The organism is Sphingomonas sp. PEI4 (assembly GCF_056679955.1).
On the sequence record NZ_CM155258.1, the window covers coordinates 3,592,501 to 3,818,821 of the forward strand.

A 226,321-nucleotide genomic window follows, 5' to 3' on the forward strand; every position below is an offset into this window, starting at 1 on the left:
CCAGGAAATAGCCCCACCGTATAGACCGTACCCGAAACCGACACAGGTGGTCAGGTAGAGTATACCAAGGCGCTTGAGAGAAGTGTCCTGAAGGAACTCGGCAAATTGCCTCCGTACCTTCGGAAGAAGGAGGCCCTCACTATGCGCAAGCACTTTGAGGGGGCACAGGCCAGGGGGTAGCGACTGTTTAGCAAAAACACAGGGCTCTGCTAAGTCGGCTTCAAGACGACGTATAGGGCCTGACGCCTGCCCGGTGCCTGAAGGTTAAGTGGAGGGGTGCAAGCTCTGAAATGAAGCCCAGGTAAACGGCGGCCGTAACTATAACGGTCCTAAGGTAGCGAAATTCCTTGTCGGGTAAGTTCCGACCTGCACGAATGGCGTAACGACTTCCCCACTGTCTCCAGGACATGCTCAGCGAAATTGAATTCTCCGTGAAGATGCGGAGTACCCGCGGTTAGACGGAAAGACCCCGTGCACCTTTACTGCAGCTTCAGAGTGGCATTAGGAAGAAACTGTGTAGCATAGGTGGGAGGCTTTGAAGCATCGGCGCCAGCTGATGTGGAGCCATAGGTGAAATACCACCCTGTTTGTTTCTGATGTCTAACCTCGTTCCGTAAGCCGGAACAGGGACCCTCTGTGGCGGGTAGTTTGACTGGGGCGGTCGCCTCCTAAAGAGTAACGGAGGCGCGCAATGGTGGGCTCAGGACGGTCGGAAACCGTCTGTTAGAGTGCAATGGCATAAGCCCGCCTGACTGCGAGACTGACAAGTCGAGCAGAGACGAAAGTCGGTCATAGTGATCCGGTGGTCCCTCGTGGAAGGGCCATCGCTCAACGGATAAAAGGTACGCCGGGGATAACAGGCTGATAACCCCCAAGAGCTCATATCGACGGGGTTGTTTGGCACCTCGATGTCGGCTCATCACATCCTGGGGCTGGAGCAGGTCCCAAGGGTTTGGCTGTTCGCCAATTAAAGTGGTACGTGAGCTGGGTTCAGAACGTCGCGAGACAGTTTGGTCCCTATCTGCCGTGGGCGTCGAAATTTGAGAGGAGTTGACCCTAGTACGAGAGGACCGGGTTGAACATACCTCTGGTGTACCAGTCGTTCCGCCAGGAGCGCAGCTGGGTAGCTATGTATGGACGGGATAACCGCTGAAAGCATCTAAGCGGGAAGCCTCCCTCGAGATAAGATTTCATAGAGCCGTCGGAGACCACGACGTTGATAGATCGGATGTAGAAGTGCGGTAACGCATGGAGCTAACCGATACTAATTGCTCTATTCGCGCTTGAGAGTCTCACACCATCAATGACAACACTGGGCAACCAGCTAGCCAGATGCGTGCGGATGATAACCAAGTCGAACGCCAGATTGCCAATCCCCTCGCCGTCGAGGGATTGGTCCAAATACCACTACACCATGCACGGTACCGATTTTAAACCCTCAGCCACGCTGCAAAGCAAAGCTGAGGGACCCAGATATGACACGCACGCATGTCGCACCGGCTCCATTGCCTGGTGGCTATAGCGTCGGTGTCCCACCCGATCCCATTCCGAACTCGGCCGTGAAACCCGACTGCGCCAATGGTACTATCGCTCAAGCGATGGAAGAGTAGGTCGTCGCCAGGCATTGAAGCCCGTGCGACATGCAGCACACATATCCAAAACCCATTCACAACGTCCCATACATCCAACGTTCCCTTGCGGAACACTCGGGTCCCATCGAAGTATCACTTCGATGGGTGCCCTGTCGCGGGGTGGAGCAGCCCGGTAGCTCGTCAGGCTCATAACCTGAAGGTCACAGGTTCAAATCCTGTCCCCGCAACCATTCCCCAACATACCACAACCGCCCAGAACATCCTGAGGCGGCTTTTTTGTGCCTTTTTACGTAAGTTGCGCCGTCTCAGAGCCGTCGTGAGCGCGCCAGAGAATGTCGCTGAGTGCCAGGACGTCGATTTGCTTTTGAGGGTATTCCTGGGGGTATGATGCCGAACTCGGCAGGAGATACCCCTATGGCTCTGAAAGACCGCGAAGCTCGCTACGCCGCCAAGCGCGGCAAGGACTACAAGCTCGCCGACGGGGAGGGGCTCTACCTTCTTGTCCGGCCCAACGGCTCGAAGCTCTGGCGTTTCAAATACCGCTTTGCCGGCAAAGAGAAATTGCTGTCGTTCGGGCAGTACCCAGCCGTCGCGCTTGCCGATGCGCGACTGCGCCGCGCCGAAGCTAAAGTCGTGCTAGGTTAAGCAACGGAACCACGGCTATTCTACGTGGTTCCGGAGTGCACAGCCCAAGCTAAGGAGCCGAGATGCCGCAGCCCAGCGACGATGCCGAAAGCATGGACACGCAGTCCCCGGCGGATACTGATCCCGACGGCCAGCACGTGATGAGCGAAGCGCCGGTCGGCGGGTATCAGCACGTCCGCCCGGCAGGGCCCGACGCCATGCGTGATCCGCCTCTCCGGCCCTGGACCAGGGAGGATGAGGCCTCCGACGAGTCCTTCCCCGCCAGTGACCCGCCATCCTATTATCCGCCTGGGGTCTGACCCATGCTCGTCCTGGTGCCGACCGTGTGCCGGTCGGATCGACCCGGTCGTGACCACCTACTCGTTGAGCTTTTGGATGAAGGCGTCGAACTGATCATCGACAGCCGGTTCGAAAGCCGCGTCTAGCAGGCGGCCGACAGCAACCGCCCCCACGTCAGGCCGGTTCGCGTTGCTGCCACGTTCGAATAGGGACTCGAGCAGAAACCGAGTGCCCTCCCGCGACTTGATGAGGGCGTCTGCTGGAAACGCGAGCGCCTGACGCACGCCGACGACGGACGATGCGTTGCGCAAATTGTCTCGCGCAGTCTCGACGATATGGGTGATCACCTCGCGGCTTCCGACGGAGCCTGGCTCGGCAACGACCGACAGGCGGTGCAGCGAATAAAGGCCGAGCACAGCCGAGAGGAAGAAGAAGAACTCCCAATGGTCGACGCTGACGCCAAACAACTCGGCGGTGCCGCTAGGGCTGCTCCAGTTGATCAAAACCAGGAGCTGCCGGCGGGCAAAGAAGTCCGACAGCCAGCCACCAAGAATGGGCGCAGCGCCGGCTGCCGCCGCGCTGACCAGCGCGTTCGTCGCCATAAAGCTGGTGGCGCCGCCGGAAGGGCTCAGCTTGATGACGATATTCCCGGCAGCGAGGCCGACCCCCGCCTGGGCAGCGCCCATCACGATGTGCAACACGATGAGATAAGTCGAGCGTCCCGTTCCTCCTCCAAATTCTCCTGCGAAGGCCATAGCTGCGATGCAGATAAGATAGAGCGGAGATGCCACGGTGAGGACCGACTTGTTGGCAAACCGATCGGAAAGCCGCCCCCAACTGCGCACGACCGCAGCATTGGCGAGCTGGCTCAGCACCGTCAGCACGAGCACAAAGCCGAGCGAAAAGCCGAGTTCTCGTACGAAATAGACCGTGAAGAATGGCGTTGCGAGGTTCACGGCGAATTGCCAGCTTGCGGCATAGCGAACGACTGAGCGGAAGTTCTTGTCGCGCAAGGGCTGAAGCAGAAGGCGAACAAGCGATGAGCGGCCCCGGGCCGGTTCCATGGTTGGTTCCGGCACGCGCGCAAGCGCCGCGGTACTCAACAAGCCGCACAGGAAACCCGCACCATAGAGCGCAACATAGGCGCTGTCTCCTCCCGCTCCTGGTCCTGCACGGTCGAGAGCGAACGCAGCGATCAGCGTCGCTACTGCACCGATTACCGTTGCGTAGAGATTGCGACGCGCGAAAAAGGCGCCGAGTTGGTCCTCCGGCAGCAGATCGCGCATCCAGCTGTTCCAGCTGCATGTGCCGACGGCGTTCAAGCCATAATGAACCAAGGCCGCGAATATAAGGACCGCCACCGCGAGATCATGATCGGGAATAAGAGGCACGATCGCATAGACCGGAAGGGAAAGGCGCGCTCCAAAGACGCAGGCTACGGAGATCAGCCGACGTTGGCGTACGCGTTCGACTAGCGCGACGGCCGGAGCCTGGAGCATCTGGGTGAGAAGTGGGATGGCCGCGAGCAAGCCGATCTGCACGTTGTTCGCGCCGATGTGAAGAGCGAGCGCAAGCAGCACGACGCCGCTATTCAGGGCACCGATCGCGGTTGCGAAAGCGGCGTCCACCAGCAGGTAGCGCAGGCCACGGTCGCGTTCTTCGGCGGATACCATCTGCTGTGAGCCGAAAGCGATCCCCGACAGTGCAGAAAGCATCGGCTAGGCTCCTGGCGGGGCTAATCGTCGCAGCTATAGAATTCAGGCGCGTGATTGCCATGCCGTAAGCAGGGTAAGGTACATGGCGGCTCAGGCGTCGGTGAGAGCCTTCTCGATTTCGGGCACTGGGCGGCCGGTAAGGTCCTTCGCCAATTCGCCACGCAACCGGCTGCTCACTTCCTTGTGATAATGCTTGCGCAACTCGCCAAGCGTTCTTGGCGGTGCGACGACGACCAGTGAGTCGAATTCGTTGGCCAGCGCCCGACGCTTGAGCATGTCCGCAATCTCGGCGGCAAAGCGGTCCTCCTCCTGCTGGTGGTAATCCGCCTCGCCCATGGAACCCCGCGACGGAGCGAACTGCGCCCCACCTCCGCGACCCATGTTCTGGTTGGAACCGCCCTGTGCTACCGCAGGGGCCGAAGCGCCGCTCTGCGTCGACGACGCACGGCCAGCAGCATCGCGCTTCAGATCGCGGTCGGCCGGATCCGCATGCTCCTCGGCGAGTTCGACCTGTAGGTTGAGCGCGGCGGCATCGCCTTCGTTGCGAAAGAACAGCATCTTACGCCCGTCTGCGACCAGCACGAACGTGTTGTGCGGGATCTGCATGGTCCATCGTCCTTGTTGTCGTAGGTGCATAAGGTAACGCAGCGATCATCGTCCGGTTTCAGTCTTTCGCCGAAATTCAGAGGGCTTGTTTCGGATCGACGATGGGCTGAGCAGCTTCCAATACACAGCAGACCTACGGGCAGCCGGATACAAGGCAACAGGACGTGGAGTTCACGCATCGCGAGCCGGATTTTCTCGAAAATGTTCCGTTTCGCGTGAGGCGTCATTCACATGGATCAGACGATCACGCGAAAACGTGCCCGAGTAACACGGACACTCTTGCACACAGCATGCGTTTTGACTGGCGGAGCTTCCGATGAATGAAAAGATGCCCTTACGGCAGCCCATGAACGAGCGGATATCCAAGCAAGGCCGAGAATGATGACGACGAGCGAGGCGCCGACTGCCGCCATGCAGCCGAGCACGTATATGAAGGTGGTCGCTGCGGTCGCTGCGATCGCCGGCGGGCTGTACGGTTACGATACCGGCATCATCTCGGGCGCGCTGCCGCAGATCGCCGCGGACTTCGAACTGACGCATCGTGGGCAGGAGCTGGTCACTGCCTCGATCCTTGCTGGCGCGGTGGTGGGCGCGCTCAGTTGCACGCGACTGTCGGCGAGCCTGGGGCGGCGGCTTACGATCATGATCGTGGCCCTCATCTACTGCGTCGGTGTTATGTCGGCGGCGCTCGCGCCGAACGCCTGGGCGCTGGGCGCCGCGCGCCTCGTCCTCGGATTTGCGGTCGGCGGCTCCACCCAGATCGTTCCGACATACATTGCCGAACTTGCTCCTCCCGGTCAGCGCGGAAGTCTGGTCACCTTCTTCAATGTGTCGATCGGGGTCGGCATCCTGCTCGCAGCGATCGTCGGCGTGGCGGGACACGAGCTGTTCACCTGGCGGTGGATGTTCGGCGTGGCGGTCGTGCCGTCCGCGTTCCTCTTGCTCGCGATGGTGTGGATGCCGCGCAGTCCTCGTTGGCTGATCGAGAAGAACCATCCCAAAAGGGCAGCTCAGGAATTGGACAAGGTTCGCGAGACACCCCAGGAAGTGCGCGCTGAAGTAGCGGACATCCAGGAGGTCGTGGAGGAGATGAACGCGCAGCCGGTAACAGGCTGGCCCGCTATGAAAGAGCCCTGGGTTCGACCGGCGCTGGTCGCCGGGCTAGGCGTCGCTGCGTTCACGCAGCTGAGCGGCATCGAAATGATGATCTACTACACGCCAACTTTTTTGAAGGATGCAGGTTTTGGGGCCCGCGCCGCGCTCTGGTCGGCACTGGGCGTAGCTCTGGCCTACCTTGTCATGACCATCGCCGGAAAGATGGTGGTTGACCGGGTCGGGCGGCGCACGCTCTCGCTGTACATGATACCGGGCGCGATCGTCGCGCTGGTGGTTCTCGGCGGCGTGCTGCAGTTCACCGAAGCCGGCACGGCGCGGCCCTGGTGGGTCGTGGGCTGCCTGATCGTGTTCATGATCTTCAACGCCGGCGGCATCCAGGTCGTCGGGTGGCTTACCGGATCGGAGATCTACCCGCTCGCCATTCGGGATCAGGCGATCGGAGCGCACGCCGCGATGCTGTGGGGCTCGAACCTGCTGCTCACGGGCACGGCCTTGTCCGTCACCTCGGCCTTGGGGGTCGGCGGCGCGATGTGGCTTTACGCGGGCTTCAACGCGCTCGGGTGGCTTTTCATCTATCGCCTGGTTCCAGAGACCGGCGGCAAGAGCCTGGAAGAGATCGAGCGCGCGCTGAAAGATGGCCGGTTTCTGCCGGGCAAGGATCGCACCTAGGCGCTACGCGCGGTTGCGGGTGAAGCCTTGCTGAGATTTGAGCTGACCTGGTTGAGGGCAGGGACGTGGACCTACGTTCTACCGCCCGTACTCGGGATGTCGTTCATGGTCACTGTCGTTCGTAACGTGGGTCATTGCCGGGACATCCGAGCGAGTCTCTAGCCGTTCAAGGCGCTCGCGCTACCCGCGCGCCTGCCCGTCATTCAGCGGCCTCAAGGTAGCTTTCCATGTTTTCCGAGGGGCGGCGCCGCTCCGTTGCATTTCGCGCGAGGCGGCGCTCTACGACGAAGCGTTCCAAAACAGTCTCGGTCGGCGGCAGGTGGGAAAAGGCCGTGCCGGGCTCATCCAAAATGGTCAACTCACCCCCTGTTTCGGCACCGGCCACCCGGTCGTACCCGGCGGTCTCGGCGAGAGCGCGCGCGAACTCGGCATGTGTCCAGCGCTCGGCCGGAATGAAGCGCATGCGCCCCGTGGCACCGTCCAGCAGCAGGTCGAGCACGCCGTCGATCAGCGAAGGACCGTACACGCCTTTCCAGACCCGGCCCGGTATGATCGCAATCGAGCGATCCGCATCGAGCGCATCCAGCAAGCGTCCGGGAAACGCGGTGTCGTCATGCGCAGTGAATACCGGGCCGTGCTCGACGGCTAGGAGGCAGCGGGCAGTCGAGTAGTCGGCAATTTGGTCTTCGGTCGTGAAGTAAGCTCCGTTGATGCCCGCGGCCTCGCAGAACCGGCCGAGACCGGCGTCTCCGCCCGGTCCTTGCACGCGCGCATCGAGCACCGCCCACGGCCGGACCGGCAGCGATGCGGACGTGACATCCCTCGCCAGCATGTAGTGCAGTCCGCGCGCTTCACAGGCGTCGACCGCAAGCCTGGTCAGGACTCCATCATCCCCGACGATCAGCAAGGCTTCGGCCCTTGCCTCGTAATCGTCCGAACTCACCGCAAAGCCGCCCTGATCCTCCCGGCGCTCCCGCCACCAGCCAGGTACATCCAGCCCCGGTCCAGACGGCTGAATTCCCGCCGCGAGGTCCTTCAACACCCTCGACATCAGCGTCGGCTGGGGCGTGCCGCCGCGCACGTCGAACACGCCCGGCTCGTAATGACCGATGAAGCGGGTCACCATACGGTTCCAGTCATAGGCACCCAGCAGCGACCATGCGGTCACCGCCCGCAGATCGACACCGCGGCTACGCAGGCGCTCCGCTTCGCGCCACGCATCTATGAACCACCGCGCTTGCTCTTCGCGCGTCGAGCCGAGATGGCATTCGGTGATCGCGATCGGAATGCGGTACCGCTCCCACGCCTGCTGGACGAGACCAGCCAGGCCGATCACCGCGTCGGGCAGGTTGCGCACCGCATCGACGTCGACATGCACCACGCCGTCGGACTCGCCAAGAGCGCGGTCGGCCAAAGCGCGACCGCCGTGGCGTTCGATCTGGTGGTCGAGCAGCCGTTCGCTTGATAGGTAATGGTTTACGCCGATGATGTCGGGCGGGCACGGATCGTCCGCGATGGTGCGCAGCCGGTTCTCCAACCCGCAGGCGACGAGCCGTTCCCACAGTGCGTGCCCCGGCATGACAGCGCCGCAAAGCAGGTCCCAGCCCATCCAGCGTCGCTCGTTCTGGAAATCGGCGACATGCTGCAACGGCGGTGATGCGTGGCAGAAACCAAGATCGTCGGTCTGCACGAGACGGGCCGCGGGATTGACCTCGCGGATCGCCCGCATTGCCAGCCGTGTTGCATCCGTTTCGTTGAGCAGTGCCACCCAGAAGGCGGTCTCGTCCCGCACGTGAGGATACCAGAAGCCATACAGTGCGCTGAACCGTGCGGTGGTCAGCGGTTCGTTCACGGGCGTATAGTCGTTTACCCAGGGATACCGCGCGGCGACCGCTGCCGCGTGACGCGCGAGCCCAGGGGCGAAACTCTCGTCGAGCAGCGATGTATAATGTGGACCGCTGCCGTGGTGGCACAGCGTCAGGATCGGCTGCATCCCGAGCCGCCGGATCTCCGGCAGGCGCTCGTCGGTCCAGCGGAAGTCGCGCCGCTCGGGATGGTCGGGCGAGATGCGCTCCCACAACGCGGGATAGCGCAGCTTGCGGATCCCCAGGTCCGCGAACAGCGCCAGATCCTCGATGCGGTGCTCGTGACCGCTGCGTGGCGTCTGATCGAACCAGCGATCCCCCACCCGATTTACGGTGCATTCATGGCCGCCCCACAGTTCCATCGCAGTCGGTGTTTGCTGTGGCGCTACGGGCGCTGGTGCTACATTCACGTTTCGGTCCGTCAGCAGTTTCATGCGACCAACGGCGCGGAATGCGCAAAGGTTCTCGAAAATATCCTTACGGCAACGTAGGTTTACACCTTTTTGCCTTGGTCTGGTTGCTGACAAACCGGATCACGGCGACGTTCAGTCCTCTACTCCCGGCAGCAGGTCTACGCGGATCGAGCCTCCAACTCCGAGGCTGCCCAAACACTCGCCGCCGCCGCCCGGTTCTCGAGCGGGAAGGGGATGGCACGCCGGAATTCGTCGTTGAACACACCGTCAACCCGAATACTAAACGACAACCCCCCGCTCGCATCGGCGCCGTGGAACTGGTTCACCGTATCGAACCACGCGGCGTGCCCGGCGACATAGGCCCGCGCGCCCGTTTCAGGGTCGAGCATGTAGAACGGCTTGCTGAGGTTCGTGCGGAACCAGATGAACTCGTGGCATAGTTCGGTGCTGTCATGGTCCTTGTGCGCGGACACGGCGCGACCGTTCGCGTCGTACATGATGAGCATCCGGCCGGTGGCGGCAAAGGGCAGGGTCGCGATGAAATCCATCAGCGGCGCGAACTCTGCCGCCTCGGGAGATGGCTCCCACACGTCGGTGCGATCGAGGTCGTAATAGTTCTCGGGCTCGCGTGACTGGGCAAGCTCGATCATGCGCGATCCGGGTCGGTCGGGCGCGTCGGCTTCGAGCAGGAACGGGCCCGTGTAGAACTGCCGGTCCTTCGCCGCGGCAAGCCGGCAGCGCAGTCGTTCGGTTATGAAATCGTCGAGCGCCTTGAGTCGTTCGACGTCGATGAAGGGATCGATGTTCTTGTAGCTGGGGTAGCGGGCGCTGATCATTCCAGGAGCATAAAGAGGATAATGCCGGGGAGCCATAGGGATGAACCTTCTATTTATTTTCCGTAACTTAACCCCCGTTAAAGCGACTATTTTTAATTCTTTAAATAAGCGGCGGTCTCTTCGTGCCACTAGGCGGCAACTCGCACCATGATTTCTATGCTGCAGCGCAGCCCGTATTTGCTTTTGGAAGTTCAATGAAAATTTATGTGAGCGGGCTCTACGCTGGCGGTAATCCCCAGCCCGGCGTGGGCATCGTCCGATCCCTACGACAGGGCTATCCGGACGCCACCATCGTCGGGGTCGAGTATTCGAACCGAGTGTCCGGCATCCATTATGAGGAGTTGGACGAGCTTTGGATTCAGCGTCCCTGGGGTGAGCTAGACCTCGACGCCTATGGCGAGAAGGTGCGTGACGCGCTGGATGCAGGGGGCCTGTGGATATCGGGCAGCGACCTCGAGGCGATGTGGCTGGCGAGCGTGTTCCCGCATGGCCACCCCAATCTGCTCGCGCCGCCGATGTCCGGGATCAAGCGCATTACCAAGCCGGTGGTCGAGGCCGCGTCCGGCCTGCCGATCAAGATCCCGACCTATCTGTCGACCGAACATAGCGACTGGGATCTCCACGCCTTTTGTCGTGAGCATAATTGGCGCGTCTGGCTGAAGGGCCCGTATTACGATGCTTCGCGCACGCCGACCTGGGACAGCTTTACCGCCGTCCGTAATGCGTTGAGCAAAGTGTGGTCGACCGAGAAGCTGTTCCTGCAGGCGCACGTCAGCGGCTATGAGGAGTCGGTCATGCTGTCCGCCTATCAGGGCGAACTGCTCGGCGCAGTCAGCATGCGCAAGCGCGACATCACGCCGGAGGGCAAGACCTGGGCCGGCGACGTGTCCGAAGTGCCGCCTTCGTTCATGGAGCCGCTGCGGCAGATGGTGCGCGACACCAACTGGACTGGCGGCGGCGAGTTGGAGATGGTGCGCGACGCGTCCGACCAACTCTGGCTGATCGAGATGAACCCGCGTTTTCCGGCCTGGGTCCACGGCGCGACGATCGCCGGGCACAATCTTCCCGCGCTGCTGGTACAGGCCGCGAGCGGAGTCGCCGCGCGGCCTGCGTTGGCGGAATCGTCCGAGTTCACGCGTGTCGTGCTCGAAGTGCCGGTGCGGCCGGACTATCCGCTGCCGCCGCTGCCCGAACCGTTCGCCGGTGCGGTCGGCCATTCGATGAAGCATCCGTCGGGGCTGACCGCGCTCGCCGCACGGCTGCACAAGATCGATCCCGACATGCTCGACGTGGCGATGGACAAGGACGGCGCGGCACCGCCGAGTGGCGTGGCCGAGCTGCCCGAAACCTTCATCGCCGACATCGCGGCGCAGGATTTCGACGCGATGCAGACGCCGCAATATATCTATATGGATACGACCGCGGCCAGCCTGTTCAAGCGTGCCGCCGACCGCGCGCATCGCCTGAGCACCAACGGCGTCGAAGTCATCAGCGGCTATTCGATCAAGACCAACCCCGACAAGCGCCTGATCAAGCTGGCGCTCGAAAACGGCTTTTATGCCGAGGCGATCAGCCTGGGCGAAGTGCAATCTGCGCTCGAGGTCGGCTTTCGTCCCGATCAGGTGATCCTCAACGGCCCCGGCAAATGGTGGCCCGAGGGACTGATGCCGCGCGAGCAGATGCACGCGGTGTTCTGCGACAGCATCGCCGATCTCGACCGCGTCGTTGCCGCCGTCGAAGCGGGGACGATGTCGGCCAGGCACATCGGCATCCGCATCCGCACGCCCAACATCACGTCGCGCTTCGGCATCCCGCTCGACAGCCCAACGACGTTCGCCAAGCTGATCGCGGCAGTGAAACGCCTGCCGACCGACAGCAAGTTCGGCGTGCACTTCCACATGGCGAGCAGCCACGTCGGCGTCGCGCAATGGTGGCATCTGTTCGAATCGATGCTGCGCTGGTGCCGTTCGATCGAAAAGCTCAGCGGACGCACGATCGAGATGCTCGACATGGGCGGCGGCTGGTATCCCGACGACTGGCATGCGGACGAAACCTCCAAGATCGCCGACGCGGTCGAGTTGGTCCGCGCGATGCTGCCCGGCGTGCGCCAGATCGCGTCCGAGCCCGGCAAGGCAATGGCGCAGCCGTCGATGGCGCTGGCGATGCGCATCCTCGAAATCCAGGAACATGAGGAGGGTCATGTCGAAGCGGTGGTGGATGCCTCGATCGCCGAGATTCCGATGCACTTCTGGCAGCCGCATCGCATGGTCCGGAAATGCGATGACACCGGCGAGTTGCAGCCGATCGGCCGCGGCAAGACCCATCTGATGGGGCGTCTGTGCATGGAGCACGACATCATCGCGTCCAATGTCCAACTTCCCGAAGGGACCCGCGCCGGCGACCTTCTGATTTTCTGTGATGCCGGCGGTTATGACAGGAGCATGTCCTATGTATTTGGTCGAGGATAAGGCGAAGGGCGCAGTCCGCACGTCGGACGACAATGATGGCGCCGGCTTCATGCTCGCCACCCCGGTCGCTTCACCGGGTGGCAAGTGGGAGACCTTCCCCAACAGCCACATCTCGCACCACGGTGCGGCGTGCTGCGACATCGCGCACGAGTGGCTGATCGCGTACGACTTCGCGCAACTCAACGGCGGCGACGTCCTGTCGGGCCCACGCTGGATGCGGGAGCATTCGACCTGGGGCCCGACCGCGTGGCCAATCCACTGGTGCGAGGCGGTCGATGCCAAGGTCGTCGACTGCGGCGTTCATGCCGCGATCGCGCAGGAGGCCTTCGTCGCGCGCGGCGTGCGCGCATTTCGGGCCCAGTTCATCCAGCGCTACAGCACCGATGCCGCCGCGTCGTGGCGCGAGAATTGGAGCAAGGAAAACGTGTCCGACCATTGGATCGACGGCGACGCCATCTACCATGAGGGCAACGCCGTGCTCGTCGGCGACGATACCGTAAAGCTGTGGGACGGTTCCGCCGGCTGGTGGATCAACCCGCGCGGCGACGCCGGCTATGGCAGTCTCGCGGCGGTCCGGATCGAAGCCAACCTCGACGGCTTCGCAGACGGGCTGCGTTGGGGCGAGCGCCGGATCAAGCTCAACCAATGGGTCGCGGTGTGACCGAGAAGGCCCGGCTCGTCGTTCCCGGCGAGCCGGGGGAGGCGGATCGCGCGGCGATCCTGGCCGGCTTGGCCGCGTTCAATCGCCGGCATGTCGACCCGGGCGCCACGGGTCCGCTCGCCTTCCTGTTGAAGGATGATGAGGGTGATACGATCGGCGGCCTGTGGGGGACTATCCTGTTCGGGTGGCTGCAGATCGAATTGCTGTTCCTGCCCGAAGACCGGCGTGGCAAGTCGTTGGGGTCTGCCATCATGCAACGGGCCGAAGCGCTTGCCATGGCACGTGGCTGCATCGGTGCATCGCTGGATACCTATAGTTTTCAGGCGCGCGAATTTTACGAGAAGCTCGGGTACCGCATCGTCGGCACGATCGCCGACTGTCCACCAGACGGCGCACGACATTTTCTGCAGAAGCGCTTTCACCCTGCAGATCCCCGGTCATGCAGGTGATACCCTAGCTGGCAAGGACTGCGCCGCGCAGATTTGGTACAACGCGTGACCTGCTCTTCGTTTCAGGCCGCTGATACCTTAGCGTCGCTGTCTGAATGCCCTTTTTTAACGACAATCCGTTTTACCGGGCCATCCGAGAGGAAGAAGGCAGACAGGGCCAAGCGTCGAGTGCGTAATGCCGGGCATGGTCACTAGTGTGGACGGATCATGTTCTTTCCAGGGGCGGGAACTCGACTTGAAGGTCGTTCAACGCGCGTAGTTCCGCAATGACAGGGAAAGCGCGTCGACAAATGAGACCGATGCGAGCCGTTCCCCGATCGTCAGCGTCGCGTTGAATAGTGCCGTAAGGGAGGCTTGTATCATCAGCGTCTGGACATACCGCAACATCATCAGGTGCAAGGTACGGCTGGCGCCAATCGCCTCCGCAAGGGCACCTGCCGCGATCCGGTAACCGTCGCCGGTTCCGGACGATATCTGCGACATCGATGCGATCCTGCTCGATCGACTGGATTAAGGCGTAGCGACGCTTGCGCTGGCGAAACACTGTGAATTTCGCGGCTTTCGAATGAAGGTTTTCAAGCGCTTGGAGCCGAGCCCGCACCGGCGGCGACTGGCCACTAGATTGTTGCCGAATTGCTGCGAGCGGCGGTGAAGCATGGCGGTGACATCGGGCGCCCGGACCGCGTTGCCACCGCCTACCTATTGTAAGACCTACGTGAGCTGCTGGAACGATCGGTGCATCTACTCGTCTCAGCGACATGTCCTCCTTGGCAGATGCACTCAGGAAAGTCGGTCTGGCAGCAGCTTCGGTGCCGCTGGCGGTCTGTTCTTCGGGCGCGGCCCCGATCACGGGCGCACCGGAGGACGGGGCGCGAGCCGCACCCGCGATGACATCGGTTGATGCCGTCGTCGCGGCCGCTCGGCCGATCCGCGGTCTGCCTACGGACTATGATGCTTTGGTTGGCGACATAGGAGACGCGCGGTTCGTGCTCCTCGGCGAGGCCACCCACGGCACGCGCGAATTCTATCGCGAGCGCGCGCGGATCAGCATGCGACTGATCCGTGAACAGGACTTTCGCGCTGTCGTGATCGAGGGCGACTGGCCAGATGCTGATCGCCTCAATCGCTATGTCCGCGGCCTCGACGATGACCGATCGGCGCACGCTGCGTTGTCTGACTTCCGAGATTTCCCGCGGTGGATGTGGCGAAATGCCGAGTTCGCCGAGTTCGCTGGGGCGCTCCGTACGCACAATTCCTTGCTGCCGCCGGCACACCGGGTCGGCATCTACGGTATGGACGTGTACAATCTGTTTGGCGCAATCGACGCGGTGACCGGCTATCTCGCGACCCTGGATCGTGCCGCGGCAGACCGGGCTCGCTCGCACTATCGCTGCTTCGCGCGCTACCGGCCGGATCCGGCCAAATATGGCGAAGCCACGCGGCGGCCGGCGCGATCCTGCGAGCATCAAGCCGCGGCCGTGCTCAAGGAATTGCGTGAGCGCCTGCGGCCCAATGATCCCGTTGCCGCCGAAGCGCTCTTCTCTGCCGTCCGTAGCGCCGCTGCAGTTGTTGGTGCAGAGGAATATAATCGGGCGGCTTATGCAGGCGCCATGTCATGGAATGTGCGTGACCGCCACATGGCCGCCAATGTATCTGAGATTGCGGATCATACCGCAGCCTTGACTGGCGCACCGGCTAATGTCGTGATCTGGGCGCACAACAGCCATGTCGGCGATGCTCGCGCCACCGATATGCCGCTTCGTGGCGAACTCAACCTGGGGCAGCTGTTGCGCGAGCGCTTCAGCGATGAAGACGTCTACCTGCTCGGGTTTACGACGTATCAAGGTACCGTAATCGCGGCAGACCGGTGGGGCGGCCCGCACTATGTGCATAATCTGCGGCCAGCCTTACCGGAGAGTTATGCAGGCATGTTCCACAACGCGGGCCTAACCGACGCCCTCATCCTGCTTTCCCCAGCCTCCGCAGTAGCTCAGGCACTGGACCCACCCCGTTTAAAGCGGGAGATCGGCGTGATCTACGCGCGGGACAGTGAGTTGCAGAGCCATTACCTGCAGACGCGACTTGCCAGACAGTTTGACGCCGTGATCCACATCGACCGTACTCATGCATTGACCCCGCATCGCTAGAGCCGCTCGCGTGCACCCGCTGCCCGCGCGGCGGAGCTCGTATTGCATGTCACCCCGTTCAACTGGTGCCATTGTCATTCCCGATAGCTCCGAGGCAACATTCGATTAGCAGCCCCGCTACTGAGAGCATTACAACTCGGACCATGTTTGAATCTCCGCCCAGCGGCTTTCTACTCGAAGGTACGAAGAAGGAGGCGGTAGGTCGAGCGTCACGGTGCCGGCGACGCCCGACGGGTCCACAGCGCCAGCCCCGCAAAGCACAGCAGGCTTGCTCCGTGCAGCAAGTAGTGGATTGGCCGCCCGGCGTCGGAGAAGGCGAGCAGCGCCACGTCCCCAACAGGAATGAGGATCGTCGCTGCCAGCATGATCGCCAAAGCCCGGCGCTCTTGCTTCTGTCCGAGCTTAGCTCGAAACGCTGCTTGTCATTCGTCATCACCACAGACTGGAGCTTCTCGCAGGCCTCCTCGATTCCGGTCCGGCTCAGTGCGGCGAGCACCGCATCGACGTCCGTCCAGCCTTGCTCGTCGAGGACCAGCGAGCCGGCCGCGGGCCGGTGACGCAGCCAATAGGAGAGGGTCTTCGACAGCCTCACGTCATCCGCCGTGTCCGCCATGTCAGGTCCAGATCGATGAGCGCTCCCGCTCCCCCAGAGGAGAGCGGACCAAGTCGAAGACCGCTTTCGCGATCTTTTCGCCGCCCCGTGCGGACGGCTCGATCGGATTGGCGTAGTCCGCAGGTTCGTTGCAGATCAGGCGCAGATCGATCACGTGCAGTCTGCGCGCAAAGGCGACCCGCATGATGACGTCGTTGAACAGTGACAGCGCAGCGACAACCAGCCCGCGCTGCGGCTCGGGGTAGTTTGCGTCGTAGATGGTGCAAACGGCTGTCGGCGCCCCGAATGGCAGAACAGCGCTGACCATCTCCTCATAGGACTGCGCGAAAGCGGCCTGTGCCTTAGCAAGGCGGCCGACAACCTCCGCGACCGATCGTGCGCTTTCGTTGAGGATAGAGGCATGCCCGAGCGCGTCATTTCCTCCGACTGAGATAACGATGTGGCTCGTGTCTGTCGGTAGGCGGCTGAGCTGACGGTCTCGCACGTCCCTGGTGACGTGCCCATCCACGGCCACCAGGCTTACCCTCCAATCGCCGCCCAGACGGCCGCGTAGCTGCTCAGTGACATCCGGCGCCGGGGCGACATAGGCTTGGTTATCGAAGATCGAGTCCCCGAGGAGTGCGACATGTCTCATGTTTGGCTCCCGAGACAGTTTTCACGCCGGAGCACCGTTACCCAGAGGCTAGCCATGCCCATGCTCCAGGATGCGGAGGGTCTCGGCCGCGAGCTTCCTGAACTTGGACCGGACCTTCGGATCCACGCCCACCCATGATCCCTGCTCCGCGGCCCCTCGGCGTTCTTCCCACATCTCCTCCGCCAGCTCCTCGATGAAGCCGTCACGGTCATTGGTCATGCAGAAGCGGTGGCGGCTCATTTGCGACTACTCGGCCTGTCACCGCAGCAAACCTTTCAGATCAGCGCCATGCCGCTGTCGCCCAACGGGAAGATCGACCGTGGTGCGCTGCTGCACCCCAGCCTGATGTCGGCCCCCTCGCACCCTTGTCAGGTGGCGATCTCGACAACCTGGCGCCAACCGAAGAGGTGCTGGTTGCGATCTGGAACGAGTTGCTGCCGGTGGCCGTCACGTCGCGCAGCGACGACTTCTTCGACATGGGCGGCTATTCGCTGATGACGGTGCGTCTGCTCTGCCACATCGAGGAAAACTTCGGTGTCGATCTGACACTTCCCGACCTTCTCCAGCATTCGAGCCTGGCCGCGATGGCCGCGATCATCGACAATCATGACGACGAGGCGCGCGACGTCACGCTCTTCCCGTTGCAACCGCGCGGCGACGGGACGCCGCTGATCTGGCTCGATGCCGGTTCGTTGATGCGAGGCGTGCATCGCCAGGTCGATCATCGCTGCCCGGTCTACGGCCTCAACATGAGCGCGACAGACGAACAACGCCTGCTTGCCTCATCGTTCGACATGACCGCGCTGGCGGCAGTCATCGTCGGTCACATCGACCGACTTATGCCCTCCGGCCCGATCCTGCTGGGCGGCTGGTGTCGCTGGGGGATCGTGGCATGGGAAGTCGCGCAACAGCTGCGTCAGGCAGGCCGAGACATGCGACTGCTCGTGCTGCTTGATGCCGACCGGCCCGATCTGCATGCGCCGGTGCCGGTGCGACGGCGGCTGGCCCAGGTATTCAGGCGTAGCACGCCTGCGCATCAGTTGCCCTCGTTCGGCGATCATGTCCTGGCGCAATGCCAGAGCTATCGGCCATTGCCCTATGACGGCGAGGTGGCGTTGCTGCTAGCTGGCGAACGTCCCGCCGGCGTTCCGGCTGATGGCGGCTGGTCCGAACTTGTGCGTGGACCGCTCACCATCCTGCGATCCACCGGTGACCACGAGGCCATAATGCGCTTTCCGCACTCGAAAGCCTTGGCGGCCAATCTCAGCCGTGTTCTGCTGTAGCGAGGTCAATATAGATCGGCTCCCAAGAGAACCCCGCCAAAGTTCCGCCGAGGCATTGAAATGGAAGCGGAAGGCTTCGAGCTAGCTCAGCAACTTATCGTTTAGCCTAGCGGAGTCCCGAACCGGCGCTGACCCACACATCCGGCAGCGGTGGTCGTCCGCGTGGTTGGGGCGCTGGGCGATGGCGCATTGCGGACAGGTGTGTGCGAGCGCTGCTGACCGCCTCTGCGACCGCGCTCACCGTCCATCCCGTGGCAACGAGGTCGAGCGCAACAGCAGTTTATAAAGCACATGACGACGGCAGACGACGCTGCTTGCCCGCTGGCGATAAGCAACGTCATTTGGTCAAGAAAACAGCCCTTTGTTCATCGTTACTCTGAGTTATCCAAGCCACCGAATTCTCGCAAAATTACAACCGCATTGGTTTGTCTGGATGAATTTTATCCGCCACTTTTAAAGGATTTCGAAACGTGGATGCCTTATGGCCGTAGCTTATGGGCTCGGGCGAAACTCATCGACACCGGGACGGTGCCGATACGGGAAGTATCTTGCTTCATCTTCAAAACGCGATTCTGCGGATGGTTGCCAAAGGCGCTAGCCTCGAGTCTACGTGCAGCACGCTGTGTAGCGAAGTGGAGAGCATCCTTCCTGAAGTGATCTGTTCGGTCTTGACCGTGGATCCAGCAGGTCTACTTCATCCGCTAGCGGGGCCAAGCCTTCCAGATGAATATTCTCGGGCGCTAGACGGCGTCATGATCGGCCCACTGTCGGGCTCTTGCGGGACTGCTGCTTATCTAAAAACGGACGTCACTGTCATCGATATCAAGACGGACGATCGGTGGGCGGAATTCAAGCATCTCGCACTTCCGCACGGGCTTCGCGCATGTTGGTCGAGTCCGATATGCGGTGCGGAGGGGCGCGCGATCGCGACATTTGCTTTCTACTACCGAGATGTCCGGGGACCGACCGCCTTCGAACGGGAAGTGGTGGCCAACTGTGTTCACCTTACTCAGATTGCGATCGACCGACATGAGCGTGTCCTCGAACATCAACGGCGAGCGTTTACCGACGCGTTGACCGGGCACCCTAACCGGGCCGCCTATCATGCTGCCCTTGCCAAACTCGAAGGTGCCGCGGCCGGCAGTTGGGCGCTGTTCGTACTCGATCTCGATAATCTGAAGGTGGTGAACGATACGTTTGGCCATCATGCAGGCGACAGGCTTCTACAGGTCGCTAGCGACCGAATTGCCGCTGCCATACATCCGGGCCGTACGTTCCGGATTGGTGGCGACGAGTTTGCGATAATCATCCAGGCTGATGGTGGGCTGCGCGATCTTGAGGCGGCCGCAGGCCATATTCTGGATGCGCTTGCGCTATCTGCCGACTGTGGCGGTCAGATCGTGGTCCCCCGTGCTACTATCGGGGGAGCGGTTTACTCGCAGGATGATCCGACCGTGGAGCGCGTTCGCCAGAATGCAGACCTAGCGCTCTATCATGCCAAGGAAACGGGCCGGGGCGGGTTTGTACGATACGGGGCAGGGCTCCGTTCGAACATAACGCGGCGCATGGACGCGATTAGGGACCTGAGCGCTGCCTTACGAGAGGTGTGGATAGGCGCCGAAAACGTGACCCCGCTTTAAGCGAGGCAACGATCTGTAATCTTTTGGGATTATGGGTTATGAAAGGATCCCGATCGGCGCCGATCGGGACCCCTAGTTATGTAGATCTTTGACGCAGTTTCAAACGCTTGGCGAAACCTATTAGGGTTTCACTTTCGGCGCCGATCCACACTGCTGCCGGTCCGATGGGCATGAGGTTGAGCCACCTGAGCCTGCCGTTCGAAGTTCACCGGGCTGAGATAGCCCAGCTTGCCTTCCCTTCGCACTGAGAGCCGGAATACGAACTGTGTCGCGGCAAAGGCGTACCTTCGCCGCGACGTGGTTAGAAGCCCATGTTTAAGGTGGCCGAGAGGGCGCGTGGTGCTCCGATCTGGGCGTAAGTCAGCGAGTTGGTCGCGCTCGTCCCGCTAAACCCACCGACGTACAGCTTGTCGAACAGGTTGCTCACATTCAGCTGCAGATAGGTCTGGTCGTCGAGACCGAGTGGCTTGAGCGAGATACGGGCGTCGAGATTGACCAGCGTGTAGGCCGGTGCCTTCGCCCCATAGACCTGCACGCCCGAGATCACGACGGGCAGGTTCTGGTCGTTGACGTAGCGTTCGCCCGTCCGCTTGGCTTCGATGCCGACGCGAATCGGTCCGACATTGCCTTCGACACGACCGCCGAAGGTGTAGGTGGGCGCCCCCGCCTCACGTTTGCCGGCAGTGTAGTAGGTTGACGTAGCGGACGACTGAATGTCGTCGAGGATCTTCGACTTAAGATAGGATCCGAACCCGTAGAGGGTCACCGCGTCGACCGGCCGATAGCTCAGGCTTCCATCGACCCCGTATTTGTGGACGGTTCCGAGGTTGCGATAGATCGTCGTGGTGGTCTCCAGATCGTAGGACGAGGCCAGCCGGTCGTGGAAGACCGTATACCAGCCCGAGACCTGCGCCTGCACCCGACCGGCCTGATAGCGCAAGCCCGCGTCAAAATTGTCCGTCGTCTCGGGCTTGGCCCCCTCGGCACCGCTGGTGCCTTCGGCGTAATAGAAGCTGTTATAAAGATTGTCCGTGCCGGGAACCTGCATGCCCTTGGAGTAATTCCCGAAGACCGCCAGCGGTGCGGCAATCTGGTAGACCAGACCCGCACTGGGAAGGACGCGGTTATAATTGAATTTGCGCTCCTGTGGCCCCTGGTAATTCGGATTTGCCCCAGCGATGATTGCATCGGTAGCCGCATTCTGGCCGGAACAGACCAGCGCGCCGGTGCTGCTGGTCGTGAAGCAGTAGTTGTTCAGGTCGCGCGTGAAGAAGGGCGCGCGCACGCCGGCCGTCAGTGTCAGCTTGCTGTCGAAGAACCGACCGCGATACTCGCCGAAGGCCTGGTTCAGGATCGCCTTCGAAAAGCGATCCCGTTTCTGCAGCGCGGTGCCGGTCGAATCCAGCAACGGCTCTTCGCTTGGGAAAGGCGTCGCGGCAAAGCCGTAGGCGCCGATCGTGGTTAGCTCGCCGGTCTGCCTGTGCCGGCCATAATCCAAGCTGTACCCGACCCGAACCGTCTGCATTTCGTTGAAGTCATAGCGGAGCCCGAGGTTGAGCAGATAGCGATTGGTTTCGGTCGTGCTGGGTGCGCTAACCAGCACAGAGTCCGAGATGTCGCCATCGCCATTAAGATCGACGCCGCCAAAATAGGCCGTGCTGCCGATATAGCCGGCGACCGGATGACCACCGATCGTCGCGAAGCCCTCCGAGGCGGTCGCCGTCCCGCCGCCATTCGCCAAGGTGTAGGAATACGCCGCGTCCGCTGTCAGGATCAGCTTGTCCGCCAGCGTGAGTCGCGAATTCAGGCGGATATTGGCGGTTTTTGAAGGGTTGTAGCGATAATCGTACGCGCCCAGCCCGCACGCGACGCCGGCGCTGCTTACGCAATTAGACACGTCGTAGAACCGCTCGTCTCGCGTCTGCGGAAACCTATTGCCCGATCCCGTCCCGACACTCGCCCCGACCGTGCTGAGCGGCACCGAACCGAAGAAGTTGTTGATGTTACGATTATAATGGCCGGCGACCGAGATGAAGTCGCCCTTGCTGCCGATCGGCTGATAAATTTTTGCGTTGATCTGCGTCTTGTCGATCTTGCCGGCGTCGGTGAACACGACATCGTTGGTCGATTTGCTCGCGGAAATGAAGGCGCGTGTGCCGAACGGCGTGAAGACGCCCGTGTCCACTGCACCGAACACGCGGAAGAAGTCATAGTCGCCTACCGAACCTGCCATCCGTACGTGGAAGTCCTCGGACGGGTTGCGCGTTGTATAGTTGATCGTGGAGCCGGTCGCGGATGCGCTTGGGCTGTCGACGTCGGTCGACCCGAGGCTCACCATGACCTGACCTATCAGTTCGGGATCGAGCTGCTGGTTGGAGTAGATCGAGTAATTGCCGGTATCGTTGAGCGGAAAACCGTCCCACATCTCCGATACGCGGCTCGCATCGAAGCCGCGGATGCTCAGCGTGCCGCCTGACGATCCATAGGGATCGTTGTTCTGGAAGCTGACGCCGGGCAGCATGTTCAGCGTGTCGTTGATCGACTGGCCGGGTGTCTCATGCTGGATGAATTCAGCATCGAGCCCAACCTTGGCTTTTGATGTTGCCGGCAAGACAACGCCGCCGATCGCCGGATCCGCCTTTTCGCCAGTTACCACGATCTCCTCGAAATCCTTCGTACCGGTCGATTGCGCGAGCGCGGGAGACGCGATCAGGCACAAGGAGCAGCCGAACACGCCACGCGTCAGAAAAGATTTACTCACTTTGCAGATACCCCGAGCTGGTGACGACATGCGGTACGCCACTCGGGCGGATCATTTAGGAGGTTCGAGTGTCTGCAGAATGTCTGACCGTTGCACTTCAGACACCATCGCGCCGAGAATAAGGACGTACGGACCCGTACTCGGAGGTCGCTGCTCAACCAGAACTCGCCGTCGGCTCTTGCGGTGCCGAGCCTGGTGGCTCCCTCGTGTGTGTCTGACAACGCCACCACCACGCACCGACGGCGGGCTTAGCTTGGGACAGAATCACCGCGGACAACTTCGCTGGGCATGCCTCTCGTGGGACAATCTAGGGGAGCATCGGCCTTGGCTACATCTCGACGCTCGACTGTACCGTCGGCCGGCATCTGCCGCGATCACGGCACCGAGACATCGCGGATCAGGTCATGCAGCGATCCGCCTGTCGGCGGTGCGGTGCCGCGCTGATGAAATCGGCAATGAGCCGGCGCTGGATTGTGTCCGGACTGCTCGGATAGAGCGTCAGCCGGGCAGGGTAACTTGCGCGAGCAATCCGCCCTCCGGCCTGTTCTCGAGCTTCACGTCGCCGCCATGCGCGCGTGCGACGGCGCGGACGCTCGCTAAGCCTAGACCGATGCCACCGGTATCGCGGCTGCGCGATCGTTCGGCGCGGAAGAATGGCTCGAACGCCTTGTCGAGATCTTGCCGGTCCAATCCGGGGCCGTTGTCGGCGACCTCGATGACTACAGCGTCTTTCACGCGGAGCAGCCGAACGTCGGCATTGCCGGCATATTTGATCGCGTTGTCAACGAGGTTGGCGAGCAGCGCCTTCAACGCCGGAACGTCACCTTCCATCGTGAGCGGCGGGCCAGCTTCCAAGACCGCAAGCTTGCCCCGATCGCTGAATTCGTCGGTGATGCTTTCCGCCAGCGAGCGAAGGTCGAGGCGCTGGCGACTGGCGTGCCGCGTCATGTCGCGCACGAACGCCATCGCCGCACCGATGCGGTGGCTCATCTCCTGGATATCCTCCTCGCTTGCGATGCGGATCGCGTCGGGTGCCTTTTCGAGGCGCAGCGACAGGCGCATGAGCGGCGTTCGCAGATCGTGCGCGATCGCGGCGATCAGCGTCGTGCGGTCCTCGACATAGCGGTTGAGACGGCTCTGCATGACGTTGAATGCATTTGCCGCCTCCGTGATCTCGGGTGGCCCGCGCACTGGTAACGGCTCGGCATGCGGATCGCGCCCGAGCCGCTCGGCTGCCGCGGCGAACAGTCCGATCGGCCTAGCCACGCGCCGCGCAAGTCCCCAGGCGATCGGTGCCGCCACCGCCATCGCGACCAGAAGCCACAGGATGATCCGCATCCGCCATGGACCAGTCGCGCCGCCTACCGGGTGGACGACGCGCCAAATTCCCGGTGCGACTGCAAGCGATACGGAGAAAGCACCGAACAGCGCGTTGTCCAGTGCGAATCGGCGGGGCGGTCCCGCCATCGGGATCGGCGGGCGAAACACCCCAACCATCATCGGTGGACCATAGCGATGTCCCTCGACGGTTACCGCCGAGGGCGGAACAGCAAGGTCCGCAGCGATTAGTCTGGCGAGCCGACGGTCGCGGTCGTCGCCACCGGACCGGGGTGCTTTGTGCGAGGTCTCCACGACGAGGAGCCCGCTCGGATCCCTGCGCGACCGCATGACGGTGGCGATCCGGTTAGTCGAGTAGATGACCGGCGTCGGCGGCGGCATCAGCAGCACGGCGGCAAAATTGAGGAGCTGAACCAGCAATACCGTCAGCAGCATCAGCGCAAAAATTCGCAGGAACAGCGGCCACGACCGCTCGCGACCGTGGATCATGCGCGCACGACGCGGGGCACGAAGAAATAGCCTTCGTTGCGGATCGTCCGAATGATCTCATCGCCGCGCGATCTGAGTTTGCGGCGTAGGCGGCTGACCTGCACGTCGATGGCGCGATCGAACGCTTCTGTATCGGGGCCACGCGCCGCCTCAAGCAGCGCGTCACGTGCGAGGACGCGGCGGGGCCGTTCGACGAAAGCGCGCAGCACCGCGAACTCGCCATCCGTCAGGTCAACCAGGGTGCCGTCGCCGTCGTGCAGTTCGTGCGCCGCGAAATCTACGCGCCAGTCAAGAAAGGTGAAGCCCCGGCTATCGAGGCCGTCGGGCGCGCAAGGATTGCGCAATGCCGCGCGTACGGTCGCCAGGATCTCACGCGGGCTGCACGGCTTGGCCAGGTAATGGCTCGCGCCGATCTCCAGTCCCAGGACTCGGTCGGGCTCGTCGCCCAACGCGCTGAGCATCACGATCGGCGGGCCGCCCCTGCTGCTCAGGCGCCGACACACGGCCAACCCGTCCTCGCCAGGCATCATCACGTCGAGCAGGATGAGCGATATGGGGTGATGTGCAAGCACCTGGTCCATTTCCTGGGCGCTGGCGGCGGTCTTCACGCGGTAGCCATGCAGGCCGAGACTCTGGGCAAGCAGGCTGCGGATGGCATGGTCGTCGTCGACGACCAGCAACGTCGTAGCGGTCGTATTGGGAATCGGGCTGATCATTTCCACGTTATATCACGTCCATGTGTTTGCGATGTTTCAGGATAGGGCAGCTTCGTCATCAAACCTTCCCGGGGACGAGCTTGGCGCGCCAGAACCGTCATTTCCGGACATATTCTGGAAAGACGCGTGACGCATGACCCTGAAATGATCAGTAATCACACCAGCATCCGCAAACCCGCCATGCCGGCTTATGGCGGCGATCAACTGAACGCCGATAGCGCGAGGATTATTGTCGTGGACGATGACCCAGGTCTGCGCGAATTATTAACCGAGTTCCTTGTTGACCATGGGCTGCGCGCGGAAGCGGTAGAAAGTGGAGCGGCGCTTCGCTCCAAGCTCAGCCAGCGGCCCTGCGACCTTGTCGTGCTGGACATGATGATGCCGGGCGAGGACGGGCTTTCCGTCCTGCGCTCCTTGACTCAGGCGGAGGACGCGCCGGGGGTTATCATGTTTTCGGCGCTTGGAAGCGAGGTCGACCGGGTCGTCGCGCTCGAACTGGGTGCTGACGACTATGTTACAAAGCCATCGAGCCCGCGGGAGATCCTGGCTAGGATTCGGTCCGTGTTGCGTCGTCGCAGCCAGCGTCATGCAGTGCCTGCCAGGGTGAGCGTGGTCTCGGGCGAACCGCCGCGCCTTGCTCAAACTGAAATATATGCGTTCGCGGGATGGACGATGAACGTCCGCATGCGAGCTCTGCATGCCCCCAACAGCGCTCTAGTTCGCCTGACAGAGGGCGAATTCCGGTTGCTCGACGCCTTGGTCACCCAACCGCAGAAGATACATTCGCGCGAGGAGATGATAGAGCAGTCGGGCAGGACCGAGAACATGACGCGCGGCCGCACGATCGACGTCAACATCAGCCGCTTGCGCCGCAAGCTGTCGTCGTTCGACGGAACCGAACTCATCCGCACGGTTCGCGGCAACGGCTATGTCTTCCTACCCGACGTTACCGCGGTGTGACTTCAAACCTAAGGCTCGCCATACACCGTAATCACTATATCAGTCGTCGTCCGGCCCTTGATGTCTGCCGTGGTCATCCGGGCCGCGCCCTCGGGGGCCGTCTAGCCCTCGCGGTCGGTCGGATATGTGGCGCAACCGCATCAATGCCTCGAAGATCTGCCGCTGCCGCGGGTCGAGCACGGCGTAAAAAGCCTTGGTCGCGTTGATCCGCTTGCGTTCAATCACGTTCCGCTCGTTCATTCGCCGTTCCTGCTCCGCAATCCGTTGCTCGAAGTCCTGCTCGGCGGACTCGTGGTCGGCGCGCATCATCGGCGCTTTTGGAGGGACGGCATCCGCCAGGAATTCGACAAGCGCTGGGCGCTGGGCAGGGTTCAGACGGAGTATCAACGCAAGATCGTCTTTGTCCCGGTCGCGCAACGGGCCGACGTCAGTCCGTGGCGGGGGCACATCGGGTTGCTGTCCTGCGTTAACCGGCGCGGCGACCGCGAGCAGGAGGAAACAGGCTATATGTTTCATGGGGCATCTCTTCTTGGCGACGCGCATAATCGCGCCGTGACGTTGATCATTCGGCGATCCGTGTGTTCCGTAGCACCGTGACCGCATCCTCATTGTGAACGCCGTAGTCCTGCCAGATTGCTCTCATATTTCCTGGATATCGCGAGGTATAAAAATACGGCCGCGGCATGGAATTCACCGGGACTATCGAGTGAGCCAATGTGGACGCAGGTTAAAACTGCCCGCCGATGTTGAAGGTGATCAGCTTGCTGTCGTCGCCCGGTGCCTTGAGCAGCGCCTTGGCGAGATCGATCCGCAAGGGCCCGAACGGCGAGGTCCAGTTGACGCCGATGCCGAGCGACAGGCGGGGGCTCGCGGTATTCCCCGAATAGGTCTCCTTATAGGTGCCGAGCGCATAGGTGTACGGCGTGCCGGTGTTGGTCGTGGTGCTGGCACCCGCGGTATCGAGGTACAACAGGTTGCCTGAGCCGTCGGTATATTGGCGCGTGCCGGCGACGCAGGCGATCGAGGCGGTGTTGGCGGCGGCGCACGTGTCGGCCAGAGTCGGCGTCTTGCCCCCGAATACCGCGCCGACGTCCATGTAGATCGACGGGCGCAGGCCGAGTTCGCGTGCGCCGGCACCCATGGGCAATTCGAGTTCGAGCCGTGCCTGATAGTAGGCGGTGCCGCCCAGCGCGGTCTGGGTGGTCGTGCTGCTGTTGTTCGACAGGGTCGCGGGGGCAGTCGTCGTGTCATAATAGGTGCGCGTCACGCGAGGGCCCACACCGCGGATGTCGAAGCCGCGCATCTGCGGATCGCCGAGATAGAATCGATCGGTAAGCCGCACGTCCTGACCGAGCCCCTTGATATAGCCCCCCTCGGCATGCGCGGAGAGAATGAAGCTGGAGCCGAGGTCCATGTACTTGGTGTAGTTCGCCGTGCTGCGGATGTATTTCGTGTCGCCGCCGAGACCCGCGAAGTCCTGGCGGACAGAGAATTTGCTGCCCTTGCTCGGGCGGGTGCGGCTGTTGGTGCTGTCGAATACCAGCGAATAGCCGATCGACGAGGTCCAGCGATTGCCTACCGCGTCGCACAGATACGTGCCGGCAATGGCGGGGTCGCAGACGCCGTTGGTGTAATAGGTGTCGGCGTCGAGCGTGACCTGGTCGTAGGACAGGCCGTAGCGCGTAGTGGCGGACCAATATTCGGTAAGCGGCACCGCAGCGCGGATCTGGAAACCGGTCGAGACCTGCTTGTATGTCGTGTCGTTGCTGTCGCCGGTGGTGCTGTACGAACTATAGTCGCGGCGGAACAGATCGCCGCCGAGCGCTATATTGGTGTCGAACAGATAGGGCTCGGTGAAGCCCAGATTCACCGATTTGGAATAACTCGAATAGCTTACGCCGGCGCGCAGTTCCTGGCCCATGCCGCGGAAATTGCGCTGCGTGATGGTCGCCGACGCGATCAGGTTTTCAAGGCTCGAATAACCCGCCGAAAGCTGCAACTCGCCGCTCGATTTCTCTTCCAGATTGGTCTCGAGCACGACGCGATCCGGCGCCGAACCGGGAATCTGCTTGATCGTCATCTTGTCCTGGAAATAGCCGAGCGAATTGATCCGGTCCTCCGACCGCTTCACTTGGAAGCTGTTGAAGGCGTCTCCCTCGGCAAGCCGGATCTCGCGCCGGACGACCTTGTCCTTGGTCTGCGTGTTGCCGTTGATCTCGATGCGCTCGACATAGGTGCGCTTGGCTTCTGCGATGTTGAAATTCACGCCCATCGTGAGCGTATCGGCGTCCTTCTGGAACTCCGGGTTCACCTCGGTGAAGGCGTAGCCGAACAGGCCTGCGGTCTGGCTCAGATTGTCGACCGAATCCTCGACGAGCTTGGCATTGTACCAGTCGCCTTTCTTCAGCGGCAGCGTGGCGGCGAGCTTCTTGCTGTCGAAGTCGCGGATCTGGCTGTCGACGCCGACGTCGCCGAATTTATAGCGTTTTCCCTCCTCGACCACATAGGTGATGATGAAGTCCTTCTTGTCGGGCGTCAGTTCGGCGACCGCGGAGGTGACGCGGAAATCGGCATAGCCCTGCGTGAGGTAGAACTGGCGAAGCTTCTGCTGATCGTAGCTCAGCCTATCCTGGTCGTAGCTAGTCGCAGACGACAACATCCGGCTCAGCCGCGCCTGCTTGGTTGCCATCTGCGCGCGAATCTGTGCGTCCGAAAACACCACGTTGCCCAGGATGTTGATCTGGCGGACCTTCGATTTCGGGCCCTCGCTGACCTCGAAGATCACGTCGACGCGGTTCTGGTCCAGCGTGACCATCTTCGGATCTATCACAGCGGCGAAGCGGCCCTGGCGGCGGTAGAGCTCGATGATCCGGGCTATGTCCTGGCGGACCGCAGTGCGCGTGAAGATTTGGCGCGGGGCGAGCTTGATCTCCTTGGTAATCTTGTCGCTTTTCAGCGCCTTGTTGCCCTCGATCAGGATGCGATTGACGATCGGGTTCTCGCGCACGCGCAGCACGATATTGCCGGTGGCGACGCCGGCGATCGAGTAGTCCGCGAACAGATCGCTGGCTTGAAGATCCTTCAGCGCCTGGTCGAGCGTCTCTGCGGTGTAGGGCGCGCCAACGCGCAGCTTGGTGTAGCTCAACACCGTCTCGGGCTCGATCCGCTGCGATCCTTCAACGCGCAGGGTCTGGATCGTGCGGCCGGCGGAGTCCGGTACCGCGACTTTCCCCGGTTGAGCCGGTTTGCCCGGGGATGCCGGTGCCGACGATGCTATTGTTACGGGTGCCGTGGCCAGTGTTCCTGCGATGGCCAAAGCCATGGAACCGGCGCCCAAATCGAAAGTCATGCGTGCGTCTCCAGGGTGAGCCGGGCGCATCGACGGGTGATGTTTCCTCCGAATGTTCCAACGTCTCGGTTCGGCGACAGGCGTGCAACATGGGGCAGTCCGTCGGACGGGATGTGTCGTCGCCACCTTGCGAGAGAAATGTCCGGGACATTCTAGCGCCTTAGGAACGGTGGCGGCAGTGGCTCATCTGCGGCGAGGCAAGTCCGCTCCAGAGCCAGCCGTCCAACTGTTCGTTTGCCCAATGTAAGGAGAAGCAACATGCGCGTCGCCATCAAGGGGGTTCCAACGTCGAACCCTATTCCTTCGCCAGCATCCCCCGCGCTGATCGACAACCCGTTCGCGCCCGAGGTTTTCGCCACCGGGCTCGCCGGGTTCGCAAACCTGAACGGCGTTATCGTCCTGACGCTCGAAAGCGCGCGCTGCGATCATACGCGCCAGCCGCCATCGGTGGACCGCGTCGTCGTCGGCCGGATCGCACTGACCAGCACGGCGGCGCAGGATCTGGTTGCCGGGCTGAACCTATTCCTCGAGCAGCAAGGGCTCAGTCCGAGCAAGGCGATCGCGAGCGGAGCGACGTTCCAATGAGGCGGGCGACGATCAAGGGCAGGGCAATCACCACGGGCTCGGCGCACGGGTATGGCACGGTCCACCGAACGTGCAGGATCACCTTCGGCGGAACAGCCGGCACCTCTCTTACCATCGCGCCACAAGGGGCGATGCGTAGCGTGAGCGGCTTGCGCAACAGGTCCGCCGCATGTGTCTCCGTCGTCATTCGCGCGGTTCGCAGTCTTGATCCTGCAACAGACTGTATCAAAGCGTGCCGTCCGTACAACACCTTTGAACGATGACGTTTTGATGACCGATTAAGGATTGTCGAACCCCGATTACGGCCGCAGATCTGAGCAGCGGACCCAATCCGTAATCGCACAAAATCGCCGCAATACATCGCATTGCGGTTCAGGGAGTATCGACATGCGTCTGGATTTTCGCAAGCGCCTTCTGGCGTCTACGCTTCTGCTTGGGGTTTCGACTCCGGTCTACGCCCAGACCGCTGAGACTGTCGCACCCACGGCCACGCCTGCGGGAACGCCGGTCGATCAGGTTACGCCCGAAGACGGCGATACGATCGTCGTGACCGGCTCACGCCTCGGCGGCGAGAGCCTGCGCCAGGCGTCGCCAATCTCGGTGGTCAGCGCCAAGGAGATCGCGCTTTCCGGCCAGATCAACGTCGAAAGCGTGCTGAAGGATCTGCCGCAGCTTATTCCGAGCACCACCGGCGCCTCGAACAATCCGGGCGGCGGCGTTGCCACCGCCGATCTGCGCGGGCTCGGCTCGACGCGGACGCTCGTGCTGGTCAACAACCGGCGCTATGTCGCGTATGACGCGAGCCAGGTCGTCGATCTCAACACGATCCCGGCGGCTCTGATCGAGCGCGTCGACATCGTCACCGGCGGCCGTTCCGCAGTGTACGGCTCCGATGCGATCGCGGGCGTCGTCAATTTCGTTTTGAAGAAGGATTTCAGCGGCGTCGAGGCGAGCGCGAATTACCGGATCAACGAGGCGGGGGATGGCGGCAACTTCAACGGCAACTTGCTGCTCGGCGGCAATTTCGAGGACGGTCGTGGCAACGCGACGATCTATTTCGATTACACCAAGCGCAACGGCATCCTCCAGTCGGCACGCGACTATTCGAGGCAGGCACTGGTCGACGACGGGGAGGGCGGGCTGATCGCCGGCGGGTCGGGCTCGATTGAGGGCACGCGGTTCGCGATCGGCGGGGTCAACCGCAAGTTCGAGACCAACGGCAGCTACAGCCCGTATAATGCGGCGACCGACGCCTATAATTACGCGCCATCGAACTATCTCCAGGTACCGCAGGAGCGGTTCCTGATGAGCGCGCAGACGCATTACGAGGTCAGCAAGGCGTTCAACGTCTATGCCGAGGGCCAGTTCATCAACAACCGCGTGAAGAACAAGCTGGCACCTACTCCGTTCACCGGAGCGGTCGCGATCGACGCCGACTCGTCGTTCCTGTCGCCCAGTTCGCAGACGTTGTTACAGGGCCTCGATACCGACGGCGACGGCTATGTCACCTCGACGATCTATCGCCGCCTGACCGAAGTCGGCGACCGTATCTCAAGCCTCGACAACACGGCCTATCGCGCGGTCCTCGGCGCAAACGGCGACATCGGCGGCGGCTGGAACTACGATGCCTTTTACAGCTATTCGCGTACCAAATCGACCGAGACGCAGAGTGGCAACGTCTCGCGCAGCCGTGTGTTGCAGGCGCTCCGCACGACCTATGACGCCAGTGGCAACCTCGTGTGCTCGGACACCAGCAACGGCTGCGTACCGCTGAACATCTACGGCGCGGGCAACATCAGTTCGGCAGCAGCGGCGTTCATCACCATCCCCGTGCAGAACACCAGCACGATCAGCGAGCAGGTCGCCAGCGCGTCGATCTCGAACCGCAACCTGTTCGATCTCGGTGCAGGCCCGGTCGGCATCGTGTTCGGCACCGAATACCGCCGCGAGCACGGCAGCTACAATCCCGACTTCTCGCTGTCGTCGGGTGATGTCGTCGGCTTCAACGCTGGCGAAGGTCTGAGCGGCGGCTACGACGTGAAGGAGGCCTATACCGAGGTCGCGGTTCCGCTGCTGGCGGATATCCCGTTCATCAAGCGTCTCGAGGTAAATGGCGCGTACCGCTACTCTTATTATTCCACCGCGGCGAAATCGGTGAACACCTATTCGGGTGGCGTCGTCTGGTCGGTGATCAACGACATCTCGCTGCGTGGTCAATACTCGCGCGCGGTGCGGGCGCCGACAGTGTCCGACCTTTATAGCGGCTCGGCGCAGGATTTCCCGGCGGCAACCGATCCCTGCACCACCGCTATCGCGCAAACGAACACCAATCTGAACGCGAGCTGCGTAGCGACCGGTGTGCCGGCCTCGTTGATCGGCACCGCCTATGATGGCGGCAGCACGCAGATCCAGACGGTCAACGGCGGCAATCCCGCGCTGCGCGAGGAAACCTCCGACACCTACACTGCCGGCATAGTCCTGCAGCCACGTTTCCTGCCAGGCTTCTCGTTCTCCGCCGATTATTACAAGATCAAGATCGCCAACTATATCTCGACGGTCGGCACGACGAACCTGATCCGCGCCTGCTACGGCGATGCGGACAATGGCTATACGCCATACGACTCAAGCTATTGCTCGTCGCTGCCGCGCGATGCCAACAGCTACGCGATCACCGACGCCGCCAACACGCTGGCGAACACCGGAGGCGTCGTCACTCGCGGCGTCGATTTCGAGGCTCGCTACGGCCTGCCGCTCGGCTTCGGTGCGTTTGGCAGCACGACCAGCAAGGTCGATTTCCGCTTCAGCGGAACGCGCCTAATCGCGTTCGACTATAACCCGCTGGCGGCAATCCCCGACCTGACGATAGATTGCGCGGGCAAGTTCGGCCAAACCTGCGGCAACCCATATGCGAAATGGCGCCTGTCGGCGCGGACGACCTACTCGACCGGCCCCGTGACCGTGTCGGTGCTGTATCGCTATCTGTCGCCCGTGAAGGACGACGACAGCGGCACCGTCTATGCCGTCGAGAAGATCAAGGCCTATAACTATTTCGATCTGACCGCCGCGTTCGAGGTGAAGCCGGGCTTCTCCTGGTCGGTCGGCGTCAACAACATGTTCAACAAGCAGCCGCCGCTCCTGGGCGACAACCAGGAGCAGGCGAACACCTATCCGTCGACCTACGACCCCTATGGTCGCGCGTTCTTCGTCAGCACGAACGTGAAGTTCTAGGCCGCCAACCATCGGAACAGGTGGCAAGATCAGCCTGTTTTTCCTTATGCCGGGGGTCGGGTCCGGCATCCATCGTGCCGCAGGATCGACGGAGCTGCCTGCGACACGATGGCCCCGGAATCAGTCGCCGTTCTACTTTCTTGAGGGGGCGCGTTCGGTCGCGAGGCGACGTATGCTTCATCACGTCGCCAGCATTGGACTGGACGGAATCGAGTGCCCTCTCAGTAAGACCTTGGCTGTCCCACCCTGGAGGTTCGCCTCAATAATGACCGTACGATTCCCATTCCTCATCGGTCCAGTCGCTTTCTGTCTCGCTAGCGCCGAGCGGTTTCTGTCCAGCCCATGTGATCCACGTGGTCTTCGCAACTCCCGGTGGATCACAAGCTACTGAAATCGCTCAACTCAATTTTCGGTTAGGCTGCAAGAACTCGAGCGCTACGGCTTCGATAAATGGCTGGGCACTATGGGCGTAAAGAAGGATTCAATGTTTTGCGCAATCTGGACTTCAGTTCTTGGCAGAGCCCTCTGGCCACGCTGTTCGGCATCATCCTGGTCACGCTACTCGGTGTGGGCATTCGACTGCTAACGCAAATGGCGTTCCAGCAACGCCGTGAGCGACTGAACCGGCAGATCAACGAGCGTCTGCGCACCTTGATCGCCGCGTACAAGGTTTTGGGAGGATCATTCACAGGCGATCTAACCGTCGACCCGGCACATAAACGGGACCTCAGAAGCTTCGCCCCTACTGTACCTGCCGAGCCGATGGCGCAGCTCGACCTCACCGCCGAGACTGCGTCGAAATCGGACCGCGCGCGGAGAATACGCGACGCGGTGGAGGCCGCACTTTCGGACATCATTCTTCTGGGAACGGAAGAGCATGTCAGACTTGCCGACAAAGCAGTTCGGGAACTGGTAACCGGGCATCCGGTGCACACCCATGATCTCGTAGTGTCGCTCCGCGATTTCGTTCGTGAGGCGCTCGATCTCGACCCCATACCTGTAGACCTCAAGATACCGATGCAGGGGCCGACACGGCCGGCGTCATCGGGAGGAGGGTCTAAAAACGCTGGCGGAAGAAGCGAGGGTGCCAAAACAGGCGGTGGCGGTGGCGGTGGCGGTGGCAGGATGGGCGCTGGAGGATCTGGGGATCCACGTATTGGAGGTATCGAGGGATCTCATACCGACCCACATCATCAGGCCTGATTTGGCCCCGCCAGCGGACTACGCCCAGTAGAGGCGCAATGGATTATCTACCAGAAGCTTCTGCTGAAGCGCGGCGTTGGTTGCGATCCGCGGTATGATGTCGACCAGCGCGCCATCGTCAGGCGCATGCGTCGTCATGTTGGGGTGGGGCCAGTCGGTACCCCACAGGACGCGGTCGGGGAACCGTTCGACGAGCGTGCGCGCGAACGGCACGACGTCGTCATACCCAGGCGGACCGACCTTCGACAGGCGCTCGGGGCAGCTTACCTTGGTCCAGACGTTTTCGTGCTCGGCCATCAGCCGGATGAAACGACCGAATTCGGGGCCGTCGACGGGTTGGGTCACGTCCGGGCGCCCCATGTGGTCGACGACGACGATCGTCGGCAATGACGTGAAGAAGTCCCACCGCTCCTTCAAATCCTCGGCCTCGAAGTAGATCACGACGTGCCAGCCGAGTGGTGCGATCCGGTCGATGATCGCGCGGTAATAGGCGTCGGGCTTTGGATCGACGAGGCGGCGGACGAAGTTGAAGCGTACACCACGCACGCCGGCGGCATGGAGCTCGGCCAGTTCCGCATCGCTTACCGTGTCGCGCACCGTTGCAACGCCGCGAGCACGGTCGCCGGCGGTCCGTAGCGCATCGACCAACGCGCTGTTGTCCGCACCGTGGCAGGTCGCCTGGACGATGACATTGCGCGCGAAGCCGAGCTGGTCGCGCAGCGCGAACAGCTGATCCTTGCCAGCATCGCACGGCGTATATTTACGTTCGGGGGCATAGGGGAACAGATCGCCCGGCCCGAACACGTGGCAATGCGCGTCGACCGCGTCCGCGGGCACCGCGAAGGCGGGTTTGCTGGGGGCGGGGTGATAGCAGATCCATGCAGGATCCATCGTGAACTCAGACATCAAAGCCCCCGCGCGGCGAGTTGAGCGTCGAGGCGCGGGTACACCCGACGGGCGTTGCCCTCGAAAACCTTGTGCTTGTCGGCATCGGAGATGGCGAGCGCATCGACATAGCGCTTGGTGTCATCAAAATACTGGCCGGTCTCGGGATCGATACCGCGCACCGCACCGACCATCTCCGATCCAAACAGTATGTTGTCGACGTCGATCACCTTGAACAGCAGATCGATGCCTGGCTGGTGATAGACGCAGGTATCGAAGAACACGTTTTTCATGACGTGCTCTACAAGAGGCGGTCGTTTCAGCATGTCGGCAAGACCACGATAGCGCCCCCAATGATAGGGTACCGCGCCACCCCCATGAGGAATGATGAAGCGCAGGTCCGGGAAATCCCGGAAAAGATCGCCTTCGAGGAACTGCATGAACGCGATCGTATCGGCCGCGATGTAGTACGCACCGGTCGCGTGCATCGCCGGGTTGCAGCTGCCCGAGACGTGGATCATCGCAGGGACGTCGAGCTCGACCATTTTCTCGAAGAACGGATACCACGCCCGATCGGTCAACGGAGGGGAATCGAACTTGCCGCCCGACGGGTCGGGATTGAGGTTGCAGCCTATGAAACCGAGGTCCGTCACGCAACGCTCGAGTTCATCGATCGAATGCGCGATTGAGATGCCGGGCGATTGCGGCAACTGGCAGACGCCGGCGAAGGTCTCGGGATACAGGTCGATGACCCGTTTGATCAGGTCGTTCGAGCGACGTGCCCAGATATGTGCGACGGCTTCGCTCCCGACGTGTGGTGCCATGGCCGAGGCGCGGGGTGAGAAGATCGTCATGTCGGCGCCGCGTTCGCGCAGCAGGCGCAGCTGGTTCGCCTCGATCGTCTTGCGGATCTCGTCATCGGATATGGCCGGGTAGGCAGGGTCGATGTCGCCGCCCGTTCCGATCGCCGCGACCTGCGCGTCTCGCCACGCATTGTGGCTTGCAGGGGCGGTTGTGTAGTGGCCGTGGCAGTCGATGATCATGGCTGCGTTCCCGGGATGACGAGGGTTGGCGATGCGCGGTATCTAGCCCGGCCAGGCCTGTCAGGCGTATCGAAACGGCCGTCCGTCCATTGCTTTTCCTGAAGTCCATTCAGCGCAGGTGGATCGGAAGATGCTCAGGAATTCGCGCTGAAGTCGGGTCGGTCGCCAGTCCTCGCGGGTCGTCATCCCGATCTGCCGACGAAGCGAAGAGCCCGCCCCGGCGATCTCGCACAGCAGCCCGGCCCGCTCCTCGAGCAGGAACTGGTCGCGTGACATGAGCGTCAGCCAATCGTCCTCCAGCATGAGCCCTCGGACCACCATCACGGACCCGCACTCGATCCGCGGTCGTGGCGGTTCGAGGCCCTGTTCCTTGAACATCTGTTCCCACCGCCGTCGTACGGGAGCCCCGGGCGCAGCGATCACCCACGGGAAATCCAATAGGCATGGGAAGGCGAAGCCCGGTTCGCTAAGCAGAGGGTGTCCTTTGCGTCCCACAATGACGGGGTCGTCGTCGAACAAGGGTTCCTGCATGACGTCGGCCACGGGTAGGGGGTCGCGCATCGCCCCGACCACCACGTCGATCGCGCCTTCTCGTAGCGCGGAGAGCACTTCGACATAGGCCCCTTCCACGACATTGACGGAGGCTACCGGGTAGACGCGGGCGAACCGCGCAAGCGCCTGCGGAAGCAGGATTGCACGCGCCAACGGCATGACCCCGACCGTTATCCTCCCCGCGCCTTCCGAATGCAGTGCCGTCAGCTCGTCGAACCCCGATTCCAGTTCTGCTTGTGCCAATCGAGCAAACCTCAGCAACCGTACTGCGGCTGCGGTTGGTTGGACCGTTCGTCCCTGCCTGGCGAGGAGTGGAACCTCCAGCAGCTGTTCAAGATCGCGCGCTGCACGGTGAACGGCGGGCTCGGACAATCCCGTCTGTCTGGCTGCCAGCGCGAAGCTACCCGCACGATCGACCGCCATGAGGGCGAGCAACTGGCCAAGCGTGATGCGCCGTTCGACGTTCGGCAAGGGTGGCAAACGTGCACCCCGCCGCACGCTCCGCCCGCCTCGTGCGACGTAAGCCAGGGCATGCTCGATCCGGCTCGTCATCAGCCGTCCTGCTTCCGTCAGGACGACCCCACCCGGTTGTCGGTCCAGGAGCCTGTGCCCGAGCACGGCCTCGACCTTGGCGACGGCCTGGGTCAGCGCAGGCTGTGACAGGTTCATCGATTGCGAGGCTGCGCTAATGCTTCCCAGGCGCGCCGCAGTGGCGACCGCATCGAGATGGCGCAAATTGAGATCGCGAAGAGTAGGCATGGCTGGGACCTCAGCACAGCTTATGCCTCGTGCGCAAATCTGTTTTGCTTTGAAAGCGTCGAGCGCTCCTAGAGGGAGCAACGAGAACAGGATCGAGGATCAGAGATGCCCAGCGTCATCACCACCATCGCACGCGCCGATCCGGCCGTCATCGACGGTCTCGCCAAGGTCGGCGTCGCCACCGTCCATGAGGCGCAGGGCCGGATCGGGTTGCTCGCCAGCCGCCTTCGGCCGATCTACACCGGCGCGCGTATCGCTGGATCGGCAGTCACAGTGTCGATCCCGCCGGGCGACAACTGGATGATGCACGTCGCCATTGAACAAGTGAAACAGGGTGACATTCTGGTGGTCGCGCCGACATCGCCTTGCGAGGACGGCTATTTCGGCGATCTGCTCGCGACCTCCGCGATCGCGCGCGGCTGTCGCGGTCTCGTCATCGATGCGGGGGTTCGCGACGTGCGCGACCTGACCGAAATGCAGTTCCCGGTCTGGTCGAAGGCGATCTTCGCGCAAGGCACGGTCAAGGAAACGCTGGGTTCGGTAAACGTGTCCCTGGTCTGTGCCGGCGAACGGATCGAGCCGGGCGACGTGATCGTGGCCGACGACGACGGTGTCTGCGTCGTGCGCCGCGAGAACGCGGCAGTCGTGCTTGCGGAGGCGCAGGCTCGCGAAGCGCGTGAGACGGAGAAGCGTGACCGAATGGCCAACGGCGAACTCGGCCTGGACATCTATGCGATGCGCGAGCGGCTCGCCGTCAAGGGACTGAAATATGTCTGAGCAACCGAACGCCGGCGGCGTCCGCGCGATGTGGATGCGCGGGGGCACGTCCAAGGGCGGGTTCTTCCTCGCGGACGATCTGCCGGTAGATCCTAAGGCTCGCGACGCGTTCCTGTTGCGGGCTATGGGTTCCCCCGATCCGCGCCAGATCGACGGGATGGGCGGCGCCGATCCGCTGACCTCGAAGGTCGCAGTCGTCTCGCGTTCGACCGAGGTCGGCGCCGACGTCGACTATCTGTTCCTGCAGGTTTTCGTCGATCAGGCGATTGTCAGCGACGCGCAGAATTGCGGCAACATGCTCGCCGGGGTCGGTCCATTCGCGATCGAACGCGGGCTCGTTGCCGCGCAGGACGGTGAGACCCGTGTGTCGATCTTCATGGTCAACACCGGGAAGCTCGCCACGGCGACCGTGCAGACCCCACGCGGCGTCGTCACCTACCAGGGCGATGCGCGGATCGACGGGGTTCCCGGCACGGCTGCACCTGTCCCGCTTGCCTTCGCCGACATTGCCGGCTCGAGCTGCGGGGCGCTGCTGCCGACCGGCAACGCAGTCGATGTCGTCGATGGCGTCGACGTGACACTGATCGACGACGGCATGCCCTGCGTCGTGCTGCGCGCGGCCGATGTCGGTATCACCGGCTACGAAGACCGGGCGACGCTCGATGCTGACGAGACACTGAAGGCGCGGATCGAGGCGATCCGATTGAAGGCGGGGCCGCTAATGAACCTCGGCGACGTCACCGAACAGTCAGTGCCTAAACTGATGCTGGTTGCCGCGCCCCGTAACGGCGGCTCGATCAGCGTGCGCTCGTTCATTCCGCATCGCTGCCACGCCTCGATCGGCGTGCTCGGCGCGGTCAGTGTCGCCACCGCCTGCTTGATCGAAGGGTCGCCCGCGCATGATCTTGCGGTCGTGCCTGACGGGCAGTCGAAGTCGCTCGACGTCGAGCATCCCAGCGGGGCGACCGGCTGCGTGATCGATCTGGACGAGAACGGCAACGTCATCGGTGCGGCCATGCTCCGCACTGCCCGCAAGCTATTCGACGGCACTCTATTCGGCTGAGACCGCCGACACGTCACAACGAAAGAAAAACGATGACGGACCTAGGAGAGACTACCAAGAAAGCGAGCCGCTTCGGCATAGTCGGCCAGCTCTGGTTCCAGGTGCTGGCGGGAACGGTGCTCGGCATCCTGCTCGGTCATTTCGCGCCTGCGACCGGCGTGGCGATGAAGCCTTTCGGCGACGCGTTCATCAAGCTCATTCGCATGATGATCGGGCCGGTGATCTTCGTCACCGTCGTCCACGGGATCGCCGGCATGAACGACATGAAGAGCGTCGGCCGCGTCGCGCTGAAATCGATCCTGTATTTCGAGGCGGTGACGATCCTCGCGCTGATCTTCGGACTGGTGATGGTCGATCTCTGGCAGCCGGGCGCGGGCATGAACATCGACGTCGCGGCGATCGATACCGCCTCGATCAAGACCTATGTCGCGACCGCGCACGACCAGTCGATCACCGGCTATTTCATGGGGATCATTCCCGATACCTTCGCCAGCGCGCTGACCGAAGGCCATGTCCTGCAGGTACTGTTCGTCTCGGTGCTGTTCGGCATCGCGATTGCGGCGATCGGCGAGCGCGGCAAGCCCGTCTACACGCTGATCGACAGCGCCTCGCAAGCGTTCTTCCGGATCATCGGCTATATCATGTACTTCGCGCCGCTCGGGGCGTTCGGCGCGATTGCCTTCACGGTCGGCCAGTTCGGCACGGCTTCGCTCTGGTCGCTGGGCGAACTGATCATCGAGTTCTTCGTGGTCTGCGGCCTGTTCACCGCGGTCGTGCTGGGCGGGATCGCGCACTGGTGCGGGGTTAGCCTGTGGCGGCTGCTCGGCTATCTGTGGGACGAGATCGTCATCGTCGCTGCTACCACCTCGACCGAAACCGTGCTGCCACGCCTCATCCAGAAGATGCGCAAGGTCGGCTGCGAGGAGAGCGTGGTCGGCTTCGTCATCCCGGCGGGCTATTCGTTCAACCTCGACGGCACCTGCCTGTACCTGACCACGGTCGCGGTGTTCCTCGCGCAGGCGACCAACACGCACCTGACGCTGTGGCACGAACTCGGACTGATCGCGGTACTGTTGCTGACGTCCAAGGGTGCGGCGGGCGTCGCCGGCGCGGCGTTCGTGGTCCTCGCAGCGACGCTCAACACGACGGGCACGATCCCGGTTGCCAGCATCGCGCTCATCCTCGGGATCCACCGTATCCTCGCTGAGGGTCTGACGTTCGTGAACCTCATCGGCAACGCGCTTGCCACCGTCGTGATCGCCAAGTGGGAAGGTAAGCTCGACGAACGCACGCTCGCGGCGACGATCGGCAATGCGCGGCTGCGGGCGAAGTACCCGGTAGCAACCTGAGAGCACGCGGCGATCGCCTAGAGCGATCGCCGCCACAGTCACCGTCTTACGATAACAGCCAGCCGCATGCGCACGCGGCCGGGCAGGAGACCGTTATGTCCATCGCCATCGCCATCGCGCTAACCGCAGCGGCACAAGCCGCGCCGTCCCAAACTCAACCGTCTCGGGCAGTCACGTTGCCGACCGACGCGGCCGTGCCGACGGTGGACACAACCGACGGCGTAGCGCCGGGCAAGCCCGACGAGCGTCATCCGTCGGTATTATACCCCGATACGAAGCAGGGCCCTGCGGACCGAGCGGCGCCGTCAGGCGTTGCGCCGTTCCAGCGCGATAATCCGATCGGCAAGCAATTGCGCGCCTTCAAGGCGGCGGGCATTGATCTTGCGCTCGACGTCGTCGGCAACGTTGCTGCCAACCCGGTCGGGGGTGTTCGCCAGGGCAGTGCGGAATCGCACTGGGTATCGACCGCGGCCGACATCGATCTCGAAAAGCTGATCGGGCTGTCCGATACCAAGGTCCACATTCAAGGGGCATGGTTCAGCGGAGACAGCCTGGGTCGGGACTCGATCGGCAACTCGATCAGTTTTCAGCAGACCTGGCGGCCAGTGACTGGGCCGCGCTTGACGCAGTTCAACGTTGAGCACGATTTCGGCAAGATCAACATTCTTGTCGGGCGTGCAGCAGTGAACAGCTACTTTAATAATTCGCCGTTCAACTGCGTGTTCATGAGCAACACAAGCTGCCTCACGGCGTATGGCGGTATCAGTGACATCGGCATCACTGCCTTCCCCAACTCGTCCTGGACCGCCAAGGCGCGGTACGCGATCAACAAGCGTTGGTATGTTCAGACCGGCGTGTTCGAATACGACAACGACCTAAATCTCAAGGGTAAGGGAGGCCTCGACTTCTCGCTCGGCAAGGGCACCGGTGTGCTTATCGCCAACGAAGTAGGCTATCAGACGACGTTCGCGGACGAACGGCTGCCGCGCCGCTACAAGGCCGGCGTCTATATCAATACCGATGGCGGCCAGAGCCCATATTACGATCGCAACGGCGCTTCCTCCGTTGTGTCTGGGCTTCCTCGTGTCGCACAGGGTGGCAACCGCGTTGGTATGTATGCGATGGCGGACCAAACGATACAGCGCGCAGCGGGCAAGAGCACCCGCAACCTCGCGCTGTTCGGGCGGGTCTTTTACAATGTTGGCAATGTTGCTCAGCTAGACTGGTTCGCCTCGGCTGGTTTCGTCAAGACCGGCACGTTCAAACGCCGCGATGCTGACACGATAGGCTTTCTGATCAGCAATACGCATTTCAGCAATCAGCAGATAAATTATCTCCGCGATTTACGTACGAGGGCTGGTGGAACAGGTTCGCCAAAGTCGAACGAGATCATCGGCGAGATCAACTATGGGTTCGCTGCTATGCCCGGTGTCAGGATACTTCCCAACATCCAATACGTCATCAATCCTGACCCGATATTCGCACCGACCCGCAAAACCGACATTCCGTCTGCAATTGTTCTGGGATTGCGCTTGGATGTACGCCTCGCGCAGGTTTTTGGCGGGTGAAAATCAACGCTACTTCGGCGAGGTGCTTCGCTGCTTCAGGTTTGACATTGGCTTGATGTAAGACCGCTTCGATGAGGCCAGCTGGCCGAACCAACACAACCAACCGTCAATTTGGGTATGCCGTGAATGATCACGTTAGATTGAACACTTTTCGTGTACAATCAGGGTCCGTTGCAAGGATGTTGAACGCCTTGTGCGACGGGTCTAGAACCTGATCGGATGGATGGAAGCCGAGGCTTAGGTAGCGTCAGTCAGGTCATCGTCACAGACTTACGATGGTGCCGCCGAGTAGCCGAAATCGAGTTCTACAGCGGTCAAATCCTGTCCCCGCAACCAACGCCATAGAACTACGACCGCCGCCCTCACGGGCGGTGTTGTCGTTTACGACAAAAGCCAACAAATCCGTCACCCTCGCCACCACCTCTGCCTCCGGACCATGCTCGCCGTGCGGGTAGATCGTCACGCTCTCGATGAGCGTCGCGAGCACTGCCGGCGCCTCGAAACGGATGGTGACATCGTTCGGCGACGTCCGGAGCGCGGTGACCTTCTGACTGAGGCGCTCCACCAGAGCCGGATGCAGCAGGAACTTGCGGGTCAGGTAGCGATTATGGTCGGCGAAGACCGCATCCAAGTGCTCACTCACGGGCACGATCTTGCAACGCCGCGTACCGGCAGCGCGGTTGCGCGCAATGTGTCCAACGTCGCCGTGATCGTCGTCTAATCGCAACCGATGGACAGCTGCTGCCCTGTTTTGATGCGGCGAGACCTTTCTACGCTGAGGGGCCCGGCGAGAACCAGCACGGTCTTCATGGGGTTGGAGTGGGCAGCCGCCTTGCCTGCGCTTGAACAAGCGGGCGGTAAGCTGATCGTCGTGGCCGGGGCGGTCGAGAAGGCGCTTCCGCCATACAGGACATGACTGGACCGCGCGTAACGTTGCGTTGCGACAGTGATCACGGGACGGCGTTGGCTTGCGGGCTGGCCTTTTGCGCCGGCGATAGCGCGACTGTTCGCTTCTCGCGGCGAGCGTCTTCAGCTTGTCGGCGATGTGCTGCTCTGGTCATGTTTGGGCAACGGCGCAATCGGGGCAACGCCGAGATTGGCGTGGAGCTCCTCGAACCGACGCAAGCCATGAACGGCATGCGGATGATGAAGAGCACCAGTTCCGGATCGGTTAGGTTCGAGCGAGGGCCTTACAGCGCAGGCTGGTTGCAATCTCGAACTGATCGGCTGCTGTATCGGCGGCGACCCTACCACAGGCCTGGAAAGGATACGCACCGGGTTCAGTCCGCAAGGTCTGGAATGGGGAACTGCCTGATGACGGAAGAGGACGTTGTGGCAGAGGGTTCGAGCCTCACTTTACCTTCTTCGAGTCCGCAGGGCCTTCTGGGCAGCTTCTCTTCGCAAAAAGGAGAGGATTGTTTCTAGGGCTTATACAGCCCATCCAACCGCTCCCCATAAGCGTCCTTCAAAACATGCCGTCGGATCTTCAAACTCGGCGTCAACTGCTCGTTCTCGATCGTGAACGGACCATCCGCCAGCACGAACCGCCGTACGCGTTCCGTCACGGTGAGGTCCGCATTCACCCGCTCCACGGCATGCCCGATCGCGGTGCGGAACTCGCTGTTCTCAGCCAGTCGGGCAAAGCTGCACGCGTCGCCGTTCGCCGCGCACCATTCCTGCGTCCACTCCGGATCGGGCACGATCAGCGCGACCATGTAGGGGCGTTTGTCGCCCGCGATCATCGCCTGCGCGATCTCGGGCTGGAGCGTCAGCATGCCCTCGACCTTTTGCGGGGCGACGTTCTCGCCCTTGTCGTTGATGATCAGGTCCTTCTTTCGGTCGGTAATGCGGATACGGCCCTTGTCGTCGATCTCGCCGATGTCGCCGGTGTGGAGCCAGCCGTCCTTCAGCACCTTTGCGGTCTCGGCATCGTTGCGCCAATAGCCGTGCATGACGAGTTCGCCGCGGACCAGGATCTCGCCGTCGTCGGCGATGCGGACTTCGGTGTCGTTGAGCGCTGGGCCGACCGAGTCCATCCGGACGCCGGCCTTGGGGCGGTTGCACGAGATGACGGGGGCGGCTTCGGTCTGGCCATAGCCTTGCAGGAAGGTGAGGCCGAGCGACTCGAAGAACAGTCCGACCTCGGGATTGAGCGGCGCGCCGCCCGAGATCATCGCCTTCAACCGGCCGCCGAACTTCTTCGAAATCTTCGGCTTGAACAGGGTGGCGACGGCGGCTTGCATCGGCCGGTCGATCAAGCGGAGGCGACCGGCATAGCGCCTGCCACCGATGTCGAGCGCTTGGCGCAACAGGTACGCCGAAGCGCCGCCCTGTTTCTCGATCGTCTTCGAAATGCGCGTGCGGAGGACTTCGAACAGGCGGGGGACGACGAACATGATCGTCGGCCGCGTCTCTTCGATGTTCGCGGCGAGCTTTTCGAGGCCTTCCGCATAGTAGATCTGGCCGCCGAGCGAGATCGGGAAATGCTGGCCGCCGGTGTGTTCGTAGGCGTGACTCAAGGGGAGGAACGAGAGGAAGACCTCGTCGTCCCAGCCGAAATCCTCCGAGATGACCGACGCGCAGCCGGCGCAATTGTGGAGGATCGCGCCGTGGTGTTGCATCACGCCGCGCGGGGCGCCGCCGGTGCCCGAGGTGTAGATGATGCAGGCGAGGTCTTCGCGCGCGAAGTTTGCGCGGACGGCGGCGGTTTCGGGGGCGGTCTGGTGCGCGGCGATCAGCGCGTGCCAGTTGTGGAAGTCGATCGAGGCGGGGACCTTCATGTCCTCGAGCCCGATCACCGTGTGTGCCTGGTTCGAGCGGAGGACGGCGGGGAGGAGGGTTTTCGCGAGCTTCGCTGTCGAGACGATGATCGCGCAGGCGCCTGCGTTCTCGATGATGTGGAGGTGATCGCGCTCGGTGTTGGTGACGTAGGTCGGCACCGTGACGCACCCCGCCGCCATGATCGCGAGGTCGCTGAGGCACCATTCGGGGCGGTTCTCGCTGACCAGCATGACACGGTCGCCGCGCTTGAGCCCGATCGCGGTGAGGGCGGTGGCGAGGCTGGCGACCTGGCGGGCGGCGTCGGCCCAACTCGTGGCGGTCCACGAGCCGCTCGTCTTGGTCCACAGGAACGGCGCGTCGCCTTTCTCCGCGGCGCGCGTGAAGAACATTGTGACGAGGTTCGGGAATCGTTCGAGCTGGCGGGCCATTGTCTCTCCTGACGTGCTCTTGCAGCTCGATGTTTGATGGGTCGGCTTGCTTTAGTGCAAGGGCAGTATAGCAACACTCGTCATCCCAGCGAAAGCTGGGATCCAGAGTTACGTGCGGTGTCGCTCCTGGCTCTGGATCCTGGGTCGAGCCCAGGATGACGATGGTTAGGTGAGTGTCATTCGGGTGCGCGCTGGAGGGCGCCGACTCGTACGATCCGGGTGACGGTGCCGTCCTGGCGCATCGCCACCCCTTCGCTGCGGGGGTCTGCGGCGCCGACCCATTTGCCGCCGACGCGTTCGATCGCGTTTGCTTTCAGGCCTAGCGCCGCGACCTGGACGTTTTCGCCGAGTGCCTGCAACGCGGGGACCATCGCTTCGCGGGCGGTACCCTTCTCCGCCGCGGCGACGTGGCCGGGGGCATACAGCAGCCCGAGCGCGATCGAGTCCTGCGCGGACAGTTTCCAGTCGACAACGCCGATGATGGCCTTTGCCACCTGCGCGATGATCGTCGAGCCGCCGGCCGCGCCGACCGCGAGGCGGACCTTGCCGTCGGGGCCGTAGACGATCGTCGGCGACATCGAGCTGCGCGGGCGCTTGCCGCCCTCGACGCGGTTGGCGACGAGCGCACCGTTCTTCTCGGGGACGATATCGAAGTCGGTGAGCTGGTTGTTGAGGACGGTGCCGTCGACGGTGATGCCGGAGCCGAAATAGCCCTCCACGGTGGTGGTCACCTGGACGACGTTGCCGCGGGCGTCGGCCGTCGCGATGTCGGTGGTGCCGGGGACTTCGCTGACCGGTGCGCGGGTGCGGGCCGGTGCGCCGGGGGGCGTGCCCGGCGCGACGGTCGCCATCGTCGTGGTAGGGGAGATCAGGGCAGAGCGCTTGGCGAGATAGGCGGCGTCGAGCATGCCCTGGACCGGCACGCGGACGAAATCGGGGTCGCCGACGTAGAGGTCGCGGTCGGCATAGGCGAGGCGGGAAGATTCGGCGAACAGGTGCCAGGCCTGCGCGCTGTCCTTGCCGAGCTTGCCCATGTCGAAGCGTTCGAGCTGCTTCAGGATCATCAGCACGGTGATGCCGCCGGACGAGGGAGGACCCATCCCGCAGACGCGGTAGACGCGGTATGTGATGCAGACCGGTGGGCGGTTCTTGGCGTCGTAGCTGGCTAGGTCGCCGAGCGTCATCTTCGACGGGTTCCGCGTGGCGGTATTGACGGCGGTCACGATCTTCTGTGCCTGCGGGCCGACGTAGAAGCTGTCGGGGCCTTGGGTCGCGATGCGCTGGAGGAGAGCGGCCTGCGCCGGGTTTTTGATCGTCGCGCCGACCGCGACCGGCGAGCCGTCGGGGGCGGAGAAGATCGCGCGGGTCTCGGGCGTGACGTGGTCGCCATATGCGGCCATGCCGTTGACGAGGCGGGGCGAGGCCTGGAAGCCGTTGGTCGCGAGGCGGATCGCGGGGGCGAAGAGTTGCGCCCAGGGGAGTTTCCCGGACGCGCGGTGCGCGAGCGCCATGCCGCGGAGTGCGCCGGGGATGCCGACGCTGCGGCCGCCGGGCACTGCGTCGCTGTGGCTCAGCGGTGTGCCGTCGGGGGCGTAGAACCAGCGTGCATCGGCAGCGGCGGGGGCCTCTTCGCGCGCATCGATCGTGCTGAGCACGCCGCCTACCGTGTGGGAAATCCAGAAGCTGCCGCCGCCGATGCCGGAGCTTTGGGGCTCGACGACGTTGAGGGCTAACATCGTGGCGATCGCCGCGTCGGTGGCGCTGCCGCCTGCTCGGAGGATCTCGACGCCGGCGGCGGCTGCGCGCGGGTCGGCGGCGCTGACCATTCCTTGGTCTTTTGCCAGGGCGGGGGCGGGTTGGCGCGCGTCTACAACGGCGGTGGGGACGAGGAGGGCGAGCGCTAGGAGGGAAGTCTTCATCGCGAGCGAGCCTAGCGCGGTTGGGGTATGAGGCAAGCCAAACCAACGCCCGTCATCCTGGGCTCGACCCAGGATCCAGAGCCACGAAGTACGACGTGTGCTGCTCTGGATCCCAGCTTTCGCTGGGATGACGGGGAGAGTGGGTCAGCGGGCGTCGATTCCCACCGCATCCGCAACCGATGCGATCCCGTCACGCTTCAGCAACGCATCCAGTTCGCGCAGGATGCGGGCGGGGAGGCCGGGGCCTTCGTACACCAAGGCGGTGTAGAGCTGGACGAGGCTCGCGCCGGCGCGGAGGCGGGCATAGGCTTCGGCGCCGCTGTCTACGCCGCCGACCGAAATCAGCGGGATCGCTGCGCCGGTGGCCTTGCGGAAATCCGACAGGCGTTGGCGGGCTAGCGGGGCGAGAGGCGCGCCGGACAGGCCGCCGGTTTCCTTTGCATTGGCCGAGCGCAGGCCGGGGCGGGAGATCGTCGTGTTGTTGACGATCAACGCGTCGACGCCGTTCTCGATCGCGGCGCGCGCTATGTCGTCTATGTCAGCGGGTTCGAGGTCCGGTGCGACCTTGAGGAAGATCGGCGTGCTGCCCTTGGCGGCGGTGCAGGCGGCGAGGAGATCGCGCAACGCTGCGCCGTGCTGGAGGTCGCGCAGGCCGGGGGTGTTGGGGGAGCTGATGTTTATCGTGATGTAGTCGGCGTGGGGGGCGGCGCGGGTTACGCCGTGGACGTAGTCGGCGGTGCGATCGGTGGCGTCCTTGTTGGCGCCGACGTTGATGCCGAGAACGTCTTTACCGCTCGGCCGTTTGTTCACCCGGTCGAGTGCCGCGTCTAGCCCGCCGTTGTTGAACCCTAGACGGTTGATGACTGCGCGGTCCTCCGGAAGGCGGAAGATGCGGGGCTTCGGGTTGCCGGGCTGCGGTACCGGCGTGAGCGTCCCGATCTCTACGCTACCCAGGCCAAGCCCGAAGAACCCATCGATCGCCCGGCCATCCTTGTCGACGCCTGCCGCCAGACCGACGGGGTTGGCAAAAGCGATCCCCGCCACGGTCGTCGCAAGCCGCGGCACGCTGGGCGCGAGCGGCGTGCCGGCCCGTCCCCATGCGGCGAGCGCGGCGATGGTCAGGGTATGCGCGCGCTCGGCATCGAGGCGGAACAGGATCGGGTGGTAGAAGGCCATGCGCGCTCTTAGGCATATTGGCCGGGGCGACCAATCCCTTCTTCCGTCATTCCCGCGAACGCGGGAATGACGGGGATGGGATAGTTGCGAGTCGTTAGCACGGCTCCACGGGTTGACGATGCACTGCACAAAGACCATTTGACCAATCGGATCATATCGGTCCGATTGGACTCCGAAGCGACCATGCGTCTTTCCAGCCTAGCCGACTATGCGGTCGTAATGATGAGCGCCGCGGCGCGTCATTGCGGCGGTATCGCGCGGTTGAACGCGACGCTGCTCGCCGAGGAGACCGGCGTGCCGTTGCCGACCGTGCAGAAGCTGGTGAGCCGGCTGTCGGCGGCGGGCCTGATCGAGAGCACGCGCGGTACTGGTGGTGGTTTCCGTCTGTCACGGCCGCCTGCGTCGATCTCGCTCGCCGACATCATCGAGGCGGTCGAGGGGCCGATCGCGCTGACCTCGTGCGTCGACGGTGCATCGCAGGATTGCTGTGTCGAGCAGACGTGCAAGGTGAAGCCGCACTGGAACGCCGTCAATGGCGCGGTCCGCGGTGCGCTCGCCGGCGTGTCGCTCGCCAGCCTTTCGCAAACCCCGGTTGTACAGGTGCCCGCATGACCTTGCGCGCAGCGCCTTACCCCTTCCTCCGCGCCTCCGCGGCTCCGCGTGAATCAATTGTGTTCACGCGGAGCCGCGGAGCCGCGGAGATTTTAGAGAGCCGCGTTGCGGCGGAGATGGAATGATGGCTACCCGGAACGCAGAGGCGTATGCCGCCGCGAACAAGACGTACGAGTGGGGTTTCTCCTCGGACATCGAACAGGAATTTGCGCCCAAGGGTCTGTCCGAGGACACGGTGCGCTTCATTTCAGCCAAGAAGGGCGAGCCGCAGTGGATGCTCGACTGGCGGCTGAAGGCGTTCGCGTTGTGGCAGACGATGGAAGCGCCCGACTGGTCGAAGCTCAACGTGCCCCCGATCGATTACCAGGACGCGTATTATTACGCGGAGCCCAAGGCGAAGCCGAAGCTTGGGAGCCTCGACGAGGTCGATCCGGAGATCCTGCGCGTCTACGAGAAGCTCGGCATCCCGATCGGCGAGCAGAAGATGCTGGCGGGCGTGGTCGAGGATCCGCTCGATGCGGATGGCAATCCGAAGCGCCGCGTCGCGGTGGATGCGGTGTTTGACAGCGTCTCGGTCGCGACCACCTTCCGCAAGGAGTTGGAGGCTGCGGGCGTGATCTTCCGTTCGATCTCCGAAGCGATCAAGGAATATCCCGAGCTCGTGCGGAAATGGCTCGGCAAGGTCGTGCCCCAGCGCGATAACTATTTCGCGACGCTGAACTCGGCGGTCTTCTCCGACGGGACGTTCGTCTACATCCCGGAGGGCGTGCGTTGCCCGATGGAGCTGTCGACGTACTTCCGCATCAACGCGGAGAATACCGGGCAGTTCGAGCGTACGCTGATCGTCGCGGACAAGGGCTCGTACGTCTCGTATCTCGAGGGCTGCACCGCGCCGATGCGCGACGAGAACCAGTTGCACGCGGCCGTGGTCGAACTGGTCGTGCTCGACGATGCCGAGATCAAATATTCGACCGTGCAGAACTGGTATCCGGGCGACGAGAACGGTGTCGGCGGGATCTATAACTTCGTCACCAAGCGCGCGCTGTGCCAGGGCAAGAACTCGAAGGTCAGCTGGACTCAGGTCGAGACCGGCAGCGCGATCACGTGGAAATACCCCTCGTGCGTGCTGCTCGGCGATGGCTCGGTCGGCGAGTTTTATTCGGTCGCGGTGACCAACAATCGCCAGCAGGCCGATACCGGCACGAAGATGATCCACCTCGGCAAGAATACGCGCTCGACGATCGTGTCGAAGGGGATTTCGGCCGGGCGTTCGGACAACACGTATCGCGGGCTGGTGCGCGTCGCGCCGACCGCGGAGGGCGTGCGGAATTTCACCCAGTGCGACAGCCTGCTGCTGGGCGACCAGTGCGGCGCGCATACCGTGCCATATATCGAGGTCCGCAACCCGTCCGCGCAAATCGAGCATGAGGCGACGACGTCGAAGATCTCCGAGGACCAGCTGTTCTACGCGATGTCGCGCGGGCTGGACCAGGAGGCGGCGGTGGCGCTGATCGTGAATGGCTTCGCGCGGGAGGTGCTGCAGCAGCTGCCGATGGAGTTCGCGGTGGAAGCGCAGAAGCTGCTGGGAATTTCGTTGGAGGGGTCCGTTGGCTAACGCTTCCTGGCATTCGCGAGAATGCCGGGAAGATTACCACGCGCAGCCGCACGAAGAATACAGATTTGGAATTGGGCTAAATTCGATGCTAAAAATTGAAAACCTCCACGCCGAGATCGACGGCAAGGAAATCCTCAAGGGCTTGTCCCTCACCGTAAACGCGGGTGAGGTGCACGCGATCATGGGGCCGAACGGGGCGGGCAAGTCGACGCTGGGCTATGTGCTCGGCGGGCGGCCCGGTTATGACGTCACTTCGGGCTCGGTGACGTTCGATGGCGTCGATCTGCTCGAGCTGGAGGCGCATGAGCGTGCCGCGGCGGGCGTGTTCCTCGGCTTCCAGTATCCGGTCGAAATCCCCGGCGTGTCGAACGTCCAGTTCCTCCGCGAGGCGCTAAACGCTCAGCGCGCGACGCGTGACGAGAAACCGTTGTCGGGCGGCGAGTTCCTGAAGCTGGCGCGGGGGCAGGCGGATCTGCTCGGCATGGACTACGACATGCTCAAGCGGCCGGTGAACGTCGGTTTTTCGGGCGGCGAGAAGAAGCGTAACGAGATGGTCCAGATGGGCATCGTCAACCCGAAGTTCGCGATTCTCGACGAGACGGATTCGGGGCTGGACATCGATGCGCTGCGCGTCGTCGGCGATGGCATCAACCGCATCATGCGCGCGCCCGACAAGGCGGTGCTGTTGATCACGCATTACCAGCGGTTGCTGGATTACGTGGAGCCGGACTTCGTGCATGTGCTGGCCGATGGGCGGATCGTTCGTTCGGGCGGCAAGGAGTTGGCGCAGCAGCTCGAGAGCGAAGGCTATGTGGGGATCGCCGCATGAGTCCTTCTCGCGCTGCAAGCGCCTCAATCTCTCCACTTACTCTCCGCGGCTCCGCGTCTCCGCGTGAGAAAATCTTGTTCACGCGGAGACGCGGAGACGCGGAGGAGGTGCGTTCATGACGACGCTTACCCTTCCTTCGACTCGCGAGGAGTCCTGGCGCTGGGGTGATCCGGCGGCGATTGCGGCTGCGGCTGAACTGCCGCGCGGCGTCGCGCTGGATGCTGGCGAGTGGTTTCTCGACTTGCCAGGTGCGCGGGCGGTGTTTGTCGATGGCGTGCTGGACGAGGCTCGGAGCGATCTGCGGCATGTCACGATCGTTCCAATCGACGGCGGATCGCATGTCCTTGGGCGTCGGACCACCGGCTTAGGCTGGTCTTTGCGCGTCGAGGCGGATGCGACGGCCGAACTGATCCAGATCGTCCATGTCGCAACCGGCGGCGACAATCAGCTGCCGGCAGAGATCGTGCTCGTCGCTGGCGCAAGCGCTTCCGTGGTCGAGACCTATGTCGGGGCTGGCTGGTCGAACCGGTCTACGCGGATGATGCTCGGCAAGGGCGCTAAGCTCAAGCGGGCGGTGCGGTTGCTTCAGGTCGACGGCTTCGTGTCGTTGCGAGACGAGGCCGAGATCGGTGCGGAGGCTAGCCTGATCGTGACGGTGCTCGGCGCGGGCGATGCCGGGACGCGGATCGATGGGTCGGTTACGGTGACGGGTGACGATGCGTTTGCCGAATATGGTGGCGCGTTGCTGACGCGGCATGGCCAGCGGCAGGAGTGCGCGGTGTCGGTGCGGCATGCGGCGCTGAACGGGCGGAGCAAGCAGATCTGGCGTGCGGTCGCGGCGGACAAGTCGACGGCGAGCCTTGCGGCGCGCGTCGAGGTGGCGCGGGATGCGCAGAAGACCGACGGGGTGCAGTCGTTGCGTGGGTTGCTGTTGCAGCGGACCGCGACGGTGAATTTGAAGCCCGAGCTGGAGATCTTCGCAGACGACGTGAAGTGCGCGCACGGCGCGACGGTCGGCGAACTCGACCAGCGTGCGCTGTTCTACATGCAGAGCCGTGGCATCCCGCATGCGAAGGCGCAGGTGCTGCTTACGCGCGCGTTCGTCGGCGACGCGTTTGCGCAGATTGCGGATGAGACTGTGCGGGAGGCTTTCGTGGCGGATGCGGATGCCTGGCTGGAGCGGGCATTGTGAGCGTGATCGCCGACGTTCGTCCGCTGGATCGCCTGTCGGATTTTCCGGCGATCCCCGAGGGTTGGGCGTATCTCGATACCGCCGCGACCGCGCAGAAGCCGCAGGTCGTGGTCGATGCGATTACGCGCGCTTATGGCGAGACTTACGCGACCGTCCACCGCGGGGTGTACCAGCGTTCGGCGGACATGACGCTGGCATATGAGGCGGCGCGTAAGGCTGTGGCGCGGTTTATCGGTGCGGGTTCGCCGGACGAGATCGTGTTCGTGCGCGGGGCTACCGAGGCGATCAATCTGGTTGCGACCTGCTGGGCGGGGACGCAATTGAAGGCGGGCGATCGCATCATGCTCTCCATGCTGGAGCATCATTCGAACATCGTGCCTTGGCAGATGATCGCCGAGCGCCTCGGGGTCGCGATCGACGTGTTGCCGCTGACGCCCGACCATCGCATCGATCTCGACGCAATGGAGCGGATGATCACGCCGGCGCACAAGCTGGTCGCACTCGGGCATGTCTCGAACGTGCTCGGCTCGGTGCTTGACGGCAAGCGCGCTACCGAAATCGCGCATTCGGTCGGGGCGAAGATCCTGCTCGACGGGTGTCAGTCGGTGCCGCGGATCACGGTCGACGTTAAGGCGATCGGCTGCGATTTCTACGTGTTCTCGGGGCACAAGCTTTATGGCCCGACCGGAATCGGCGTGCTTTGGGCTCGGCCGGAGTTGCTGGAGGCGATGCCGCCTTACCAGGGTGGCGGGTCGATGATCGATAAGGTGAGTTTCGCCAAGACCACCTACGCACCGCCGCCAGGGCGGTTCGAGGCGGGGACGCCGCATATCGTCGGTGCGCTCGGGCTGCATGCGGCGATCGACTATGTCGAGAGCATCGGGCTGGGGGCGATCCACGCGCACGAAACGGCGCTGGTGACCGCGACGCACGACGCCCTGTCGGGGATCAATTCGGTTCGCCTCTATGGCCCGGCGGATTCGGCTGGGATCGTGAGCTTCACGATCGAGGGGGTTCATCCGCACGACATCGGCACCATATTGGACGAGGAGCGCGTCGCGATCCGCGCCGGCCATCACTGCGCGCAGCCGCTGATGGAGGCGCTGGGTGTCGAGGCGACGGCGCGTGCGAGCTTCGGCGTGTATAACGGGCCGGCGGACGTTGAAGCGTTGGTACGCGGTATCGAGCGAGTAACGAGGATTTTTGGATGAACGATCGGTTCGAGATCGAGGAAGTGGAGGCGGTCCAGTCGCCGCCCAAGGCTCGCGTGGTCATGGATACGGACTCCGACGCGGAGCGTAAGCGCGATTATCTCGCGGGGTTCCTGGCGCAGAAGCCGCAGGTGGATTCGCCCGGCGAGCCCGGTGGCGCGGTGTACGATGCGATCATCGACGCGCTGAAGGAGATCTACGATCCCGAGATCCCGGTGAACATCTATGATCTGGGGCTGATCTACGGCGTCGAGGTGACCGATGACGGGCATGCGGTGGTGTCGATGACGCTGACGACGCCGAATTGTCCGGTTGCGGAGTCGATGCCGGCCGAGGTCGAGATGCGCGTCGGGTCGGTGCCGGGGGTTGGGTTTGCGGAAGTGAACCTGGTCTGGGATCCGCCTTGGGATCCTCAGAAGATGTCGGATGAGGCTAAGCTCGAACTGGGCATGCTATAACTTCTGCTTCCCCTCCCGCAAGCGGGAGGGGGCAGGGGGTGGGCTCGCGCTCACCTCGCGAACGACGGTTATGAGTGGCTCGCCGGGAGCCCACCCCCGGCCCCTCCCGCTCGCGGGAGGGGGAAGGAAGAACGATGATGGCGACGACATTGCGAGCACGGCCAGCGGCGCTGAACCTCACGGCGACCGCACACGCGCGGATTGCCGACCTGATGGCGCGCGCGCCGGCGGACGCGATCGGGGTGAAGCTGTCGACGCCCAAGCGGGGGTGTTCGGGGTTGGCGTATTCGGTGGATTACGTGACCGAGGCCAAGCCATTTGATGAACGCATCGAGACGCCAGGCGGTACGCTGTTCGTCGATGGTGGTTCGATCCTGTACCTGATCGGCTCGACGATGGATTGGGTCGAAGACGACTTCACCGCCGGCTTCGTGTTCCAGAACCCCAATGCCAAGGGTGCCTGCGGGTGCGGCGAGAGCTTTACCGTCTGAGACCTTTGGAGAGCGCTAGAGAGCGCTAGACTGTTTCCCCGCGAAGGGGGGACGCAGACTGGGCTCCCGCCTTCGCGGGAGAACAAGAGGGCGGTAATCTCCCGTTCGGATGAAGTCCCTCGCCTTGCGATCGGGTCGGGACGGGCCCAAACCCACTCCGTCACCCCGGACTGGTTCCGGGGTCCACCGTTCCGCGAACTCGGACTTTTAGGATGTGAGGAACCGTGGATGCCGGAACGAGCCCGGCATGACGGAGGGTGAGGGCGAGTAGCGAACTTGCCCGCCGCGCCCGTCCTGTGCCACTCCCCACGCCCAACAAGAGGGGATATCCGTGGCCAGCCTGTTTCGCCGAAAAATCGTCACCGAGCAGCCGGCCGAGCATCAGCTCGCCCGGACGCTGTCGTGGCCGCATCTGGTGGCGATGGGTGTCGGCGGAATCGTGGGCACGGGCATCCTGACGCTGATCGGCGTCGGTGCGGGGCTCGCCGGACCCGCCGTCATCCTGTCCTTTATCATTGCCGGCGGGATCTGTGCCTGCGCGGCGCTCGCCTATGCCGAGATGGCGACGATGATCCCGGCATCGGGCAGCGCGTACACCTACAGCTATGTGGTGCTCGGCGAACTGATCGCGTGGGTGATCGGCTGGTCGCTGATCCTCGAATATTCGCTGGTGGTGTCGACCGTCGCGGTCGGCTGGTCGGGCTATGCCGCGCCGCTGCTGCGCGGCGCATTCGGCTTCCCCGAGGCGCTGACGCTCAGCCCTGAGCTGGGCGGCATCCTCAATGTCCCCGCAATCTTCATCATCGCGGTCGTGGCAGGCGTGCTGTCGGTCGGCACCCGCGAAAGCGCGACGCTCAACGCAGTGCTGGTGGCGGTGAAGATGATCGCGCTGGCCGTGTTCGTGTTCATAGCGCTGCACTATTTCAACAGCGCAAACTTGCACCCGTTCATGCCCTACGGCTTCCCCAAGGCCGTCCAGCCGGATGGGGCCGAGCGCGGCGTCATGGCGGCGGCGGCGATCATCTTCTTCGCGTTCTACGGCTTCGACGCGATCTCCACTGCGGCGGAGGAGACGAAAAACCCAGGCCGCGACCTCGCGATCGGGATCGTCGGGTCGATGGTCGTATGCATCGCGATCTACATCCTCGTCGCGGTGGCGGCCGTCGGCGCGCTGTCGTACGCCCGGTTCGCGGGCAGCGCCGAGCCGCTCGCATTGATCCTTCGCGAGATCGGCCGGCCGGGGTTCGCGACGTTCCTCGGTGCGTCGGCTGTTATCGCCTTGCCGACCGTGCTGCTCGCCTTCCTGTTCGGGCAAAGCCGGATATTCTTCACGATGGCGCGTGACGGGTTGCTTCCTTTGAGCCTAGCCAAGGTGTCGAAGCGAGGCGCGCCTGTGCGGATCACGTGGATCACGGCGGCGATCGTCGCCGTGATCGCCGGGCTGTTGCCGCTAGCCGAAATCGCCGCGCTGGCCAACGCCGGCACGCTCGCTGCGTTCGTCGCGGTGTGCGCGTGCATGCTTGTGATGCGCCGCCGCGCGCCCGACGCGGTGCGGACGTTCCGTGCGCCGGCAGCGACTTTGGTCGGCACGATCGGCATCCTCGGGTGCCTGTACCTGTTCTTCAGCCTGCCCTCGAAGACGCAATTGTATTTCGGGTTGTGGAACCTGCTCGGGCTCTTGATCTACTTCGTCTACGCCCGGCCAAGGGCACTTGCGAAGTAACCTGCTGGACAATTGGGATCACGAGCAGGTCCGTACTAGACGCGATCGAAGGCAAAAGGTGCGCCGGTCGCAGGTAGCGACTGCTGCCCTTCAGTATGCGATTTACACTGCGAGCTTCGGGCGTACGGCATGGCGATTCTACTCTACTCTAACCTAAGCGAGTGCTAGGTTTTCCATCGTAGAAAAAGCGTTGAGATTGTTGCTGTGCCTGCGATTTCTGAACTGTTAAGCCGGTGATGAAAATATTTTCATCGGTCGTTGAGTTGCTGTTGGCCTGGGCTGGCTGTTAACAAGCAGTTTGAACTGCACCAAATAAGGGCGATCCTACGGGGTCGCCTTTTTTGTTTTGGGGCGGGGCGTGTTTCGATAGTTCGCGTCTAGGATGTCGCAGGGTCGCTTCGTCGTTCCGGATTTGCTTGATACTCATACCCTGCGGAAGAGCACCTCCCCGGCAGAGGCCTGGGTCCAGTTGGCACACGTGGCTGACGAACGCCGCGATCCGTTACCGTGACCTCTCCAACTGGACCCGGCCGTCGCCGGGGAGGTGCTGTTTGTTCGCATCGATCGGGGCCGGTTGGTTCAAGGCTCGCGGTGCCGCAAAGCAGATGGTGAACTGCTACTCGTCGCGTGCATACCGATACCGACGGGCCTGCTCTAAAAATGATCCGCCACACCCGGTCTCTCATGCGACACTGTCGTGCAAAAAAATGTTCTCACACATTACCGACATATGCCTGACACATATCGGGACGAAAGGGAGTGCGTCGCCGTTCCTTTCCCCCTGTGAGCGGTGACTTCGACCGGGTCTCCCCTGTCCCGGTCTTCTCCCTGAACTACGGGGCGACCTTCACGGTCGCCCCGCCTTTTTGCATTTTGCAGATGCGCGCGGGACCGCTGCTGGCCGCGGAGCGCTGTCAGAACTAGGCGAAGAGCTCGCTTTTCATCGTCCGCCAATACACGTCATCCCAGCGAACGCTGGGATATCCCTCGTGGTGGGCGACGCGGGCCTCACGGAGATATCCCAGCTTTCGCTGGGATGACGGTATCGAGCGGTCACTCCGGATCGCGCCGGGGTGATGGTGCAAGCCTTTACGCGGCCAGCTTGCGCAGGACGTACTGCAGGATGCCGCCGTTGAGGAAATATTCCAGCTCGTTGACGGTATCGATCCGGCACTTGGTCTGGAACGTCTCGCTGGTGCCGTCGGCGCGCGTCATCGACACAGTGACGTCCTGACGCGGGCGGATGCTGGCGACGTCGAGGATCGTGAAGGTTTCCGAGCCGTCGAGGCCGAGCGTCTTGCGATCCGTCCCTTCGGCGAACTGCAACGGCAGCACGCCCATGCCGACCAAGTTCGAGCGGTGGATGCGCTCGAAGCTTTCGGTGATGACCGCGCGGACGCCGAGCAAATTGGTGCCCTTTGCCGCCCAGTCGCGCGACGAGCCGGTGCCGTATTCCTTGCCGGCGACGATCACCAACGGCGTGCCGTCTTCCTTGAAGCGCATTGCCGCGTCGTAGATCGCCATGATCTCGCCGTCGTACTTCGACATGCCGCCTTCGACGCCGGGGACCATCTCGTTCTTGATGCGGATGTTGGCGAAGGTGCCGCGCATCATCACATCATGGTTGCCGCGGCGTGCGCCATAGCTGTTGAAGTCCGCCTTGCTGACCTGATGCTCCTGCAGGAAGCGGCCAGCGGGCGAATCGGCCTTGATCGAACCGGCCGGCGAGATGTGATCGGTGGTGATCGAATCGCCGAGGATCGCGAGCGGCTTGGCGTCGATGATGTCCTGCACCGGCGATGGCGTCATGCTGAGGCCGTCGAAATAGGGCGGGTTGGCGACATAGGTGGAGCCTGCGCGCCATGCGTAGGTGTCAGACCCCGTCACGTCGATCTCGCGCCACTTGGCGTCGCCCGCATAGACGTCGCCATAGCGTGCCGCGAACATCGTCGCGTCGATGTTGGCGTCCATCGTGCTGCGGACTTCCTCGTTGGTCGGCCAGATATCGCGCAGATATACGTCCTGTCCGTCCGAACCCTGGCCCAGCGGCGTCTCGATCATGTCGGTCGTGACGGTGCCCTTGATCGCATAGGCGACGACGAGCGGCGGCGAGGCGAGGAAGTTGGCGCGTACGTCGGGCGACACGCGGCCCTCGAAGTTGCGGTTGCCCGAGAGCACCGACGCGGCGACGAGATCGTTCTCGTTGATCGCCGAGGAGATCGCAGGCGCGAGCGGGCCCGAGTTGCCGATGCAGGTGGTGCAGCCATAGCCGACGAGGTTGAAGCCGAGTGCGTTCAGGTCCGCGGTAAGCCCGGCCTTGTCGAGATAGTCGGTGACGACCTGCGAACCGGGGGCGAGCGAGGTCTTCACCCAGGGCTTCGACTTCAGGCCGAGTGCGTTCGCCTTGCGGGCCACCAGACCGGCGGCGACCAGCACCGACGGGTTCGAGGTGTTGGTGCAGCTGGTGATCGCGGCGATCACGACGTCGCCGTCGCCGATGTCGTGCTCACGACCCTCGACTGCGACTCGGGCAGGCTGCTCCTTGTGGTACAGCTTGTGGAGGTCGCTGTTGAACACCTCGTCGACCTTGTTGAGGCTGACGCGGTCCTGCGGGCGCTTCGGGCCGGCAAGCGACGCGACGACGGTGCCCATGTCGAGTTCGAGCGTATCGGTAAAGATCGGGTCCTCGGCGTTCTCGTCGCGCCAGAAGCCGTTGGCCTTGGCGTATGCTTCGACCAGCTCGACGTTCTCATCCGAGCGCGCGGTGAGGCGCATGTAATCGAGCGTCTTGTCGTCGATCGGGAAGAAGCCGCAGGTCGCGCCGTATTCGGGCGCCATGTTGGCGATCGTCGCGCGATCGGCGAGCGTCATCGACGACAGGCCGGGGCCGAAGAACTCGACGAAGCGGCCGACCACGCCCTTGGCGCGCAGCATCTGCGTGACGGTGAGCACGAGATCGGTGGCGGTGATGCCTTCCTTCAGCGCGCCGGTCAGCTTGAAGCCGACGACTTCGGGGATCAGCATCGACACCGGCTGGCCGAGCATCGCGGCTTCGGCCTCGATCCCGCCGACGCCCCAGCCGAGCACGCCGAGACCGTTGATCATCGTCGTGTGGCTGTCGGTGCCGACCAGCGTATCGGGATACGCGATCATGGTGCCGTCGCCGTGGTCACCCGAGCTGGCCGACGACCAGACGGCCTGGCCGATATATTCGAGGTTCACCTGATGGCAGATGCCGGTGCCGGGGGGGACGACCTGAAAGTTGTCGAGCGCCTTGCTGCCCCATTTGAGGAACTCGTAGCGCTCGAAGTTGCGCTCGTACTCGAGGTCGACGTTATCGTGGAACGCCTGGGGCGTGCCGAATTCGTCGACCATCACCGAATGATCGATGACGAGGTGGACGGGGACCTGCGGGTTGATCTTCTCGGGGTTGCCGCCGAGCTTGGTCATCGCGTCGCGCATCGCGGCGAGGTCGACCACGCAAGGGACGCCGGTGAAGTCCTGCATCAGCACGCGGGCGGGGCGATACTGGATCTCGCGGTCGCTGCGGCGTTCCTTCTGCCAGTCGACGATCGCCTGGATGTCGTCGCGCGTGACGGTCACGCCGTCCTCGAAGCGCAGCAGATTCTCGAGCAGCACCTTCATCGAGAAGGGCAGGCGGCTGATGTCGCCGAGCTGTTCCGACGCCTTGGCGAGGCTGTAATAGTCGTACGACTTGCCGCCGGTTGACAGGCTGGTGCGGGTCTTGAGGGTATCCTGGCCAATGGCAGTCATAGGGGTCCTTCCCGTGGGCGTCGGGCCGCCGGGCGCCGAGGGGAAAGCAGCCATAAAGGCCGCGCGGGCGCACCGGGAACCGAGCGAAAAAATGCTGTTACCGAGGGGGCCTTAGCAAGGGGGAGCGCATCGGGGAAGGGCACGGGTGCGTGTGGAGGGCGCTAATCTTCAACACCCGCAGCGGTTGAACGGCCGAGATCGAGCTATGCTCTCGGATTGGGGGGCTCAGGTGGGGCCGTCGGACTTGTGAATAGCGCTGGCGTCGCGGAGGAAGCCCTCCATCCGAGCCAATGCCGATTGCGTCAGGGTTACGGCCTCACCGTCCGCATAGGGCTTGATCTGGTCATCCGCTACGAGATGCGCGAGCCATCGTTGCCCTACGGCTGAGGGCGTTCCGGCTGCGGCGATCAGTTCGGTTTCGGAGAGGTCGACACCTTTGGTCTGCGCGACGAACAGACGCAGCATCATATTCCAGGCGTGCTCGTCGAAGATTTCGCTGGGAAAAATCTCGGCGCGCAGGCCCCGTACGCGAATGAGATTTTCGGCTGTCCGTGCCGACTGATAATGTTCCGATTCGGTTTTGTTTGCCATGCCAAATGCTAGGCGTCGTCCATGTGCAATTCCACAGTAAAGAGTAGGGATTCGTTTACTAACTTAAGTCAACATAATCTGCTCTAACTTAGTGACTTGCGCGCGCGCGGCAGACTGCCGAACAGAAGGCATGGCGGTTGGGCACGAGGATAACGGAGCGTTGCGCGAGGCGATCGCGCACGCGTTGCTGATCGCCGATGAGCGGCTGGATCATCTTGTCGGCGCGTTGCTCGCCCAATGTCTCGATGAACTCGATCGAAAGTGCGCTGGGGGCAATTGAACCGATCGCCGTGACGGGATGTAGTCTGCTCCCATGTTCGAGCGACGACATCGGGCGACAGCTTTAGGTGGATGCTTCGCTGACATCGCAACGCGCGCCCACATGTGGTCACGATTCGGCAGCACGACCTATGTCGACGCACTACAAGGCATGCAAAACGCGCAATTGACTGCCTGGGCAATGGTTGCCATGGCAACGAAATGGCGTTTTATACCAAGACAGGGTTCGGCCCGGACTGTTCGCTCGGCTACCTCGCGCGGCGGATCCATCAAATCGGGCAGAGCCTGATCGAGCCGGTGTTCGCGGCGGAGGGACTTTCCGGCACGCAGTGGTCCGCGCTCATGTCGATGATGGCGGGCCGCGCTACGACATGTGCCGACCTCGCGCGGGATCTTTCGCATGACAAGGGTGCGACGACGCGGCTGGTCGACGCGATGGAGCAGAACGGCTGGGTCACGCGGTCGCGCGCGAGCGACGACCGGCGGGTGCTCAATCTGGAACTGACGCCCGACGGCGAGGCGGTCGCGATCCGGTGTCGCGATAGAATCATCGAATACTGGAATACCCTGCTGACGGGTTGGGACCGGACCGAAATCGAGACGCTGATCGAACTGATGCAGAAGCTCCGCACCACGCTGGACGATGCTCTGACCGAAGGACGCCGAGCATGAAGACGGGCTTTACATTTGCCTCGATCACGGCGGCGGGGTTGCTGGCAGGATGCGCGATCCCGGCGTCCAAGACGATCGTGGAGCCGGTATCGACCACCGCACTCGGGCTGGCTTCGGACGCCGCGCCGGTGATGGCCGCCGACTGGTGGCGCTCGTTCGGCGATCCGCAACTCGATCGGCTGGTGCGCGATTCGGTCGCGGGCAGCCCGTCGCTCGATGCGGCACTGGCACGGGTCGCGCAGGCGCAGGCGGTGCTGTCGACGCGCCGGGCGGACAATGGCCCCGACGTGACGCTCGACGCGCAGGAGCAACTCGCGCGGTTAAGCGGGCGCTACACGATCCCGCCGCCCTATGCCGGGTCTACGCGGTTCGTCGGCTCGACCGCGGCGAACCTCAACTGGAACCTCGACCTGTTCGGGCGCCAGAAGGCCGCGATCGAAGGTGCGCGGGCGTCGGTGCGCGCGGCTTCGCTCGACGTCGCGGCGGCGCGGATGGCGCTGTCGGGGGCGGTGGTGCAGACCTATATCGATCTCGAACGGGCCGAGGCGCAGGCGGGCATCGCGCAGCGGACGATCGCCACGCGCCAGAATTCGCTGCGGCTGGTGAACGTCCGGATTCGCAACAATCTGGCGAGCAAGCTCGACGCGCAGGCCGCGACGACGCTGCTGGCGCAGGCGCGACAGGCGTTGCTGCGGGCGCAGGCGGCACAGGTGCTCGCGAAGAATGCGCTGGCGGCGCTCGCCGGGCGCGGGGCGGATTATCCGGCGACGATCGGTGCGACTGCGTTTCGGCTCGATGCGGCATTGCCGTTGCCTAGGACCGTACCCGCCGACCTGCTTGCGCGGCGTGCCGATATCGCGGCGGCGCAGGCGCGGATCGAGGCTGCGGCGGCCGGGCGACAGGTTGCGCGGAAGGCGTTCTATCCGAACGTCAATCTGGCGGCGCTGGCGGGGTTCCAAGCGGTCGGGCTCGGCAATCTGTTTTCGCTCGATGCGGGCACCGTCGGGGTCGGACCGGCAGTCCACCTGCCGATCTTCGACAATGGCCGGTTGAAGGCGGACCTCGCGGGCGCGACTGCCGCGCTCGATCTTGCCACCGCGGATTATAATGACCGGGTGATCGGTGCGGTGCGGGAAGCGGGCGACGCGGTTGCGCGGATTGGGGCGCTCGACGCGGACCGGCAGCGACAACGCGAGGTGGTGCGCGGCTATGCCGAGACCGGCCGGCTTAATGCGATCCGTGTGTCGAGCGGCCTCGATAGCCGGCTCGACCTGGTCGACAACGACGTCCGCACGCTGGTTGCCGAACAGGCCGATGCCGACCTCGCCGCCGATGCCGCGCAACAGCGTGTGCAACTCGTGCTGGCGCTGGGTGGTGGTTATGATTTTCAGGGGATGACGCGATGACCGATACGCAAATGCCTGCTGCTGCTCCAGCCGGCAACCCGCGCGCCCGGAAGCGTGCGCTGACGATTCTTGGCGTGGTCGTCGTGATCGGCGCGATCGTGTGGGCGGTGTTCCACTTCCTGCTCGCCGCCCCCGAACAGGAGACGGACGACGCCTATGTCGCGGGCGACGTGGTGGCGATCACCGCGCGTGATCCCGGGCAGGTGACGGCGATCCATGCGGACAATACGCAGGTCGTGAAGGCGGGTCAGCCGCTGCTCGACCTCGACGCCGCGACCGCGGATGTCGGTGTCGCGTCGGCTGAGGCCGAATTGGCGCGGGCGGTGAGGGCGACACGGTCGGACTTCTCGAAGGTGAACGAGACCGGGGCCGCGGTCGTGCAGGCGGAGGCCGAACTGACGCGGGCGCGGAACGACCTTGCGCGTCGTCGCGGGGCGGCGGCGGAAGGCGCGATTTCGGGCGAGGAACTGAGCCACGCGGCGGACCAGGTGAAGGTGGCGAGCGCGACGCTGCAACTCGCGCGCAGCCAGCAGGCGCAGTCGCGCAACGGCGTCGTCGGCACCACGGTGTCGAACAACCCGGCGGTACTGGCGGCGATCGCGGCCTATCGTCGTGCGGCGATCACGCGGAGCCACATGCACGTGGTCGCGCCGATCGACGGCGTCGTCGCACAGCGGACGGTGCAGCTCGGGCAGCAAGTGTCGGCGGGGCTGCCGTTGATGGCGGTGGTGCCGCTCGACCGGGTGTGGGTCGATGCGAACTTCCGCGAGACGCAGTTGCATGATCTCCGGATCGGCCAACCGGCGACGGTGACGGCGGACATGTACGGCGACGATCTGGTCTATCACGGGCATGTCGTCGGCCTCGGCGCGGGCAGCGGCAACGCGTTCGCGCTGTTGCCGCCGCAGAACGCGAGCGGCAACTGGATCAAGATCACGCAGCGCGTGCCGGTCCGCATCGCGATCGACAAGGGCGAGTTGCGGCGTAACCCGTTGCGGGTCGGGCTGTCGGCGAATGTGATCGTCGATACCGCGAACAAGTCGGGGACGATGGTCGGCCGGCCTGCGGTGACGGCGTACAAGGGACTCCAGACCGGGCAGGGCGATGCCGCGGTCGATGCCAAGATCCGCCAGATCATTGCGGCAAACCGCTGATGATTTTGCGCCGTTCACTCCGGTCTTGCTGGGTTGGTACCGGCGCCCCCCTCCTTGTTCTCCCGCGAAGGCGGGAGTCCAGTCTGGGTCCCCGCCTTCGCGGGGAAACAGTCTGTTTGCTGACCACCGCCCTTCACGCAGCGCCACCCCGGCGGAGGCCGGGGCCCAACTGGAGAGGTGGTCGTAACGGCGTGCCGTCTTTCGTCAGCGGTGTTTCCCAATTGGGCCCCGGCCTTCGCCGGGGTGGTGGCTTGGTTGAGGTTCACCTTTCCGAACGGAGTGCCACCTGATGGCATCCCCTTCCAGCGCCGGCGCCGGTCCCGCCCCGCTAGTCGGCGGCTCGCTAGCCCTCACCGCGTTCGCGCTCGCGCTCGGCACCTTCATGCAGGTGCTCGACACGACGATCGCTAACGTCTCGCTACCGACGATCGCCGGCAACCTCGGCGTTTCCAGCGACAACTCCACCTGGATCGTCACCGCGTTTGCGGTCGCCAACGGCGTCGCGGTGCCGTTGACCGGATGGTTGATGGGCCGGTTCGGCGTGGTGCGGACGTTCTGCGTGTCGGTCTTCCTGTTCACGATCGCATCGTTCCTGTGCGGGATCGCGTGGGACCTGCCCTCGCTGATCGGCTTCCGCATCCTCCAGGGCGCGGTGTCCGGACCGATGATCCCCGGCAGCCAGGCGCTGCTGATCGCGATCTTCCCCGTCCATAAACGCTCCACCGCGCTCGGCATCTGGTCGATGACGACGCTGGTCGCGCCGATCATGGGACCGATTCTCGGCGGCTACATCTCCGACAACTACCATTGGAGCTGGATTTTCCTGATCAACGTGCCGTTCGGGATGTTCTGCGCGTTCGTGTGCTGGAACAAGCTCGGCAAGCGCGACACGCCGACGCGGAAGCTGCCGATCGATCAAGTGGGCCTGATCCTGCTGGTGATATGGGTCGGTGCGCTGCAGATCGTGCTCGATCTCGGCAAGAACGACGACTGGTTCGCCGCCGACCGCATCGTCATCGCCGCGGTCGTCGCAGCGATCGGCTTTATCGGCTGGATCATCTGGGAACTGACCGACGCCAACCCCGCCGTGAACCTGTCGCTGTTCAAGAGCCGCAACTTCACGATCGGGACGATCGCGTTCTGCCTCGGCTATGCGGTGTTCTTCGCCAACACGCTGCTGCTGCCGCTGTGGTTGCAGACGCAGCTCGGCTATACCGCGACCTGGGCAGGGCTCGTCGCCGCACCATCGGGCGCGGTGGCGGTGATCCTGACGCCGTTCGTGGCCCGACTGAGCGGCAAGATCGACGCGCGTATCCTCGCCACCGTGGCGTTCGCGTCGTTCGGCTACTCCTATTACCTGCGTTCGGGCTACACGACAGGCGCGAGCTTCTACGACCTCATGTGGCCGCTGATGGTGCAGGGGATCGCGATGAGCACGTTCTTCCTTGCGATGCTGACGATCTCGCTCGATCGCATTCCGGCGGAGCGGCTGCCGTCGGCGACCGGCATCTCGAACTTCGCACGCATCACCTCGGGCAGTTTCGCCGCGTCGATCATCACGACGGCATGGGATCGCCGCGAGACGCTGCACCAGAGCCGATTGTCGGAAGCGATCGGCACCGGGTCGCCGTATCAATTGGCGCAGGGCGCACTCACGCGGATGGGGCTGACCGATGTCCAGGCGGCGGGTGCGATCACGCGGCAGATGGTGGCGCAGGCGTATCTGCTCGCGTCTACCGACCTGTTCCGTGTTTCGGCCTGGCTGTGCCTCGCGATGGTCATCATCGTATGGTTCACGCGGCGTGCCAGTCCGCCACAAGGGCCGATCGCGGCGGATTGAATCGCAGCGGATTGATCAGCCGACTGTCGTTTTCTTACGACCGGCGGATCGTCGTACGATTTCCCGGCAATAGAAACGTTATCGCAACCACTTGGCCCCTAACGCTGCGTTTACCAGATACGAAATGCCTGTGGGGGGCCAGATACCATGATGATCAAGAACACCGCTTTGCGGATCGCTTCCGTATGTCTTTTTTCGAGCGCTGTACCCGCCTGGGCCGGCGCGCCGCTGACGTGCATGCAGTCCGTCAGCAAGCCGCGACTGGTATGCGACGAAGGGGCCTGCGTCCGCGTGTCGGTCAATGATCTGTGTGACGCGGTTCGCGCATCCTATTCGATCAAGCGCCGGACGTTGAAGCCGCTGCGGATCGACGCGAACCCGGTCCGCGACGAACTGACCCTGCTGATCGCCCGGGTCAGCTGACCCGGTTGAGCGTCAGCTGAGGAGGGCGAATGCGGCGCCGGGAACGGTGACCGCGAGGTCGGTCACGGCGAGCGTTCCGTCCGGCAGGATATCGAGCAGCGTAACCCGGTGATCGCGTTCGTGGACGACGATCATCCGCTGCTCGGCTTCCAACATCAGAAAGAACCGTGGCGACGTGCCACCACTGGCGACATGCTGGATCGGTGTCGCGTCGCCGTGCGTATCGAGCGCGAAGACGGCGATGCTGTCATGGCCGCGGTTCGACACGTAGAGCCTGTCGCCGGCAGAATTGCCACCGATATGCGCGACGATGTTCGCGCCCTGCCACGCAAGCGGAAGCGTCGAAAGCGTTGCGCGTTCGTGCAAGCCGGCATTCTCCAAATCCAGCACCACCAGCGCGCTCGTCAGCTCGCAGACGAGGTACGCCGTGCGCGGGTGACGCGGGTGGAACAGCATATGGCGCGGCCCCGATCCCGGCGGCGCGGCAAACGCAGTGCGCGGCGTGTCGAGGATGCCTCGGTCGGCGTCGAACGGGAATGCGAGGATCTCGTCCGTGCCCAGATCGGTGGCGTACAGCGTCCGGTTGTCCAGGCCGAAGCCGACCCAGTGCGCGTGCGGCGAAAGCTGGCGTTCGCCGTTCGGTCCGCTGCCGAGATTGGCGTGCACGAAGGGCGGGGCGATCGGCAGTCCGTTCGCATCGAGCCGGTACAACGTGACGCTGCCGCTCATGTAGTTGGCGACCGCGACCCAGGATTGCGTGGCGTCGAGCACGACATGGCAGGGCGCCGCGCCGCCGGTCGTGACGTTGGCGAGACGGATCCAATTACGGTTCGCATAGCGGTGTACGCCGAGCATCCCCTCGTCGCGCTCGTCGACCAGATAGTGCAGATCGAACCGTGACGAGTATGCGCCGAACGAAGCGTTCGGTGCATCGCCATGGGCAGTGCCGATCGCCAGCCGATCGCTACCATCGAGCAGCGGATACAGGCCGGCCCCGCCGCCGCCGGCATAGGTCCCGATCCAGCGGCGGCTGTTCAGGGCGGGCGGCTCGGGATCGATCATGTCGGTGCGTCTAACGCCGTTTCGCTGCATCGTCACACGCGGACCGCATGTCGCGGTTCAGATCCTCAACAACCCGATCAACTGCTCGCGGTACAACAGCGCCAGCTCTTCGTGCATCCGTGCAACGCCGGGGTTCGGTGCGTGGCGCGCCAGGACGGATTGGTCGTCCATGCGATGTTCGATCACGGATGGCGGCGGCAGCATATTCATCGCCACCTTGCTGGACCATTTGTATTGCGGTCGAATTTCGCGAGACGGTTAACATCCTGCAGTTCCGTCCAGATGCGCGTTTCCCGGGCTGGCGTTGCCGATAGCCTTGGCCTACCTCGGCGTCATGGGCGATCTGGATAGACTGGTTCCTTCGGGAATCATCGAGCAATGGGTCTATCACCTGCGACGGCAGCGTTCGCGGGCGACGGACGCGATATGGCTGATAGAACAGGGCTTCACCCTGCATGACGGCCAGGACGGCATACCGCAGCACGATGCGACTGCCCGCTGGCGCGCCGAGCAGGAGACCATCGTGGCGGAAGTGACCGCGTTGCTCGCGCTCTATGACGGCATCAACCTGGGCAAGGCGGATATCGCCTGAGCCGAGGCGTCCTGCCCGTGTCCTACGTGGCGTCGCCGTAGCTCTCGCGGATCAACCAGCCGGTATGCTGCAGCGACGAACTCTGCGGCGGTTCGGCGTCGGGCATCCCGGTGACCAGTTCGGCCGATGCAGCGAGTTGCAGATGGTTCTCGCTCAGCAGCAGATGCGCCGCGCGACCCGCATCTGACTGCGAACGGCGAGCGAGGGCCTTTTCCTGCGCGGCCCGACCCTGATGATACTGAACCTGCGCATGCCACGCCTCAGTGCTCGCGGTCGGTAGGGTGTTGTCGTTCATGATGACCTCCATCGCCATGATCAGCTTGATGCACTTTAGTTGCGGGCGTGTTGTAAAAGTTGGTTAATGCGTCGGGCGGGTCTTCAAACGGGCTTGGGCGCGGCTTGCCAGCCGCCACCGAGCGCGCGGAACAGGTCGACTTGCGCACCGGCTATGCGCGCGTTCGCTGCGGCTAGGTCAGTATCCGTGTCGGCTAGCGTGCGTTCCGCATCGAGTACGTCGAGGAAGTCGATCTGGCCTTCGCGTTGGCGGGCGCGGGTGATGCGGGCAGCGGTGGCGGCGTTGTCGTGCGCGGACTGTAGCTGCGTGCGGCGGTCGAGTTCGCGGGCGTAGTTGGACAGCGCGGTCTCGGTTTCCTCCAGCGCGGTGAGGACGCTGCCGTCGAAATTGGCGAGCGCGCCGCGGGTGTCGGCTTCGGCACCGGCGATGCGCGCGCGGGCGGCGGACTGGTTGAGCGACCAGTTGAGGAGGGGGCCGAGCAGCCAGCGGATCGGACCGCCGGTGAAGACGTCGCCGACGCTTAGCGCGGTAGAACCGATCGAGCCGCCGAGTGAAATCTGCGGATAGAGCGCGGCGGTCTGGACGCCGATCCGCGCGGTTGCGGCGGCGAGGCGGCGTTCGGCGGCGTGGACGTCGGGGCGGCGTGCGAGCAACGCCGCGCCATCGCCGATCGGGATCGGCTGATCGAGACGCGGCGTCGTCGTGCGCGCGCCGGCGGTTGCGGGCAGGTCCTGCGGGGTGCGACCGGTTAGCGTGGCGAGGCGGAAGAGTGCCGCCTGACGCTCGGCTTCGATCTGTGGGATGTTGGCGGCGCGCTGGTCACGCAAGGCTGCGATCCGAACCTGATCGAGGCGAGCGGCGCGACCGGCGTCGACGCGTTTGCCGGTCAGCGTGTTCGACTTGTCGAGCAGGTCGACGATCCGCCGGGCGACCGCGAGACGCTCGGCGGACGAGGCTGCGTCGACATAGGCGCGGGTGGTGGCGGCGACGATGGAGACGCGGACGGCGTCCGCATCGGCTTGCGCTGCACCCACGTCGCCGCGCGCGGCTTCGACGTTGCGGCGAACCCGGCCGGCGAGATCGACCTCATAGCTGACGTCGAGGCCGACGTCGTAAGTCGCACGCTCACGGTCGAGGCCGGGGAAGGACTGAAGTTGCGAGGTGCGGGCGTAATTGCCGCTCGCGCCTGCGTTCACCTGTGGCTCGCGGTCGGTCTTCGCGCCGCGCAGTGAGGCGCGGGCGCTGTCGAGCCGCGCGACCGCGACGCGGAGGTCGGTGTTCGCTGCCAACGCATCCGCGACGAGGCCGTCGAGGACCGGGTCGCGGTACATCCGCCACCAGTCGTTGTCTGGCGCCGTCGTAACCGTTGCGGCGTTGGCGGTCGCGAACGACGCCGCCGCCTTGGGTGGAGTGATCGGGGCGACATAGTCGGGGCCGGCGGCGCACGCGGCGAGCGTCAGCGCCGAGAGGCTCGCGAGGAGGGCGGACTTCATGATGCTGGTCCTATTCGGCTGGCTGAAGGGTCGGCTGGGCAGCGGCTGAGCCCCCGCTTGCTGGACGGCGGCGTTCGAACCGCAGTGCCAGCGCTCGCGCGACGACATAGAAGGTTGGGGTGAAGAGCAGCCCGAATCCGGTCACGCCGATCATCCCGAAGAATACGGCCGTCCCAAGCGCCTGGCGGAGTTCCGCACCGGCACCGGTCGCGATCACCAGCGGCACCGCGCCGAGAATGAAGGCGAAGCTCGTCATCAGGATCGGCCGCAACCGGTCCTTCGCCGCGCGCACCGCGGCCTCGACGGGGGTAAGGCCGTCCTGTTCCTCGGCCTGCTTGGCGAACTCGACCACGAGGATCGCGTTCTTTGCGGCGAGCGCAATCAGCACGACCAGGCCGATCTGCGTGAGGACGTTGTTGTCCATACCTCGCAGGTTCACGCCGGTCATCGCCGCGAGCAGACACATCGGCACGATCAAGATGATCGCGAGCGGCAACGTCAGGCTCTCATATTGCGCGGCGAGCACGAGGAAGACGAACACCACCGCCATGCCGAAGACGAGCGCAGCGGTGCTGCCTGCTGCCTTTTGCTGATAGGCGATGCCGGTCCATTCATGCGCGTAGCCGGCGGGAAGCGACGCATCGGCGAGCTTGTCCATCGCGACCAGCGACTGGCCCGAGGAATAGCCCTTGGCCGTGTCGCCATCGACCTCGACTGCGGGGAAGAGGTTGTAGCGGACGACGCGGTAGGGTCCGGTCTTGTCCTTGAAGGTCGAGACCGAGCCGACCGGGACCATCTGGCCCGAGTTGGAGCGTGTCTTCAGGTTGGCGATGTCCGCGGTGGTGTTACGGAACGGTGCGTCGGCTTGAGCCGTGACGCGGTAGGTGCGCCCGAGCAGGTTGAAGTCGTTGACGAACGCCGAGCCGAGATAGACCTGCAACGCCTCGAACACGCGCTCCGGTGGAACGCCGAGGAGGTTGGCCTTGGCACGATCGACGTCGGCGAAGATGCGCGGCGTGGCGGTGTCAAAGAAGGTGTATATCTGGGCGAGACCCTTGGTCTGGTTCGCCTGGCCGATCAGCGCGTAACTCGTCTTGCCGAGGTCGGCATAGCCGTGGCCGCCCTGGTCCTGCACCATCAGGCGATAGCCGCCGGCCGAGCCGATGCCTTGGATCAGCGGTGGCGGGACGATCAGCAGGCGCGCTTCGGTGATGTCGCCCGTCACCTTCTGCGACTCCGCCATGATGCTCGCCAAGGTGACGCCGAGTTTCTTGCGTTCCTCGAAGCTCCTCAGCGGGATGTACGCGGCGGCCGAGTTCGGCGCGAGCGTCTGCGAGGGGCCGTCGAAGCCCGCGAGCATAACCGCGCCCTTGACGCCGGCGAGCGGCAGGATGCGTTTCGCGACCTTCTGCATGACGGCGTCGGTGCGCTCGACCGAGGAGCCGGGCGGAAGCTGGATGACGGTCAGGAAGTAGCCCTGATCCTGCGCGGGGACGAAGCCGGACGGGGTGACCATGAACACGCCCACGGTGACCGCGATCAGCGCGGCATAGGCGATCATCATCCGCTTCGGCGCGGTGACGAGGCGTGCGGTGAGGCGGGCGTAGCTCTCGCTCATCCGCTCGAAGCCGCGGTTGAAGGCATCGCCTGCGCGTCGCAATGTGCGGGTCAGACGGTTGCCGGAGTCCGCGGGTGCGGTCGGCTTGAGCAGCATCGCGGCGAGTGCCGGCGACAGCGTCAGCGAGATGAGCAGCGAGATGATCGTCGCGGTCGAGATCGTCACCGCGAACTGGCGGTAGAATGCGCCCGACAGGCCAGTGAGGAACACGGTCGGGATGAACACCGCGCACAGCACGAGCACGATCGCGACGAGCGCGCCCGAGACTTCGTCCATCGACGTGCGCGCCGCCTCGAGCGGGGAAAGCCCGTGTTCGAGGTTGCGCTCGACATTCTCGACCACGACGATCGCGTCATCGACGACGATGCCGATCGCGAGGACGAGGCCGAACAACGACAGGTTGTTGAGGCTGTATCCGGCGGCCGCAAGCACCGCGAAGGTGCCGATCAGCGAGACCGGGATCGCCACGATCGGGATGATCGCCGCGCGCCACTTTTGCAGGAAGACGAGAATGACGAGCACGACGAGGATCATCGCCTCGAAGAGCGTATGCTTCACCGCGTCGATCGACTGGGCGATGAACTCGGTCGGGTTGTAGATGACCTTGTATTCGAGGCCCTTGGGGAAGCGCTTCGACATCGACTCCATCTCGGCGGTGACGGCCTGCGCCGCGCCGAGGGCGTTCGAGCCGGGACGCTGGAAGACCGCGGCGATGACCGTGGGCTTGCCGCTGAGATAGGTATTCGCGCCGTAATCCTGCGCGCCCAGTTCGACGCGGGCGACGTCCGAGACGCGGACCTGGCGGCCTTGCGCGTCGGTGCGGATGACGACGTCGGCGAACTGCTTGGGATCGGTCAGGCGCCCTTGCGTCTCGACGTTGAGCTGGAAGGCGCTGTTTCCCTTGTCATAGGGCGGCTGGCCGAGCGTGCCCGCGGCGACCTGGACGTTCTGCGCGCGCAGGGCGGCAACGATCTCGCCGGCGGTGAGGTCGAGCGCGGCGGCGCGGCCGGGGTCGATCCAGACGCGCATCGAATAATCGCGCGCGCCGAACAGCTGCACGTCGCCGACGCCGTCGATGCGGCTGAGGCGATCGCGGACCTGCGTCAGCGCGTAGTTGGAGATGTAGCCGCGATCGAGCGAATTGTCGGGCGAGACGAGGTTCACCACCATCAGGAAGTCGGGCGACGTCTTGCGCGTCACCACGCCGAGACGTTGCACGTCTTCGGGCAGGCGCGGGACGGCGATCGCGACCCGGTTCTGGACGAGCACCTGGGCCGCATCGAGGTCCGTGCCGATCTTGAAGGTCACGGTGATCGTGACCCTGCCGTCGCCGGTCGATTGCGACGACTGGTACAGCATGTTGTCGACGCCGTTGATCTCCTGCTCGATCGGCGCGGCAACAGTCTCGGCGACCGTCTCGGCCGAAGCGCCGGGATAGTTCGCGGCGACGGTAACGGTGGGGGGGACGATGTCGGGATATTGCGACACCGGCAGCGTCATGTAGGCGATCGCACCGACGATCGTGATGATCACCGCGATCACGCCCGCGAAGATCGGCCGGGTGATGAAGAAGCGCGAGAAGCGCATGGGAATTTCCTCGGTAGAGGGGCGCGCCCATTCGCTCCGTCATCCTGATGACAATCAGGATCCAGAGCCAACAGCGTGACGTTTCGAACTCTGGATCCTGACTTTCGTCAGGATGACGATCTTACTTGGCGAGTGTGGCTTCACCCGAGATGGGCTGCACCGACGCCGGCGCAGTCGCACCCGAAGCGATCACGATCCGACCGACCTTCGGCGCAACGGTCGCGCCGGGCATCGCCATCTGCGTGCCCTGAATGATGATCCGGTCGTTAGGCCCGATCCCTGAGCGCACGATCCGCAGCCCGTCGACCACCGGCCCAAGCTCAACCGGCTTCTGGCTCACGACGTTCTTCGCATCGATGGTCAGCAGAACCTTCCGCGCCTGATCGGTCTGCACCGCATCGTCCGGCACCAGCAAAGCCTGCCGCGTCCCCGCACTCGCGAGGCGCATGTTGCCGAACATCCCCGGCGTCAGGAAATACCCTGGGTTGGCGAGAACCGCGCGGCCACGGATCGTGCCCGAACGCTGATCGAGCCCGTTGTCGGTGAAGTCGAGCTTGCCCTTCCAGCGATGCTCGGTCTCGTCCTGCAATTGGATCTCGACCACCGCCGGCGTCGCGCCGGGCTGACGTGCGCGCTGCGTCTTGAGGTACAATGCCTCGGAGCCGTCGAACGTGAAGTAGATCGGGTCGAGCGCGTTGATCGTCGTCAGCACCGTGCCGCCAGTGCCTTCGCCGCCCGCGACCTGGTTGCCGGCATCGACGCGGCGATCGGAGATGCGACCGCCGATCGGCGCGCGAACCTGGGTGAAGCCGACGTCCAAAGCGCGAGCACGTTCGCGAGCCTGTGCCGCGGCGAGTGCGGCCTGGGCTGCTTCGAGCCTCCCACGCAACGCGTCGACTTCGCCTGCCGAGACCGCTTCGTCAGCGACCAATCGTTGTGCGCGACCGAGATCGGTGCGGGCGAGCGACAAGGCGCTGCGTGCGCTAGCGACGTTGGCATGTGCCTCAGCCAAAGCGGCCGCGAACGGGCGGGAGTCGATCGTGAAGAGCAGTTGGCCCTTGCTGACGATCTCGCCATCGCGGAAATGAATGCCGGTGACTTCGCCGGCGACGCGCGGACGGATCTCGACGGTGCGGCTCGGTGCGAACCGGCCGACATAATCGTCCCATTCGCTCACCTGCCGCACCAATGGCGACGCCACCGTGACCGAGGCGGGCGGGGGGGCCGCCATCGCCGCGTCGGGATGGTCGAACATCCTCACACCGACCGCACCGAGCAGCGCGATCGGCACGAGCACCATCGCGCCGCGCTGCCATGCCGGGCGTCGATGACGGTCCGTGGGTGGCGAAGACGCGATTTCGGCGTCGTTCGCGGCCGTGATCGTGGTAAGTTGGTTCACGCTGCGATGCTCCGCTTCTGCTGGATGCCGACGCGCATGCCGGTCACGCTCTCGACGAGCGTTTCAATCTGTGCCTCGGCAAAGCCGGCGGCGAGGAAGCCCTGGATCTCGGCCATCGGCAGCGCGAAGCCGCGGCGCCAGGCGTATACTGCCATGCGCCGCAGCGCTTCCAACCGGGGATCGGCGAGCCGCGACGCGGTGCTCAAGCCGAACAGGCTGCCCATTGCGCGCGACATGCGGCTCGGGCCGGACAGGCTGCGCAACGTATCGCGCTTGGCGAGCGCGATGACGCTCCATTCCAGCGCGGAAAAGCCGGTCGGCGCGGGGGCGGCGACCGTCTGGGTGCGGCTGGTGACGGGCGAAGCGAACATGTTGTCGAGGTCGAGATAAGCCATGGGATTGTCCCCCTTTTGATCTTGGGCAAGCGCTGGCCTTCGTCGGTGGATGGTCCACCGACGTCAGCTGGTCGCAGGGCGTGCGCGGTCGTTGCCGGCACATCATGTGCCGCGCTTGCCCGCTTGAGTTTTTATGGGTCCGGTCGGCCGAAGCCGTCTGTGTTAGGTGGTGACCGTAGTCATGGGTTGCTGTCCCCGGTTGCCCCATCCGAAGTAGGAGAGAGCTTCGATACCAGTCGGTATATAAACCTGGGGTTCATCTAGTCAACAGACTTTTGTACCGGCCGGTATTTTTTATCGCTACCGTAACAAAGCGTGACTTTTATGTCGGCGAGCCGACAGGGTTATTTGGTCGGCCATACCGACATGGCGGTCTCGACAAGCTGGTTCAGCTCAGTGCACGTTGCGCCCGATCCACTCTGAATCGTCAAACCCTGCATGATCGCGAACAGATACCGCATCAAGGCGTGCGACTCGAGGCCATCGGGAAATTCACCCGCGGCCTTTGCTTCGTCGAACCTGCGGATCAAGGCGGCTTCGGACGACGCGCGGCGCTTCGCAACCTCGGCCTTGATCGGCTCGGCTTCCGGGCTGCATGCGACGCTGCTGATGACGCTCAGGCAACCCTTGGGATCGCACGTGCTTGACTGCATTTGCAACGCGCCGCGCAATAGCCTTTCCGCTACGGCGCGCGCGGTCGGTGCGTCGAGCGCAGACGTCATATAGGCAAGCTTTTCACGCTCGTAGAGGTCGAGCGCCTTATGAAAAAGCGCCTCCTTATTGCCGAACGCCGCGTAGAGACTGGGCTTGGTTATCCCCATCTCGGCGGTCAGTTCCGCCATCGACGCGCCCTCGTACCCGTTGCGCCAGAACACGCGCAGCGCACCCGCCAGCGCTTCGTCGAGATCGAACTCGCGGGGGCGGCCCTTGGGGGCGGTGAGCGTGCAAAGCCTATTCATACCGTTCGGTATATAGTGAGAGCGCGCAAAAGGTCCAGTGACTGGAACATGTTGCCGGGGACGCTCACCGACCGACGGCTGTATAGGCGAACCCGGCCTGCTCGACGTCGGCGCGCTGATAGACGTTACGCAGGTCGACCATCACCGGCCCGGCCATCACGCGCTTCAAACGCGCAAGATCGAGCGCGCGATACGCGTCCCATTCGGTCACGATCACGACCGCGTCGGCACCCTCGGCCGCGTCGTAGGCGTCGGTGCAATAGACGAGGTCGGGCATCATCGCCTTGGCCGGCGTCATGCCTTCGGGATCGTGCGTGCGGACCGATACGCCGGCATCGGCAAGCGCGGTCGCAATCGCCAGGCTGGGAGCATCGCGCATGTCGTCGGTGTTGGGCTTGAACGTCAGGCCGAGCAGCGCGACGGTCTTGCCGCGCGGATTGTCACCGAGCGCGTGCAGCACTTTACGCCCCATCGCGCGCTTGCGGCTGTCGTTCACCTTCACGACGGCTTCGACGATGTGGACCGGCGTGTCGTAATCCTCGGCGGTCTTGAGCAGCGCCAGCGTGTCCTTGGGGAAGCACGAACCGCCATAGCCTGGCCCGGCGTGGAGGAATTTCTTGCCGATCCGGTTGTCGAGCCCGATCCCGCGCGAGACGTCCTGCACGTCGGCACCGACTGCCTCGCACAGATCCGCGATCTCGTTGATGAAGGTGATCTTGGTCGCGAGGAACGCGTTGGCCGCGTATTTGATCAGCTCGGACGTACGTCGGCCGGTGAACAAAATCGGTGATTCGTTGAGATACAGCGGACGATAGACGTCGCGCATGACCTGCTTGGCGCGCTCGTCCTCGGTGCCGATGACGATCCGGTCGGGGCGCTTGAAGTCGCCGATCGCGGCGCCTTCGCGGAGGAATTCGGGGTTGGAGACGACTGCAACCTCTACGTCCGCGCGCTTCTCGCGGAAGATCGCCTCGACGCGGTCGCCGGTGCCGACCGGGACGGTCGATTTGGTCACGACGACGGTCGGTCCGGTGACCGCCGCGGCGATTTCCTCAGTCGCAGCAAACACATAGCTGAGATCGGCATGGCCGTCGCCGCGACGCGACGGCGTGCCGACCGCGATGAAGATCGCATCGGCCCCCGCGACCGCGCTGGCGAGATCGGTGGTGAAAGCCAGCCGGCCGGCGGCGACGTTGGACGCAACGAGCTGGTCGAGGCCGGGCTCGAAGATCGGCATCCGGCCGGCGAGCAGCGCGTCGATCTTCGCCTGGTCCTTGTCGACGCAGATCACGTCATGACCGAAATCCGAAAAGCAGGCGCCGGACACCAGGCCAACATAGCCAGAACCGATCATCGTGATGCGCATGGACGTTCCCCGTAAAAGCGTGGCGACCTATCGGGAGTAATGCGCCCGCGTGCAAGCTGGCGGTAGCAACCAAAGCCGATCATACCAGTTGAAACTTCGACCAAACGGCAGCGCAGCAGAGGAGCGAGACGATGGCGGACGACTTCAAGCAGTCAGTCAATGAGGGGGCCGATGACCGGGCCGATGACGGGGCGAACGCGAGCAAGGCGGCGACCGACCGCGCGGCGGATGCGGCTAAGGGCGCGGCGGACACGATGCGCGAGAATGCCGAGAAGGCGCGCGGCGCGTTCTCGGAGAAGATCATCGATCCGGCACGGCGCGCAGGTGAGGCGATGAAGGAATCCGGCGGCAAGATCGCGGAGGGCGGCGCGACGATCGGCAAGGCGATGATCGACCAGGCCGAGCAGAACGCGCGTGAAGCCTTCGCGGCGATGCGCCAGGCGGCGAGCGCCAGCGATCTGACTCAGGTCATGAAGATCCAGGGCGATTACCTGCGCGAACAGAGCCAGCGGAGCATGAGCCAGGCGCGCGAGATCGGCGAGCTGATCATGAAATTCGGCAAAGACGCGGTCGCACCGTTGCAGGGCGGCGGGATCAAATAGGCGGTCCGACCGATATGCTGCGCCCCGTTTTGCGGTGGAGCGGCGTACGGACGAGCAAGAACGCCGCCACTCCGCCACTATAACGGAGCCGCGGCGTACCAGCCTCAATCATTTCGCGCTTAGACGAACAATCCGACCAGCCAGTACGTGCCGGCGCCGATCAGTCCCGCAGCGGGCAGGGTCAGCGTCCAGGCGACGACGATGTTGCTCGCGACGTTCCAGCGGACGGCGGACAGCCGTCGTGCGGCTCCGACGCCGACGATCGAGCCGGTAATAGTGTGCGTCGACGACACCGGGATGCCCCAGAAGGTGGCGGCGAACAGCGTGATCGCGCCGCCGGTCTCCGCGCAGAATCCCTGAGCAGGTGTCAGTCGCGTGATCTTCGAGCCCATCGTATGGACGATCCGCCAGCCGCCCGACAGCGTGCCGAGCGCCATCGCGGCCTGGCACGACAGCACGACCCAAAGGGGTACGTGGAACTCGCCACCGAGCAGACCCTGCGAATAGAGCAGCACGGCGATGATCCCCATCGTCTTCTGCGCGTCGTTGCCGCCGTGGCCGAGCGAGTAGAGCGCGGCCGAGATCAACTGGAGTTTGCGGAACCGCTTGTCGACGCCGAGCGGGGTGAGCTTGAGGCTGGTCCAGGCGACGGCGAGCACCAGCACCAGCGCGAGCATCAGGCCGATCGCTGGCGAGGCGAAGATCGCGACGACGGTGGCGATGACGCCCTTCCAGACGATCGCGCCAAAGCCGACCTTCGCTATGCCGGCGCCGAGCAGGCCGCCGATCAACGCATGGCTGCTGCTCGACGGGATGCCGAGCACCCAGGTGATGACGTTCCACGCGATCGCGCCCATCAGTGCGGCGAAGATGACCTGCGCGTCGATGACGTGCGCCTGGACGATCCCGGTGCCGACGGTCTGCGCGACGTGGAGCCCGAACACTGCGAACGCGATGAAGTTGAAGAACGCCGCCCATAGCACGGCGTATTGCGGCTTCAGGACGCGGGTGGAGACGACGGTCGCGATCGAGTTCGCGGCGTCGTGGAGGCCGTTCAGGAAGTCGAACAGCAGCGCTATGCCGATGAGGCCGATGAGGAGGGGGAGGGAGAGGATCATGCGCGGACGCCCATCCGTGCTCGATTACCCCAATCTATCTGTTCTCCCGCGAAGGCGGGAGCCCAGGATACCAATCGGCGTCGTGGCTGAGATTCCTGGACCCCCGCGTTCGCGGGGGAACAGCGGAGCTGGTTGTCGTCTCCCTCGAGCGCGAAGCGTTCAAGCATGGTCGATGACCAGCCCCTGGATTTCGTTCGCGACGTCTTCGAAGCGGTCGACGATCTTTTCCAGGCTGCTGTAGATCTCGCGGTTGATGATGAAGGTCATCGGGTCTGCACTGATTTTCGATGCCTGGAACAGCGCGCGCAGGCCCGTGTCGTGGATATCGTCGGCATGCCCCTCGATCTGGATCAGTCGCGCGGTCAGGTCATGCAGCCGGCCCGAATTGGTGCCGAGCGAGCGCAGCAACGGGATGGCCTCGGCGGTAATCCGCGCGGCCTCGACGATGATCCCCGCCATGTCGCGCATCTCGGCCGAGAATTCGGTCACTTCGTACAGCGCGATCGCGTTGGCGGTGCCGTTCATCTGGTCGATCGCGTCGTCCATCACGCCGATCAGGTCGGTGATCGCGCTGCGGTCGAACGGGGTCACGAACACGCGGCGGACGTCCTGAAGAACCTCCCGCGTGATATCGTCGGCCTCATGCTCGCGGCGGACGATCTCGGCGATCTGGCCCTCGATCGAGCCCTCGCCGTGCAGCAGCCGTGCGAGCGCATCGGCGCCGGCGACCAACGTCGCGGCATGCGCGTCGAACAGTTCGAAGAACCGCCCCTGCTTCGGCATCAGCGACTGGAACCAGCCCAGCATCGGAATTCTCCTTTTCGCACTCGTGCGTACGACGGGTAAGATACGTTGCGCGAACGACGCCGGGATCGGCGGCTCGCGGAAAGCAGCGATCAGCGCCTTCAGGCCGGGCTCATTGACAGCGTCTGCCGCGCGATCAAGCGTAAACCAGCGGGTGTCGCGCTGTTCGCGCTCGGGCCAGTCGTCCAGTTGCTCGACGAACGCGAGCGGAAACACGGTGACGACCATGTCGCGGTAACGGCCGGTGCGACGGCGCTTGCGGTAGGCGAACTGCCCGACCGGGGAGGGGCAGGGGATGCCGCGGATCCCGGCTTCCTCATAGGCTTCCTGTGCGGCGGCCTCGTGGCTGGCGAGGCCGACGATCGGATTGCCCTTGGGGATCACCCAGCGGCCGGTATCGCGCGAGGTGATCAGCATCACGCGCGCGTGCCCCGCCTCGTCGATCACATAGGGAAGCGCGCCGATCTGCTCGATGGTCCAAGTCCTTGCGCCCGCAGAATCGCGGGGAAAGCCGGGAGCTTATACGCGGTTATTCCCCAAGGATAGCGGTTCGGCGGAGGCTTTGAGAGCCGTTACCGCAAGCCCAGATCTGTCCCATTGCCGGACGCCGCGACCTTAACCACTTTTGTCACTGGTCCAATTGGTAAACGCGGCGTTAACGTTTGCATCATGACCAGACGCCTAGTCCTTACCAACGAAGCCGCACGCCATCCGATGCGCCGATCGTTGCCGCCGCCGGTGATCGTCAAAAGGAAGAACGACGATCAGGACGTGAAGCTGTTCCTGCTCAGCTTCGCGGCGTTCTTCACCTGCTTCTACAGCTTCATTTTCTGAGGCCACGATCCTCCCCCGCCAGGGGGAGGTGGCTGGCTCTTGCCAGACGGAGGGGGAGGAAAGGGAAACCATTGTTCCGTGTCCTCCCCCTCTGTCACCTTCGGCGACACCTCCCCCTGGCGGGGGAGGATGGTCATCCTCGAAGCGTAGGCAAACACCCGATCGCATCGTCGTCGCAGGCCCGGTGCAGCTTCTGCGCGAGCCACGCCGAGACGAGGCACATCGCTGCCACCAGGAACAGCATGTCCTCCGGCGTCACGCCCATTGCTGTAATCCCGATGACGAGGATCGAGCCGATCGTCATCGCGCCCGAATTGACGACGTTGTTCGCCGCTACGGTGCGCGCGGTCTGGTCCTTCTCGACGGTCGTCGTCAGGAACGCATAGAGCGGCACGACGAACATCCCGCCGGTGATCGCGATCGCCAGCAGCGTTGCCAGCACCGGGATTGCAGCCGGCTGATGAATGAACCCGGCCCAGTCGTAATAATGCCCTGCCGGCGCCGGCGTCCAGTTGCGCGCGAGAAACGAGAACAGCACGACGAAGCCGCCCATCGCGATCACCGAGGCAGGCGAGAACTTCGCGGAAATGCGCCCGCGCAGCATCGAGTTGATCACGACCGAGCCGATCGCGACTCCGACCGAGAACACTGCAATCACGAAGCTCGCGACTCGCTCGTCGGCGGTCAGCACGTTCTTCACCAATGGCGGGAAGACGATGATCAGCACCGCGCCGATCGTCCAGAAGAAGCTGATCGCGACGATCGCAAGGAACAGCCGCGGGATGTGGAGCGTCGCGCTGATCAGCCGCCAAGACGCGGTGAACGGGTTGTAGTCGAGCTTCAGCGGTGGCCCTTCGCGCGGTGCTGGCGGCACTTGGCGGCCGGAGAACCAGCCGATGACCGCGACGATCAAGACGCTGGCGGCTGCGCCTTCGATCGGAATCCACCCTGCGGTCACGGTGCCGAGCAGGATCGCGAGATACGTCCCGGCCTCGACGAGCCCCGTGCCACCGAGCACATCGCACGGTTTCAGATGTTGTGGCAGGATCGCGTACTTGATCGGCCCGAAGAACGTCGAATGCACGCCGAGGCACAGGACCGCGCCGAGCATCAGGCCGATCCCCAGTGACGGATGACCGGCGCGCGCGACCATCAGGCCCGTCGCGCCCAGAATCATGATGCCGATCTCGACCGTCTTCACGATCCGGATGATCCGCGCCTTGTCATGGCTGTCTGCCAATTGCCCGGCGAGCGCGGACAGCAGGAAGAACGGCAGGATGCCGAGTCCTGTCGCCAACGCGTTGAAGTTCGCCTCCATCTTCGGATCGTTGAAGACGGCATAGGTCGCGAACAGGACCATCGACGTCTTGAACAGATTATCGTTGAACGCGCCGAGGAACTGCGTGGTGAACAGGGGCAGGAAGCGACGTTGCTTCAGCAACCCGAGGGCATTGAGCATGACGGGAAATAGCCCTGATCGTGGCAGAAATATGCCGAACCCTTAGCCCAGCGTCATCCGCGCGCCAACGCTTAAACCGGTTTCGCCCCGCGACCGACCGGTATAGAGGTGGTGGGTGCTGAGCTTGCCTAACCTCCTGACATTGTCGCGGATCGTCGCGGTGCCCCTGCTGGTCTGGTTCCTGTGGTGGCCCGACTGGGAAGCGGGGTACGGCATTGCCTTCGTGTTGTATTGCCTGATGGGCATCACCGATTACTTCGACGGGTACCTCGCACGCTCTAGCGGCGCGGTATCGCGGCTGGGCATTTTCCTCGATCCGATCGCGGACAAGATCATGGTCGCGGCGGTGATCCTGATCCTCGTCGGCACGCGCGATATCGCCGGTATCCATGTGATCGCGGCGCTGGTGATCCTGCTGCGCGAGATCGCGGTGTCTGGCTTGCGCGAGTTCCTGGCGCAGGTGCAGGTCTCCGTACCGGTATCGCAGCTCGCCAAGTGGAAGACGACGCTGCAGCTCGTGTCGCTCGGCGGCATCATCCTCGGCGGCGCGGTGCCCGAGATGGTCTGGGTCCATACCGTCGGCATCGTCGCGCTATGGGGCGCGGCGGTCCTTACGTTGCTGACCGGGTGGGATTATCTCCGCGTCGGCCTGAAGCACATGGACTAATCATGACGATACGGATGGTGTATTTCGCCTGGGTGCGCGAGCGTATCGGCACGGGCGAGGAGTCGGTCGAGCCGCCTGCAAGCGTCGTGACGGTGGCGAATCTGATCGAGTGGCTCGCCGAGACGAGCCCGGCGCATGCGGGTGCGTTCGAGAACCGATCTCGGTTGCGCGCGGCGATCGACCAGGACTTCGTGCCGCTCGATACGCCGATCGGTCGGGCACAGGAGATCGCGATCTTCCCACCGGTGACGGGCGGATGATCCACATCTCCGTCCAGCAGCCGCCGATCGATATCGCAGCCGAGATGACGCGCGCCGAAGCCGTCGGGGCAGGGGCGGTTGCCACGTTTACCGGGCTGGTTCGTGCTGACGACGGTGTCGGTACGCTCGAACTCGAGCATTATCCCGGCGCGACCGAAGCTGCGTTGCTCAAGGTTGCCGAAGGAGCGATCTCGCGCTGGGATTTGAGTGCGGCGATCATCGTGCACCGCGTCGGGCCGATGCATCCGGGGGAGCGAATCGTGTTCGTCGCGGCGACGGCGGCGCATCGCGGCGCTGCGCTCGAGGCCTGTGCGTATCTGATCGATCGGCTGAAGACCGACGCACCGTTCTGGAAACGCGAAACGCGCGGGGTTGAAGCTAGCTGGGTCGAAGCGCGCGATAATGATCACGCCGCCGCAGCACGCTGGGATAACGCCAGCCGCTAGCGCAAAGCTTGTTCTTCCGCGAAGGCGGGAGCCCAAGCTGGATCCAAGCCTTTGCGGGGAAACAAGAAACGGGCCGCGATCTCATTAGAGTTCGCGGCCCGCAAGTACATCAGCCGAGCTTCGGAACGCTCATGCCGTTGGTCAGATGGACGACGCCGTTCGTTTCCTTGATGTCGGCCGTATCGACGTAAGACTTGATCCCGGCGGTGTCGGTCAACTCGATGTTGCCGTTCGGTCCGAGCGAGGCGATCAGCGGCTGGCCCGCGAGCGTGGTCAGCGTCGCCTTGCCACCGCCTGCGGTGATCTGCGCCTTAAGCTGGTCCGAAGTCACTGCGCCGGCGACGACGTGATACTTGATGATCGTCGCGAGCGTCGGCGCCGACTCAGGCTTCAGCAGCGTGTCGAGAGCGCCGTCCGGCAGTCGCGTGAACGCCTCGTCGCTCGGTGCGAACAGCGTGTACGGACCGGGGCCTGCAAACGTCGTCTGGAGCTTTGCAGCCGTTACCAGCTTGGCGAGCGTCGCGCGGTTCGGCAGCGTCGGCAGTGCGGCCGCGATGGTAGTCGTCGGCGCGGCGGTCGGTGCGGCTGGCGTAGCGGGCGCTGGTGCCGCCGTCGTGGTGGCGGGTGCCGTCGGAGCCGCGGGAGCGGCCGTCTGAGCGGTCGCGCTGGCCGCAAAGATCATGGTCGACGCGGTAGCAAGGATAAGGTTCGTCTTAACAGTCATCTGCAACTCCAGCTGTTATGAATGGGGCGGTAGGAACTCTAACGAAACGATCTGGGCGTAGCGCCTACGGACGTTCAACAGTTATGCCGACAGGTCGCGGCATCGATGCGATGAACCGAGCCGAATGCTCTCTGGATCAGCTCAGTTTAGGCACGATTACGCCGTTGACGACGTGGACGACGCCATTCGACTGGCGAACATCGGCGGTCTCGACATAGCTCTTGTTACCGTTGACGTCGGTCAGCGCGATCACCGCGCCGACCAGCGTTGCCGTGATGGGATCGCCCTCGACCGTGGTCAGCGTCGCCGTGCCGCCGCCTGCGGTAATGCGCTGACGCAGATCGTCCGCCGTAATCGCGCCGGGCACGACGTGATAGGTCAACACCTTCGTCAGCGATGCCTTGTTCTCGGGCTTGAGCAACGTGTCGACCATCCCCGGAGCAAGCCGCCCGAACGCATCGTTGGTGGGTGCGAACACCGTAAACGGCCCCGGACCCGAAAGCGTGCCGACGAGGTCGGCAGCCTTCACGGCGGCAACCAGGGTCGACAGGTTCGGGGCGGCCGATGCGTTGTCGACGATCGTCCGGGTCGCCATCATCGGAACGCCGCCGACGGTGGGATTGGCGACCGCGGGCGGGCCGTTCGGCACCGCTAACGCCGGATTAGTCGACGGACTGGCCACGTCGTCCTTCGATTTGCCACTGCACGCAGCAAGCGCCAACGCGCTCGTCATCAGCAATAGCGGAAGCGTCTTCGACATCATCGGGTCTCCAGCGGAAGTGGGAATCATACGATCGAACGCCGAGATGGTTGCGCATCCGTGCCGATCCTGCGCCTAGTAGAGTCGGTTACTGAACGTCGGCCAGCGCCTTCGCCATCAACCGAAAGTCCTTTTCCCGCGGACTCGCCCGTCGCCAGACCAGCGCGATCTTGCGCACCGCATTGATCTCGTCGAGCGGACGTGCGGTGATGTTGGTGTTGTCGAGGATACCGGCTTTCAGCGCCATCTCCGGCAGCATCGTGATCCCGAGCCCGTTGTCGACCATCTGCACGATCGTGTGCAGCGACGTCCCGAGCATGGTCGCTTCCGCGCGCAATTCGGGGCGGTTGCACGCGCCCAGCGCATGATCCTTCAGGCAGTGCCCGTCTTCAAGCAGCAGCAGTCGCGTTTCGTCGATAGCCGACGCCGGAATGGCGGGCAGCGCGGTCGGTTCTTCGCCCGAGGGATAGGCGACGAACAGGCGGTCCTCGAACAGCGTTTCGGACGTCACTTCGCCGCACGCATAGGGGAGGGCGAGCAGCACGCAGTCGGTCCGTCCGTTGTGCAGCCCCTCGCAGGCCGGCCCACTCGGTTCCTCACGCAGGAACAGCTTCAGATCGGGGTAATCCTTCCGGAGTCGCGGCAGGATCCTCGGCAGCATGAACGGAGCGATCGTCGGGATCACGCTCATCCGCATGTCGCCCGACAGCGGCTGGCCCGCGGCGCGCGCCATGTCGCCCAGTTCCTCTGCCTCGCGCAGCACGCGCCGCGCCTTGTCGGCGATCCGGTCACCGAGTGGCGTGAACCGTACGACTCGTCGAGTACGTTCGACCAGCACCACGCCGATCAGCGTTTCAAGCTCGCGCAGACCTGCCGACAACGTCGATTGCGTCACGAAACACGCCTCCGCAGCGCGTCCGAAATGGCCGTGGTCCTTCAGCGCAACCAGATATTGCAACTGTTTCAACGTGGGTAGGTAAGTCGCAGCCATTAATCGCCTCTATCGATCATGAGATGCTAAATAGAGCGTTGGATCGATTACACCAGCCCCCATATACCGCATTGCACAACGACCGAGCGGGACAACCGCCGCCTTTGAGGATGCCTGGAGCAAAGATTTTTCCAGGAGGCTTCCATCATGTTGACCATCGGCGACCAGTTCCCATCGATGACCATTCCCGTCCAGCAGGGCATCGCAGCGCTGCCCGCGGGCGAGACGCTCGACCTGACGACGGCGTATCCGGGCAAGTGGAAGGTGCTGTTCTACTGGCCGAAGGACTTCACCTTCGTCTGCCCGACCGAGATCGTCGGCTACAGCGACATTCGCAGCGATTTCGAGGACCGCGACGCCGTCCTGATCGGCGCGTCGACCGACACCGCGCACGTCCACCTCGCCTGGCGCAAGTCGGACGCGGATCTTGCCGCAGCGGACTTCCCGTGGCTGGCGGATAACGGCGCGAAGCTGGCCGACGCACTCGGCATCGTCGACCGCAACGAGCATGTCGCGTTCCGTGCGACGTTCATCATCGATCCGGACAACGTCATCCAGGCAGTCCAGGTCAACGGCCTGAACGTCGGCCGCAACCCTGCCGAGACGCTCCGCGTACTCGACGCGCTGCAGACCGACGAGCTTTGCCCGTGCAACTGGAACAAGGGCGACGACGTCCTCCAGCTCGCTGCGTAACTAAAACTCTTCTTTCCCCTTCCCGCTTGCGGGAGGGGGCAGGGGGTGGGCCCGCGCGCTCCCCGGACGCATTCGTTCATGGTGAGCGCGGGCCCACCCCTCGGTCCCCTCCCGCCAGCGGGAGGGGAGGAAGAAAAGAAATTTATGTCGCTCAAGGACTTCGCGGGCACGCTGCCCGAATATGCCAAGGATATCCGCCTCAACGTCGGCTCGCTTCTCAACGAGACGCACCTCAGCGACCAGCGCAAATACGGTCTGCTGCTGACCTGCGCGCATGGCTCGGGCTACAAGCCGCTGGTCGATGCCGCCGAAGCCGAATGCGCGCCCAAGCTCTCGCCAGAGGCGGCCAATGCAGCGCGCGCTGCCGCCGCTGTGATGGCGATGAACAATGTCTATTACCGGTTCACGCACCTCGCCGGGAATCAGGAATACCGCAACATGCCGGCCAAGCTGCGCATGAACGTGATCGGCCAGCCCGGTATCGACAAGGTCGATTTCGAGCTGTTCAGCCTCGCGGTGTCGGCAATGAACGGCTGCGGCATGTGCATCGACAGCCACGAGCAGATCTTGAAGAAGGCCGGCGTTACGGCAGAAGCGATCCAGACCTCGGTGCGGATCGGCGCGGTGATGGCCGCGGTAGCGACAGTCCACGCCACGTTGTGAACTGACCGCGGCACCAGATACTCCGTCATGCCGGGCTCGTTCCGGCATCCACCGTTCCGCATATTTCTCAAAGCGTTGGTTTGCGGCACGGTGGACCCCGGAACAAGTCCGGGGTGACGAAGTATTTGGGGGAGCGTTTCAGCTTCGCGCCCCTCTGACGCTCAGTGCCAGATCGCTCGGTACAGGCCGAACAGGCTGGTAATCGTCAGGATCGCCCCCACCAGCACCATCAACGTCTTCGCCGGCACGCGCTTCGCCAGCAACGCCCCAAACGGAGCCGCGAGCACGCCGCCGATCAGCAATCCCACCGTGGCCTGCGTGAACGCCGCCCAGCCGAGTTGCGTGATGAACGTCGCCGAGATCGTCGTGGTCAGGAAGAATTCCGCGGTATTCACCGTCCCGATAGTGGTCCGCGGTGCCGCGCCCTGCACTAGTAGGTTCGACGTCACCACCGGCCCCCAGCCGCCGCCGCCCGCGGCATCGAGAAACCCACCGACCAGCCCGAGCGGCTCGACGATCTTCGGCTCCTTCCGCTTCGGCGGATAGCGCAAGCCCCGGTACAGCAGATACACGCCGATCGAGCTCAGGTACGCGAGGATGAACGGCTTGGCCGTGCTCGCGTCGATGTTCGACAGCACGTACGCACCCAGCACGCCGCCGATCACGCCGGGAATCATCAGCCGCAGGAACAGCGTCCAGTTGACGTTCTTGTGCAGCACATGGCTGATCCCCGACACCGCGGTGGTGAAGGTCTCGACGGTATGCACCCCTGCCGAGGCAGCCGCGGGCGGCACGCCGATCCACAAGAGCAACGTGTTCGAGATCACCCCGAACGCCATTCCCAGTGCACCATCGACGATCTGCGCGGCAAACCCCACCAGGATGAAGGGCAGGAGCGTCTCGAAGCTCAAGGTCGTCAGGTCGAACATCGGCATCCCCTTAATATCGCGCCCAAACTGCAACGCGGCGGCTTATCCTACAACAAAGATAGGCTTTACCCCGATCCCAACGATGGGAAGCAGTCTCCGATCCCCTTGCGGACCGGGTTCTGGAAATCGGTCGTTCGATACCCTAGATACGGAAATCGCGAAGGGGACTGCGGATGTCGAGCGGATTACTGGCCTATCTGGATTCGATCCGCGCCCGCGATCCCGCCCCGCACTCGCGCGCCGAGATCATGCTGTATCCCGGGGTCTGGGCGCTTGGCTATCACCGCATCGCGCACCGTCTGTACAAGGCGAAACTCTATTTCCTAGCGCGCTGCATCAACCACTGGTCGCGCTTCACGACCGCGATCGACATCCATCCGGGTGCAACGATCGGCCGCAATTTCTTCATCGACCACGGCTTTGTCGTGATCGGCGAGACCGCGGAGATTGGCGACGACGTCACGATCTACCAGTGCGTCACGCTCGGCGGGACCAGTCCCGACAACGGCGTGCAGGGCAAGCGCCACCCGACCATCTCCGACGGCGCGATCATCGGCTCCGGCGCGCAGGTGCTCGGCCCCATTACGCTCGGCAAGCGTTCGCGCGTCGGCGCCAATGCGGTCGTCACGCGTGATGTACCGGCGGGTACGACGGTCGTGGGCATCCCCGCACGCGCGACCACGATCGAGGGCGGCAACGCGCCCGAGGTGCCGCGCTTCGTGCCCTACGGTACGCCGTGCAGCGAGATGTTCGACCCTGCGACCCAGAAGATGGAGATCATGCGCTGCGAGCTGGAAACGATGCGCAAGCGGCTCGATGCGCTGCTCGCCGACGAGCATCCAGAGGACCGTCGCGACCGCGCATGATGGGTGATAACTGATGGGCGTCGTGCCATTCCCGACACCGTCCAAGGCAACGCAGGTTGGTTTCGATCGCGCCGAACTGACGCGGATTCTGGATCTTTACGGCCGGATGGTCGCCGCCGGCCACTGGCGCGACTATGCGATCGATCTCGGCAAGGACGCCGCGGTCTTCGCCGCCTTCCGCCGCGCCGCCGAACGTCCCGAGTTCCGAATCGAGAAGCGCCCTTCGCTGCGTAACAAACAGGGCATGTGGGCGCTGATCGGCGAAGCGGGTGCGGTGGTGAAGCGCGGGCATGAACTCGGGCCGGTGCTGGCGCCGGTAGAGCGGCGTTTCATGAAGCTCGTCGAGGACTGAGCCAACCCGACGATCCTCCCCCGCAAGGAGGAGGTGGCTGGCGCTTGCCAGGCGGAGGGGGAGGTTAGGGGAACCTCTGTTCCGGGTCCTCCCCCTCCGTCACCTTCGGCGACACCTCCCCCTTGCGGGGGAGGATTATAGAGTACGCGATCGCGGCTAGATCGCCCCCCTAGATCAAAGCCCCCAGGATAGGCGGATATACCCAAACTGCCCCGGCACGTCGTACGTGGTCGGGTCATAATTGGGCCCGGTGCAGCTGAAGCAGGCCGGCGGGTCCTGATTAAAGACGTTGTTCACGCCGATCGTCAGCCCCATCCGGTTCTCCAGCCAGCCCGGCGCGAGCGTGACCTGCACGTCGCCGTAGAAGGTGTTGTCGAGCGTCTTGCCGTCCGCTTCCTTCACGCTCTTGATGTAGCGGCCGGTGAACGAGGCGCGCGCCATGCCGATGTCCCAGTCGACGACCGCATTGCCCTTGAATTTCGGGTAGGACTGCTCGGGCGAACCGCGCGTCGTGCCCTGGTAATTGGTGGTGGTGAAACCGACCGTCGCCGGGAAACTCTCCGCGTATTTCAGCAGGATGTTGCCGTTGAGCGAAAGCCCGAACGTCCCGGCCGAGGTCTGCGGCGAGCGATAGACCGCGGTTACGTCGACGCCGCGGGTGCGGATGCCGCCGATGTTCTGCAACTGTGCGTTGATGCGCGAGATCACGCCGTTCGGCGTTCGCCTGATCGCCGCGCAGCTGAGTGCGTCTGCCGCTTGCGCGCAGCGGCTTAGCGTCAGCGTCGCGTCGGTCGCCGCGATCGCGTCGTCGACCTTGATGTCGTAGTAATTGCCCTCGATGCTGAGCTGGCTGGCGATCCCGCTGGTCCGTGCCCAGCTCGGCGCATACACCGCGCCGAACAGCCACGTCCGGGACGTCTCGGGCTTCAAGGCCTGGTTGCCGCCGGTCAGAACGCTGAGCTGTCCGCCATTCGGCTCCTGATAGCTGCCGCTCGCGGGGACGCCGTTGGCGATGCAGTTGGTGCGAACGGTCGCGGACGACTGATACGGCGATCCGGCGACGTTGGTGCAGGGATCGTCGATCGAGGCGTCCGACCGCGATTCCGCACCGAACAGTTCGCCGATGCTCGGAGCGCGGAAGCCTTGTGCATAAGACGCGCGTAACAGCAGGTCGCTGAACGGTTTCCACAGGCCGCTGCCGGTGTAGGTCGTGTTGCTCCCGCTGATCGAATAGTTCGAATGTCGCACCGCGCCGCCGATTTCGAGCGACTGGATAAACGGCGTGTTGTGGATCAGCGGTACGCGCAACTCGGCATAGACCTCGTCCGAGTTGAAATGCCCGCGTGCCGGTTGCGCGGGGATATCGGCGCCAAGTCCCGCGGTGATCAGGGGATCGGGCGTGAAGCTGCCATATTGGACGCGGTGCTCATAGCCGGCGGCAAGACCCACCGCGCCCGCGGGCAGGTCGAACAGTTCGCCCGAGATGTTGGCGGTGTAATCCTCCAGGCTCTGCGAACTGCGCGCGCGCTCGTCGAACGCGATATAGCCGAGCATGGCCGGCGTGACCGACCCTGCGCCACCGAAGATGTTGAACGGCACGCACGCCCCGGTGCAGTTCGCGACCGGGCCGAGCGCCTGGGCGAGATTGGCCGCGTTGATGTTGCCGGTGAACAGCTGCTTGGCATCGTTGAAGCCGAGGACCGCGTTGACGTCCCAGTAGAATTTGCGTTCGCCGAGATGGAACGAGCCATCAAGCGTCGCGGTCGCCGACATCGTGTCGACGGTCTGCGAATAGGTGCGCTGCCCCGCTTCGACGAGGCGGCGACGCACCGTCGAATAGTTCGCCGGACCATTGCCCGCGCCGCCCGCCGACAGTGTGTAGCCGAACGGATTATACGGGTTGGTCGCATCGATCGAGATCGTGTCGAGCAGATTGCCGTTGCCCGCGTCGGGGCCGAGCACCAGCGGCAGGAACGCCGCCTGGTTCTGCGAATTGCGCCGCGTGTAGTTCATCTTCACGCGCAGGTTCACGTTGTCCGTGAGCTCCTGCTTGGCGCTGACGAAGAAGCCATAGCGCTCGGACGGGGTGAGGAAATAGTTGAAGGGCGCGAAGTTGAAGCGGTCGGCGGGGGTGAACTCCTTGAAATCGCTGTTCGGGCCGGTCGGGTTGGCGGCGTCGTAACGTGGCCGCCCGAGGATAGGGGCCGACTTCAGCGTCAGGTTCCGACCGCCGACCTGGAAGAATCCGTTGGGGGTCGCGCCCGAACAGCCGCCGATCGGCTCCTCGCAGGCGCGCTGGCCGGGGTTGGGGAATTGCGAGATCTTGCGATCACGCGTGCTGACCGATTCCTGCTTCACGTAGCTGCCGCCGAACACAACGCTCGTCCGGGGCGCCTGGATGCCGTAGCTGACGTTATAGTCCTGCGTGTGGCCGTCGCCCTGGCGGAAGGTGCCGAACTGCGCGGACGCCTTCAGGCCCTTTTGCTGCGACTTGGTGATGATGTTGACGACGCCGGCCAGCGCGTCCGAGCCGTAAAGCGGCGACTGGCCCGACTGCAGGATCTCGATCCGCTCGATCGAGCCGACCTGGATCGTGTTCAGGTCGACCGTCGAGGGAATGCCGCTCGCCGACGCGCCGTTGACGAAGCGCAGGCCGTCGACCAGCACCAGCGTCCGCTTGGCCGTGAGATAGCGCAGGTCGATCTCGGCCGACCCTGCGCCGACACCACCGCCGTCGGGCGGATTGCCGATGTTGCCCGAATTGTTGACCTTGGAATTAAGCCCGCCGGCCGCGCTCGGCAGTCGTTGCAGCACGTCGGCAACCGACGACAGTCCGGTTCGCTGGATCGATACCGCGTCGACGGTAACGACAGGTGAGGGCTGGTCGAGCGGACTGCGGCGAATGCGCGATCCGGTCACGACGATCTCGTCCCCAGTCGGTTGATCGATGGTCGGGTCGGCAGCTTGCACGCTCTCGGCGGCTGGTGTCGTTACCGATTGCGCGAAGGCCGGCATCGCCGCGAGCATCGCTGCCAATGCCAACCCGCTGGCGCCGGCATATTTGCCAGCGCTCGTGAACGTCTTGATCCCACGCATGAACTTCCCCCCTTGTTCGTGCCCAGCAAACATCCGCTCTTTTATCTTATGTGTGCGAATGATGGCTGAGAGGCGTAACGAAGCAAGGAAAGATTGCGTCCCGTGACAATTTTGTTGCGAGATGTGTCCGGCGTGTTGCGCGCAGGACACGCACGGTGATCAGACGAGAACGGGCGCTGCTGCGCGATCGGCTTCCCCGAACACGCGGAGGTATCGAGCGATTTCCGCGGGTTCGCCGGTCGCCTTGGCGGGATTGTCGGACAGTTTCACCGCCGGGCGCCCGTTCGCCGCGATCACCTTGCAGACCAGCGAGATCGGCTCCAGCGCGGCCGCGCCGTCGGGATCGCAGCCGCGGAAGTCGTTGGTCAGGTTGGTCCCCCAGCCGAAGCTCATCCGCACGCGACCATGGAAATGGCGGTAAACCTGCTCGATCGTGTCGATGTCCATCCCGTCGGAGAAGATCAGCAGCTTGGTCTTCGGATCGACACCCTGCTCCTCCCACCAGCGGATGATCTGCTCGCCACCCGCGATCGGCGGCGCGCTGTCGGGGCGGAAGCCGGTCCACTCCGCCAGCCAGTGCGGTGCGTTGCGCAGGAACGCGGTGGTGCCGAACGCATCGGGGAGGGCGATTAGCAGGTTGCCGTTATAGTGTTGCCGCCAATGCTCGAGCACGCGGTAGGGCGCCTCGGCCAGTTCGGCGTCGCTGTCGGCCAGCGCCGCGGTCACCATCGGCAGTTCGTGCGCGTTCGTTCCGATCGCCTCGAGGTCCGCGTCCATCGCCAGCAGTACGTTCGAGGTGCCGATGAACCGATCGCCGAGCCCTTCCTTCAGTGCCTCGACGCACCAGCGCTGCCACAGGAACCCGTGCCGCCGCCGCGTGCCGAAATCCGACAGCACCAGGTCGGGCAGTTCGCGCAGCCGCTCGACCTTCTCCCACAGCTTGGCCTTGGCGCGCGCGTAAACGATGTCGAGCGCGAACCGGCCGCGATCGCGCAGGGCGGCGCGCGATTTCAGTTCGTTGATGATCGTGAGTGCGGGGATCTCCCACATCGTGGTGTGGCTCCACGGTCCTTCGAAATGCAGTTCATATTGCCCCTCGACCTTGCGCAGGTCGTAGGCGGGCAGCTGGAACTCCGCGAGCCACGCCAGGAACTCCGGCCCGAACATCTTCTGCTTCCCGTAGAAGCTGTTACCCGCGAGCCAGATCAGCTCCTTCTTCGCGAACCTGAGCGTCCGTGCGTGATCGAGCTGGGCGCGCAGTTCGTCCTCGTCGACGATCTCCGCCAGCCGTACCGTCGTGGTCCGGTTGATCAGCGCAAAGGTGGCGCTGACGTCGGGATAGGCATGCCGGATCATCTGCAACATCAGCAGCTTGTAGAAATCGGTATCGAGCAGGCTGCGCACGATCGGATCGAGCCGGAAATTGTGGTTGTACGTCCGGGTGGCGATATCGGTCACGGCCATGCGCGCGGGCTCCTGCGTTGCTCCGGGGTTGCGGGTGTCCGAGAAGACGCGAGTGTGTCAAGCATCTGGCAAAGGAGACGGGCGATGACGCGGTTCGTGGTCGTGGTGGATACGCAGTGGGATTTCATGGCAGCCGAAGGCGCGCTGAGCGTTGCCGGCGCCGCGGCGTTGGTCGCGCCGATGCAGGCCTGGCTGTCGGCGCTGTCTGCCACCGACACTGCGGGAGTCCTCTTCACGTTCGATACGCATTTCCGCGAGACCTACGCCGCCTCGCCCGAAGCGGTGATGTTCCCGATTCATTGCGTTCGTGGCACGCGGGGGTGGTTCAACATGCTTGATGTCGCGCTGGTCGATCCGGCGATCCCGGCGTGGCGGATCGAGAAGGGTGTGTTCGACATGTGGGCCGAACCGGGGCTGACGATCAAGGACGCGCGCGACGCAAGCCGACCGACGATCCCCCGCGAAGATTTCTTCGCAGATCTCACCGCCAAGGGCGTCACCGACGTCACCGTCATTGGCGTAGCAGCGGATTACTGCGTCCGCTGGGCCATCGACGGACTGATCGCGCGCGGCTTTGGGGTGACTGTGCCAGCAGGGCTGACGCGCGGGATCGAGCGGCAGATTGACGTAGTTGCGGCGGAGGACTTCGCCGGCACGGCACTCGTCGTTTGACCCGCCTCATCGCCGGCCGAACAATCCTCCCCCGCAAGGGGGAGGATCAGAGGAAGCCTCACGCCATCGCCGCAATCAACCGCCCGACGTCCACCGTCGCGAACGAGGCGAAGTTATCCGCTACGCCGAACGGCAGCAGCAACGTGCGATCGTGGACGATGCCGCCGCAACTATAGACGACGTTGGGCACATACCCGTCGCGTTCCTTCGGGCTGGGCACGATCAGCGGATGGGTCATCCGGGCGAGCAGCTTGGTCGGATCGGCCTTGTCGAGCAGGCACGCGCCGATGCAGTAATTGCGGACGCTGCCGACGCCGTGCGTCAATACCAGCCAGCCCTCGTCGATCTCGATCGGCGATCCGCAATTACCCATCTGGATGAACTCCCACGGCCATTTCGGCTCGACGATCCTGGTGCCACCGTCCCAGGTCAGCAGGTCGTCCGAGGTCAGGAACCAGATGTTCTCGTTGTCCTGCCGACCGAGCATCGCATAGCGCCCGTCGATCTTCCGCGGGAACAGCGCCATGCCCTTGGTGCCCGGCACCGTGCCGCGCAACGGCTGCATCTCGAACGTCTTGAAATCCTCGCCGCGCAAAAGTTCGCAACGCGCTTCCGAGCCGCTGAACGCGGTATAGGTGCCGAGATACTGGACCTCGCCGGCGTCTTCGAAGCGGACCAGGCGAAGGTCTTCGATCCCCTGGCGCTGGCTCGGCAGGATCGGGAAGATCACCGTCTCCGACAGTTCGCGACTGCCACCGCATTGCAGCCGCGTCGGACCGCCATCGCTTGCGCCCTGATCGCTCGGTTCGACCCTCGGCGGGACTGCGGTCTGACTCGCGGGGTCGACCGAAAAGCTGTCGTCCGGTGACCAGCTTCCCGTCCGGAACGTCACCGACGAGACATGGCCTTCGCCGATGCCGCGTAGCGACAGGATGAAGCGAAGGCCGCCTTCGGGCGCGCCGGTCTGGTCGGGATGTAGGACCATGCTCGGGTTGAACAGCGCGGCGGCCTCGAACGAATATTCGCCGCTAAGATAGGCGCCGATGAGTAGTTTCTGGTCGATGTTGATGGCGCGCGGATCGTTCAGCACCGCCATGATCTCGCCGAACCGGTGCAGGAGAAGCTCGTCGACGTCGCGGTGGCGTTCGTCGAGCGACTCCATCACGCGGTGACGCTCGGCGCGGAGTTCGTCGGGCGACAGCGACAGTACGCGATCGATCACGCGCGCGGCACGCGGATGGCCCTCGACCTTGAACGCACCGGGATATTCGATGTTGAACGGCCGGATCACGGTCCGCGAGGGATCGGGCCGCAACTGGATATTGGAAAAGGTGACGAGTTCGGCTTCGGCCATGGTCGGCTCCAGTGAGGCGGCGACTCCGCCGGCGTGCGTGACAGTGAACGTCCAAATCGTTGCGATGGCTACATCAAAACAGCGCCACGGGACCCAACCCAGTTGCTTCGTCCACATCCCGCATTCCCGTGGGCTTCGGTCCCGTCTAACGAGGGCGCAATGGCCAAGAAACGCTACCTCACCGCGACGTTGCCCGATGGCTACGTGAAGACCATCGGGCCGACATCGACACCGTTCACGCATTACTGGCGGATCGTCGCGGTGCTCGCCAACGGCAAGACCGAGATATTCTGGGGCCACACCAAGTCGCTCGCCGAGGCGAAGAAGAAGCGCAACGCGCTGGCCGAGGCGGCGGCGCAACGCGGATGGCAGCGCTATGACTTCGAGTTCGTCGAACTGACGGAAACGACCGGCTAGCAGGGCACTGCACACCCGCTGGAGCGATCAGGCCGGCGGCAAATTCCTCACCAGCTCCAACACTGTTGCCGCCAGTTCGGCGCGGCAGATCAGCAGGTCGGGCAGATACGGATCGGCGCAATTATAGACGAGCGGCGATCCGTCGACACGGCTGACGTGTAGCCCCGCCGCCTGTGCGACCGCGATCGGCGCGCAATTGTCCCATTCATATTGCCCGCCGGTATGGAGGTAGATGTCGGCTTGGCCGCGCACCACCGCCATCGCCTTCGCACCCGCCGAGCCCATCGGGACGAGCGTCGCGCCCATCGTCTCGGCCACTGCAACCGCCTCGCGCGCGGGGCGCGTACGGCTGACAAGCATGCGGAGCGGTTCGCCCGCCGGCTCCAGCGGCTTTGGCGCGCCCGACGTCAGCGTCAGCCCGAGCCCCGGCAGCGCCACCGCACCGACTGTCGCGACTCCGTCGATCGCCAGCGCGACATGCACCGCCCAGTCGGTCCGCCCTTCGCCATATTCGCGCGTGCCGTCGAGCGGGTCGACGATCCATGCGCGCCGCACCGAACAGCGATCGCCATTGTCCTTCTCTTCCTCGGACAGGATCGCGTCGTCCGGCCGGGCCGCCCGCAGCATCCGCATTAGGAAAGTGTTCGCCTGCTCGTCGCCTGCCTTGCCGAGGTCCTTGCCGGTCAGTCCGCTGCTTTTCTGCAATGCCAGCAATATCTCGCCCGCCTCTGTGGCGAGACGTTCGGCGAGACGGACGTCGCTCTCGATGACGCTCACTTTAACGGCATGATCTGGCGGACGATGAACGCGGCGGCTTCGGCCGGTGTCATCTCGACGGTGTTGACACGAATCTCCGCGTTCAGCGGCGCTTCGTAAGGACTGTCGATCCCGGTAAAGTTCTTCAAATCGCCCGCCCGTGCCTTCTTGTAGAGACCCTTCACGTCGCGACCTTCCGCCACATCGAGCGGCGTGTCGACGAAGATCTCGATGAACTCACCATCAGGCAGCATCGACCGTACCATGTCCCGCTCCGCACGGAATGGCGAGATGAACGCGGTGAGGACGATCAGCCCCGCGTCCGCCATCAGCTTCGCCACCTCGCCGACGCGCCGAATATTCTCGATCCGGTCGGCCTCGGTAAAGCCCAGGTCCTTGTTCAGCCCGTGACGGATATTGTCCCCGTCCAGCAGGAACGTGTGCCGGTTCATCAGGTTGAGCTGTTTCTCGACCTCGTTGGCGATCGTCGACTTGCCCGCACCCGACAGCCCGGTGAACCAGAGCACGGCGGGTTTCTGGTTCTTCAGCCCGGCATGCGCCTCGCGGCCGATGTCGGTCGCCTGCCAGTGCACGTTCTGCGAGCGGCGCAAGCTGAAATGGACCATTCCCGCCGCCACCGTCGCGTTGGTGATCTTGTCGATCAGGATGAACCCGCCGAGCACCTTGTTCGGTGCCGCACCCCCTTGCGCATAGGGCTCGAACACGATCGCGCGATCGGTGGTGATCTCCGCGACGCCGATCGCGTTCAGGTCGAGCGTCTTGGCCGCCAGATGCTCCATCGTGTTGACGTTGACCTGGTATTTCGGTTCGCGAACGGTAGCCGACACCATCTGCGTGCCGAGCTTCAGCCAATAGGAGCGGCCGACGATCAGCGGTTCGTCGGCCATCCACACGATGGTCGTCTCGAACTGGTCGGCGGTTTCCGGCGGCGCATCGGCGGCGGCGATGACGTTGCCGCGCGAGCAGTCGATCTCGTCGGCGAACGACAGCGTGACGGACTGCCCCGCGACTGCTTCGTCGAGATCGCCGTCGAGCGTCGTGATGCGGCTGATCGTCGAGGTCTTGCCGCCGGGCAGGACGCGGATGGCGTCGCCCGGCTTGACCGTGCCGGCCGCGATCTGGCCGGAGAAACCGCGGAAATCGAGGTTGGGGCGGTTGACCCACTGCACGCTCATGCGGAACGGCTTGGCTTGGTCGTCGTCGATATCGACATCGACCGCTTCGAGATGCTCCATCAGCGTCGGGCCGGAATACCAGGGCATGGTTTCCGACGGAATCGAGATGTTGTCGCCCTTGAAGCCCGAGATCGGCATCGGCGTGAAATTGGTGATGCCGATGCTCTTCGCGAATGCTGAATAGTCCGCGACGATCTCGCCATACCGCGCCTGATCATAGCCGATCAGGTCCATCTTGTTGACCGCCAGCACCAGATTCCTGATGCCGATGAGATGCGCGAGATAGCTGTGGCGCTTGGTCTGCGTCAGCACGCCCTTGCGTGCGTCGACCAGGATCACGGCGAGGTCGGCGGTCGAGGCGCCGGTCACCATGTTGCGGGTATATTGCTCATGACCCGGCGTATCCGCGACGATGAACTTGCGTTTCTCGGTCGAGAAGAAGCGATAGGCGACGTCGATCGTGATGCCCTGTTCGCGCTCGGCGGCGAGGCCATCGACCAAAAGCGCGAAATCGATCTCGCCGCCCTGCGTGCCGACCCGTTTGCTGTCCGCTTCGAGTGCCGCGAGCTGATCCTCGAAGATCATCTTGGAGTCATAGAGCAGCCGTCCGATCAGCGTCGACTTGCCGTCGTCGACCGAGCCGCAGGTGATGAAGCGCAGCATCGTCTTGTTGCGATGCTGGTCGAGATACGCGTCGATGTCCTCGGCGATCAACGCGTCGGTCTGGTAGACGGAGGTTTTGGTGGCGATGTCGCTCATCAGAAATACCCCTCCTGCTTCTTCTTCTCCATCCCCGCGCCGCCGGCATCCTTGTCGATCGCACGACCCTGCCGTTCGCTGGTGGTCGTCAGCAGCGTTTCTTGGATGATCTCGGACAGCGTCGAGGCCGTGCTCTCGACTGCGCCCGTGAGCGGGTAGCAGCCGAGCGTGCGGAAGCGGATCGAGCGTTCGACCGCCACTTCGCCGGGCTGCAAGGGAAAGCGATCGTCGTCGACCATCAGCAGCATGCCGTCGCGTTCGACCGTGGGGCGTACGCCGGCGAAGTATAGCGGGACGATCGGCACGTCGTTGAGCTGGATATATTGCCAGACGTCGAGTTCGGTCCAGTTCGAGATCGGGAACACGCGGATGCTCTCGCCCTTCGATTTCCGCGCATTGTAGAGGTTCCATAGTTCGGGCCGTTGGTTCTTGGGGTCCCAGCCATGCGTCGCGGTCCGGAACGAGATGATGCGTTCCTTGGCGCGCGATTTCTCCTCGTCGCGCCGCGCGCCGCCGAACGCCGCGTCGAACCCGTGCAAATTGAGCGCCTGCTTCAAACCCTCGGTCTTCCACATGTCGGTATGGAGCGCGCCATGATCGAACGGATTGATCCCGCGCGCGGCGGCCTCGGGGTTCTGGTAGACGAGCAGTTCCATGCCGCTCTCCGCCGCCATCCGGTCGCGCAGTTTATACATCTCCTGAAATTTCCAAGTCGTGTCGACGTGGAGCAGCGGGAAAGGCGGGGGCGAGGGATAGAAGGCCTTGCGCGCGAGGTGCAGCATCACCGCCGAATCCTTGCCGACCGAATACAGCATCACCGGCTTGTCGGCCTCGGCGACGACTTCGCGCAGGATGTGGATCGCCTCCGCTTCGAGCCGTTCCAGATGGGTGAGTGTCTTCGCCATGATATGTCTCCGGCGAGCCGTTTGCCCCGACCAGGGCGCGTCGGGCAATCAATGCATTCTTCGGCTGTGGAACGCTTCGCTATCCCGTGCGGTAGCGCGGGAGAGGTGGCAGCCCGCTAGCGCCGACGGATTCGCTTATCCGGGCCTGGGTAGCGCCGTCGATTACCGGCAAGATCCGTCATGCGGCCACGCTTCCAGACTGAGACGCGGCGTTTGCCGGCGTGTCCGGCGCCGTTACGCCCGACACGACGGTATTTCACCCGTGGATCAGTTCGACCGCGACCGCGGTCGCTTCGCCGCCACCGATGCAGAGCGCGGCGACGCCCTTGTTCAGCCCCCGCAATTTCAGTGCGGCGACCAGCGTGGCGATGATCCGCGCGCCGCTGGCCCCGATCGGATGGCCGAGCGCGGTCGCGCCCCCGTTGACGTTCAGCTTGTCGCTCGGGATGCCGAGTTCGCGCATCGCGATCATCGCGACGGTCGCGAATGCTTCGTTCACCTCGAACAGGTCGACGTCCTCGACGCTCCAGCCCGCCCGGTCGAGAACCTTCCGAATCGCCGAGACAGGCGCGGTCGTGAACAGCGCCGGGGCATGGGCGTGCGCTGCAGTGGCTACGATACGCGCCTCCTGCGACAGCCCGAACTTCTCCGCGACGCTCGCCCGCGTCAGCACCAGCGCAGCCGCGCCATCCGAGATCGAGGCGGAAGTGGCGGCCGTGATCGTGCCGTCCTTGGCGAAGGCGGGGCGCAGGCCGGGGATCTTCTCGGGCTTGGCCTTGCCAGGCTGCTCGTCTTCGCTGACGATCACGTCGCCGCCGCGCGTCTTGACCGTTACCGGCACGACCTCGTCCGCGAAGCCGCCGCTCGTGATCGCGGCGCTGGCGCGCGTCAGGCTCTCGATCGCGAACGCGTCCTGCTCCTCGCGCGTGAACTGGTATTCGCCCGCGGTTTCCTCGGCAAAGGCGCCCATCGGCTTGCCCTTTTCATAGGCATCCTCGAGGCCGTCCATCATCATCGAATCCGACACGACATCATGGCCGATCCGTGCGCCCGAACGATGCTTGGCGAGCAGGAACGGCGCGTTGGTCATGCTCTCCATGCCACCCGCGATCACGACATCGACGGTGCCGGCCATCAGCGCCTCGGTCGCCATGATCGTCGCCTGCATGCCCGATCCGCACATCTTGTTGACGGTGGTCGCCTCGACGGAATTCGGCAGGCCTGCGCCGAGTGCCGCCTGGCGCGCGGGCGCCTGGCCGAGCCCGGCCGGCAGCACGCAGCCCATGTAGATGCGGTCGATGATCGCCGGATCGACCTTCGAGCGCTCGACCGCGGCGCGAACCGCGGTCGCGCCGAGTTCAACCGCCGTGACGCCCGACAGCGCTCCCTGGAAGCCACCCATCGGCGTGCGGGCATAGCTGGCGATGATGATCGGATCTTCGGACATGGTCTTCCCTCGTGAACTCGGCGCACTCGTACGGACGAGCCTCGTAACGACGATATCGGTCTGCGTGCGCGAAATTGCCATACGACCGGGTATGCACCCTACTGGCGAGTAATTGCGCCCGGCGCTGGCTATGTGTCAAGAACGAGCGTGCCCGATCGAACTGCCCTTAGAACGCTTGCGCCGTCGCCGTTTCAGGACTCCGCGGCGCGCGAAACGCTACGGCTATAAACGCGCGATGCGCTGCTGCGGGCGGCAGTGATGATGTTCAACGAACGACGGCGACGGGCTTGAGCGGCTGAAAGCGTTTCTTCGCCATTATGCCGAGGTGACGATGGACGATTTCTGGCGTTGCGTGATCCGTACGCTGGACGAGGTCCTGTCCCCGGCTGCGCGGAAGGCATTTCGCGCGTTGAAGGCGGAGATCGACGCCACGATGCGAGCGATGATCGAGCCGGCGGTGTTGGCCAATGCAGGACGACCGCTCAAGGAACTGGTCGCCTGCCTGACCGCCAGCGCCTGATGGGGATTCCTGTCAGCGCTCCAGAGCTTCGAACCACGCGGCATAGCCCGTATTGGCAACCATGTGGCGGTTGAGATCGGGTGATCCGTCATCCCACCACACCGGCCCGCGTTCGCCGAGCGCTATTTTCGCGCAGTCGACGTCCGCGCGCGCTTCGGCGAGAGAGACCGCATTCTCCTGACGCTGGGCCGCTCCGACGGCGCGGCGCGCGCGCATGAGGTCGCTCACCAGTTCGGCGCGGCGATCCGTCGACAGGGAGGGGTCGGAACACCGCCAGAGACGACCGCGCACGACGAAATAGCGTCCGTCCGGGGTGGTGGGGTAGGCTTTATCGGTCACGTCGATGTTTATAGCGTTTCGAGCGGCCGTGGCTCGCGCGGGCGGGGAAACGCGGCGTCGAGCGCGGCCAGGTCGTGGGGCGACAGGACGAGGTCGGCGGCGGCGCGGTTCTCCTGCACGTGCGCAACCGTGCCGGCCTTCGGAATGGCGATCATGCCATCGCGGCGCATGACCCAGGCAAGCGCCACCTGCGCCGGCGTAGCGCCGATCATTTTCGCAACCCGCACGAGCGTCGGATCGTCGATCAGCCTTCCCTGTTCGACCGGGCTGTAGGCCATGACCGGCATCCGCCGTCGATCGAGCCACGGCAGAAGGTCGTGCTCGGGCCCGCGACGCGAGAGATTGTAGAGAATCTGGTCGGTCGCACAGTCGCGGCCGCCCGCGGCGACCAGTTCCTCCATATCGTCGGTATCGAGATTGCTGACGCCCCAGTGGCGGATCTTGCCGGTGGTTTTCAACGCCTCCATCGCCTCGATCGTCTCGCCGAGCGGCACCGATCCGCGCCAATGGAGCAGGTACAGGTCGAGCCGATCGGTTTTCAGCCGCTTCAGGCTGGCCTCGCAGGCGGCACCGAGGCGTTTGCGCGATGCGTTCTGCGGATATGCCTTGCTGACGAGGAACAGGCGATCGCGGACGTCGTGAAGCGCGTCCCCGACGAGCGTCTCGGACGCACCGTCGCCGTACATCTCGGCGGTATCGATCAGCGTCATGCCGAGGTCGACGCCGGCGCGCAGCGCGGCGATCTCGGCGTCCCGGCGACCGCGCTGCTCACCCATCATCCAGGTGCCCTGTCCAAGCGCCGGTACGCTCTCACCGTTCGTGAACGTCACAGTCTTCATCATCGGTCTCGCTAGCTGTAGGTATGGCCTTCAGCGACCTTTTCATGCTCGAACGACAGGCCTGCCTCGTGCAGCGCGATGTGATCGGCCAGGCTGCACGCGCCCGGAGCATAATGGAGCTTCATCAATATTCTCTCCCTATCGGTCCGTACCAACGCATTAATGGTCCATCGGGTGCGGTTCGACCAGTATTCGCACGACCCGGTTTGCAGCGCCGCCAAGCGTTCCCATCTTCGAACCATGAACGACAATTTGATCCGTCTCGGTCTCCTCGACGAGGATGACATCGTTATCGACGAGGCGGCGCTGTCGCTGGCCCTGCTCGACCACCCGGATATCGATCCGGCCCCGTACCGAGACCTGCTGGGGGCGATGGCGATCCGTCTCGATGCGGTCGGCGGCACCGCAACCGGCGCAACCGACCGTGCGACTGCCTTGGCAAGCGTGATCGGGGGAGAGTTCGGCTTCGTCGGCGACCGGACCAGCTACGACGATCCGGCCAATGCCGATCTGATCCGGGTCATCGATCGCCGCCAGGGCCTGCCGGTCAGCCTGTCCATCCTCTACGTCGGCGCGGCCCGCCGGCTGGGCTGGGACGCGGAGGCGCTCGACGTGCCGGGGCACGTTCTCGTGATGGTCGGGGCGGGGGCGGTTCCGGTCATCGTCGATCCGTTTCGCGGCGGCGTGCCTGTCGGTCGCGATCAGCTGGCCGCGCTGGTGATGGCGTCCAACGGAGGCTCAGCCGCAGCCGTCAGCCATGTGCCGGCGATGCCCAACCGGGCCGTCCTCGTCAGGCTGCTGCTCAACCAGGCAACCCGCGCGGAGCAGGCCGGAAAGGGGCGCCGTGCGCTCGAACTCTATGCGCGGATGACGGTGATGGCGCCCGCCTATGGCCATGCCTGGTGGGAGCGAGCCCGTCTGGAACTGGTGGACGGCAAGACATCGGCCGTGCGCCAGAGCCTCAGCGCCATGCTCGAAATCACGCGAGAGCCCGAACTGCGGCGTCGGGTGTCCGATATCCTGCAGTCGCTTGCCGGGAAGTAGAAGCCGAAGGACGCCGCGGGTCAAGCCGACCTCCCGGTCTCATTAATTCAATAAGCTTTTCGGTGGGTTACGACTCAGCTTATGGCTCGAACGTAGCGATACTGGACTGGCGGAGCGCGGATGGTCGGGTAATAGAGCGAACTATGTTCAAGTATTTTTCCGCCGCTCTCATAGTGATTTCGTCGGTCGCCACCGTTGCTGCCGCCTCGACCGTGCAGGCGGTGCCCGCCGGACGCTGGGACGTCACTTCGACGGTCGTCGAGATGACGATACCGGGCGTCCCTGGCTTCCTGGTGCGGATGATGCGCGGCAAATCGAAGGCCGAGCACAAGCGGCTGTCGGCAGGGCAGGGCGTGGAAGCGCTGTTCGTGCCGGATGCGAAGGCGAAATGCCGTGTCGACAGTCAACGTGTCGCCGACGGCCGATACGCCCAGACACTGAGTTGTCCGCAAAAACAGGGCGAGCCGCTGCATATCGTCCGGACCGGCACGTATGACGGGGCAGGTTTCGTCGGGCTGGCCACAGTCACCGGCACGACCCCGAAGGGCGCGATGAGAATCGTCCTGAACCAGCGGGCTGCGCGAATCGGGGACTAAACGGGTTTCGCACTCGGTCGCACCACAGCGGGCAACTGACCGAAGAAGTGGTGCCGGTTGCAGGAATCGAACCCGCGACATCCAGTTTACAAAACTGGCGCTCTACCAACTGAGCTAAACCGGCCCGGTTCACATCGGGCGATATCGGCCCAATGCTTCAAGAAACGCCGAAGGTCCAGCCCTCGGTTTGCGCAATATGCGGTGTCATGGCGGCTGGAGTCCAGAGTTCGGGGCGATCGGCGCTGGCGCGAAGCCACGCTGCGGTGAGGATCGCGTCGGTGGCGTGGTCGTCGTAGCGCGCGAGCGGCTGGTGCGGATGGCTGCCGAGGTTGGCGAGCGCCGCATCCAGCGAGGCGGCGTCGCGCATCTTGCTAAGGCCCTTGCGGATACCCGCGGCGCGGGCGGCGATCGTGGTGTAGATTTCGACGATCACCGGACCTTCCGGGGGGAGCGGGTCGAACGGCCAGATCGGCACACGGCCGGCAAGGCGGTGGAGCACGCGCATGCCGGTCAGGCTCGACTTGCCCACTTGCGCTGCGCCCACGAGATTAAAGCAGCTTGTGGGGGACAGTCCCATCGCGCGTTGCCCGTGCTCGCAGACGCGCATCCGGCCTGCGCCACCAGGGAACAGGTCGCCGCAATCGCGATGCTGGCGGAAGTGGCGGCGGATTTCGGGATCGGCGAGCAGGCTGGAGACGCCGAGATGCGGGTCGGCTGCGGAGAGGTCGTCGACCATCGCCCAGAGGGCTCGGGCGTCGGTCGGGCTATCAGGCGCGCCGGGGAAGTACCCGCCTTCGTCGACGAAGGGAAACGCGGGGGAAAGGTCGAGCCCGATCAGCGTTGGCCTATCCTGGTCGAGCAACCAGTCGAGGATATCGTCTCGCGACCATGCGCTGGCGCCTGGCGGGGCAACCAGCGCCGGCGCGGCATCGCCCGTCTCGCAGACCGCAACCGCAATACCCTTGTGTCGATGCCCTTGCGCGCCGGACCAGTCGATCGCCGCGAACCGCGTAAAACGTGGTTCAGCCATTCTTCTCGGCGCGCAAGGCATCCCAATAGGCAAGCCGCTCGGACAGGCGCTTCTCGAACCCGCGTTCGGTCGGCGTATAGAAGGTCTGCGCGCTCATCTCGTCGGGCCAATAGTCCGATCCCGAGAACGCATCCTCCGCATCGTGATCGTACGCGTATCCCTTGCCGTAGCCGATATCGCGCATGAGCTTGGTCGGCGCGTTGCGGATTGAGGCAGGGGGCATCAGCGAGCCCGTCTCGCGCGCCGATTTCCACGCGGCCTTCTGCGCCTTGTACACCGCGTTCGATTTGGGCGCGGTGGCCAGATAGACGCAGGCCTGCGCGATCGCGAGTTCGCCTTCCGGACTGCCGAGGAAATCGTATGTGTCCTTGGCGGCGATGCACTGGACCAGCGCCTGCGGGTCGGCGAGGCCGATATCTTCGACCGCCGCGCGCGTCAGTCGGCGGAGCAGAAACAGCGGTTCCTCGCCCGCCGTGAGCATCCGCGCGAGATAATAGAGCGCGGCCTGTGGGTCGCTCCCACGGATCGATTTGTGGAGCGCCGAGATCAGGTTGTAATGCCCCTCGCGATCCTTGTCGTACACCGCGACGCGGCGTTGCAGGAAGTTCGACAGCCCGGCGGGATCGAGTGGTTCGGCCAGGTTGACCGAGAACAACGTCTCCGCCTGGTTGAGCAGGAAGCGACCATCGCCATCCGCACTGGCGATCAGCGCATCCTTGGCGGGTGGAGTGAGGGGGAGGGGGCGCTCCATCTCCGCCTCGGCGCGGTCGAGCAACTGTTCGAGGGCGCCGCGACCGAGCCGCTCGAGGATCAGCACCTGCGCGCGGCTGAGCAGTGCGGCGTTGAGTTCGAACGACGGATTCTCGGTGGTCGCGCCGACCAACGTCACCGTGCCGTCCTCGACGTAGGGCAGGAAACCGTCCTGTTGCGCGCGATTGAAGCGGTGAATCTCGTCCACGAACAACAACGTGCGCTTGCCGATCTTGGCATGCTCGCGCGCCTCGGCGAACGATTTCTTGAGGTCGGCGACGCCCGAGAACACTGCGGAAATCGCGACGAAGCGCAGGTCGACCGCATCGGCGAGCAACCGCGCGATGGTGGTCTTGCCGGTGCCGGGCGGACCCCACAGGATGATCGACGACAGCCGTCCTGCCGACACCATCCGGCCGATCGCGCCTTCGGGGCCAGTAATGTGATCCTGCCCGACTACCTCGCTCAGCGTGCGTGGGCGCAGGCGATCGGCGAGCGGCGCGTTTTCAGGGTGCGTTTCGTTGGGGGCGGCGGGTTCGAAGCCCGCGAAGAGATCGGCCATTGCGGGAAGATAGGGGCGGGGAGCCGGTTTGCCCATCCGTTGCCACCCACACTCCGTCATGCCGGGCCCTTCGGCTACGCTCAGGAGAGCCTCGTTCCGGCATCCACCCTTCCGCACGATCATCGACGGCGAATTTGCGGGCCGGTGGACCCCGGAACAGGTCCGGGGTGACGAATTTTTGAGGTGCCTCTTGAACCGGAAACAGTCTGCGATATATCGCAACTCATGAATGAAGATATATCGGAGAACACTCAAATGCGTTTTGGTATGGGATATGGAGCCTGGACCGGTGGCCCGCGGGCTGACGGCGAAGGCCGCGGCCGGCCGGGTCATGAAGGTCACGGTCGGCATGGACATGGACATCGCGGCGGCCCCGGTGGCCGGCGGCGGCTGTTCGACGGTGGCGAGCTGAAGCTCGTCATGCTGAAGCTGATCGCGGATGCGCCGCGCCACGGCTACGACCTGATCCGCGAGATCGAGGGGCTGACGGGGGGCGGCTATGCGCCGAGCCCGGGTGTCGTCTATCCGACGCTGAGCATGCTCGACGAGATGGGATTGATCGAGGCGCAACAGTCGGAAGGCGCGAAGAAGCGCTTTGCGGCAAGCGATGAAGGTCGCGCGCATCTGGCCGAGAATACGGCGGTGGTTGACGGCTTGTTCGCGCGGCTGGCGGCAGTCGGGGCGGAGTCCGAGCGGACCGATGGCGCGCCGATCCGGCGGGCGATGGGCAATCTTCGGCAGGTGCTCCAGCACCGGCTGATGCGCGAGGACGTCAACGAAGACACGCTGCACGAGGTCGCGGCGTTGCTCGACGACGCCGCGCAGAAGATCGAGCGGCTCAAGTGAGCGTGTCGGTGGCACGCGTGCCGACGCATTCGGCCAGCAAGTATCTCCAGCAACTCGCCAAGCACTGGAGCCACAAGATGGAGGTCACCTTCTCGGAAGAAGAGGGCCGTATCGCCTTCCCGAGCGGTGCCGTGCTGGAGATGCGTGCGGACAGCGCAACGCTCGATGTCGCGCTGACCGTGCCGGAGGGCGAAGACGTCGACCGGATGCGCGAGGTGGTGTCGAGCCACCTCGACCGCTTCGCTTTCCGCGAGGCGCCGCTGACGTTCGATTGGGTGGCTGTCTGACAGCGTCCGCAGACCGTCATCCCAGCGAAAGCTGGGATCTCCCCATTAGGGTCGCAGCGCCCACCAACGGGATACCCCAGCTTTCGCTGGGGTGACGGTTATTTGGGAAGGGTGACCGGGTCGGGGTGGCGCGGGGTTAGGGCGCAAATACGGCCAAGGCGAACGGAGACGATGGTGTGGCTTACGCCCCCCGTCGCGCCATTACCTCCAGATACGTATCCAGCACGGCCTGGTTGATCGTATCCCACAGATACCCGGCCGCCTTGTCGTGCCCGGCCCACCCCATCGTCTCGCGCAAGCCCGGCTCGGAAACGATCCGCCCGATCGCATCGGCATAGCCGCCAATATCCGTCGGCGGCACCAGGAACCCGGTTACGCCATCGTCCACCAGCCCGACCGCGCCCGACGCCCGCGCTGCAACGACCGGAACGCCCGCCGCCATCGCTTCCAGCGTCACGTTGCCGAACGTCTCGGTCACGCTCGGATTGAAGAACACGTCCATCGACGCGACCGCGCGGCCGAGATCGTCGCCCGACTGGAACCCTGCGAACACCGCGCCCGGCACCCGGCTCGCGAACCAGTCGCGCGCCGGACCCTCGCCGATCACCAGCACCTTGTGCGGCACGCCGCGCTGCTCCAGCGCGCGGATGACATCGGCGAAGACGTCGAGCCCCTTTTCCTTCACCAGCCGCCCGAGAAACCCGACCGCGACCTCGCCGTCTGCAATACCGCGCGCACGCCGCCAATCGAGATCGCGCCGCGTCGGCGTGAAGCGATCGTGGTTCACCCCGCGCGACCAGATCGCAGTCGGCGTCCTCACACCCCAGTCGCGGACGATCTCCGCCATGCCGCGCCCGGGCACCAGCACCTCGTCGACCCGGTTGTAGAAGCGCGTCAGGATCTTCACCATGATCGGCTCGAAGAACGCCATCCGGTAATAGCGGAAATACGTCTCGAACCGCGTGTGCAGCGACGCGATCGTGGCGATGCCGCCGCGCCGGCCATAGCTGATCGCGCGGTGGCCAAGAAAATCGGGTGCCGACACGTGGATCAGGTTGGGCGCGAACGCCTCCAGATCGCGGCGGATCGCGGCTGGCAGCCCGCGCGCCATCTTGTATTCGCCGCGCCCCGCGGGCAGCGGCAGCGACGGCACTGCGACCAGATCGCCGGTCGGCGGAAAGGCGGGATTGGCGTTGGTCGGCGAATAGACACGCACCGTCACGCCTTTCGACAACAGATGGCCGACGAGCAAATTCAGTGCCTGGTTCGCGCCGTCGCGGACATAATTATAATTGCCGCTGAATACGGCAACGCGCAGATCGGTGGCGTGCATCGTCGCGCGGATAACGCCGTGTGCCCCCAAGCGCCACTAAATCCGCAACTTGTCGGGCGTGGCAGCCATTGATGTTCCCGTATCGTTCTCGTACATCACTGGCATGGCGAAACCCCAGAAGCGTTATGTGTGTCAGGCCTGCGGATCGGTGTCGCATCGCTGGGCGGGACAGTGCAGCGATTGCAGCGAGTGGAACACGCTGGTCGAGGAGGCGAACACCGCCGCCACGCCGTTCCATTCGAAGCATAATCTGCAGACCGGTGGCCGCGCGATCCAGCTCGTTGGGCTCGATGCGGAGATCAAACTGCCCGACCGGATGGCGACCGGTATCGCCGAACTTGATCGCGCGCTGGGGGGCGGGTTCGTCGAGGGCTCGGCGACGTTGATCGGCGGCGATCCCGGCATCGGCAAGTCGACGCTGCTGTTGCAGGCGGCGGCGAAGATGGCGCTCGCCGGCCAGTCGGTCGCGTATGTTTCGGGCGAGGAAGCGGCGGATCAGGTCCGCCTGCGTGCGCGGCGGCTCGGGCTTGGCAACGCGCCGGTCCAGCTGGCGGCGGCAACGTCGACGCGTGACATCCTGACGACGTTGCAGACGAAGCCGCCGGCGATGCTGGTGATCGATTCGATCCAGACGATGCACTCCGACCTGATCGAGGGCGCGCCCGGCACCGTCAGCCAAGTTCGCGCGTCGGCGCAGGAACTGATACGCTTCGCCAAGGAGCGTGGGACGGCCGTGGTGCTCGTCGGCCATGTGACCAAGGACGGCTCGATCGCGGGGCCTCGCGTGCTGGAGCACATGGTCGACACGGTGCTGTCGTTCGAAGGCGAGCGCAGTCACCAATACCGCATCCTCCGCGCGATCAAGAACCGCTTCGGCGGGACCGACGAGATCGGCGTCTTCTCGATGCAGACGGAGGGATTGGCGGAGGTCGGCAACCCGTCGTCGCTGTTCCTGACGCACCGCGACGATGCGATGACGGGCGCGACGGTGTTCCCAGCGTTGGAGGGTACGCGGCCGGTGTTGGTCGAGATCCAGGCGCTGACCGTTCGGCTGGCCTCTGGCGCGACCCCGCGGCGCGCGGTTGTGGGCTGGGATTCTGGGCGCCTTGCGATGATTCTCGCGGTGTTGGAGGCGCGCTGCGGGCTAAGTTTCTCGAACGCCGAAGTGTATCTGAACATCGCCGGCGGCTACCGTGTGCAGGATCCCGCGGCTGACCTCGCGGTGGCGGCGGCGCTGATCTCGGCCATGTCGGAGCGGCCGGTGCCGGTCGACGCGGTGGTGTTCGGAGAGGTCGCGTTGTCGGGCGAGATTCGCCCGGTCGCGCATGGGCCGTTGCGGCTGAAGGAGGCGAGCAAACTCGGCTTCGAACGTGCGATGGTCCCGGCATCGATGACGGGGGAAAAGAGCGGCATGAAACTCGCGGGCTTCAAGACGCTCGCCGCGTTTGTGGATCACATGATGGGGCGGGGGTAGCGTCACCCCAGGGATCGTCGGGACCTTGTTCTCCCGCGAAGGCGGGAGGCCAGACTGGACTCCCGCCTTCGCGGGAGAACAAGAGATGGAGCGCAGCATTCGGTTTGCGGACGACTGACTCTCTCCCTCGTCACCCCGGACTCGTTCCGGGGTCCACGGTTCCCCAAACTCGATAGTCGTGAGAGTGTGGAACCGTGGGTGCCGGAACAAGGCTCTCCTGAGCGTAGCCGAAGGGCCCGGCAGACCGGAGGAGGGCGTGTCCTTAACCGCCGCTCGCAAGCGCTCGCATCTTCTTCCACCCAACCGCGCACTAGCGGTTCGCCTCTCGCGTCCCTATTCCAGACCCCATGAACCTCACCACCCTCGACATCGTCGTCCTGCTCGCCGTCGCCGGCTCCGCGGTGCTCGGGCTGGTCCGCGGGTTCGTGACCGAAGTGCTGTCGATGTTCGCCTGGGTGGCGATAGTGGCGATGCTCAAGCTGTTCCACATCCCGCTTGCCGCCACGCTGTCGCCGATGATCGGCACCGTCGGCGGCGCTGCGGTGCTCGCCTTCGCGATCATCACCGGGGTGACCTATATTGGCGGTCGCCTTGTCGCCAACGCGATTGGCGCGCGCACGCGGACCTCGATCCTTGGCCCGGTCGACCGCGCGCTCGGCTTCGGATTCGGCGCGCTGAAGGGGCTGATCCTCGCCAGCCTCGTCTTCCTGCTCGCCACACTCGTCATCGACACGATGAGCGGCGGACCGTCACGCCGACCCGGCTGGATGACGACATCGCGGACCTATCCGCTGCTCAACGCGACCAGCGCGGGGATCGCCGATTTCGTCGACCGCCGCCGCCGCGGAAAACCCGTGTTCGGCGCAACAACGCCGCTTTCCAGACCCGATAACGCAAGCGAGCCGAAGCCATGAGCGCGCCCCTCTACAATGCCGAGATCCTGCGCCTGGCCGCGACGATCCCCCACCACGAACGCCTGCCTGAGCCGATGGCGACCGCGGAGAGACGCTCGCCGATCTGCGGCAGCCGCGTGACGATCGACGTTGCGGTTGACGATGAAGGCCGCGTCAGCGAGGTCGGCCTGCTGGTCCGCGCCTGCGCGCTCGGCCAGGCATCGTCGTCGCTGCTGGCGTCGAACATCCTCGGCCGCACCCCTGCGGAACTCGCCGCCGCGCGCGATGCGCTGACGGCATGGCTTGCGCGCGAGGGCGATGCGCCCGATTGGCCGGGGATGGATATTTTCACCCCCGCGCTCGACTACACCGCGCGCCACCCGTCGATCCGGCTCGCGTTCGAAGCCGCATCTGAAGCGGCGGCCGAGGCTGCCGACACCGCTGCAAAGGCGAAGGTCTGATGGCGGAGGGCACGGCACCGTCGCTGCTCCGCGACGGCGTCGTATTGCTCGGGTTCGGGTTGATGTTCGTGCTGCTGTTCCGGCGGCTCGGGCTGGGTGCGACGCTGGGGTATCTTGTCGCGGGCGCGGTCGTCGGGCCGCATGTGCTGGGTCTGGTCGGCGATGCGGAGTCGAAGCTCGGGTTCGCCGAACTCGGAATCACGCTGCTCCTGTTCATCGTCGGGCTCGAACTGAACCCGTCACGCCTGTGGAAGATGAAGGAGGAGATTTTCGGCCTCGGTCTTCTGCAGGTCGTGATCTGTGGCCTCGCGATCACCGCGATCGTCTGGATCGGCGCGAAGTTCTCGCTGCCCGCGGCACTCGCGCTCGGCCTGCCGCTCGCGCTGTCGTCGACCGCGCAGGTTTTGCCGATGCTGCGCTCGTCGGGCCGGATGCGGACCCCGTTCGGCGAGCGCGCCTTCTCGATCCTGCTGTTCCAGGACCTCTCGATCGTCCCGCTCATCACGATCGTCGCCGCGATGAGCCGCAACCCCGCGGACGCCAACGCGCCTCCCGGCTGGCTGCTCGCGATCTACACCGTGCTTGCGGTCGTCGGACTCGTCGTAGCGGGGCGCTTCCTGCTACGCCCGTTCTTCCGGCTGATCGGCAATCTCGGCGAGCGCGAGATGTTCGTTTTCGCCGGGCTCTTCACCGTCATCGCCAGCGCCGCGATCATGGAATGGCTCGGGTTGTCGACCGCACTCGGCGCGTTCATCGCCGGCGTGATGCTGGCCGACAGCCCGTATCGGCATGAACTCGAAGCGGACGTCGAGCCGTTCCGTTCGATCCTGCTCGGCCTGTTCTTCCTTGCGGTCGGCATGGTGCTCGATCTCAATGCGATCGCCGAGCGCCCGTTCTTCGTAATGGCGATGGCCGCCGCACTGATCGCGACCAAGACCAGCGTCATCATGCTGATCGGCATGGCGTTCAAGATGACGTGGCGGCAGGCGTTCGCGCTCGGCCTGTTGCTCAGCCAGGGCGGCGAGTTCGGCTTCGTGCTGTTTGCGCAGGCGCAGGCCGGGCTGCTGATCGAACCGCAGGCAGCCAGCCTGTTCGGCGCGATCATCACGCTGTCGATGGCGACCACGCCGTTCCTGATGGGGATCACACGGCGCTTCCGCACCGAGCCGATCGCCGAGGGGCAGGAACGCGACGGCCCCACGGTCGACGGTGCGAATGCAATCATCGTCGGCTATGGGCGGTTCGGCCAGACGGTCGGCCAGATGCTGCTCGCGCAGGACATCCCGGTGACGCTGATCGACACCGATATCGAGATGATCGACATCGCCGGCGAGTTCGGCGCGAAGGTCTATTATGGCGACGGCACGCGGCTCGACCTGTTGCGACAGGCGGGCGCGGCGGAGGCGGAGATCATCTGTTTCTGCATGGACGGCGACCAGCTCGAGCCCGACACGATCGAGAGCGTGCACGAGGCATTCCCGGACGCCGCGATCTACGTTCGCGCGTTCGATCGCCGCGCGCTGGTGAAGCTGAAGAACACGTCCGCGACCGCCGTGGTGCGCGAGGTGCTCGAATCGGCGGTAAAGATGGCGCGCCTAGTGATGCGCGGGCTCGAGATCGCGCCGGCCGATATCGATCGCGCGGAGGAGACGTACCGCGCGCGCGACAAGGAGCGGTTGCAGTTGCAGATCGATTCCGGCGACATGCGGGCGGCCCGCGCCGAGACCGCAAAGCGCTTTCCCTGGGGGAATGATTCGCAATGATTATCGCCATTCTTGCAGCCTTGTCGGGCGCGATCGCGGTCGCGGCGGGGGCGATGGGCTCGCACTGGGCGAGTGATGCTGCACGAGAATTATTGAAGACCGGAAGCCATTATCAGTTGGTTCACGCGGTCGCGGCACTGGTGGCGCTAAAGATGGAAGCGCGCGGGCCAGCATGGCTGTTCGTGGTAGGCGGGGTGTTGTTTGCCGGATCGCTTTACGGTCTGGCAGCCGGCGGCGGGCGATGGCTCGGCCCCATCACGCCGATTGGCGGGGCGTTGTTGATTGGCGGGTGGTTGTGGCTGGCGTGGAGTGCCGCCCGCACGTGACCTCCTTGTTCACCCGCGAAGGCGGGTGCCCAGACTGGGCACCCGCCTTCGCGGGTGAACAATCTTCTACCGCTTCTTCCGACACGCGTCGGAGCAGTAGATCACGCTGTCCCAATCCCGCGCCCATTTCTTTCGCCACGTAAACGGCCGCTCACACGCCGGACAGACCTTGGTCGGCAGGTTCTGCTTGGCGACACCGTTCGGCATCAGCGGGGCTGCGCGTCAAGGAAGGCCTCCACATCCCCGAGGTCGACCGTCTTGTCGAGATACGTCTGGCCGATCCCGCGCGCGAGCAGGAACGGCAGAGTCCCCGCCGCCATCTTCTTGTCGTGCCGCATGTGATCGACGAGCCGCGCACCGCTGGCGCTGATACCGGCCGCCGCGAGACCGTCCGGCAAACCCGCGTCACGCCAATGCGCCGCGACACGCTCCGCATCCTGACCCGAACAAATCCCCTGCGACGCGGAAAACGCGAACGCCAGCGAACAGCCGGCCGCGACACCTTCGCCGTGGATCAGCGCCTGCGAAAACCCGGTCTCCGCCTCCAGCGCATGCCCGAACGTGTGCCCCAGATTGAGCAACGCGCGCGTCCCGTTCGTCTCATGCTCGTCCGCCGCGACGATCCGCGCCTTGGCCGAAACGCTGTGCGCGATCGCATATTCGCGGAGCGCTAGGTCGCCTGCCAGCAACGCGGCGCCATTTGCCTCGCACCATTCGAAGAACGCGAAATCGTCGATCAGCCCGTATTTCACGACCTCCGCATAGCCAGCGCGCAGTTCTCGGATCGGCAACGTGTCGAGCACTTGCGGGTCGATCAGCACCATCACCGGCTGGTGAAACGCACCGATCAGGTTCTTGCCCGCCTTCGTGTTGATTGCGGTCTTGCCGCCGACCGAGCTGTCGACCTGCGCAAGCAGGCTCGTCGGGATCTGCACGAAGTTACACCCGCGCTTCAGGATCGAGCACGCGAACCCGACCAGATCGCCCATCACCCCGCCACCCAGCGCGACGACATGATCGCCGCGCTCGACGCCGAGTTCGAGCAGCCGGTCGCATAGCATCTCAAGTATTGCCCAGCTCTTGCTGCCTTCGCCGGGTGCCAGCACGATCGCCACGGATGCAATTCCCGCCGCGGTCAGAGAGGTCTGCACCGTCGCGAGATGGACCGACAAATTCTCGTCGGTAACGATCGCCACGCGGCGACCCTTCGCAAGCGGCGCGAGGAACTCTCCGGCTCTCGCAAGAATCCCCGCCTCGATATGGATCGGATACGTCCGCGCGCCCAACTCAACGGTAACGGTCTTCATCGGCCAAGCGCCCTCAGGATAGCGGCGACGGTCGCTTCGTGCGGCGTCTTGTTGCTGACAATATGGATGTGTGCCTGCGCGTAGATCGGGTTGCGCACGCGCGCGAGTTCGGTGAGAACTTTCCCCGCGTCACGGTTGCGCAGCAGCGGCCGCGTATCGCGCCGACCGACGCGCTCGACCAGGATGTCGGGATGCGCGCTGAGCCACACCGACACCGCATCGCGCAGGATCAGCGCGCGCGTGTCGTCGTTGATGAACGCGCCGCCGCCGGTCGCGATGACCTTCGGCGTGCCGTCGATCAGCCGCCCAATCACGCGGCGTTCGCCGTCGCGGAAATACTCCTCGCCGTATTTCGCGAAGATTTCGGTGACGGTCATGCCCGCCGCCGCCTCGATCTCGTGATCGGCATCGACGAACGGCAGGTTCATGCGCAGCGCGAGGCGGCGGCCGACGGTGGTCTTGCCGACGCCCATCAGCCCGACGAGCACGATCGGGCGATCGATCGGGGCAGGGCGGCGACGGCCGGCAGGCCCGCCTGAAGGGTTGTGGCTTTGCAACATCGTAGCCCGCGCTATACAGCGGCACCGCGCGAGGGCAAAAGCTCTTGGCGCGCGATCTGTCATTACCCGTCCACTACAAGGTTACGTCGTATGTCCCGTTTCATCGTCTCGGTCGTCGTCGTTCTTGTGGTCGTCGTCGGCGGCCTGTTCCTGCTGGCAGGGCGCGCGACCGAGCGTCCGCAGAGCCGCGTCGAAAAGGCCGTGACGCTTGCGAACCTCTCTTAAGGCGACGCTTACGGCGGCCGTCGCCGTCGGAGCACTGGTCGCGCTGGCGCCTGCGATCGGGCAGGATCGTCCCGAATCGATCCTGCCGCCTGGGTTCGGGGAGCCGCCCCCTGCGCCCGCACCACGCCCGACGCCGCCTGCCGCTACACAGCCGGCACGTCCGACCGATCCCGCGCAACCCGCCGCTCCGGCGACCGCACCCGCGCAGCCGGGCGCGATGATCCAGCCGTTGCCGCCGACGCTGCCGGGCGACGTGCCGCTGGCGCCACCTGTCGCGACGCCTGCACCGGTCGATCCGGCGGTGCTCGCGCAGTACGAGATGCCGGAATCCGCGCGTCGCTCGCTCGCGATGGTCGGTCCGGTCACGGCTAGCCAGGGCGGTCTCGATACCGATGCTTTCGGTGAAGCGGACGGTCAATATGTCGAGACGTTGATGCGCCGCCTGACCGCGCCGCTGCCGTCACGGTGGATGTCGATCCTCCTGCGCCGTGCGTTGGTGTCGCGCGTGGATACGCCGACGCGTACCAATGGCGCGGACTTCGCCGCCGAGCGTGCATGGCTCTTGCTGCGGATGGGCGAGTCCGTTGCCGCGCGTGCGGTCACGCAGAGTGTCGACACCGACAACTACACGCCGAAACTCTACCAGGTCGCGATGAATACGGCGCTGGCAACGGGAGATCCGGCCGGGTTCTGCCCGCTGGTTCCGGGCGCGATGCGCTACGCACCCGCACGCGGCTGGACGATGGCACAGGCGATATGCGCCGGGCTGTCGGGCAATCCGGCACAGGCTACCCCCCTGATCGCGACGGCCAAGCGCCGCAACGTCGCAAACGGCGTCGACATGCTGCTCGCGCAGAAGGTGGTGGGTGCGGGCGCGCAGGGGCGTCAGGCCGTGACGATCGAATGGGACGGCGTCGACCGGCTGACCGCGTGGCGGTTCGGTTTGGCGATGGCGACCGGTGTCGCGATCCCCGACGAATTGTATGCGACTGCCGGACCTCAGGTGAGATACTGGCAGGCGTTGTCGCCTTCGGTTGCGCTCGGCGCTCGACTTGCCCCCGCCGAAGCTGCGGCGGGGCAGGGGGTGCTCTCCAGTGCCGCGCTGGTCGATCTCTACGCCGCCGCTGCAACCGATGACGATACGCAAAGCACCGCGACCGCGACCGCCAACGATCTCCAGACCGCCTATGCCGACCGCAGTCCGGATGCGCGACTGAAGGCGCTGCGCCAGCTCTGGGGCGGTGCGGACGCGCGACCCGAATATGCACGTCTCGTGCTGACCGCGCGCGCCGCGGCGCGGATGAACCCGGCGCTGGCGAAGGCCGAAGCCGATCCGCTGGTGGCATCGATGCTATCCGCCGGGCTGGATCGCACGGCCGCGCGCTGGCTCGGAACCGTCCCGGCCGGCGGCGACGCCTGGGCGATGATCATGCTCAGCGATCCCGATGCGCATCGCCGGCTGAGCTATTCCGACCTCGCTTCGTATTCGGGCGGCGAAGGTGATTCGGCGTTGAAGCAGCGTATGCTGTTCGCCGGACTTGCCGGGTTGGGACGTCTCGACCAGGGCGATATCGAGCGCGCGGCACAGTCGCTCGGCGTCCGGATCGGTGCGGACAATGCGTGGACCCGCGCGCTTGATCGCGCCGCACGCGATGGCCAGGCCGGGACGGTGGTCCTGCTCGCAGCTGTCGGCATGCAGGCGGCAAGCTGGAAGGACATTCCCCCGGAGGCGCTTTACCGGATCGTCGGTGCACTCCGCGGTGTCGGCCTCGACGGCGAGGCGCGGATGATCGCTGCCGAGGCGATCGCGCGCGCGTGAGCCACGCAAGCGATCGCGCACTGATCGATCGGTTTTTGGAGATGATGGCGGCGGAGGCAGGCGCTGCGCCCAACACCGTCGCCGCCTATCGCAGTGACCTGACGCTCGCGTCTCAAACGCTCGACGGCGGCTTGGTCGAGGCGGATGCGGATGCGCTGGCGACGGTATCGGGCAGCTGGTCCGCACTATCTCGCTCGACCGTGAGCCGAAAGTCCGCCTCGCTCCGCCGCTTCTTCGCGTTCCTCGCCGATGAAGGTCACCGTGCCGACGATCCCGGCAAGGCGCTTCCCCGGCCGGGCGCGGCGCGCGCGCTTCCCAAGGTGTTGAGCCACGCCGATATCGACCGGCTGTTCGCGACAATCGCCGAACGCGCCGCGCGCGATCCGCTGGACCCCAACGACCTGCGCCTCTCCGCGCTGTTCGAGCTCCTTTACGGCTCCGGCCTGCGCGCGACCGAACTGGTCAGCCTGCCGCGCAACGCGGTCCATCCAGACCGCCCGTTCCTGATTCTGCGCGGCAAGGGCGGACGCGAACGGCTCGTCCCCATCTCGGACCGTGCGCGTGCTGCGGTGGCGCTCTGGCGTACGCATGTCGCGACGGATCGCCTGTGGCTTTTCCCCTCGGGCAAGGGCCATCTTTCGCGCATCCGCCTGTACCAGCTCGTGAAGGCAATCGCCGCGGAGGCCGGCATCCCGCCGGACCGCGTCAGCCCGCACGTCCTCCGTCACGCCTTCGCTACGCATCTCCTCGCGGGCGGCGCCGATTTGCGTGCGCTGCAATCCATGCTCGGCCACGCCGATATCGCGACCACCGAGATCTACACGCACGTCGATTCGAGCCGCCTCGTCGAACTCGTCAACACACGTCACCCGCTTGCCGATCTGCCCCCGCGTTGACGCGAACAGGGTGGCGCGTTGACGCGAACAGGGCGGCGCGTTGACGCGGACGCGCCCGCACCGTAACCGCGGCGGATGCCAAGCTTCCTCGACTTCGAGAAACCGATCGCCGAACTCCAGGGTCGGATCGACGAACTCCGCGACACCGCCGCAGAAGGCAGCGTCGATCTCGCCGCCGACATCGCCCGCTTGCAGGCGAAGTCCGACAAGCTGCTGAAGGACACCTTCGCGCGCCTGACGCCGTGGCAGAAGACACAGGTCGCGCGCCATCCCGAGCGTCCGCACTTCAAGGATTACGTCGCCGCGCTGTTCGACGAGTTCGTGCCGCTCGCCGGCGACCGCGCGTTCGGCGACGACCAGGCGATCATCGGCGGCTTCGCGACCTTCCGGGGCCGCAAGATCATGGTGCTCGGCCATGAGAAGGGCGACGATACCGCCAGCCGCCTCCGCCACAATTTCGGCATGGGCAAGCCCGAGGGCTACCGCAAGGCGATCCGCCTGGTCGAACTCGCCGACCGATTCGGCCTGCCGATCGTTACGCTGGTCGACACCTCGGGCGCATTCCCCGGCATCCAGGCCGAAGAGCGTGGCCAGGCGGAGGCGATCGCCCGCTCGACCGAGGCATGCCTCAACGCCGGTGTTCCGATCGTTTCGGCGATCGTCGGCGAGGGTGGCTCGGGCGGCGCGGTTGCGCTGGCGGCCGGCAACCGCGTGCTGATGTTCGAACATGCGATCTATTCGGTGATCAGCCCCGAAGGCTGCGCCTCGATCCTGTGGCGCACCGCCGACAAGGCCCCCGAAGCCGCCGAAGCGATGCGCATCACCGCGCAGGACCTGAAGTCGTTCGGCGTGATCGACGATATCGTGACCGAACCTCTTGGGGGCGCCCACAGGGACCGTGTCGCGGCGATCGGCGCGCTGGGCAATGCGTTGTCTAGCGCGCTAGGTGAACTCGTGGCGATGACTCCGGCCGAACTGCGCCATGATCGCCAAGCCAAGTTCCTGAAAATGGGACGCCTGTAATCCTCACGTAATGAGGGCGGCGGAACCGAGGTTCCGCCGCCCAACATTAGCTTGTCGATCGGTAGATCGTTAAGCGGGGGTCGCGCTGCCCAAGCTGTTCGAGACGTTCTTGAACGTCTTGTTCAGGTTCGTGCCCAGCGTCGTCATCGTGGCGATAGCGGCAACGGCGATCAGTGCGGCGATCAGGCCGTACTCGATGGCGGTCGCGCCCTTGGAATTCTTGAAAAAGTTGCGGATCGTCTTCATTCCGGTCTCCATCGTTGGATTGCTTCAGTGTCACCCGGCTGCACCGGACGGGCCGGATCAGCATTCCGACGGATACAAGTGGTGGGTTGAGAAAGGTTTAAGGTGGACCCAGATTCTTTTCGGAGTCAGCGAGCCTTGGTCACCTTCGTGGCGACATTGTTCCACAGTCCGGTGGTCGAGTCCGCGAGCGCGATCAGGCCTACGAACATCGCGATGACGACGAGCGCAAGGATCAGCCCATATTCGATCGCCGTCGCCGCCCGGGTCTCGCGCCACGCACGTGCAATCGTTCGAGTGGCCAGGGCTATTGCGTAACGTATCGACATCGTCGCACGTCATATTCAGGGGAGACTTAAGGAATGACCAACGACTTGCCCGCGTCGGCATGCCAATCGGCCGTTCCGCTCATTTTGCCCGTCGTGGCGGCGGCGCTCGTCGATCTGGAAGGTCGTGTGCTCCTCCAGCAGCGCCCGGAGGGAAAATCACTAGCGGGTCTTTGGGAGTTTCCCGGAGGCAAGGTCGAGCCGGGCGAAACGCCAGAGGCTGCGTTGATCCGCGAGCTCGAGGAGGAACTGGCGATTGCCGTGCCCCATGCGTGCCTTGCGCCTGCTGCCTTCGCCAGCGCGCCGCTGGGAAGTCGCCATCTACTGCTGCTGCTATACATTACGCGCAAATGGAGTGGGGTGCCTCGTGCGATCGAGGCGACCGCGCTGCGTTGGGTGAGGCCGACGGACATGCACACCCTGCCGATGCCCCCCGCGGATCGGCCCCTGATCGGCCTGCTCGACGCGCTTATTTAACCGTGACCCCGGATGCACGTCGCATGATCTGCCCCGTTTGATGCATCCGAACACGAATCCGAATGGTTGGTGCACAGGTATGCCGGCTCGCCGCTCAACCTTTGGCTCGTCACCATGGCTGGCCGGCATACTTTAAGTTCAAAATCGGACTTGATCCGGCCGATCCGGACGCGCATGGTCTATGTCGCCGGCTGCGTCCCAAGACCGTATCCGGCTAGCCGGACTGCGGCTCGCACGCGTTAATCCCTTTTCTCGAGCGAGCCGTTTCCGCTGCAATATTCGGGATACCTTGCCGTACGAACGTAGCTGTCCGGTCGTCGTTCTACGCTGACCTCTAGGGTCGGGACTCGTTGATCAGAGCCAGAAGATGACGGTGGCGGCGAGCGCGATAGCGGAGAAGAAGACGGTCGGGCATCGATCGTAGCGAGTGGCGACGCGACGCCAGCCCTTCAGACGGCCGAACGTAATCCCGATACGGCTCCGGCTTCGTTTCAACCGGAAGCCCAGACCCCGCCCGCGCTTATGTCCGCCGTGCTGGGCTTCATCGAAGCCCGAGGTGGCGGCCAAGGTCGCTTCCAGACGCCTATGGCCAACATCCATTTCGCACAGTCATTCCATGAGAATATGCCCGTCCATAACCTGTACCGGCTCTCGCTGTGCGTCGTTCTGAAGGGCGCCAAGGAAATCCTCTTCGGCGACACGATGCTGCGATACGAGGAGATGGAATACCTGATCATCAGCTTCGAGATTCCAGCCAGCGGGCGCATGGTGGGAGCGACGCAGATCAAGCCGTATATTGGGATGATGATCGACTTCGACGTCTCGGTTCTGCGCGAGGTGTTGCAGCAACTGACCAATCCTTTCATCAGCACTTCAAGGCGATGACGTCGATGACCCCGGTCCAATATCAGAAGCAGCTTCGGCTGTTCGAGGCTCGCCGCTTGATGGTATCCGACAACGCGAACGTGTCCGATGCGGCTTATCAAGTAGGTTACGAAAGTGCGTCGCAGTTCAGCCGTGAATATGCCAGATCGTTCGGCACGGCCCCGAAGCGCGACGTCATGAACTTCAAGGCGATGTTGGCGGCCGCGATACGCTGAATATATCGTTGTCAGGAATGCTGGTCTGTAGGATCAGGCACGTAAATTCCGGATTCCGGCATGGGTATTTGGTCCTGTAAATCCTATCCGTTTGAAGACGCCACAACGGCTCTTCGAAAGGTGTACGCGATGGTCCGTTGGACAGCTTCTGATATTCCTCCTCAGAACGGCCAGACGGTCGTGGTAACTGGTACGGGCGGACTTGGCTTCGAGGATGCGCGAGCGTTGGCGCGTGCGGGCGCCACGGTAATCATCGCGGGCCGCGATCCGAATAAGGGTGCCGATGCCGTAAGCCGCATTCATGGCGAAACGCCGGGAAGTGCCGTGCGGTTTGAGCAGCTGGACCTCGCGGACTTGCGCTCGGTCGCCGCGTTCGCCGAGCGACTGGGGAGCGATCAGGATAGCCTCGATCTGCTCATCAACAATGCGGGTGTGATGGTTCCGCCCCGGCGCAAGGTGACGGCGGACGATTTCGAGCTCCAGTTCGGCACCAACTATCTTGGCCACTTCGCACTAACCGCGCGCCTTCTGCCACTGCTACGCCGCAGCAGGAATGCACGTGTGATCTCGCTGTCGAGCATTGCGGCGCCACAAGGTGCGATCAACTTCGACGATTTGAACGCTCGGCATGGCTACAAGCCTGGGCCAGTCTACGCGCAATCGAAGCTCGCGTGCCTCATGTTCGCATTTGAGCTGCAGCGACGGAGCGACGCAGCCGGATGGGGAATAGCCAGCATCGCAGCGCATCCGGGCGTCTCCCGGACCGACCTGTTGCACAACGGGCCGGGCCGCCGCAGCATCCACGGGCTGATACGCACCTATCTGCCGTTCATGTTCCAGCCCGCCGCCCGCGGCGCGTTGCCGACGCTCTACGCGGCAACGTCGCCGCAAGCACTGCCGGGAGCTTATTACGGCCCGGACGGGATTGCGGAGATCCGGGGGTGGCCAACGTTGGCGAAGGTGCCGCCGCAGGCCTCAGATCAGGCAGTCGCCGCTCGCCTGTGGGACGTGTCGGAGGCGCTGGCGGGCGTGAAGTTCGCAGATCACATGCCCGTCTCTCCTCCGCATCTTCAGGCAAAGCCGGCCCGGTAGGTTGGCGCCACGACCGCCGCTCTTTGGCACCTGCAACCAATGAAAGAATGTATCATGACCAACGATCATCGTGTCGCACTCGTCACGGGCGCCAACAAGGGTATCGGACTCGAGATCGCCCGCCAGCTGGCAGAGGCCGGTCTGACCGTTCTAATCGGCGCGCGCGATCCCGGGAGAGGCCGGAAGGCCGCGAACGATCTTGCCGCATCTGGCCTGAGAGTCGAGTTCGTGCAGCTTGATGTGACGGACGAGGCGAGCATCGCCGCCGCGGCGAATGACGTCGCAGATCAGGGAGCGGTTCCATTCGGATATCCAGCTCCATACGCCGTGCAGCACGATGAAGTCGAAAATCGGGAGGTCGTCTCGGCCGCGAATTCAGCAAACGAGTCGTCGAACAGGCGAAGGTCCGCGCCCGAGGCATCCGCCAGTGTAGCCGCATGGACGTTGATGGAGACGCCCTGCCCAAACCCCAGTTCGAGGTAGACCGGTTCCGCGATCGAGGGTGGTTGAACGCCTGCTGCGATGGCGGCGAGTCTCAGCATCGCCGAGTTCATCTCTCTATAATATCCGTACGTGTAATTGAGATCTGTGAAGTACCCTTCGGTCCAATCCATTTACATAGGCTTTCATTCAGTGTGGCAGCCAGACAATAAGTGCGGATTGGTCTAGACTATTGGCGCGGAATTGCGCGCCGGCGAAGATAGTGAACGTAGAACGCGCTGGAGTAATCATCTCTTGCACTGCGCCGAGCCCATTATTGAGATTTATCGTTCCCGAAATACTCTGCGGGGAGATTTTTTCGGCACCTTATTGTCCGGATGTTCGGTGAGCCGTTGATGTCGACGCCGTTCCGCCTCGCCGGCGCCTAGTCAGATACGTGACGACTAAGAAACCGGCTGGCAGGACGAGTATCGCTGCGCTGACGACCGAGGCGTTGGTCGGGCCTCCCAACCGCACGATCACGAAGCCGATCGCGATGAAGATGGTGTTCCAGATGGTAAGCCCGGCTAGGGTCGCGATCGAGAAACGCCGCCAATCATGCGGCGTGGCTCCTGCGATCAGCGGCGCGACGAGCCGCGCGGCGGGCAGGAGTTGCGCGACGAACGGCAGCACGCTGCTGCGGCGTTGCAGGCTGCGCAGATAGAGGCCCAGACGGTCGCGACGGCGCAGAAGACTGCGTATGCGGATCGCGCGCCCCTCTCCGGCCGCGATGCGGATGCCGACGCGATAGCCAGTGAACGCGCCCGCTCCACTCCCCAGAACAGACATGATTATGGCGACGGGCAACCCCCACGCTCCTTCCGCCGCGGCAACGCCGATCGCGGCGTAGAGGCCGTGGGAGGGCAGGATCGGCACGATCCGTTCGAAGAGCGCCATGAGGAAGATGCCGGCGACGCCCAGCGGCGCTGCGAACATCAGGATGTCTCCAAGCGGATCGTCAGTCACGAGCGGCTCAGAACCTGTAGGAAAGCATGAGGCCACCAGCAGGCTGCCAACGGCTGCCATCTTCGGTGATCGGACTGTCAGCGATGTCGCCGACGAGATAGCTGGCGCCCGCGCGTGCCGTGAGGCCCAGATGATCGCTGAACCAATAGCCAGCGGTTATCCCGGTACCGACATCCCTGATCCCCGCGCCCGGTCGATATGCTGCCAACCCGCTCGCCGCGGCCGCAGCCGCGTCGATACCGAAATAGGTGCGTGTATAGTCTTGGTTCGCCCAAGTGGTTTGCGCGCCGAAGGAGAGGAAGAAGTCCTTCTGGCGAACGGCAGCGTAGCTCACGCTTGCGGTGGCCAGAAGGCCGTTATGGGTTTGCGAGACATCGTGGACCAGGGATAGCTCCGTTTGGAGCGAGCCTTGGCCTGACTGATTGCCGCCAAACCGATAGCCGACGAACGCACCCGCTTCGATTGCCGTGCCGATGTTGGGCAGCAACCCGACGGGTCCATCCGCGTCGTTGCGCGGAAGACGCATACCGAGCACCGGCCCGATCGAGAGACGCGAATCCGGGACAACGTCGACGCGCAGGCCAGAACCGCCGACCTGGACGTTGATGCCGCTCCACCTGATGTCGGCGACTACGAACGGGAACACACGCATGTCCCCGGACCCGTCGAATTCGGGAACGACGCCCGGTCCGATGGCAACCACGCCGTGCGGGGAGCCGTCGTCGGAAGGACCGGCCTGTGCTTGAGCGGTGCCAGCGGTCATCGCGGCAACGCCGCAGGCGAGAATGGTCGGAAGTAAGTTACGCATGGATGACGCTTTCGGAAGAGGGGCGGCAGCGCCACCGAAGGAACTCGGTTGACGGGTCTCCTTCGGTGGGCCGCAAGGTCGCCCCGGGGGGGGTAGGGGGGTGACCTCGCTACGGAACCGCGGGATGAAAGAACCTCGCAGTTCCGATCTCAATCCACCTCGGACTCGGTTTCGAGCGGAGCCTTCGGTGGAGCTTGGCGCGTGCGCTGCATCCAGGCGGGATATTCAGGCGCCAGCGCGCTGGCAGCGTTCAGTTCGGCGAGGTCGTCGGCGGTGAGCACCAGCTCGGTCGCACCGACATTGTCGTCGAGCTGTGCGACGCGCTTGGCACCCACGATCACGCTTGTGACGTGCGGTTGATGCAGCAACCAGGCGAGCGCGATCCGGGCGACGCTGACGCCGTAGCCCTTCGCGATGCCTTCCATCACGTCGATCACGTCATAAGCGTGTTCCATTTGCACCGGGGGAAAGTCGAAGGTCGTCCGCCGACTGCCGCCTTCGCCTTGCCTATCGCGACCGTATTTGCCGCTCAGCAAGCCGCCTGCCAGCGGACTCCAGACCAACAGGCCAAGCTTCTCGGCCTTGATGAGCGGCACGAGCTCGCGCTCGAGATCGCGCCCGGCGAGCGTGTAATAATTCTGCGTCGTTGCGATCTTGGTGAGGTTCAGCCGCTCGCTGTGGCCCAACGCGCGCGCGATTTGCCACGCCGACCAGTTCGAGACGCCGACGTAGCGGACCATTCCCTGCCGCACGAGCGTGTCGAGCGCGTCGAGGCTTTCCTCGATCGGCGTGACGGTGTCGATGTTGTGAAGCTGGTAGAGGTCGATATGATCGACCTGGAGACGCTTCAGGCTGGCCTTGACGCTGTCGAGGATATGTCCGCGCGAGTTGCCGGCGTCGTTCGGCCCCGTACCCGTCGGGCCGCACACCTTCGTGGCGATCACGACATCTTCGCGCCGGACGCCGAGGTTCTTGAGCGCTTGGCCGACGATCTCTTCCGATGCGCCAGCGGAGTAGATATCCGCGGTATCGATGAAATTGATGCCGTGGTCGAGCGCGCGGGAGATCAGCGCCTGCGCATCGTCGAGCTGGACGTTGCCCATGTTCGCCCACATGCCCTGGCCGCCGAAGGTCATGGTGCCGAGGCAGAGTTCGGACACGAACAGGCCGGTATTGCCGAGAGTCTTGTACTTCATGAGACAGGTCCTTGAGAGACGGAACGCAGGTTCAGCGGTCAGTGCTGCCGAAGCACGACGGCGACGCGCCGATTGGCGACGAGGAAGGCCAGGCCGGTCAGCACGCTGGCGATGGGAACGATCAACAATGCCAGAGGAAGGCCGTTGGCACCTTGCTGCGTACCGACCGCGTCGCTGACCATCCCGACGAACAGCGGGCCCAATGCCGGGCCGAGGAGGCCGGAGCCGATCATGCCGAGGCTGGAGGCCATCGCTTCATTGCCTTTGCCGGCAACGAGATGACCGGCACCGAACGACCATGGCAGCAGGAACGAGAAGGACAGCATGGTCGGCACCAGCAAGGCGACCGACAGCCATGCAATTGGCGTGAAGAGCGCCGCCGTCATCGTCACGCTGGCGAACAGGAACAGCACGGCCGGAGGGCCGACGACGCGACCATGCCCGGCGCGCACCGATCGATCGAACCACCGCCCGCCGCCCATGGTGCCGATTATACCCATCAAGCCCTGCAGGAGCCCGAAGGCGAGCCCCGCCTGACTTGCGGTAAAACCATGCGTGCGCATCAGGAACGCCGCCCCGAATGCATAGAAGGGTGCGCCCGCGAACCCGGCGAGGATTGCACCGATGAACAGCCAGCGAAATCCGGGAGACGAAAGCAGGCGCAGGCTCGCCGGGATAAAGGGTTCGCTCGTCGCGGCGGCACGCTTTAACGGTGGAGTCGGTCCTGCGGCGACAAGCACCAGCAAGGCGATCAATCCGCCGATCACGCCGGCACCGAGCAGAACGGCACGCCACCCGATTGAATCCCCGAGTGCTCCGCCCAGTGCAAACCCCGCCATCGTCCCGAGCGGAATGCCCATGGAGGAAATCCCGATCGCCAGGCCCCGGCGCTCCGGCATGATCTTGCGGGCGATCAGCGCATGGGCTGACGGCATCGCGCCGGCCTCACCCAGCGCGACGCCGAATCGCGTTAGGGCGAGAAGGAAGAAGCTGACGGCTAAACCGCCAAAGGCCGTCATCGCGCTCCAGATCATGATGCATGCGACCAGTACGAGGCGAGGAGACCCTCGATCGGACGCACGCGCCAGCGGGAGCGATAACAGCGCGTAGCAGACCGCGAAGGCTATCCCGGTCAACAGCCCGATCTGGGTGTCGCTAAGTGTAAGATCGGCCTTAATCGATTCTGCAAGAATGAACGGGAGTATTCGGTCTATCTGACTGAATGCGCTTACGAAAAACAGCGCGGCCAAGAGCATGACTGCCCGTCCTCCCTGGAGGAGTTCATTATCCTTTTTCTCTAAGGAATTTGGCACGATGGCATCTATTACTATTGACGGGGCGATGGTTTCTGGCATGTTGTCATTCGCCTCGCTTGGGTTGGCACCAACAAGCTAGAGGGATCGAGCGATGGTCAGAATGCCAGAAACCGGAAAAATCTTGCCTTTTCCTGCAATCGGCCCAATCCGAGGGCCTTCGGAGCGCGTTTCGGCAAAACACCGCGCAGATTGGGACGGCGTGTTGTCAGCGCTTCTCGCCGCAGCGAATGCCTATGCGGATGCGCAGGGCGGTGGGGAAGGCTTCTTCCCCGTGCTCAACACCGGCGTGCATATGATCCGCTCATACCAGCACCACGAAAATCATGACGTGTATCAGCCTTCGCTCTGCATCACATTGCAGGGAGCAAAGCGATTTCTCGTCGGCAACGAGACGCTCAATTACGGTCCGATGCAGTGTTTGGTTGTGAGTCTGGATATTCCGGCCTGCGGACGGATCGTCGCCGCGAGTCCGGACCTTCCTTTTGTCGGCGTCGCGATAGCGTTCGACCCCGGGATGATGCGCGAGGTGCTGGAACTGCTCGAAACGCCTCCTGTTCCTTCGACGAACAGCAGCCGAAGCGTGTTCGTGGCCGACGTCGATGGCCCGCTTGCCGATTGCGTCCTGCGTATGATCAAGCTGACCGAGACGCCAAAGGCCATCCCGATCCTCTACCCGGCGTTGATGCGCGAGTTTTATTACTGGCTGCTGAGCGGCCCGAATGCATCGGAGCTGTGCAAGCAGGCCATGCCGGACACACATCTCGAACGCATCGCCAGAGCGATCTACCTCATGCGCGGTAACTTCGCCCAGACACTCCGGGTGGAACAATTGGCCGCGGTCGCGCACATGAGCATTTCGTCTTTCAGCCAGCACTTCAAGGCGTTGACTTCGGTGACGCCGCTCCAGTTCCAGAAGCAACTTCGTTTGCTCGAGGCGCGGCGTCTGATGATGACGGATCAGGTTAGTGTCGCGGAAGCGGCCTATCAGGTCGGCTACGAGAGTCCCTCGCAGTTCAGTCGCGAATATTCTCGCGCATTCGGTGTCGCGCCCAAGCGCGACGCGCTGAACCTCAAGGTCGCGATGGGATAGCTGTCCGTCCCGATCGTCGCGATGAGGCCGCGGGCGTGAGGCTTGCTGAGAGCCAAATGCTTGACGTCCACCTTGGAGGACTAGGCAAGTGTTCTGCGAGATCGGGCATGGAGCTTGGTGGTCTCATGGACGCATTATGCTGCCGGATAGCAGGATGCGCCCAATAACCTGACGCGCTGTACGGGCCTGCTGCCGGCAACTCTGCCGATGGAGAAGCTTGATGTTCATGGATCTGTCACCGCCGATTGCGGGCGCGGAGGCGAAGGCGGAGATTCGGCCTGCCGTTGCCACGACGCGCCTTTCCTACTTGGAGCGTATGGCCGTCGTAATCGGGATCAACGACGGAACGATCGCCCATCGGCGATCGGGTTTGCAAAATCTCCTGATCTTTTTCGCTAACCCAAGGCCTATTTCGCTCGCCGATCCGCGCCTGGAAGCGCTGCGGGCCTACACCGAGTTGGCTCGCGCTTTGTTCCCGCAAAGCGTCCAGGCAGCGAGCCTGGAGAAAGCAGGCTTTTCGACGCCGCAAATCCGGGAACTGCTTCAGATGATCGTCAACGGGATCCGGCCCCGATTGACGTAGAGAGTCCAACCCTGCGCGCGCATCTCAAGCTGGCCTGAACTGGACAGCGGCTTCGCAGCACTGGACGCGGATCGGGCAACCTCGATCATCGCGGGCACGACGTCACCAACACCCCCACTTGCCAAGCAGATTGGACCATGATGACCTCAGCGAAAAGCACCGTTTTGACACGGTGGAAGCGCTATTGCTTCGATCTGGGCAGCGATAACAGCCTTTCTTACGAGAACGGCATACCGCTGGCGCAGCCGCAAATCGTATCGAGCGATCTTCGACTCAGAGCGGCAGACGATCGCGGTCCGGGTGTTAGCAGCCCCTGGGATTCGGCCCGGTTCCTCCTCGAGTGGCTACGGGACCCTGTCGGCACTGCGGCGTTGGTGCCCTCCGGCAAGGCGCTCGTATCATTGATCACGGGAAGCATTGACGGGCAGGCGGGAGCGGTGCTCGAGCTTGGTACGGGAACGGGCGTGTTTACGCGCGGACTGATTGCGCGCGGCGTCGCCGAATGCGACCTGACGTTGGTCGAGCAGAACCCGAACTTCTCGGGTATGCTGAAGCGGCGCTTTCCGCGTGCGACGATCCTCGGCATCGACGCAGCCGACCTGGGCCGTCTCAAAGGCGCTGAAACCCGGGCGTTCGGAGCAGCGGTCTGCGGGCTGGGCTTGCGGAACATGGAGGCCGGCCAGGTCGAGGCTATCTTGCGCGCTGCGTTCACGCGCATGAAGCCTAGCGCCGCACTCTACCTCTTCACCTATGGCCTGCGTTGCTCCGTGTCCGATGAGATACTCGATCGGCTCGGGCTTGGCGCCGAGCGTGTTGGGACAACCTTTCGCAATGTGCCCCCGGCATCTGTCTACCGCATTGCCTGTCTCTCGGTCGCGCGCTGATGGTTCCCCACATTCAACTGGCGCGCGACCGTTTTATGAAGCTGGACTATCTGCTGGGCTGGGCGGTGAACGCTTTCATCGTCGTGGTTTTTCCCGCGCGGTTGGGATCGTTGGCCGCGCCCTTGTCGGTTTTCCTTGCCTATGCGGTGGCCGCCGGGACCGCGCTGACCTTTGTCGAAGACGTGAGATATGCGCGCGAGCTTTTCGTCCGCTCGGACATTCGCCACTATCTGCAGGTGCGGATTGCAATCGTCATGCTCGTCGGCATCGTTCCGTTCATGGCGGGTGGCGCGTTCTTCTAACTTCGGTTGAACGGAAGCCCGACGTCCTCCCGTAGGAACGGGCATGATTTCTGAAGGAATGGGCGTTCTCTGCGCCTCCGACCCGACATACCCTCAGCGGCATGATCACAGCAGCCCAAGCCTAGCCCGTGCGATATTCCCTTTCCGTAAACGGTGAGATCCGCCACGTCGATGAGGACGGGCAGACGCCACTTCTCTGGGTACTTCGCGATGTGCTGAAGCTGACGGGGACGAAATATGGCTGTGGTATAGCGCAGTGCGGCGCCTGCACGGTCCATGTTGACGGTCAACCGATGCGCTCATGCTCGCTTGCACTGGACGTAGCGGCGGGATCGGAAATCGTCACGATCGAGGCGGTCGCGGGAATCCAGGCCAACGCGGTGCGTGATGCGTGGGTTGCCCGCGACGTGCCGCAATGCGGCTTTTGCCAGTCGGGCCAGATCATGAGCGCGGTGGCTCTGCTGCGCAGCGTCCCGAAGCCGACCGACGCCGATATCGACATCGCCATGAGTGGCAATTTGTGCCGCTGCGCAACCTACAACCGCATTCGGGCCGCGATCCACGATGCCGCCGATGTAATCGGGGCGGTCCAATCGTGAGGTGGCGTCGCGCACCGGGCGAGCGGCGGCGTCGGCGGTTCGGCTGCCTGCCCATGTTGGTGCTGGCCATCGCGGCGATCGTTCTCGTCTCAGCGATCGTCTTTCGTCCGCAGCCATTGCCGGACGCACAATCGTTGGCTGCCAATCATCCGCCAATCGACCTCGTGCACCTGCGCGCTGTCATGGCCTTCACGGCCATCACCGACCCGACGGTCCGGTCGGTCTCCTTGTTCGAGGAAGCCGGGCGCGTAATTCAGCACCCCCGTTGCATGAACTGTCACCCACGCACTGATCGTCCGACCCAGACCGATGCCATGCGCCCGCATATTCCGTGGGTCACGCGCGGCCTCGACAACGCCGGCGCACCGGCGTTGCGCTGCTCGACCTGTCACCACGACAGCAATTTCGAGCCCTCGGGCGTGCCCGGCAATCCCAAGTGGAAGCTAGCACCTATCGAGATGGCTTGGCAGGGCAAGACGCTGGGCGAGATTTGCCGGCAGATTCTCGATCCGACGCGCGCGCACATGGAGCGCGACAAACTGCTCCATCACCTCGCGGAGGACGAGCTTGTCGGTTGGGCGTGGCATCCTGGCGGCAAGCGCACGCCTGCACCGGGCACGCAAGCCGAGTTCGGTGCCCTTATTGAGGCGTGGCTCGAGACAGGTGCCAAATGTCCTGCATGAGCCTGCAAACAGGAGATCGTCCATGATCGATACGCCGGCCCGCAAGCGCGGTCTCCACATGACGCGCCGCAAGATGATCCTCGGCGGCTCTTTGGTCGGTGGAGCGCTGGTGGTAGGTTATGCCGCCACGCACCCGATGGAGATTGGCGGGGCGATATTGAGCGGTGGCGGCCGCAGTCCCGAACCAAGCGCCTTCGGCTCCTTCGTTCGTATCTCCCCTGATGGTTGGGTGACGATCGTCAACAAGCAGCAGGAACTGGGGCAGGGCATCCATGCCGGCATCGCCGCGATCGTCGCAGAAGAGCTTGATGCGGATTGGGACCGGGTGCGGGTCATCGACTCGCGGAGTAATTTCCGTGCCTATGGTGTGCAGGGAACTGCCGGGTCGAACTCGATCGCGTCGAACTGGGATGGCATGCGCAACGCAGGCGCCGCAGCGCGCTCCATGTTCGTCGACGCGGCCGCACTTCGCTGGAGCATCCCGCGTCGCCTGATCGTAGTCCGGGACGGGGTTGTGTCGCATCCTTCGTCTAACCGCTCCGCAACCTTCGCGGACTTGCTTACCGACGCCGCCCGGCAGACGCCGCCGCAGTCGCCGACGCTGAAGCTCGCGAAGGACTTTCGCCTGATCGGCACGGATCGGGTGAGGCGAAAGGACAGTCTGCCAAAGACTACGGGCGCTCAGGTCTACACGCAGGATATCCAGCGTCCCGATATGCTGGTCGCGATGGTCGCGCACAGCCCGCGCTTCGGGGGCAAGCTGGTGCGTTTCGACCCGTCCGATGCACGAAAGATCAAGGGCGTCGTCGATGCCTTCGCTATCGAAACCGGGGTCGTGGTCGTCGCTGAAACCACCTTCGCCGCAAAGCGGGGGCGTGACGCCTTGCGCATCGAATGGGATGACAGCGAGGCAGAGAAACGCTCCACGTCCGAGCTCATCCGCTATTATCACGATATCGCAGCCGGACGCAGCGACCTGGACTCGAGCGATTTCACGTCCAAGGGCGATGAACCGGAGACGCCGTTCACCGGCGATGTCGTGGAGTTCGGATTCGACTTCCCGTATCTCGCTCATGCGCCGATCGAGACGCTTGACTGCGTGGCCAGTGTGAATGGCTGGGATGTAGAGGTGGCCCCGGTTGTCTGAACAGGCTCGCGGTCTGGATAAGTGGATCGCCGCTGGTTGATCATGCCGCTGCGAGAAGCGGCTGGTCGAAGTATACCTGGTCCGGTGTCCTGGTACCAAGGGCTGAATGTGGCCGGATGCTGTTATAAAATGCAAAGTATCGGCCGATGCCGGCGCGTGCTTCCGGGACTGAGGTGTATGCGTTGAGGTACACGTCCTCGTATTTCACCGAGCGCCAGAGGCGCTCCACGAACACGTTGTCGCGCCAGCAACCCTTTCCATCCATGCTAATGGCGATCTTCTCTCGGTGAAGGACAGCGGTGAAAGCCGCACTGGTAAATTGCGAGCCCTGGTCGCTGTTGAAGATCGTAGGCTTGCCATAACGGGCGAGCGCTTCCTCCAGTGCCTCGATACAAAACGCGACATCCATTGAGATCGACACCCGCCAAGCCAGCACCCGCCGGGTAAACCAATCGACGATAGCGACCAGATAGACGAAACCGCGCGCCATGGGCACATACGTGATATCGGTCGCCCAAACTTGGTTCGGCCGCGTCACCGCCAGCTTGCGCAGCAGATAGGGATAGATCTTGTGACCCGTCGCCGGTTTCGACGTGTTCGGACGGCGGTAGATCGCCTCTAGCCCCATCCGCTTCATCAGCGTCGCAACATGCCGTCGTCCGATGCTCACATCCTCCTGACGGAGCAGATCGCGCAGCATCCGGCTCCCGGCGAACGGATAGAGCAGATGAAGTTCGTCGATCCGGCGCATGATCGCCAGGTCAGCCGAGGATACAGGCCGCGGAAGATAGTAGATGCTGCCGCGGCTGATCTCGAGCTGCTGCGCCTGATGGGTCAGCGGCAACTCATGGTCACGGTCGATCATCGCTTTGCGCTCGGCAACAGACCGGCCTTCCCGAGCGCACCGGCCAAAAAATCGTTCGCCAGCGTCAGCTCACCAATCTTGGCGTGCAGCACGGTTATATCGACCGCTGGTTCGCTCGCTGCCGGAACCGCTCCGAACACGTCTGCCGCCCCCTCCAGCAGCTTGGACCGCCACTGGTTGATGAGGTTCGGGTGCACCTCATACTCCTGCGCCAGCTCGGCCAGCGTCTTCTCACCCTTCACAGCAGCCAGCGCCACCTTGGCCTTGAATGCCGGACTGTGGTTCCGGCGGGGTCGCTTGCTCATCTTGCTTCCTCTTCGCGGCCAGCATGGCCGCTGTCAGATCGGCAATCCACTTATCCCCGCTGTTCAGATTCCTAGAACCACCTCTCATTACGAACTCTCCTTACTTCTCGACAGCCTCCACCGTCGACGGGAAGGTCTTCAGCCCTGACTTTTCGGTGCCGGTCACCTTCTGGCGCTCCGTCGGTCACTCGCACACCGGCATGGTGATGGAGCATATCATCGACCAGCTCGCCCGGCGCGCCGATCGCGATCCGGCGGCTTACCGACGTGCGCTCTACCAGAAAGCGGGCGACAAACGCCGGTTGGCGGTGCTCGACGCGATTTGCGACAAAGCGGGCTGGGGCCGGCCGCTCGAAGCCGGCTGGGCACGGGGTCTGGCGATCCACGAGGCGTTCGGCACCATTGTCGGCCAGATTGCCGAAGTGCGACTGGTGGAGGGCTGCCCCGCTGTGCGCCGCGTCGTTGCCGTCGTGGACTGCGGGATCGCTGTTTCTCCCGACCAGATCGCAGCGCAAATGGAAGGCGGGATCGGGTTCGGTCTGTCAGCGGCGCTTTACGGGGCGATCACGCTTAAGGATGGTGTTGTTCAAGAGACCAACTTCGATCGCTATCCGATCCTTCGCATGAACGAGATGCCAGCAGTCGAGACCCACATCCTCCCATCCAGCAATCGGCCGACCGGCATGGGGGAGTGCGGTGTTCCGCCCATTGCGCCTGCGGTTGCAAACGCCATCCTCGCCTTGACCGGGTCCCCGACGCGGAGCTTGCCGTTCCTGCCCATCGGCGCTGCCAGTGCAGGTTTCTCCATGGGGGAGCGGTCTGGCTGATGGCGGTTGCGATGCTTCAAACGTCGTCGGGCAGGTTTGTTGACGCGGAAGGAGAGTTGCCCTGGTAGCGTGTCTCAATCGGACCGATGCTGAAAAACTCGCCAAGCCGGCGTCGATCTTTTTTGTGACTGATCGGTAACGCCGACGATCGGCGCTCCGGTTCAAGATTCCCCGGGTAGATTCTCCACTTTGCTACCCGATTTGCACAGCGCGAATAACGAAGCCTCGTCAAGCCAGCCCTCTACTGCACGGGCGACCCCCTCCGGGTCCTCCAGCATCACCATATGCCCCGCCTCGACGACGATCTCGGTCAGCGCCGTGCAGTCCTCCCGCATGGGCTCGGCAAGGCCGCTGTGCATCGTGTCACACACGGTGTCACGGTTGGCATGAATGAAGAGCGCCGGCAGATCGATCCGGCCGAACCCAGATGCCTCGCGAGCGAATGCCGCGTTGTCGGCATCGTTGAGATACCAGGCGTTCGCGCCGCGGAAGCCCGTTCGGTCGAAGGCGGTAACGAACGCCTCGAACATCGCTTCGCTCATCATCGTCTCGTCCCGCGCCATCGGCGGTGCGCGTCGCTCCGGGCCGAAGAAGCCGCCACGTGAACGCAACTCGGAAAACTTCGACGGCTTGCCGACCACGTCCGGCGCCGTGCGGCGAAACAATGCCGCGATAGTCGCCCGGACATCAGCCTCCAGGGCGCTCGCTGCAGGGCCGGCGTGCTCACGATGGTAAAGCCAGTAGTCGAACTGGCCGGCGGGATAGTGATCTACCGGATAGAGTCGTCGGTCGACGGTCGCGATCATGTTCTCGGCCGTGTTGCCACGCGCGAAGTACGGCACGCAGAGCGCCACCACGCCATGGCATCGATCGGGATGATGCGCAGCGATCGACCAGACGGGCGCGCAACCCCAATCGTGCCCCACCCATATCGCGGGAGACCCGCCGAGCGCGTCATGCAGTTCGACCATGTCGCGCGTGATCTCCCGCACAGAATAGTCGCAAGTTCGCGTCGGCGCGGACGAGCCCCCATAGCCGCGCATGTCGGGCGCTACGCAGCGCCAGCCCATGGCGGCGAAATGTTCCAGCTGGTGTTCCCAGATGATGCCCAGTTCGGGCCAGCCATGTACGAAGATCATGAGCGGTCCGTCGGATGGGCCGGCTTCGGTGAAGGCGGTCCGGTGTCGAGCGGTCTCCAGCATACCGGGACGAATTTCGAGGTTCACTGGCCGCTCGCATCGCGGTTCGGCAGCGGCACCGGGGTCGTGGCGAGAAGCCGCAGGTCGGCGAGTGCGGCGTGCCGGTGAGGGGCGGCATTCTCCTGGTAGGCCGCGCTCTCTACGATGGCCCGGAACGCCGCGAAGTTGGGATAGCGCACCAGCGCCACGTCGTCCCACGCCTCGTCCGCAGGGCTTGCGAACGCGGCATGGACCTTGCCGAGCCATTGCGCCCCGATGTCCTGGCCATGCGTCAATTCGGCAAAGGCGGGAACGTAGCGGCCAAAATATGCCTCGCGTCCGGTGCAGCGCGGCTGCTCATCGCCTTCGCCATAGTCCGCCGTCTCGCGATAGCGCAGCAGGTTGACTACGATCATAGGCTGGCCGGCAAGAGCGCGCTCCGCCTCGTTGAAGGTGGCCTCGTTGATTTCCGTGGTTGGCATTGCCTACTCCTGTCATCCGGTCTTCGTTGCTTCGACGGAGATACGCAGGATCTATTCGCTCTTGTAGCCGTAGCCGAGGCAGGACTAAGTTGCCTCTGTGTCCACACCAGCCGGTTTTCAGAGGCTCATCAACCTCCTCCATTTCGCCCGTGTCGCAGATGCCGGATCGTTCGCGGAGGCAGCGCGCCGCGCAGGCACCACGACGTCTGCCCTCTCCAAGTCGGTGTCCCGCTTCGAACAGGCGCACGGCGTCCGGCTGCTCCACCGTACCACGCACGCGATCTCGCTGACTTCGGAGGGTGAGCGCCTGCTGGAAGGGGCCAGGGATCTACTGCGGGAGGCGGAGAGGCTGGAGACGGCGCTCGACCATGCCGCCGCGAGCAGCTCTGGCGGGAGAGTGCGGTTGAGCGCGCCCGCACCCCTAATCCGGGCACGACTGGCTGCTCAGGTGCCAGCGCTGCTGCTCGCCAACCCTGACATCGAGCTGGAGCTGAAGATCGACGATGGTACGCTCGATCTAGCTGCCGAGGGGATCGACGTCGCCATCCGCTACGGGCCATTGTCCGGACAACCCGGCCTCGTCGCGGCACCGCTCGGCAGCTTCCCGTGGATACTGTGCGCGACGCGACGCTACGTAGAGCTGGTGGGAGCGCCGCAATCGCCTGCGGATCTCGTGAACCACAAACAGATTGGCTTTCGCGAGCCCGGAGCCGGACGGCTGATGGCCTGGCAGTTTACGGACCCTGCCGACGGCTCGCTGGTCCGCCATCTGCCGCGGCCCAGGCTCGTGGTGGAGGACGTCGGGGCAATCTGGTCGCTCATGCGGCTGGGAGTTGGACTGGCATGGCTTCCGGCTTGGGTAGGGCTGAAGGATCTGCGCGAGGGACGCGTCGTCGAGCTGCTGCGCGATTGGCGGGTGGCGGAGACCACGATTCATGCGGTGCGGCTTGAACGCCGCCAGACGCCGCGGCGTATCCGCTCGCTCCTCGATGGCCTGCAGACGGCTGCAAGCCAATGGTCATACAGGGACAGTGAGGCGTTTCGCGAGGCGGGACGGAGACATGATGATTGACGTGAAAGTCGCCCACAGTCCGCAGGGCGCGTCTCGATCCTGCCACGGATGTCATCCGCACTCGCTACGGCCCCCGATTTGATGGCGCGCAGCGTTCCGAGATGATTGCGATCAGTTGTGGTCACTCGGTCGACATGGATCGGGTGTCAATTTCGTGAGCTAGGGTCAATCGCCGATGGACGCTTTGGTACGCTGCAGGCTGTCCCCTTCGAGTTCGACGCGGTGGGCATTGTGAAGGAGGGGCAACCGAGCGGCACGAAGGCACCGCTCGGGCACTTGGCTCAGGTGGAGCGTGCGAGCACGCCGCGTAGCAAGCTTTCAAGGTCGCGTTCGCCGTCACGCGTCTGCGCACCCGCCTTCAACTGGTCCGTCATGAGCTGACCGACCGCCGGCCTGAATACAAGGCTCATCCAGCCTTCGCTTTCGCGCTCGAAGCCGTCGCCGGGAACGATATGCGGCACGGCCCGCTTTGCCGCGGCGATGACGCCGTCCGGCAACGCCGCTATGTTTTCGGCGATACGGGCGACGAAACCGTCTAGTTCATCAGCAGGAAGCGCACGATTGATCCAGCCATATCGTTCGGCCGTCCTGGCATCGAAGAGGTCGGCGCCTAGAATAGCCTCAAGTGCCCGGCCGCGGGTCATGCGCTGGCTCAGATACTGGGTGGCGCCACCGCCGGGTATGATGCCCATCAGCGCCTCGCATTGCGCCAGTCCGGCACGACCTTCCGCGCCGAATGCCATATCGGCAGCGGCGACGAACTCCGCACCGCCGCCGCGCGCGAGACCGGCCAGCTTGACGATTGTCACCTGCGGCTGTGCACGCAGCGCCTCTGCGAATGCCTGAAACGGGTTGAGGCCTGTGGGAGCGTCGCGCTGCAACGCCTGCAAGGCTTCGGGCTGCTCCCCCAGCGTCATGTCGACATGGGCGAGGAAGAAGTCGGGATCGGCGCTTTGAAAAACGATCACGCGTATTCCTGGATCGTTGTGGATCGAGGCAAGAAAGCGACTCACCTCGCCCATCAGCGCTACATCGAGAACGTTGATCGGCGGATTGTCGATGGTGACGGTGGCCACCCGGTTCTCCCGGGTGATCCGCAGTTTGGTGAAGGTCGGTTCAGTCATGAGAGTCCTTGCGGGCATTTGGCCGAAGGCGATTTGCCCCGTGCCTCGCCACAAGGTATTCATCCCATACCTGACATCAATTACGCACACAGAGCATCCTAGGTATGGTGAACGATACTGCATTTCCCGATGACTATTTCGTCTTCCGCTCCGATTGCCCGAGCAGGCCCATCCTCGACCAGATCGCCGACAAATGGTCGATGATGGTGCTGGCGGTTCTGCTTCGCGAGCCGCAGCGGTTCAACGCCATCAAGCGTCGGCTCGAGGGTGTGACGCAGCGTGTCCTAACCCACACGCTGCGCAAGCTCGAACGCAACGGTATGGTATCCCGCACCGTGATCAATGGCCGCGTGCTGGGCGTTGAATATGCACTAACGCCGCTCGGTCGTTCTCTGCACGAGCCGTTCACCGCCTTGTTCACGTGGACTAACCACCGCATGGCTGAGATACAGCAGCATCAACAGAGCTACGACGCCCGCGTCGAAGGCTGACTTCGTTCCCGAAACGATGGTGTTTTAGGAATGCCAATCAGAAGCCCGAAACTTCTAAAGTCTACAGTGCTCTCGCATGGTGGAGACCAGGAGCGCAGGTGGTTTAACGCTTCTAGGCCAGATGTCGTTCGAGCAAGCTTTCAGCAGCGTCGATGACAGACTGTGCCGCTGACCGCGTTTTCCATTGGCGCGGTTCTACGTGGCCGTCGTACAAGGGATGGCGGTGCAGGCAATTGATGGTGCAAATACTGCCGAACTCGAGGCCATGGCTGAGGCCGCGCTCGCGGCGTGGCCTTCACCGCGATGAGACAGCGTGGCACCGCCGCGACGACCGGGCGCAATGCGTCTTCGGGCGATCGATCCGCAGCCGCGAATGATGGAGTGTGGGCGGTAGCGACCCACCTTCTACCTAAGTTATGGAGTAATCAGCGACGTGCGGCCGGGCGAACGTTGCGCAGCACGGCGTCGTAAGCGGGCAGGTCCAGGAAAGCCTTGGCAGTCACGACCTTGCCGTTACGCATGGTAAAGAACCAGGCGTAGGTGTTGCGGTACGGCTTCCCATTCTTGGTTTGGGCCACGCCGTCAAAGACGGTAATCACCTCGTCGCCATCTGCGTACATCGAGCGCACCGTCGGCTTTAGCGGCACCGAGATGCGCGCACCGAACGGAACGAAGGCCTTCTCGAGTAACTCAGCCTTGCTCCGGTAGGTTTTCGCACTAGGTCCGCTACCCTGGATGGTCCAGACCACATCGTCAGCGAGGATGTCGAAGAAGCCGGTACCACCCGCAGCCCAAGCGTCAAACGCGCGCCGAACCGTTTCCTTGTTGCTGTCTTGCGTTGTCTGGGTGGCGGTCTGCGCCGCTGCGGCACCGGGCAGTGCCACAGCCATCAGGACTGCGGCGAGAAGGGTTCTTGTCATCTCTGGTCTCCTCTTTCAGTGCTCGATCGCCACAGAGCTTCCTGTCGCTCGGCGCCGTTCGTCGCCGCAACCATGTTCGGTCGCGATCGATCAAGCGCGTCGGACCGGACAAGAGACTTGGCGGCAGCATTCACGGCGATCATGATTGCCGTCGCGGCGTACATAGAATCGCCCGCCGATGCTCTCATCCCTCGGCCGAGCTCGGCGGGCGTCACCACCACGCTCTCACCGGACGCCCATCCGCCGTCATCCTGATGTCGATGCAAGATACTGCCTCGTTCCATGGTCCTCGCTTTCCAGCGTTGGCAGGAAAGATAGCCGGGCATAGACGGAAGGACTATTGCTTCAATCATGTATGCCTTGGTAAGTGAGGCTGGACAATGAAGGTCGATCTCAATGCCCTCGCCACTGTAGCGGTCGTGGCCCGCGCTCGCAGCTTCCGTGCCGCAGCCGATCAGCTCGGTGTCACCCGATCGGCGGTAAGCCAGGCGGTTCGCAAGGTTGAGGATGCACTTGGAACGGCGGTGCTGCGCCGGACGACGCGCAGCGTCGCGCTGACCGAAGCGGGCGAGGTGCTTCTGGCGCAGGTCGCGCCGGCGCTCGCCGAGATCGATGCGGCCACCCAGATCGCTGCCGCGCGACAGGGAAAACCAACCGGCCTCTTGCGCCTGGCCGTGTCCTCCATTGCCGAGAGCTTCCTGTCAGGCGACATGCTGGCGTCGTTCCTGAGCTCCTACCCGGGCATCCGGCTTGACGTTCTGGTGACCGATGCGGAGTTTGATATCGTCGCAGCCGGGTTCGATGCCGGCGTGCGCTTGGGCGAGGTGATCGAGCGCGACATGATCGCGGTACCAGTGAGCAGGGAGCAGCATCAAATCGTCGTTGCCGCTCCGGCTTATCTGGCGACGGCGGGAACGCCGCTCCACCCGCGCGAACTGACGCAGCATCGTTGCATCGGCTGGCGATCCGCGATCGACGTGGCGCCATACCGCTGGGAGTTCACCGAGAAGGGCCGCGACTTCGCCGTCACCGTGCAACCGGAAATGACCAGCAACGAAATGGCTCTGATGGTCAGAATGGCTCGCGCCGGTGCCGGCCTGACTATCGGCATGGCCGAAACCTTCGCGCCCCTGATACAGACCGGTGAGCTACGCGCAGTCCTCGAACCCTATTGTCCGCCTCTGCCTGGCTTCTTCCTGTTCTATCCCAGCCGGCGTCATCTGCCGATGAAGCTGCGCGCGCTCGTAAATCATGTACGTGATCAGCGTAACGAACGCACCTGACCACCGCTCGAAGGCGCTCGATATGGCCGCCGACAAGACGGACGCGAATGATGCAGATCGCCTTGCGCACCTGCCGAGGTAGGTTTTTTCCGGAAAGTAGACGGCCTGTTCCCAATACGTTTTCCAAAATGCGCAGCTGGCGACGGGCTAATGCAGCCTAACTTGGTTTCTATGGGATCGGCAACAGTTCATCAAAATGCTGATATCCTGCAGAAATGGGCAAGTTATATGAAGGATCGGACGTTCTAAGGTTCCCTGACAACGCCTAATCCCGGAAGCATGCGAGTTAGTCCAAGGCTCTGGCGATGGATCGTTTCTTTTCATGTGCGAACCTGCCTCCTGCCGCTTCGAACTTTGTTGAGACAATGCGCTTCGATGGCGTGTCACTGCCCGAGGCCTGCGGGGCGCGAACTGGCGGTCAATCGATGCGCTTTCGCCGACCTGCTCCGCACATTAGTATGTCGTGGACGAGCATCGCCATTGAGAATGAGGGGGCTCTGATAATCGGCCCTGCTAAAGGCGCGTGCGTTGTATAGAAGCTGCGGAACGCTGCATTCGCAAAGATCGATTTATTATTAAGAAGTTAGGGTATTTTAATCAGCTTCAGGATGTAAAAAATTCTTCCATCACGGAATCTATTCAAAATTACATTCAGCGATGATCAGTATTCGGTTCACCAGCCGATGGCGATCGCGGTGATCGGCGGCCTGCTGACCTCCACCGCGCTCAGCCTGCTCGTGGTGCCGGTGCTACTCACCTACGTCGACGGGTTCGAGCATCGGCTGCGCCGCCGGTTCGCCGGCTGGGGGCGGCCCCGCGATCCCGCGCCGGACGACCCGAGACGCCCTGCCGTCACCGCGTGAACGACTCCAACTATCCCCAACGAAGAACGGACTTGTTCCATGACCATCACCCATCCGACACGTAGCGCCCTGTTCCTTGCCGCCGCCATCCTGTCGGCAACGGGCGCGGCTGCCCAGGACCGCATTCCGGCCGAACCCGATCCCACCCGGCTGGCCAATGCGCCGGCCGCTATCGCGCCACAGGACGACTGGCAGTTCCGGGTGGGCCTCGGCCTGATCTACAGCCCCGCCTTTGTGGGTTCGGACCATTATCAGCTGCAGGGCGGACCAGATATCGAAGTGCGCTACAAGGACCGCTTCTTCCTGTCGTTGCGCGACGGGGCAGGGTTCGACCTCATCAAGACCGACAGCTTTCGTGCCGGACCGGTCGTCAAGTTCCAGCAACGCCGCCGCGAGAACGGCAATGGCGGGATCTTCACGATCGCGGGGGGCCGCACCGACGATCTGCTGGGGCTGGGCAATGTCCCGTCCACGGCCGAAGCGGGCGGCTATGTCCAGTATCAGTCGGGTAAATTCTCCGCAAAGATCGAGGTTCGCCAGGGCATCGGCGGGCATGACGGCCTGATCGCCGACTTGGGCGCGCGCTATTCGACCGGCCTGATGGGCCTGAAGTTGGGCGAGCGAGCGGTGATCGTTTCGGTAGGGCCGCGCGCCACCATCGTCGACGATACCTACAACCAGGCGTATTTCGGCGTGGATGCGCTCCAGTCGACACGCTCCGGTCTGGCGCAGTTCAACGCTGGCGGCGGCCTGCTGTCCTTTGGTGCCGGCGGCGCCGTGCTGGTGCCCGTTTCAGACAATCTGAGTGCTGCATTGCTCGGCGGGTACGACCGGTTGTCCGGCGACGCGGCCAGGTCGCCCCTGGTCCGCGAACGGGGATCGCGCAATCAGGCGACGGCCGGGCTCGGACTGACATACCGGTTCTGAATGTGACCGACGCATAGTATCTACCGGCTGCGTTGCCTTATGGGGTTGATGGGGACCGCAGCGAACGTTCGACATCGCTGTGGTTCTCGGGATCCTGCTGCCGTCGCCTGATCTGAACGCGCGGTATCAGGTGCCTGCCGAAACCAAGTGGATCGCTTACAATGAAGGATGATACCGAGTGGCCGCGCGTCGGCTGTGGCGTGGCCATGATGCAGGACGACCGGTTCCTGCTGGTGCCAAGACGGCGTGCCCCCAAAGCAGGATGCGTTGGGACTACCGGGTGGCGAGGTAGATCCCTCTAGCCGACGCGGCCGCCCGCGAGATACGCAAGGAACTCGGTATTATCATCAGGGTGAGCAAGATGCTTTGTCTCGTCGATCAATCGATTCTGCGATAAAGCGGCAGTCAAGTTGCAAGCGTAGATTGGATCTTGCCCAACACGGGCCCCGTCGCGGCGGTCCCGGGCTTTCCGATCGCCATTCGCCAAAGCAAGCCGCCATCACGGCTTCTGCAAAGTTGAGGTGATCTATGCGCGAGGCCTTCGGCGGAGCGTCGAAGCCGTCGAGTACGGCACACACGAATGGATCGACTGGTTCGATCGCCTTCGATTGCTGGAACGCATCGGCGACATCCAACCGGCGCCGGTCGAAGATCAATATGCTGCCCCAAGCGATATCGACATCGCAGCGTGCCTTACCACCAATGGCCTCCGGCAAACCGGGGGCGGTGCAGCATGTTGATCGTTCGGATCGTATTTGCGCTACCGCCCGCAAGCCTGCACAGCGCAGGGCGGCGTTGCTTCTTAGCCGATGCCGCCATTGGCGAAGATGTTCTGACCGTCGATCCACCCGCCGTCCTTCGAACATAGGAAGGCGATGACGTTGGCGATGTCCTCCGGCTGGCCCAGGCGGCGAAGCGGCGTCGATTCAGGGATGCCGCGGAGCGCTTCCTCACCGTGCTGGCGGAGGAGCTGCGTGTCGACGGCCCCGGGAGCTATTGCGTTGACCGAGATGTTGCGACCGGCAAGTTCCTTCGCAAGGGTGCTGGAAAAGATCTCCTGCGCCATCTTTGTGGCGGAGTAGACAGCGCATGCGGCGGGCTTCTGGATGATGATGCTGGAACTGAGACTGATGATCCGGCCGCCGTCGCGCGTGCGCCGCGCGGCCTCGCGCAACACGTTGAAGCTGCCCTTCACGTTGGTGGCGATCATCCGGTCGAACGCGGCGTCGGTCATCTGCGCGAACGGGGCGACATTCATGATCCCGGCATTGTTGACCACGACGTCAACACCACCGAACGCCTTGTCGTTGGCGTCGAACAAGGCGGCAACCCGGGCTGGGTCGGCGACGTCGGCCTGCAGCAAGATGGCCTTGCCACCCGCCGCGACGATATCGCGCACCACCTTTTCGGCCATCTCGCGGTTGGTAAGGTAGTTGACGGTAACGGAATATCCGTCGCGAGCAAGTCGCCGGGCCGTGGCGGCGCCGATTCCCCGCGAAGAGCCGGTGACGACGGCGGCACGACCGACGCCAGGAAGTGGCCCGGAACTGGCCTTTGAGGTTTGTGCCGAGGCCATGCCGGCGATGGTCACGGGGGCAACAGCGACAGCGGCCAAGAGCGCCCGGCGCGAGGTATCCGACATAGAAATTCTCCTTCCCGCCTCAACTAAGTTGCGCCGGGAGTTTCGGCGTGCCCAATCTTCGATAAGACTTGCCCAATTCTACAGAGTTGCGAGCAGGGACGGGCCTTGTCGGTACGGCTATTGCGCGGGTGTGAAGGCAGATCGTGAATGGGCGGCCTCCGGTCGGGCATCTTGCACCGCCGGCCTGTTACAACCGGCCCTCATGCTGCAATCGCTGAAACAGGGTCACCAGCCAGTCGGCGAACACGCGCGCTCTGGGTGATACGCTGCGGCTGCCTGGATGCAGGAGAACCACGGGCATTCGCGGCGGCGGATTGCGTGGAAGGAGTGACACAAGCTCGCCCGCATCGAGGTGACTTTGGATGCGATAGCGCGGCACCTGGATGAGCCCCATGCCGGCCACGCCCGCCGCAGTGTATATCTCTGCGCCGCGCACCACGATATCGAAGGACATCATGACTTCCCGGGTCGCGCCATCGGCTGTGAAGTCCAGCGCGTAGGGCTGGCCGGATGCGGACGCCGCATAGGCTACCATGCGATGCCGCGACAGATCTTCGATCGTCTCCGGCATGCCATGGCGGTCGATATAGGCGGGGCTTGCGAGGGTCAGCTGTTCCGACACGGCGACCTGCCGGCCGACCAGCGACGAATCCGGCAGCACGCCGGCGCGCAGCACGCAATCGATCCCCTCCTCGACAAGGTCGATCATCCGATCCGTCTCGCTTAGCCGCAGTTCGATATTCGGGTACTGCTGGATGAAATCCGGAAGCGCCGGGAGCACGAAGAAGCGCGCCAGCGTTCCCTGCATGTCGACGCACAGCGGCCCGCGCGACCCGCCGGCGCGGAAGCCGCTCTCCACCTCGTCGAGATCGGCCAGGAGCTGCACGCAACGACTATGGTAGACGGCGCCGTCGTCGGTGGGGCGAACGGTGCGGGTCGTACGTTCCAGCAATCGCGTGCCAAGCCGCGCCTCAAGCTGCTGGATGGCACGGGTCACGGTCGCGCGGGGAAGCTGCAGATCGCGCGCGGCGCTGGAGAAATTGCCGCGTTCCACGATCCTGACGAACAGCCGCATGGTGTCGAAACGATCCATGGCGCCTCAGATGCAGTGTTCGAAGCGGCGGTTCAACGGGTTATTGTTGTCGCATCTGGAATGGTGATGTTGGATCAGGCGATGTTCTCCTCGCCCTGTTCCGGGCTTATTGTTGCCTGGTACAAATCACGCGAGGCAAGCAATGCTTTTGACGACGATGGTGTCCCCCCGATGCCGATCCTTGCGCCCCCAGACGCGACGTTCCGGTCGATCCGCCAGGGCAGGGCAGGCTGCGGTCGTGCACTGCACGCGCTCGGTCGATGATCGGTGCCTTCAACGCATCGCACGCTCGACACATTCCACCTGCGCATCAGAAGAAGTGAGAGGCTCGTGACGGATCGGTTGAACGGCGCATCCATCAGGATCACGCGGCGCGAGACGCTGCACGGCGGTGCCGTGGCGTCGCTCGCGCTCGCCGCACCGTCCGCAACCACCGCCGCGCAGCTTCCCGCGCCCAACCGCCTGCTCGCGGCCAACCCCCTGCCCGAGGCCGGACGCGGATCTGGGCTGCCGCTCGCCACCACCATCAATGGCGAGCCGGTTTCGATCGAAATCGACGCCCGCTCGTCGTTGTTGGACGTCTTACGCGAAAGGCTGGGCCTTACCGGTGCCAAGAAAGGCTGCGACCATGGGCAGTGCGGCGCCTGCACCGTGCACCTTGACGGTCGGCGTGTCGCCTCATGCCTGACACTCGCTGCCAAGGTGAATGGGCGCGAGGTCGTGACGATCGAGGGCATCGCCGATGGTGAGAGGCTGCATCCGATGCAGCAGGCGTTCATCGATCACGATGCGCTGCAGTGCGGCTATTGCACGCCCGGACAGATCATGGCCGCCATTGCGTGCGTAAAGGAAGGTCACGCCTCCTCGCGCGAAGAGATCCGCGAATATATGAGCGGCAACATCTGCCGCTGCGGCGCCTATGTCGGTATCGTCGCGGCGATCGAGCAAGCTTCCACCAAGATACGGAGGGCATGAGCGGTGCAGCAATTTACCTATACCGGCGCTCGAACCGCTGCGGAAGCTGTCACCGCCTTCGGACAGGCCGGCCCGGAAGCGCGCTATATTGCCGGCGGCACGACGCTCTACGATCTGATGAAGCTGGGCGTGGAGCGGCCGCTCCATCTCATCGACATCGCCGGCCTCGACGAAACCCGGCACGTCGACACGGCGGGTGAACGCCTGTTCTTCGGGGCCGGCGCATTGATGGCCGATGTGGCGGAAAACCCTATCGTTCGTCGCGATTATCCCGTGCTCGCGGAAAGTCTCTCGAAAGCCGCTTCGCAACAGCTTCGCAACATGGCGACCGTCGGCGGCAACCTGCTCCAGCGGACGCGCTGCCCGTATTTCCGCAACGGCGCCGGCGGCATCTATCCCTGCAACAAGCGCGAGCCCGGCTCGGGCTGCGCCGCGATTGGCGGCATCGATCGGGGACAGGCGGTGTTGGGCACGAGCACCGCGTGCACGGCGGTCTCGCCCGGCGACTGGCCTGTGGCGCTGACCGCGCTTGATGCGGTCGTCGAGCTGACGGGGCCGACGGGACCGCGCAGCATCCCGATTGCAGATTTCTACCTGCTGCCCGGATCGACCCCGCATCGCGAATTCGCGATCCTGCCGGGCGAAATCGTAACCGGCATAGCGGTGCCCAAGACGGCGGCCGGTCGCCGCTCGACCTACCACAAGATCCGCGACCGCGAGTCGTATGCCTTCGCCCTGACCTCGGCCGCCGTTGCGTTGACCATCGACGGGGGCCGGATCCGCAAGGCGCATGTCGCGCTCGGCGGGGTCGGCACACGACCATGGCGCGCGCGCCAGACCGAGGCGCTGCTCGAAGGCAGGCCGCCGACGCGGGAGGTGGCGCTCGTCGCCGCACATGCCGCCTTCGCCGATGCCCGGCCGGGCAAGCAGAACACCTTCAAGATCGAACTCGGTGCGAGAACGATCGCCGATGCCGTCGTAATTGCCGCGGAAAGAAAAAGCTGATGCCGATTGAACGCAATCCCGACCGTCCCCGCATCGACGCGCGCGAGAAAGTGCTGGGGAAGGCGCCGTTCGCCGCCGATCGACCCGTGGCAGGACTGCTCCATGCGATGACCGTCCCGGCGGCCATCGCGAAGGGCGACATCACCGCGATCGACGTCGAGCGCGCCGCGCGGGTGCCAGGCGTAGTTCGCGTTTTCACCTGGCGCGATTTCGCCGACATCCGCGAAACGCCCGCCACGCGCGGCGGCGGCGGTGACAAGCCCGGCTATCAGCCGATGAAGCGCCCTTCCGTACGCCATCGCGGAGAGCCGGTTGCGCTGGTCGTTGCCGAAACGCTGGAAGCGGCAATCGAGGGTGCCGAAGCGGTGGCAGTCAGCTATCGCCCATCTGCCTTCACCGCCTCACGCGAGCAGCCGGGTGCCGAACACGAGCCGGTCACGGTCGATCGCCAGGCGGGAGATGCGCCCGCAGCGTACGCCGCCGCGGCCAACAAGCTCGACGTCACCTATCTGCACCCGCAACAGCACCACAATCCGATCGAGATGATCTCGACCACTGCGGCGTTTGCAGACGGCAAGATCGTCGTCATGGAAGGCACGCAGAATTCAGCCGCCTTCAAATTCGGCATAGCCGGCATGCTCGGCCAGGATCCGCAGTCGCTTGAATCGAGCAGCCCGTATGTCGGCGGCGGGTTCGGCCAGAAGAACCAGTTGCAGCAGCAATCGGCGCTGGTCGTGCGCGCGGCGATGTTGCTCAAGCGGCCGGTCAAACTGGTCATGCCGCGCAGCCAGCTGTTTCACACCGCAACCTACCGCCCACTCAGCCGCCACCGCGTGCAGGTCGGCGCCAGCGCCGAAGGCAAGTTCGAGGCGGTGCTGTACGACATCGAGCAGCAGAATAGCCGCTTCGACCAGTTCGGTGCGGCGGCCGGTGAACATGTAAGCCGCATGTACGGCACGCCGAACTGGCGATCGACTCACCACCGCGTGCGCGTTGACGTCCAGGCGCCTGCGCATCAGCGCGCGCCGCAGGAGCATCCCTCCAGCTACGCCACCGAATGCGCGTATGACGAACTCGCCTACGCACTCGGCATCGACCCACTTGAACTGCGCCTGCGCAATGACACGCAGCACGACCCGATCACCGGCAAGCCGTTCACGTCGCGCAACCTCGCCGAATGTCTTCGCCGTGGCGCGGCCCGGTTCGGCTGGGATCGTCGCAAGCAACAGCCGGGTTCGATGCGCACGCGAGACGGCATGCTCGTCGGGTTCGGCGTCGGCGCGGGCGCCTACAAGGCGTCGATGTCACCTGCAGTCGCCAAGCTTCGCGTCAATGCTGACGGCAGCTCGCGGTTGGCGATCACGGGGCACGAATTTGGCCAGGGTATGCGCAGCGCCGTAGCGGCCGAACTGATCAACGTCCTGGACATCGATCCAAACCGGCTGGAAATCGCGCTGGGCGATACCAGCGTCGCACCCCAGCATATCACGGTCGGATCATGGGGTTGCGCCAGCTCCGCTCCCGCCGCTCGCGCCGCCGCCGAACTGCTGCGGTCGAAGCTGGTCGAACTGGTCGGCGCCGATCGAGCAAAAGGATCGGTTGCATCGGCGCTCGCGCGCGCCCGTCGACCGTTCCTTGAGGTCGAGGTTTCGCACGCCGGTCTCGAACAATCCGAAACGGCGTTCCAGCGGCTCAATTCCGGCATCCCGGCCCCGGTCGGGCCCGAATATGAGAAGTTCACGGCGTTCAGCTGGATCGCGCATTTTGCCGAAGTGCATGTCGAGCCGAGCACCTGCCGCGTGCGCGTACCGCGCGTGGTCAGCGTGTGCGATTGCGGTCGTGTGCTCAATCACCGCACCGCGCAGAACCAGGTTCGCGGCGGCGTCGTATGGGCATTCGGCGCCGCGCTGCGTGAAAGCGCCGAGATCGATCCGCGCTTTGGCCGCGTCCTCAACAACGACCTGGCAGATTACGTCGTGCCGGTGAACGCCGATATCGGCGAAATCGACGTCGAACTGCTCGACGTGCCGGATATCAATCTGAATATCTCGGGCGCGAAGGGCATTGGCGAAGTGGCCATGGTCGGTGCGACCGCGGCCATCGTCAACGCCGTCTATCACGCCACCGGCAAGCGGATCCGCCACCTGCCGATCCGGATCGAAGATCTTCTCTGAACAGGCGCTGGCGTGTGGCCGAAAGGTGCTTCGGTGACACGGCGCACGCGGTCGGCAGAAAGCCGGGGCGGGCTCGTTGAGGAGAGCCACGGACTGCGACAGGCAGGTTTCAGGCTGCCTATGGTATAGCTGCCGTGGCTAGCGACTCCAAGTTCCCGAAATGGTATTTCGGGAACTGCGTGTTGTGGACGGCAAGGGCGAATACAGCGCGCGCCCTTGACGAATCGCTAGCCATCTAGCATATTAGCTAGATGGCTAGCAGATTAATCGAGGATCGGCATGGCGCCGTCGGGGCTTGGGCTAAGCGGTGCTACCTTGCCGGTCGGGCAGCGATGGAAGCCATGCTGCGACCATTCGATCTGGGCTCGACGCAATGGTACATCCTTCATGAACTCTTCCACCACGGTCCGACCATGCAGCGCGACCTCGGGAAGCTCCTTCAGGTTGAGCGATCGACGCTGACCGTCATCGTCGGGGTGCTCGTCCGCAAGGGGTGGGTGGAGCAAGTGGCGGACGACGCAGACCAGCGCCGCAAGCTACTCCACATGACAAGCGCCGGCACTGACCTTTGGGCGAAGTTGCCCGACCTTTCCGCCATCATCAACGATGCGGCCTTTGCCGACATTGCCGAGGCCGACATGGAAGCCGCCGTACGCGTGCTACGCCTCGCGACCGAGCGATTGGACGCCTTCGTCAAACAGGGACAAATCCGATGACAATCCTTCTGACCGGAGCCACCGGGCTTGTCGGTGCCCGCCTACTGCCCCGCCTGCTGGCATCCGGTCACACCTGCCGGGTAATGATACGCGGCGGCAAACTGGCGCCGGTCGGAACTGAAGCCGTGGAAGGCGACCTGTTCGATCCTGTTTCGCTTGGCTCGGCGGTGGAAGGGGTGTCGGCCGTCATCCATCTCGCGGCCGTGTTTCGTACACATGACGAGGGGCTGATCTGGAAGAGCAACCTCGATGGCGCACGCAACCTGATCGCGGCCGTCGAGACTCACGCTCCGAACGCGCGCTTCATCCTCGCCAGTACCAGCAACGTCTATCGCAGGGATCAGGCGCGACCGGGCCGCGAGAACGATCCCGTCGCCCCGACGCAGGCCTACCCCGCGAGCAAGGTCGCGGCAGAGCAGGCGCTGCGCGACAGCCGGCTGACATGGACGGTGATGCGTTTCCCGTTTGTCTATGGCGACGGCGATGGGCACCTGGCCGCGCTGCCCGGCCATGCCGGACCGGCGAACTGGCATCCGGCGATGCGAATGAGCACGATCCATCACCAGGACATCGTCACTGCCATGGCGCTGGCCCTGGATGGCCGGTTTGACGGCCGCGTTGTCAATATTGCGGATGACGTTCCGGCATCGATGCACGACCTCATCGCGCTTGGCGGCGGTGACATGGCGGCGTCAGCGGAGCCGCTGGCGTCCCCTTGGGCAATGCAGGTCGATACTGCGCTCGCCCGCAGCCAGGGGTTTCGGCCGACGATCCGGACCGTCTTCCAAGCCGCCGACGATCAGCTTCTCTGACGGGGTGTGTCCCCACAAATGAATGGTAGTCGAGAAGGGCAGGGCGTTCTCGATCGGGAGCCCGGCGCATCGATCGCTGGCGTCGATCCGCGCTATCGGCCCGGCCACATCGCGCGCGGTCGGCTCCGCCGCCTCGGCACCATGTCGATGCGGTTGGTCCGCCCGAAACCAATCCAGGATTGCAGGTCGACCCGTGACCACGCGGCCTAGCACCTTTCCCGCAAACGAAGGTCCAACAAGGAAGCGCGCGTATTTCGGAACCCGTCCTGGTCGCTGAACGGGAAAGATTGGCGTCGGTGCGGGGGGTTATGCCCGTTCGGTCAGGATATCGGAACGTTCGGATATGAGCGCACGAATCCTGTCCGCATCGAACCCGCTTATCGGATTGTATATCACCATCGACAGATCGGGGCGTCCGTCCACTGCAAACGCCGAATATTCGAGCGAGATCAGGCCGAGGCTAGGGTGCCGGCGCTGCTTTATACCTTCGCCATGCCCGCGTACGTCGTTATCCTTCCACATGGCGGCGAACTCCGGGCTGAGCCGGCTGAGCTCTTCCACCAGCGGTACAACCTCGGCCGACGCACCGGCGCGTGCCGTCTCTGCCCGGAACACCGCGACGACGTAGCGGGCGACGCTCTCCCAGTCGGGCTGTGCGGCTCGGGCGTGCGGATCGCCAAAGATCAGGCGGAGGATGTTCCGCTCGCGCGGGTCAAGCGCCGCATAGTCGGTCAGGACAACGGTGGCGGCCTGGTTCCAGGCAATCACATCCCAGATAGCGGTACGGATGAAGGCGGGGGTGGCCACCATCGAGTCCAGCACTCGCTGCAGCCGCGGTGTCACGCCGTCCGGCGCCCGGTAGCGTACGTCCGGCATCCGCCCGAGCCCGAGCAGGAAGACGTGCTCGCGCTCGGCCTCTGTCAGCATCAGCGCCTGGGTAATGCGATCGAGTACATTTGCCGACGGTGCACCACCGCGGCCCTGCTCGAGCCAGGTGTACCATGTCGTGCTGATGTTGGCGCGCTGCGCCACCTCCTCACGGCGGAGCCCGACGGTTCGGCGTCGCACGGGTGACAGGCCCAACGCGTCCGGGTTCAGCCTGCCCCGTCGGTCCTTGAGATAAGCGCCGAGTGCGCCTTCATGCGCCGAAGCGGGTTTCATCCTGTTAGGCCTTATACCCTGATAATATCCCTACTTTACCTGCTGATCTTGAAGCCATCTAGTAGCGATCGTTAAGTGAATGGAGAAAGATCATGCGAGTATTCGTGACGGGTGCGACCGGTTTCGTGGGCTCCGCCGTTGTTTCCGAACTGCTAGCTGCCGGCCACCAAGTACTGGGGCTCGCCCGATCGGAAGCCTCGGCCGGCGCGTTGATACGGGCCGGTGCGGACGTTCAACGAGGGTCACTCGAGGACTTGCAGAGCTTGAAGGACGGCGCGTCCGACGCGGACGCGGTGATCCATACCGCCTTCGATCACGACTTCACGCGCTTTGCGGAGAACAGCCAGGCAGATCGGCAGGCGATCGAGACCCTCGGCGAGGCACTGGAGGGCACGGATCGTCCTCTACTCGTCACGGCGGGTCTCGCCCTGCTCGCGCCGGGCCGAGTCGCGGTCGAAGGGGACATGCCGCCTGCTGATCCGAACTACCCACGCCAGTCCGAAGCCGCGGCGGCCGCGCTGGTCGCACGCGGCGTACGCGCGTCGGTCATTCGCCTGCCGCCGTCGGTGCATGGAATGGGCGACCATGGCTTCGTGCCGATGCTGGCGGCGATCGCGCGCGACAAGGGCGTATCGGCCTATATCGATGCCGGCGAGAACCGCTGGACGGCGGTCCACCGGCTCGACGCCGCCCGGGTCTACCGGCTCGCGCTCGAACATGGCGCGACCGAGCGCGCCTATCATGCCGTCGCGGAGGAAACCCTCTCGTTCCGTCGCATCGCGGAGTCGATCGGTCGTCAGCTTGGCCTGCCGGTGCGGTCCGTGTCCGGAAACGAGGCGGCGGAGCATTTTGGCTGGTTCGCCATGTTCGCGGGCATGGACACGCCGGCTTCGAGCGAGCGGACGCGTGCGCTGTTGGGCTGGTCGCCGAGTGAGGCCGACCTCCTCACGGACCTCGATCGTCCGGGTTACCTGGACGCAGCGAGCGCATGAGTATCCTCATGCACCGCGCACTCGGCCGGCTCTGCCGTGCACCCTTCCGATATAGAATGCTATCCACGAGACGATGATTTGGAAGAGCAGGGCGTTCTCGATCAGGATCGAGTTTCGAGGATCAACGCGGATGCTCGGCCATGCGTCATACGGCCCTGCCTGCATGAAGCGCCGCCTTGAACAGTTCGAAGGCCGTCGTGCCCTGCCGATCGGGGTAATAAAGATGGTATCCGGCGAACGGTTCGCACCACGGCTCCAGCAGGCGGGTAAGACGGCCATCGGCGATCGGCGCCGCCACCAGATCCTCCAGGATGTAGAGGACGCCGAACCCCTCGAGGGCGGCGGCGACCAGCAGGTCGCCGTCGTCGCTTCATCTCGTGGTGGCGCGGCAGCGACGAGGCGATCGCGTTCTACCAGGGCCATCGCATTCCGGAAGTGGGTGGAAGGTCGGACAACCGGCAGATTGCCGAGCAGAACTTCAGCATGCTCGACGCTCATCTGGCTTCGAGGGGAACGGCATATATCCTCGGTGATAGGCCGCTTCTGCCGGACATCCTCCTGTTCTCCTTCATCTTCACGATGACCGCCGCGGTGCCGTGGCTTATGACCCCTGATCAGGAACACATGAGCGCATGGTATGCTCGCATGCAGGCGCGGTCGACCGTTAAGCAGGCCAAAAATCTATGAATAAGATAGCGGTGTCATAGTCTTGGTCGCTCGACCTAACCAAGTTCGCGCCCGTCTGCCTGCAGTGGATGCAGGCAGTATCGGGTGATGGCTGGTGCCGAGAGATCGCTGCCCCGGACCAGCGCGGTCGCCTATGACCCCAACGGAGCCGATCGTGGCAGCCGCGACGGGCATGGCGATGTATGCGCAAGCCTTGATGGCCCACCAACAAACGGCCTATCGCCATCCCGACCATGTATCGCCTGAGTCGAGCCAGACTTCAGACGAACATTCCCCACAAACCTGCAAAGTAGAGTTGCATGCGTCATTTGCCTTTCGTCGCTACCGTCTTCTTCCTCGCCGGTGTGCCCGCCGCCATCCGAGCGGCTCAGGTTTTCGAAAAGCCAGTCACGGCGACCAAGGTGCCAGAGTCCGCAGGGGGGCTGCCTTCGGTCTCAGTCCTGTCGCCTGCGGATTGGCGGAAGAGGACGCAGGTCGATCTTGCCGCTTATGCAGATGCGCTGCGACAGAACTACATCTACGCCGTCTATCCGGACGCGGCGCGCTGGCGCGCATGGTTCGACCGCACGCTCGCGAGCGTACAGGCCGAGCTTCCGCTGGTCCGTGACGAGGCTGGCTACCGGGCCGTGCTCGGTCATCTAACCGCCGCTTTTCAGGATGCCCACGTCTCGATCCGCTTCGATCCGACGCAGCCGATCCCATCCAACTGGCCGGGCTTTCTAGCCCGCTTCGATAACGGCACATACCGCATCACGGCTTCGCGGCAGGCGAGGGTTGCCGATGGTGCTGAAGTGTCGGCCTGCGATGGCAAGCCGCTGTCATGGTGGATCGGTACCATCGCGCAGCACGAAGTCGGGTTCCCTGACACGCTGGAGGTCGCCCGCAACCAGGCGGCGCTTCGGCTCTTCGTTGATCGCGGCAGTCCACTGCGCCCGCGGCCTACGCGATGCACCATTGGCGGCAGATCGGTGACGCTGGACTGGACACCGGCACCGATGAAGGACATCAATCCGATCCAGCGCTCGTGGCGGGGCGCCCGCGTTCCTGAGGTCAGCACACGACTGGTCGGCAGCGACGGAGCCTGGGTGAAGCTCGGCTACTTCCAGCCCGACGATGCCGCCCAGGCCAAAGCATTTTACGCGGCGATCGATGCCGCACCGTCTCTTCGATCCAGACGCTTCATCGTCCTTGATGTGCGGGGCAACGGCGGCGGCCCCTATAACTGGTTCATGGCGTACCTGCGCGGGCTTTACGGCCAAGAATATGCCGATCACCATGCCACCGAACGGCTGCGCATCCGCGCGGTCTATCGCCTGTCACGGGCCTACCTGAAGCTCGACCAAGACGATGCAGCGGAGGCAAGCAACTTCGGGGAACCGGCGGACCCGCCCTATGAGATCAATGATGCCGCCAATGACAGGTTTCAGAAACAGGCGATTGCGTCGGGCCAGCAGATCTTCCGGTCGATGCCCATCCCTTTGCCCAACAGCGGCACGGCACCGGCTAACCCGGTCCACGCCGACGTCTACGTCCTCACGGATTATGGCTGCGCGAGCGCTTGCATCAGTTTCGTCGATGAGATGAAGCGGTTTCCGGGCGTACGTCAGATCGGGCTGTCAACCGATGTGGACAGCCGTTCGGGCACCGCCGTCGAAATCGAATTGCCGAGTAAGCAGGCGACCGTCCTGATCGCGGCGATGACGCGCGACGGTCGCACTCGCAACGACAATGCGGCTCACCTGCCGGCGATACGCTTCCGTGGCGACATTCGCGACGATAAGGCCGTTGAAACGTGGTTCCTTCGAAACGTTTTCAAGAACCATAATTAGGTTTCACGGCGATGGCCGAGCGTGGAGCAAGTGGCCGAATGGCGTGATCGCATAGTCGACCCCGATGGGGCTGGTCTGGCCCCCCCCCCGGGTTCAGGTAACCGAAACGAGGAGAGGCGAGATCATCATGCGGTGTTGTATTCCCACGCGCCGGCCGTACCCAGTGCGTGTTCGAACGACGTGCGACCGCTGCCAGCGAGCCATGTCGCAAGAGACTGCATTTCGGGATTGATTGTGCGCAGGGTGTCGAGGTCAGCATGGCCCGCGAGCGTGCCCTGGTCCTGCAGGGCGGTCAGCTTGTCCAAGAATGGGTTCGCGGCAAGGACGGCATCCGGGAACCGCGAATAGGCGATGGGGCGACCGGCCGCCTTCGTAAATAGGGTCTGCAAATCGCGGCCCGTAACGGTATCGCTCGCAATCTCGAACGTCTCTCCGCCGAACCGTGTCCGATCGGCGAAGATCGCCGCGACGAATTTGCCGATGTCTTCCACTGCGAGAAGCTGCATCGACTGATCAAGCTTGGCAAAGAAGGTGAACCGCCCCTCTTCGAGTCCGAAGCCTGGCATAACCAGCATCTCCATGAATGCGGCCGGTCGCACGACGGTGGACGTGATAGGCAGCGTGCGGATATGGGCCTCGATCTGAGCCTTGCTGTCGAAGTGTCCCATTCCGGTCGGCTTGTCAGAAACAGCGCCACCCGAGGTGTAGACGAGGTGTTCGACGCCGGTATCGTTCGCCAGATCGGCGATGCTGATGCCGTAACGCACCTCGTCCTCATCGCTCACCTCACCTCCGGGCGAACTCGGCTGCACGCTGAAAACGCCGTGAACGCCCTCCATGGCATGCCGAATTGCAGCAGTGTCGGCCAATGTGCCCTGTACGACTTCGACGCCCGCATCTCGAAGCGCGGCCGACTTCGCCGAGGCGGGATCCCGAACGAGCGCACGCACGGGCCAGCCTGTTTTCAGAAGCGCGGTCGTGACCGATCCACCTTGCTGACCGGTGGCGCCAAAGACGAGGATCGGTTTGTTGTAATCAGACATGAATTACCCTCTGCATGAACAAGGGTTACGCATATATACCGACGTTAAGTAGTCGGAAGACGGCACATGTTTCGCCCTCAGGCACAGGAATGATACGCTTGGACGAACTGATTCACGGTCGGCCCTATGAAATGACGAGTCGCGGGCCCCGGTTCAGGCCATGCGTTCCCAACGGCGTGCTCGCGCGGCTCGGCGACAAATGGACAATCCTGGTCATGTCGCATCTTGCGGTAGCGCCCGGACACCGGCTGCGCTTTTCGGCGCTCAAGAACGGTATCGAAGGGATAACGCAACGGATGCTGACGCTTACCGTCCGTAATCTGGAGCGCGACGGCCTGCTGGTGCGGCATTATTTTCCCGAGGTGCCGCCACGCGTCGAATATGAACTAACTGAAATGGGTGCCAGCATGCTGCCCGCTCTGGAGGGCTTCACGTCCTGGATACGGGAGAATTGGCCCCAGATTGCGGAAGCTCGGGCGGTCTACGACGAGGCGCAGCTATGAATGGGGATCCCGGGGCTTTCCCGTCCTGACCCTAGAGGCTGTCATGGACCTGGAAGCAAGACGGGTGCGCCGTGGCGGTGGATGCCGAACACCTGCCGCCACGGGCGGCGGTGTACCAGCAGACGCCGCGCTGGCTGGCGGCAGGACGCGTCGAGGCGCTGGTCGACGACCCAGCGTCGCGGCTTTGTCCTCTACTTGCAGGACTTCACGTCGTCGCCTTCGCCTGCCTCATGATGAAGCAGGCTGCTGCGCTTGCCGCAGGTTCATAACAACCTCTAGAGCCCGATCTGAAGGCTGGCTCGCAGCGACAGCGCGACCCGACCCTGCTGCTGCTCGGCGTTGAACTCGCCGCCCATCCGGAAGAGGCCGTTGCCGCCGACGCCGCGCAACTTGCCGACCCAGCCGCTGGTGCGCTCTTGTGGGGTCAGCGTGAATGCCTCGCCGCCTTCGAACGACGCCGTCGTGGCGCCAAGCCCACCGCCAACGAGCTGACGGCGCCCGCCCTCGGCTTCGACGCGGAACCAACCGTCCTCTAACGTCGAGCTACCGAAGTTCAGCCCGATCGCCGTGCTGCCGGTGACCGCCAGTTCGTCGCTGGTACGTGAACGGACGACCAGATCGATCGCGTCGCCGCCACCGGTCTCGCTATAGCCGTCCTCGTGCAACCGGTAATAATCGATCGCCAGCACCGGCCGGAATACGAACATGCCCTTGCCGGCTTCCCACGATACCCCGCTCGACGCCGAATACAGTGTACCGTTCCAGTTCCCTCTCGCGGTTCGATCGATCGCCTCGCTGCCAATGGCGCCGGTGAACTGGCGCCTTCCGTCGAATGTTATCCTTGCGCCGGATACGCGCGTGTTGGCCTGTAGATCGCCCCAATGTCCGCGCCAATATCCGGCAAGCTCATACTGGTTCGATCGTACTTCGTTGTCGGTGCCGTCATCGGCATCCTGTCCGTTCAGATACGCGAGCGAGGTGCCGAAATTGCCGACACCGGTCTTATACTCGGCGCCCGCCGATACGCCCCAGCCGCTGATGTCGTAGCCCGCGGTATCGCCAATGCTCTTCGATGTGCCCCAGGCGACCTGCGTCACCCAATAGCCCCATTTGCCCTCGTCCTTGAACGGGCCGTTCGGATCGGCGAGCACGCGGGCGGTTGCACGCGAGCCCATCGTCACCGCCTCGAACGTACCGCCGGCATGGTCCGGGAGCATCTGGCGGACCGAGCCCCGAAACGCATCGCCATCGGTGATGTTGAGGAACGCGCCGGCGACCTTCGTGTCGTTGCCGAGTGCCCTGTAGACCGCATCGTACGCTGATGCCTGCGAGCGGTTGAGCCCAAGTTCGGTCGACGATTTGCGCGCGACGTCGACTGCCAGGTCGTTGCCCGTCCCGGTCGCGATGCTGGCATTGTAGAGGAACGGAAGCAGTGTCGTGGTCGCGGTCAGGTTTGCCGCGCCCGTCAACGTGCCGGCGCGCAGGACGGTGTAGCGACCCTCGGCATCGACGACGCTGGTCAGCCTCAACGCGAGCCTTGAGTCCCTGTCGAATGCCGCTGCACCGGCGACCTGGATCATCGTGCCGGTGCCGCCTGTCTTGTCCAGCGTCACGGCGAGAACGCCACCGCCGCCGACCGACAGCGACGCGATCGATGCGGCCCTGGTGATGGATAGCGTGCCGCCGTTGACGGCGACCGCAAGGCCACCCGAATTGGCAAGCGTGCCGGAGAAGCGGGAGGTGCCGCCGAGCGTCAGCGTGTCGTTGCCACCGCCGAAGTCCGCCGCGCCGTTGAACACCGACGTACCGGCAAGCGTCAAAGAGTCGTTGCCCGCACCGAACACCGCGCCGCCGGTGAAGCTGGCATCTCCCGATAGCGCGAGCCGGTTGTTGCCACTCCCGAATCGCGCGGTACCGGCGACGGTGCCGTCCGCGACCTCGAATCCGTCGTTGCCGCTGCCAAAGCGCACGTCGCCGACAATCGCGGGTGCTGCTATGCCGGTTGCGACAGCGGTCTGGCGGACGATCGCGCCGGTCGTGTTGGCCGACAGGTCGATCGCGATGTTGCGTTCGGACGTCGCGAGTGCCCCCGATGCGCCGATCCCGCCGCTGTTCTCGACCAGCGTCACCGTTCCCGACCGGTCGAGGATGGCGATCGCGGTGCTGTCGGCGGACTGCACGTTCGCCCGGATCGCGCCGCTGTTGCGGATCGCGCCGACCGATGCGCCGGTGTCGACGAGCACGGCCGTGGAGCGCGATGCAGCCGTACCCCCGCCTGCCGCGGAGATCGTGCCGGCGTTGCGGATTTCAGGAGTCGAGGCGCCCGTACCGAGCTTCAGGGCGGTCGCGCTCGCGCCGATCGCGACGGCAGCAACCGTGCCGTTGATGCCGATCCCGCCGGCGATCGTCACGGTCCCGCCCAGCCCGCCAATCGCCAGACCGTTGCCCTCGACGCCACCATAGACACCGCTGCCAGCGATGCCGCCGTCGACGATCAGCCCGAACCCGGTTGCCGCGCCCGTCACCGCGCCGATCGCGACCGCCCGCGTGGCCGAGCCGATCTGCACTGCCGGTGCCGCGCCGTAGGACGTAATCGCAGCCGAGCCTTCGGTGGCATCGGGAAGACCGTCTCTGTCCTCGTCCAAGTCGGTCGCGCTCGCGTCCCTTGGCGGCACTGCGAAGATGATCCCGCCCGACACGTTGCCCGCGACGATCAGCGCGGAGCCACCCTGCAACAGGTCGTCGGCGTCCAGCCTCGACGGGCTGGCGGGCGCCGTCACATAGCGATAGCCGGTCGAACCGAGCGCGCCCTGCACCACCAGCGCCCCCGCAATGTCGCCATCGACGCGCGCGGCAACCGCGCCCTGGCCGATCGCCGCGATCGTCCCTGCGAGCCGGACGTTGCCGGTCACGTCGGCGATCCGCACGCCGGTGGATCCGTTGCCCGTGACCGATGTCTGCCCGTTATGCGTGAATGCACCGGTCAGCGGTCCGCCGAGCCAGATGCCCGAGGAATTGTTGCCCTCTACTGTTATCACACCGCTGTTGACGATCGCGCCGGTATACGCGCCGGCAGTACGGATGCCGGTTCGGCCGGTGCCCACGGCGAATGGCCCGTCAAGGTCGCCGTCATTGTCCGTGTCCGTCACGACATGGCTTTCGTCGATGATGATCCTGCCGGTCGCCGCGTTGGTGATGCCGCCGCCGGTGCCTGCGTTGGCGAGGATGCCCGTCGCATTGTCGGCGTTGGTGACCTGGATGGCGCCTTCGTTCGTCACGGAATTGGCGCTGTCGACGGTCACCGCGGTGCCGCTCGTCGGCACCACCGAACCCGCTGCGGCAATGCGGATATTGTCCGGGGCACCGGCCCTGATCGTCGAGGTACGCACGGCATCGGTCCGCCTGGTGTCGATCACGGTCTGGGCTTGGGCGCCAGTCGTTACCGCGAACAGGCAAGTGGTGGTCAGCAGGAGACGACGCATACGGATCCCTTTTTGGTATGTTTTCGAAAGGAAGACGGAGGCGGGGCCCGCGAACCTTGAACTCCAACCGCATTATTATTCGGCACAGGGATTGCAGCGGCGGCACGTTGTCCGGCGAACATCTCGGGGCAATACGAGCAGGATCACCACCACCATCGCGGAATTCGACCGCAACCGCGACGAGAGCATGCGCTTTATCACGACGCGCTTGATGACGTCGGCGGGGGCGGCCGTCGTGGGTCCGGTCAGAGCCCACTCATCATCCGACACCCAATCCGCTCGTCCGACGCCGCCCCCAAGAGACAGCTTTGAATCAACCGAAGAAGCGTTCGTCAGCCTTCGTCCACGATACCTGGATCAGGCAAGGAACCAGCAGCCATCACGCAACGAAAGCCGTGCAAAGGACATCCGTCACCTGCCGGGGAAGCCACGTCCATTCAAACGCCGGTCACTTGCGTTTTTGCACCGCGCGGCTCCGGCATGCCCCCGGCGAGACCGGCGAGACCGGCGAGACCGGCGAGTACCGTGACGGTGACGGCAAACCAGCCCAGCGCTATCGTGGCGAATGCGACGAGCAGCCAATGCGTGAACCCTGCAAGAATCAGGACCGCGCATCCGGCAGCGAAAAAGTCGCGCATGGTTAGGTGGATCAACCACTCCATGACGCGCGACCGCCGCCCCTTTTCGCGAAAGTGATGTTTGATGACATCGAAGTTCATCGGCTCGCCCATCGCGCTGGTATGCTTGCCGATCAAGAGCAGCCCGATGGCCAGCGTCACCAGCGCGACGGCGCCTGCGGCTGCTCCAGACAGGTCGCCAGACGATCCGACATTGACGGTGACGCCAGTGATGAACGTAAGGTTCGTACAGGCATCGATGACGCTGTCGAGGGTCGCGCCCCGATCCGATGTACGACAGGTCGCTCGCGCCATTTCGCCATCGACGCCGTCGAAGATCGACGCTGCCTGAAATAGCACTGCACCTGCCATCAGGCCGATCCCATCGCCGAGGAACAGCGCGCAGGCCATCGCAAGCCCCAGCAACGCCGTGCCGAGGCTGGCGTGTAACGGCCGGAGCCCCCGTACCCGCAGCAACTGGCCGCTGATGGTCCGCGAGATCGGCCGGTTGATGTAGCGAGACACGACGCCATCACCGCTCTTTCCCGTCGCGGCGAGAATTTGCCGGCTCGCCCGGCGCAGGTCCGCGAGGCATTGGTTTTCCCGTCGTGTCGATATCGCCATAACCACGCTATCCTTGGCGCAGGCATCGAATAGAGCAGGTAATATTTCCTCTCGATGCCCGCCCGCCCGGCGCGCAAGCGCTGCGACGAAGGCCTCGCCTCGGACGGCCATCGTGTAACCGATAGTTGCGTCGCCGGAGAAGTTCAGTCGAAGCCGTGGGGCAAGCCGGTGGCATTCGGCGACCAGATCCTTGCTCGGCGTCCATCCGGGATCGGCGATGATCGCGCAGTGATCGATGCCGTCGGTCTGCATCAACTGCCCGATCGCTTGTACCGCGCGAGCCGCGGCGGGAATGCCTGCCACGCGGTATTCCGCCGTCGCCGCGCTTAAAAAGACAATTTGTATATGGGGCAAGTCGGTCGATCCCATTGGGTGCATTGCACTGTTGACGGAGCGACCGCGTCAAAACCTTGATTAAAAACGTCGAGGCGAGCCGTTCGACAGCACTTGACGGTAAATGGCCAGATTGGCGGCCGCGAAGTCTCGCCAACGAAGTGAACGTGCACGAACGATCCCTGCGGCACGCATCCTGTCCGCAAGTGCGGGAGAACGCACGACTTCGAGCAGCCTGCTCGCGATCGATGCGACGTCGCGTGGATCGGCGAGAAGTGCGGCCCCCCCGGAGACCTCCGGCATCGAAGAGACGGCGCTCGTGACGACGGGGCAACCGCAAGCCATAGCCTCCGCAACCGGGTTACCGAAACCTTCGGCAAGGGACGGGTGGAGCAACACGCTCGCCGCGCCGTAGAGCGATACAAGCACGTCGCCGTCGACTGCTGAGAGAAACCGCACCTGGCTGAATATGCCCAATGCAGAGGCGAGGCGTTCGAGGCGAGCACGGCCGGGACCACGACGTTGGACAATGACGAAATCGATCGCGGGGTCGTCGGCAAAGGCAGCGGCGAAGCCACGTAGTGCGCCCTCATGGTTCTTGTAGGGCGCATCCTGGCCGACGGTCAGGACGAACGGTCGATCCGGCGCAAGGCCGAGTGCTGCCAACGCGGCAAGATCGGGAGCGGACGGTCGAAAATAATCCGACACGCCGGACAGGGTCACTACCGTTCTTTCGGCTGCCGGGGGGTGATACGCGGCAATCTCTCCTGCAGTAGCGGCGCTGATCGCCGCGATCGCATCGGCGGACCTGATCGCGCGACGCAGCCCGTGACCGTAGAAGAGACGCTCCACCTCCCCACGAAGACCCGTACGACACCACGTTGGGTTGGTCAGGCGCATGATGTCATGGATTGTCACGACGCAGGGTGTAGGCAGACCGGCCGGCATGATGTTGAAAGTGGCATGGAAAAGGTCGACCCGGGTTAAGTCCACCACTTCGGGCAGCCACCACATCGTTGCGGGGCCGTTTGCCGCTTCTCGTACCGCGTGTTCCACGACGTTCGGCGCATCGCTGAGCCGGCCGGGGAACGCGGCGTGGCGCAACAGCAGAAAGCGGAGATCCGGCGCCAACCCGGGCACGTGATCGATCAGGCCGCGAACGACTTCCGCGATGCCGCTCGGCCTTGGCCCGATGTAGCGGCAGTCGATACAGATCGTCGTCATCGGCTGTTCACGCGCCTACTGGACCGCGTTGTTGATGCCGGTGACGGAGAATGCCGCACTGGAGACGATGCTCAGGAACTTCTGCAGATCGGCGATAGGCGCGTTCGTGACGTAGATGACGTCGCGGTCGCGGATGGCGAAATCCTGTGCCGTGAAAAATGACGCCGCCTGGCCCAGATCGAGCCGGTAGACGACTGGAACGAGACCCTCCGCCGTGCGCCGGGCGCTGCGTGCAGCTTCGGCCTCGAGCACCTCGGGATGTTCGAGGCGGAAGATGAACACGCCGCGCACGTCCGCCCGGTCGTCGCGCAGACCGCCGATCCGGCCAAGCGCCTGCGCGAGCGATATGCCTCCGCCTTCGAACGGGACTTCGGCATTCTGGCCGACAGCCCCCAGCGCGATGAAGCTGTAGGGTTGGAAGACGGCGGTGACGAGATCGCCGGGCTGCAGCATGACGTTCTGCGTCGGGTCGCGCACAACCGCGTCGAGCGGCATCGCCGCGGTCCGGCCCCCGCGCGTCAACTGCACGGTGGTCTTTGCGACAGGCTGACGAGAGCCGCCGGCTGCGGCGAGCGCATCGAGCAGGCGTTCGCCGCGCGGCGTCAGCGGAATGCGGCGGGTTGCGCCGACTTCGCCCATCACCGTGACCGCACGGCTGTCATTCTGGGCGAGGCGGACGATCACCTGCGGGCTGTGCGCGCGGCCGGCCAGACGCGTGACGATCATACGGCCGACATCCTGCGGCGTTCGCCCGCGCACGCTCACGCTCCCGACGAAGGGGATGGTGACCGAGCCCTCCTCGCCCACGACCTGCTGCGGAATGCCGGCGCTCTGGGCGATCGAGCTGCCGATTGCGGCGCCCGGCGGCGTGGCACCGAACAGCACGGCGGGCGGCGCCTCCCAGATGCCGATGTCGAGCACGTCGCCCGTACCGATCACCGTGCCCGTAGGCGCGCTCAGGCCGAAGACGTCGGCGAAGCGCTGCGACCGCGCGAACGAAGCGGCACGCCGCGCGGCGCCGTCGTCGAGCGCGACGATGCTGATGCCCTGCGCCGCGGCGTTCGGCCTGGAGGCTCGGCTTATGGCTTTGGACGAGGGGCCGGATGCACTCATCGTCGAGCAGCCGGCAAGGAAGAGCAGGAGCATCGCAGCGGACGGGAGCGGCGGCAGGACGGGCATTACAGGAACCTCTCATAGAGCGCGGCAAGGCGCGCCCGGTAGCGTTCGGGAGAAAAGAGCGCAGCCTGAACGAGGCCGCGGTGCGAGAGATCGGCACGCAGATCGGCATCGGCGTCGAGCGCCCGCAGACCCGCACAGATCGCGGCAGTGTCATAGGGATCGACGGCGAGTGCAGCATTGCCCGCCACCTCGGGCAGCGATGACGTATCGGAGCACAGGACGGGCGTGCCGAGCAGCATCGCCTCGAGCACGGGTAGCCCAAAGCCCTCGTACAGCGATGGGAACAACGCCGCCTTGGCGCCGCGGATCAGGCTCACCAGCAGGCTGAACGGTGCATAGGGCAGTTGAATGATCCGTCCCCGCCGCAGATCGCCCTTTACCGGCTTGGCGTTGGCGAACGCATCGAGCAGGCGAAGTTCGCCCTCCGCACGCCAGGCGCGTGCGCCGACGATGACGAGCGGTGTCTCGATCCCACTGGCCAGATAGGCTTCGATGATGCGACCGATGTTTTTCTTCGGCTCGATCGAGCCCCAGAACAGGAAATAGCCTTTGTACCCGGCGCCAATCGCGCCCTCGACCTCGCGGGCGACTTGATCCTCCGGTATCGCAAGATAACGGGCCGGAATGTCGACCGACTGATAGGTATTGGTGATGCGGTCGGGCGCGATGCCGGCCAGATCGATGATGTCGCGGCGCGAGCATTCGGAGACGGTGACGATATGATCCGCCGAACGCGCGATTTCGCGCAGCAGGGCCAGATAGCGCCGCTTGTTGTCGAGTGTGGTGTAGGGGAGCCTGAGCGGGACGAGGTCGTGCAACGTGTATATATTCGCCGCCCCCGGCACGCGGAGCGGTAGCGGGTATGTCCAGTGCGCGACATCGGGGCGCGCCGGCAGGCGAACGGCAGTGGTCCGGCCCCAGGCATGGAACCGCGCGTGCGCCCGACGGAAGACGTTCGTTGCACTATAGAGGTCGTTGTAATGCGGCAGCCGGGCGTGAAACTGCCGGGCCACCACTCGCCCGGTAATGGGCACCTCACTCGCGCGCGATGCAAGCGGCGACACGATGCCGGCAAGATCGCGCAATTTGCCGCTACCCCTACCGCTCTCACCATCGAAGAAGGCGATCTCGCGCAACAGCGGATCGCGTGGCGCCGGACCTCGGCTGGCATAGAGCACGGACGTGCGATGGCCGAGACGTCCGATCTCGTAGCTGAGGTTGCGAGCATAGGTGGCGACGCCGGTACCCTCCGCGAGCCCGAGATTGTAGCCGTCGATCAGAACGTGTTTCATCCGAGTAAGGCCTTCTGAGTCATCTGCCAGTCGCGGAACGCGCCCGCCGCCGCGGCGATCGGCCATGCTGGTTCGTCCGAGCGCAGGCACGCGACAACGTCGTCTCCGTCGGTCGGGGAGAGGTGAGAAAAGGCGAGGACGCGGATCGCCTCGCCATGAAGAAGATCCGTCACGGCGACTTCATCCGCCTGCTCGGTGAAACGTCGGTCCGCCACCATCGCCGCGGCGAGAGCGTCGCAGGTTGCGTGGCGTCGCAGGAGGTCGACCACCTCGTCTTGGTCAGGCAGCGTGCCTCGCCAGAGCAGCCAGGCCAGTGCCTCCACGTCGGGACGGCCCGGCACCTGCGCGTCGGCAGGTCCCTTGTGATACGGGGGGACCGGCCACGCGGCCGTGTTCCCGGTGTCGTGTGCGACGACGAAGCGGAGGTGCTCGACGACATCGGCGGCCGGCTCGCCGAGCGCGCAAGCGGTGCGATACGATGCTTCGGCCAGCGCGAACCGGCCGCCCTCCTTGGCGGCATGCGCGTGCTGCACCCAGTAGGAACGCTGATAGGGATGGAGCGCGAGCGCCGCCGCATAGCGCTCCTCCGCGACGTTCCAGTCGTGCGCGTCGCGATGCCAGTCGCCCTCGCGCACCAGCATCCGGAAGCGGTCGTCGCCGAGCGCGCGATGCTGCGCGTTCTCGATGAGCGCGGCGCGGTCGACGACGGCGGTCTGGTCGATCGCGGGCGCACCGGCGAGACCGATCGCTTCCCTGAACCGGTCATAGGCGTCGTCGAAATCATCGAACAGCGCCAGCTTGCCACCGTGGAGCAGCGCGAAGCGGTTGCAATGGTCACGCAGATAGCCGGGATCGTGCGAGATCAGCACCATCGCACGGTCGCCGCGCTTGCCGAACAATTCGCGGTTGCAGCGATCGTGGAAACGCGCGTCGCCGACCGCGCCGATCTCGTCGATCAGGAAACAGTCGAACTCGATGATCATCGATATCGCGAAGGCTAGGCGTGCCCGCATGCCCGACGAATAGGTTCGCACCGGCTCGTGCAGATATACGCCCAGTTCGGCGAAGTCCGCGACGAAATCGAGGTTGCGCTTGAAGTCCTGCGCATAGATGCGACTGATAAAGCGGATATTGTCGATGCCTGAAAGCGTCGGCTGGAACGCGCCGCCAAAGGCGAGCGGCCACGACACCGACATGCCGCGTTCGATACGCCCAGCCGTAGGCCGCTCGGCGCCGCTGATGAGGCGGACCATCGTCGACTTGCCGGCGCCGTTCCGCCCCAATACGCCGAGACGCTCTCCCATGCGCAGTTCGAAACCGACGTTGTCGAGCACGACATTGTCGCCCGATCGCGTGCGGTACACCTTGCAGACGTCGGTCAGCCGGATCATTCGGGCACCACCCGGCGCGCCACGAGCCGCGTTGTGCCCAGCGCGACGAAGGTCAGCACGAGGCAGAAGGGAAGGACGTAGCCAAGATCGTAATGGGCGTGGACGCGCGCGCCGAAATACCCCTCGCGGACGATCTCCGTGCCATGCACCATCGGAATGTAGAGCACGTACTTCTGCGCGGCCGTCGGCAGCGCGTCGACCAGGAAGGCTGCGCCCGACAGGGGGAAGATGAGATACGAAGCAGGGTGCCACAGCTTGTCGACCAGCTCGCTTACGTGGCTCAGAGCGCCCAGCGTAATAGCCAGCGCAGCCCCGAACCAGGCGATGATCAGCCAGCCGCCGACGACCTCCAGGATGTTCCGGGGCGGATCGATCCAGCCGAGGACGATAAACAGCGCGCTAAGACCTGCGAAGGACATGGTCGCCCCGCCGAATTCCAGCAACACACGGGCGACGTAGATGTCCAGTACGCGGATGTTGCTATGGTAGAGCAGCGACAGGTTGCTCCACAGTGCGCCGATGCACCGACCGGGCATGTTGCGCCACAGCAGCACGCTGGAATAACCGGTGAGCGCGAACGCTATGATGGGCAGGTCGCTGCCGTGATACGCTTCGGCTGCCGTCCACAGCGCCGCAACGCCGAGCGTGAAGAGCATGGGTTCCACGAACAGCCACAAGAAACCGATATTATGACGGCCGTAGCGCGTCAGCATCTCACGCAGCAGTAGCGCAACGAGAACGCGACCCTGCATGCGAAGGCTGTTGCGCAGCGAGGGCGGGGCGATCGGCGAGGCCATGGGCCGGACGATCGGCGGGGCGGGCGGAATCATCCTTCGCGATGCTCGCGGACGCCGGCCAGAAGGACGGTAAGGATGCCCCAGCCCAGCAGACCGAGCACCAGCACTGCCAGCACTCCACCGACGCGACGTGGGCGGATCGGATAGTCGGGCAGGCTGGGGGACGCGATCCTTTCGACATAGGCGCGCTTGCGGCGCGCTTCGGCATGCGCATCCTGCAGAGAGATCAGCGCGGCGGCGAGTTGCTTGGCGGCGATTTCGCTGTCGAGCTGCAGGATCTGGTAGCGAGCGGCAGCGGCGGAAAGCGAGTTGCGGCCGCCGGCAACACCGGATCGGCGGCGGGCGACCTCACGCTGTAAGCCGTCGATTTGCGTGCGCAGGTACGGGATCTGCGGCGCAAGCGGGGTGAACGCCTCCATCTGCTGAAGTTGGGTGCGAACGGAAACGATCTCGTCGTCGAGCTTGGCGATCCCCTCAAGTCGCGCCTCTGCCTCCTTTTCGGGATCGACGATGCCGGCACGGTTGCGGTACGCCGCGAGCCCGACCGCCGTGTCACGAGCGCGTGCCTGAGCAGCGCGCGCATCGCTTTCCGCGACGGCGACGGCGTCGGTGCGCGCGCGCGTTGAAAGGCGGTTGACCAGCGCCTCGGAGCGTTCGAGCAGTCGTTCGTTGATGGCTCGGGACTGGGCGGCATCGAATGCGCTGACGCTCAGATGCAGGACCTGCGTCGTCGGATCCGGCTCGATCTCGACCTTGCCGAGGTAATAGCTGAAAAAGCGCTCGCGGTTCGGCGACAACAGGCCTCCGAAGCGGTCCAGGAGGAAGACCGATCCCGCCGTATAGGCTCGGGTCAGCAACCCGTCGCGATCCGCGTCCTCCAGCGCACCGCGCGATTCGAGATATTCGACTATCGCGTTGCTTTCCTCCGTCGCGCCGCTCAGGCCGCTGCCGCTGAGCACCTGCCCGATCGAGGTGACCGCGGCCTTGCTCGGGCTGCGCACGACGAAGCGCGCTTCGGATACGAAGACGTCGCTCGCGAACAGCGCGAAGTACAGGATTGCTATCCCTGTCGGCACAACCACGAGAGCGAGGAACAAGGGCGACAGGCGCTTCAGGCTGAACGGCACTAGATCGGGGTCCTGGAATTGAGGAAGTTGCCAGCATTCGCCGAAAGGAGCTTTCCAGGCGTACGCGCTACCGTACGTGCGCGGGCGGGCATGGCCGCGATCTGCGCCATCCAGGGTTCGATATGATCGAAATGGTCCTTCCAGCTCGGCGAGCGATAGCCCTGCAGCGCGTCGATCCGACGCTGCCGCCAGGCTGCCGCAGGATCGAGCGCGACGATCCGCGCGTACCAGGCCGATACGTCGTTCGGATCGAGTAGGCGGGGGATGCCTTGGCCCACTTCGTGGAAACATCGCAGATCGCTGGCGATCACCGGCACGCCGAGGGTGAGCGCCTCTGCCATCGGCAGGCCGAACCCTTCGGCGAGCGAAGGCATCAATACCGCCCGGGCACCCAGCATGAGCTTGGCGAGCGCGTCGTCGTCGCAGTCCTCGACGACCTCGATCAAGCCACCAACCATCGCCGATGCAACAAGCGCCTCGCGCAGCGCGGCGACCCCGCTTCCCCAACGCCCGGCAATAATCAGTCGCGGTGCCATATTGCCGAGGCGCGCGCGAAGCCGCTCCCAGACCTTCAGCAGCAGCGCATGGTTTTTTCGGCTTTCAATCGTGCCGACGCACAGGAAATAATCGCGACGGTCCGTTGAGGCCTGCACGTCGCTGCGCAGCCTGGCGCCCGCGAGCGGGGCAACGGCGACTGGCGGTAGCGGGAGTTGCAGTCGGCCCGCATGGTTCTCGAGATCGGACGCAACCGCGGCGCTGCCGAGGATGATCCCGGAACCGTGCCGCAGCGCCGCTGCAACGCGCCCGGCATGCCGGATGACCGCGTGCGGGCGGCAGTGCTCGGGATGCAGGATCGGAATGAGGTCGTGGACGAGGTAGATTGACCGCAGACCATGACGCTCGGCCCAGCGCGTGTGTGCAGGAAGGTCGAAGTCGGTGTGGCTGACGTTCAGATAGAGGCTGCCCGCTTGAGGTTGGAGAACTCCTGTCAGTGCAAGGGCCAGATGCGCGACGAGCTTGGCTCGAACGCTGCCTTTATGGTCGTCCGCCAGATCGTTGAACAGTCGGTGTGAGGCTGGCCGGCTTAGAACACGAATGACCCCGCGATGCTGCACCACTGCCTGCGCGCGCGTGCCGAACTGCCGCAGATACTCCAGGCTGACACGGTCGATGCCGTTCGGGTGACGCCCCGCCCAGCGCAGCGCGACCAAGCGCGTGACGTCGAGGAGAATGGGGCTTCCGCCCCACGTCGCACTTTTGAAACTATGACTGACAGCATCCATCGTGGAGTAGACGGAGGCAGAGAGGTGGACCCTTGGCCCATCAACATTTTTTCTGCACGGATGTACAAACTGCGGGTCGGTGAGGTGTCGATTACGAGTGTAGGGACCCCGCCCGCGTCGCGCATCACGTCGATATCGTTCGTCGTGAACTCGCCGCGGACCAACCGTTCAGATGTCCGGCCGTCCCGCTCGAATTCCCAACGGTCGACTACCAGTTCGGCGGCATATCGGGATAGGCGCACGCGAAGTCGGGAAGCCGGGGCAGGATCGAATAGCGGGCCGCCACCCGGTGCGCGCTGACCCGGATCCGCCCCGCTGGCCGTTCGCGGCCGCTGTCCAGGTCCGCAAGCGCGCCCGCAACCGAGGCAATCGCCGGCCTCAACCAGATGCCAGGATTGCCAATCAGTGCCTCTATTCAGATCGCGTTGTGCGGGCATCGTCGTCGAGCCCGCCGCCAAGCGAGCGGTAGAACCACAAGCCATCGGCGAGGGTCACCACAAAAACGCCAGCCAGCCCGAGTGGGGCGATCAGCAGCAGCGCCTCGCCAAGCGGATCAGCACTGATCATGATCCCTGCCGTACCGAAGCGGTCGGAGGGAAAAACGTGCGAAGATCGTCACGACTCCAACCAACATTGGAAGCGGCCGCGATTAGATCGTCGCGGATGGTAGTGATACCGCGCGTCAGCGACGCACTGATCGCCCGGATCACTTCAAGCCTGGGATCAGCAAGCGGATTAGGTGGTTTCTGGCCAAAGAGACGGGCCAGAAGCCGAGGGCGTTGCCCAGCTTGCAAAACGGCAGCGGGTTCCCCTGGCAATCGGCCGATCGCGATCGCCGCTGCTACCAAGGACGCCTGGCGCAAGCCGCCTTGGTAAGATGCGCTCCCAGGAGGCTGATCCTGTGTCACGGACGGCGCAACATGATCGGGTGTATGGCTCATGGTCTCACCTCAGAACCCACGTCATGGACGGCAGTCAGGTCGACCTGGAAAGACCCCTGACCGTGAGGTGTGTTGCTTAGCTGGACGTCCTGCGCCGCAGCGACCGACGGCAGGCATGCGGTGTAGATGCCAATGATCGGAAGAATGAAGCGCATCAAAGAAATCCCTTTTCGCAATGTGGTGGTCATCGGAGTCGACAAGCAGGGGGACGCCAGTGACTCCGATGACCTTGACGGCGCCCGGGGACGGACAGATAGACGGCGCCGTTCGGATCGGCAGGTAGGGGAGGGCCTGCCCTGCCGACCCGATCTCAAGCTGCTTTGCTGGGGTTCCAGCGTCGCAGGCTGGTAGCCTGCGCGGCGTTCAACGTTTCATCGTCAAACACGGCAAGAACATCAGTTCTCCTCATCTTGTCGCCTGCCCAGCTAGCAAATATCAACGCCTCTTTCCGATCGACGATGTCGTCGCCGAAATCGATGGCAGTCCTGAAAACGGAGAAAGTGGAAAAGGCGTGAAATAGACTGACGCAATACGCCATCTATTCAGATGGTCAGAGAAGCTTGTCGTATGAAGTCGGCGTCAACGCTGGGCGGGTCTCTTGACCGCCTGTGTTTATCTGTCATAGTTGAATCGCCTGACTTGATCTAACACCATCAAGCTACAGGAGCAGTCCTATGAACCGAATGCCCGATACCGCGAAAATCTTGCCTTTTCCTGCAGACGATCACCGCGCGACAGCGGCGGCCACAACTTCGCCGAGGCCACGCTATGCGGAAGATAGCCGCACACCGCCGGCGCTCTTTGATGCCGTCCAGGATTTTCTGAAGTCCAGAGGCGGAGGGCAGGGGCACTTCCAGACACCGATGAGCGGCGTACATATCATGCGCGCCTATCAAGAGATTCCGTCGATCCGCCGAATTTACCGGCCGTCGCTTTGCGTCGTTCTGAAGGGTGCCAAGCAGATCCTGTTTGGCGAAACGACGCTGAACTACCAAGAGATGGAATGCCTCGTCGTGAGCGTCGAGCTTCCGGCAAGCGGACGGATGATCGGGGCAAGCCCGGATAATCCTTACCTTGGGCTGAGCATCGACTTCGACGTGGCGATGCTACGCGAGGTCATGCAGCAGCTGGCAAATCCGCCACGTCCGGCTCCAGCCTCCGGGCCCTGCGTATTCGTCGGTCAGGTCGATGCCCCGCTCACAGAGTGCGTTCTGCGCCTTGCCAGGATGACAATGACTCCAGACGCCGCGCAGATCCTCTATCCCTCAGTAATGCGGGAAATCTGCTACTGGTTGCTGACAGGGCCTTATGGAACTGAAATTGCCAAGCTGACTCTGCCAGACTCCCATACTGACCGCGTCGCCAACGCCATCTACTATCTGCGCGACAACTTCGCTCAAGCGCTACGGGTCGAGCAGCTTGCTGAGGTGGCCCGAATGAGCCTGTCATCGTTCCACCAGCACTTCCGGGCGATGACATCTATGACGCCCGTCCAGTATCAAAAGCAGCTACGACTGCTCGAAGCGCGACGGCTGATGGTCTCCGAGGCCACGAACGTCTCGGAAGCCGCGTATCAGGTCGGTTACGAGAGCGCCTCGCACTTCAGCCGAGAGTATTCGCGCCATTTCGGCGTTGCGCCAAAGCAGGACGTGATGAATTACAAGGCGCTAGTAGCTTACGGTTCGAGGTAGCACTGGCCTTGCCCGAGCCGATCGCCTGCCAGTCCTGCGTCAAGTAAGCTCGCAGGATTGGGCAAACCTTGTGTGGTATCCGGCATGGAGGACTGCGGCAGTATCTCTAGCTTGCGACGAAGACGCCGATCCCGGCTCTTCAAAGGGCAAGTTTCATGATTCGTTCGACGGCTTCCGACATTCCGCCGCAGAAAGATCGCTTGGCCGTCGCTCGCGTCGTGATGATGAATGGAGCCACCAGTCAGTGAGCCTGTCAGCCCTTTTGCTTGCGGTGCCGTTGCTGACCGCACAGCCGGACGCTGGTTGTACTTTACCAGCGGTATCGAGCCCCTCGGAAACAGAGGGTCAGCGTACTCCGGCTCCGGCGCCTGTGCGATCAGAGTCGGAGCGACCAGCGCCAGAGCTATGCCCGCCCGTTCAAAGCTCGACGGGGGCCAGTGACCCTCCGCTGGGCGTTGATCAACTTGGGCGCGTTAAGCCCTCGCTGCCCGATGAACTCGATGACGCGATTATCGTGCAGGCGAGGCCCAGAACCAGAAGCGATCCGTTGCAAAGACTGAATGCCGATTCCTTTGCCATTGTTCAATCCGTGGATGCCGCAGTCACCGGCCCCACCGCGCGGGCGTACAGAGACACGGTGCCCAAGCCTGTACGCAGTGGCGTGCGAAACTTTTTGGGCAATCTTTCCGAACCGATCGTTGCTCTCAATTATCTGTTGCAATTAAAATTAGGGAAGAGTGCGGAGACATTGGGCCGTTTTGCCGTCAACTTGCTGCGCGGCGATGAAGGTGAGACAGCAGCGTCAATCAAGATGAGACTCCGTTTGGGGCTGTCGGCGTAGGGCGTAGCCCGGAGCCGACAGCCCCAAACGGAAGCCCTTTCGAAGGGCTTTGGTGGTCGTGACCGGCCTACATCTGGGCTTTTCCTTGGGGGAAGAGCGCAGGTGAGCGGTCGACACGTCAACGATCATCAAACGAGGCTCTTTATGAAACATCGTCAAAGCGACCCGGTGCCCGTGGCAGCGGCCAAGGCCGGTATCAGCCGGGCGACCGCCTATCGACTGCTCAAGGGCGGCAAACTCCCGTCCCAGAAGGCGGAGCCGCGAGGTCGGCGCCGACCAGACCCGCTGGCAGAGATCTTCGACACCGAGATTGTCCCACTTCTCCAGGCGGCTCCCGGCCTGCGGGCCGTTGCCATATTTGAGGAGATGCTTCGCCGGCATTCGGATCTGTCGCCCGGTATCCGGAGGACCCTGGAGCGGCGCATCCGGACATGGCGTGCGCGGCATGGTCAGGACCAGGAAGTCATTTTCCGTCAGACCCACGAGCCCGGCCACATGGGCCTGTCGGACTTCACCGATATGGGCGACCTCGATGTGCCCGTCACGGTCGCCGGCGAGCCGCTCAAGCATCTCCTCTATCACTTCCGGTTGGTCTGGTCGGGTTTCGAGCACGCCCATGTCATCCTCGGCGGCGAGAGCTATGTCGCCTTGGCCGAGGGACTGCAGAACGCCCTGTGGGCGGTAGGCGGCGCGCCACGCCTACACCGCAGTGACAGCCTGTCGGCCGCATTCCGCAATCTCGACGCTGACGCCAGAGTTGACCTGACGCGGCGATATGATGCGCTTTGCGAGCATTATGCGATGGAGCCGACGCGCAACAATCGCGGTGTCGCCCATGAGAACGGCGCTATCGAAAGCCCCCACGGCCATCTCAAATATGCCGTAAACGACGCACTGTTGATGCGCGGATCCGGCGACTTCGACGATTTGACCGCCTATCGCGCCTTCATCGACGAGATCGTCGCGCGCAAGAACCGACGCAACGCGGCTCGTATCGATGCCGAGCGCGCAACGCTGCAGCCGCTCCCGCAGCTTCGCACCGGCGACTATGAGGAGAGCATTGTCCCCGTCACCTCGACCAGCAGCTTCACGCTGAAGAAGGTCTTCTACACGGTCCCGTCGCGCCTCATCGGCCACAGGCTGAGGGTCCGCCTGTATGACGACCGCCTCGATATCTTCCTCGGCGCGACGCGTCTCATGACGCTCCGTCGCGGACGAACGCCCAGCGACGGCAAGCACGGACACGTCGTCGACTACCGGCACGTCATTCACAGCCTGCGGCGCAAACCTATGGCGCTGATGAACCTCGTCTACCGCGACCAGATCTTTCCGCGCGAAGCGTATCGCCGGACATTCGACCGTCTTATCGAACAACTGCCCGAGCGCGTCGCCTGCAAGATCATGGTCGAGTTGCTCTCGCTCGCGCATGAGCGGGGTTGCGAAGCAGAGCTGGCAGATGTTCTGGCAGCGGATCTGGACGCCAGGCGCCTGCCAGACCTCACGCAGCTACGAGCACGCTTCTCACCAGACCCGGCCAGCTTGCCGGTCGTCTCGGTGCAATTGCCCTCGCTTGCCGTCTACGACACTCTGCTGACGGGAGCGGCCGCATGAACCCCGCTGTCGACACCCAGCGCCTCGCATTCATCCTCAACGAACTGCGTCTGCCTGCCATCAAGCAGGCCTGGCTCCAGTTCGCTGAACGCGCCGACAAGGAGGCGTGGCCGGCCACCCGCTTCCTCGCCGCGCTCGCCGAGCATGAGATCGCCGAACGCGACCGGCGACGCATCGAGCGGCACCTGGCAGAAGCACGCCTGCCACCAGGCAAGACCCTCGACACCTTCGACTTCACCAACGTGCCGATGATCTCGAAGGCTCACATCATGGCGCTCTGCGCCGGCGACAGCTGGCTCGAGAAGGGGGCCAACCTCATCATGATTGGCGGACCGGGCGGCGGGAAGAGCCATCTCGCCGCTGCAATCGGCATGGCACTCATCGAGGCGGGCTGGCGCGTCCTGTTCACCCGTACCTCGGATCTCGTCCAGAAACTGCAGATCGCGCGCCGTGAGCTCGCCCTCGAAAGTGCGATCGCCAAGCTCGACAAATATCACCTGCTCGTGCTCGACGATCTCGCCTACGTCACCAAGGACCAGGCCGAAACCTCCGTCCTCTTCGAACTGATTAGCGCCCGCTACGAACGCCGATCAACCCTCATTACCGCCAACCAGCCATTCGGCGACTGGTCGCGCGTATTCCCTGACCCCGCCATGACGCTCGCCGCTGTCGATCGCCTCGTTCATCATTCCACCATCTTCGAGATGAACGTCGAGAGCTACCGACGCCGCGCAGCCCTCCAGCGACAATCAAGCTGAGACACCGTCTGTCGCGGAGCGGCGATCAAGACCAAAGTTGGCCTTGCATTGCCTGTCGCGCCGCGACAATCTCGCTCCCGTCACGGCCGCAGAGTCTCATCCTGATCGCCGCTACTGTCTCATCCAGATCGCCGCTCAATAGTCAACTCGACCGTCGGCGTCGCGGGGCTGATCGACGTGGCGAAAAGACAGCCATTTTCGCTGCCTCGTCGGGCAAACGGCTTTGGTAACACGCTGGGCTATTACGGGATGAAATCAGGGGCATATCTCTATCTGCCCTTCATGGGGCCCACGACCGTTCGCGACCTTGTGGGTCGGGTGGTGGATATCTCTGTCCTGCCCATCGCCATAGGCCGCCCTTTCAGCGAGCCGTTATACGTCATTCCAACCACCACGGTTCGATTGCTTGACGAACGAGCCGAAGCTGATGAGCAGATACAAGCGCTTCGCAAAGGCGTTGACCCTTACCGGAACGTTCGACAGCATTATCTGCGTGAGCGTCAGGCCGAGATTGATGCGCTGCACCGAAATCGTGATGGCGAAGATCTGTAGCGTCCGTCACTCCTGACGACCGAACGCCGCGCTAGGGTCGGACTCGCTGCCGTAGCTGCGATTGATCCCCTGGTCGTAGAACGATGCCTTTGTGCACCGCACTTCCAAAATCCAGCAGCAGCTTCTGAAACCTGTCACAGAAGTTATGCATCAGAAATTTCCGCGCATTGCAGGTACATGGTCAGATTTGGCCGGCTCTCGCCCTAGCGTTTCAACATTTTATCATCATCGTGGAAGGCTTGCATCATCAGCTCGTACTCAAATTTCATCACGCGCGACAATTCCTCCATCGCGCTGTTACGCCACACTTATTTGTCGGAAAAGATCTGGCTGATGGGCTATTGCGTGCTGCCAGATCGGCACTGCCCGGATAATTAAACGAATAGGGAATTGCTCCGAAGAAACTGCAACCGCATGTTCTTAGTCATGGTCCGTTCACCTTCTAAGCAACATGAACATTTTGTCATGTGGCTGGAGAACGTCCGGTCCGGTCGTATCCCAGCCGACACCTTAGCGACAGGAACCTTGGTGCCGACTCTCATTCCGAAGCTTATCACCTGGCGGGCGGACCTTCCCGCCTCCATTGTCGTCGCGCTCGTCGCGCTTCCCCTCTGTCTCGGCGTCGCGCTCGCCTCGGGTGCGCCGCTGTTCGCGGGCGTCATTTCCGGCATCGTCGGCGGCATCGCCGTCGGGCTGTTCTCCAAGTCGCCGCTGTCGGTCAGCGGCCCCGCCGCCGGCCTGACGGTGATCGTGCTCACCGCGATCGAAAGTATGCCGAGCTATCAGATATTCCTGCTCTCGGTGCTGCTCTCAGGCGTGCTCCAGCTCTGCTTCTCGTTCACCCGCGCCGGCATTCTCAGCGAGTTCGTGCCGTCATCGGTCATCACCGGCATGCTGGCCGCGATCGGCCTGATCCTGATCCTCAAGCAAATCCCCCATGCCGTTGGTTTCGACGGCGAGGCGGAAGGGATCTTCGAGTTCGGCACGGCGAACGGCATCAACACCTTTTCGCGCGTCCTCGATAGCCTAAGCGCGAGCGTGACGCCCGGCGCGATCCTGATCGCCGGCGTAAGCCTCGCCTTCCTGTTCTGGTGGGATGTCGCAAGGCCCAAGACCGGGCCGTTGCGCTTCGTCCCCGGCCCACTCGTCGTCGTGCTGATCGGCATCTTCGGCAACGCGTTGCTCGGTGCGGTGAAGCCCGAATGGCAGCTCCAGGCGACGCATCTCGTCCAGGTGCCGATCACGCAGAGCCTGTCGCAGTTTCCCTCGTTGTTCACGCTGCCTGATTTCTCGGGCATCGGCATGGGCGTGGTGTGGACCACGGCGTTCACGCTGGCGATCGTTGCCAGCCTGGAATCGCTCCTGAGCATCAAGGCGGTCGACGAGATCGATCCGCAGCGTCGCTCGACCGACAAAAACTGGGAGTTGATGGCGCAGGGGGGCGGCAACATTCTCTCGGGACTGATTGGTGGTCTGCCCGTGACCTCGGTGATCGTGCGGTCTTCCGCTAACGTCGACGCCAAGGGCGAGACCAAACTGTCGACGATGCTGCACGGCTTCTGGCTGCTGGTCAGCGTCGCGCTGATCCCGGCGGTGCTGAACCTGATCCCGCTGTCGGCGCTCGCCGCGGTGCTGATCGCCACGGGATACAAGCTGACCAAGCCCAAGCTGTTCACCGAACGCTTCAAGCAGGGCTGGACGCAGTTCATTCCCTTCGTCGTCACGGTCGTCGCCATCCTGTTCACCGATCTGCTCGAGGGCATCGTGATCGGGATCGTAGTCGGCTTCGTGTTCGTCATCGCCCGCAACTTCCGCACCGCGATCACTTTCGCCTGCGACGGCGACGACTGCCTCGTCCGCGCCCGACGCAACCTGTATTTCATCCACAAATACGAGTTGCAGAAGTCGTTCAATCGCGTGCCGGACAACGCCAACGTCCTGATCGATCTGTCGTCGACCAACTATGTCGATCTCGACAACGTCGACATCATCAATGCCTTCATCAAGGGCGCCGAATACCGCGGCATCAAGGTCAGCCTGCGCGGCGATATCGCCGGCAAGCGCGCCGCCCTGATCAACGCGCCATCGAGCGAGGTTCTTTACACATGAGACGCTACAAACAGCTCCTGCTCGCCAACAAGGCGTGGGTCGCCGAGCATACCGACGAAAACCCGGAGTTCTTCAGCCGGCAAACCGTCGGCCAGAAGCCCGAGTTCCTGTGGATCGGCTGTTCCGACAGCCGGGTCTCCCCTGAGCAGATGACGATGACGCAGCCCGGCGGGATTTTCATCCACCGCAACATCGCCAATCTGGTCAACGATCACGACCTGAATCTGATGTCGGTACTGCAATATGCGGTCGACGTGCTGAAGGTGAAGCACGTCATTGTCTGCGGCCATCACGGCTGCGGCGGGATCGAGGGTACGCTGCACGGCGGCACCGAGGGGCCGGTCGACGAGTGGCTGAATACGGCGCGCGAAGTGCTGCGCGACCACCGCGACGAGATCGACGCGCAGCTGACCGACGAGGCGAAGGTCAACCGCTTCGTGGAAGTGAACGTCCGCGACCAGCTCGTCCGCCTCGCGCGCACGAAGACGGTGCAGGACGCGTTCGCCAAGGGCCAGGAACTGGCTCTGCACGGCTGGGTGTATGATATGCGCGACGGCCATATAAGACCGCTGATGGAGATCGGCTCGGACACGGTAATCGAAGAGATCGGCCGGCCCGACAAGGTGCTTGTGTAGCTAAGTCTGGCGCATGGCGCCAACTCACACGCTGCTGACAGTCAGGAAAACCTTGAGAATACGGAGTTTTCAGGTCAGATCGATCTGCTCCTAAGCGTGGCTCGGACCAGAAGGGCGCTCGGCAAGCTCGGGCGCCCTTTTTATAGCTGGCGAGGATGTCTGGAACTCACACAACCTTGAGGCAGATGATCGGCGGTAGAGCGATCTGGCGAAGTCGGTGTCAGCGGACGGCAATATGTGGTGGCTAGCGGACACCCTGGCGCGACGGCCAGACCAGACGGAAAGCGCGGATCAGCAGGTAGAAGCCGGCTATTACTCCGGAACTCAGGCTAAAGGCTACCAATCCTAGACTTAGATCACCTTGGACAACTTCCCACACGAAGAAACTGGGCGGCATGAGCGTCCAAGAAGACAGTAAACTATTGGCAGTACCAAAATATTTCTCGTCGCGAGATGCCTTGGGGCTTACGGCTTCGAGTGTCAGCCAGACGATCAGCGCGGCGAACAGGATGGTCGCGATGAAGTATGCTCGGACAATCCACCTCTCATCGCCGCCATATACGCCTATTACGTACACGCGTGTGGCAATGCCGACGGTGATGAGCGCGTAGACAAGTTTCAGTAAAGTGGGCGTCATTGCGCTATGAAGCATCAACGCCGGATGTCCGCAACTGGGGCGAAGCCTGACCGGCTGCTTCCTCCATCTCCGGCGCAAAATGTGCTACCGCGAATCTGTGTCTGAATAATGCACCCGCCATACTTGCGGGCGGGCCGTTACCATTGGTGATCTGACACGCAGAAACTCCATCACCGTCATTTTAATGGAGGAGCATAGCCGTGCCGCAGTGTGTTGGCCTCGATGCTTCCCAAAAGGATGCTGATGCTGCTGACAGCGTAGTTGACGAGGAAGGTCGTCAGGTGCGGCGTGGAAGGTGAAGACCGATCCGACCGCGATCGTCGATGTGATCGCGCCGCGTGCCCCGATGCCAAGCGGACTGGTTTCGAAACGGGGCCGCTCTCGACTGGGCTCTGACATGCACTGAAGACCTCGGGCTACCGCTAATCTGTCTGGACGCGCGCCATCACCTAGGCTGCCTTGTGCGCGCGACCATAGCGGGCCGGGGACAGACCGGTATATCGGCCGAAGGCGACGCTGAAGGTGCTCGCCGAACTGTAGCCGACGCGTTCGGCAACCTGGTCCACCCCGAGTTCGCGATCGCATAGCAGGCGCTTCGCCAGCGCCATTCGCCAGGCCAGCAGATATTCCATCGGGGGCAGGCCGACGATCCGGCTGAAGCGGGCGAAGAAGGCCGAGCGCGACAACGCGGCCTCATCGGCAAGTTCGGCGACCGTCCAGGGACGTTCGGGGCGCGCGTGGAGGGCGCGCAGCGCGGCCGCGAGACGCCGGTCGGCAAGCCCCTGCACCAGGCCAGGCGCAGACATCGTCGCGTCCCCGCTTCGCACCGCTTCGATGAGTATCAGTTCGAGCAGCCGTTCGAGGACGACTTCGCGCGCCGGGCGCCGTGCGAAGGTCTCTTCCCCCACCAACTGCATCAGGGTCGCAAGCCGAGGCTCGCCGCGCGCAAGGATGACGCGGGGGAGCAGGCGCACAAGCAGATCCGCATCCGGCGAAGCGAAGCGGCAATGTCCGATCCGCATCGTGAGGTCTGCCGGCGCATCGACGCGGCCGACACGAAAGCGTCCCTCGGCGATTTCGACCGGTTCTGTGATGGTCTCGACCGGAGGCGCCTCCAGGCTCTCGCTGACGATGGCGTGCATCGCGGGCACAAGCACGAAATCGCCAGCCTGCAAGAGCATCGGCGCCTGCCCGTCCACCGTCATGCGGCACTGCCCGTCCAGAACCGCGCAATAGAAGGTATCGCCCGTGCCCGCGCGATGGATTTTCCACCGCCCGGCATATTCCACAAGCTTCGAAAAGCGGATCGACGGTTGGAGCAGCGTGACGACTTCGGCTAACGGATCGACGGCCATAACAGGACTGATACCAATTTTTAAGCGACGCAGGAACGTACCACGTCTTGATGGTATCGGCTAGATCCACTGCGACGACAAGCATTGGAGTAAGCATGCCAACCATCCTCATCACCGGCGGCTGGTCGGGCTTCGGCCTGGAGACCGCCCGACTGTTTCTCGATCGCGGCTGGGATGTCGTGGCGACGATGCGGTCACCCGACGGCAACGCCCTGCCGCCGTCGAAGACTCTGCGCACGCTGCAGCTCGACGTGACCGATCCCACGAGCATCGCCCGCGCCGTCGAGGAAGCGGGGCCGATCGACGTCCTCGTCAACAATGCCGGCTTCGGGGTACCGTCACCGATCGAACTGACCGAGCCGACGACGGCGCGCGCCTTGTTCGAGACCAACACCCTCGGCACGCTCCTGATGATCCAGGCCGTGCTCCCGGCCTTCCGGCAGCGTCGTTCGGGCGTCATCGTCAATGTCAGCTCGTCCGCAACGCTCAGGCCGCTGCCGCTCGTCGGCGTGTACCGCGCCAGCAAGGCCGCGGTGAACGCCCTGACCGAATCGCTTGCCGAGGAAGTGAAGCCCTTCGGCGTGCGCGTGCATCTGGTGTATCCCGGGCGAGCGCCAGAGACACGGTTCGGGGAGAATGCGTTCGCGCATCTGCGGGGGCGCGACGATCCAGCCTATGGACAGTTGGTCGAGCGGATCTTGACCGGCATGCAGGCCCATTCGGGTCCGATCACGCATGCCTCCGATGTGGCGGAGGCGATCTGGACGGTTGCGACCGATCCTGCCGCGCCATTCCGGGTCGCTGCAGGCGCCGACGCCGAGGCTTGGCTGGCCGAGGCGGGGCTGGCCGAGGCGGGTGCGGGTACCGCCAGCGCGATCAACGTCGATGCAGAAGGGTGACAGCGAGGAATGAGTTTATGATCGAAATTCGGCCCCGGCAGGCCTTGATTTAACGAGGTTATGCCGGCGGCCTAGCAACCTTCAGGTACGATTGGCACATAAGGGTAAGTTGCCTTTCGACCTCGCTGCCGATCTCCGGGGGAGTGCCTCGTTCGTAGAAGACGCGAACCGTACCGTAGATCGTGGCAAGCAGCACCTGAGCGACGATCTCGCATCCAGGAAGGTGCTATCATGCGCGGTCGCCAGCATGTCGGTAATCGCAAGTTCGCAGCGGCGGGTGGCGGCATCGATCACGGTGCGAGCGTTCAGTTCCAGCGCCACATGCTACGCGACTATGTCGTCGAGACGCTGGCTGCCGAAGATGCGGTGCTCGTGATCGACGAGACGGGCTCCCTCAAGCAGGGCAAGGCGTCGTGTGGTGTCTCGCGCCATGGCCCGCCCGATCAGGTCGCCGTCGGTGAAACCCGTGGCCCGCGCGACGTCGGTCGGAATGGGCGTCGCCGGTTCCTCCATCGACGTTCGCGAGTGCTCCGCAAGTCGCTGATTCGACACGGCTAGTCTTCATGGATCGGAGTGGCGGAGAGCCGCTAGTGCCCCATAAAGAGACGCACGCCCGGTGCGCTACCCACTGCTCAATTTTGTAAACTTGAGCAGTTTTAGCTGAAAACCGACAAAGAGATTGGAGGCCCGACCGGGAATCGAACCCGGGTGCGAGGATTTGCAGTCCTCTACGTCACCACTCCGCCATCGGGCCCCGATTGCGTGAAGGCGGCGCAAATGCTTCGTTTTGGGCACGCGGTCAACCGGCAGTTGCATTCGGTGTGGAATAATCTTGTCCAGCGACAGGCGCCGTTCGCGGGCGGCCATCATGCCCGTCAGGATCGGCGGTATCGAGACTCGCCGCGGAATGCTTCTTTGCCTACAGTGGCGGGAACAGCATAACGGCTTGGGGGCGGGGCGTTTGAAAACGGACAGGGTTGCGGGCGGTACGAACACGACCGGCGTGGACGATAAAGTGTTCGACATGCCACATGGCATGGCGATCCGGTATGATCGTCCGGCGGCGGCGCTGGCCGATTACATCACCGGCTATCACGTCTATCGATCGATCGACGCGAGTGCGGCGGGGCAAGTCGACTGGTTCCTGCCTGCGACCGCGAACGTGCGGATCGCGATCGATGCAGGGCCTATCGCATTGACGATCGGGCGACGGACTTACGATCCCCTGCCGGTTGCCAGCCTCTTCGGCCCGACCAGCCAGGCGCTCAAGGCGACGACGCATGGCGGCGTGATGATCGGTTTCGGGATCAGCGCGCTAGGTTGGGCGCGGCTGATCAAACGCTCGGCGGGAGACTTTCGCAATCGGATCGTACCGCTGGAGGACGTACTGGGCCCTGGTTTCACCCGCCGCCTCGTCACCGCGTTGCGGGATTCACCGAGCGACGCGGAGATCGCTGCCATCCTCGATACGCTGCTGCTCGCGCGACTCGGTGCGCCACACGCCGATGCCCCGCAGATCCGGCAGTTGATGGAGATCCTCGCGACCGACGGGCCGACCGACATCGTATCCGTTGCGCATCAGCTCGATATCCCCACGCACGGCCTGCGACGATTGTCGGTGCGGCACTTCGGGTTCCCACCGAAGATGCTGTTGATGCGGGCGCGTTTCCTGCGCTCGTTCGTGCGGTTCATGGCGGCCGGTCCCGATGCCGATTACACCCGGATCGATGGAAGCTATTTCGACGCATCGCATTTCCTGCGCGACTCGGCCACGTTTCTCGGCATGACGCCGCGCCGCTTCATGGCGCTGACCAAGCCGTTTCTGGAGGCGAGCCTGCGCGCCCGTGATGCGGTGCTGGGATCGCCGACCCAGGTGCTGCACGACATCGAGACGGCGCCGGCCCGCGACGCGCCGCTCCGCGAATCGGCGCGGACGTCTGTGTCGCGACCGGTCATTTCCGGCGACGGTCCCGCAATAGGGTGCTAGGGCCGCGGGCAGAGGTGTTGCCGGGGATTTCCACGTGCACCCTCGGCGCCCCGTTCGCGGCATTTCGGTGTCACACGGGCGGGCGGGGCGTCTTCCCCACGCTTTCACGCGCGACCACAGCTGTCGAAACCGACCAACCGGCGCTTGGCGTTGCGGCAACCCCGCGATATCACGCCGCGCGACCGGTCAACGCGAAACTAGTGTATTGCGTGGCTAAAACAGTTGTGCGACAGGATAGGCCATGACGACGACAATTCTCGATACCCCCCCTCTCGAAACCGGCGCTCTCGAAACCGGCACCCTGCGCACCGACGGCGGCGCCACGACGGCCACGTTCGAGACGATGCGCCACGCGATGGTGGCGAGCCAGTTGCGGACCAACGCGGTCAGCGATCAGCGTGTCGTCGCCGCGATGGGGCGCGTTCCCCGCGAGGAGTTCCTGCCTGCCGACGTTCGTGCGCTGGCATACCGCGACGCGGCCATTCCGCTCGGTGGCGGTCGCTACGCCAATCTTCCGATGGCGACCGGTCGGCTTCTGACCGAGGCGTATCTGACGGCGAACGACCGCGTCCTGCTGATAGGTGCGGCGACCGGCTATACCGCGGCAGTGCTGTCCGAGATCGTCGGATCGGTAGTCGCGGTCGAGAGCGATCCGGCCTTGCTGGCAGTGGCGCGCACGGCGCTCGCAGGGATCGGCAATGTCGATCTCGTCGAAGCGCCGATGCGGGACGGCCATGCTGCCGGCGCGCCCTATGACGTGCTGATCGTCGATGGCGCGATCGAGACCGTTCCCGATGCACTTGTCGCGCAGGTCCGCTCGGGCGGTCGTGTCGTCACGGGAATCGCGGAACGCGGGCTGACGCGGCTGGCATCGGGCCGCAAGACCGACGGCGGCTTTGCGCTGGCGGCGTTCGTCGATGTCGAATGCGTGGGCCTGCCGGGCTTCGACGCGCCCAAACCCTTCAAGTTCTGAGCCACATCATGCCGCGCACCACTCGCTTCCGTCCTTTGCTTTTGAGTGTTGCGCTGGTGTATATCGGTGCACCAGCGCAGGCGGAGACGCTTCGCGAGGCGCTGGTCAAGGCCTATAATACGAACCCGACGCTGGCCGGTCAGCGGGCGACGCTGCGGGCGACGGACGAGAATGTGCCGATCGCCCGTGCGGCCGGCTTGCCGTCGGTGAACGCAACCGCCGACTATACCGAATTTCTGGTCACGGCCGCGAACAGCTTCGTCGCATTGCCGCGTCAGGCGACTGCGCGCGCCAACGTATCGGTGCCGCTGTACCTTGGCGGACAGGTCCGCAATTCCGTCGCGGCCGCCAAGACCCGTGTCGAGGGTGGCCGTGCGACGCTGCGCGGGACCGAGGCCGATCTCTTCACCAACGTCGTCGCCGCGTACATGGATGTCATCCGCGACGAGGCGATCGTCGGGCTGAACACGCAGAACGTCCGTGTCCTTGACGTCAATCTGCAAGCCAGCCGAGACCGGTTCCAGGTCGGCGACCTGACCCGTACCGACGTCGCGCAGTCCGAAGCCCGCCTTGCGCTGGCGCACGCGCAGCTCCAGTCGGCGGAGGCGCAGCTGATTTCGAGCCGGGAAAACTATATCCGGTTCGTCGGCACCCCCGCTGGCACGCTCGATACGCCGCCGACGTTGCCGCATCTGCCGGACAGCCCCGCCTCGGCCGTAACCGTCGCGATCGACAATAATCCGGTGCTGATCGCCGCCGCCAAGGAGCGGGATGCGAGTCGCTACGACGTCGGTGTCGCCCGCGCGAGCCGGCTGCCGCAGATCGCCGCCGTCGGCGGGGCCGGCTACACCAACTATCTCGGTTCGATCTCGACGGCGGATGGCAGCGCCAGCACGATCCCCAACGGCAACAAGGCGGTTCAGGGCGGGCTATCGCTCACGCTGCCGCTGTTCCAGGGCGGGCGCCCCGCCGCACAGGTTCGCCAGGCCGAAGCGTTTCAGGCGCGCGCGATCGAGAACGTCACCGCGACCGAGCGCAACGTCATCGCGCAGGCGCGCTCCGCCTTTGCGGTCTGGCGCTCGTCTGAGCAGGTGATCCAGTCGTCCGAAACCGCGGTCAACGCCAACAAGCTGAGCCTCGAGGGCGTGCGGGCCGAGAACAGCGTCGGTACGCGCACCATCCTCGACATCCTCAATGCCGAGCAGGAATTGCTCAACAGCCAGGTGACGCTCGTCACCGCGCGCCGCGATGCGTATGTCGCGGGCTTCGCGCTGCTGGCCGCCATGGGCCAGGCGGAGGCGCGCGACCTTGGGCTCGATGGCGGCGTGCTGTATGATCCGGTGGCGAATTATCAGCGGGTGCATCACAAGATCTGGGATTTCGGCGGCGATGGCGAGCCCCTCCCGGTTGGCACCCGCACCGCGCAATCGCCCGCACAAGATGCCCATGTAGCGCCGCAACGCGATCCGTTGCTCGATACGCCGGTTGACAGGAACCCCGCCTTGACGACAGGTATGAGTGCGCCGAGCCGTCAATAGGGACGCATGCGGCTACGGGGTTTGGGATGGTCCGGATGGGGGACGTGAACGGCGAGCCGTCGATGGAGGAAATCCTCTCGTCGATCAAACGCATCATTGCCGAAGAGGGCGATACGCCGGGTCGGTCGCGCCGCCCGTCGCGTACCATGCATCCGGCGGTCGATCGCGAGCCCGCCTATCTTGATCCGCATGATCTGGACGGCGAGATGGACGAAGACGAGATCCTCGAATTGAGCGACCCGATGCCGATGGCCGACCGTACCCCCCGCACGCCGAAATCTCCCGTGCTGTCCTCCGTCGATGCCGCACCCGAGCCACGCCAGGCCGCGCCGCAGCCACCACGGCCGCAGCCGATCCCGCAGCCGACCCCGCAACCGACTGGGCAGCCGGTTGCCGAAGCCCCGGCCGAGCGTCCGATCGTGTCTCGCGAGACGGCCGCTGCAACGCGCGCGCCGCTCGAAGCGTTGACGCGGATGATGGTGAAACCCGACGCAAACAGCGACGGTACGCTCGAAGGGCTGGTCCGCGAGATGCTCCGTCCGATCCTGCGCGAGTGGGTCGACGCGAACCTGCCCAACATGGTCGAGGACATGGTCTCGCGTGAGATCGCCAAGATCATGAACCAGCAGCCCTAAAGACTGCGGTTCTTAGGCGCGGACGCGAGGCTGGTTTCCTCGCGTCGCGCTCGCTAAGGCTCGGCGCATGAGCGAGCTTCCCAAAACCTTCGACCCGGCCTCCATCGAATCGCGCTGGTACGCGCATTGGGAGGCGAGCGGCCAGTTCCGCCCCGACCGTCCGAACGCTGAGCCGTGGACGATCGTCAACCCGCCGCCCAACGTCACGGGCTCGCTGCACATCGGCCACGCGCTCGACAACACGTTGCAGGATATCCTCACGCGCCACGCCCGCCTGAAGGGCAAGGATGCGTTGTGGGTGGTCGGCACTGATCACGCCGGCATCGCGACGCAGATGGTGGTCGAGCGCCAGATGGGCGCGCTCACCCCGCCGCAGAAGCGCACGGACATGACGCGCGAGGAATTCGTCGCGAAGGTCTGGGCGTGGAAGGAAGAGAGCGGCGGCGAGATCACGCAGCAGCTCCGCCGGCTCGGCTGCTCGATGGACTGGGCGAACGAGCGCTTCACGATGGATCCGGGATTCTCGAAGGCCGTCCTGAAAGTGTTCGTCGACCTGCACAAGCAGGGGCTCCTCTACCGCGACAAGCGCCTCGTGAACTGGGACCCAGGCCTCGGCACCGCGATCAGCGACCTCGAGGTCGAAACGCGTGAGATCAAGGGCAGCTTCTGGCACCTGCGCTATCCGCTGGAAGACGGATCGGGCTTCATCGAGGTCGCGACCACGCGGCCAGAGACGATGCTCGCCGACATGGCGGTGGCCGTGAATGGGTCGGACGCGCGCTACACCGCGCTGATCGGCAAGCAGGTGAAGCTGCCGATCACGGGGCGTCTGATCCCGATCATCGCCGACGACCATGCCGATCCCGAGCTGGGGTCGGGCGCGGTGAAGATCACGCCGGGGCACGACTTCAACGATTTCGAGGTCGGCAAGCGGGCAGGGATGGCCGCGGGGTCGATGCTCAACATGCTCGATGCGAAGGCGCGGGTCGTGCAGGTTTCGGACGGGCTGATCCCGGCAGAATTGCTCGGGCTGACGACTGCGGAAGCGCGGAAAGCCGTCGTCGCGCGCCTGAAGGACGAAGGCTTCCTGATCGCGCACGTCGACAAGGAAGGCGTCGAGCACGGCGCCGAACCGCGTACGATCCAGACCCCGTACGGCGACCGCTCGGGCGTCGTGATCGAGCCATGGCTGACCGACCAATGGTATGTCGACGCGAAAACGCTCGCCCAGCCTGCAATCGAGGCGGTGCGCGTCGGCGCGATCGATATCGTCCCGAAGACCTGGGAGAAGACGTTCTTCAACTGGATGGACAACATCCAGCCGTGGTGCGTCTCGCGCCAGTTGTGGTGGGGGCATCAGATTCCGGCGTGGTTCGGACCGGACGGTACGCCGTACGTGGCTGAGACCGAGGCGGAAGCGCAAGCTCTTGCCGGTGAGGGCGTAAGCCTCACGCGCGACCCCGACGTGCTCGACACGTGGTTCTCCTCCGCCCTCTGGCCCTTCGCCACACTGGGCTGGGACGGTTCTTCCCCCCTCCCGCAAGCGGGAGGGGCCGGGGGTGGGCTCGCGCCTTCCCCGAACGCCGCGCTTGAAGGCGAGCGCGCGCCCACCCCTCAATCCCCTCCCGCTAGCGGGAGGGGAGGCCAGTTAGGCGGCCGCTACCCGAACGACGTCCTCATTTCCGGCTTCGACATCCTGTTCTTCTGGAACGCGCGGATGATGATGCAGGGGCTGCACTTCATGAAGGACGTGCCGTTCCGCACGCTCTACCTCCACGGCCTGGTCCGCGCGGCGGACGGCGCGAAGATGTCGAAGTCCAAGGGCAACGTCGTCAATCCGCTGGGGCTGATCGATAAATACGGCGCCGACGCGCTGCGCTTCTTCATGGCGGCGATGGAGAGCCAGGGCCGCGACATCAAGATGGATGAGAAGCGCGTCGAGGGCTATCGCAACTTCGCCACCAAGCTGTGGAACGCCGCCCGGTTCGCACAAGCCAACGGCATCGTCGCTAGCACCACGCTGGAGGCACCGCGGGCGGAACTAGCCGTCAACAAATGGATCATCGCCGAGACGATCGCGACCGTCCAGACGGTCGACCTCGCGCTCGCCGACTACCGCTTCGACGGTGCCGCCAACGCGATCTATCAATTCGCGTGGAGCCGCTTCTGCGACTGGTATCTCGAACTGATCAAGCCGCAGATGGTCGGTGACGAGCGCGGTCAGATCGACGACGAATCGAAGGCCGTCGCCGGCTGGGTGCTCGACCAGATCCTGGTGCTGCTCCACCCGTTCATGCCGTTCATTACGGAGGAACTCTGGCACGCGATGGCGGACCCAGCCCACCCGCGGGAGCATGACCTGATCGTCGCGCAGTGGCCGATGGCCGACGCGCGCTCGCTCGATCCCGAGGCGAGCAAGGAAGTCGACTGGCTGATCCGCCTGGTTCAGGAAATCCGCACCGCGCGCAACGAACTGAACGTCCCGCCGGGCGCGCGCCTGCCGCTTCACGTCCGTGATGCGAATGCGGCGACCTTGGCGCGGCTCGAACGCCAGGCGCCGGCGCTCGCGCGTCTCGCCCGCGTCACGCATGCTGACGGCGAAGTCACTGGCGGCGCTGCGCAGGTCGTGCTCGACGAAGCGACGTTCGTCCTCCCGCTCGAAGGCGTCATCGACCTCGACTCCGAACGCGCCCGCCTGACCAAGGCGATCGCGGCGGCGGAGAAGGAGCGCGACGCACTGTCCGGCCGCTTGGGCAACGCCAGCTTCGTCGAACGCGCCAAGCCCGAAGCAGTGGAAAAGGCCAAGGCCGACCACGCCGACAAGGCCGCCGAGGCTGCGCGGTTGCAGGCGGCCCTCGGACGCCTGGGCTGACCTGCTCCCCTTCCGCCTGCGGGAGGGGTCGGGGGAGGGGCGTGCGTCAAAAGCCGGACGCCAGTACGTACGTCGCGCCCTCCCCCTGACCCCTCCCGCAAGCGGGAGGGGAATGCTTCCTCGAACACCGCCTTCGCGCCAACCATCCGCCCGTCCGTCCGCCCGTCCGCCCGTCCGCCCGCCCGTCCGTCCGTCCGCCCGTCCGTCCGTCACCCCAGCGAAAGCTGGGGTATCCCGGTTGGAAAGCACATCGGCCACCCGATAACCTGGATACCCCAGCTTTCGCTGGCGTGACGGTTGGCGGGGTGGCTCTACCGCGCAGGCTATGCCCCCGCCATCTTGTCCTCCCGCGAAGGCGGGAGCCCAGTCTGGGTCCCCGCCTTTGCGGGAAACAAGATGCTTGGTTCGGAGCGGGGGACCTACCCGCTTGTTCCGGCGTTCACTCCGCGGCTAGGCATGCAGCCTGCAAGGGCACCCGCCCGTCCGCCGGTGGATACCGGAAAACCGGCCTGACGGAGAGACTGTGTGAGCGACCTTCCATCCAACGTCGAAACGCGCGCCGGCCGTCGTGAGCCTTCCGATAGCAAGACCGAAACCCGCCCGCGCGGCAAGCCGGGCCAGCGCGATCTCACCACAGGCCATATCGGGCGCACGCTCCTCGCGTTCGCGCTGCCGACGCTCGGCTCGAACATCCTCCAGTCCCTCAACGGCTCGATCAACGCAATCTGGGTCGGCCGCTACCTCGGCGAAGGCGCACTCGCGGCCACCTCGAACGCCAACATCATCATGTTTCTCACCTTCGGCGCGGTGTTCGGGTTCGGCATGGCGGCGACGATCCTGGTCGGCCAGAGCTTCGGACGCCACGATCTGGAGGGCGCACGCCGGGCGTTCGGGTCCGCAGTCGGCCTCGTGCTCGCCGGTGCGATCGTCATCGCCGCACTCGGCTGGATATTCGCGCCCGAAATCCTTCACCTGCTCGCCACCCCGGGCGACGCGATGCCGCTCGCGCTCGCCTATCTGCGCGTGATCTTTCTCGGCTTGCCCGCGTCGATGATGATGGTGCTGCTGATGATGGGCCTGCGCGGCACCGGCGATTCGATGACGCCGCTCTGGTTCATGCTGCTCAGCGCAATCCTCGACAGTGCGCTCAACCCGTTGCTGATCGCCGGCATCGGCCCGTTCCCGCAGATGGGAATAGCCGGCTCAGCGACCGCGACACTGGTTGCGAGCCACATCTCGCTGCTCGGGCTGATCGTCTACATCTACAAGCGCGACCTGCCGCTGAGGCTCCGCGGCAACGAACTGCGCTACCTGATCCCCGAACGTGTGCTGACCGGGACGATCGTCCGCAAGGGCTTGCCGATGGGCGCGCAGATGCTCGTCATGTCGACCGCAGGGCTGGCGATGGTTGGGCTGGTCAACCGGCTCGGCGTCGATACCGCGGCGGCGTACGCCGTCTCCCAGCAACTGTGGACCTATATCCAGATGCCCGCGCTGGCGATCGGCGCGGCGATCAGTTCGATGGCGGCGCAGAATATCGGCGCAGGCCGCTGGGACCGGGTCGGTGACATCACGAAGTACGGCCTGCTGTTCAATATCGCGCTGACCGGCGCGATGGTCGGCGTGGTGATCCTGTTCGACCGCCCGGTGATGACGCTGTTCATCGGCAGCGACAGCCCTGCGCTGCCGATCGCGCGGCATATCCAGCTGATCGCGAGCTGGAACTTCATCCTGTTCGGCGCGACGATGGTGCTGTTCTCGACGGTCCGCGCGAACGGCGCCGTGATCGCGCCCCTGATCGCACTGATCGTCGCGCTGTATCCGGTGCGGATCGGCTTTGCGTTGTTGGCGAAACCGTGGCTCGGGTCGGACGCGCTATGGTGGAGCTTCCCCCTCGGGTCGCTGGCGACGCTGGCGATCGCGGCGTGGTATTATCGCTACGGCAACTGGCGAAAGGGCGCGCTGGTCGTGCCCGACGACAGCGAGGAACAGGCGCACGCGATGGGCGAGCCGGGCGGACGGTTGCAGCCGACGGGGTAAACGTCATGCCGGGCTTGTTCCGGCATCCACCGGTCCGCAAGTCCGATGCCGTCGATGTGCGGAACCGTGGACCCCGGAACCAGTCCGGGGTGACGGACCGTGAGTCACCGCAGCCGCTTCACAAACGAACGGCCACCTTCGCGCCGCTCATGCTGAAAATTCGGAATGGTCTCGATCAAGTCTGACAACCGGTTGAACCCGTAATTGCGCGCATCGAAGCTCGATCGATTGCCGGCGAGCTGCCCCAGTTCGGCGACGCTGGCATAGCCCTTCTCGTCGCGCTTCACTGCGTTGTACGCGTCGATCAGGAGCTTGATCACCTGCTCGTCGATCGGCTGCGCGGTCTTCGGCCGAGCAACCGGCGCGGGCGCCGCAACCTTCTCGCCGGCAACCGGAGCCGGAACCGGCACGGGCATCGACTGCGATGTCTCGTTCAGCGCGCCGACGTCGATGAACCGCGTGCACGCCTGGCGAAACCCCTCTGGCGTGCGGCTCGTCCCGAAGCCGTAAACCGGGATGCCGTCCTGCCGGATACGCGTCGCCAGCGGCATGAAATCGCTGTCCGACGACATGATCCCGAAGCCGTCGATGCGCCCGCGGAACAGCAGGTCCATCGCGTCGATCGTCATCTTCATGTCGGTCGCGTTCTTGCCCTTGGTCAGGTCGAACTGCTGCTGCGGCTCGATGCCGTGCTTGATCGACATGTCGCTCCAGGCCTTCAGCGCCGGCTTCGACCAATTGCCGTACACCCGCCGGACGTTGACCGTGCCGAGCTCGGCAAGGACGGTCAGCACCGGGTCGAGGGTCGCCGCGGACGCATTGTCCGCGTCGATCAGGAGGGCAATGTTGCGTGTCGTGGTATCGATCATGCGCGAGGGATTAGACCCGCCCGCGCCCCGCGTCCACGCTCCACGCACCGCCACCGGCCGCAGCGAGGTACAGGAACACGAAGCAGTACAGCACCGCCGGCTCGCCGCCATTGGCGATCGGGAAGGGGCCTTGCGGGAAATGCGCCATGAAATACGCGACCGCCGACATGCCCGACAGCACGAACGCGACCGGGCGGGCGAACAGGCCAACGATCAGCAACCCGCCACCAACGACTTCGAGCCCGCCCGCGACCATCAGCAACGGATTGAGCGGCATCGGAAAGGGCGGCAGGCCGAAGAACTTCGAGATGCCGTGGCTGAAGAACACCAGCGCGACGACGATGCGCATGACGCTCAGCAGGCGGGCGGACCAGGTGGCGGGTATCGGCATGAAGGATCCTCGGTGTCGTTGCGTGGGCGAAACGTCACACGAGGGCGGGCCAAGGTCAATCAACTGAAACCGAAACGGACCGTTCACGGGGGACTCACGATCCTCCCCCGCCAGGGGGAGGTGGCACCGAAGGTGACGGAGGGGGAGGATACGCAACGCCGGTTGCACCTTACCTCCCCCTCCGTCTGGCAAGGGCCAGCCACCTCCCCCTTGCGGGGGAGGATCACAAGGTCAGGGATACTCGATCGCCATCACCTCATACTTGCGCTCGCCTGCGGGAAGATCGACCCGCCGCACGTCGCCGATCGCCGCACCGCGCAAGGCTCGCGCGAACGGCGAGTTCCAGCCGATCCGCCCATTGCTCGCGTCCGTCTCGTCGTCGCCGACCAAGGTCAGCACGCGCTCGACGTCATCCTCGTCCGCGACCGTCACGCAGGCGCCGAACCACACGCGCGAGCGGTCTTCCTGTGTGGCGGGATCGACGACTTTGGCCGCCTTCATCCGCTTCGACAGCCAGCCGAGCCGGCGGTCGATCTCGCGCAACCGTTTGCGGCCGTAGATATAGTCGCCGTTCTCGGACCGGTCGCCGTTCCCTGCCGCCCAGGAAATGACCTCGACCAAGGCGGGCCGCTCGGTCGACAGGAGTTGCTCGTATTCTGTGCGGAGTACGGTGTAGCCGGCAGGGGTGATGTAGTTCGGGCGGTCCATGAAGACGCTATAACGTCCCCACATCCGTCACCCCAGCTTCAATACACGTCACCCCAGTGAAAGCTGGGGTCTCCCGCGGCTCCTGCTCGACCGACAACGGGATACCCCAGCTTTCGCTGGGGCGACGGACAATGAGGCGGCACTCGGGAATCCTCAACCCGGCCGGTTCTTCCCCAGATACCACGACAACCGCGCCGCCCCCCGGCTCTTCGCCCGCGCGGGGTTCATCAGATCATACACCACCGCATTCTCCAGCACCCGCTGCACATAGTTGCGCGTTTCCTGGTACGGGATCGCCTCGACCCAATCGATGATGTCGACCGAGCCGGTCCGCGGATCGCCGTTCGCGCGGAGCCATTTGTTCACGTTGCCGCCGCCCGCATTATACGCGGCCACAGCAAGCGGATAACTGCCGTAATTGGCGTAAACCCGCTGGAAATAGCTCGACCCCAGCATGATCGACATGTTCGGATCGGTGGTCAGCGCCGCTTGCGAATACGCCAGCCCGATCTTCCCCGACTGCTCGCGCGCGGTCGCCGGCATCAGCTGCATCAACCCGCGCGCGCCCGCATGCGACACGGCCGCCCGATCGAACTGGCTCTCCTGCCGCGAGATCGCGTGGATGATCGTCCAGTTATCCTCATACCCCGCCGGCACCGAAACCATCGGAAAGCCGACCGCGGAGTAATCGCTGAGCCCGTTCGCCAGCGCACTCCGCCCGACCATCACGCCCAGATCGGGCCGGTTGATGCTCTTCGACAGTTCGGCGGCGAGCAGGTGATCGGTATCGGTCGTCGCATCCGCCGCGATCTGGCGCACGAACGCGGTCTGGTCCTGCCAGTCGTTGATCTGCCCGAGGAACTTCACCGCGCGCACGGTCTCGCGCCGATCGAACGCCGCACGCGCCGCCGGATCGATCGCCACCGACGCAACCGAAGGCGGTGCGACCAGCGCACGCCCGGTCCGCTCGTTCGCGAGCTGCCCGTAATATTGGTCGCGGTATCCCGCCGCCTGACCGTAGAATGCCGCCGCCTGAGGCGCCAACCCGGCTGCCTCCGCCGCACGCCCCGCCCAATAATAGCCCTTCGACCGCACCTGCGGCGAGCGCGATCCCCGCGCGTACCGGTCGAACAGCGTCATCGCATCCGCCGGCCGCCCGAGCTGCTTCATCGCCACCCGTCCGCCGAGCCACGCCAGATTGGTGTATTCGTCACGCTCGGCATAGGATTTCGTCGAGACGTCGGTACCAACCGGATACGCGTCGTCGATCTGCCGCGCGATGTCGTAGGCGACCTGATACTGCCCGTCGTTCGCCGCGCCGTTCGCGTTGGTGACGAGCACCTCGTACCACTCCGCCGCATTGCCCGGCCGCGTCGCGAGCGACCGAGGCCGCGCCAGCCAAGCCCGCGCCGAAGGACTCGCGCCCGAATTGCGCAACCACTGCGCGCGATCCGCGACATAGCCCGCGTCGTTCGCATACAGGCCTTGCGTCGAAGCCGAGATATCCGACGCGTTCGGCGCATTCGTCCGGAACGCCAGCCGCGCCTGGAACACAGGCCTGCGCGCCGCACTCGTCCACACCAATTGCCGCTGCGCCGCGCCGGTCTGGCCCGCCCACAACAGCGCATCCATCCGCGCGTCCTGGTCGTCCGGCGTCAGCGCGCCAGGGAAGCCCGACACCACCATCGACTCGTCGGTCGGCGTCAGGCCGCTGCTGCGCCACGCCGTACGCACCGCCGCATAGGCCTGATCCCGCGCGCCCGTCGCCTGCAAAGCCCGCGCATAGGCAACCCCGCCCGAAGCGGACTGCGGCGGATAACGGCGGAAGAACGCGATCACGCTGGTCGGCGATCCCGTCGCCGCCTTGCGCTCGGCCGCACGCCGGTTCGCCGCCTCGTTGGGCCAGCCCGGATGCGCCATCAGGAAGCCTGCGTAACTATCGAACGGCAGCGCGTCGGTCTGCTGCAAAGCCCGCCACTGTGCGATCGTCGAGGCGATCGCACCGTCGGTTGCCATCGGCTGCGCGTTGGGGCCCATATTGGCCAACTGCGTGCTGTACCGATCGAGCGTATCCTGCCCGGCTCCAGACGCGACGACAGTCCCCGCCACGACTGCAAGGAGAAGGCTCGTTTTAAACATCGATGCTACCATGTGGACAGCATAGGGATCGAACCCGTATCTGTCCTGAACGAAATCCGGATTTTTCCGGTATTTGGCGCAGTGGGCCAGACTCTTTTTCTTAGCATGGACGCAGTCAACCGCATGTTTTCAGGATCGATTCCCGCGCTCGTCACGCCGTTCGCCGCCGATGGCAGCTTCGACGAACCCGCCTATCGCGACTTCATCGAATGGCAGATCGCGGAGGGCTCGTCGGGCCTCGTCGCGTGTGGCACCACCGGCGAAGCGGCGACCTTGTCGTACGACGAGCATTTCCACGTCGTCCGTGTCTGCGTCGATCAGGCGAAGGGGCGCGTCCCGGTGATCGCCGGCGCAGGCTCTAACGATACGCGCGTCGCCTCGGCAAACCTGCGCGCCGCAAAGGAAGCCGGCGCCGACGCCGCACTGATGGTCCCGCCCTATTACAACCGGCCGGGGCAGGAGGGTATCTTCCGCCATTTCGAAGTGCTCGCGCAGACGACGCCGCTGCCGATCATCCTCTACAACGTCCCCGCCCGCACCGTGACCGACATCCAGCCCGCGACGCTCGCGCGCATCGTCACGGCATTCCCGGACGTGTTCGTCGGTGTGAAGGATGCCAGCGGCGTCCTAGCCCGCGTCTCGCAACATCGCGCATCCTGCGGCCCGGACTTCTGCCAGTTGTCGGGCAATGACGACATGGCACTGGCATTCAACGTCATGGGCGGCACCGGCTGCATCTCGGTAACCGCCAACGTCGCGCCGAAGCTCTGCGCCGAGTTCCAGGCGGCCTGCCAGTCCGGCGATTTCGTCAAGGCGCTCGCGTATCAGGACCGGCTTTACCCGCTCCACGAAGCGCTGTTCACGGACGCCTCGCCGGGTCCGGTGAAATACGCAATGACGAAGGTGCGCGGTGGCTTTCCTGAAACCCTCCGGCTGCCGATGACTCCCGCCGGCGAAGCGTCGCGCGGCGCGGTGGATGCGGCTCTGGCGCATGCCGGGTTGGTGTAGGCGCCCGCGAAGACTCAGCGTGTTTTTTTCAGGTCTTTATAGTTGAATATTATCGGTACGAGGATGTCGATATCGGCGACCTTCTTATCGCGCATTACGGGGCTGATCCGGAATATGGGGGTCATCCGTAGGGCGGCCGTTCCGAACCCGGCGCCTGCCGGTGTCTCGGACAGCAGGCGGCAGCTTTTCGGCCGGCCGGGGCGTCGGACGGTGCACGACAGCACCGCGCGGCCGGAAATTTTCGCCTGGATTGCGGAGGCTGGCCAGTATTGCTTCGTTTCCCAGGGCGTTGGATAGTGGAGCCATGTGGCGCCCCGCATCATCGAGATGCGCCCTCCTCCATGGCCGGCCCCATCGCCGTTCCCGGTGCCGCTGCCGCCTGTTCCTGTGCCTGACCCCGGCCGAGCCCCCAACAGGCCGATGGCGGGCATCTCCGAAATGCCCGGACGGGGAATAGGCGGTGCATCAACCGCTATCGTCACATCCTGGATTGGCGGGAGTTGCAGGTTTGACGTCTCCGCAACCGCGGCTCTTGAGGGTCGTGGAGATCCCGACTGCTCGAAGGCGCGAGGTTTCGGCGGTGTTTCGGGTTCGGGAAGCGGCGGCGGCGGGGCAGGGGGCGGAGGCTCCGGCAGGACGTCGAACGTGACGAGCGGGGTCTCGGTAACCGGCAGACGCTGTGACGGCATGCTGTAGAACCAGATGGCCAGCAACAGGAGCAGATGAAACACCAGCGTACCGCCCACGCCCGAAATGCGCGCTCTGATGGCAGGAGCCTCGCGTTCGATCGTTCCCGGCAGTTGATCCTCCATAGCTGGATGCAAACCGATGTTGGGCACCAACTCCAGACACTAGTAGCGTACCGCGCGATGTGACGGAGCCGCAACCAGTATTCGATCGACAATCGATCGCCCCCGCTTCCCCTAAGCCCTCCGACCGCCTACATCGCGCGTCCCATGGCACGTCCCAAACCCCCGACCTTCGAGAAGACCAAGATCGTCGCCGAGAACCGGCGCGCGCGGTACGACTATTACATCGAGCAGGTGTTCGAGGCGGGCATCGCGCTCACCGGCACCGAGGTGAAGGCGTTGCGCGGCGGCGAAGGCTCGATCGCCGAGGCCTATGCCGAGGTGAAGGGCAAGAGCGTCATCCTGGTGAACTCGAACATCCCCGAATTCAGCCACGGCAACCGCTTCAACCACGAGCCCAAGCGCCCGCGCAAATTGCTGCTCCACGAGCACGAGATCAACAAGATGCACGGCGCCGTCGCGCGCCAGGGCATGACGCTGGTCCCGCTGATGGTCTATTTCAATTCGAAGGGGCGTGCGAAAATCGAACTGGCGCTCGCCAAGGGCAAGCAGAACCACGACAAGCGCGACTCGGTGAAGGAACAGGACTGGAAGCGCGAGCAGGGTCGTATCATGCGGGATCGCGGATAGGCTGTGCCCAGAACGCCGGGCAGCATTTTCGCGCGTCTTGCCGCGTGGTCGCATCGCAATTTGCCGACCCGCGAATCGATGGAAAAGAACCGTCTTCTCCGTCCAGTTGCCCACCGCGTCCTCGCGCCCGAGCTTTGGCGCTTCACCCGCCGCTCGGTCCCCCGCGGTGTCGCGCTCGGCATGGTCGCCGGCATCCTGATCCCGGTCGCGCAGACGCCGGTCGCGGCGATCTTCGCGCTCCCGTTCCGCGCCAACGTGCCGACCGCCGCGCTCACCACCTTCATCACCAATCCGCTGACCACGCCGCCGCTCTGGATCGCTGCCTATTGGATCGGGTCGTCGCTGTTGCGGCTGGACGAGCACGTCCCTGGCCAGCCCGTCGCGAACGCCGCCGCGCGTACCGAATGGATCCCGTGGCTGATGCAGGCGGGCCCTGCGACCGCGCTCGGCCTGCTGGTCATCACGGTGGTCTGCTCGGTCGGCGGCTACGCGCTCAGCGCGCTCGGGTGGCGGCTCTGGATCGCGCGCAAGTGGCGGCACCGGCACGACAATCGCCACGACAATCGCGGTTCGTAATATCGTCACTATTGTTGACCTACCCGAATTGACGGGGCGTCCTAACGGCGTAGAACACGGCGCATCCTGAAGTCCTTCCCGAGGTCCCTTGATGCGTAAGTCGATTGTTACCGTGATCCTGCTCGCGTCCGCCGCATCGGCTATCGCTCAAACCAGTACCCCGTCGCCCACGCCCGCCAAGGCCGCGACAGGCCCCGTCGCTCCCAAGGACGCGAACAAGCCGCAGATCGGCGATTTCGGCTTCGACATGGCCGGCCGCGATACCAGCGTAACGCCGGGTACGGACTTCTTCGATTACACCAACGGCGGCTGGGTGAAGACCACGCCGATCCCCGCCGACCGTTCGTCCTACGGCATGTTCCACGTCCTGCAGGACCTGTCGCTCGAACGCACCCGCACGATCCTCGACGTCTCCGCCAAGACGCCTGGCGACAAGGTCGGTGATTTTTACACCAGTTTCATGGACGAGGCCGCGGTCAACGCGAAGGGCGCCACGCCGGTCAAGCCGATGCTTGCCGCGCTGAAGGCGACCAAGGACAAGACCGCACTCGCCACCGAGATCGCGAAACTCCAGCGCCAGGGCGTCGGCGGCCTCGTCGGAGTCGGCGTGCAGCAGGACGACAAGGATCCGACCACCTACGTCGTCAGCCTCGGCCAAAGCGGCATCGGTCTCCCCGATCGCGACTATTACCTGAAGGACGACGCGAAGCTCGCCACCATCCGCACCGCGTACCAGGCCTATCTCACGCGGATGCTGACACTGGCGGGAGAGCCCAACGCCGCCGCCCGCGCCGCTGCCGTCTTCACCATGGAGAAGGGGCTCGCCACCGCGCACTGGACGCGGATCGAGAGCCGCGACGCCGACAAGACCTACAACAAGTGGACCGCCGCCGACTTCGCCGCGAAGGCGCCGGGCTTCCCCTGGGCGCAGTACATGACCGCGATGGGCGTCACCGGCCGTCCCTTCTACCTCGTGGCACAGCCTAGCGCGGTGACTGGCGAAGCAAAGGTCTTCGCCGACACGCCGATCAACGTCCTCCAGGACTATGCGATGCTGAAGGTGCTGCGCTCGTACGCGCCGTATCTCTCGAGCGATTTCGACAAGACCAACTTCGCCTTCTACGGCACCACGCTGTCCGGCACGCCCGAGCAGCAGGTCCGCTGGAAGCGTGGTGTCTCGACCGTGTCCGGCGCGATGGGCGAGGCGATCGGCCAGCAGTACGTAGCCAAATACTTCCCGCCCGCGTCGAAGGCGGCGGCCGACGATCTCGTCAAGAACGTTATCGCCGCGATGGGCGAGCGCTTGAAGAACCTCGAATGGATGGCGCCCGAGACCAAGACCAAGGCACTCGCCAAGCTCGCCGCGTTCACCCCGAAGATCGGCTATCCCGACAAGTGGCGCGATTATTCGGCGCTGCAGATCCAGCGCGGCGATCTCGTCGGCAACGTCGCGCGCGCCAACGCGTTCGAATATGATCGCGACCTGAAGAAACTCGGCCAGCCGATCGATCGGGCTGAGTGGTTCATGACGCCGATGACGATCAACGCCTACGCCAACCCGACGATGAACGAAGTCGTCTTCCCGGCCGCCATCCTGCAGCCGCCGTTCTTCGATCCGAAGGCGGACCCCGCGGTCAACTACGGCGGCATCGGCGCAGTGATCGGTCACGAGATCAGCCATCACTTCGACGACCAGGGCCGCAAATACGACCTCAACGGCAAGCTCACCGACTGGTGGACGCCGCAGGACGTCGCCCGCTTCAAGGTGTTCACCGACGCGCTCGTGAAGCAGTACGACGCGTACGAACCGCTCCCCGGCCAGCACATCCAGGGCGGCCTCACGCTCGGCGAGAACATCGCCGATCTCGCCGGCCTGACGGTCGCGTACGACGCGTATCACAAGTCGCTAGGCGGCAAACCCGCACCGATTATCGACGGCACAACCGGCGACCAGCGCTTCTACTACGGCTGGGCCGGCGTTTGGCGCACCAAGTTCCGCGACGCCGCGCTCCAGCAGACGTTGCTCTCCGACCCGCACTCCCCCGGCCACCAGCGCGTCCTGACGGTCCGCAACCTCGACCCCTGGTACGCCGCCTTCAACGCGAAGCCGGGCGAAAAGAGCTACCTCGCCCCCGCCAACCGCGTCCGCATCTGGTAATTCCCTCCGTCATGCCGGGCTCGTTCCGGCATCCACCGTTCCGCAAAATCGAGAGACGTGATTGCGCGGAACGGTGGACCCCGGAACAAGTCCGGGGTGACGGAATGGGTTTGAATATCGCTCCAAGATCATTTCCCCGGAGAACCCCATGAAGTCCTTCATCGTCGCCGGCCTCTTAGCCGCAACCGCCATCACCGGCGTCACCGCCGCCATCTCGCAAACCGCTGAACCAACGCCAGCCGCTCCCGCCACCTCAACCGGCGCGCAATTCGGCACCTTCGGCTTCGACGAGAAGGGCATGGACAAAACCGTCCAGCCCGGCGACGATTTCTACAATTTCGCCAACGGCAACTGGTCCAAGAACACCCCGATCCCCGCCGACAAATCGAACTACGGCTCGTTCAACCTCCTCTCCGACCTGTCCGAAACCCGCACCCGCGGCATCCTCGACACCGCCGCCAAGGACCCGAAATCGAAGATCGGCCGCGCCTACGCGACCTATCTCGACACCGGCACGATCGAGGCAAAAGGCCTCGCGCCCATCCGCCCGTGGCTGAAGAAGATCACTACCCTAAGCGACCGCGCGCAATACCCCGCACTCCTCGCCGAAGCCGACCGCGCCGGCATCCGCGGCCCGTTCGGCGGCGGCGTAGGCCAGGACGACAAGTCCCCCGAACAATACGCCCTCTCGCTAGGCCAGTCCGGCCTCGGCCTCCCCGACCGCGACTACTACCTCAGCACCGACGCGAAACTGGTCGAGGCCCGCACCGCCTACCGCGCGCATATCGTCAAGATGCTCACCCTCGCCGGCGAACCCAATGCCGAGGCGCGCGCCACCGCGCTGCTCGCGTTCGAGACCGAGATCGCCAAGGTCAGCTGGACCCGCGTCGACAGCCGCGACGCCACCAAGACCTACAACAAGATGACCGTCGCCGATCTCGCCAGACGCGCCCCCGGCTTCGATTTCACGGCGTATTTCAAGGGCATCGGCACACCCGTCCCAACCGTCATCGTCGCGCAGCCCTCCGCGATCACCGGCATCGCCAAGCTCGTTGCGACCGCCCCGATCGGTGTGCTCAAGGACCAGCTGATCCTCCGCTCGCTCGACGGTTACGCCGACGTCCTGCCCAAGGCGTTCGATGCCGAGCAGTTCGCGTTCTACGGCACCGTCCTGGGCGGCACGCCCGAACAGGAAGCCCGCTGGAAGCGCGGCGTGCAGTTCACCTCCGGCGCGCTCGATGACGAGGTCAGCAAGCTCTACGTCGCGCAGTATTTCCCGCCCGAGACGAAGGCTGCGGCCGACAAGCTGGTCAAGAACGTGCTCGCCGCAATGGGCCGCCGGATCGACAAGCTCGAATGGATGGCGCCGGAAACCAAGGTAAAGGCGCACGCCAAGCTCGCCGCGTTCACCCCGAAGATCGGCTACCCGAGCCAGTGGAAGGATTTCTCCGCGCTGACGATCATTTCGGGCGATGCGTTCGGCAACGAATGGCGCGCGAACGAATGGCAGCACCAGGACAATATCGCCAAGCTCGGCAAGCCGCTCCAGCGCTGGGAATGGGGCATGACGCCGATGACGGTGAACGCCTACGCCAATTTCGGCATGGTCGAGATCGTCTTCCCCGCCGCCATCCTGCAGCCGCCGTTCTTCGATCCGAAGGCCGACGATGCGGTCAATTACGGTGGCATCGGCGCGGTGATCGGCCACGAACTGAGCCACCATTTCGACGACCAGGGCTCAAAATACGACGCGCACGGCCAGCTGACCGACTGGTGGACGCCAAAGGACGTCGCCGGCTTCACCGCACTCACGGGCAAGCTCGGCGCGCAATACGACGCCTATGAGCCGCTCCCCGGCATGCACGTGAAGGGCCAGCTCACCATGGGCGAGAACATCGCCGATCTCGCCGGCCTCACGGTCGCCTACGACGCCTACCACACCGCGCTCGGCGGCAAGGCGGCGCCCGTCCTCGACGGCTTCACCGGCGACCAGCGCTTCTACCTCGGCTGGGCGCAGGTCTGGCGTCGCAACTACCGCGAAGCCAACCTTCGCAACCGCTTGCTGACCGACCCTCACTCCCCGTCGCAGCAGCGGTCATGGGTCGTCCGCAACCTCGATCCCTGGTACGCGGCGTACAGGCCGACGGCGGGGCAGAAGCTGTATCTCACGCCTGAGCAGCGCGTCCGGATCTGGTAAGGGCGTACCGAACGTTCTGGTTCCCCCGCGAAAGCGGGGGCCCAGGAATCACACACGCTACCGCCCGTAACCCTGGACCCCCGCCTACGCGGGGGAACAGTAGGGCGAGGTGCACATCTCGAAGCCGCCACCCCGGCGAAGGCCGGGGCCCAATTGGGAAACGTCGCCAACGACGGGCTGCGCTCGGTCACCACCACCTTGCCACTTGGGCCCCGGCCTTCGCCGGGGTGGGCTCCCGCCGTCCCGTCATCCTGACGAACGTCAGGATGACGGGGTTGTGGGCGATGTCGCCAGCCATGCCTCCCAAACCACGCAACCCGCTTGACGCCTCACCCCGCAACAGCGGATGACTCCCCCGATGGCATCGTTCGCTTTACCCACCCGCGCCCGTAACGCAGCGATCGTTGCTGTCGCCTCGGGCGGCGCCGCCGCTGCGATCGTGCTTCTGCTCGTCGGCAGCTGGATCGTTGCCGCCGGTTTCTTCGCCGCGGCGGTCATCGTCATCGGCGCGCTGATCGCCTGGCGCCTGCTCAACCCGGTTGCCAAGGATGCCCCCCGACCCGTCGACTGGGACCTCACCCGCACCGTCGCCCAAGCCGGCACCGACGCGCTCGCGATCACCGACCGCGCCGGGCGACTCGTCTGCGCGAACGACGCGTACGAAGCGCTGTTCGAAGGTTTCCCGACGCCCCCCGGACTCCCGCTCGACGAAGCCGGTAACGCGGCACTCGCCGACGCCGGCCGCGCCGCGTGGCGCGACGGCACCGCGCAGGTCGATCGCCTCAACGCCCGCGACGTCTGCCTCTCCGCGCAGATCGCCCGCGCCGGCGACGATGCCGACATGCTCGTCTGGCGCTTCGTCACCGCGCAGGAACACGACCTCGCCGAGACGCTCGCCGCGCTCCTGACCGGCCCGACCGGAGACCGTCTCGGCGGCAGCGGCATCATGGCCGCCTTGCTGTCCCCCGACGGTCGCGTCCGCACCGCCAACCGCGTGCTGCGCGCGAGGGCGTGCGGCGACGAATACGACTCGATCCAAGGCCGCGACTTCGCGCGCTTCCTGATTACCGACAGCCGCGGCCTCGTCCGCTTCGAACGCGAAGGGCTCGAAGGCACGGCGCTGCGCGTCCTCCAGATTCCGTTCCTCGACGGAGATGACGCGCCCGTGCTGGTCGCATTGCTTGATGAGGAGGAGAACGCCCCCGCGCTCGGCGCCAGCGCTTCGGCACACGTCCGCAGCCTCGTCAGCATGATGCCGTTCGGTATGGCGCTGGTCGACCGCGACGGCCGCTTCCTCCAGATGAACGATTCGTTCCTGCGCGCGGCCGGCGTCAATTCGGTCGCGCCGCCGCTTTATCCCGGCGACCTCGTCGTCCGCGAGGACAAGGCCGCGGTCGCCGACGCGATCCGCAAATTCGCGAACGGCGCGACGCATTCCGCCGACATGGCGGTCCGCCTCAAGGATCACCCCGACGAGCCGGTCGCGCTCACCATCGCCGGCGCGCGCGGGCTCGGCGACGCGGCCGTCCTGCTCAGCCTCAAGAACAACAGCGAGGAAAGCCGCCTCAAGCGCGAGGTCGCCCAAGCCACCAAGATGCAGGCGGTCGGCCAGCTCGCAGGCGGAGTCGCGCATGATTTCAACAACATCCTGACCGCGATTATCGGCCACTGCGATCTGATGCTGATGCGCCATTCGCCCGGCGACAGCGATTACGACGACATTCAGCAGGTCCGCACCAACTCGAACCGCGCGGCCAGCCTGACGCGCCAGTTGCTCGCCTTCTCGCGCCAGCAAACGCTCCGCCCGCAGATCCTGCAACTCCCCGACGTCGTCTCGGAAGTCTCGAACCTGCTCAAGCGCCTGATGGGCGAGAACGTCCGGCTCGACATGACGCACGGCCGCAATCTCGGCCCCGTCCGTGCCGATCCCGGCCAGCTCGAGCAGGTCGTCGTCAACCTGGCGGTCAATGCGCGCGACGCGATCGTCTCGGCCAACGCGCGCGGCGGCGGCGTGCTCACGATCACCACGCGCGCCGTGCCCGCATCGGAGGTGCGCGAGATGGCGTCGGATATCCTGCCCGTCGCCGATTATACCGCGCTGATCGTCCAGGACACCGGCACCGGCATCCCGCCCGACGTGTTGCCCAAGATCTTCGAGCCGTTCTTCACCACCAAGGAGTTCGGCAAGGGCACCGGTCTTGGCCTCTCCACCGTCTACGGCATCGTCAAACAGTCCGGCGGCTACATCTTCGCCGATAGCAAGCCGGGGCAGGGCGCCACCTTCTCGATGTACCTGCCGGTCCATTCGGCCCCCGCCGCGACCCGTCCCGTGGTGATCAAGCCCGCGCCGAAGCCAGTCGACCTGTGGGGCACCGGCACGATCCTGCTGGTCGAGGACGAGGACATGGTCCGCGCCGTCGCCGAACGTGCGCTCACGCGGCAGGGCTACACCGTGCTCACGGCCGAAAACGGCGAGATCGCGCTCGAAGTGCTGGAGAAGCACGGCCGTCCCGACCTGCTCATCAGCGACGTGGTGATGCCGCAGATGGACGGCCCGACGATGGTTCGCCACGTCCGCGAGAGATACCCGGACCTGCCGATCCTGTTCATGTCGGGCTATGCCGAGGAGCAGTTGCGCAAGTCGATCGACCTCGACAACGTCGCGTTCCTGCCGAAACCCTTCTCGGTCCAGGAGCTCGCCGAAGCGGCACGAGACGTGCTGGCCGCGCGCTGACCCGAACAAGATGTTGGCAAGTCGTAACAATCCCGACTATGCGCATGGCATGACCGCTCCCCAACAGATCCTCATCGTCGAGGACGAACCGTTGATCGCCATGATGCTAGAGGATTTCCTCGAAGTGCTCGACAAGGGAGTCGCGGGATCAGTCGACACCGTTGCCGATGCATTGAAGCGGATCGAAGAGGGCGGCGTCGATGGCGCGATCCTCGACGTTAACCTGCGTGGTGGCGAGAAGAGCACGGCCGTCGCCGAGGCCTTGGCTGCCAAGGGCGTCCCATTCGTCTTCGCCACCGGCGGCGGCGATGATGGCGTGGCTCCAGAGTTCCGCGACCGCCCCCGCCTGCAAAAGCCCTTCACGATGGACGGCGTAGCCAAGGCCCTCGAAGGCCTCTAATCTTATTTTACCCGTCCTCAAAGGGATGGGCCGGGGGTGGGTAGGGCGCTTGGCGAGGGCGACGTCAGCCCACACCCCGTCATCCTGACGAAAGTCAGGACCCAGAGCCAAACAGCGCATCGTCCGTGACCCTGGATTCTGACTTTCCTCAGGATGACGCACAAAGAACGCGGCCGTCATACCCGCGAAGGCGGGAACCCATACTGGCTGGCCTCAGCGATGGGATAGTGAGCCTTTGAGCATCTACATCCCCGCCTTCGCGAGGGATGACAGAGAACGGGTCGAGCCTCCCACTCCTAAAAATCAACGCAACTCTCTTGCGCAAATACCCTCTCCCGCGACATAGGCGTTCGCCATGACCCGCACATTCGATAAATCGCGCCTGCCGAGCCGTCACGTCTCCGTCGGCCCCGAACGCGCCCCGCACCGCAGCTATTACTACGCGATGGGCCTCGACGAGGAGCAGATCGCCCGTCCGTTCGTCGCGCTAGCCTCCGCCGGCAACAACTCCGCGCCCTGCAATACTACGCTCGACGCGCAGGCCGATGCCGCGCAGGCGGGCGTCATTCAGGGCGGCGGCATGCCGCGCCGGTTCAACACGATCACCGTCACCGACGGCATCGCGATGGGCCATCAGGGCATGAAAGCCAGCCTCGTCAGTCGTGAAGTCATCGCCGATTCGGTCGAACTCTCGGTCCGCGGCCATTGCTACGACGCGCTGGTCGGGTTCGCCGGCTGCGACAAGTCGCTTCCCGGCATGATGATGGCGATGCTCCGCCTCAATATCCCGTCGGTGTTCGTCTATGGCGGCTCGATCCTGCCCGGCCGCTATCAGGACCGCGACGTCACCGTCGTCGACGTGTTCGAGATCGTCGGCAAATACGCCGCCGGCGCGTGCCCGTTGTCCGAAGTCCACGCGATCGAGAAAGTCGCCTGTCCCGGCCACGGCGCGTGCGGCGGCCAGTACACCGCCAACACGATGGCCTGCGTCGCCGAAGCGATCGGTTTGTCGATCCCGAACAGCAACATGGTGCCCGCACCTTACACGACGCGCGAACAGATCGCGGTGGCGGCCGGCGCGCAGGTCATGGAGTGCCTCGCCGACAACATCCGCCCGCGCGACATCTGCACGCGTGAGGCGTTCATCAACGCCGCGCGCGTCGTCGCCGCGACCGGCGGCTCGACCAACGCCGCGCTGCATCTGCCCGCGATGGCATCCGAAGCTGGCATCGAGTTCGACCTGTTCGACGTCGCAGAGATATTCAAGACAACGCCTTACATCGCGGACCTCAAACCCGGTGGTAAGTACGTCGCGAAGGACATGTACGAGGCCGGCGGCGTCTACATGCTGATGAAGACGATGCTCAGCGGCGGCTTCCTCAACGGCGATTGCCTGACGGTAACGGGCAAGTCGCTCGGCGAGAACATCGACCAGGTGACGTGGAACCCCGACCAGAAGGTCATCTACGACATCAAGACTCCGCTGACTCCCACCGGCGGCGTGGTCGGCCTGCGCGGCAGCCTCGCCCCCGAAGGCGCGATCGTGAAGGTCGCCGGCATGCACCGCCTCCAGTTCTCGGGGCCGGCGCGCGTATTCGATTGCGAGGAAGACACCTTCGCCGCCGTCGAAAACCGCGAGATCAACGAAGGCGAAGTCATCGTTATACGCTACGAAGGCCCCAAAGGCGGCCCCGGCATGCGCGAGATGCTGTCGACCACCGCCGCGCTCTACGGCCTCGGCATGGGCGAGAGCGTCGCGCTCATCACCGACGGGCGGTTTTCTGGCGGCACGCGCGGTTTCTGCATCGGCCATGTCGGTCCCGAAGCGGCGGACGGCGGCCCGATCGCAATGGTCGAGAATGGCGACATCATCCACATCGACGCCGAAGCCGGCACGATCGACCTCGACGTCCCCGAAGACGTGATGGCGGCCCGCCGCGCCGCATGGGTACCGCGCTCCAATGATTACGGCTCGGGCGCACTCTGGCGCTATGCGAAGACCGTCGGCCCCGCGTACAAGGGTGCCGTCACGCACCCTGGAGCGGCAGCAGAAACCCATGTCTACGCGGATATCTAAGCGAATACCGGCTGTTGCGGTGCTTCTTTCGCTCCCGCTTGCAGCGTGCGGGCGAGAGAAGCCGACCAGCGCGCAGGTCGAGGCGCAGCAGCGCAGCGAAACCGCGAGCGACACCCGGATCGCCTGCGCGCGCGGTGACGCCGCGTTCACGTCCACCTGCACGGTCGAGCAGGCGCAAGGGAGCGATGGCCTGATCCTGACCGTCCGCCATCCCGACGGCGCGTTCCGTCGGTTGCTGGTGACGCAGGACGGCCGCGGGGTGGTCGCGGCGGACGGCGCCGAGGTGGCCAAGGTCACGATCACCGGCGCGGACGGTATCGAGGTCGCGCTGGGCGGCGACCGCTACCGCCTCCCGGCGACCATCAAGGGCGCGGCCAAGACGTCATGATCCGAATCAAAGGCCAGCCCATCCTGACCGCCGCCGAAATGCGCGCGGCAGAAGACGCGGTGATTGCTGGCGGCGTGTCGGTCGAGACGCTGATGGACCGCGCCGGCACCGCGATCGCGCACGCGGTCCGCCGGTTGGCAGGTGTGAACGAGGTGCTGATCCTCTGCGGCCCCGGCAACAACGGCGGCGACGGCTATGTCGCCGCGCGGGTGCTGGCGGAGATGGGTGTGGCGGTCCGCGTCGCGGCGTTGTCTGAGCCGAAGACGGCTGCGGCAAGGTCGGCGAGGGCAGGGTGGTCCGGCCCCATCGAAACGCTGGCGGAGGCAAAATCTGCGGCGATCCTGGTGGACGCCCTGTTCGGCACCGGCCTGACGCGTCCGCTCGACGCCGAGCCCGCCCCCACTCTAAGCCGTTCCCCCGCGGACGCGGGGGCCCAGCTGAGTTCCAAGGGCTCTCCGGACGGCTTACTCTGGGCCCCCGCGTCCGCGGGGGAACGGTCTCTGGTTGAGTGCCTTCATTTTCTCGTGAACGCCGCGCAGCTCAGTATCGCCGTCGATCTCCCCAGTGGCCTCGCCACCGATTCGGGGAAGGCGCTCAGCACGCCCCCCGTCTTCGACCTCACCTTAGCCCTCGGCGCGGTAAAACCCGCCCACCTCCTTCAACCTGCAGTCCGCTACTGCGGCCAGATCCGCCTCCTCGACATCGGCGTACCCAGCACCAGCCAAGCCGAAGTCCTGAAAACGCCAACCCTTCCAACCCCCGGCCCGGACGCGCATAAATACACGAGAGGCATGGTCGCCTTGATCGCGGGAATCATGTCCGGAGCCTCCGACCTTGCAGCCCTCGCCGCGATGCGCGCCGGCGCGGGCTATGTAACCCTGCTCGGCGACAGCGCAGGGCATCCGCACGCGCTCGTCCGCACGCCGTTCTCCGACCACGCTCTCGCCAACGATCGCATAGGCGCGCTCGTCATCGGCCCAGGCCTGGGCCGCGACGATACCGCCCACGCCCGCCTTGAGGCGGCCCTGAACGCCGGCCACCCGCTCATCATAGACGGCGACGCGCTCCGCCTGCTCGACCCGGACAGCATCAAGGCGCTGAAGGTCCCCGTCATCCTCACCCCCCATGCAGGCGAGTTCGACGCGCTCTTCGGCAAATCCGATGCCAACAAGATCACCCGAGCCCGAAACGCCGCCACGCGCACCAACGCCATTGTCGTCTTCAAAGGCGCGGACACCGTCATTGCCGCCCCCGACGGCCGTGTCCGCATCGCGCAGGACGCGAGCGATTGGCTCTCCACCGCCGGCACCGGCGACGTTCTCGCCGGCGCGATCGGCGCGATGTTGGCGGCAAGGCTCGATCCGCTCGACGCAGCCTGCGCCGGAGTGTGGCTCCACGGTGACGCTGCCCGCCGATTGGGCCCCGCGTTCATCGCCGACGACTTGGCGGAAGCGCTCCGGTCGGCCAGAGCGGCTTTATGACCTCTGAATCGAATATCGACACGATCGTACGCGTCGCGGCACGCGGCGACGGCATGACCGCCGACGGCCGCCACGCCGCCTTTGCCGCACCCGGCGACACGCTCGCCGCCGACGGCACCGTCACGCCCGGCCCACATCACCAGACCCCACCCTGCGTGCATTTCCCGACCTGCGGCGGCTGCCAGCTCCAGCATCTCGACGATCAGGCCTATGCCGAGTTCGTCACCGACCGCATCGCTTCCGCACTCGACGGCCAGGACCTGTCCGCGCCGATCCGCACACCCCACATCTCTCCCGAGCGAAGCCGCCGCCGCGCGACGCTCCATGCCGAGGCCAAGGGCGGCAAGATCACGCTCGGCTTTACCGCCGAAAAGGCGCACACGATCGTCGATATCAAGGAATGCTGGATCCTCGATCCGCGCTTGTTCGCGCTCGTCCAGCCGCTCCGCCAGCTGCTCAAGCGCCTCAACTTTCGCCGCCGCGCGGACATCCACCTGACGCTCGCCGATCAGGGCGCGGACATCCTGATCACCGGCTTCGCTCCCGAAGGCCTCGCCGCCGCCGAAGCGCTCACCAAATTCTGCGAAGACCACGGAATCGCCCGCGTAGCGTTCGACGATGGTCTCGGACCTGAGACGCGGTGGGAGCCCGACGCGGTCACGATCACGCTCGGCGGTGTTCCCGTACCGCTTCCGCCCGCGTCGTTCCTGCAAGCCACGCCCGATGGCGAAGCCGCACTCACGGCCGCCGTTCTCGAAGCGATCGGCAAGCCCGCCACGGTCGCCGACCTCTTCGCCGGCCTCGGCACCTTCACGCTGGCGATCCCTGCCAAGGTCTACGCGGCCGAAGGAGCGCGTGACGCGCTCGCCTCGCTGAAGGCTGCCGCACACCGCACCCAGCGCCCGATCTACCCTGAGCACCGCGATCTCTATCGCCGGCCGCTGACGGTGGCCGAGCTCGATCGTTTCGACGCGGTGGTGATCGATCCACCCCGCTCCGGCGCGCGCGAGCAGGCGACTGCGCTTGCCGAGTGCAAGACGCCGGTGATCGCCTATGTCTCGTGCAATCCGGCGAGCTTCGCGCGCGATGCGAAGGAGTTGTGCGACGGGGGCTGGCGGATCGACTGGGTCCAGCCGGTCGGCCAGTTCCGCTGGTCGACGCATGTCGAACTTGCCGCGAAGTTCGTGCGCTAGCCGTTTGGTATAGAACAGCATCATTCCCGCCGTCATGCCGGGCTTGTTCCGGCATCCACGGTCCCGCACATTCGATAGTTGCGAGTATGCGGAACGGTGGACCCCGGAACAAGTCCGGGGTGACGGGGTGGGCTCGGTGTTGGCGCGACCTACCAATATTGCACAGCGCTACGGATAAACGGCACTCACGAAGAACAACCCATCAGGCGGCGCATTAAGCCCCAGCATCGCCCGATCCTTCGCCTCGAGCGCAGCCGCAACATCGCCAACCGCCCAACGCCCCATACCCACCAGCGCGAGGCACCCGACCATCGACCGCACTTGGTGATGCAGGAAAGACCGCGCCGCCGCATAGACGAACAGCCGCTCCCCCTCCCGCACCACCTCAAGCCGGTCCAAAGTCCGCACCGGACTATCCGCCTGGCAATGCGCTGACCGAAACGTCGTGAAGTCATGCCGCCCGACCAGCGCCCCCGCAGCCTCCGCCATCCCGTCTGCATCCAGCAACTGCGGCACCTGCCAAGCCAACCCCGCCTCGAACGTCAGCGGCGCGCGCCGATTGATGATCCGGTACTCATACGATCGCCCGACACACGAAAACCGCGCATGCCAGTCGTCGTCGACGACCTCGCACGCCAGCACCGAAACCGGCGCCGGCTTCACCAGCGCATTCAGCCCCTCCATCAACCGAAACGCCGCGAGCGGCTTCGCAATGTCGACATGCGCGCGCATCGCCATCCCGTGCACGCCCGCATCGGTCCGCCCCGCCGCCTGCACCGAGACAGTCTCGCCCGTCATCTTCAACACCGCCGCTTCAAGAGCCGCCTGCACGCTCGGCCCATGCTTCTGCCGCTGCCAGCCCATGAACGGCCGCCCGTCGAACTCGACCGTCAACGCGAACCGCGTCAAAGCTGCGTCCCCGACGGGATCGCAAACCCACGCAACAACTCTGTGGCCGAGGTAACGCCACGCCCGGCGCGCTGAACCAAAGTCGGTCGGATCGCGCCGTCGCTACACCCGATCGTCAGCTCGGCATTGACCGTCAGCCCCTCGCACCCAAGAAACGAGAACGGCAACACGTCCGCTGCGAGCACCTTCACCCGCTCCCCCGCATGCTCGAACCACGCTCCCGGCGCCGGGTTCATCGCCCGCACCAGCCGCTCGACCTCGACTGCCGACCGCTCGAAATCGATCCGCGCCTCCGCCTTGTCGATCTTGGCGGCATAGGTGACGCCGTCCTCAGGCTGCGGCCGGGCAGGGTAGGCGTCGAGGTCGCCCAGCACCTCGACCATCAACCGAGCCCCCATTGCCGAGAGTTCGGATGTCAAATCCCCCGCGGTCTTGCCGACGATCGGCGTCCGCCCCTCGAGCCGAACGGGCCCGGTATCCAGCCCCGCCTCCATCTGCATGATCCCGACGCCCGTCTCGGCGTCGCCCGCGAGGATAGCCCGCTGCACCGGCGCCGCCCCACGCCACCGCGGCAACAGCGACCCATGCACGTTCAGGCACCCGAACCGCGGCGCGTCCAGCACCGCACGCGGCAGGATCAGGCCATACGCCGCGACCACGGCAACGTCCGCGCCCAACGCAGCAAACGCCTCGCGAGCCTCCAACCCCTCCGGCAAAGACGCCTTGAACGACACCGGCGTCCGCACCTCGATGCCAAGCGCCTCCGCCCGAACCTGCACCGGCGACGGCACCAACTCGCGCCCACGCCGCCCGCCCGGCCGAGCAGGCTGGCAATACGCCGCCACCGCGTCATGCCCTGCCGCGACGAGGGCATCCAGCACCGGCACCGCGAAGTCCGGCGTTCCCATGAAGATGATCCGCATGGCCCCTCTCGAACACGCTGGCGGGGAGCCGCGCAACCCCCTATCTGTTCCAGATGGCATCCCCCGAGATCGAGGCGCTGACGCAGGCGCTGGCCCGGCTCCCCGGCCTTGGCCCCCGGTCCGCGCGTCGCGCCGTGCTGCATCTGCTCAAGAAGCGCGACGCCGCGCTGGGTCCGCTCCGCGAGGCGCTGACCGCCGTCGACGAACGGCTGGAGAATTGCACCACCTGCGGCAACGTCGACACCACCAACCCCTGCGCGATCTGCGCCGACCCGCGCCGCGACCAGCGCGCGCTCTGCGTTGTCGAGGAAGTCGCCGATCTCTGGGCGCTCGATCGCTCGCGCCTATTCCCGGGCCGCTTCCACGTCCTCGGCGGCCGCCTGTCCGCGCTCGAAGGCATCCGCCCCGAAGACCTCAGCATCGACAGCCTCGTCCGCCGCATCGAAGCCGGCGGCATCGACGAAGTCGTCCTCGCGATGAACGCCACGCTCGAGGGCCAGACCACCGCGCACTACATCGCCGAGCGCATCGAACGCTTCCCCGTCCGCGTCACCCAACTCGCGCACGGCCTGCCGGTAGGGGGCGAACTCGACTATCTCGATGAGGGAACCCTTGCTCAGGCGTTAAGGGCGAGAAGGCCCATGGCCTGAACTTCAAGCTCCGTCATGCCGGACTGGTTCCGGCATCCACGGTGCCGCAAAGGCGATAGAGTTCGGTTTGCGGAACGGTGGATGCCGGAACGAGTCCGGGGTGACGGAGCGGGTTCCTGGTCCAATGACTTGACGCACCCCCGCGCGGAACCTAGCTGCGCAGGATGACCGTCATGACCGTTCTCGAAGTCCCCGATCCCCGCCTGCGCCTAGTCGCCGAGCCGGTGGAGAAGGTCGACGATTCCATCCGCACGCTCGTCGCCGACATGATCGAGACGATGTACGACTTCAGCGGCATCGGCCTCGCCGCAACGCAGGTCGGCGTGCAGAAGCGCGTGCTCGTCATCGATCTCCAGGACGAGCAGGGCGAAGACGACAAGCCGATCAAGAACCCCAAGGCGTACATCAACGCCGAGATCCTGTCGGTCAGCGACGAGATGTCGACCTACAACGAAGGCTGTCTCTCGATCCCCGAGCAATACGCCGAAGTCGACCGCCCCGCGCGCTGCCGCGTCAAATGGCTCGACGAGACCGGCGCGGAGCATGAGGAAGATTTCGACGGACTGCTGTCGACCTGCATGCAGCACGAGATCGACCATCTCGACGGCGTGCTGTTCATCGACCACATCAGCCGCCTCAAGCGCGACATGGTGCTGAAGAAGCTGGCGAAGGCTCGCAAGCTCGGGTGAGGGCGGCGGGTGCGTTGGGCATTGAGCCGCACCTTTTGCACCACTCGCTCTCCCCAAGAGCCACCACCCCGGCGAAGGCCGGGGCCCAGTTGGAGAGGTCGCAGTAATGAAGTGCGGACCTCAGTCAGCAACGTCACCCAACTGCGCCCCGGCCTCCGCCGGGTTGGTGCTCTTCTGCGAGGATGCACGACCCTTCTAGTTCTCCCGCGAAAGCGGGAGCCCAGGACCACGAACGCCACCGCCCGTAAGCTTGGACTCCCGCCTTCGCGGGAGAACGGACGGCGCATTTACCCTCTGTCCTACGCCAATCGTTCGACGTATGTTCCACCCATGACGTCTCCAATCTCCCCCCAAACCCGCTCGCCCGCGCGCCCATCTCTCCCACGGAAAATGCTGCGCGAGCGTCTATACTTCCTATACTTCACTCCCGTTTCGGCGGTGCCACATGGCTGAGTTCGCCATAATCGCCGTCCTCGCGCTAGCCGCCGGCATCCTCCTCGGCTGGCTGCTAGCCTCGCGCCGCGCCGCAACCCTCGCCAGCGAACTCGCCGTCGCGCAGACTAAGGTCGCCGACGCAGACCTCATCCGCACCGCACGTGACGCCGTCGAACGCGAACGCAACGCCGCGATGCAGGACCTCGCCACCCTCCGCGCACAAAACGCCGAGCGCGCCACCGACACCGACCGCCTCCGCATCGACCTCGGCACGATCCGAGCCGACCGTGACGCCGCCCGCACCGAAATCGCGACGCTCAAGGCGCAAGGCGAGGCGTTCGAAACCCGCCTGCTCGAACTCCGCGAAGCCAAGGACGTCATGGCCGCACAGTTCGGCGACGTCGCCAACAAGCTCCTCGTCGACGCGCAGAAGACCTTCCTCGAACGCGCCGACGCCCGCTTCCGCCAGTCCGAAGAATCCGCCGGCCTGAACCTGAAATCGATGCTCCAGCCCGTCAGCGACCGCCTCCAACGCTACGAAGAGGGCGTCGCCAAGGTCGAAGCCGAGCGCCGCGACGCATTCGGCGACCTGAAGGGCCAGATCGAACAGATGCGCCTCGGCCAGGAAAAGGTCTCCACCGAAGCCGCCAAGCTCGTCAATTCGCTCCGCAACGCCCCCAAGTCCCGCGGTCGCTGGGGCGAGCAGCAGCTCAAGAACGTCCTCGAAACCTGCGGCCTCAGCGAGCACACCGACTTCCAGACCGAAGTCAGCGTCGCGGTAGGCGACGACGGTGCCAGGTTGCGCCCCGATGCGATCATCCGTGTCCCCGGCGGCCGAGCGCTCGTAATCGACGCCAAGGTGTCGCTCAACGCCTATCAGGACGCATTCGGCGCAGTCGACGACGCCGAGCGCCTGATCGGTCTCGCCGCCCACGCGGCCTCGATGCGCGCACACGTCAATGGCCTCGGCAACAAGGCCTATTGGAGCCAGTTCGCCGACACCCCCGATTACGTCATCATGTTCGTCCCCGGCGAGCATTTCCTCTCGGCCGCGCTCGAACACGACCCGACGCTCTGGGACTTCGCGTTCGAAAAGCGCGTGTTGCTGGCAACGCCCACCAACCTGATTGCGATCGCCCGCACCGTCGCGGCGGTTTGGCGCCAGGAGAAACTCGCCAACGAAGCGCGGAAGATCGGCGAACTCGGCAAGGAAATGCACGATCGCCTCGCCAAGGTCGCGGACGATCTGCGCAAGGTCGGCGTGGGCCTCAACAGCGCCGTGAAGAACTTCAACGGCTTCACCAACTCGTTCAACGGCCGCCTGATGGTCACTGGGCGGAAATTTCGCGATCTGAATATCGAGACCGGCGCGCGCGATCTCGAAGACGTGTCCTCCGTCGACGCGCTCGCGCTGGGCGAGGGGCCTGCATTGATCGAGAAGCCTGAGAACGTCGAAAGCTGAATGTGTGAATGGTTGGGCGTTATTAGCTTAACCCGAAAGCCGCCGTCATCCTGACGAAAGTCAGGACGCAGCGCCACTTCCGTAACGTCTGGTACCCTGAATCCTGACTTTCGTCAGGATGACGGACAGGGGTCGTGACTGGTCGATAGCCGGATTGCAGCCGCAAGATTCCTCGTTCTCCCGCGTAGGCGGGAGCCCAGGATCAAGCAGCGCTGCGTTCCATTACCTGGACCCACGCCTTCGCGGGGGAACGGCTGGGGGCGGGGGACTGCATAATTCCGTCATGCCGGGCTCGTTCCGGCATCCACCGTTCCGCAAACTCAGTTGCCGGAGAGATTGCGGAACCGTGGCCCCCGGAACAGGTCCGGGGTGACGGAGCGGGGTAGGGAAACGTCGGGGCCGCACCCAAAACCGATCGGTACAAAATCCGTTCACCTCCCGGAAACCTTTCCCGACCCCGCGCATTGACCCGGCAACATCTCCTCAAAGAGTCGTCCGGCCATGAAACACATCGTCCCCGTCCTCTTCGCGCTCATCCCGTTCGCGGCCGTTCTCGGCGCTTGCGTTACCTGCCCCTGATCGCCGTCGCTCAGACACAAAAGAAAAGGCCCGCCCGGATCACTCCGGGCGGGCCTTTCTGTATCAGCCAAGAAGGAAGCGAAGGGATCAACCCTGCGCCTCTTCCTCCTGGTCGCGAGGAGCTTCGGCGGTCGCGCCGGGTTCCGCGTTCGGATCGTAATCCTCGACGAAGCCGGCCTCGTCACGCTCGAACATCGACGACATGACGTCGACGCCCGAAGCCTGCATCTCGGCCTCTTCAGGCGAGCGAGCGACGTTGACCTTGACGGACACCGACACTTCAGGATGCAACGCAACCTTCACGGTGTAGACACCGATCGCCTTGATCGGCTTGTCGAGCACGATCGCCGACTTGCCGACCTTGTGACCGTCGGCCACCAGCGCATCGACCAGATCGCGAACCGCGACCGAGCCGTAGAGCTGACCGGTGTTCGACGCCTGACGGATCAGGGTCACGGTCGCGTCGTTGAAGGTCTTCGCTTCGGTCTCGGCATCGCTGCGACGCGATGCGTTGTCCGATTCGATCTTCGCACGGTTCGACTCGAATACCTTGCGGTTCGCGTCGTTCGAACGAAGTGCCTTCTTGTTCGGGAGAAGGAAGTTACGGGCATAGCCGTCCTTTACCTTCACCACGTCGCCGATGGCGCCGAGCTTCTCGACGCGTTCCAGCAGAATGACGTCCATGGGGAGCCCTCCTTACTTAACGATGTAGGGCAGCAGGCCCAGATGACGCGCACGCTTGATGGCCTGGGCCAGTTCGCGCTGCTTCTTCGCTGCAACAGACGTGATGCGCGAAGGGACGATCTTGCCACGCTCGGACACGAAGCCCTGCAGCAACCGGACGTCCTTATAGTCTATCCGGGGAGCGTCTTTAGCGGAGAACGGGCAGCTCTTGCGGCGGCGGAAGAATGGACGTGCCATGATTATTCAGCTCCCTCTTCGCGGTCACGACGGGGACCACGGTCCGGACGATCGCCACGATCGGGACGGTCGCCACGGCCACCCTCACGGTCGCCACGACGCTCGCGGTCACGATCCTGCTTGCGCATCATCACGGTCGGGCCCTCTTCGAGGGTGTCGACCTTGACCGTCATGTAACGGATGATGTCTTCGTTGATCTGGGTCTGGCGCTCCAGCTCTGCGATTACGCTGCCGGGAGCATCGATCTCGAGCATGACATAGTGCGCCTTGCGGTTCTTGGCGATCTTGTACGCCAGCGAACGCAGGCCCCAGTTCTCGGTCTTTACAACCCGACCTTCGTTGTCGTTCACGATCTTGGTGGCGATTTCCGCCAGTGCGTCCACCTGCGCTTGTGCCAGATCCTGGCGCGCAAGGAACACGTGCTCGTAAAGAGCCATGTCTTGTCCTTCGTCTTGGCCGATCGCTGATACACGCCCCATGCGTGCACCCCTCCGGCTGTCGTCTAGAATGCAAACAGGGGCGAGAGACGCGAATCTCTCACCCCGGTTGCAGAGGCCATTACCCGATTATCGGGGAAAGGCAAGGTTGGTGCGGACCTTACCGGCGGAAAGCGCCGCCACGAACCTGCACCACGTTGCCACGGCCGTTGATCAGGAGCGCGTCGTTGCCCGAGCGAACCCACTGGCTGCCACGCGGCGGGGCGGCGAGGCGATAGTTGCGATACGTCGTGATCACCCGGTAGTTCTGTGCCTGGCGACGATCGAAGCGCTGGCCGGCGCGCCAGTTGCGATACTGCGGCGCCCGCGTGACGGTGCGCTTGGTGACGACGGTGCGGCCACTGTCGTTGTGGCGCACGGTGGTCACTTCGCGGCGCTGCTGCTGCGCTTCGGCGGGGGCGGCTGCGAGCAGCGGGCTGGCGACGAGGGTGGCGGCAAGTGCGCTGAGGATGAACTTGTTCATGATAATCTCCCGTTGAAAACACGGCGCCTTTGCTGCGGCGTCTTCCATAATCTGGGATCGGATTGTCGCAGGCGCATGTCGCAGCCGTCGCGAAATGGTCGCCATTTGTCGCAAAGCCACAAGCTTCGTTCAGGTTGCAACTCGCCGCGCACCTTTCTAGGCCGCGGCATCAAATTAGGAGAGGTCATGCGCGCGTTCATCTTCCCCGGCCAGGGGAGCCAATCGGTCGGCATGGGCAAGGCGCTCGCCGACGCCAGTGCCACCGCCCGCGAGGTCTTCGCCGAAGTCGACGAGGCGCTCGGCCAGCATCTGTTCCGCCTGATGAGCGAAGGTCCCGCCGACGACCTCCTCCTCACCGAGAACGCCCAGCCCGCGATCATGGCGAACGCGATCGCCACTCTGCGCGTCGCCGAGAAGGAAGGCGGCATCCGTCTCGCCGACAAGGCGGACTACGTCGCCGGCCACAGCCTGGGCGAATATACCGCCTTGTGCGCAGCCGGCGCGCTAGACCTGTCGACCACCGCCCGCCTGCTGAAACTCCGCGGCCGCGCGATGCAGGCCGCCGTCCCGGTAGGCGAGGGCGCAATGGCCGCGCTGCTCGGCACCGACCTCGAAAAGGCGCAGGTCATCGCCGGTGCAGCGGTGGACGCGATCCTCGCAGAAGGCGGGCCCCAACTGATCTGCACCGTCGCCAACGACAACGACCCGTCGCAGGTCGTCATCTCCGGCCACCGTCTTGCGATCGAAAAGGCGATCGCATTGGCCAAGGACCTCGGCGCCAAGCGCGCCGTGCTGCTCCCCGTCTCCGCCCCGTTCCACTGCCCCCTGATGCAGCCCGCCGCCGAAGCGATGGAAGCCGCGCTCTTGGACGCCGACCTCCGCGCGCCGCTCGTCCCCCTCTTCGCCAACGTCGACGCGACGGCGGTCGCTGACCCCGGCGCGATCCGCCACCTGTTGGTCCAGCAAGTCACCGGCATGGTCCGCTGGCGCGAATCGGTGCTGGCGATGCACGCAGCGGGCGTCGAACATTTCGTCGAATTCGGCGGCAAGGTCCTCAGCCCGATGGTTAAGCGCATCACTCCCGACGTGGAGACCACCAGCGTCATCACGATGGACGACATCGAGGAATTCGTGAAGAAGATGTGATTCACGCGGAGACGCGGAGTCGCGGAGAGAAGATTTGAGAGAGATCGATCAGATCAGCGGCGATGTGCTCGATCTCTCGCTCCGCATCCATCGCGACCTTGGTCCGGGGCTTCTCGAAAGCGTCTACGAAATGGTGCTGGCGGGTAAGCTTGCCAGTCTGGGTTACCAAGTGGCGCGGCAGCGACCGGTAGACATAGAGTTTGATGGCATGCGCTTTGAAGCGCCTTCAGGATCGATCTACTCGTCGACGAACGCCTTCTGGTCGAAGTCAAATCGGTAGAGCAACTGAATGCGGCGCACGGCAAACAACTCCTCACATACCTACGCCTAACCCATCAGCCCGTAGGGCTTCTGATAAACTTCGGCGGCGCAACGCTAAAGGAGGGAGTACGACGGATCGTAAACGACCATCGCCCCTCCGCGGCTCCGCGTCTCCGCGTGAACCAACCTACTGGAGACTAGAATGTTCGACCTCACAGGCATGACCGCCCTCGTCACCGGCGCATCCGGCGGGATCGGGTCCGAGATCGCCAAGGCCCTAGCCGCCCAAGGCGCGCGCCTAGCCGTGTCCGGCTCCAACGCCGACAAGCTCGAAGCCTTCCGCGCCAGCCTCGGCGGTGACCACGTCGCGCTCCCCTGCAACCTCTCCGACGCAGCCGCCGTCGACGCGCTCGTCCCGCAAGCCGTCGAAGCACTCGGCGGCAAGCTCGACATCCTCGTCAACAACGCCGGTGTCACGCGCGACAATCTCGCGATGCGGATGAAGGACGACGAGTGGGACAGCGTCATCCGCGTCAACCTCGAAGCCGCGTTCCGCCTCATGCGCGCCGCCGCCAAGCCGATGATGAAGGCACGCTTCGGGCGGATGATCTCGGTAACCTCGATCGTCGGCGTCACCGGCAATCCCGGCCAAGCGAACTACGCCGCGTCGAAGGCGGGCCTGATCGGCATGTCGAAATCGATGGCGCAGGAACTCGCCAGCCGCGGCATCACCGTCAATTGTGTCGCGCCCGGCTTCATCACCTCGCCGATGACCGATGCGCTGCCCGAGGCGCAGAAGACCGCGCTCACCACGAAGATTCCCGCCGGCCGCCTCGGCGAAGGTGCAGACATCGGCGCGGCGATCGTGTACCTCGCAAGCCGTGAAGCCGGTTACGTCACGGGACAAACCGTGCACGTGAACGGCGGGATGGCGATGATCTGAACTTGCGCGCTGAACTGCCGCGTTCTAGGTGCGTTCAGGAAATACCGAAAACCCCCAGATTTGAAGAGGGAACTACCATGAGCGAGACCGCTGACCGCGTGAAGAAAATCGTCGTCGAGCATCTCGGCGTCGAAGCCGACAAGGTGACCGAGGACGCGAGCTTCATCGACGACCTGGGTGCCGACAGCCTCGACATTGTCGAACTCGTCATGGCATTCGAAGAGGAATTCGGTGTCGAGATCCCCGATGACGCCGCCGAGAAGATCGCGACCGTCAAGGATGCGATCACCTACATCGACGAGCACAAGGCCTGATCAGGGTCTAGGGTTCAAACCTTTGGACCTGCCCTGAAGGGTATGATTTGAGCGGCTCCCCGTCCTTGGGCAAAGAGGGCGGGGAGCCGTTTCGTTATGAGAGCAGACGGAGTTTGAAGCCATGCGGCGTGTCGTCGTAACCGGGCTAGGCCTGGTCACCCCCCTGGGGGCGGATGTTGAAACGGCCTGGGCGAATATCCTTGCCGGCAAATCGGGCGCGGGCCCGATCACGCATTTCGACGCGTCCGAATATGTCTGTCGGATCGCCTGCGAAGTGAAGCCGGCGACCCATGAATACGGTTTCGATCCGGGCAAGCGGGTGGATCACAAAGTCCAGCGCCAGGTCGATCCTTTCATCATCTTCGGCATCGATGCCGCCGGCCAGGCGCTCGAAGACGCAGGCCTGCTCGACATGACCGTCGAGGAGAGCTGGCGTGCGGGTGTGTCGATCGGCTCGGGCATCGGCGGCCTGCCGGGCATCGAAAGCGAATCGATCGTACTGCACACCAAGGGCCCGCGCAAAGTCTCGCCGCACTTCGTCCATGGTCGCCTGATCAATCTGATCTCGGGTCAGGTGTCGATCAAATACGGCCTGCGCGGTCCGAATCACGCGGTCGTCACCGCCTGTTCGACCGGCGCGCACGCGATCGGCGATGCCGCGCGGATGATCGCGATGGACGACGCGGACGTGATGCTCGCGGGCGGCGCGGAAGGCACGATCTGCCCACTCGGCATCGCCGGGTTCGCACAGGCGCGCGCGCTGTCGACCAACTTCAATGATTCGCCGGAGAAAGCCTCGCGCCCGTACGACAAGGATCGCGACGGCTTCGTGATGGGCGAGGGCGCCGGCGTGCTGGTGCTCGAAGAATATGAGCACGCCAAGGCACGCGGCGCGAAGATCTATGCCGAGGTGATCGGTTACGGCCTGTCGGGCGACGCGTATCACGTGACCGCGCCGCACCCCGAAGGCGACGGCGCGTTCCGGTCGATGCAGATGGCGATCAAGAAGTCAGGCCTCAAGCTCGAGGATATCGACTACATCAACGCACACGGCACCTCGACACCTTTGGGTGACGAACTGGAACTCGGTGCGGTGCGCCGCCTGTTTGGCGATGCGATTTCGGGTCTGTCGATGTCGTCGACCAAGTCGGCGATCGGGCATCTGCTCGGCGGTGCCGGCGCGGTCGAGAGCATCTTCTGCATCCTCGCGATGCGCGACCAGATCGTCCCGCCGACGCTCAACCTCGACAATCCGAGCGACAGCTGCGTGGGCGTCGACCTCGTGCCCCACGTGGCAAAGAAGCGTGAAGTCCGCGCGGTGCTGAACAACTCGTTCGGCTTCGGCGGCACGAATGCCTCGCTGGTAATGACGCGAGTCCAGGAATAGTTTGTTCCCCCGCGAAGGCGGGGGGCCAGACTGGGCTCCCGCCTTCGCGGGAGAACAAGAGGTAGTAATGCGCAAGGTCGGCTGTTTCGGATTCGTCATCGGCCTCGCGGCAATTGTCGCGCTGTTCCTCGTCGTACAGGGTTGGGGTGGCGCCGGCCCAGCGCCGCGCGCGCTGGCGGCCCAGGTTCCCCAAGGCGCAAGTCTGGCCGCCGCGGCGGTCGAACTTGAAAAGGCGGGCGCAATCCGGTCCGCCACCCGGTTTCGCCTCTACGCGCGTGTCTTCGGCTCGGGCGATCCGATCAAGGCGGGCGAATACCAGATCCCAGCGCATGCGAGCCAGTCCGACATCCTGAAACTCATGCAGGGCGGCAAGGTCGTCCAGCGGCTGGTCGTCGTACCCGAAGGCTATCCCTCGGTCCTCGTCCACGACGCGCTGATGAAGGCGGAGGGGCTCACCGGCGATGTGTCGATCCCCGCGGAAGGCACGATCCTGCCCGACAGCTATGCCTTCGAGCGCGGCGACACGCGGGCAGCGGTGGTGGCGCAGATGCAGTCGGCGATGAAGGCGTATCTCGCC

At 64.3% G+C, this 226,321-nt stretch carries 214 protein-coding genes, 3 tRNA genes, 2 rRNA genes and 5 pseudogenes (2 of these 224 running past the window's edge); 124 read left to right on the forward strand and 100 right to left on the reverse strand.

Annotated elements, in window-relative coordinates:
- The 5 genes from AC1MLZ_RS16630 to AC1MLZ_RS16650 form a co-directional block, all read left to right on the forward strand.
- Positions 1-1,288, forward strand: a 23S ribosomal RNA gene (locus AC1MLZ_RS16630); it begins 1,509 nt to the left of the window's first position.
- 220 nt (positions 1,289-1,508) lie between these two features.
- Positions 1,509-1,623 (forward strand): 5S ribosomal RNA (gene rrf, locus AC1MLZ_RS16635).
- Between the two features lie 122 nt (positions 1,624-1,745).
- Positions 1,746-1,822 (forward strand) — tRNA-Met (locus AC1MLZ_RS16640).
- A 184-nt stretch (positions 1,823-2,006) separates the two neighbouring features.
- Complete coding sequence (locus tag AC1MLZ_RS16645) at positions 2,007-2,237, forward strand: Arm DNA-binding domain-containing protein (protein WP_480959442.1); 231 nt, start codon at positions 2,007-2,009, stop codon at positions 2,235-2,237.
- 62 nt (positions 2,238-2,299) lie between these two features.
- The gene (locus AC1MLZ_RS16650) at positions 2,300-2,536 is read left to right on the forward strand and encodes a hypothetical protein (protein ID WP_480959443.1); all 237 of its coding nucleotides are present in this window, start codon (positions 2,300-2,302) and stop codon (positions 2,534-2,536) included.
- 57 nt (positions 2,537-2,593) lie between these two features.
- Here the strand turns inward: AC1MLZ_RS16650 and AC1MLZ_RS16655 are convergent, their stop codons facing one another.
- Positions 2,594-4,231, reverse strand: a complete 1,638-nt coding sequence (locus AC1MLZ_RS16655) for an MFS transporter (protein ID WP_480959444.1) — start codon at positions 4,229-4,231, stop codon at positions 2,594-2,596.
- A gap of 90 nt (positions 4,232-4,321) precedes the next feature.
- The gene (locus tag AC1MLZ_RS16660; RefSeq protein WP_480959445.1) at positions 4,322-4,837 is read right to left on the reverse strand and encodes a host attachment family protein; all 516 of its coding nucleotides are present in this window, start codon (positions 4,835-4,837) and stop codon (positions 4,322-4,324) included.
- Positions 4,838-5,248: 411 nt separating this feature from the next.
- On the opposite strand from AC1MLZ_RS16660, the gene AC1MLZ_RS16665 reads away from it, so the two are divergent.
- The gene (locus AC1MLZ_RS16665) at positions 5,249-6,622 is read left to right on the forward strand and encodes a sugar porter family MFS transporter (protein ID WP_480961593.1); all 1,374 of its coding nucleotides are present in this window, start codon (positions 5,249-5,251) and stop codon (positions 6,620-6,622) included.
- Between the two features lie 199 nt (positions 6,623-6,821).
- Here the strand turns inward: AC1MLZ_RS16665 and AC1MLZ_RS16670 are convergent, their stop codons facing one another.
- Positions 6,822-9,014, reverse strand: a complete 2,193-nt coding sequence (locus tag AC1MLZ_RS16670; RefSeq protein WP_480959446.1) for a family 1 glycosylhydrolase — start codon at positions 9,012-9,014, stop codon at positions 6,822-6,824.
- A 44-nt stretch (positions 9,015-9,058) separates the two neighbouring features.
- Positions 9,059-9,736 carry a hypothetical protein gene (locus AC1MLZ_RS16675; RefSeq protein WP_480959447.1) on the reverse strand — a complete coding sequence of 226 codons (678 nt, stop codon included), beginning with the start codon at positions 9,734-9,736 and terminating at the stop codon, positions 9,059-9,061.
- Positions 9,737-9,930: 194 nt separating this feature from the next.
- Between AC1MLZ_RS16675 and AC1MLZ_RS16680 the strand changes: the two genes are divergently transcribed.
- The 3 genes from AC1MLZ_RS16680 to AC1MLZ_RS16690 are packed head-to-tail and all read left to right on the forward strand — an operon-like array spanning position 9,931 to position 13,314.
- Positions 9,931-12,204, forward strand: coding sequence for a hypothetical protein (locus tag AC1MLZ_RS16680; protein ID WP_480959448.1), 2,274 nt, complete (start codon positions 9,931-9,933; stop codon positions 12,202-12,204).
- Positions 12,185-12,865 carry a hypothetical protein gene (locus tag AC1MLZ_RS16685; protein ID WP_480959449.1) on the forward strand — a complete coding sequence of 227 codons (681 nt, stop codon included), beginning with the start codon at positions 12,185-12,187 and terminating at the stop codon, positions 12,863-12,865. Before AC1MLZ_RS16680 ends, AC1MLZ_RS16685 begins: the two co-directional genes overlap by 20 nt.
- Entirely contained in the window at positions 12,862-13,314 is a 453-nt protein-coding gene (locus AC1MLZ_RS16690; RefSeq protein ID WP_480959450.1) for a GNAT family N-acetyltransferase, read from the forward strand. Before AC1MLZ_RS16685 ends, AC1MLZ_RS16690 begins: the two co-directional genes overlap by 4 nt.
- 246 nt (positions 13,315-13,560) lie before the next feature.
- Here AC1MLZ_RS16690 and AC1MLZ_RS16695 read toward each other — a convergent pair whose 3' ends face one another.
- Entirely contained in the window at positions 13,561-13,797 is a 237-nt protein-coding gene (locus AC1MLZ_RS16695; RefSeq protein WP_480959451.1) for a hypothetical protein, read from the reverse strand.
- Between the two features lie 284 nt (positions 13,798-14,081).
- On the opposite strand from AC1MLZ_RS16695, the gene AC1MLZ_RS16700 reads away from it, so the two are divergent.
- The gene (locus AC1MLZ_RS16700) at positions 14,082-15,461 is read left to right on the forward strand and encodes an erythromycin esterase family protein (RefSeq protein ID WP_480959452.1); all 1,380 of its coding nucleotides are present in this window, start codon (positions 14,082-14,084) and stop codon (positions 15,459-15,461) included.
- A 209-nt stretch (positions 15,462-15,670) separates the two neighbouring features.
- Here the strand turns inward: AC1MLZ_RS16700 and AC1MLZ_RS16705 are convergent, their stop codons facing one another.
- The 4 genes and pseudogenes from AC1MLZ_RS16705 to AC1MLZ_RS16720 all read right to left on the reverse strand — a co-directional run bounded on the left by AC1MLZ_RS16705 (position 15,671) and on the right by AC1MLZ_RS16720 (position 16,948).
- Positions 15,671-15,835 carry a hypothetical protein gene (locus AC1MLZ_RS16705; RefSeq protein WP_480961613.1) on the reverse strand — a complete coding sequence of 55 codons (165 nt, stop codon included), beginning with the start codon at positions 15,833-15,835 and terminating at the stop codon, positions 15,671-15,673.
- Positions 15,836-15,915: 80 nt separating this feature from the next.
- Positions 15,916-16,074 (reverse strand): annotated as a pseudogene (locus AC1MLZ_RS16710) (RNA 2'-phosphotransferase); the annotation flags it as partial.
- Position 16,075: 1 nt separating this feature from the next.
- On the reverse strand, positions 16,076-16,708 hold the full coding sequence (locus AC1MLZ_RS16715) for an SGNH/GDSL hydrolase family protein (protein ID WP_480959453.1): 633 nt from the start codon (positions 16,706-16,708) through the stop codon (positions 16,076-16,078).
- A 48-nt stretch (positions 16,709-16,756) separates the two neighbouring features.
- Complete coding sequence (locus AC1MLZ_RS16720; protein WP_480959454.1) at positions 16,757-16,948, reverse strand: hypothetical protein; 192 nt, start codon at positions 16,946-16,948, stop codon at positions 16,757-16,759.
- Positions 16,949-17,073: 125 nt separating this feature from the next.
- Here AC1MLZ_RS16720 and AC1MLZ_RS16725 point away from each other — a divergent pair, with 125 nt between their 5' ends.
- Together AC1MLZ_RS16725 and AC1MLZ_RS16730 are read left to right on the forward strand one after the other, a co-directional pair.
- Positions 17,074-17,991: a phosphopantetheine-binding protein gene (locus AC1MLZ_RS16725; RefSeq protein ID WP_480959455.1), complete on the forward strand. Its 918-nt coding sequence runs from the start codon at positions 17,074-17,076 to the stop codon at positions 17,989-17,991.
- Between the two features lie 578 nt (positions 17,992-18,569).
- Positions 18,570-19,631 carry a sensor domain-containing diguanylate cyclase gene (locus AC1MLZ_RS16730; protein ID WP_480961594.1) on the forward strand — a complete coding sequence of 354 codons (1,062 nt, stop codon included), beginning with the start codon at positions 18,570-18,572 and terminating at the stop codon, positions 19,629-19,631.
- Positions 19,632-19,932: 301 nt separating this feature from the next.
- Here the strand turns inward: AC1MLZ_RS16730 and AC1MLZ_RS16735 are convergent, their stop codons facing one another.
- The 3 genes from AC1MLZ_RS16735 to AC1MLZ_RS16745 form a co-directional block, all read right to left on the reverse strand.
- Positions 19,933-22,392, reverse strand: coding sequence for a TonB-dependent receptor (locus AC1MLZ_RS16735; protein ID WP_480959456.1), 2,460 nt, complete (start codon positions 22,390-22,392; stop codon positions 19,933-19,935).
- 498 nt (positions 22,393-22,890) lie between these two features.
- The gene (locus AC1MLZ_RS16740; protein WP_480959457.1) at positions 22,891-24,219 is read right to left on the reverse strand and encodes an ATP-binding protein; all 1,329 of its coding nucleotides are present in this window, start codon (positions 24,217-24,219) and stop codon (positions 22,891-22,893) included.
- On the reverse strand, positions 24,216-24,935 hold the full coding sequence (locus AC1MLZ_RS16745) for a response regulator (RefSeq protein ID WP_480959458.1): 720 nt from the start codon (positions 24,933-24,935) through the stop codon (positions 24,216-24,218). The genes AC1MLZ_RS16740 and AC1MLZ_RS16745 overlap by 4 nt, the downstream gene beginning before the upstream one ends.
- 126 nt (positions 24,936-25,061) lie before the next feature.
- Here AC1MLZ_RS16745 and AC1MLZ_RS16750 point away from each other — a divergent pair, with 126 nt between their 5' ends.
- Positions 25,062-25,895, forward strand: a complete 834-nt coding sequence (locus AC1MLZ_RS16750) for a response regulator (protein WP_480959459.1) — start codon at positions 25,062-25,064, stop codon at positions 25,893-25,895.
- 39 nt (positions 25,896-25,934) lie between these two features.
- On the opposite strand, the gene AC1MLZ_RS16755 is transcribed toward AC1MLZ_RS16750, so the two are convergent.
- Both AC1MLZ_RS16755 and bamA read right to left on the reverse strand, forming a co-directional pair.
- Positions 25,935-26,504: a Spy/CpxP family protein refolding chaperone gene (locus AC1MLZ_RS16755; RefSeq protein ID WP_480959460.1), complete on the reverse strand. Its 570-nt coding sequence runs from the start codon at positions 26,502-26,504 to the stop codon at positions 25,935-25,937.
- Positions 26,505-26,622: 118 nt separating this feature from the next.
- On the reverse strand, positions 26,623-29,244 hold the full coding sequence (gene bamA, locus AC1MLZ_RS16760) for an outer membrane protein assembly factor BamA (RefSeq protein ID WP_480959461.1): 2,622 nt from the start codon (positions 29,242-29,244) through the stop codon (positions 26,623-26,625).
- A gap of 258 nt (positions 29,245-29,502) precedes the next feature.
- On the opposite strand from bamA, the gene AC1MLZ_RS16765 reads away from it, so the two are divergent.
- The 3 genes from AC1MLZ_RS16765 to AC1MLZ_RS16775 all read left to right on the forward strand — a co-directional run bounded on the left by AC1MLZ_RS16765 (position 29,503) and on the right by AC1MLZ_RS16775 (position 34,260).
- Positions 29,503-29,829: a hypothetical protein gene (locus AC1MLZ_RS16765; RefSeq protein ID WP_480959462.1), complete on the forward strand. Its 327-nt coding sequence runs from the start codon at positions 29,503-29,505 to the stop codon at positions 29,827-29,829.
- 387 nt (positions 29,830-30,216) lie between these two features.
- Positions 30,217-33,057 carry a TonB-dependent receptor gene (locus AC1MLZ_RS16770; protein WP_480959463.1) on the forward strand — a complete coding sequence of 947 codons (2,841 nt, stop codon included), beginning with the start codon at positions 30,217-30,219 and terminating at the stop codon, positions 33,055-33,057.
- Positions 33,058-33,507: 450 nt separating this feature from the next.
- A complete protein-coding gene (locus AC1MLZ_RS16775) occupies positions 33,508-34,260 on the forward strand; it encodes a hypothetical protein (RefSeq protein ID WP_480959464.1) in 753 nt (250 codons plus the stop codon).
- 18 nt (positions 34,261-34,278) lie between these two features.
- Here the strand turns inward: AC1MLZ_RS16775 and AC1MLZ_RS16780 are convergent, their stop codons facing one another.
- Genes AC1MLZ_RS16780 through AC1MLZ_RS16790 form a run of 3 tightly spaced genes read right to left on the reverse strand, consistent with a single transcriptional unit; the run spans position 34,279 to position 37,499 of the window.
- Positions 34,279-35,166: an amidohydrolase family protein gene (locus tag AC1MLZ_RS16780; protein ID WP_480959465.1), complete on the reverse strand. Its 888-nt coding sequence runs from the start codon at positions 35,164-35,166 to the stop codon at positions 34,279-34,281.
- Positions 35,166-36,188 carry an amidohydrolase family protein gene (locus tag AC1MLZ_RS16785; RefSeq protein WP_480959466.1) on the reverse strand — a complete coding sequence of 341 codons (1,023 nt, stop codon included), beginning with the start codon at positions 36,186-36,188 and terminating at the stop codon, positions 35,166-35,168. Before AC1MLZ_RS16785 ends, AC1MLZ_RS16780 begins: the two co-directional genes overlap by 1 nt.
- A 60-nt stretch (positions 36,189-36,248) precedes the next feature.
- Positions 36,249-37,499 carry a LysR family transcriptional regulator gene (locus AC1MLZ_RS16790; RefSeq protein WP_480959467.1) on the reverse strand — a complete coding sequence of 417 codons (1,251 nt, stop codon included), beginning with the start codon at positions 37,497-37,499 and terminating at the stop codon, positions 36,249-36,251.
- Positions 37,500-37,604: 105 nt separating this feature from the next.
- Between AC1MLZ_RS16790 and AC1MLZ_RS16795 the strand changes: the two genes are divergently transcribed.
- The 4 genes from AC1MLZ_RS16795 (at position 37,605) to AC1MLZ_RS16810 (ending at position 42,256) form a co-directional block, all read left to right on the forward strand.
- On the forward strand, positions 37,605-38,276 hold the full coding sequence (locus tag AC1MLZ_RS16795; RefSeq protein WP_480959468.1) for a 4-carboxy-4-hydroxy-2-oxoadipate aldolase/oxaloacetate decarboxylase: 672 nt from the start codon (positions 37,605-37,607) through the stop codon (positions 38,274-38,276).
- Positions 38,269-39,339 carry a 4-oxalomesaconate tautomerase gene (locus AC1MLZ_RS16800; protein ID WP_480959469.1) on the forward strand — a complete coding sequence of 357 codons (1,071 nt, stop codon included), beginning with the start codon at positions 38,269-38,271 and terminating at the stop codon, positions 39,337-39,339. The genes AC1MLZ_RS16795 and AC1MLZ_RS16800 overlap by 8 nt, the downstream gene beginning before the upstream one ends.
- A 32-nt stretch (positions 39,340-39,371) precedes the next feature.
- Complete coding sequence (dctA, locus tag AC1MLZ_RS16805; protein WP_480959470.1) at positions 39,372-40,688, forward strand: C4-dicarboxylate transporter DctA; 1,317 nt, start codon at positions 39,372-39,374, stop codon at positions 40,686-40,688.
- Between the two features lie 95 nt (positions 40,689-40,783).
- Positions 40,784-42,256 (forward strand): carbohydrate porin, encoded by a 1,473-nt coding sequence (locus tag AC1MLZ_RS16810; protein ID WP_480959471.1) that lies wholly within the window; start codon positions 40,784-40,786, stop codon positions 42,254-42,256.
- A 262-nt stretch (positions 42,257-42,518) separates the two neighbouring features.
- Here AC1MLZ_RS16810 and AC1MLZ_RS16815 read toward each other — a convergent pair whose 3' ends face one another.
- The 4 genes from AC1MLZ_RS16815 to AC1MLZ_RS16830 all read right to left on the reverse strand — a co-directional run bounded on the left by AC1MLZ_RS16815 (position 42,519) and on the right by AC1MLZ_RS16830 (position 48,560).
- Positions 42,519-42,887: a hypothetical protein gene (locus AC1MLZ_RS16815; protein WP_480959472.1), complete on the reverse strand. Its 369-nt coding sequence runs from the start codon at positions 42,885-42,887 to the stop codon at positions 42,519-42,521.
- 790 nt (positions 42,888-43,677) lie between these two features.
- Positions 43,678-45,465: an AMP-dependent synthetase/ligase gene (locus AC1MLZ_RS16820; protein WP_480959473.1), complete on the reverse strand. Its 1,788-nt coding sequence runs from the start codon at positions 45,463-45,465 to the stop codon at positions 43,678-43,680.
- A 176-nt stretch (positions 45,466-45,641) separates the two neighbouring features.
- Complete coding sequence (ggt, locus tag AC1MLZ_RS16825) at positions 45,642-47,384, reverse strand: gamma-glutamyltransferase (protein ID WP_480959474.1); 1,743 nt, start codon at positions 47,382-47,384, stop codon at positions 45,642-45,644.
- 144 nt (positions 47,385-47,528) lie between these two features.
- Positions 47,529-48,560, reverse strand: coding sequence for a quinone-dependent dihydroorotate dehydrogenase (locus AC1MLZ_RS16830; RefSeq protein WP_480959475.1), 1,032 nt, complete (start codon positions 48,558-48,560; stop codon positions 47,529-47,531).
- Positions 48,561-48,743: 183 nt separating this feature from the next.
- On the opposite strand from AC1MLZ_RS16830, the gene AC1MLZ_RS16835 reads away from it, so the two are divergent.
- The 8 genes from AC1MLZ_RS16835 to AC1MLZ_RS16870 all read left to right on the forward strand — a co-directional run bounded on the left by AC1MLZ_RS16835 (position 48,744) and on the right by AC1MLZ_RS16870 (position 56,691).
- Positions 48,744-49,172 carry an SUF system Fe-S cluster assembly regulator gene (locus AC1MLZ_RS16835; protein WP_480959476.1) on the forward strand — a complete coding sequence of 143 codons (429 nt, stop codon included), beginning with the start codon at positions 48,744-48,746 and terminating at the stop codon, positions 49,170-49,172.
- Between the two features lie 124 nt (positions 49,173-49,296).
- The gene (gene sufB / locus AC1MLZ_RS16840; protein ID WP_471811982.1) at positions 49,297-50,787 is read left to right on the forward strand and encodes a Fe-S cluster assembly protein SufB; all 1,491 of its coding nucleotides are present in this window, start codon (positions 49,297-49,299) and stop codon (positions 50,785-50,787) included.
- 85 nt (positions 50,788-50,872) lie between these two features.
- On the forward strand, positions 50,873-51,616 hold the full coding sequence (gene sufC / locus AC1MLZ_RS16845) for a Fe-S cluster assembly ATPase SufC (protein ID WP_480959477.1): 744 nt from the start codon (positions 50,873-50,875) through the stop codon (positions 51,614-51,616).
- Positions 51,617-51,731: 115 nt separating this feature from the next.
- Entirely contained in the window at positions 51,732-52,808 is a 1,077-nt protein-coding gene (locus AC1MLZ_RS16850; protein WP_480959478.1) for a SufD family Fe-S cluster assembly protein, read from the forward strand.
- Positions 52,805-54,019, forward strand: coding sequence for a cysteine desulfurase (locus AC1MLZ_RS16855; RefSeq protein ID WP_480959479.1), 1,215 nt, complete (start codon positions 52,805-52,807; stop codon positions 54,017-54,019). Before AC1MLZ_RS16850 ends, AC1MLZ_RS16855 begins: the two co-directional genes overlap by 4 nt.
- Positions 54,016-54,477 carry an SUF system Fe-S cluster assembly protein gene (locus AC1MLZ_RS16860; RefSeq protein WP_480959480.1) on the forward strand — a complete coding sequence of 154 codons (462 nt, stop codon included), beginning with the start codon at positions 54,016-54,018 and terminating at the stop codon, positions 54,475-54,477. The genes AC1MLZ_RS16855 and AC1MLZ_RS16860 overlap by 4 nt, the downstream gene beginning before the upstream one ends.
- Before the next feature lie 137 nt (positions 54,478-54,614).
- Positions 54,615-54,968 carry a HesB/IscA family protein gene (locus AC1MLZ_RS16865; protein WP_480959481.1) on the forward strand — a complete coding sequence of 118 codons (354 nt, stop codon included), beginning with the start codon at positions 54,615-54,617 and terminating at the stop codon, positions 54,966-54,968.
- A 331-nt stretch (positions 54,969-55,299) separates the two neighbouring features.
- A complete protein-coding gene (locus tag AC1MLZ_RS16870; RefSeq protein WP_480959482.1) occupies positions 55,300-56,691 on the forward strand; it encodes an amino acid permease in 1,392 nt (463 codons plus the stop codon).
- A 1,089-nt stretch (positions 56,692-57,780) separates the two neighbouring features.
- Here the strand turns inward: AC1MLZ_RS16870 and acnA are convergent.
- Together acnA and AC1MLZ_RS16880 are read right to left on the reverse strand one after the other, a co-directional pair.
- Positions 57,781-60,465 (reverse strand): aconitate hydratase AcnA, encoded by a 2,685-nt coding sequence (acnA, locus tag AC1MLZ_RS16875; protein ID WP_480959483.1) that lies wholly within the window; start codon positions 60,463-60,465, stop codon positions 57,781-57,783.
- Between the two features lie 225 nt (positions 60,466-60,690).
- Positions 60,691-61,056 carry a hypothetical protein gene (locus AC1MLZ_RS16880; protein ID WP_480959484.1) on the reverse strand — a complete coding sequence of 122 codons (366 nt, stop codon included), beginning with the start codon at positions 61,054-61,056 and terminating at the stop codon, positions 60,691-60,693.
- Between the two features lie 130 nt (positions 61,057-61,186).
- Between AC1MLZ_RS16880 and AC1MLZ_RS16885 the strand changes: the two genes are divergently transcribed.
- The 6 genes from AC1MLZ_RS16885 (at position 61,187) to AC1MLZ_RS16910 (ending at position 66,830) form a co-directional block, all read left to right on the forward strand.
- Positions 61,187-61,336 carry a hypothetical protein gene (locus AC1MLZ_RS16885; RefSeq protein ID WP_480959485.1) on the forward strand — a complete coding sequence of 50 codons (150 nt, stop codon included), beginning with the start codon at positions 61,187-61,189 and terminating at the stop codon, positions 61,334-61,336.
- A 200-nt stretch (positions 61,337-61,536) separates the two neighbouring features.
- Positions 61,537-62,007 carry a MarR family winged helix-turn-helix transcriptional regulator gene (locus AC1MLZ_RS16890; RefSeq protein ID WP_480959486.1) on the forward strand — a complete coding sequence of 157 codons (471 nt, stop codon included), beginning with the start codon at positions 61,537-61,539 and terminating at the stop codon, positions 62,005-62,007.
- Entirely contained in the window at positions 62,004-63,413 is a 1,410-nt protein-coding gene (locus tag AC1MLZ_RS16895) for an efflux transporter outer membrane subunit (RefSeq protein ID WP_480959487.1), read from the forward strand. Before AC1MLZ_RS16890 ends, AC1MLZ_RS16895 begins: the two co-directional genes overlap by 4 nt.
- A complete protein-coding gene (locus AC1MLZ_RS16900) occupies positions 63,410-64,567 on the forward strand; it encodes an EmrA/EmrK family multidrug efflux transporter periplasmic adaptor subunit (protein ID WP_480959488.1) in 1,158 nt (385 codons plus the stop codon). Before AC1MLZ_RS16895 ends, AC1MLZ_RS16900 begins: the two co-directional genes overlap by 4 nt.
- Positions 64,568-64,856: 289 nt before the next feature.
- Positions 64,857-66,407, forward strand: a complete 1,551-nt coding sequence (locus tag AC1MLZ_RS16905) for a DHA2 family efflux MFS transporter permease subunit (protein WP_480959489.1) — start codon at positions 64,857-64,859, stop codon at positions 66,405-66,407.
- A gap of 147 nt (positions 66,408-66,554) precedes the next feature.
- Positions 66,555-66,830 (forward strand): hypothetical protein, encoded by a 276-nt coding sequence (locus AC1MLZ_RS16910; protein WP_480959490.1) that lies wholly within the window; start codon positions 66,555-66,557, stop codon positions 66,828-66,830.
- Between the two features lie 12 nt (positions 66,831-66,842).
- On the opposite strand, the gene AC1MLZ_RS16915 is transcribed toward AC1MLZ_RS16910, so the two are convergent.
- Positions 66,843-67,892 carry a lactonase family protein gene (locus AC1MLZ_RS16915; protein ID WP_480959491.1) on the reverse strand — a complete coding sequence of 350 codons (1,050 nt, stop codon included), beginning with the start codon at positions 67,890-67,892 and terminating at the stop codon, positions 66,843-66,845.
- Positions 67,893-68,208: 316 nt separating this feature from the next.
- On the opposite strand from AC1MLZ_RS16915, the gene AC1MLZ_RS16920 reads away from it, so the two are divergent.
- Entirely contained in the window at positions 68,209-68,484 is a 276-nt protein-coding gene (locus AC1MLZ_RS16920; protein WP_480959492.1) for a hypothetical protein, read from the forward strand.
- Between the two features lie 22 nt (positions 68,485-68,506).
- Here the strand turns inward: AC1MLZ_RS16920 and AC1MLZ_RS16925 are convergent, their stop codons facing one another.
- The 7 genes from AC1MLZ_RS16925 to AC1MLZ_RS16955 all read right to left on the reverse strand — a co-directional run bounded on the left by AC1MLZ_RS16925 (position 68,507) and on the right by AC1MLZ_RS16955 (position 77,596).
- Positions 68,507-68,779: a hypothetical protein gene (locus tag AC1MLZ_RS16925; RefSeq protein WP_480959493.1), complete on the reverse strand. Its 273-nt coding sequence runs from the start codon at positions 68,777-68,779 to the stop codon at positions 68,507-68,509.
- A gap of 83 nt (positions 68,780-68,862) precedes the next feature.
- A complete protein-coding gene (locus AC1MLZ_RS16930) occupies positions 68,863-70,272 on the reverse strand; it encodes an efflux transporter outer membrane subunit (protein ID WP_480959494.1) in 1,410 nt (469 codons plus the stop codon).
- Between the two features lie 10 nt (positions 70,273-70,282).
- Positions 70,283-73,477 (reverse strand): efflux RND transporter permease subunit, encoded by a 3,195-nt coding sequence (locus tag AC1MLZ_RS16935; protein ID WP_480959495.1) that lies wholly within the window; start codon positions 73,475-73,477, stop codon positions 70,283-70,285.
- Between the two features lie 121 nt (positions 73,478-73,598).
- Positions 73,599-74,876, reverse strand: coding sequence for an efflux RND transporter periplasmic adaptor subunit (locus AC1MLZ_RS16940; protein WP_480959496.1), 1,278 nt, complete (start codon positions 74,874-74,876; stop codon positions 73,599-73,601).
- On the reverse strand, positions 74,873-75,271 hold the full coding sequence (locus AC1MLZ_RS16945) for a hypothetical protein (RefSeq protein WP_107953860.1): 399 nt from the start codon (positions 75,269-75,271) through the stop codon (positions 74,873-74,875). The genes AC1MLZ_RS16940 and AC1MLZ_RS16945 overlap by 4 nt, the downstream gene beginning before the upstream one ends.
- A 344-nt stretch (positions 75,272-75,615) precedes the next feature.
- Positions 75,616-76,230: a TetR/AcrR family transcriptional regulator gene (locus AC1MLZ_RS16950; protein ID WP_480959497.1), complete on the reverse strand. Its 615-nt coding sequence runs from the start codon at positions 76,228-76,230 to the stop codon at positions 75,616-75,618.
- A 64-nt stretch (positions 76,231-76,294) separates the two neighbouring features.
- On the reverse strand, positions 76,295-77,596 hold the full coding sequence (locus AC1MLZ_RS16955; protein WP_480959498.1) for a UDP-glucose dehydrogenase family protein: 1,302 nt from the start codon (positions 77,594-77,596) through the stop codon (positions 76,295-76,297).
- Positions 77,597-77,727: 131 nt separating this feature from the next.
- On the opposite strand from AC1MLZ_RS16955, the gene AC1MLZ_RS16960 reads away from it, so the two are divergent.
- On the forward strand, positions 77,728-78,198 hold the full coding sequence (locus AC1MLZ_RS16960) for a phasin family protein (protein ID WP_480959499.1): 471 nt from the start codon (positions 77,728-77,730) through the stop codon (positions 78,196-78,198).
- Positions 78,199-78,317: 119 nt separating this feature from the next.
- Here the strand turns inward: AC1MLZ_RS16960 and AC1MLZ_RS16965 are convergent, their stop codons facing one another.
- Positions 78,318-79,316: an inorganic phosphate transporter gene (locus AC1MLZ_RS16965; protein WP_480959500.1), complete on the reverse strand. Its 999-nt coding sequence runs from the start codon at positions 79,314-79,316 to the stop codon at positions 78,318-78,320.
- A gap of 159 nt (positions 79,317-79,475) precedes the next feature.
- On the reverse strand, positions 79,476-80,594 hold the full coding sequence (locus AC1MLZ_RS16970; protein ID WP_480961595.1) for a DUF47 family protein: 1,119 nt from the start codon (positions 80,592-80,594) through the stop codon (positions 79,476-79,478).
- A gap of 195 nt (positions 80,595-80,789) precedes the next feature.
- Between AC1MLZ_RS16970 and AC1MLZ_RS16975 the strand changes: the two genes are divergently transcribed.
- Entirely contained in the window at positions 80,790-80,954 is a 165-nt protein-coding gene (locus tag AC1MLZ_RS16975; protein WP_480959501.1) for a hypothetical protein, read from the forward strand.
- Positions 80,955-81,087: 133 nt separating this feature from the next.
- On the opposite strand, the gene AC1MLZ_RS16980 is transcribed toward AC1MLZ_RS16975, so the two are convergent.
- Positions 81,088-82,413: an MFS transporter gene (locus AC1MLZ_RS16980; RefSeq protein ID WP_480959502.1), complete on the reverse strand. Its 1,326-nt coding sequence runs from the start codon at positions 82,411-82,413 to the stop codon at positions 81,088-81,090.
- A gap of 115 nt (positions 82,414-82,528) precedes the next feature.
- Between AC1MLZ_RS16980 and pgsA the strand changes: the two genes are divergently transcribed.
- From pgsA to AC1MLZ_RS16995, 3 genes are read left to right on the forward strand one after another with little or no spacing between them, the layout of a single operon-like run.
- Positions 82,529-83,080, forward strand: coding sequence for a CDP-diacylglycerol--glycerol-3-phosphate 3-phosphatidyltransferase (pgsA, locus tag AC1MLZ_RS16985; protein WP_480959503.1), 552 nt, complete (start codon positions 82,529-82,531; stop codon positions 83,078-83,080).
- Positions 83,081-83,082: 2 nt separating this feature from the next.
- A complete protein-coding gene (moaD, locus tag AC1MLZ_RS16990; protein WP_480959504.1) occupies positions 83,083-83,340 on the forward strand; it encodes a molybdopterin converting factor subunit 1 in 258 nt (85 codons plus the stop codon).
- The gene (locus AC1MLZ_RS16995) at positions 83,337-83,786 is read left to right on the forward strand and encodes a molybdenum cofactor biosynthesis protein MoaE (RefSeq protein WP_480959505.1); all 450 of its coding nucleotides are present in this window, start codon (positions 83,337-83,339) and stop codon (positions 83,784-83,786) included. Before moaD ends, AC1MLZ_RS16995 begins: the two co-directional genes overlap by 4 nt.
- Positions 83,787-83,895: 109 nt before the next feature.
- On the opposite strand, the gene AC1MLZ_RS17000 is transcribed toward AC1MLZ_RS16995, so the two are convergent.
- The 3 genes from AC1MLZ_RS17000 to AC1MLZ_RS17010 form a co-directional block, all read right to left on the reverse strand.
- Positions 83,896-84,510 (reverse strand): fasciclin domain-containing protein, encoded by a 615-nt coding sequence (locus tag AC1MLZ_RS17000; RefSeq protein ID WP_480959506.1) that lies wholly within the window; start codon positions 84,508-84,510, stop codon positions 83,896-83,898.
- Positions 84,511-84,646: 136 nt separating this feature from the next.
- A complete protein-coding gene (locus tag AC1MLZ_RS17005) occupies positions 84,647-85,270 on the reverse strand; it encodes a fasciclin domain-containing protein (protein WP_480959507.1) in 624 nt (207 codons plus the stop codon).
- A gap of 88 nt (positions 85,271-85,358) precedes the next feature.
- Positions 85,359-86,261, reverse strand: a complete 903-nt coding sequence (locus tag AC1MLZ_RS17010; protein ID WP_480959508.1) for a hydrogen peroxide-inducible genes activator — start codon at positions 86,259-86,261, stop codon at positions 85,359-85,361.
- Positions 86,262-86,408: 147 nt separating this feature from the next.
- On the opposite strand from AC1MLZ_RS17010, the gene AC1MLZ_RS17015 reads away from it, so the two are divergent.
- Positions 86,409-86,954, forward strand: a complete 546-nt coding sequence (locus tag AC1MLZ_RS17015) for a peroxiredoxin (protein ID WP_480959509.1) — start codon at positions 86,409-86,411, stop codon at positions 86,952-86,954.
- Positions 86,955-87,098: 144 nt separating this feature from the next.
- On the forward strand, positions 87,099-87,617 hold the full coding sequence (ahpD, locus tag AC1MLZ_RS17020) for an alkylhydroperoxidase, AhpD family (RefSeq protein ID WP_480959510.1): 519 nt from the start codon (positions 87,099-87,101) through the stop codon (positions 87,615-87,617).
- Positions 87,618-87,778: 161 nt separating this feature from the next.
- Here ahpD and AC1MLZ_RS17025 read toward each other — a convergent pair whose 3' ends face one another.
- The gene (locus tag AC1MLZ_RS17025) at positions 87,779-88,546 is read right to left on the reverse strand and encodes a sulfite exporter TauE/SafE family protein (RefSeq protein ID WP_480959511.1); all 768 of its coding nucleotides are present in this window, start codon (positions 88,544-88,546) and stop codon (positions 87,779-87,781) included.
- Between the two features lie 173 nt (positions 88,547-88,719).
- Between AC1MLZ_RS17025 and epsC the strand changes: the two genes are divergently transcribed.
- The gene (gene epsC / locus AC1MLZ_RS17030) at positions 88,720-89,412 is read left to right on the forward strand and encodes a serine O-acetyltransferase EpsC (RefSeq protein ID WP_480959512.1); all 693 of its coding nucleotides are present in this window, start codon (positions 88,720-88,722) and stop codon (positions 89,410-89,412) included.
- 13 nt (positions 89,413-89,425) lie between these two features.
- Positions 89,426-89,764: a DUF2794 domain-containing protein gene (locus AC1MLZ_RS17035; protein WP_480959513.1), complete on the forward strand. Its 339-nt coding sequence runs from the start codon at positions 89,426-89,428 to the stop codon at positions 89,762-89,764.
- A gap of 174 nt (positions 89,765-89,938) precedes the next feature.
- Here AC1MLZ_RS17035 and AC1MLZ_RS17040 read toward each other — a convergent pair whose 3' ends face one another.
- Together AC1MLZ_RS17040 and pncB are read right to left on the reverse strand one after the other, a co-directional pair.
- Entirely contained in the window at positions 89,939-92,860 is a 2,922-nt protein-coding gene (locus AC1MLZ_RS17040; RefSeq protein ID WP_480959514.1) for a TonB-dependent receptor domain-containing protein, read from the reverse strand.
- 159 nt (positions 92,861-93,019) lie between these two features.
- Positions 93,020-94,324 carry a nicotinate phosphoribosyltransferase gene (pncB, locus tag AC1MLZ_RS17045; protein ID WP_480959515.1) on the reverse strand — a complete coding sequence of 435 codons (1,305 nt, stop codon included), beginning with the start codon at positions 94,322-94,324 and terminating at the stop codon, positions 93,020-93,022.
- An 84-nt stretch (positions 94,325-94,408) separates the two neighbouring features.
- Here pncB and AC1MLZ_RS17050 point away from each other — a divergent pair, with 84 nt between their 5' ends.
- The gene (locus tag AC1MLZ_RS17050; protein WP_480959516.1) at positions 94,409-94,996 is read left to right on the forward strand and encodes a cysteine hydrolase family protein; all 588 of its coding nucleotides are present in this window, start codon (positions 94,409-94,411) and stop codon (positions 94,994-94,996) included.
- 58 nt (positions 94,997-95,054) lie between these two features.
- Here AC1MLZ_RS17050 and AC1MLZ_RS17055 read toward each other — a convergent pair whose 3' ends face one another.
- On the reverse strand, positions 95,055-96,350 hold the full coding sequence (locus tag AC1MLZ_RS17055) for a glycoside hydrolase family 130 protein (protein ID WP_480959517.1): 1,296 nt from the start codon (positions 96,348-96,350) through the stop codon (positions 95,055-95,057).
- A gap of 159 nt (positions 96,351-96,509) precedes the next feature.
- Between AC1MLZ_RS17055 and AC1MLZ_RS17060 the strand changes: the two genes are divergently transcribed.
- Positions 96,510-96,767, forward strand: a complete 258-nt coding sequence (locus AC1MLZ_RS17060; RefSeq protein ID WP_480959518.1) for a hypothetical protein — start codon at positions 96,510-96,512, stop codon at positions 96,765-96,767.
- A 27-nt stretch (positions 96,768-96,794) separates the two neighbouring features.
- Here the strand turns inward: AC1MLZ_RS17060 and AC1MLZ_RS17065 are convergent, their stop codons facing one another.
- From AC1MLZ_RS17065 to AC1MLZ_RS17080, 4 genes are all read right to left on the reverse strand, one after another.
- Positions 96,795-97,544 carry a 3'(2'),5'-bisphosphate nucleotidase CysQ gene (locus AC1MLZ_RS17065; protein WP_480959519.1) on the reverse strand — a complete coding sequence of 250 codons (750 nt, stop codon included), beginning with the start codon at positions 97,542-97,544 and terminating at the stop codon, positions 96,795-96,797.
- Positions 97,541-99,478 (reverse strand): sulfate adenylyltransferase subunit CysN, encoded by a 1,938-nt coding sequence (gene cysN, locus AC1MLZ_RS17070; RefSeq protein ID WP_480959520.1) that lies wholly within the window; start codon positions 99,476-99,478, stop codon positions 97,541-97,543. The genes AC1MLZ_RS17065 and cysN overlap by 4 nt, the downstream gene beginning before the upstream one ends.
- On the reverse strand, positions 99,478-100,383 hold the full coding sequence (gene cysD, locus AC1MLZ_RS17075) for a sulfate adenylyltransferase subunit CysD (protein ID WP_480959521.1): 906 nt from the start codon (positions 100,381-100,383) through the stop codon (positions 99,478-99,480). The genes cysN and cysD overlap by 1 nt, the downstream gene beginning before the upstream one ends.
- Before the next feature lie 256 nt (positions 100,384-100,639).
- Positions 100,640-101,830: an acetyl-CoA C-acyltransferase gene (locus AC1MLZ_RS17080; RefSeq protein ID WP_480959522.1), complete on the reverse strand. Its 1,191-nt coding sequence runs from the start codon at positions 101,828-101,830 to the stop codon at positions 100,640-100,642.
- Positions 101,831-102,182: 352 nt separating this feature from the next.
- Here AC1MLZ_RS17080 and AC1MLZ_RS17085 point away from each other — a divergent pair, with 352 nt between their 5' ends.
- A complete protein-coding gene (locus tag AC1MLZ_RS17085) occupies positions 102,183-102,350 on the forward strand; it encodes a hypothetical protein (protein ID WP_480959523.1) in 168 nt (55 codons plus the stop codon).
- Positions 102,351-102,362: 12 nt separating this feature from the next.
- Here the strand turns inward: AC1MLZ_RS17085 and AC1MLZ_RS17090 are convergent, their stop codons facing one another.
- The 3 genes from AC1MLZ_RS17090 to AC1MLZ_RS17100 are packed head-to-tail and all read right to left on the reverse strand — an operon-like array spanning position 102,363 to position 103,653.
- A complete protein-coding gene (locus AC1MLZ_RS17090) occupies positions 102,363-102,689 on the reverse strand; it encodes a hypothetical protein (RefSeq protein ID WP_480959524.1) in 327 nt (108 codons plus the stop codon).
- Between the two features lie 8 nt (positions 102,690-102,697).
- On the reverse strand, positions 102,698-103,528 hold the full coding sequence (locus AC1MLZ_RS17095; RefSeq protein WP_480959525.1) for an aldo/keto reductase: 831 nt from the start codon (positions 103,526-103,528) through the stop codon (positions 102,698-102,700).
- A gap of 11 nt (positions 103,529-103,539) precedes the next feature.
- Complete coding sequence (locus tag AC1MLZ_RS17100) at positions 103,540-103,653, reverse strand: thioredoxin domain-containing protein (protein ID WP_480959526.1); 114 nt, start codon at positions 103,651-103,653, stop codon at positions 103,540-103,542.
- A gap of 115 nt (positions 103,654-103,768) precedes the next feature.
- Here AC1MLZ_RS17100 and AC1MLZ_RS17105 point away from each other — a divergent pair, with 115 nt between their 5' ends.
- Positions 103,769-104,572: a SirB1 family protein gene (locus AC1MLZ_RS17105; RefSeq protein ID WP_480959527.1), complete on the forward strand. Its 804-nt coding sequence runs from the start codon at positions 103,769-103,771 to the stop codon at positions 104,570-104,572.
- A gap of 143 nt (positions 104,573-104,715) precedes the next feature.
- The gene (locus tag AC1MLZ_RS17110) at positions 104,716-105,168 is read left to right on the forward strand and encodes a DUF3617 domain-containing protein (RefSeq protein ID WP_480959528.1); all 453 of its coding nucleotides are present in this window, start codon (positions 104,716-104,718) and stop codon (positions 105,166-105,168) included.
- Between the two features lie 48 nt (positions 105,169-105,216).
- On the opposite strand, the gene AC1MLZ_RS17115 is transcribed toward AC1MLZ_RS17110, so the two are convergent.
- From AC1MLZ_RS17115 to AC1MLZ_RS17125, 3 genes are all read right to left on the reverse strand, one after another.
- Positions 105,217-105,292: transfer RNA gene (locus AC1MLZ_RS17115), tRNA-Thr, on the reverse strand.
- A gap of 33 nt (positions 105,293-105,325) precedes the next feature.
- Positions 105,326-106,198, reverse strand: a complete 873-nt coding sequence (locus tag AC1MLZ_RS17120; protein WP_480959529.1) for a hypothetical protein — start codon at positions 106,196-106,198, stop codon at positions 105,326-105,328.
- The gene (locus AC1MLZ_RS17125; protein ID WP_480959530.1) at positions 106,191-107,510 is read right to left on the reverse strand and encodes a replication-associated recombination protein A; all 1,320 of its coding nucleotides are present in this window, start codon (positions 107,508-107,510) and stop codon (positions 106,191-106,193) included. The genes AC1MLZ_RS17120 and AC1MLZ_RS17125 overlap by 8 nt, the downstream gene beginning before the upstream one ends.
- A gap of 255 nt (positions 107,511-107,765) precedes the next feature.
- On the opposite strand from AC1MLZ_RS17125, the gene AC1MLZ_RS17130 reads away from it, so the two are divergent.
- Together AC1MLZ_RS17130 and AC1MLZ_RS17135 are read left to right on the forward strand one after the other, a co-directional pair.
- The gene (locus tag AC1MLZ_RS17130) at positions 107,766-108,356 is read left to right on the forward strand and encodes a PadR family transcriptional regulator (RefSeq protein ID WP_480959531.1); all 591 of its coding nucleotides are present in this window, start codon (positions 107,766-107,768) and stop codon (positions 108,354-108,356) included.
- Complete coding sequence (locus tag AC1MLZ_RS17135; protein WP_480959532.1) at positions 108,353-108,643, forward strand: DUF2218 domain-containing protein; 291 nt, start codon at positions 108,353-108,355, stop codon at positions 108,641-108,643. Before AC1MLZ_RS17130 ends, AC1MLZ_RS17135 begins: the two co-directional genes overlap by 4 nt.
- Before the next feature lie 181 nt (positions 108,644-108,824).
- Here the strand turns inward: AC1MLZ_RS17135 and AC1MLZ_RS17140 are convergent, their stop codons facing one another.
- Positions 108,825-109,976: a glycosyltransferase family 4 protein gene (locus tag AC1MLZ_RS17140; protein ID WP_480959533.1), complete on the reverse strand. Its 1,152-nt coding sequence runs from the start codon at positions 109,974-109,976 to the stop codon at positions 108,825-108,827.
- 103 nt (positions 109,977-110,079) lie between these two features.
- Between AC1MLZ_RS17140 and radA the strand changes: the two genes are divergently transcribed.
- The 5 genes from radA to AC1MLZ_RS17165 all read left to right on the forward strand — a co-directional run bounded on the left by radA (position 110,080) and on the right by AC1MLZ_RS17165 (position 114,893).
- On the forward strand, positions 110,080-111,450 hold the full coding sequence (radA, locus tag AC1MLZ_RS17145) for a DNA repair protein RadA (RefSeq protein WP_480959534.1): 1,371 nt from the start codon (positions 110,080-110,082) through the stop codon (positions 111,448-111,450).
- A gap of 347 nt (positions 111,451-111,797) precedes the next feature.
- Positions 111,798-112,364 carry a CvpA family protein gene (locus AC1MLZ_RS17150; RefSeq protein WP_480959535.1) on the forward strand — a complete coding sequence of 189 codons (567 nt, stop codon included), beginning with the start codon at positions 111,798-111,800 and terminating at the stop codon, positions 112,362-112,364.
- On the forward strand, positions 112,361-112,804 hold the full coding sequence (locus tag AC1MLZ_RS17155; protein ID WP_480959536.1) for an iron-sulfur cluster assembly scaffold protein: 444 nt from the start codon (positions 112,361-112,363) through the stop codon (positions 112,802-112,804). Before AC1MLZ_RS17150 ends, AC1MLZ_RS17155 begins: the two co-directional genes overlap by 4 nt.
- Positions 112,804-114,567, forward strand: a complete 1,764-nt coding sequence (locus tag AC1MLZ_RS17160) for a cation:proton antiporter domain-containing protein (RefSeq protein ID WP_480959537.1) — start codon at positions 112,804-112,806, stop codon at positions 114,565-114,567. Before AC1MLZ_RS17155 ends, AC1MLZ_RS17160 begins: the two co-directional genes overlap by 1 nt.
- Positions 114,564-114,893 (forward strand): DUF423 domain-containing protein, encoded by a 330-nt coding sequence (locus AC1MLZ_RS17165; RefSeq protein ID WP_480959538.1) that lies wholly within the window; start codon positions 114,564-114,566, stop codon positions 114,891-114,893. Before AC1MLZ_RS17160 ends, AC1MLZ_RS17165 begins: the two co-directional genes overlap by 4 nt.
- A gap of 66 nt (positions 114,894-114,959) precedes the next feature.
- Here the strand turns inward: AC1MLZ_RS17165 and AC1MLZ_RS17170 are convergent, their stop codons facing one another.
- Genes AC1MLZ_RS17170 through AC1MLZ_RS17180 form a run of 3 tightly spaced genes read right to left on the reverse strand, consistent with a single transcriptional unit; the run spans position 114,960 to position 116,760 of the window.
- Entirely contained in the window at positions 114,960-115,100 is a 141-nt protein-coding gene (locus tag AC1MLZ_RS17170) for a DUF2256 domain-containing protein (RefSeq protein WP_082444318.1), read from the reverse strand.
- Positions 115,100-116,200 (reverse strand): 3-dehydroquinate synthase, encoded by a 1,101-nt coding sequence (gene aroB, locus AC1MLZ_RS17175; RefSeq protein ID WP_480959539.1) that lies wholly within the window; start codon positions 116,198-116,200, stop codon positions 115,100-115,102. Before aroB ends, AC1MLZ_RS17170 begins: the two co-directional genes overlap by 1 nt.
- A complete protein-coding gene (locus tag AC1MLZ_RS17180) occupies positions 116,197-116,760 on the reverse strand; it encodes a shikimate kinase (protein WP_480959540.1) in 564 nt (187 codons plus the stop codon). The genes aroB and AC1MLZ_RS17180 overlap by 4 nt, the downstream gene beginning before the upstream one ends.
- A 90-nt stretch (positions 116,761-116,850) precedes the next feature.
- Between AC1MLZ_RS17180 and AC1MLZ_RS17185 the strand changes: the two genes are divergently transcribed.
- The 4 genes from AC1MLZ_RS17185 to AC1MLZ_RS17200 all read left to right on the forward strand — a co-directional run bounded on the left by AC1MLZ_RS17185 (position 116,851) and on the right by AC1MLZ_RS17200 (position 120,723).
- Entirely contained in the window at positions 116,851-116,985 is a 135-nt protein-coding gene (locus tag AC1MLZ_RS17185) for a hypothetical protein (protein WP_267904487.1), read from the forward strand.
- The gene (locus AC1MLZ_RS17190) at positions 116,969-118,804 is read left to right on the forward strand and encodes a hypothetical protein (RefSeq protein ID WP_480959541.1); all 1,836 of its coding nucleotides are present in this window, start codon (positions 116,969-116,971) and stop codon (positions 118,802-118,804) included. Before AC1MLZ_RS17185 ends, AC1MLZ_RS17190 begins: the two co-directional genes overlap by 17 nt.
- Before the next feature lie 41 nt (positions 118,805-118,845).
- Positions 118,846-119,700: a tyrosine-type recombinase/integrase gene (locus tag AC1MLZ_RS17195; RefSeq protein ID WP_480961596.1), complete on the forward strand. Its 855-nt coding sequence runs from the start codon at positions 118,846-118,848 to the stop codon at positions 119,698-119,700.
- A 75-nt stretch (positions 119,701-119,775) separates the two neighbouring features.
- Complete coding sequence (locus AC1MLZ_RS17200; RefSeq protein ID WP_480959542.1) at positions 119,776-120,723, forward strand: acetyl-CoA carboxylase carboxyltransferase subunit alpha; 948 nt, start codon at positions 119,776-119,778, stop codon at positions 120,721-120,723.
- Between the two features lie 69 nt (positions 120,724-120,792).
- On the opposite strand, the gene AC1MLZ_RS17205 is transcribed toward AC1MLZ_RS17200, so the two are convergent.
- Together AC1MLZ_RS17205 and AC1MLZ_RS17210 are read right to left on the reverse strand one after the other, a co-directional pair.
- Positions 120,793-120,969 (reverse strand): Flp family type IVb pilin, encoded by a 177-nt coding sequence (locus AC1MLZ_RS17205; protein WP_480959543.1) that lies wholly within the window; start codon positions 120,967-120,969, stop codon positions 120,793-120,795.
- A gap of 125 nt (positions 120,970-121,094) precedes the next feature.
- Positions 121,095-121,295: a Flp family type IVb pilin gene (locus AC1MLZ_RS17210; RefSeq protein ID WP_480959544.1), complete on the reverse strand. Its 201-nt coding sequence runs from the start codon at positions 121,293-121,295 to the stop codon at positions 121,095-121,097.
- A 33-nt stretch (positions 121,296-121,328) separates the two neighbouring features.
- Here AC1MLZ_RS17210 and AC1MLZ_RS17215 point away from each other — a divergent pair, with 33 nt between their 5' ends.
- Positions 121,329-121,769, forward strand: a complete 441-nt coding sequence (locus tag AC1MLZ_RS17215) for a (deoxy)nucleoside triphosphate pyrophosphohydrolase (RefSeq protein ID WP_480959545.1) — start codon at positions 121,329-121,331, stop codon at positions 121,767-121,769.
- Between the two features lie 354 nt (positions 121,770-122,123).
- On the opposite strand, the pseudogene AC1MLZ_RS17220 reads toward AC1MLZ_RS17215, so the two are convergent.
- Positions 122,124-122,267, reverse strand: a pseudogene (locus AC1MLZ_RS17220) (transposase); the annotation flags it as partial.
- Positions 122,268-122,291: 24 nt separating this feature from the next.
- Here AC1MLZ_RS17220 and AC1MLZ_RS17225 point away from each other — a divergent pair.
- The 4 genes from AC1MLZ_RS17225 to AC1MLZ_RS17240 all read left to right on the forward strand — a co-directional run bounded on the left by AC1MLZ_RS17225 (position 122,292) and on the right by AC1MLZ_RS17240 (position 124,444).
- Positions 122,292-122,654 (forward strand): AraC family transcriptional regulator, encoded by a 363-nt coding sequence (locus AC1MLZ_RS17225; protein WP_480959546.1) that lies wholly within the window; start codon positions 122,292-122,294, stop codon positions 122,652-122,654.
- A gap of 5 nt (positions 122,655-122,659) precedes the next feature.
- The gene (locus tag AC1MLZ_RS17230; RefSeq protein ID WP_480959547.1) at positions 122,660-122,869 is read left to right on the forward strand and encodes a helix-turn-helix domain-containing protein; all 210 of its coding nucleotides are present in this window, start codon (positions 122,660-122,662) and stop codon (positions 122,867-122,869) included.
- 129 nt (positions 122,870-122,998) lie between these two features.
- On the forward strand, positions 122,999-123,961 hold the full coding sequence (locus AC1MLZ_RS17235) for an SDR family oxidoreductase (protein ID WP_480959548.1): 963 nt from the start codon (positions 122,999-123,001) through the stop codon (positions 123,959-123,961).
- 54 nt (positions 123,962-124,015) lie between these two features.
- Entirely contained in the window at positions 124,016-124,444 is a 429-nt protein-coding gene (locus AC1MLZ_RS17240; RefSeq protein WP_480959549.1) for an SDR family NAD(P)-dependent oxidoreductase, read from the forward strand.
- Between the two features lie 324 nt (positions 124,445-124,768).
- Here AC1MLZ_RS17240 and AC1MLZ_RS17245 read toward each other — a convergent pair whose 3' ends face one another.
- From AC1MLZ_RS17245 to AC1MLZ_RS17260, 4 genes are all read right to left on the reverse strand, one after another.
- Entirely contained in the window at positions 124,769-125,407 is a 639-nt protein-coding gene (locus AC1MLZ_RS17245; protein WP_480959550.1) for a DedA family protein, read from the reverse strand.
- 7 nt (positions 125,408-125,414) lie between these two features.
- Entirely contained in the window at positions 125,415-126,170 is a 756-nt protein-coding gene (locus AC1MLZ_RS17250; protein WP_480959551.1) for a MipA/OmpV family protein, read from the reverse strand.
- A 194-nt stretch (positions 126,171-126,364) separates the two neighbouring features.
- Positions 126,365-127,411, reverse strand: a complete 1,047-nt coding sequence (locus AC1MLZ_RS17255) for an aldo/keto reductase (RefSeq protein WP_480959552.1) — start codon at positions 127,409-127,411, stop codon at positions 126,365-126,367.
- Positions 127,412-127,449: 38 nt separating this feature from the next.
- Complete coding sequence (locus tag AC1MLZ_RS17260; RefSeq protein WP_480959553.1) at positions 127,450-128,766, reverse strand: MFS transporter; 1,317 nt, start codon at positions 128,764-128,766, stop codon at positions 127,450-127,452.
- Positions 128,767-128,818: 52 nt separating this feature from the next.
- Between AC1MLZ_RS17260 and AC1MLZ_RS17265 the strand changes: the two genes are divergently transcribed.
- The 7 genes from AC1MLZ_RS17265 to AC1MLZ_RS17295 all read left to right on the forward strand — a co-directional run bounded on the left by AC1MLZ_RS17265 (position 128,819) and on the right by AC1MLZ_RS17295 (position 134,015).
- Positions 128,819-129,817 (forward strand): AraC family transcriptional regulator, encoded by a 999-nt coding sequence (locus AC1MLZ_RS17265; protein ID WP_480959554.1) that lies wholly within the window; start codon positions 128,819-128,821, stop codon positions 129,815-129,817.
- Between the two features lie 220 nt (positions 129,818-130,037).
- Positions 130,038-130,400 carry a hypothetical protein gene (locus AC1MLZ_RS17270; RefSeq protein ID WP_480959555.1) on the forward strand — a complete coding sequence of 121 codons (363 nt, stop codon included), beginning with the start codon at positions 130,038-130,040 and terminating at the stop codon, positions 130,398-130,400.
- Positions 130,401-130,537: 137 nt separating this feature from the next.
- Complete coding sequence (locus AC1MLZ_RS17275) at positions 130,538-131,284, forward strand: class I SAM-dependent methyltransferase (RefSeq protein ID WP_480959556.1); 747 nt, start codon at positions 130,538-130,540, stop codon at positions 131,282-131,284.
- Positions 131,284-131,586 carry a hypothetical protein gene (locus AC1MLZ_RS17280; protein ID WP_480959557.1) on the forward strand — a complete coding sequence of 101 codons (303 nt, stop codon included), beginning with the start codon at positions 131,284-131,286 and terminating at the stop codon, positions 131,584-131,586. The genes AC1MLZ_RS17275 and AC1MLZ_RS17280 overlap by 1 nt, the downstream gene beginning before the upstream one ends.
- A gap of 128 nt (positions 131,587-131,714) precedes the next feature.
- Positions 131,715-132,185, forward strand: coding sequence for a (2Fe-2S)-binding protein (locus AC1MLZ_RS17285; RefSeq protein ID WP_480959558.1), 471 nt, complete (start codon positions 131,715-131,717; stop codon positions 132,183-132,185).
- A 53-nt stretch (positions 132,186-132,238) separates the two neighbouring features.
- Positions 132,239-132,868, forward strand: coding sequence for an Isoquinoline 1-oxidoreductase subunit (locus AC1MLZ_RS17290; protein ID WP_480959559.1), 630 nt, complete (start codon positions 132,239-132,241; stop codon positions 132,866-132,868).
- Between the two features lie 22 nt (positions 132,869-132,890).
- Complete coding sequence (locus AC1MLZ_RS17295; protein ID WP_480959560.1) at positions 132,891-134,015, forward strand: molybdopterin cofactor-binding domain-containing protein; 1,125 nt, start codon at positions 132,891-132,893, stop codon at positions 134,013-134,015.
- 40 nt (positions 134,016-134,055) lie between these two features.
- Here the strand turns inward: AC1MLZ_RS17295 and AC1MLZ_RS17300 are convergent.
- Positions 134,056-135,185, reverse strand: a protein-coding gene (locus tag AC1MLZ_RS17300; RefSeq protein ID WP_128082060.1) for an IS3 family transposase whose coding sequence is annotated in 2 segments (ribosomal slippage) — positions 134,056-134,924 and positions 134,924-135,185 — 1,131 coding nt in all. Because the reading frame shifts where the segments join, the coding sequence is not laid out codon by codon here.
- Positions 135,186-135,208: 23 nt separating this feature from the next.
- On the opposite strand from AC1MLZ_RS17300, the gene AC1MLZ_RS17305 reads away from it, so the two are divergent.
- Positions 135,209-136,012: a molybdopterin cofactor-binding domain-containing protein gene (locus tag AC1MLZ_RS17305; RefSeq protein WP_480959561.1), complete on the forward strand. Its 804-nt coding sequence runs from the start codon at positions 135,209-135,211 to the stop codon at positions 136,010-136,012.
- Between the two features lie 161 nt (positions 136,013-136,173).
- Here AC1MLZ_RS17305 and AC1MLZ_RS17310 read toward each other — a convergent pair whose 3' ends face one another.
- Positions 136,174-137,214 (reverse strand): alpha/beta fold hydrolase, encoded by a 1,041-nt coding sequence (locus AC1MLZ_RS17310; protein ID WP_480961597.1) that lies wholly within the window; start codon positions 137,212-137,214, stop codon positions 136,174-136,176.
- Positions 137,215-137,234: 20 nt separating this feature from the next.
- Positions 137,235-137,672, reverse strand: coding sequence for a DUF1330 domain-containing protein (locus AC1MLZ_RS17315; RefSeq protein ID WP_480959562.1), 438 nt, complete (start codon positions 137,670-137,672; stop codon positions 137,235-137,237).
- Between the two features lie 97 nt (positions 137,673-137,769).
- Between AC1MLZ_RS17315 and AC1MLZ_RS17320 the strand changes: the two genes are divergently transcribed.
- Positions 137,770-138,744: a LysR family transcriptional regulator gene (locus AC1MLZ_RS17320; protein ID WP_480959563.1), complete on the forward strand. Its 975-nt coding sequence runs from the start codon at positions 137,770-137,772 to the stop codon at positions 138,742-138,744.
- Positions 138,745-139,025: 281 nt separating this feature from the next.
- Here AC1MLZ_RS17320 and AC1MLZ_RS17325 read toward each other — a convergent pair whose 3' ends face one another.
- Complete coding sequence (locus AC1MLZ_RS17325; protein ID WP_480959564.1) at positions 139,026-139,868, reverse strand: enoyl-CoA hydratase/isomerase family protein; 843 nt, start codon at positions 139,866-139,868, stop codon at positions 139,026-139,028.
- 104 nt (positions 139,869-139,972) lie between these two features.
- Between AC1MLZ_RS17325 and AC1MLZ_RS17330 the strand changes: the two genes are divergently transcribed.
- Positions 139,973-140,359 carry a winged helix-turn-helix transcriptional regulator gene (locus AC1MLZ_RS17330; RefSeq protein ID WP_480959565.1) on the forward strand — a complete coding sequence of 129 codons (387 nt, stop codon included), beginning with the start codon at positions 139,973-139,975 and terminating at the stop codon, positions 140,357-140,359.
- Positions 140,360-140,784: 425 nt separating this feature from the next.
- Here the strand turns inward: AC1MLZ_RS17330 and AC1MLZ_RS17335 are convergent, their stop codons facing one another.
- Complete coding sequence (locus AC1MLZ_RS17335) at positions 140,785-141,279, reverse strand: nuclear transport factor 2 family protein (protein WP_480959566.1); 495 nt, start codon at positions 141,277-141,279, stop codon at positions 140,785-140,787.
- Between the two features lie 380 nt (positions 141,280-141,659).
- On the opposite strand from AC1MLZ_RS17335, the gene AC1MLZ_RS17340 reads away from it, so the two are divergent.
- From AC1MLZ_RS17340 to AC1MLZ_RS17355, 4 genes are all read left to right on the forward strand, one after another.
- On the forward strand, positions 141,660-142,562 hold the full coding sequence (locus tag AC1MLZ_RS17340) for a LysR substrate-binding domain-containing protein (protein WP_480959567.1): 903 nt from the start codon (positions 141,660-141,662) through the stop codon (positions 142,560-142,562).
- A gap of 683 nt (positions 142,563-143,245) precedes the next feature.
- Entirely contained in the window at positions 143,246-143,425 is a 180-nt protein-coding gene (locus tag AC1MLZ_RS17345) for a hypothetical protein (RefSeq protein ID WP_480959568.1), read from the forward strand.
- 39 nt (positions 143,426-143,464) lie between these two features.
- Positions 143,465-144,352 carry a MipA/OmpV family protein gene (locus tag AC1MLZ_RS17350; RefSeq protein ID WP_480959569.1) on the forward strand — a complete coding sequence of 296 codons (888 nt, stop codon included), beginning with the start codon at positions 143,465-143,467 and terminating at the stop codon, positions 144,350-144,352.
- A gap of 521 nt (positions 144,353-144,873) precedes the next feature.
- Positions 144,874-145,092, forward strand: a complete 219-nt coding sequence (locus AC1MLZ_RS17355) for a hypothetical protein (RefSeq protein ID WP_480959570.1) — start codon at positions 144,874-144,876, stop codon at positions 145,090-145,092.
- Positions 145,093-145,154: 62 nt separating this feature from the next.
- On the opposite strand, the gene AC1MLZ_RS17360 is transcribed toward AC1MLZ_RS17355, so the two are convergent.
- The 3 genes from AC1MLZ_RS17360 to AC1MLZ_RS17370 form a co-directional block, all read right to left on the reverse strand.
- Positions 145,155-145,994: an SDR family oxidoreductase gene (locus tag AC1MLZ_RS17360; RefSeq protein WP_480959571.1), complete on the reverse strand. Its 840-nt coding sequence runs from the start codon at positions 145,992-145,994 to the stop codon at positions 145,155-145,157.
- A 187-nt stretch (positions 145,995-146,181) separates the two neighbouring features.
- On the reverse strand, positions 146,182-147,087 hold the full coding sequence (locus AC1MLZ_RS17365) for a LysR family transcriptional regulator (RefSeq protein WP_480959572.1): 906 nt from the start codon (positions 147,085-147,087) through the stop codon (positions 146,182-146,184).
- 74 nt (positions 147,088-147,161) lie between these two features.
- On the reverse strand, positions 147,162-147,455 hold the full coding sequence (locus AC1MLZ_RS17370) for a hypothetical protein (protein WP_480959573.1): 294 nt from the start codon (positions 147,453-147,455) through the stop codon (positions 147,162-147,164).
- A 28-nt stretch (positions 147,456-147,483) separates the two neighbouring features.
- On the opposite strand from AC1MLZ_RS17370, the gene AC1MLZ_RS17375 reads away from it, so the two are divergent.
- The 5 genes from AC1MLZ_RS17375 to AC1MLZ_RS17395 all read left to right on the forward strand — a co-directional run bounded on the left by AC1MLZ_RS17375 (position 147,484) and on the right by AC1MLZ_RS17395 (position 152,769).
- The gene (locus AC1MLZ_RS17375) at positions 147,484-148,062 is read left to right on the forward strand and encodes a (2Fe-2S)-binding protein (protein WP_480959574.1); all 579 of its coding nucleotides are present in this window, start codon (positions 147,484-147,486) and stop codon (positions 148,060-148,062) included.
- 3 nt (positions 148,063-148,065) lie between these two features.
- Complete coding sequence (locus AC1MLZ_RS17380) at positions 148,066-149,067, forward strand: FAD binding domain-containing protein (protein WP_480959575.1); 1,002 nt, start codon at positions 148,066-148,068, stop codon at positions 149,065-149,067.
- Positions 149,067-151,241: a xanthine dehydrogenase family protein molybdopterin-binding subunit gene (locus AC1MLZ_RS17385; protein ID WP_480959576.1), complete on the forward strand. Its 2,175-nt coding sequence runs from the start codon at positions 149,067-149,069 to the stop codon at positions 151,239-151,241. Before AC1MLZ_RS17380 ends, AC1MLZ_RS17385 begins: the two co-directional genes overlap by 1 nt.
- A gap of 332 nt (positions 151,242-151,573) precedes the next feature.
- The gene (locus AC1MLZ_RS17390; protein ID WP_480959577.1) at positions 151,574-151,957 is read left to right on the forward strand and encodes a MarR family winged helix-turn-helix transcriptional regulator; all 384 of its coding nucleotides are present in this window, start codon (positions 151,574-151,576) and stop codon (positions 151,955-151,957) included.
- A complete protein-coding gene (locus tag AC1MLZ_RS17395) occupies positions 151,954-152,769 on the forward strand; it encodes an NAD-dependent epimerase/dehydratase family protein (RefSeq protein WP_480959578.1) in 816 nt (271 codons plus the stop codon). Before AC1MLZ_RS17390 ends, AC1MLZ_RS17395 begins: the two co-directional genes overlap by 4 nt.
- 306 nt (positions 152,770-153,075) lie before the next feature.
- Here the strand turns inward: AC1MLZ_RS17395 and AC1MLZ_RS17400 are convergent, their stop codons facing one another.
- Entirely contained in the window at positions 153,076-153,930 is an 855-nt protein-coding gene (locus AC1MLZ_RS17400) for a helix-turn-helix transcriptional regulator (RefSeq protein ID WP_480959579.1), read from the reverse strand.
- Positions 153,931-154,022: 92 nt separating this feature from the next.
- Here AC1MLZ_RS17400 and AC1MLZ_RS17405 point away from each other — a divergent pair, with 92 nt between their 5' ends.
- Positions 154,023-154,922 carry an SDR family oxidoreductase gene (locus tag AC1MLZ_RS17405; protein ID WP_480959580.1) on the forward strand — a complete coding sequence of 300 codons (900 nt, stop codon included), beginning with the start codon at positions 154,023-154,025 and terminating at the stop codon, positions 154,920-154,922.
- Positions 154,923-155,067: 145 nt separating this feature from the next.
- Here the strand turns inward: AC1MLZ_RS17405 and AC1MLZ_RS17410 are convergent, their stop codons facing one another.
- Complete coding sequence (locus tag AC1MLZ_RS17410; protein ID WP_480961598.1) at positions 155,068-155,277, reverse strand: LysR substrate-binding domain-containing protein; 210 nt, start codon at positions 155,275-155,277, stop codon at positions 155,068-155,070.
- 128 nt (positions 155,278-155,405) lie between these two features.
- On the opposite strand from AC1MLZ_RS17410, the gene AC1MLZ_RS17415 reads away from it, so the two are divergent.
- Positions 155,406-155,609 carry a glutathione S-transferase family protein gene (locus AC1MLZ_RS17415; RefSeq protein WP_480959581.1) on the forward strand — a complete coding sequence of 68 codons (204 nt, stop codon included), beginning with the start codon at positions 155,406-155,408 and terminating at the stop codon, positions 155,607-155,609.
- Between the two features lie 344 nt (positions 155,610-155,953).
- A complete protein-coding gene (locus tag AC1MLZ_RS17420; protein ID WP_480959582.1) occupies positions 155,954-157,438 on the forward strand; it encodes a hypothetical protein in 1,485 nt (494 codons plus the stop codon).
- Positions 157,439-157,563: 125 nt separating this feature from the next.
- On the opposite strand, the gene AC1MLZ_RS17425 is transcribed toward AC1MLZ_RS17420, so the two are convergent.
- Positions 157,564-158,481: an NmrA/HSCARG family protein gene (locus tag AC1MLZ_RS17425; RefSeq protein WP_480959583.1), complete on the reverse strand. Its 918-nt coding sequence runs from the start codon at positions 158,479-158,481 to the stop codon at positions 157,564-157,566.
- Positions 158,482-158,579: 98 nt separating this feature from the next.
- Here AC1MLZ_RS17425 and AC1MLZ_RS17430 point away from each other — a divergent pair, with 98 nt between their 5' ends.
- Together AC1MLZ_RS17430 and AC1MLZ_RS17435 are read left to right on the forward strand one after the other, a co-directional pair.
- Positions 158,580-158,984, forward strand: a complete 405-nt coding sequence (locus AC1MLZ_RS17430) for a winged helix-turn-helix transcriptional regulator (RefSeq protein WP_480959584.1) — start codon at positions 158,580-158,582, stop codon at positions 158,982-158,984.
- 71 nt (positions 158,985-159,055) lie between these two features.
- Complete coding sequence (locus tag AC1MLZ_RS17435) at positions 159,056-159,253, forward strand: hypothetical protein (protein WP_480959585.1); 198 nt, start codon at positions 159,056-159,058, stop codon at positions 159,251-159,253.
- Between the two features lie 6 nt (positions 159,254-159,259).
- On the opposite strand, the gene AC1MLZ_RS17440 is transcribed toward AC1MLZ_RS17435, so the two are convergent.
- The 13 genes from AC1MLZ_RS17440 to AC1MLZ_RS17500 all read right to left on the reverse strand — a co-directional run bounded on the left by AC1MLZ_RS17440 (position 159,260) and on the right by AC1MLZ_RS17500 (position 173,812).
- Positions 159,260-162,466, reverse strand: a complete 3,207-nt coding sequence (locus AC1MLZ_RS17440; protein WP_480959586.1) for an autotransporter outer membrane beta-barrel domain-containing protein — start codon at positions 162,464-162,466, stop codon at positions 159,260-159,262.
- Positions 162,467-162,903: 437 nt separating this feature from the next.
- Positions 162,904-164,010 (reverse strand): CDP-alcohol phosphatidyltransferase family protein, encoded by a 1,107-nt coding sequence (locus AC1MLZ_RS17445; RefSeq protein ID WP_480959587.1) that lies wholly within the window; start codon positions 164,008-164,010, stop codon positions 162,904-162,906.
- Positions 164,011-164,121: 111 nt separating this feature from the next.
- A complete protein-coding gene (locus AC1MLZ_RS17450; RefSeq protein ID WP_480959588.1) occupies positions 164,122-165,264 on the reverse strand; it encodes a glycosyltransferase family 4 protein in 1,143 nt (380 codons plus the stop codon).
- A gap of 15 nt (positions 165,265-165,279) precedes the next feature.
- Positions 165,280-166,443: a polysaccharide biosynthesis/export family protein gene (locus AC1MLZ_RS17455; RefSeq protein WP_480959589.1), complete on the reverse strand. Its 1,164-nt coding sequence runs from the start codon at positions 166,441-166,443 to the stop codon at positions 165,280-165,282.
- Positions 166,443-167,735 carry a glycosyltransferase family 4 protein gene (locus AC1MLZ_RS17460; protein WP_480959590.1) on the reverse strand — a complete coding sequence of 431 codons (1,293 nt, stop codon included), beginning with the start codon at positions 167,733-167,735 and terminating at the stop codon, positions 166,443-166,445. The genes AC1MLZ_RS17455 and AC1MLZ_RS17460 overlap by 1 nt, the downstream gene beginning before the upstream one ends.
- The gene (locus tag AC1MLZ_RS17465) at positions 167,732-169,126 is read right to left on the reverse strand and encodes an ABC transporter ATP-binding protein (protein WP_480959591.1); all 1,395 of its coding nucleotides are present in this window, start codon (positions 169,124-169,126) and stop codon (positions 167,732-167,734) included. The genes AC1MLZ_RS17460 and AC1MLZ_RS17465 overlap by 4 nt, the downstream gene beginning before the upstream one ends.
- On the reverse strand, positions 169,123-169,923 hold the full coding sequence (locus AC1MLZ_RS17470; protein WP_480959592.1) for an ABC transporter permease: 801 nt from the start codon (positions 169,921-169,923) through the stop codon (positions 169,123-169,125). The genes AC1MLZ_RS17465 and AC1MLZ_RS17470 overlap by 4 nt, the downstream gene beginning before the upstream one ends.
- A gap of 29 nt (positions 169,924-169,952) precedes the next feature.
- The gene (locus AC1MLZ_RS17475) at positions 169,953-171,050 is read right to left on the reverse strand and encodes a KpsE/RkpR family capsule polysaccharide export protein (protein WP_480959593.1); all 1,098 of its coding nucleotides are present in this window, start codon (positions 171,048-171,050) and stop codon (positions 169,953-169,955) included.
- Complete coding sequence (locus tag AC1MLZ_RS17480; RefSeq protein ID WP_480959594.1) at positions 171,050-172,333, reverse strand: glycosyltransferase family 4 protein; 1,284 nt, start codon at positions 172,331-172,333, stop codon at positions 171,050-171,052. Before AC1MLZ_RS17480 ends, AC1MLZ_RS17475 begins: the two co-directional genes overlap by 1 nt.
- A gap of 208 nt (positions 172,334-172,541) precedes the next feature.
- Positions 172,542-172,715, reverse strand: a complete 174-nt coding sequence (locus tag AC1MLZ_RS17485) for a hypothetical protein (protein ID WP_480959595.1) — start codon at positions 172,713-172,715, stop codon at positions 172,542-172,544.
- A 29-nt stretch (positions 172,716-172,744) separates the two neighbouring features.
- A complete protein-coding gene (locus tag AC1MLZ_RS17490) occupies positions 172,745-172,900 on the reverse strand; it encodes a hypothetical protein (RefSeq protein WP_480959596.1) in 156 nt (51 codons plus the stop codon).
- A 370-nt stretch (positions 172,901-173,270) separates the two neighbouring features.
- Entirely contained in the window at positions 173,271-173,462 is a 192-nt protein-coding gene (locus tag AC1MLZ_RS17495) for a hypothetical protein (RefSeq protein WP_480959597.1), read from the reverse strand.
- A 122-nt stretch (positions 173,463-173,584) separates the two neighbouring features.
- Positions 173,585-173,812 carry a hypothetical protein gene (locus tag AC1MLZ_RS17500; RefSeq protein WP_480959598.1) on the reverse strand — a complete coding sequence of 76 codons (228 nt, stop codon included), beginning with the start codon at positions 173,810-173,812 and terminating at the stop codon, positions 173,585-173,587.
- 136 nt (positions 173,813-173,948) lie between these two features.
- Between AC1MLZ_RS17500 and AC1MLZ_RS17505 the strand changes: the two genes are divergently transcribed.
- The 7 genes and pseudogenes from AC1MLZ_RS17505 (at position 173,949) to AC1MLZ_RS17535 (ending at position 181,471) form a co-directional block, all read left to right on the forward strand.
- Positions 173,949-174,965, forward strand: coding sequence for an AraC family transcriptional regulator (locus AC1MLZ_RS17505; protein ID WP_480959599.1), 1,017 nt, complete (start codon positions 173,949-173,951; stop codon positions 174,963-174,965).
- Between the two features lie 547 nt (positions 174,966-175,512).
- Entirely contained in the window at positions 175,513-175,806 is a 294-nt protein-coding gene (locus tag AC1MLZ_RS17510) for an MlaA family lipoprotein (protein WP_480959600.1), read from the forward strand.
- A gap of 102 nt (positions 175,807-175,908) precedes the next feature.
- Positions 175,909-177,417, forward strand: a complete 1,509-nt coding sequence (gene istA, locus AC1MLZ_RS17515; RefSeq protein WP_151989758.1) for an IS21 family transposase — start codon at positions 175,909-175,911, stop codon at positions 177,415-177,417.
- A pseudogene (gene istB, locus AC1MLZ_RS17520) lies at positions 177,414-178,169 on the forward strand (IS21-like element helper ATPase IstB); the annotation flags it as partial. The gene istA and the pseudogene istB, both read left to right, overlap by 4 nt.
- 183 nt (positions 178,170-178,352) lie before the next feature.
- Positions 178,353-178,727 carry an MlaA family lipoprotein gene (locus tag AC1MLZ_RS17525; RefSeq protein ID WP_480959601.1) on the forward strand — a complete coding sequence of 125 codons (375 nt, stop codon included), beginning with the start codon at positions 178,353-178,355 and terminating at the stop codon, positions 178,725-178,727.
- Positions 178,728-179,255: 528 nt separating this feature from the next.
- Positions 179,256-180,836 carry a SulP family inorganic anion transporter gene (locus tag AC1MLZ_RS17530; RefSeq protein WP_480959602.1) on the forward strand — a complete coding sequence of 527 codons (1,581 nt, stop codon included), beginning with the start codon at positions 179,256-179,258 and terminating at the stop codon, positions 180,834-180,836.
- The gene (locus AC1MLZ_RS17535; protein WP_480959603.1) at positions 180,833-181,471 is read left to right on the forward strand and encodes a carbonic anhydrase; all 639 of its coding nucleotides are present in this window, start codon (positions 180,833-180,835) and stop codon (positions 181,469-181,471) included. The genes AC1MLZ_RS17530 and AC1MLZ_RS17535 overlap by 4 nt, the downstream gene beginning before the upstream one ends.
- A 244-nt stretch (positions 181,472-181,715) precedes the next feature.
- On the opposite strand, the gene AC1MLZ_RS17540 is transcribed toward AC1MLZ_RS17535, so the two are convergent.
- Together AC1MLZ_RS17540 and AC1MLZ_RS17545 are read right to left on the reverse strand one after the other, a co-directional pair.
- Positions 181,716-182,108 carry a hypothetical protein gene (locus AC1MLZ_RS17540; RefSeq protein WP_480959604.1) on the reverse strand — a complete coding sequence of 131 codons (393 nt, stop codon included), beginning with the start codon at positions 182,106-182,108 and terminating at the stop codon, positions 181,716-181,718.
- A gap of 449 nt (positions 182,109-182,557) precedes the next feature.
- The gene (locus tag AC1MLZ_RS17545) at positions 182,558-183,463 is read right to left on the reverse strand and encodes an AraC family transcriptional regulator (protein ID WP_480959605.1); all 906 of its coding nucleotides are present in this window, start codon (positions 183,461-183,463) and stop codon (positions 182,558-182,560) included.
- A gap of 95 nt (positions 183,464-183,558) precedes the next feature.
- Here AC1MLZ_RS17545 and AC1MLZ_RS17550 point away from each other — a divergent pair, with 95 nt between their 5' ends.
- Together AC1MLZ_RS17550 and AC1MLZ_RS17555 are read left to right on the forward strand one after the other, a co-directional pair.
- A complete protein-coding gene (locus AC1MLZ_RS17550; RefSeq protein ID WP_480959606.1) occupies positions 183,559-184,362 on the forward strand; it encodes an SDR family oxidoreductase in 804 nt (267 codons plus the stop codon).
- 315 nt (positions 184,363-184,677) lie between these two features.
- Positions 184,678-184,791, forward strand: a pseudogene (locus AC1MLZ_RS17555) (IS701 family transposase); the annotation flags it as partial.
- A 251-nt stretch (positions 184,792-185,042) separates the two neighbouring features.
- On the opposite strand, the gene AC1MLZ_RS17560 reads toward AC1MLZ_RS17555, so the two are convergent.
- Positions 185,043-185,116 (reverse strand) — tRNA-Cys (locus AC1MLZ_RS17560).
- A 249-nt stretch (positions 185,117-185,365) separates the two neighbouring features.
- On the opposite strand from AC1MLZ_RS17560, the gene AC1MLZ_RS17565 reads away from it, so the two are divergent.
- From AC1MLZ_RS17565 to AC1MLZ_RS17590, 6 genes are all read left to right on the forward strand, one after another.
- Positions 185,366-186,349, forward strand: a complete 984-nt coding sequence (locus AC1MLZ_RS17565) for a hypothetical protein (protein WP_480959607.1) — start codon at positions 185,366-185,368, stop codon at positions 186,347-186,349.
- A 343-nt stretch (positions 186,350-186,692) separates the two neighbouring features.
- Entirely contained in the window at positions 186,693-187,322 is a 630-nt protein-coding gene (locus tag AC1MLZ_RS17570; RefSeq protein WP_480961599.1) for a protein-L-isoaspartate O-methyltransferase family protein, read from the forward strand.
- Positions 187,323-187,330: 8 nt separating this feature from the next.
- Complete coding sequence (locus AC1MLZ_RS17575; RefSeq protein WP_480959608.1) at positions 187,331-188,860, forward strand: TolC family outer membrane protein; 1,530 nt, start codon at positions 187,331-187,333, stop codon at positions 188,858-188,860.
- A 26-nt stretch (positions 188,861-188,886) separates the two neighbouring features.
- A complete protein-coding gene (locus AC1MLZ_RS17580; RefSeq protein WP_480959609.1) occupies positions 188,887-189,495 on the forward strand; it encodes a DUF2497 domain-containing protein in 609 nt (202 codons plus the stop codon).
- Positions 189,496-189,562: 67 nt separating this feature from the next.
- Positions 189,563-192,367: a valine--tRNA ligase gene (locus tag AC1MLZ_RS17585; RefSeq protein ID WP_480959610.1), complete on the forward strand. Its 2,805-nt coding sequence runs from the start codon at positions 189,563-189,565 to the stop codon at positions 192,365-192,367.
- A 525-nt stretch (positions 192,368-192,892) separates the two neighbouring features.
- Positions 192,893-194,407 (forward strand): MATE family efflux transporter, encoded by a 1,515-nt coding sequence (locus tag AC1MLZ_RS17590; RefSeq protein ID WP_480959611.1) that lies wholly within the window; start codon positions 192,893-192,895, stop codon positions 194,405-194,407.
- A 104-nt stretch (positions 194,408-194,511) separates the two neighbouring features.
- On the opposite strand, the gene AC1MLZ_RS17595 is transcribed toward AC1MLZ_RS17590, so the two are convergent.
- The 4 genes from AC1MLZ_RS17595 to AC1MLZ_RS17610 form a co-directional block, all read right to left on the reverse strand.
- Positions 194,512-195,276: an NYN domain-containing protein gene (locus tag AC1MLZ_RS17595; RefSeq protein WP_480959612.1), complete on the reverse strand. Its 765-nt coding sequence runs from the start codon at positions 195,274-195,276 to the stop codon at positions 194,512-194,514.
- A gap of 10 nt (positions 195,277-195,286) precedes the next feature.
- Complete coding sequence (locus AC1MLZ_RS17600; RefSeq protein ID WP_480959613.1) at positions 195,287-195,667, reverse strand: DoxX family protein; 381 nt, start codon at positions 195,665-195,667, stop codon at positions 195,287-195,289.
- 231 nt (positions 195,668-195,898) lie between these two features.
- The gene (gene greB, locus AC1MLZ_RS17605) at positions 195,899-196,375 is read right to left on the reverse strand and encodes a transcription elongation factor GreB (protein ID WP_480959614.1); all 477 of its coding nucleotides are present in this window, start codon (positions 196,373-196,375) and stop codon (positions 195,899-195,901) included.
- 153 nt (positions 196,376-196,528) lie between these two features.
- Positions 196,529-198,526: a lytic transglycosylase domain-containing protein gene (locus tag AC1MLZ_RS17610; protein ID WP_480959615.1), complete on the reverse strand. Its 1,998-nt coding sequence runs from the start codon at positions 198,524-198,526 to the stop codon at positions 196,529-196,531.
- A 111-nt stretch (positions 198,527-198,637) separates the two neighbouring features.
- On the opposite strand from AC1MLZ_RS17610, the gene dapA reads away from it, so the two are divergent.
- Entirely contained in the window at positions 198,638-199,522 is an 885-nt protein-coding gene (dapA, locus tag AC1MLZ_RS17615; RefSeq protein WP_480959616.1) for a 4-hydroxy-tetrahydrodipicolinate synthase, read from the forward strand.
- 14 nt (positions 199,523-199,536) lie between these two features.
- Here the strand turns inward: dapA and AC1MLZ_RS17620 are convergent, their stop codons facing one another.
- Positions 199,537-200,334, reverse strand: a complete 798-nt coding sequence (locus AC1MLZ_RS17620; RefSeq protein ID WP_480959617.1) for a TonB family protein — start codon at positions 200,332-200,334, stop codon at positions 199,537-199,539.
- 144 nt (positions 200,335-200,478) lie between these two features.
- On the opposite strand from AC1MLZ_RS17620, the gene smpB reads away from it, so the two are divergent.
- The 10 genes from smpB (at position 200,479) to AC1MLZ_RS17670 (ending at position 214,165) form a co-directional block, all read left to right on the forward strand.
- On the forward strand, positions 200,479-200,961 hold the full coding sequence (smpB, locus tag AC1MLZ_RS17625) for an SsrA-binding protein SmpB (RefSeq protein ID WP_480959618.1): 483 nt from the start codon (positions 200,479-200,481) through the stop codon (positions 200,959-200,961).
- Positions 200,962-201,039: 78 nt separating this feature from the next.
- Complete coding sequence (locus tag AC1MLZ_RS17630; protein ID WP_480961600.1) at positions 201,040-201,537, forward strand: DUF2062 domain-containing protein; 498 nt, start codon at positions 201,040-201,042, stop codon at positions 201,535-201,537.
- 91 nt (positions 201,538-201,628) lie between these two features.
- On the forward strand, positions 201,629-203,695 hold the full coding sequence (locus AC1MLZ_RS17635; protein WP_480959619.1) for a M13 family metallopeptidase: 2,067 nt from the start codon (positions 201,629-201,631) through the stop codon (positions 203,693-203,695).
- A gap of 148 nt (positions 203,696-203,843) precedes the next feature.
- A complete protein-coding gene (locus AC1MLZ_RS17640; protein ID WP_480959620.1) occupies positions 203,844-205,892 on the forward strand; it encodes a M13 family metallopeptidase in 2,049 nt (682 codons plus the stop codon).
- 358 nt (positions 205,893-206,250) lie between these two features.
- Positions 206,251-208,626 (forward strand): hybrid sensor histidine kinase/response regulator, encoded by a 2,376-nt coding sequence (locus tag AC1MLZ_RS17645; RefSeq protein ID WP_480959621.1) that lies wholly within the window; start codon positions 206,251-206,253, stop codon positions 208,624-208,626.
- A gap of 49 nt (positions 208,627-208,675) precedes the next feature.
- A complete protein-coding gene (locus AC1MLZ_RS17650; protein ID WP_093399563.1) occupies positions 208,676-209,026 on the forward strand; it encodes a response regulator in 351 nt (116 codons plus the stop codon).
- 355 nt (positions 209,027-209,381) lie between these two features.
- The gene (gene ilvD / locus AC1MLZ_RS17655; protein WP_480959622.1) at positions 209,382-211,103 is read left to right on the forward strand and encodes a dihydroxy-acid dehydratase; all 1,722 of its coding nucleotides are present in this window, start codon (positions 209,382-209,384) and stop codon (positions 211,101-211,103) included.
- Between the two features lie 19 nt (positions 211,104-211,122).
- Positions 211,123-211,491: a hypothetical protein gene (locus tag AC1MLZ_RS17660; protein ID WP_480959623.1), complete on the forward strand. Its 369-nt coding sequence runs from the start codon at positions 211,123-211,125 to the stop codon at positions 211,489-211,491.
- Positions 211,488-212,972 carry an NAD(P)H-hydrate dehydratase gene (locus tag AC1MLZ_RS17665; RefSeq protein WP_480959624.1) on the forward strand — a complete coding sequence of 495 codons (1,485 nt, stop codon included), beginning with the start codon at positions 211,488-211,490 and terminating at the stop codon, positions 212,970-212,972. Before AC1MLZ_RS17660 ends, AC1MLZ_RS17665 begins: the two co-directional genes overlap by 4 nt.
- Entirely contained in the window at positions 212,969-214,165 is a 1,197-nt protein-coding gene (locus AC1MLZ_RS17670) for a class I SAM-dependent RNA methyltransferase (RefSeq protein WP_480959625.1), read from the forward strand. Before AC1MLZ_RS17665 ends, AC1MLZ_RS17670 begins: the two co-directional genes overlap by 4 nt.
- 168 nt (positions 214,166-214,333) lie before the next feature.
- On the opposite strand, the gene truA is transcribed toward AC1MLZ_RS17670, so the two are convergent.
- Positions 214,334-215,074: a tRNA pseudouridine(38-40) synthase TruA gene (gene truA / locus AC1MLZ_RS17675; protein ID WP_480959626.1), complete on the reverse strand. Its 741-nt coding sequence runs from the start codon at positions 215,072-215,074 to the stop codon at positions 214,334-214,336.
- A complete protein-coding gene (gene fmt / locus AC1MLZ_RS17680; protein ID WP_480959627.1) occupies positions 215,071-215,997 on the reverse strand; it encodes a methionyl-tRNA formyltransferase in 927 nt (308 codons plus the stop codon). The genes truA and fmt overlap by 4 nt, the downstream gene beginning before the upstream one ends.
- A gap of 53 nt (positions 215,998-216,050) precedes the next feature.
- On the opposite strand from fmt, the gene recR reads away from it, so the two are divergent.
- The 3 genes from recR to AC1MLZ_RS17695 all read left to right on the forward strand — a co-directional run bounded on the left by recR (position 216,051) and on the right by AC1MLZ_RS17695 (position 219,233).
- Positions 216,051-216,647 carry a recombination mediator RecR gene (gene recR / locus AC1MLZ_RS17685; RefSeq protein WP_423324589.1) on the forward strand — a complete coding sequence of 199 codons (597 nt, stop codon included), beginning with the start codon at positions 216,051-216,053 and terminating at the stop codon, positions 216,645-216,647.
- Positions 216,648-216,811: 164 nt separating this feature from the next.
- Positions 216,812-217,336 (forward strand): peptide deformylase, encoded by a 525-nt coding sequence (gene def, locus AC1MLZ_RS17690; protein ID WP_480959628.1) that lies wholly within the window; start codon positions 216,812-216,814, stop codon positions 217,334-217,336.
- A gap of 445 nt (positions 217,337-217,781) precedes the next feature.
- Complete coding sequence (locus AC1MLZ_RS17695) at positions 217,782-219,233, forward strand: DNA recombination protein RmuC (protein ID WP_480959629.1); 1,452 nt, start codon at positions 217,782-217,784, stop codon at positions 219,231-219,233.
- 666 nt (positions 219,234-219,899) lie between these two features.
- Here the strand turns inward: AC1MLZ_RS17695 and rplI are convergent.
- The 4 genes from rplI to AC1MLZ_RS17715 all read right to left on the reverse strand — a co-directional run bounded on the left by rplI (position 219,900) and on the right by AC1MLZ_RS17715 (position 221,693).
- Positions 219,900-220,496, reverse strand: a complete 597-nt coding sequence (gene rplI, locus AC1MLZ_RS17700; RefSeq protein WP_332801064.1) for a 50S ribosomal protein L9 — start codon at positions 220,494-220,496, stop codon at positions 219,900-219,902.
- A 12-nt stretch (positions 220,497-220,508) separates the two neighbouring features.
- Positions 220,509-220,733, reverse strand: coding sequence for a 30S ribosomal protein S18 (rpsR, locus tag AC1MLZ_RS17705; protein WP_031393978.1), 225 nt, complete (start codon positions 220,731-220,733; stop codon positions 220,509-220,511).
- 2 nt (positions 220,734-220,735) lie between these two features.
- Complete coding sequence (rpsF, locus tag AC1MLZ_RS17710) at positions 220,736-221,170, reverse strand: 30S ribosomal protein S6 (protein ID WP_132739164.1); 435 nt, start codon at positions 221,168-221,170, stop codon at positions 220,736-220,738.
- A 160-nt stretch (positions 221,171-221,330) separates the two neighbouring features.
- Positions 221,331-221,693: an RcnB family protein gene (locus AC1MLZ_RS17715; RefSeq protein WP_480959630.1), complete on the reverse strand. Its 363-nt coding sequence runs from the start codon at positions 221,691-221,693 to the stop codon at positions 221,331-221,333.
- 186 nt (positions 221,694-221,879) lie between these two features.
- On the opposite strand from AC1MLZ_RS17715, the gene fabD reads away from it, so the two are divergent.
- The 6 genes and pseudogenes from fabD to mltG form a co-directional block, all read left to right on the forward strand.
- Positions 221,880-222,839: an ACP S-malonyltransferase gene (gene fabD, locus AC1MLZ_RS17720; protein ID WP_480959631.1), complete on the forward strand. Its 960-nt coding sequence runs from the start codon at positions 221,880-221,882 to the stop codon at positions 222,837-222,839.
- Positions 222,840-222,873: 34 nt separating this feature from the next.
- A pseudogene (locus AC1MLZ_RS17725) lies at positions 222,874-223,301 on the forward strand (GxxExxY protein).
- Position 223,302: 1 nt separating this feature from the next.
- On the forward strand, positions 223,303-224,043 hold the full coding sequence (gene fabG / locus AC1MLZ_RS17730; RefSeq protein ID WP_132897676.1) for a 3-oxoacyl-[acyl-carrier-protein] reductase: 741 nt from the start codon (positions 223,303-223,305) through the stop codon (positions 224,041-224,043).
- A gap of 77 nt (positions 224,044-224,120) precedes the next feature.
- The gene (locus tag AC1MLZ_RS17735; protein ID WP_031393971.1) at positions 224,121-224,357 is read left to right on the forward strand and encodes an acyl carrier protein; all 237 of its coding nucleotides are present in this window, start codon (positions 224,121-224,123) and stop codon (positions 224,355-224,357) included.
- A gap of 121 nt (positions 224,358-224,478) precedes the next feature.
- Entirely contained in the window at positions 224,479-225,744 is a 1,266-nt protein-coding gene (gene fabF, locus AC1MLZ_RS17740) for a beta-ketoacyl-ACP synthase II (RefSeq protein WP_480959632.1), read from the forward strand.
- A 67-nt stretch (positions 225,745-225,811) separates the two neighbouring features.
- Positions 225,812-226,321, forward strand: partial view of an endolytic transglycosylase MltG gene (gene mltG / locus AC1MLZ_RS17745; RefSeq protein ID WP_480959633.1) — the 5' portion only. The gene runs 459 nt beyond the window's last position; 510 of the gene's 969 nt are visible here — the first part of the coding sequence; its start codon is at positions 225,812-225,814; the stop codon falls past the right edge of the window.

Coding starts and splice junctions, on each gene's coding strand:
- AC1MLZ_RS17495 (WP_480959597.1), bottom strand. CDS start 173,462: ATGACCACCACATTGCGAAAAGGGATTTCTTTGATGCGCTTCATTCTT.
- AC1MLZ_RS17255 (WP_480959552.1), bottom strand. CDS start 127,411: ATGAAGTACAAGACTCTCGGCAATACCGGCCTGTTCGTGTCCGAACTC.
- AC1MLZ_RS17150 (WP_480959535.1), top strand. CDS start 111,798: ATGAACCTCACCACCCTCGACATCGTCGTCCTGCTCGCCGTCGCCGGC.
- AC1MLZ_RS16680 (WP_480959448.1), top strand. CDS start 9,931: ATGAAAATTTATGTGAGCGGGCTCTACGCTGGCGGTAATCCCCAGCCC.
- recR (WP_423324589.1), top strand. CDS start 216,051: ATGGCATCCCCCGAGATCGAGGCGCTGACGCAGGCGCTGGCCCGGCTC.
- AC1MLZ_RS17280 (WP_480959557.1), top strand. CDS start 131,284: ATGGTTCCCCACATTCAACTGGCGCGCGACCGTTTTATGAAGCTGGAC.
- fabD (WP_480959631.1), top strand. CDS start 221,880: ATGCGCGCGTTCATCTTCCCCGGCCAGGGGAGCCAATCGGTCGGCATG.
- AC1MLZ_RS17170 (WP_082444318.1), bottom strand. CDS start 115,100: ATGCCGAACGGTGTCGCCAAGCAGAACCTGCCGACCAAGGTCTGTCCG.
- fabG (WP_132897676.1), top strand. CDS start 223,303: ATGTTCGACCTCACAGGCATGACCGCCCTCGTCACCGGCGCATCCGGC.
- AC1MLZ_RS17315 (WP_480959562.1), bottom strand. CDS start 137,672: ATGCCAACCACGGAAATCAACGAGGCCACCTTCAACGAGGCGGAGCGC.
- AC1MLZ_RS17545 (WP_480959605.1), bottom strand. CDS start 183,463: ATGGCCGTCGATCCGTTAGCCGAAGTCGTCACGCTGCTCCAACCGTCG.
- ggt (WP_480959474.1), bottom strand. CDS start 47,384: ATGAAGACTTCCCTCCTAGCGCTCGCCCTCCTCGTCCCCACCGCCGTT.
- AC1MLZ_RS16945 (WP_107953860.1), bottom strand. CDS start 75,271: ATGGCTTATCTCGACCTCGACAACATGTTCGCTTCGCCCGTCACCAGC.
- AC1MLZ_RS17310 (WP_480961597.1), bottom strand. CDS start 137,214: ATGCTGGAGACCGCTCGACACCGGACCGCCTTCACCGAAGCCGGCCCA.
- AC1MLZ_RS16915 (WP_480959491.1), bottom strand. CDS start 67,892: ATGATCGATCCCGAGCCGCCCGCCCTGAACAGCCGCCGCTGGATCGGG.
- AC1MLZ_RS17460 (WP_480959590.1), bottom strand. CDS start 167,735: ATGAAACACGTTCTGATCGACGGCTACAATCTCGGGCTCGCGGAGGGT.
- AC1MLZ_RS16880 (WP_480959484.1), bottom strand. CDS start 61,056: ATGGCAAACAAAACCGAATCGGAACATTATCAGTCGGCACGGACAGCC.
- AC1MLZ_RS17025 (WP_480959511.1), bottom strand. CDS start 88,546: ATGTTCGACCTGACGACCTTGAGCTTCGAGACGCTCCTGCCCTTCATC.
- AC1MLZ_RS16645 (WP_480959442.1), top strand. CDS start 2,007: ATGGCTCTGAAAGACCGCGAAGCTCGCTACGCCGCCAAGCGCGGCAAG.
- cysD (WP_480959521.1), bottom strand. CDS start 100,383: ATGGCGAAGACACTCACCCATCTGGAACGGCTCGAAGCGGAGGCGATC.
- AC1MLZ_RS17110 (WP_480959528.1), top strand. CDS start 104,716: ATGTTCAAGTATTTTTCCGCCGCTCTCATAGTGATTTCGTCGGTCGCC.
- AC1MLZ_RS16800 (WP_480959469.1), top strand. CDS start 38,269: ATGTCTGAGCAACCGAACGCCGGCGGCGTCCGCGCGATGTGGATGCGC.
- AC1MLZ_RS17225 (WP_480959546.1), top strand. CDS start 122,292: ATGTCCGCCGTGCTGGGCTTCATCGAAGCCCGAGGTGGCGGCCAAGGT.
- AC1MLZ_RS17350 (WP_480959569.1), top strand. CDS start 143,465: ATGACCATCACCCATCCGACACGTAGCGCCCTGTTCCTTGCCGCCGCC.
- AC1MLZ_RS16775 (WP_480959464.1), top strand. CDS start 33,508: ATGGCTGGGCACTATGGGCGTAAAGAAGGATTCAATGTTTTGCGCAAT.
- AC1MLZ_RS16660 (WP_480959445.1), bottom strand. CDS start 4,837: ATGCAGATCCCGCACAACACGTTCGTGCTGGTCGCAGACGGGCGTAAG.
- AC1MLZ_RS16650 (WP_480959443.1), top strand. CDS start 2,300: ATGCCGCAGCCCAGCGACGATGCCGAAAGCATGGACACGCAGTCCCCG.
- AC1MLZ_RS17650 (WP_093399563.1), top strand. CDS start 208,676: ATGACCGCTCCCCAACAGATCCTCATCGTCGAGGACGAACCGTTGATC.
- AC1MLZ_RS16980 (WP_480959502.1), bottom strand. CDS start 82,413: ATGCTCAATGCCCTCGGGTTGCTGAAGCAACGTCGCTTCCTGCCCCTG.
- AC1MLZ_RS17400 (WP_480959579.1), bottom strand. CDS start 153,930: ATGAAACCCGCTTCGGCGCATGAAGGCGCACTCGGCGCTTATCTCAAG.
- AC1MLZ_RS16935 (WP_480959495.1), bottom strand. CDS start 73,477: ATGCGCTTCTCGCGCTTCTTCATCACCCGGCCGATCTTCGCGGGCGTG.
- AC1MLZ_RS16995 (WP_480959505.1), top strand. CDS start 83,337: ATGATCCACATCTCCGTCCAGCAGCCGCCGATCGATATCGCAGCCGAG.
- AC1MLZ_RS16960 (WP_480959499.1), top strand. CDS start 77,728: ATGGCGGACGACTTCAAGCAGTCAGTCAATGAGGGGGCCGATGACCGG.
- AC1MLZ_RS17080 (WP_480959522.1), bottom strand. CDS start 101,830: ATGTCCGAAGATCCGATCATCATCGCCAGCTATGCCCGCACGCCGATG.
- AC1MLZ_RS16850 (WP_480959478.1), top strand. CDS start 51,732: ATGACGACGCTTACCCTTCCTTCGACTCGCGAGGAGTCCTGGCGCTGG.
- AC1MLZ_RS16720 (WP_480959454.1), bottom strand. CDS start 16,948: ATGAGCCGCCACCGCTTCTGCATGACCAATGACCGTGACGGCTTCATC.
- AC1MLZ_RS16795 (WP_480959468.1), top strand. CDS start 37,605: ATGCCCAGCGTCATCACCACCATCGCACGCGCCGATCCGGCCGTCATC.
- AC1MLZ_RS16950 (WP_480959497.1), bottom strand. CDS start 76,230: ATGAATAGGCTTTGCACGCTCACCGCCCCCAAGGGCCGCCCCCGCGAG.
- AC1MLZ_RS17450 (WP_480959588.1), bottom strand. CDS start 165,264: ATGACGACGATCTGTATCGACTGCCGCTACATCGGGCCAAGGCCGAGC.
- AC1MLZ_RS17180 (WP_480959540.1), bottom strand. CDS start 116,760: ATGTTGCAAAGCCACAACCCTTCAGGCGGGCCTGCCGGCCGTCGCCGC.
- AC1MLZ_RS17125 (WP_480959530.1), bottom strand. CDS start 107,510: ATGGCCGATCTCTTCGCGGGCTTCGAACCCGCCGCCCCCAACGAAACG.
- sufB (WP_471811982.1), top strand. CDS start 49,297: ATGGCTACCCGGAACGCAGAGGCGTATGCCGCCGCGAACAAGACGTAC.
- AC1MLZ_RS17010 (WP_480959508.1), bottom strand. CDS start 86,261: ATGGCTGCGACTTACCTACCCACGTTGAAACAGTTGCAATATCTGGTT.
- AC1MLZ_RS17060 (WP_480959518.1), top strand. CDS start 96,510: ATGGCCAAGAAACGCTACCTCACCGCGACGTTGCCCGATGGCTACGTG.
- AC1MLZ_RS17105 (WP_480959527.1), top strand. CDS start 103,769: ATGAACGACAATTTGATCCGTCTCGGTCTCCTCGACGAGGATGACATC.
- bamA (WP_480959461.1), bottom strand. CDS start 29,244: ATGACTTTCGATTTGGGCGCCGGTTCCATGGCTTTGGCCATCGCAGGA.
- AC1MLZ_RS16730 (WP_480961594.1), top strand. CDS start 18,570: ATGGTTGCCAAAGGCGCTAGCCTCGAGTCTACGTGCAGCACGCTGTGT.
- AC1MLZ_RS17330 (WP_480959565.1), top strand. CDS start 139,973: ATGGTGAACGATACTGCATTTCCCGATGACTATTTCGTCTTCCGCTCC.
- AC1MLZ_RS17260 (WP_480959553.1), bottom strand. CDS start 128,766: ATGCCAGAAACCATCGCCCCGTCAATAGTAATAGATGCCATCGTGCCA.
- AC1MLZ_RS17000 (WP_480959506.1), bottom strand. CDS start 84,510: ATGACTGTTAAGACGAACCTTATCCTTGCTACCGCGTCGACCATGATC.
- AC1MLZ_RS17270 (WP_480959555.1), top strand. CDS start 130,038: ATGTTCATGGATCTGTCACCGCCGATTGCGGGCGCGGAGGCGAAGGCG.
- AC1MLZ_RS17265 (WP_480959554.1), top strand. CDS start 128,819: ATGGTCAGAATGCCAGAAACCGGAAAAATCTTGCCTTTTCCTGCAATC.
- AC1MLZ_RS16835 (WP_480959476.1), top strand. CDS start 48,744: ATGCGTCTTTCCAGCCTAGCCGACTATGCGGTCGTAATGATGAGCGCC.
- AC1MLZ_RS17455 (WP_480959589.1), bottom strand. CDS start 166,443: ATGCCCGTCCTGCCGCCGCTCCCGTCCGCTGCGATGCTCCTGCTCTTC.
- AC1MLZ_RS16860 (WP_480959480.1), top strand. CDS start 54,016: ATGAACGATCGGTTCGAGATCGAGGAAGTGGAGGCGGTCCAGTCGCCG.
- AC1MLZ_RS16905 (WP_480959489.1), top strand. CDS start 64,857: ATGGCATCCCCTTCCAGCGCCGGCGCCGGTCCCGCCCCGCTAGTCGGC.
- epsC (WP_480959512.1), top strand. CDS start 88,720: ATGTCGAGCGGATTACTGGCCTATCTGGATTCGATCCGCGCCCGCGAT.
- radA (WP_480959534.1), top strand. CDS start 110,080: ATGGCGAAACCCCAGAAGCGTTATGTGTGTCAGGCCTGCGGATCGGTG.
- AC1MLZ_RS16965 (WP_480959500.1), bottom strand. CDS start 79,316: ATGATCCTCTCCCTCCCCCTCCTCATCGGCCTCATCGGCATAGCGCTG.
- AC1MLZ_RS16925 (WP_480959493.1), bottom strand. CDS start 68,779: ATGAACGACAACACCCTACCGACCGCGAGCACTGAGGCGTGGCATGCG.
- AC1MLZ_RS16910 (WP_480959490.1), top strand. CDS start 66,555: ATGATGATCAAGAACACCGCTTTGCGGATCGCTTCCGTATGTCTTTTT.
- AC1MLZ_RS17235 (WP_480959548.1), top strand. CDS start 122,999: ATGGTCCGTTGGACAGCTTCTGATATTCCTCCTCAGAACGGCCAGACG.
- AC1MLZ_RS17575 (WP_480959608.1), top strand. CDS start 187,331: ATGCCGCGCACCACTCGCTTCCGTCCTTTGCTTTTGAGTGTTGCGCTG.
- acnA (WP_480959483.1), bottom strand. CDS start 60,465: ATGACTGCCATTGGCCAGGATACCCTCAAGACCCGCACCAGCCTGTCA.
- AC1MLZ_RS17005 (WP_480959507.1), bottom strand. CDS start 85,270: ATGTCGAAGACGCTTCCGCTATTGCTGATGACGAGCGCGTTGGCGCTT.
- AC1MLZ_RS17040 (WP_480959514.1), bottom strand. CDS start 92,860: ATGCGTGGGATCAAGACGTTCACGAGCGCTGGCAAATATGCCGGCGCC.
- AC1MLZ_RS17645 (WP_480959621.1), top strand. CDS start 206,251: ATGGCATCGTTCGCTTTACCCACCCGCGCCCGTAACGCAGCGATCGTT.
- rplI (WP_332801064.1), bottom strand. CDS start 220,496: ATGGACGTCATTCTGCTGGAACGCGTCGAGAAGCTCGGCGCCATCGGC.
- AC1MLZ_RS17250 (WP_480959551.1), bottom strand. CDS start 126,170: ATGACCGCTGGCACCGCTCAAGCACAGGCCGGTCCTTCCGACGACGGC.
- AC1MLZ_RS17095 (WP_480959525.1), bottom strand. CDS start 103,528: ATGAAGACTGTGACGTTCACGAACGGTGAGAGCGTACCGGCGCTTGGA.
- AC1MLZ_RS17385 (WP_480959576.1), top strand. CDS start 149,067: ATGCCGATTGAACGCAATCCCGACCGTCCCCGCATCGACGCGCGCGAG.
- AC1MLZ_RS16785 (WP_480959466.1), bottom strand. CDS start 36,188: ATGATCATCGACTGCCACGGCCACTACACAACCGCCCCTGCAAGCCAC.
- AC1MLZ_RS16695 (WP_480959451.1), bottom strand. CDS start 13,797: ATGTCGCAGATATCGTCCGGAACCGGCGACGGTTACCGGATCGCGGCA.
- AC1MLZ_RS17335 (WP_480959566.1), bottom strand. CDS start 141,279: ATGACAAGAACCCTTCTCGCCGCAGTCCTGATGGCTGTGGCACTGCCC.
- AC1MLZ_RS17325 (WP_480959564.1), bottom strand. CDS start 139,868: ATGACTGAACCGACCTTCACCAAACTGCGGATCACCCGGGAGAACCGG.
- AC1MLZ_RS17305 (WP_480959561.1), top strand. CDS start 135,209: ATGGCCGCTGTCAGATCGGCAATCCACTTATCCCCGCTGTTCAGATTC.
- AC1MLZ_RS17185 (WP_267904487.1), top strand. CDS start 116,851: ATGTCCCGTTTCATCGTCTCGGTCGTCGTCGTTCTTGTGGTCGTCGTC.
- AC1MLZ_RS17055 (WP_480959517.1), bottom strand. CDS start 96,350: ATGGCCGAAGCCGAACTCGTCACCTTTTCCAATATCCAGTTGCGGCCC.
- moaD (WP_480959504.1), top strand. CDS start 83,083: ATGACGATACGGATGGTGTATTTCGCCTGGGTGCGCGAGCGTATCGGC.
- AC1MLZ_RS17670 (WP_480959625.1), top strand. CDS start 212,969: ATGACCTCTGAATCGAATATCGACACGATCGTACGCGTCGCGGCACGC.
- AC1MLZ_RS17210 (WP_480959544.1), bottom strand. CDS start 121,295: ATGTCGATACGTTACGCAATAGCCCTGGCCACTCGAACGATTGCACGT.
- AC1MLZ_RS17595 (WP_480959612.1), bottom strand. CDS start 195,276: ATGATCGATACCACGACACGCAACATTGCCCTCCTGATCGACGCGGAC.
- AC1MLZ_RS17620 (WP_480959617.1), bottom strand. CDS start 200,334: ATGGAGGATCAACTGCCGGGAACGATCGAACGCGAGGCTCCTGCCATC.
- dapA (WP_480959616.1), top strand. CDS start 198,638: ATGTTTTCAGGATCGATTCCCGCGCTCGTCACGCCGTTCGCCGCCGAT.
- AC1MLZ_RS17160 (WP_480959537.1), top strand. CDS start 112,804: ATGGCGGAGGGCACGGCACCGTCGCTGCTCCGCGACGGCGTCGTATTG.
- AC1MLZ_RS16655 (WP_480959444.1), bottom strand. CDS start 4,231: ATGCTTTCTGCACTGTCGGGGATCGCTTTCGGCTCACAGCAGATGGTA.
- AC1MLZ_RS17490 (WP_480959596.1), bottom strand. CDS start 172,900: ATGATCAGTGCTGATCCGCTTGGCGAGGCGCTGCTGCTGATCGCCCCA.
- AC1MLZ_RS17635 (WP_480959619.1), top strand. CDS start 201,629: ATGCGTAAGTCGATTGTTACCGTGATCCTGCTCGCGTCCGCCGCATCG.
- AC1MLZ_RS17505 (WP_480959599.1), top strand. CDS start 173,949: ATGAACCGAATGCCCGATACCGCGAAAATCTTGCCTTTTCCTGCAGAC.
- AC1MLZ_RS17390 (WP_480959577.1), top strand. CDS start 151,574: ATGGAAGCCATGCTGCGACCATTCGATCTGGGCTCGACGCAATGGTAC.
- AC1MLZ_RS16755 (WP_480959460.1), bottom strand. CDS start 26,504: ATGAGGATGCGGTCACGGTGCTACGGAACACACGGATCGCCGAATGAT.
- AC1MLZ_RS17015 (WP_480959509.1), top strand. CDS start 86,409: ATGTTGACCATCGGCGACCAGTTCCCATCGATGACCATTCCCGTCCAG.
- AC1MLZ_RS17550 (WP_480959606.1), top strand. CDS start 183,559: ATGCCAACCATCCTCATCACCGGCGGCTGGTCGGGCTTCGGCCTGGAG.
- AC1MLZ_RS17585 (WP_480959610.1), top strand. CDS start 189,563: ATGAGCGAGCTTCCCAAAACCTTCGACCCGGCCTCCATCGAATCGCGC.
- aroB (WP_480959539.1), bottom strand. CDS start 116,200: ATGAAGACCGTTACCGTTGAGTTGGGCGCGCGGACGTATCCGATCCAT.
- AC1MLZ_RS16890 (WP_480959486.1), top strand. CDS start 61,537: ATGGCGTTTTATACCAAGACAGGGTTCGGCCCGGACTGTTCGCTCGGC.
- AC1MLZ_RS17035 (WP_480959513.1), top strand. CDS start 89,426: ATGGGCGTCGTGCCATTCCCGACACCGTCCAAGGCAACGCAGGTTGGT.
- AC1MLZ_RS17500 (WP_480959598.1), bottom strand. CDS start 173,812: ATGGCGTATTGCGTCAGTCTATTTCACGCCTTTTCCACTTTCTCCGTT.
- AC1MLZ_RS17735 (WP_031393971.1), top strand. CDS start 224,121: ATGAGCGAGACCGCTGACCGCGTGAAGAAAATCGTCGTCGAGCATCTC.
- AC1MLZ_RS17665 (WP_480959624.1), top strand. CDS start 211,488: ATGATCCGAATCAAAGGCCAGCCCATCCTGACCGCCGCCGAAATGCGC.
- fmt (WP_480959627.1), bottom strand. CDS start 215,997: ATGCGGATCATCTTCATGGGAACGCCGGACTTCGCGGTGCCGGTGCTG.
- AC1MLZ_RS17050 (WP_480959516.1), top strand. CDS start 94,409: ATGACGCGGTTCGTGGTCGTGGTGGATACGCAGTGGGATTTCATGGCA.
- AC1MLZ_RS17275 (WP_480959556.1), top strand. CDS start 130,538: ATGATGACCTCAGCGAAAAGCACCGTTTTGACACGGTGGAAGCGCTAT.
- AC1MLZ_RS16975 (WP_480959501.1), top strand. CDS start 80,790: ATGACCAGACGCCTAGTCCTTACCAACGAAGCCGCACGCCATCCGATG.
- ilvD (WP_480959622.1), top strand. CDS start 209,382: ATGACCCGCACATTCGATAAATCGCGCCTGCCGAGCCGTCACGTCTCC.
- rpsF (WP_132739164.1), bottom strand. CDS start 221,170: ATGGCTCTTTACGAGCACGTGTTCCTTGCGCGCCAGGATCTGGCACAA.
- AC1MLZ_RS17470 (WP_480959592.1), bottom strand. CDS start 169,923: ATGGCCTCGCCGATCGCCCCGCCCTCGCTGCGCAACAGCCTTCGCATG.
- AC1MLZ_RS17715 (WP_480959630.1), bottom strand. CDS start 221,693: ATGAACAAGTTCATCCTCAGCGCACTTGCCGCCACCCTCGTCGCCAGC.
- AC1MLZ_RS17480 (WP_480959594.1), bottom strand. CDS start 172,333: ATGGATGCTGTCAGTCATAGTTTCAAAAGTGCGACGTGGGGCGGAAGC.
- AC1MLZ_RS17365 (WP_480959572.1), bottom strand. CDS start 147,087: ATGGATCGTTTCGACACCATGCGGCTGTTCGTCAGGATCGTGGAACGC.
- AC1MLZ_RS17570 (WP_480961599.1), top strand. CDS start 186,693: ATGCGCCACGCGATGGTGGCGAGCCAGTTGCGGACCAACGCGGTCAGC.
- AC1MLZ_RS17600 (WP_480959613.1), bottom strand. CDS start 195,667: ATGCCGATACCCGCCACCTGGTCCGCCCGCCTGCTGAGCGTCATGCGC.
- AC1MLZ_RS16820 (WP_480959473.1), bottom strand. CDS start 45,465: ATGGCCCGCCAGCTCGAACGATTCCCGAACCTCGTCACAATGTTCTTC.
- AC1MLZ_RS17340 (WP_480959567.1), top strand. CDS start 141,660: ATGAAGGTCGATCTCAATGCCCTCGCCACTGTAGCGGTCGTGGCCCGC.
- AC1MLZ_RS16765 (WP_480959462.1), top strand. CDS start 29,503: ATGCGCGTCGCCATCAAGGGGGTTCCAACGTCGAACCCTATTCCTTCG.
- AC1MLZ_RS17405 (WP_480959580.1), top strand. CDS start 154,023: ATGCGAGTATTCGTGACGGGTGCGACCGGTTTCGTGGGCTCCGCCGTT.
- AC1MLZ_RS17165 (WP_480959538.1), top strand. CDS start 114,564: ATGATTATCGCCATTCTTGCAGCCTTGTCGGGCGCGATCGCGGTCGCG.
- AC1MLZ_RS16685 (WP_480959449.1), top strand. CDS start 12,185: ATGTATTTGGTCGAGGATAAGGCGAAGGGCGCAGTCCGCACGTCGGAC.
- AC1MLZ_RS17580 (WP_480959609.1), top strand. CDS start 188,887: ATGGTCCGGATGGGGGACGTGAACGGCGAGCCGTCGATGGAGGAAATC.
- greB (WP_480959614.1), bottom strand. CDS start 196,375: ATGGACCGCCCGAACTACATCACCCCTGCCGGCTACACCGTACTCCGC.
- def (WP_480959628.1), top strand. CDS start 216,812: ATGACCGTCATGACCGTTCTCGAAGTCCCCGATCCCCGCCTGCGCCTA.
- AC1MLZ_RS16900 (WP_480959488.1), top strand. CDS start 63,410: ATGACCGATACGCAAATGCCTGCTGCTGCTCCAGCCGGCAACCCGCGC.
- fabF (WP_480959632.1), top strand. CDS start 224,479: ATGCGGCGTGTCGTCGTAACCGGGCTAGGCCTGGTCACCCCCCTGGGG.
- AC1MLZ_RS16830 (WP_480959475.1), bottom strand. CDS start 48,560: ATGGCCTTCTACCACCCGATCCTGTTCCGCCTCGATGCCGAGCGCGCG.
- AC1MLZ_RS17290 (WP_480959559.1), top strand. CDS start 132,239: ATGTTGGTGCTGGCCATCGCGGCGATCGTTCTCGTCTCAGCGATCGTC.
- AC1MLZ_RS17425 (WP_480959583.1), bottom strand. CDS start 158,481: ATGTCTGATTACAACAAACCGATCCTCGTCTTTGGCGCCACCGGTCAG.
- smpB (WP_480959618.1), top strand. CDS start 200,479: ATGGCACGTCCCAAACCCCCGACCTTCGAGAAGACCAAGATCGTCGCC.
- AC1MLZ_RS17215 (WP_480959545.1), top strand. CDS start 121,329: ATGACCAACGACTTGCCCGCGTCGGCATGCCAATCGGCCGTTCCGCTC.
- AC1MLZ_RS16930 (WP_480959494.1), bottom strand. CDS start 70,272: ATGAAGTCCGCCCTCCTCGCGAGCCTCTCGGCGCTGACGCTCGCCGCG.
- ahpD (WP_480959510.1), top strand. CDS start 87,099: ATGTCGCTCAAGGACTTCGCGGGCACGCTGCCCGAATATGCCAAGGAT.
- AC1MLZ_RS17535 (WP_480959603.1), top strand. CDS start 180,833: ATGAGACGCTACAAACAGCTCCTGCTCGCCAACAAGGCGTGGGTCGCC.
- cysN (WP_480959520.1), bottom strand. CDS start 99,478: ATGAGCGACATCGCCACCAAAACCTCCGTCTACCAGACCGACGCGTTG.
- AC1MLZ_RS17465 (WP_480959591.1), bottom strand. CDS start 169,126: ATGATCCGGCTGACCGACGTCTGCAAGGTGTACCGCACGCGATCGGGC.
- rpsR (WP_031393978.1), bottom strand. CDS start 220,733: ATGGCACGTCCATTCTTCCGCCGCCGCAAGAGCTGCCCGTTCTCCGCT.
- AC1MLZ_RS17295 (WP_480959560.1), top strand. CDS start 132,891: ATGATCGATACGCCGGCCCGCAAGCGCGGTCTCCACATGACGCGCCGC.
- AC1MLZ_RS16865 (WP_480959481.1), top strand. CDS start 54,615: ATGGCGACGACATTGCGAGCACGGCCAGCGGCGCTGAACCTCACGGCG.
- AC1MLZ_RS17540 (WP_480959604.1), bottom strand. CDS start 182,108: ATGACGCCCACTTTACTGAAACTTGTCTACGCGCTCATCACCGTCGGC.
- AC1MLZ_RS17100 (WP_480959526.1), bottom strand. CDS start 103,653: ATGAAGCTCCATTATGCTCCGGGCGCGTGCAGCCTGGCCGATCACATC.
- AC1MLZ_RS16770 (WP_480959463.1), top strand. CDS start 30,217: ATGCGTCTGGATTTTCGCAAGCGCCTTCTGGCGTCTACGCTTCTGCTT.
- AC1MLZ_RS16675 (WP_480959447.1), bottom strand. CDS start 9,736: ATGATCAGCGCCCGCTACCCCAGCTACAAGAACATCGATCCCTTCATC.
- AC1MLZ_RS17120 (WP_480959529.1), bottom strand. CDS start 106,198: ATGGCTGAACCACGTTTTACGCGGTTCGCGGCGATCGACTGGTCCGGC.
- AC1MLZ_RS17140 (WP_480959533.1), bottom strand. CDS start 109,976: ATGCACGCCACCGATCTGCGCGTTGCCGTATTCAGCGGCAATTATAAT.
- AC1MLZ_RS17440 (WP_480959586.1), bottom strand. CDS start 162,466: ATGCGTCGTCTCCTGCTGACCACCACTTGCCTGTTCGCGGTAACGACT.
- AC1MLZ_RS17345 (WP_480959568.1), top strand. CDS start 143,246: ATGGCGATCGCGGTGATCGGCGGCCTGCTGACCTCCACCGCGCTCAGC.
- AC1MLZ_RS17205 (WP_480959543.1), bottom strand. CDS start 120,969: ATGAAGACGATCCGCAACTTTTTCAAGAATTCCAAGGGCGCGACCGCC.
- AC1MLZ_RS17630 (WP_480961600.1), top strand. CDS start 201,040: ATGGAAAAGAACCGTCTTCTCCGTCCAGTTGCCCACCGCGTCCTCGCG.
- AC1MLZ_RS17610 (WP_480959615.1), bottom strand. CDS start 198,526: ATGGTAGCATCGATGTTTAAAACGAGCCTTCTCCTTGCAGTCGTGGCG.
- AC1MLZ_RS16810 (WP_480959471.1), top strand. CDS start 40,784: ATGTCCATCGCCATCGCCATCGCGCTAACCGCAGCGGCACAAGCCGCG.
- AC1MLZ_RS17155 (WP_480959536.1), top strand. CDS start 112,361: ATGAGCGCGCCCCTCTACAATGCCGAGATCCTGCGCCTGGCCGCGACG.
- AC1MLZ_RS17395 (WP_480959578.1), top strand. CDS start 151,954: ATGACAATCCTTCTGACCGGAGCCACCGGGCTTGTCGGTGCCCGCCTA.
- AC1MLZ_RS17415 (WP_480959581.1), top strand. CDS start 155,406: ATGCTCGACGCTCATCTGGCTTCGAGGGGAACGGCATATATCCTCGGT.
- AC1MLZ_RS17695 (WP_480959629.1), top strand. CDS start 217,782: ATGGCTGAGTTCGCCATAATCGCCGTCCTCGCGCTAGCCGCCGGCATC.
- pncB (WP_480959515.1), bottom strand. CDS start 94,324: ATGGCCGTGACCGATATCGCCACCCGGACGTACAACCACAATTTCCGG.
- AC1MLZ_RS16715 (WP_480959453.1), bottom strand. CDS start 16,708: ATGAGACATGTCGCACTCCTCGGGGACTCGATCTTCGATAACCAAGCC.
- AC1MLZ_RS17130 (WP_480959531.1), top strand. CDS start 107,766: ATGCGTTTTGGTATGGGATATGGAGCCTGGACCGGTGGCCCGCGGGCT.
- AC1MLZ_RS16790 (WP_480959467.1), bottom strand. CDS start 37,499: ATGCCTACTCTTCGCGATCTCAATTTGCGCCATCTCGATGCGGTCGCC.
- sufC (WP_480959477.1), top strand. CDS start 50,873: ATGCTAAAAATTGAAAACCTCCACGCCGAGATCGACGGCAAGGAAATC.
- AC1MLZ_RS17230 (WP_480959547.1), top strand. CDS start 122,660: ATGACCCCGGTCCAATATCAGAAGCAGCTTCGGCTGTTCGAGGCTCGC.
- dctA (WP_480959470.1), top strand. CDS start 39,372: ATGACGGACCTAGGAGAGACTACCAAGAAAGCGAGCCGCTTCGGCATA.
- AC1MLZ_RS17200 (WP_480959542.1), top strand. CDS start 119,776: ATGCCAAGCTTCCTCGACTTCGAGAAACCGATCGCCGAACTCCAGGGT.
- AC1MLZ_RS16740 (WP_480959457.1), bottom strand. CDS start 24,219: ATGATCCACGGTCGCGAGCGGTCGTGGCCGCTGTTCCTGCGAATTTTT.
- AC1MLZ_RS16885 (WP_480959485.1), top strand. CDS start 61,187: ATGGCGGTTGGGCACGAGGATAACGGAGCGTTGCGCGAGGCGATCGCG.
- AC1MLZ_RS16665 (WP_480961593.1), top strand. CDS start 5,249: ATGCAGCCGAGCACGTATATGAAGGTGGTCGCTGCGGTCGCTGCGATC.
- AC1MLZ_RS17640 (WP_480959620.1), top strand. CDS start 203,844: ATGAAGTCCTTCATCGTCGCCGGCCTCTTAGCCGCAACCGCCATCACC.
- AC1MLZ_RS17360 (WP_480959571.1), bottom strand. CDS start 145,994: ATGTCGGATACCTCGCGCCGGGCGCTCTTGGCCGCTGTCGCTGTTGCC.
- AC1MLZ_RS16895 (WP_480959487.1), top strand. CDS start 62,004: ATGAAGACGGGCTTTACATTTGCCTCGATCACGGCGGCGGGGTTGCTG.
- AC1MLZ_RS17195 (WP_480961596.1), top strand. CDS start 118,846: ATGATGGCGGCGGAGGCAGGCGCTGCGCCCAACACCGTCGCCGCCTAT.
- AC1MLZ_RS16955 (WP_480959498.1), bottom strand. CDS start 77,596: ATGCGCATCACGATGATCGGTTCTGGCTATGTTGGCCTGGTGTCCGGC.
- AC1MLZ_RS16745 (WP_480959458.1), bottom strand. CDS start 24,935: ATGATCAGCCCGATTCCCAATACGACCGCTACGACGTTGCTGGTCGTC.
- AC1MLZ_RS17240 (WP_480959549.1), top strand. CDS start 124,016: ATGACCAACGATCATCGTGTCGCACTCGTCACGGGCGCCAACAAGGGT.
- AC1MLZ_RS16780 (WP_480959465.1), bottom strand. CDS start 35,166: ATGTCTGAGTTCACGATGGATCCTGCATGGATCTGCTATCACCCCGCC.